Source organism: Croceivirga radicis, assembly GCF_002072105.2.
GTDB classification, from domain to species: domain Bacteria; phylum Bacteroidota; class Bacteroidia; order Flavobacteriales; family Flavobacteriaceae; genus Croceivirga; species Croceivirga radicis.
Genome location: NZ_MTBC01000007.1, coordinates 1 through 210,297 on the forward strand (window position 1 = coordinate 1; position 210,297 = coordinate 210,297).

Below are 210,297 nucleotides of genomic sequence, written 5' to 3' on the forward strand. Positions count from 1 at the left end.
ACCTATTCTACCATGACTCTAGCTTATCCAAGGGGGTTACACACCTTAGGTCCGTGAAAATGGCGCCCATACAACACAATCCCGAAGGAAACATCAAAACCTTAAAACCCTATGGGGACTAAACACTTGACATTAATTTCAATTGTTGGCCGTTGTAGCATTTATTTGCGCAGCGGCTTTTTTATTGAATCTTGATACCTTGTACATAATCATTATTTTTTGCCGCTAATAGATAATCTGCTCCGTTTGCTTTAATAGCAATCATTTGTTTAACATCGCCAGGTATAAAAAGGCCACTCTTATGAGCGGGTATTGGTTTAAATTTTCCTGTACCGTCTCCAGTTAAAAAAAGTCCATATCCCGCATCGTTTCTTGGAGTTTCAACTTCCGAAACAAACAGGTTACCCGCAATTATCAAATCTAAATTACCATCTGTATTAAAATCATCAACAATTATAGAAGTAATATTGCTTAATTGGGCTTCTCTTGGTAATTGGTGTACAATAAATGTTCCGTTTTTATTCTCTAGATAAATACTTGCAAAAGAATGTACTTGGTAATGAAGTGATTTTTCCAAATCTGCTTCGGTATAAACATCAATCAAAGATGCTTGAGAAAAACTTTCATAGTCTTTGAATTTCTGTTTTATAGCCGGAATTTGTTGAGAAGAACACTCCCTACCCCTTACTGGATACTGTTCCCCATCATTATAATAACTAAGAACAATATCGTTTTGTTCATTTTTATCAAAATCGTTAACATAGATATCAAAGGTTTCCTCCTTGTTTGCCTTGTATTTGTAATTAAGCCCATTATTTCCAAGAACGTAATCCATATCACCATCATTATCAAAGTCGCCCTGTGCAATGCTCCACCACCATCCAGCTGTTTCTTTACCTAATCCTAGTTCTTCTGAAACTTCTTTAAAGCTACCCTTGTTATTCTTAAATACCCTAACTGGCATCCATTCTCCAACAACGATTATATCTTGCCAACCATCGTTATCATAATCGGTTACAACTGCACTGGTAGCCATACCCATATTATCAAATTCTTTTGGCTGTTTGCTAAGATCCGTCTCAAATTTAATTTCGTTTTTAGACGATTTGTTCATTAGAATATAGGAAGAAGCCGGCGAAGGATAATTGCCTGGTGTTTGTCTTCCCAAGACCAGAATATCTAACTTATTATCTTTATTAAAGTCCGCTATATAGGCTTGTGAACCACTAATACTAGGGCTGTTTAACAAAGTTGTATCGGCTTTCACAAAAGTTCCTTTCCTATTTATATATAACCTATCTGCCAATAATGGGTCTTCTTTTTTGAATTCATAACCACCACTAACCACATATAAATCATTATCCCCATCTTGGTCTGCATCAAAAATTATGGCAGCAACATCTTCTGATTGGGCATCTTGCTCTAATGCCGGTATGGGCAAACTCTCAAATCCTGATTTATTCTGAATATACACCGCTCCGGTTTTTCCGGCCGCACCGCCTACAAAGTAATCTTCTAATCCGTCTCCATTTAAATCTCCCTTGGCCAAAGCTGGGCCAAAAGCAGACATTTTATGCGGTAATAGTACTTGTTGATTAAAATCGTCATAATAATTCTCTTCGTGCTTATGCTCAGGAAAAGTTTGTTGGTCTGTTGTAAACTGATATTCTTGATATGGCGACTGTACGTTTTCAAAAATTGCATCAGTCTCGTTTAGCTGTAATCGTTGATTGGCTTTAATGTTAGACAAAACCTGAGAGGCGCCGGAAGGCCACATTACCTTAAGGTTTTTAATTGTTAATTGGTTTGCCAGACCAAAATGTATAATTGGAGATACCGAAGATTGAAACCCTCTTGTTAATGTTAGTTCTTGCATTTGGATACCCGCCTCTGTTTCTATCTGAACCCTTGCCCCAATACCCTGATGATTTTTACCCTTACCAATTAATTTTATTTGAAAATAATTATTAGTTTTTGCACTGTTATTTTGAAATAGACTAACCTTATCGTCTATATTATTGGTCAAAATCTCTAAATCACCATCATTATCTAAATCTACATAAACCACTCCATTACTAAACCCTTCATAAGAAATACCCCACTCTTTATTAGCAATTTCATAACTCAAATTTCCTTGATTTTTAAACATAAAATTGTCTATTTTTTCTGAAGGAATAGCCTTACTCAAAGCTAACAAGGTGTCTTTCTTCAACTGCATTTTCTTAATCTTTTTAAAGAAATCATTATTATTTACCTCTCTTCTAGTGCCATTGCTCACGAACAAATCCTTTAAACCATCATTATCAAAATCGGCAAACAACGGACCCCAACTCCAATCTGTAGAAGAAGTACCTGTTAACCTAGAAACATTTGAGAATTTAGGCACCCCATTTTCATAAATTCCAGAATTTAACTGAAAACAATTGTGCATGTACTGGTAATGAAACCCGGCATTAACAACATCCCAAAAGAGCGGAATATTCATACTGGCCATGTTGGCTTTTTTTCTGCGGTTATTGTTCGCATCCATATCCACTTGAAAAATATCTAGATGACCATCATTGTTTGCATCCGCAATATCTACTCCCATACCATAGAATGCAGTATGCCCTGTTGCATCTGCCACGGCTTCTTTAAAAGTACCGTCTCCCTTATTCAAGTATAAAAAATCTGGTGCGTTAAAATCATTTGAGACATAAATATCTGGCCAAGAGTCATTATTTACATCTGCAATGGTAGCACTTAAAGACAAACCAAAATCCAATAAGCCAGCTTCTTTGGTAATCTTTGTAAAGCTATCACCATCATTTCTATACAATTGATTAGATTCCAAATCTTTAGGGTTATTCATTTTATACCTATAAAAATAGGTTGGGGCGTCAAATCTGGTCATAGGATAATTGGCCACGTACAAGTCCAGGTCTCCATCTTTATCATAATCAAAAAAGGTTGCCTGTACACTTTGGCCTAAATCTGCAATACCTAATTGTTGTGCTACCTCCTTAAAAGTGCCATCGCCATTATTTAAAAAGAACTGATTGGCTTTATTGCCGTCTTTTCCAGAAACCGAACAATAAATATCCATAAAACCATCTGCATTTACATCTGCCATGGTAACCCCGGTGTACCACCTATCATCTCCGCCCACACCCGCCTTTGCGGTTATATCTTCAAATTGTAAATTCCCCTTATTCAAATACAATTTGTTCTGGACCATGTTACCCGTAAAATAAATATCTTCCAGCCCATCGTTATTAACATCGCCTACCGCAATACCGCCTCCCATGTATAAATAAGAATATGTAAAATAATTTATGGTATCATTTTCGGTCAAAATATTCGCAAAATCTAATCCAGAAACAGTACTAGGAACAGCTTCAAATATCTTTTCCTGTTCAGTAGACTTTGTAGAATTGTCTACACATCCTATTAGGATAAATACAAAAAGTATGAAAAAGTAAGAAATAAGTAGTCTGTCTTTTTTAGCCTCAATATACATTGGTCGTAGTTTTAAAAGGTGGTTATGCTAGTATTTAAAGATAAAAAAGCAGCATGTAAACACGCTGCTTTTAATCAAAAACTAACTGAAACTATATTAACGAAGATTAATATCCTGGGTTCTGATCTACCTCTGACAAGGCTGCATTTGCATTAATTTCTGCTGCTGGAATTGGTAATAACTCATGTTTACCGGCTTGAAAATTAGATCCGGCCAATTCTGTTGCGGCATTACCCCATCTAATTATATCATTAAATCTAACTTGTTCCCCGGCCAGCTCTACTTTTCTTTCGTGCACAATAGCATTAAACACTTGAGCAGAAGATAATGTTGTAGGTAATGGGGCCAAACCAGTGCTAGGTCTAGTTCTTACCTCGTTTATATACTCTACCGCAAGCGCAGGATTGCTTTCATATACACATTCTGCCATCATTAAAAGTACATCTGCGTAACGTAAATACTTAAAATTAATGCCAGATGCCGCATCTTCTGAAGCTTCTGCATGGTAATTCTGATATTTTTTCCAAGCCGCACGGTAGATCGTACCACTAGCGTCTGCCAAATCTGATTCTTGAATGGTGCCACAACAATAGTCATCACCTGCCATATAAAAATTATCTTTTAACCTACCATCTCCTGCCTCGTATTCGTCTAACAAATCATCAGAAACGTGAACGTTGTACCAATTTAAAACACCATATTCCTGACCCCTAAAAGTAATTTCATTTAAACCGGTTCCGGTCTCACCCCATGCAGAACCACCAATTTCATCATCATATACCACTTCGAAAATGGATTCTGGACCAAATTCACCTTCCTCAGTGAAATTATTAAAGTACTCGTCCTCTAACTGAAACTGGCCGTATATTTTTTGGAACTCTACCAATGCAGCAGTTTTGTTGTTTCTAAATAAATATACTTTACCCAACATGGCTATAGCAGCTTCTCTTGTAGCTCTACCGGTGTCTTCAACGGATTTAGAACGTAAACTAGTAGTTGCATCCGTTAAATCTGAGATAATTAAATTGTATACCTCATCTACTGAAGAACGCGGTTGACCCTCAGAGGATAAACCATCGTTAATAGGTACGCCGCCAAAACGAGTAACCAATAAAAAGTAGTATAACGCTCGCATAAATTTGGCTTCGCCCACAAATTTTGCTTTCATTTCAGGAGAAAGCTCAGAATCGTTCAACGCCAATACTTTATCTTCATTATTAATTAGAAGATTACAGTTATTTATACCTCGGTAACAAGCTTTCCAATATTCGCCTATTGGACCATGATTAGCATTAAATGCAAACTGCAAATACTCTACTTTATCTGCTTCTAATTGTTGATTTCTACCATTTTCCTGACTCATGTTGTCCATCATAAAAAACATGTGCCTGGTATACAAACCCCTATTTTGCAAATGAGCATAAGTGCCTGTTGCAGCAGACTCTACTTGGGCTGCGGTCTTAAAAAATGTATCTGGTGATAACTCATTAGGATTGGTTTTAAACAAAGCGTCTTCTTTACAGGAAACCAGTGTAACCAATGCGGTTGCTATTAAAATTATACTATATTTTTTCATTGCTATTTTTATTTAAAATGTTACTTGTAAACCAACTAACACAGATTTTGGTTGTGGATAATTACCACGATCAACACCAAATTCAGAATTGGTACTTTTTGCATTACCAATTTCAGGATCTAAACCAGAATAATCCGTTACCGTAAGTAGGTTTTGACCACTTGCATATATTCTTAACTTGGAAAAGTAAGAAGACAAGGCACTTGTCTGCGGAAAGGTATACCCAACTGTTAGGTTTTTTAACCTAGCAAAAGAACCATCTTCTATAAAACGGTCTGATGATGCCGTGTTTATACCATTATTACCATCAAATGCACGTGGAATGGTATTGGAAGGGTTGGTAGGGGTCCAACGATCTAATACAGCAACACCAGCATTAAAAGTTCTTGGCATACCTTGTAAATCATAAATGTTGGTATTGTAAATTTCATTACCGGTTACTCCATTTATAAATACGTTGAAATCCCAATTTTTATAATTTGCATCAAGATTTAAACCAAATATTAATTCTGGTGTGGGGTTACCAATGGCAACAATGTCTTCGTTATTTATTTGTCCGTCTCCATTTTGATCTACAAATCGGATATCTCCTGGCTGTATTGCCGTTTGATCTGTTCCTAAAACGGCCTCTACCTCTGCTTGTGTTTGATAAATGCCATCTGTCTGATAACCATAGAAAGAATAAATTGGATCACCAACTCTTAAACCGTTAATAAACTGTGCCTCAAAAGTACTACCGGGTATAATATCCTCTCCCGTTCCTGTTTTTAAAACTTCGTTTTTGGTTGTAGATAAATTTAAATTAGCAGACCAAGTAAAATCTCCTTCAAAATCATTGTAACCCAAACTTACTTCAAAACCTTTGCTCTCTACATCCCCAATGTTGGTTGGTACCGTAGAACTTAAACTTCCAAAAGAGCCGGGTAATTGCAAATCTATTAACAGGCCGTTACTCGTATTTTTAAAATATTCAATTGCAGCCGTAAACTTGTTTTGGAAAAAACCTAAATCCATACCAATGTTCAGCATTTCTCTTTCTTCCCAAGCCACATTTGGATTTGGTGTACTAGATGGTGCCGTACCGCCTAAGGCATTACCATTTACTACGTAGTTAAAGTTATTAGTTAAGGTTGTACTGTATCTATAGTTAGAAATTTCATCAAAACCACTAATACCCCAACTAGCTCTTAACTTTAAGGTATTTATGTTTGATTGTGACATAAAGTCCTCTTCTGCAAGATTCCAACCGGCAGAGGCCGCTGGAAACCACCCCCATTTAGTAGAAGGTCCAAAACGAGAAGAACCGTCTCTTCTAATAGACCCAGAAAGCAAATATTTGTTCTTGTAGTTGTAATTTAACCTACCTAAATAACCAATTTTATCTACCTCATCCGTTAATGAAGATATTTCGGATTGCTCGTTGGTTAATTGCTCTAATTCATCAGATACTGAGTTTTGACTTGTTGTATTTACTTGATTGTAAATTGCTTCGTTCTTTTCTATCAAGGCCAGAACATCAAAGTTATGGTCATCGCCTAAGGTAAAATTGTAGTTTAAACTATTGGTAAACAAAAATCTTCTAAAGGTGTTAGCGTTTTTGGTGATTCTTGCAAAAACCTGTGCGTGCGTAGACTGGCCATTACTATCATCATCATAGGAAGGTACAAATTCATCGTAATTGTTATAGTTATATTCCAAACCAAACTGAGACCTAAATTTCAAACCTTTAAGTAATTCGTATTCCCCAAAAACACTTCCAAATACTTGGGTTCTTTTAGACAACCTGTTACCATGTTCTTGAACCCTTACAGGGTTTTCCGCATCTTGCCCGTCTAGGGCCGATGTAGGACCTTGATAGCCACCATTATTATTTTCATTATATATAGGTAAATATGGAGCCATTTTTATGGCATGTTCCAAAAGTGATCTAGAACCTGCATTATCTGCTCCCAGTTCTGGACTTTGATCACTAAACGTTACGGCCAAAGTTTGCCCTACCTTAAAGTTATCTGTAACATCAAAATTACTATTAACACGAATGTTGTACCTATTGTAACCTGTTTCTATAACAGCCCCTTGTTGTTTTAGCATACCTAGAGACGTTCTAAAATTGCTTTTTTCGTTACCCCCTGCCATACTTAAATCATAATTCTGTAGAAAACCGGTTTGAAATATGGCATCTTGCCAATCTGTATTAAGTCCAGAGCTACTCAATGGGCTTGTAGGCACCGTGCCAAAAGCCTCGTCTATAAACTGTAGATATTGCTCTGTGTTAAGCAGATCAAACCTATTGGTAATAAATTGTACCCCGGTGTAGGTATTAAATGTTACTTCTGAGCGTCCTGCCCTACCTTGTTTGGTGGTTACCACAATAACACCGTTGGCTGCCTGCGAGCCATAAGCTGCTGCCGTAGCAGCATCTTTAAGTACGTTTATACTTTCAATATCATTGGGATTAATAGCCCCTAATCCGGTTGAGATTACACCATCTATAACATACAAAGGGCTACCACCGTTAGGTGATCCCACACCACGTATACGAACTACGGGGGCCGTACCAGGCCCTCCACTATTGGTTACTGTTATACCCGCTGCCCGTCCTTGCAATGCTTGGTCTGCAGTGGCTACTGGTAGTGCCGAAATCTCATCTGCATCTACACTAGCAATGGCACCGGTTACAGCAGCTCTTGATTGGCTACCATACGCCACAACAACAACCTCATCTAAAGCTTCAAGGTTTTCTTCTAACGTTACGTTGACCGTGGTTCTACCATTTAAGGCCGTTTCTTGGGTATTGTAACCAATATAACGAAATACCAATGTGGCATTTGCTGGCACGTTTTCTAGGACATAGTTACCATCAAAGTCTGTTGCAGCACCATTATTGGTACCTTTTACTATTACACTTACTCCTGGTAAAGGACCGGAAGAGTCTGACACGTTACCTGTAACCTGCACCTCTTGGGCATAAATTGCAATGCTAAAAACACCCATACAAATAGTAAGCAACAGGGTTTTTAACCTTGCGAATTTCTCGTAATTGAGTTTGAGAATCATTCTGTTTAGTTTAAAGTTAATTTCTTCTAGTTTGTTAATGATTTATCCTGTTTTACGTAATACGATTACGGATTCATAAAAATTAAACCCATTAAAAAATCATATTATCAATAAATGAACAGGAAGATTGAAACAAATCTATATGCTAGCTTTTTCTATAAATAAAAATCCTGTAGCATCCTATGTAATATTTGATGCATCAAGGGTGTATTGCCTTTAAAATTAACTGCTGGCGAAGGGTACTGGCAGCTATAGACCTTGCATAAATGCTTAAAATGTAAACAAAAAAAGCACCCTGTTTGAGGGTGCTTTTTATTCAATTTTGATGGTTTGGATTAGAAGTCTATTCCAAAGCCTACTTGTATTAGGTTATTTTCTTTAGAATTAAAATAGCCTAAATTAAAACTAAACGCTTTAAGGGTACTAACCCAGATACCACCGCCTTGGCTAATGTGCCAAATAGAAGAGTCTTTATTTTTTGCCCATACCCTACCGTAATCAAAACCACCAAATAAACCTATGGTTACCGGAGTTATGGCCGTATTGTATTGTTTTAAACGGAGTTTTAAATCTGTAGACTGATAGAAATAGGAATTACCACTAAAACGTTCGTCCCTAAAACCACGTAGACCGTTGTTACCACCTAAAGAAGGTGCATGGTAAAAATAATAGTCGTTATCTCCAATATTCGTATTAAACTCTGCTTCACTAGCTAATACTAAATTGCCAGAGGATATTAGTTTATGTGCAAAAGAAGTGGTGAACTTAAAGTAGCCAAACTTATTATCGCTATTATCTATATTGTATTTGTAACCTGCCGTTAACCCAAATAAAATTGCCTTGGTAGGAAAATCATCTGCGTTATCCCTGTCATATTGTGCAGAGACCTCCGCACCTACATAGTTTTGGGCATCAAAAATAGCTTGATCAAAATTGTTAGGATTAAAGAAACGGTTAGGATTATCTGCCACTTCAAATGATTCGAACAAGGCATTAAAACGTAAATCGTAATACGCCAAACCTGCCCTAGCTTTTATTTGTCTTATCCTGGCCCTATAATAGTCCCTATCTAGTGCAGCTTCATTATTTACGGTCTCGTTACCAATTCCAAAAAAGTTCTTAGCATATTTATCACTGGTGTAATACCCTTCTATCTCAAAATTCCATTTGGGAAAAATATTGGCAAAAGTGCCCTTATAATTCAATTCCACCGCGCTGAAACCAAAATAGTAATTACCTAAGAATTGGTGCTTTTGCTTAAAATCGTCCGCGTTTAAGCCTTTTTTGATATATGTATCCCCTAAACCTAGAAAAAAACCATCATCTGTTCTAAATCCAATTTTTGGTGCTACTATATTCAAATTAGGACTAAAATAACGCCAGTGGTACGAATTTGTGGTGTACATATCACTGATTTGGGTAGCTGGCTTTTTACCTTTGAAATCGCTATCCTCATGTTCCCAATCATATACCTTTAACCTAGAACGATTGGTAACATCATAAAGGTCCTCACCATAACCACCTACAATCCTTACCTTAATCTTTTTGGTACCGTCGCCAGTAACACTAAATTTATCATCGTCTCCTAAACCATAAACCCAAATCTCTTTGGTTTCCTTATGATTAAACGTCCTATTGTAGATAACCTCATTCGGTTTGTCTGAAAAAAGACGTTTTACCTTTACACTGGTTTCTCCATTTGTAAGCCTTTCTATCTCAAATAAATCATCTTTCTCTGTTCCTGTTACCGCAACAATTTTATCAAGATATGACGCATATGCAACCGCCTTTTCTTCTAATTGGTCCAATCTAGCTAACAAGTTACTTTTAATCTCTTCAAGCGTATCATCTTGCACCGCATCTGGCAGATTATTAAATGCGTTATCTATATCTGCTTTGGAAATATTTTCTACAATTGCTCTTGCTTCTTCTCTCCAAACCTCTTTTCCATATCCGTTTAATAAGGCCCTATCCAATTTGTTTCCGCCAATATTAAGCCATTTAACGTCTCCTATCTTATCATCAAAAGATTGAAACCTTCTACTGTTGGGCGCAAATAGTTTGATTAAATTGAGTGCAAATCCATCAAATTTAGGAAAAGCATTGTCCCTATCTCTTGGTACGGGCATTAATTCAACGCTACCGTCTTCTTTCTCATATTCTACCCATCGCCATTGGTCTTGGTGCCTATCCCAATCGCCAATTAGCATATCAAATATTCTTGCTCTGATGTAATTTTTTTGATCAATAGTATAATCCTCATCACTCTTAATAAGCTCCAACATATCTGTTGTGCTTTCAAAATCCTTTACTTTTCCTGCAACGTCTATGGTTCTTCTATAACCTTTATAGTTTAGTTGCTCATCAGAAGGTCTTCGCTCTATAAAATATAGGCCATTTCCAAAGGTATCATTGTGTTGTGCCAACGCCTTTTGTTTGGGTACATAATATAGATAAGTATCGGAATGGTTTACCCCTACTTTTCTAGCTAATGGATTAACCGCTAACTGCATATAGGGGTGGGCTGTGGTAAAAAAGTCCGAAATTATTTCTTCTGGAAATGTATCTACAAAATCACTTTCATTGTAAGAAATGCCAGGCAATTGTGATTTTAAATATTTTAACGCACTTTTCTGGAGAGAACGCATATTGTATTGCCTACCTTTTGCATCTTCTAATCTAAGCGTAAAAGATTGGTGCCCGCCACCTTCTTTTATCACCTTTAAACCACCAGATAGCGTGTCTAAATCTACAACAGGTGCTTTTACTTCTTTACCAAAATAGGAACGGTATCTTTCTCCCCATAAAAACGTATGAAATCCAGATTTGTGAATAGCTTTTGGATCTGAAAGTACCTTTGCCATTTTTTGCTTTTCTGCTATTGTAGGATAGGTTTTGGTACTATCATACACAGAAAATGGTGGTAACACCTCAAATGTTGGGGAGTCTGTCTCTTCTTTTATAAACGTTACCGAAGAACTGCCGTCTTCAAAGAACTCTAGTTTAGCAAATCCCCTTTCACCCGCAGTATATAAACCATTGTAGTTTAAGCTTCCACCAATAGCCGTAATTCTATCGTTGTTCAATTTTGTAGCCGCCTTGGCACCTAAAGAACCACTTATAATCTGATTTATTTTGTCGCTCTTAAGGTACTGCAGACTTTCTTCATGACCAGAAATTATAGTAACCCTTTCTGCATTATTGGCTAGGGCAGTTATCAAAATTCGTAAGTAATTATACCGTCTGCTGTTTAAATGTTCTGGATTAAATGCTCCTAAATCCATTACAGCCTCTTTTAAGGTGCCGTAAACCGGTATTGGCGTTAGGTGGTCCGTTAATTTGGTATTGCCTGCGTATTCCCCGTTACTAAAAACAGGGTGATGCATTAGCACCACTATATTCTTTCCCTGAGCATCATTTAAGTATCCCTCGAACTCCTCCATAAAGCGTCTGCGGGTAACAATATTTGGGCATTTTTTGTTAATGTCCAGCTCTCTAGACCAGTTACCAACAAACCATTTGGAATCTACTATTAATAAATCTAGCTTATCATTGACTACTTTATATTCTAGGGGGCATGCGTTATTTGGATAGTAATTGATATCCTCTAAATCTAGGTCTTTTATAATATTTTCGTAATCCTCAACCTTATTCGTATCATGGCTTTTCCATTCGTTATTCCCAGGAATAAACAACGTTTGACCTTTAAAATCTTGAACAATCTCTAAATGCTTTTGCAAAAGGGCTTCATCTTTTTGCCATTGCTCCGATTCTTTGGACACATTGTCTCCCGTAAAAACCATAAAGCTATTTTTTGGAGCTTTTTTTAGTTCGTTTTTTAATTTATCAATAAGGTTATTGCTTGTATCCTCTTGGTTGCCCAAGCCACCTGCTATATAAAAGGTTTGGGCTACTTGCTTAGCATTGTTCTGTCTTGTTACGGCTTGCTCATTTATTTGCTCGTTATAGGTTGCGCACCCAGCTAGAAATAGTAAACTGGATATTGCAAATAAGGTTATAAATTTTATTGTGAAGGATTTTATCATTTAAATGTGTTTGATTAAAAATAAATTGAAGTTTAAAAAACACTAGAAAAGAATACCACTAACGGCAACACCAATAATTAACAAGACAAGTACAGCAAGCGTAAAGTAGAAACCAAGTTTAGTTTTACTGTTTTTCTGAAAGATGTAATGTCTTGTTTTTTCTTCTTCTTCTTTTACAAATTGTGTTTTTTCTTCTCCTTGTTTCATTTTTTTAAAATTTCTAATAATTGCAGCTGCAAGGTATTTTAAAGGTTTTGTTAACAGTGCTTGTAAACAATTTAACATTAACGCAATCCAAAAAATGAATCACGGCAAGGATTAACGGGAATGCATTAAACTACCTTATAAAGTAGAGTTAGTTTTGGGTTGAATCTAAAAATCAAATATTATGAGCGATAGCAGCAACACAATTTTAGGAATATTAGCAGGAACAGCAATAGGGGCTACATTAGGCATCTTATTTGCTCCAGACAAGGGGTCTTCTACCAGAAGAAAATTAGTGGAAGAATCTAATAGTGTGGTAGACAGCGTAACGCAAAACGCTAATCAACTAACACATCAAATCGCAAATAGTTTCACTTCCCACAAAAGAGATTTAAAAAACGAAGTTGATGCGTTGGTAACAGATGCTAGTTATAAGGCAGATGACGTAATTAATACGCTAGAGGCTAAATTAAAAGAGTTGAAGGCAAAAAATAGAAAATTACAAACATCATAAATTGGGGCCTATGGACAAGAAGTTAGGTACCATTACCTCAGAATCAATAGATAACTCCCAAGAATTAATTGAAAATTCTTGGGAGTATTATAAGTTAAAACTGTTCTACCACACCTCCGAAATAAGTATTTCTTTTATTAAGTACTTTTTTGTGGGCATGTTAAGTCTACTAGCCCTTTTATTTTTATCTGTAAGTATGGCCTTGTTTATTGGTCAAGGATTAGACAATAGTGCGCTTGGTTATTTAATAGTAGGAGGCTTTTATGTACTATTAGGATTAGTTGCCTTACCACTAAAAAAATGGTTAGAGAAAACAATTATTAAGAAACTTTCCAAAACCATATTACGAGATGAATAATACTAATTATGAGTCCTTAGAGCAAATAAGGCAAGACCTTAAAGTTCTAAGGTTAAAAAAGGAGATAAATTTAGAAATGCTAAAGTCTAGTAGAAAAGACTTTGAAGACCTGATGCAACCGCTAAATTTGGCAAACCGAATTTTAGGCCCGGTTAAGAAAATTTTCATAGCCTATTTACTTAAGAAAGTAGTTAAATAATTATTTGGCTAAGAATTACACCCAATAAGGTATTCTACCACACTACCACCTTTACTATACCCTCTACTAGGGGGCATAGGATGTAGCGCATAACGCTACAAGCTAAATTACCAAGGGCGATTTAGTTTAACTAACCCCAAAAATTAATTACAAAAATGGAACAAAAATTTAAAGATGCACTTGAAGGAATGTGGGACAAGCTAGATGGATGGCTAAACAGTTTTGTTGCCAGCTTACCCAACATAATCCTAGCCATTCTTGTATTTGTAATTACCATAATCCTATCTAGGTACATTAAAAAGTTGGCGTACCGTTTATCTAACCGAACTAAGTTACAAGAGAGCATGAAACAATTGCTTTCACAGATTGTTTCGGTTATTGTAATTCTTGTAGGTCTGTTTTTTGTTCTGGGAATTTTAAATCTTAGTAAGGCCTTAAATACTATTTTGGCAGGTGCCGGTGTAGCAGGTTTAGCAGTAGGTTTGGCTTTGCAAGGAGCCCTAGCAAATACCTACTCAGGAATTATTCTTTCCTATGTAAAACAAATAAAATTTGGAGATTGGATAGAAACCAACGATTACGAAGGCGAAGTTGTAGATATAGACCTTAGGGTAACTACCATAAAGCAAGTAGACAATAACATGGTGTACATACCCAACAAGTTGGTAGTGGAAAATCCTATTAAAAACTACTCTACCACCGCACAATCTAGAGTAATTTTAGAGTGCGGCGTGGCTTACGATTCTGACTTAGAATTTGTTCGAAAATTAGTAAAAGATACTATTGTATCTAATTTTGAGGCCGTAGAAAATAACAATGAAGTTTTATTCTTATATCGAGAATTTGGAGACAGTTCTATAAACTTTGAAACTCGTTTTTGGATCAATAGTACCTCTGCTCTTGAAGTGGCCAAGGCCAAGACGGAAGCCATGATAAAAATAAAGTCGGCCTTTGACCAAAATAATATAAATATCCCATTTCCAATTCGCACATTGGACATACCCAAAACAATTGTAAAAGAGTTTACGCAAGCATAAAGTTAGCTTTGTTTAATGGTCATAGACCATATAGGAAAAAGTCCCTATAAAAGCTAAACAAAGTGCTTTCATATGCAATACAGTTTATTCTTTTTAAGTCATTGTAAGTTGCAGACATTTAGTTACTTGCATAAAAATAATACAAGATGATATACAAACTTTCTAATGTTGCGGAGCTAGAAGAAATAGAATATGAGTTTGGTATACCGTATAAATATCCTAATCTATATGCGCCGCAACCTATAATCAACGGATTTAGAGAAGAAAACCTTTCTATCATAACACTAGACAAAAAACATGAAATACAATATGCAATTTGGGGGTTAATGCCAAATGGTTTTAAGGACGAATGGATAGTTTTTCAAAACCTATCCAATACCTTAAACGTGCCAAAAGATAACCCTAACAACGACTGGGTTGCAGAGTCTTTAGAAAACGATAGATGCCTTATCATCGTAACGGGATTTTATACTTTCCTTTTTGAAGACGGACACATAAAACCGTTTTTAATCACCTTAAAAGATAATAAGCCGTTTTACCTTGCTGGTGTTTATAGCATTCTAGAAGATGGTTTTTTATCCTGCGCCGTGGTAACCACGGGTACCTATAATGAAATATCTAAATTTCATGATATAAGCGATGTTGCCCCCCTAATTATATCCAAAACAGATGGCGAAAAATGGTTATCACCAGATATTAGTGAAGAAAATGCAGAACAGATAGTAAATTCTCTAAAAGAACTGGAATTTAGTGTTAGACCGGTACCTAAAAAACTATTCGAAAAGAACCTAACTCCCGAGCTGGTAGAAATGGACCTATTTCCTTTTTCACTTAATTAAGAAAAACATAATAATTTAACTAAAGGCTTTCATGATTCATACGCATGAAAGCCTTTTTTGTATAAATCAAATCTGTTTAAAGTTTTTTAGTGCTAATGAGTTAACTTAACATTCATAAGCGGTAATTATTGCAATTAGTTAACCCTACATTTGTAATGTACTGATTAAGAGATAGTCAGACATCAACCTTAAAAATTAAAACTATGTTACGTTGGACAGTCACTTTTGTTATATTGGCAATAATAGCCGCAATATTTGGATTTGGTGGAATCGCAGCAGGAGCTGCAAGTATTGCTAAAATTTTATTCTTCATTTTCATCATCTTGTTTATCATCTCTTTGATTACAGGTAGAAAAAGAATCTAGACCAAGAATAAAATAAAAACAGAACAATAAACACTTAAAACAAATTATTATGATCACTATGTTGAAGAAAAAATCGGTCTCTTTGTTAACTCTTTTATTTGTAATGGCAGTATGCTTTACAAGCTGTAGAGAAACAAACGAGGAAAAAGCAGAAGACGCCATAGAAGAAGTAGAAGATGGCTTTGAAGAAGCAGGAGAAGAAGTAGAGGATGCTGCTAAAGATATTGAAGAAGAGTTGGACGGTGATACGGACGACAACTAGATATTAATAAAAATTGCTATGAAAAAACTCTGGTCTAAGACCAGAGTTTTTTGTTTGTAACTTAAATTGATGAAAAGGCGCTATATAAAGAAATTTACCTGGCTATCTTGTTTAAGTCTAGGTTTACTAATACTCTATTTTAATTTGAAAACTCCCTTAAGAACTATTCCAAAAGAGATACAAGAAGAGACTGGCATTGCACTCTCCTATTTTAAGGATTTAAAGGATATACCCATTGAATTTAAATTCAAGAAAAACATTAAGAAATCTGTAATGATGGCCCAGCCCACATTTTCAAGTTTATTTAGACCACGTAGTAAAAGAGCCTATGTGATTTTAATAAGTGAGAAATTTAAAATCAACAATCAAAAATTTAAAACCACAGACGTTCCCAAAGACGTTTTAATAGGTTGGTTAGGCCATGAGTTGGGTCATGTAATGGACTATCAAGAAAAGAACAATTGGCAAATGATTGTGTTTGGAATACGGTATGTATTGTTTAAAGAACATGTAAAATCGGCAGAACGCAGTGCAGATTCTTTGGCGGTAGCCAATGGAATGGCACCCTACATATTAAAAACCAAAGATTTTATATTAAATAATGCAGCAATTGACCAAGTGTATAAAAACAGAATAAAGCAATATTACCTTAGTCCGGAAGAAATAAGGGAATTGGTAAAGGAGTTGGGCAAAGATTAATTACTTAAAATTGTTTTCGGCCAAAAAGTTTTCCCACTCGGCAAACTTTTCCTCTCCCATAACCCGTTCCATCTTAACCTGTCCACCTTTCTTTTTATTGGCCCCACTCCATTCTGCAAATGCTTTTTGTGGCACAAAATGTGTTTTTACACCCTCTAAGGCCTTAGTACGGGCCACCCGGTAATTTTTATTGGCGTCTTTTAAAAACGCATCTAAGCTCTTGGCCGCTTGTTCCGTATTGGGCTTAGCATCGCTGCCCAAATACCAGGTATGGTAGAAACCATCATCGTACCGCTTTGCACACAAGGTAAATTCTGGAATTTTTATACCCAAATCTTCTTCTAAATGCTGCACGGCATCATTCATTTTATTAACCGATAATTGAGAACCTACTGTATTTAAGAAAAACTTGGTTCTACCGGTAATTTTTATCTCTGCCCTAGCAACATCTGTAAATTCTATGGTATCACCAATAATATATCGCCATGCTCCAGAAACGGTAGAAATTATTAGTACGTAGTCCTCCCCTGTTTCAACTTCATCTAATCCCAAACTAGGAGCATCTTGTACCAAAGAACCATCTGTGTTAATGTATTCTGGTTTAAACGGAACAAATTCAAAATAAATACCATTATTGGTAATCAGTTTCATAGCAGTAGTTTCTGGCCTTACTTGGCAGGCAATAAAGCCTTCAGAAGCCAAATAGGTGTCTATAATTTGAATGGGCTTACCCAACAACGCATTAAAACTTTTTTGATAGGGGTCAAATGCAACGCCTCCAGATGTATAAACTTGTAAATTTGGCCATATTTCATGAATGTTGTTTACGCCATGGTATTCAATTACCTTTTCTAACATCAATTCCATCCAAGAGGGTATACCACTCAAAGCACCAATATCCCAATTCTTGGCTTCCTTGGCAATCTGTAGCACGCGCTGGTCCCATTCATCTATCTGGGCAATTTCTTCCCCAGGTTTATAATACCCCTTAAACCAAAAAGGTATATTACTGGCACTAATACCACTAATCTCACCTTCTAAATGACCTCCCCTTTTATTGAGGTCTGTAGAACTACCTAGCATCATAATTTCCTTTTCAAAAAAATCTGCTGGTAAATCAAAATTATGCAGTGCCATTACCTGTGAAATCCCTGCACTTTTAATAGCTTTCACCATTTGGTCCGTAACTGGTATACGCTTACTTTTTTTACCGGTAGTTCCAGAACTCAAGGCAAAATAATCTGGGCTTCCTGGCCAAGTAATATCTGGTTTACCGGCAACTATATCTTCCCACCATTCACTAGCCATTTTATTATAATCATGAAAAGGGATTCTTTCCCTGTACGTTTGGGTTGGAGAATCTGAGGCTAAAATAGACTCAAATCCATAATGTTGTCCAAATAAGGTGTCTTTTGCTGTATCTAACAGCTCATGTAAAACAGCTTTTTGTTCTTCTACCGGGTTGCTTTCTGGTCTTAATTTACCACCAACCTCTATTACACCTTTGATTATATTACCTAAAATTGCCATGCTGGTTTTAACTTAAAAAAGGCAAGGTAGCTACCTTGCCTTATTATTATGAATATGTTTTAAATACTAGGCATTTACTACCTGTCCTTCGTGCTTTCCTTCTTTTAATTCTTCTATTACCTTACTTATAAATTGAGGTAAATCGTCTGGATTTCTACTTGTGGTCAAACCTTCGTCTACTACTACCGGTTCATCTACCCACTCAGCTCCTGCATTAATTACATCATCCTTTATACTTTTGTAAGAAGTTACTTTTCTATTTTCTATTACGCCAGCACTAATTAACAACCATGGTGCGTGGCATATGGCCGCCACTGGTTTGCTTAATTTAAAAAAGTCTTTTATAAATGTTAAGGCATCTTCGTTTGTACGCATGCTGTCCGGATTGGCCACGCCCCCAGGTAATACCAAAGTATGGTAATCTTCTGCCTTAACGTCTTTGATTAGCTTATCTACTTGGATAGATTCGCCCCAATTGTCGCCGTCCCAACTTTTTATTTCGCCTTCGTGATAGGATATGATATCTACGGTTGCGCCTTCTTCCTTAAGGGCATTATAAGGTTCAAAAAGTTCTGATTTTTCAAATCCGTGTGTAACTAAAATTGCTACTTTTTTATTCTCTAAATTCATATAGCTTGTTTTTATTTTTCTCAAAACTAGCAAAGAACTTAGGGTTTGTTTTGTTCTATCAATTTTTAGGTTGACTTAAAAGAAATAGCAAGCTAAAAGCCGTTGGTCAAAATTTAGATGCCTTTATAGCCGTAAGCCCTTACTTTTAAGCATGGGCTTATCTACTTAATTTTTATCCCACCAAAGGTGGCCTATCCGTTATAAAAGGTTGATGGTAATAGCGTCTACCGGTTGCCTTGTACAAAGCGTTGGCCAAGGCGCCCATAATTGGAGGAAAAGGCGGTTCGCCCATTCCAGTTGGGTCTATATCGTTCTTTACAAAATGCGTTTCTATAGCTTTAGGTGCTTCTGCATGGCGAATTAGGCGGTACCTATCAAAATTAGTTTGTTCCGCAGAACCATCCTTAAAAGTTAATCCACTATACATAGCATGCCCAATACCATCTACGGCCCCTCCTTCAGATAGGTTGGCCGCTGCACCGGGGTTTACCACAATGCCACAATCAATTGCCGCCGTAACTTTTTCTACCACCGGCTTATCGCCTTCCATTACAATATCCAATACCTGGGCTACATAACTTTGATGACAGAAATAAGCGGATACCCCACGGTGAATTCCTTCTTGATTTTGACCCCAATTAGTCTTTTCCCGTATCAACTCCAATACCCCTGCATAACGCGAAGCATCATAATCATTGGATTCTGGGTTACCAACAGGATTCTCCTCTGCACGTTTGAGGAGTTCCAATCTAAAATCAATAGGGTCTTTTCCCATCTCCTCTGCCAGTTCATCAAGAAACGATTGTTCTGCTCCTGCAATGAAATTGGAGCGCGGCGCCCTAAAGGCCCCTGTAGTGATGTTGGTATCTACTGTAAAATCTTCTGCCAGATAATTATCAATGGCACCAGCCGGAAAGCGGTTGGCAAACAAAGGACTTTCTGGGATGCCTCCGGCCCTTACGTGAAAACCAATTAGGTTGTTCTCTGCATCCAAGGCCGCCCGATAAGTGGCATAATACGCTGGACGATAAATTCCTTGGGTCATATCATCTTCACGGGTGTACACCAATTTAACCGGCGCTTTCATCCGTTGAGAAATGGCGGCCACTTCTACCATAAAATGTCCGTAAAGCCTACGCCCAAATCCACCTCCTTGACGCGTCATTTGTATATCCACTTTTTCTAAGGGTAGGCCCAAACGTTCTGCCACGGCAGGTTCCATCCATTCCGGGGTCTGGGTAGGTCCCAACAATTCTGCATGGTCTTCCGTTACATGGGCAAAAAAGTTCATTGGTTCCATGGTATTGTGTGCCAAAAAAGGGCAACTATAGCTGCGTTCCACAATTTTGGCCGCATTTTTAAATGCCTTTTCAGGATTACCATCTTTGCGGGCCACTTTAGCATTACGCGCTATCAATTCCTTCAATTTGGACATGTGCCCCTCAGAATTTTCCATTCCAGCAGGGTGTTTCACTTCCATTTGATTACCGAACAGAGACATTTTTTGGGTAACATCAGGAGCGTCTTCCCAATCCACTTCAATAGCTTTTTTTGCCTGAAATACCTGCCATGTAGATTCGCCCACTACCACCAATACTTCATTAAACGCCGTAAAATGGAACGCCATTTTATCAAAATCGTCTTCATATAATTTTAGGGAAAATACCTCCTTAATACCCGGCATTCCCATAGCAGCATCTGCATTAAAAGACTTGAGCCTTTTTCCAAATGCTGGCGGATGCACCAAACCGGCAATCAACATTCCCTCTCGCTGAACATCTAGACCAAACAAAGGTTTTCCGGTCACTATTTTTTTTCCATCTACATTTTTTCGAGTGGTGCCAATTATGGAGAAATCGGTAATCTCCTTGAGTTCCACTTGCTCCGGCACCTCTAATTGGGCTGCAGTGGAGGCCATATCGCCATAACCCGCCGTTTTACCACTAGCCTCATGGGACAAAACACCTGCAATAGCGGTTATCTCACTTGCAGGTACTTGCCATGCCTTTGCGGCAGCCTCTTTTAACATTTGGCGGGCCGTTGCACCTGCCATACGCAAATTTTGCCAAGAGCTACTAATAGACCTACTACCACCGGCTACCTGCCAGCTGTATAAATTGGTGTTTAAAGGTGCTTGTTCTACCACCACGTTTTTCCAATCTATCTCCAGTTCGTCCGCAACGATCATGGGCATAGACGTTCGTACGTTCTGCCCTATTTCGGGATTTGGAGACATGATGGTGACCACGCCATTATCCCCTATCTTTAGATACCCATTAATTTCGAACCACTCTTTGGGCATTTCCAATTCCATGCCAACAGCCTCGGCAACTTTAGGCTTACAGGAATTGAAAAAACTGAATCCTAAAACCAATCCACCCCCGGCCAAACCGGTATTTCTGATAAAGGCCCTACGGCCCAATGTTGATTTTACTAGTGTCATCTTTTCTCGTTTTAGGGTGAATTATGAATTGTTTTCAGCAGCTAATTTCACGGCCTTTTTAATTCGTGTATACGTACCACAACGGCAAATATTTCCGTGCATGGCATTGGCAATCTCATCGTCCGTAGGGTTAGGATTATGCTTCAATAAGGCAGAAGCGGTCATTATTTGCCCTGCCTGGCAGTACCCACATTGTGGCACATCAACTTCTAGCCAAGCTTTTTGCACTGGATGGTCGCCATGTTCGGACAATCCTTCTATGGTCGTAATTTCTTGTTCCCCTACGGCCGATACAGGCAGTTGGCAAGAGCGAACCGCATTATCGCCTAAATGAACCGTGCAGGCCCCACATTGAGCGATACCACAACCAAATTTGGTCCCTACCATTTGCAAGTGGTCTCGTAACACCCAGAGCATGGGTGTAGCCCCATCTACGTCTACCGTTTGGGTTTTTCCGTTGATTTTTAGATTGAATGTTGCCATTGTTTTGCGTGTTTGTTTGAAGGTACTGAAATATCCTTTTGGATGCATTCTAAATTATTGATTCTCCCATTGTTATTCTGTTAAATCTTCATAATTGAACCTTTACAGTTATTGGCAACTAAAATACCCGTAAACTGCGTAATGGTTCAATCATTAATTAGTTTAACCGTTCTGCCACCTTATCATAATATGCTTGGCTTACTACTTCGGTCCAAACCGTAGGGGTTTCTCCGCCATAAATGGCCAAATAGGTTACATCTTTATGCTTGGATGAGGAATGCCAATGTTCCGTATTCTTTTCGCACCTAATAACATCTCCTTCTTTTACCAGTACCGCTTCTTTTCCTTTTTCTTGGTAATACCCTACCCCATCCACAATAATCAATACTTGAACCGACTCATGTTTGTGCCAATCCAATGTTGAATTGGCTTTAAACGTAGCTTTGGTAATGTTGTAGTCCAAATCATCATCTGCCCGCAGCAACGGGTTTAACCAAGCTTCCCCTATATAATGGGTGTTGGGTGCTTTTACTCCTTCGGTTTGGTAAGAAGATATGGCATAATCTGTTTTTTGGGCAAAGACACCCGTGGTATAACAGATAAGACCTAGTATTTGCATTGTAAATTTTCTAAAATTGTTATTTGTAGTTTCCATTGTATTTTGATTTTATATTTAAAATTACAGATTATCCCTATAGTAAATTGTATTACCTATCTACCAAAGCCGTTTCAAAATCCCTTCTACCTTCATTTGTTTGTTTAGAGTCTTTCATATTTTTCGTTTTTTGTTCGCTTTTCTATTGGTACTTCCAAAACTGTAGTTTAGGGAGATGTTCCATGTAAAATCGTCTTCGGGAACAATTTGGGTGTCTATGGCTTTGTTTAAAATGGACGAAATGGAAAGGGGGAAATTCTTTTTTGCGAGGGTGATAAAACCAACCACATATACCCCATCTATGGTGTCCATACGTAAATAATAGGCTTGTGGTGATATATTTAGGTAATAGTCTTTTGCTATACCTATGTTATTAAAGTAGGAATTGAACACCACAAAATTGGTCTGTTTTACACCATCATCAAACCCACGACCGTGCAAATAATACAAACCAATACCTATATTCTTGCCTAACTTATAGGTGGGTACCACCTCTGCAGCTACATAGCGACGAGATTCTAATATATTTTCTTGAACGCCATTACGCATTATGCTTATGGTTCTAAAATTTAAGGCTGGATGCGCCCCGACCCGCAAGGAGAATTTTTCTTTCTGAATTGCCTTGTAGCGAAACCAAAATAAAAAAGACCACGGTTTACCTTCCAATGCAAAGCGCATATCGGGCTCAAAACTTACCCGTCCTTTGGTAAACTTCAAGTCGAACAACAACGCCGGATCACCCAACGAAAAAGAAGGCACCAACGAAATTCCGTTATGGGTTACGCTGGCCGTTCCCCTAAAATCATCCAGAAATTTTTGTTCTTCTTCTTGGGCATTTGCAGCAGTGACCACAAAAATAAATACAGCTATAAATTGCTTAAAATGAAAAGGTTTCATGTGCTTTTTTCAATTTAAACCAAAACTAACCAACTAAATAAGAGCAAGTACTACCCAGATTACGGATGTTTATACCATTATTACGGATTTGGTTTTACTTGATAGGCAAATGTTTACCTTTAAGCTATTAAGCTTAGAAAAGCATGGAAAACATTTACCACATTAAATCTGTTGCTGATTATTTTGCATGGCGAAATACGAAACCTACACATCCTTTGGTGGGAATTTTAGATTACGAGAAAACCACGGCCTACCCAGATTATTCTTTTGACGGATTACACTTTGATTGTTATGCCATTTTTCTAAAAATGGCCAAAAATTGCAAGCTAAAATACGGGGGTGGAGTATATGATTTTGACGAAGGTTCCATGGTGTTTCTAGCGCCCGGACAACAGGCCGGAATTAGCTATGACCCCAATTACGTACCCAAAGGGTATGCACTAATTTTTCATCCAGATTTATTATTGGGCTCAGACTTGGACCGCAAGATGAAGAGCTACAAATACTTTTCATATGGGGTTAAGGAAGCCTTGCATTTATCTGAACGGGAACAGGGGTTGGTCTTGAGCGTTTTGGACAAGATTCAGTTTGAGTTGGAACAGAACCTGGATAAGCACAGTAAAAAATTGATTGTTAGCAATATTGAATTGCTGTTGGATTATTCCCTTCGTTTTTACGACCGACAGTTCTTGACCCGGGAAATTCCGCATCAAAGTGCCTTACAAAAGTTCGATAGTTTATTGAACGATTATTTAAATTCTGAAAAGCCCCAAAAATATGGTTTACCCTCCGTGGGTTATTTTGCGGACCAGTTAAATTTATCGTCCAACTATTTTGGGGATTTGGTTAAAAAAGAAACGGGTAACTCTGCCCAAGAATACATACAGACCAAACTTATAGATGTAGCTAAAAGCAAAGTGTTTAATCCTAATAAATCCGTTAGTGAAATTGCTTATGAACTGGGCTTTAAATACCCACAACATTTTAGCCGACTTTTTAAAAAGCAAGTGGGGCATTCGCCTAAGGAATTTAGGCAGTTAAATTAATATTCTTATTCTATTAGATTTCATTAATAGCGTTAATCAACATATACTTTAAGTTAAAGATTACCAGTAGAAAAACTTAATTTCAATTTTATGATTATTGCCTATGAATCCCATAAGGCAACAAAAAAACTATTCGTAAATAATGAAGGGTAAAAATTGTAATAAGGTTTTAACCAATATGGTATTTGTGGTGCTAATACTAGGTGCCCTGTTACTATTTCTTTCTATCTTAAATTACTGATTTAATTATGCTATCTAAATTGTTAAGTACAACTTGGGAAACTGCCTTAATAATCGTTATAACGAGTATAGGTATTTATTTGTCCATAATTGTACTTACACGTTTGGTGGGTAAACGAAGTTTTTCCAAAATGTCCAGTTTTGATTTTGCCATGACCATTGCAATTGGTTCGGTAATAGCATCTACCATATTACCTAAAAAAGTGAATTTTACAGAAGGTACTATAGGTTTAACTACTATATATTTATTACAACTACTCGTAGCTCATTTAAGAGAGCATCCATTTATACAAAAATGGACAGATAATAAGCCTTTACTTCTTATGGATGGTAGCAACATTAATTATTCTAACTTGAAAAAAGCAAAAGTTACGGAGAGCGATTTAAAAGCAAAACTAAGAGAAGCCAACGTTACCCACTTAAACCAAGTAAAAGCAGTAATATTTGAATCTACCGGTGATGTTTCCGTCTTGCATAAAAACCAAGAAAATCCAGTACAAGACTGGATTTTAGACGGTGTAAAAAGGTAAACATAAATTAGTCTATCTCTATAATCATGGCCGTTTTTGCAGGTACATTAATTGTATTGGCATTCTTAAATTGTTTACCGGTTAGCACATCTTTACCACTTACACTACCTTTTAATACTTCTTTATATTCAACAACATCCAATAGCTTGGCATTCGCATCTTTATTTAAAATAACCATTACCTTTTGGTGCTCATTGTACCTAAAATAAACATAAATATTATCCTTTGGCGCAAAATGTATAAGCTTTCCGTTGTGGATAACCTCAACATTTTTTCGCCAATTAAATAACTTGCTCAAATAAGCTTTTGCGTCTTTCTGTTCTTTTGTGAGTCCGTCTCCGGTGAAGGCATTTACTTTATCTTTTGCCCATCCGCCAGGATAATCCGTTCTAATAATGCCATGGTCTTCGGTACCCTTATTGCCCATTAGTATTTCCGTACCATAATAAATTTGAGGTATACCGCGAACGGTAGCAACATACGTCAATGCCAATTTTACCAAATCTGCATCTTCATTTAGTTGGGTGTAAATACGGCTCATATCATGATTATCTGGAAAAACCACCAAGTTTTTTGGATCTGGATATAAATAATCTTGGCCCAACTCCTCATAAACCGCATTCCAAGAACCGGCGTCGTTTAAAGAGGTACTCAAGGCGTGTTGTATTGGAAAATCCATCACACTTTTTAATTCAGAAGTATAGCCATTGGTATTCTCCTTGCCTTTTTGCCAATACGATACAATAGTTGGGCGGAGCACCCACTCTTCCCCAACTATATTAAAATTTGGATATTCTTTCATCACAGCAGCCGTCCAATCTCGCATAAAATACATATCTGGATACGGATAGGTATCCATACGGATTCCGGCAATACCAGAATATTCTATCCACCACAAGGTGTTTTGTATTAAATAGTTGGCCATAGACGCATTACGCTGATTTAAATCTGGCATGGTGGGCACAAACCAGCCATCAAAAAATTCTTTGGTGTCCTTTTTAGTAGCATAGGGGTCTAACACTACCGTCTTTTTGTGATTGGTTTGGGTGTAGGTATCCCATTGGTTGATCCAATCTTCCGATGGTAAATCTTTCATCCACCAATGTTCCAAACCACAGTGGTTGGCAATCATATCCATAATTACCTTCATTCCTTTATCAGAAGCTTTTTCTACCATCTTCTTATAAGATTCGTTGCTTCCGTAACGTGGGTCTACTTTATAGAAATCTGTAATGGCATACCCATGGTAGCTATAGCTAGGCATGTTGTTTTCTAGAATAGGATTGGTCCAAATGGCGGTAAATCCCATATCCTTAATCGCATCTAAACTATTAACAATACCTTGCACATCCCCGCCGTGTCTACCTCCTTTATCTTTTCGGTTGGGTTTTTCTAGCATGCCCGCAACAGCGTCGTTGTCTGGGTCTCCATTCACAAAACGGTCTGGCGTTATTAAGTAAATAGCATCAGTACTATTAAAACCGGCTATGTTTTTACGGTTGTTTTCACGTGCTTTTAGCTCATATTCATGAATGAATGTCGAAGTACCATTTTTGTGGAAGTCTAATTGTAAATTACCCGGTTGGGCCTGTTCACCTATTGCAATGGTTACAAATAGGTAATTGGGGTTGGCTGCTTTTTTAACGCTTTGTAATTGTACGTTTTCATAAGTTTTTAGTCTTACATCGTTGGCCGCAATGTCTTTTCCATAAATCAATAATTCTATCGAATTATATTCCATACCCACCCACCAATTGGGCGGTTCAACCCGTTCTATGGTATTTTGGCCCAACAATGGTGTTAGGTTTAACACCATGATCATAACTAGTGTAATTGCAATCCTCATTGTTTTAGTTTTATTCAGTTAAAACTAAAGTAGGACGAAATGAGGGGAGTATCGTCTTAAATTATAAATTGGGAATTAAAAGCTATAAAATGAGACCAATTAAGAGGCTAATACTAGTCTTGATTTAATTGATTAAAATATTCGCGGGGCGACTTGTCCGTTACCTTTTTAAATGAACGGTTAAAAGAGGATTTGGAATTAAAACCTACGGCCAAGGCAATAGCCAAGAAAGTCTGATTTTTATATTTTTCGTCTTGTGCCCTATTTATAAAATCTTGTATTCGATATTGATTTACAAAATCTCTAAAGTTTTTATTAAAACCAGCATTTATTGCCCTTGATAAAGTATGTACGTTGGTGTTCATCTTTTCGGCCAGCTCTGGCAAGCTTAATTGTGGATTTAAATACACCTGCTCTTGGGTCATTATCTGGTGTAAATTGGTCTTTAATTGCGCTAACTCTTCCGTTTCAAGAACTGGTTTTTCTATTTTAGGTTCTTCTATTTCTTCCTCTGGTTCTGGCATCCTAAATATTTGTGGTTGCTTTATTGCAAAATATCCCAAGAAAAAAACTACCACAGAAAACACAATCCAAATACCATCAATTAAAAAATTAATTAGAAAATTGGCTGGTTGCTCTGTAAAAGTAGCATACACATCTACCGTTATAATTACCGTCCACAAGAGAAGGCAAATACCCAAAATTATTAATATGGTATTTAGATATTTTAGGTTTTGGTCCGTAGAATAATTGTGTTCTATATTTTTAAAATACCTGTTTACTATACCGTTAATTTTAAACCAATACCAAATATTGAAAGCCAAAGCTAGAACCACTATAACTTCATACACAGCATATGGAGGCGAATCCATTGACTGAAACAAATTCTGTTCTATAAAGGTGTGGGTAGGTTTAAAAAAGAACGTTACGTAAACGATACATTGCAGTAAAAACGGTAGAAAATGTGGCCAATACTGCCAAATTGATTTTTTTGCGTGATGCAGTAATCTTTTAATATAAATAAGCAATGTTGGAGCATATAGAAAAAACACCAAATCCGTTAACAAGGATAGCTTAGGGTAATTGGTATAAATAACACGGTCATAAATAACCACCCTAGCAATGAGGGTAAAAGAGATAACAAAAATTAGTATACTAAGTGCTTGGTTGGCCCATTTATTATTGTTTTGATTTGAGTTTATAATAAAAATGAGAAAGAAACCCTGTAAGGCCGTTAAAACCAAAACCAATGTGTACGGATTAAAAATACCGTAAGATTGGTCTTCCCAAAAGGCTATACTATCCTTAATTAGGGTTTTAGTACTCAAGATATTCACATCTAAAACCCTGTTAGGCCTTGGTCTTCCATAGCTGTTACCTTCCACGGTTAACCAATTTCCCCTTGTATATTTATACTCTATTCTATTGCCATACACCGGAATAGAAATTTGATGAATGCCATTACCTATGTCCTGTAATTTATAGCGTTCATCACCTGGTACCCATCCATTAAAATTACCACAAACAAAAAGAGAAGTATTTGGTGGCGTATTATTAGGCAAGTCTACCACCTGTAAAACTATTTTATTGGTTTTTTCTTTCTTTAGTTGGTCTGCCCAACCTGCAACTTGAAGTGTTACGGTTTCTGGTTTTGAACTAGTAAAAGAGTGCTTTCTAACGTTTAGTGGTTGGCCATTTTTTTGAACCTCCACCGTTTCCCAATTACCACGTGTTATTTTATACGAAATCCAAGATGAATTATGGAATTGCTTGTTAGCCAATACGTAATTACCATTTTCTTGTAATTGAAAAATATAATTTTTATCTGCCGGATTCCAATTGTTAAAAGAGCCACTTAAATACAACGTATCTTTTACGTTGGTCTCTGGTGGAACGTAGTCTACTATAAAAGTAGTCTGCGCATTTAATTTTAAAAATATAGATTGTAATAAGAGTACTATTAAAACAACATACCTATACACGCTATATCCTTTTCTTTTGGTCGGACAATGCGTTTTTTTACTGGATAACAGTAAGCTAGTAGTAGTCATTGAGATAGTGAAGATTGAGTCTGTTATTATTTGCTACAAAACTACGAATAAGAAACAGTTTACCTAATGGTTTATCTAGTGTAACCATAAAAAAAGGGTTGTTACAAGAACAACCCTTTTACATCACAAACTATAATTAAAAATTAACTAAACCGAAACAACTCTCAATTTCCAGTAATAGTAAAAGTATTTGTGAATAAATCTAATGTTATGGTATAATTTCCAGCAGCGGCAACGGCAATATTAGCTCCATCTTGTTCTACACTACCATCTCCGTTATTATCTCCTAAATTAACGGCCCAATCATCATTAAATCTAAATTTCATTTCACCAGCCACTAAATCCAAGGTAATGGTCCAGACTTGGTTAACCGTATCATACATCATGTTGGTATCAGCATCCCAACCACTAGGCGTAGCACTACCTATAACACCCCAATTACCAAGGGTAAATGAATTGTTTGCCACATCTAAATCTATTTGATAGCTACCCGCAGTTACGGCAATATTATCACCACCATTATCCAACACACCATCTGCGCCAGTGTCCCCTAGGTTTACATCCCATCCATTATTGGCTCGAAATTTTAATTCACCATCTGCAAGTGTTGTACTTACCGTCCAAACGTTTCTATCAAAATCATAAGACATATCCGTATCTGGATCGTCCCAACCGTTAGGCGTGGCACTACCTATAATTGCCCAAGTGTTGGCAGACCAGGTATTATTGGCCAAGTCAACATTTATCTCATAATCTTGAGGTCCTGCCAAAACTATGTTATTACCAGGCGAAGCCAATACACCTGTTGTACCATCTCCCGCATCTGCGTAAATTCCATTATCCCAATTTGGAGCATCTGTAAACTTAAATTCGTTACTTGCTTCTGTAAAACGAACGTGACCGCTAAACGTACCGGCTAAGTTTGGTAATTCTACCGCATTTAAGGCAGGAGCAGATGATGGGTCCCAACCTTGGTAACCTCCTGGAACATATAATACCTCTGGGAAAGCCAACTGTTCGTCTTCTGTAGCTGCCCAAATGGCAAAACCGTTGGCTGGGGCTTTTAACGTAACCAAACCACTAGCATCTGATTGTTCAAAAATCAAATATTCTTCTGTGTAATCCTTAATATTGGCACTAGCCCAATGCGTTTGTACTTCTCTGGATACTTCTTCCCCACTTAAGTTAATATATAATACCAAGCCTGGTTTTTCTGCATCGCCACCACGAGTAGCCACAAACTCTTGATTAGAAACATGATTCACTGTCCAATCCCCAGCAGCTAATTCTGAACGAATCTGAATTAACTGGTTGATTTTAGCTTTTTGCTCTTCACCGCTATCCTCATAGTGCGAATAAAATACACAAGGATATCCCGGAGCACTCATAATATATGCATAAGCATGGGTTTCAAACGCATCTGGAAATTCATTACTACCATCTCTAGCTTCCGTATCATGGTTACCCACAAAAGTTACCGCTTTCTCTGGCATGGTAGATAGTAAGCTAGGTTTAACCAACTCGTTTAAATTACCGTTTAAAAAGGCATTGCGCATATTAAAGAAGTTAGGAAAATCAAAGGCATTAGCACCAGAGGCTTCTACCCATGGACCAACTACACCTTCTACATTACCATCAAAATTTTCACCTACGCTATAACCACCCACGGTAGCTATCCAATCTTTAACAACATCTGGAGAAAAACCTTTTACAAAATCGAATCTCCAACCGTCAATTTTCAACGTATTCATGTAGTAATTGGCAACCGATTCTTCGGACTGCCATAACCAATCGCGCACATAGTCATTCTTTAAATCCAAGTCTGGAAAACCACCAAATCTGCCTTCATCCTTTAAATTTTCAGCATTAGGCAAGTAGTTTAACCAAGTTCTATTGAATAAACCAGATGCTGGCTCAAACAAGGTATAGGTTTCAATTTGTCTAAACTCGTTATACTCTAACTGTCCACCAGAATTGTGGTTTAGTACAATGTCTGCAATAACCGCAATATTATTCTCGTGCGCAGTACCAATCATATTTTCTAATTCTGCACGATTACCAAAACGGGTTTCTACAGTTCCATGCTGTTGAAAGTCACCAAAATCGAAGTAATCCGCCGGGTCGTACCCCATAGAAAAACCACCACTTTGACCTTTAGAGATTGGCGGAATCCAAATGGCATCAATTCCGTTGGCTGCCCAGCTGTCTAGTTTAGATTCTACATTGTTCCACCAAATACCGCCCTCGGTAACGTCCCAATAAAAGGCTTGCATCATAACACCATTACCCGGTACTAATGCATCTGTTCTACCAGCTGCCGAGCCAGAAGGTAAATCTTCTGCATCGTTAGCTTCTTTAACTTTTAAGGGCGAAAAATCATCGTTAGTACAAGCTGCGAACACAAAGGTTAACGCAGCCAGACTTAGATTTATATATTTTTTGATTTTCATAATTTCTTGATTTATTCGATAGTGTAGGTTGGGTTATCGGCATCTGCCAAATACAATGTTATGGTATACGTACCTGCACTTACTGGAATGTTGGCTCCGTCTACCTCTAACGTACCGTCATTACCATCATCTCCATAATTAAAATCCCAAGCATCATTGGTACGGAATTTAATTTCACCGTCTAACAACGTAACATTTTCCAAAATCCAAACGCCTTCGTTGGCATAATCCGGTGTAAAACGTACGTTAGGACCGTCCCACCCATTGGGAGCAGCATCACCAACCAAGCCCCAAATATCAATAGGTTCTAAAGTATATAGGTTATTGGTGAAGTCTACCGAAACTAGATAGTTACCAGCTTCTACCATAATATTATCACCATTAGCTTCAATAGTACCATCTGCACCGGTATCACCAAAGTTTACGGCCCAATCGTTATTTTGTCTAAACTTCATTTCACCATTGGTAAGTGTTACCACTGCCCTCCATTGGTCAGAAGAAGAGTCATACGTTAAAGGCGTATCAGGACCATCCCAACCATTTGGTGTAGCATCACCAACCAATCCCCATGAGAATGGCTCTATGCTGTAGGTAAAGTCGTTTAAGCTAAACATTACTTTGTAAGTACCAGCCGTTACCTGAATGTTATCACCGCCTTCGTCAAGAATACCATCTGCTCCTGTATCGCCATAATTAACGGCCCAATCATTATCTCTTCTTATCTTAAGCTCGCCGTCTACCAGTGTAACATAAGCCACAAATTCGTTAGCGATAGCCGTACTGTAAACCGGCACATCTGGCCCATCCCAACCATTAGGTGTTGCAGAACCCACAAGACCCCAAGGCGAGCTTAGATCAAATGTAGTTGCATACCCTGTAATGGTTAAAAGTTGTGGGCTGGATGCCGCTACAACCTCTTGGCCCAACATGGCCTCTACCCAAATCTTAACCTCATTTTCCAAACCGGCTAAAGCGCCAGCATCTGCTACCGATTCATTCAATTCTTCTGCTAAGAATTCTTTACTTAAAACATTGCCTACGTTTACACGAGATGGTTCTGCTTCTGTTGCGGCGTCTACGCCTACCACCACATTATAAGTGGGCACTGCACCAGTAAAGCCAAAATCTGGAGCGGTCCAATTTAGGCTTAGTACGGTTTCGCCCGTCATGTCTCTAGTTAATTCTAGTGCATCCGTGGAAGATAGTGTAAGCTGTGTACTTGCCTCGCTACTTACTCTAATATTCTCATCATCATCGCTACAACCTGTCACCAAAAGTGCCATTGCCACGATGGATGCATATATAAATGCTAAATTTTTCTTCATCGTTTTAGTTTTTAGTTAGTATAGCCTGGGTTTTGTTCCAATAATGGATTTGCTTGTAATGCTTCTAAAGGAAATGGAAACAAGTTGTAATGGTCTGGAATGGAAGTACCATCTGCCACATTACCTTTCCAAGGCCAATTGTAAGTTCCTCCAGTAAAGCGACCAAAACGAATCAAATCTTGTCTTCTATGACCTTCATAGTACAATTCGCGTGCGCGCTCATCTATCAAGAACTGCTCAGTTAAATCTGCTTCTGTAATATTTCCACTAGCATCACCGTATGCTCTTTCTCTAAGGGCATTTATGTAATCTACAGCCTGAGCTGCAGAACCACCACCACCTCTAAAAAATGCTTCTGCATACATAAGATAGGCATCTGCCAAACGGAATAATGGAATATCGGTATCTGAGAAACGACTCTGACCAGAACTTCCGTCTGAGTATTGGTTTTGGAATTTAGTAGTTGGATAACCACTTTCCCACGTACGGTAATCGTCCATTTCATAACTATGCCCCTCTGTCCAGAAAATAGCTCTGCTATCTGCTGTGGTCTCTAAATCGCCAAACAAACCATAAATAGCAGGCGTACAACGGTGACCAAACCAACTTTCAGAATTTCCGAATTCCGCTATTGGCATAGTAGTATCTCCTAAACTACCATTAGTTAGATATGTAGCCGTACCAAAAGATTGTACAGTATTTCTATCTCCTATAATTGGGAAAATTATTTCTGGAGAGGTAAAATTATCACCTTGAAATATAGATTGGTAATCATCATCCAAAGTAAATGGCGATTCTAAAATTACCTTTTCACTATACGTTAATGCATCTGCATATCTATCGGTACCCGTATACACCGCTGCGTTTAAATACACCTTTGCCAATAACATGTGTACGGCTGCTTTATTTGCCCTACCGTATTCATTATTTGCAGGTATTGTTTCTTCTACCGCCAACAATTCGCTTTCCACAAAATCAAATACCTCCGTACGTGTGCTCTTTGCACGGCTTACACCTGTTACACCGTCTGCTTCGGTCACTAAGACAACGCCACCAAAAGTGTCCATTAAATAATAATAGAACAACGCACGTAAAAAGCGCGCCTCGGCAACATACAATTCCGCATTGGCATCATCTGTCTTTTGCACATCTATAATGAAGTTATTGATTTGTGCAATATTGAAGTAACTTCTATTATATAAATAACCAAAGAATTTGTTTGTTGGCACCCAGTTGGTAGCAGTAGTTAATGGGTCTAAGCCACCATCTCCCCAACGATTTTTAGCAATATCCGTAGTAAGCTCTTGCATGTTCCAAATTGCCCTAAAAAATACCGTTTCTCCTGGGTCATCGCCAGCTATATCTGCTTGCTGATTACCACTACCCGGAATACCAATACCATGCAATGCCAAACCACCGTATAATTTACCAAGGATACCCAAGGTGGCATTTGGGTCTGAATCTAACAAGTTATCCAAACTTTGTTCTATTCTAGGCTCCGTATTTAAATCGTCTGTACAGCCTACCAAGAGGGTAGCCGTAAAAAGTCCGAATATTATTTTTTTAATCATGTTCAGTTTGTTTTTAGAAATCTACATTCAATCCTAAAGTATAGGTACGTGGTCTTGCATAAGGTGCTGATTCTATACCATCAAAATTTTCTGGATCTAAACCATCGTAATCTGTAATAACAAATAGGTTATTGGCAGATCCGTAAATTCTTAAGGCCAATTTTTTATCCTCGAAAGGTTTAAGATTGTAACCAATAGTAATATTGTCTAGCCTTAAAAAAGAAGCATCGGATAAATAAAAATCAGACAATGCTTGGTTATCAGACGGTATATCTGAAAATCCATTGTATTGCCCATTATTATAAAGGTCTAGGGTGTTGGTTATAAATCCTGAATCTGTTTGCGGTATTGCCGCCAAAGAATAACCTCTATTCAATAGGTTGGCGTTATACACCTTGCCCCCTAATTGTCCTCTTAAGTTTGCCGTAAAATCCAGGTTTTTATACTGAACAAACGTACCAAAACCGTATGTCCACTTAGGTTCAAACGGGATAAATCTTCTATCTGCATCAGAGATAACACCATCTCCATTTTGATCTACAAAAGCGTCTTCTATAGCGCTACCATTAGCATCATAAACCTGCTCATATAACCAAAAAGTACGGTTGCGCTCACCAACTGCTGTTTGCCCAATATTAACACCTGTTCCACGACCTATACCTCCGCCGCTAGAAAATTGGGTAATGTTATCCAAATCGGTAATATAAGTTTCGTTGAACGCTGCATTGGCATTCAATTCTAAATTAAAGTCCTCTGTCTGTATAGGTCTATACTGCAAGGCAGCCTCAAAACCTTTACTTTCTGTTTCGCCAACATTGCTTACAAATCTGTTTCTCAAGGCTCCTTCTGATTGGGGCACCTCTGCCAATAAATCCGTGGTGTTTCTAATATAACCATCAACACTACCACTTAACCTATTAGAAAAGAAGTTAAAATCTACACCAATGTTATAAGTTGATGTTTTTTCCCAAGTTAAATCTGGATTAAAGGCATTGGCCCTGTAAGTTGTTACCACTTGATTTCCAAAAATATAGCCTACGGTAGGGTCGCCATCATCATACAAAGCGGTGTAAGGGAAATAACCCACTGGTCCCGTGATGTCTTGTTGGCCCGTAAGACCCCAACCTAATCTTAATTTTAATTGGTCTATCCAATTGGTATTTTCCAAAAATTGCTCTTCATCTAATTTCCATGCCAATGCTGCCGCAGGAAAATACCCCCACCTATCATCTTCTGAGAATAAAGAAGAGGCATCTGCCCTTACCGAAGCCGTAAACAAAAAGCTATCATATAATGTTAGGTTTGCCCTGGCAAAGAAAGATTGTAGATTAAGTTCTGTATAATACTTAAACGGTTGCTGGGATTCCCTAAAACCATTCTCTGTTGTAGTTGGAAAAGTGGTTCCTTGGGTCGTAAAATTTTGATAGGCATAACCGGCTTGTACATCCAATCTATTAATAGCGCCTTCAAAATCTTTAGCATAATTTAAATAGGCATCTAATAAGTGATCTCTCTTTATCTGATTTTCCCCGTAATTAGGGCTAAAATTGTTAAATATGGGTAAACCATCAAAAACCGTGTAGGCGGCCACTGCGCTAGGTAAAAAATATTCGTTTATAGTTGATTCAGAATAATCTATACCCGTATTTACTACTGCTGTTAACTCCTCAAAACCATGGATTTTATATCTAAGTTCAGCACTACCAATAAAACGGTCTGCATCTTCATTACGCTCACGCTGTTTTAGTAACGCCAATGGATTTGCCGGCCCTACGATACCTTGATCGTCCGTAATTTGATAAAAGCCACCAAAAATACCACCTTGTGGGTCATAAATTGGCAATGTTGGGTTTGCTGCTAGGGCACTACCAATAGCACCACCATCTGGCTGGTCTTTTTCCGTAGCAATCTCTTTGGCATTAATAGTAACCTTTAAATGCTGGTCAAAAAATTCTGGTGCAATATTTAGAGATGCCGTATACCTATCTAACTGCGATTCTTTTAAAATACCTGCAATTTCTGAATGACCAAAAGAAGCTCTAATTGGTATTTTGTTAAAAAGATTTGCTCTAGCCGTAAGGTTGTTATTAACCGTGTAAGAAGTTCTGTATATTTCTTCTTGCCAATTAGTGTCGTATATGGTTCCATTTAAACCTAGTAAACCAGCACTGTCTGGATAGGTATTCTGGATAAAATCTACATACTCGGCAGAGTCAAAAATATCAATTTGATTACTAAGAGTACCTACTTGTACGTTAGAAGAGAAATTAAATTGCGGTGCTCCTTTGGTTCCAGACTTAGTAGTGATTATAATTACCCCGTTGGAAGCCCTAGAACCATAAATAGCTGTAGAAGAAGCGTCTTTAAGTACCGAAAACGACTCAATATCGTTTGGATTTATTAAAGTTAATGGGTTTGCCTGACCAGCAGGATTTTGGTTAGACAACGGAATACCATCAATAACGATCAATGGGCTATTGTTCGCGTTAAGTGAAGATCCACCACGTATACGGATGTTGATTCCTGCATCCGGGTCACCACCATTGTTTACCACACGAACACCGGCCGATTTACCGGTTATCATTTGGTCAGCGGTTGTAATAGCACCTTTGTTTAAGTCTTCTGCCGTTAATAATTGCACAGCACCTGTAGCATCCTTTTTGGTAGTAGTACCATAACCTATTACCACCACCTCTTCCAATTGAGACACATCGCTCTCCAAAGCAACATTTATGGTATTTGCGGTAACGGTAACTTCTTTTGATTTTAATCCTATGTAGGAAAAAATTAAAATACTTCCCGTTTCTGCCTCAATAGAATAGTTACCATCAAAATCTGTTGTAACTCCAGTAGTTGTACCTTTAATTACAATTGATGCGCCTGGTAAAGGTGTACCAAAATCTGCATCAGTGACCGTTCCTGTAACCGTAGTTTGTGCCAATACAAAAATTGGAGCACAAAGAAGCCACAGAAAAATCATCGAAATTTTCTTTCGCATTTGTGAGTTAATTTTTAGTTAGAAGTTCTAGGTCTTTACACCTATTTCAATTTGCTAACTAAAACTACTGGATGCGCTCTTCTGGTTCGCTTCAAATTATAAAATGACCTAAAATCAGTATATGACCCCTTCTATTCTAAATAGTGCGCTTATTTTTAAATTGTTGTTTTTCAGGTATTTATTTTCTATTGTAGCTTCTGCGTAACCAATTAACCAACAATTGTCAGGTTGTGTTAAAATTTGATTTATATACGTTATTTGGAACAGTTGTTTTTCATAAATCGTAATATATCCCTGTTTAATTCCGAATATAAAAATCACATCCCTAGCAAAAAGAGAAAACCTCAATATAACCTTTGTTCTTTTTCTTAATTGGGTTAACAACTAACCGATATAAGCAAACCAAATACGGCGCATTTGGTGATTTTTGTTTTGAAAAATTGTTTGACATCAAAAAGAAAATATATGACATCTATAAGCGATTCTCATAAAGTTTTAGAACGTACCAAATATTATTTGGTAACCTCTGGTATCTTTTTTTGCCTGTCTTTTGTTATATCTGTACTCTTTATATTGAACAACTTATAAGCAAAAGATATGAACCGTTACACCATTTGTATACAATTATGCCAACAATGTATGGTAGATTGCCAAAATTGTTTGGCCAATATGGCAGGCAAACAAAGTATGAACGACTGCCCTGTGTGCTGTATGGAGTGTATTGATGCTTGCTTGGCTTGTATAAAAAGTATGAGTGCCAATTCTAAGTTTAGTAAAGCCTATGCTGCCATATGTGCCGAAATCTGTGATTGGTGTGCAGAACAATGCGGTGCGCACAGTCATGAACACTGTCAAATTTGTGCCGCCAGTTGTAAAGCTTGTGCGGATGAATGTAGAAAGATAGCAGCATAACACTATAAAAAACAAAGGCTTCCAAATTTGGAAGCCTTTGTTTTTTATTAGTTCGTCGGGATGACTGGATTCGAACCAGCGACCACACGCACCCCATGCGTGTACGCTACCAGACTGCGCCACATCCCGGATTTTGGGATGCAAAAATAAGAATATATTTTAGATAGCACTACTCTTTTTAAGACCTTATCTATACAATGTAAAATGACCAACAAATTGTTGCTTGTCTGCATCATTGGCATTAACAACATACCAATAATCTCCTGTTGGTAAAGGAGAGCCTTCGTATGTACCGTCCCAGCCCTTTACTTCGTTTAAAATTGCAACCACCCTGCCGTATCTATCAAAGATTTTAACCTCCATGTTCGGAAATAAGTCTGCATTCTTTACAAACCAATTTTCGTTCATCACATCTCCGTTGGGTGTAAAGAAATCTGGAAATTCTGGCATACCTTCAAAATCAAAAGGCATAAATATTATAGACTCGCAACCCTGGGCATCTATTACCCTAATTTCTATGTTAGAGTCGTAATTAATGGTAAATACGTTTTCCGCCCCGTAAGACTCACCATTAAAGAAGAACTCGTAATCACCAAAGCCGCCTATTGCCGTAGCCGTAATCTCACCTGGACCCGTTTGTTCCGCAGACAACGTTAATGGTTCAAAGGTATCTACACTAAACTCCACAAAGGTTACACAACCATTTTCATGATAGGCATACACCGTATGTTCGCCTGCTGGTAGATTTCCAAAAACACGTTCCTCAGAAGCCATAGATACATCATCTACATCCAATGAAAATAAAGTTCTAGACAGTTCACTCCTATCCATTAAATCTATGGTAACAGTGCTAAATGGAAATATACCTTCGCAACCGTAAACCACTTCTGCAGTTGGCACCAAGTCCACACCACTATTAATAGGTACTATGACAGTGGTTTCACAGCCCATGGCATCTCTCACGAAAAACACATAAGACTCACCTCCCAATAGATTCTCATATAAGAGGGTATCATTTCTTTGGTAATCTTCTTCTAATGAAGAATTAAATGCTACCTCATAATACGATTGTCCTGATATTGCGTCCACAAAAGGTGTTCCTCCTTGTATATTAAGTTGTGCGCTACCATCTGCAACCCCTAGACAAGTTTCTGGTGTTGCCGTAAACGTAGCCGTTAACTCTTCTGGTGAAAATACACGCACGGTCTCTGTTTCTGAACAACCTTGGGAATCCTGTATTAGAATAATATACTCCGTACCAGATGGGCTACCTTGCAAGTCCTCAAAAGTGTAAACACCCGGGGTATCAACATCATTAAAGAACTCATTAAAATTAGGAGCAATGGCGAATTGTATTAATCCTTCACCTCCACTAGTAACTTCTATGGTTATACTACCATCTTCTTCTCCACTACAACTTACGTTAGTAGTAGAAATTTGAAATTCTATAGGATCTGGCCTTTCTATTACAAATGGCCCCTCTACATCTGAACAGGTTACACCACTGGTTACCGCAACGTAATAATCCGTACCTTCTGGCAGCGCCTCAAAGGTACCGTCTGGCTGTGGACCTCTAACCAAAGTAGCACCGGCGTTTGGATTAAAAGGATCCCCCGGATTACCGGAAAATAAATAATAATTATTAGAGCCCACACCTCCAGAAGAGAAAGATTCTATACGCCCATCTGTTTCTGAAGCACAGGAAATATCATCAGGTAAATTTACTACCAGATCCAAGTCTTGTGCATCTACCAAGGTTAGACCATTAGATGCAACTGGATCACAAGTATTGTTAAGGTTCACTTTTCTTACATCAAACTGGTAAAAGCCCGGACCACCATCTATGATAACCGATGTAACACCTGATCCCATAGAAATGTAGGGGTCGTTAATTGGGTCTGGTGTATTAACAGATCTATACTCATAGTCAAATCCGGCCTCTGGATTGGTCACCGTTAAACGCATTTGTCCTAAACCACCACATCCTGGTGCTCTAACCTGTACCAAATTAGGTATTATTGCTGGTGGCGGATTTACATAATACGGTTCTGTTACCCCAACACAAGAATAACTAGAAGAAATTTCTATGGCATACCACCCTTCACTTATATACCCTTCTCCACTCACACCAATAAAAGTTGGCGAATCTTGTAGACCACTTCTTGATAATTCGTCCGTGATATTATTACTACCTAGATAAATTAATTGGTATTTATAGCCTGCTCCCGCAACGCCTCCAGATGCCCCAGCCGTTGCCGTATCTGCATCTCCTGTTGTTGGATCAAATGCTTCTAATACCGCATTATTACCACCAGGACACACCAATCCCGCAGGTTCTCTAATTCCTGCAACAATGGGGTCTATTGGATTTAAAGTAATATCATCAAAAGTTATACACCCTTCAATGTCCCTAACTTCTACTCGGTAATCACCACTAGAAAGGTCTTCAAATTCATTTATTGCAGAAAACGGACTTACCTCTGTTGGATAGGTACCCGTACCATCATCCAGCAATAAACGATATTCATAAGGCGAAACATCCCAACCCCCCGTTGCAATAGCTTCAATGTTTCCTGTATTATCCAGACAACTCACATTACCAATTTCCATGGTACTCACCGCCAAAGGACCACTTGGCGTTCTAATGGTTGCCAAGTTACTTTCTGCAGAACAGAACGGTGTATCCAAAGATGTAATACGTACCACAAAGTTACCTCCTGGCAGGCCTGCTATTCTTGCGGCATCTCCATTAATATCCGGGAAATTAGCCGTATTAAACGAGCCAGTATTGCCGGTAGAAACTTGTGTTCCCGCACCGTCTACGGCAAAAACCTCGTAGCTATAATTCCCGGAATAATTGGATACATCTATAAAAAGTGCACCATTGGCATCCCCATCACAAAGTATAGGGGCAGCCTCAGATATTAATGCAGTTGGTACAATAGGTTCATTAACAGTATATTTCGGCAATGGATAAGAACATCCATTTGGAGATAAATCATTTACAACAAACAAATATTCACCGGCATTTGGTAGGTTAATAGTTGTTGTTGCAGCGCCCCCACTGTTAAAAGGACTTCCCGGCACGGCAGGTGTCACTTCTATTTCATAATTAGTTGTTCCGGTTACCGTTACCTCCACCAACTCATCAGTAGCACACGTTAAGGCCGTGGTATTGGTAATTGTAGGTACTACATCTGTAGGTGGCGAAATGATAACGTCAAATTGGTCTTGACAACCATTACCATCTATGGCATAAACCGTTATGGTTTGTGTGGTGCCATCATCTATAATTTCAAAAGTGTTTGTAGATTGATAATTACTAAAACCGGTTATACTATATTGATAGCCAGCCGTACCTACATTACCGGTTGCATTGGGATCAACACTTACCGTTATAATGGTACTACTAAATCTATTTGCTCCTACTTCACATGCAAAATCTGGAGCTGTTGCACCTATTTCAAATACTGGTGGTTCTTCTATTTCAATATTGTCTCGGCGATCTTCACATCCTCTATCAGATACAACCACAACATCATAAAAACCTTGAACAAGACCATTAAATACGCCCGAAGCATTTGTCTGTACAATTGTAGCTGTACCTGCTTGGTATAAGTTATAGGTAAAAGGACTATCTACAGCACTAACGGGATCAATTAATACGTCTATAGAACCATCATTTGCACCATTACAAGAAATATCTTGATCCACAACCGAATCAATAACAGGCGGTACGGGGTCGTCCAGATTTATGGTAACCGTGTCATTACATCCCGTTTCATTATCTGAAACAAAAACCCTATAATTTCCTGTGGTTAAATTGGTAAAAACACCCGCCGTTCTATCCCCAGTAAGCGTTGGTCCTATATACACTCCAAATTCATCTTGTAGTTCAAAGGTGAAATCATCGCTACCGCCCACAACATCAATAGCTATGGTACCATCGTTATCAAAACAATTGGGCATGGTACTAAACGAACCACTGACCGTTAAAAATTCATAAACATCAGCAATTCCCTGACTGGTACAACCATCCGCATCTTGCACATCTATAGTGTAATTTCCAGGAGAATTAACGTAAAATGTAGCCACGTAGTCCGTACCATTATCCACTCCAATTTGGGTGTCTCCACCCATGGTAAATCTTGGTGTATCTGCCAAAGTATTTGCAATACGTACTTGAATTTCAAAACTGGTAGCCGTAACATCACATTGATTAACCACATCTATTGTAGGCGCTGGTAAATCTGGACGCAAAGCGATTATAGTTGCGATATCAAAAGAGGTACAACCCGAAGCATCCCTTACATATACATCATAATCTCCAGCAGGACCTACAAACGTTGTTTCATTGCTATAATCTCCCACTGCTGGAATAGCGCCATCTGGCATAAAAGCAAATTCGTAAGGACCGCCATCGCCACCATAACCTTGTACGGTTATCTGGCCAAACGCATTACAATTAGCTGGCTCTTCTGAAAGTATAATATAGCTAGGCAGATTTTCTTCTATTGTAACCGAACCTGCAGCATTACAATTGTCTGTTTGGTTGGTTACAATAACCTGATAGTTACCTGCCAGCTCCGCTATAGTATCTGAATAGGGAACCATACCTGGGGTAACCGTTCCTATTGGGGTTATAGAGCCGTCATCAGAATTCATTAATTCTACCACCAATGTATCCCCAAGGTTAAAACCATCTATTGTATATTGTATTTCTCCATTTCTATTTACATCACAAGCACCAGGGGTAGAAGTTGCTGCAACAGAAAGTAAATTTGGTCCACTTACCGGTGGTATTTCATCTTCATAAATACATCCTGTACCTAAATCCGTAACTTCAACCGTATAGGTTACGCCAAACAATAGATTAGTAAAAGTATGTCTTCTTGGCGGGCTATTTGGTGTAACCGCAGGGTTTGGGTCTCCTACCAAACGGATTAAAAACGGTCCTACCCCACCAACAATCTCAACCGTGTTGGAAAAACCTGAAGGTCCACATGTGGGCGCAATCACAGGGTCTGGTACTACATCTAAAGTGGTCTGTGTAATCGTCACATTATCCGTGTCCGTACATCCATTGGCATCCACCGTAATTACGCGGTAATTACCTGGCTCTAAGCCAGTAAATGATTCAGAAGTACTTGCAGTTGGGCCAATGGTGGCAATTTCTGCACCAAACTCATCTTGCAAAATATAGGTAAAATCAGGAACACCATCTGTAACATTAGTGATACTAATACCACCTAATATGGTTCCTGAGGAACAGGTGGCTATATCTTGTACTACAGTTGCATCTGGCGGAGGAGTACCATCCGTAGGAACGGTAAAGCTTTGTGCTACCGTTACACAACCTCTAGCATCTCTAACCTGATAGGTATATGTTTGCCCAGCTTGAAGATTGGAGAAGGCGGTCTGTGAGGACCACCCACCTCCATCAAAATCAACTTCATAAGGGGGTAATCCACTTGTCGCGTCTGGCGTAATGATTACCCGGCCATTATTCGTTTGTCCACAGCTAGCTGGACTCACATTATGAGTCGCCGGATTTATATTTGCCGGCGGATTCATTATTATTGGAGAGGATGTAGCAACACAACCCTCATTATCGGTTACCCTAAACACATAGGTACCGTCTACATTGGTAAAATGGCTAAATGTATTTGTGGTTAAAGGTTGTGGCGCAGACCAAGTAACCCCATTATCTGAGCTAATTTCATAATTCTTTGGGCCAGAACCCGAAAGATAACCTCTACTTGCCCTTACCTCAATTTCGCCATCTAAACCACCACAGGGTATCTCTGCGATGATATTAGCGGTTACACGTAATTGTGGTCTTATGGTAACATTAACCGTATCCGTACAACCATTAGCATCTTCTACTTCTATTGTATGCGTTCCCGTACCCACATTTGTAAAGGTGCCGGTTGGTTGCGTAGCACCACCGTCCATTCTAAAAGTATAAGGAGGCCCCGCAGAACCACCACTGGCCGTTACTACTACCGTAGCACCGGTGCTTGGCTCAAAACAATAATCCGTACTTGCGTCTAGCGCAATTACTGGTGCTTCTATCCTATTTAAAGAAAAGGTAAACGTATCCGTACAACCTTCTATATCTTCAACCGTTAAGGTATACATACCTTCTTGACCTAGATTGCCGAAAACCGTTCCCGATTTTGGCCCAGCCTGCGTTGAACCATCAGGATATAATAATGTATAACTGTAATTTCCCCAACCTCCGGTTGCATTGGCCACTACCCTACCCAAGTTGTTGTTATCGCAACTCATAGCGGTTACGGTACCACTTAATCCAATAGCTGTTGCCGGTTCTTCTATAGTTAGGGTGGCGGTATCCGTACAACCAGAATCCACATCGGTTACGGTAATGGTATAATTACCCGCCGCCAAACTGTTAACGGTAACTTCTGCATCGGATTGAGCAGCACTTTCTGTACCACCATTAATGTTGTATGTATAATTGTTGGTAAAACCGTCTATTATAAAGGTTCCTGATCCATCAGAAGCACCACTACATATACGAGTATCTCCTCCAGATTTTACCCTAGCCCTAACCGAACTTATAACAGAAGGATTATAACTTTCTTCGTATTGACAACCATTTACATCTGTTACCCTAAAAGTATAGTTGGTATTATTGGTAAGCCCTAAAAACGTATCGTTACCACCATTGTTAATTACCACAGGGCTAATAACCTCATAAGTAGCAATAGCAGCAGTAGCTGTAACTGTTAGTTGAACGTCTGATGTATTTGCCGCACAATTGGTATTATTTTGCGAGAAATCGATATTGCTAGGAGGGTCAACATCCAAAATAGTTATTGGCGTTAACTCTAATCTACACCCACCACCATCTCTTATTATTGGAGTATATGTGCCGGGCGCTAAATTTGTATAAGTAGTTTGCGTACTAAAATTAGCGGCGGCATCTCCTGAAATACTAAATACATACCCACTACCGGAACCACCACTAAAAGGACCTTGAAACTCAATAATACCACCATCTACACCTCCGGCCCCATTACAAGACCTATCGGAAAGTTTAACGGCATTACCTACAATGGTACCCACACTGGTTACCGTAACCGAGCTAGGCACGTTTAAAATACAATCTACCGTTCCTTGCTGATACCTAACCTGAATATTATTGTAAGTTCCTGCCGCAACGGAGAGGATAGGGTTTGTAGACCAAGGGTCTGCGGATGTTGCCCTAAAAGACAAATTGTAACCTTTAGAATCGTTGATGGTAAAATTTAATTTTGCACCACCATTACTACATGTTCCATCCGTACCTGTAACCGTAATATCAGGGGGCGTAAGCTCTTCAACAGAGGCAGATGCCGTTATGGTACAGCCGTTGGCGTCCGTAATATAAAAATCATAATCCCCTGCAGCAGTAACATTGTAAGTTGTACTAGTAGTATAGGAACCACCAGAATTACCACCATCACTCGTTGTAAATGTGTAGGGGGCCGCACCACCAGAGGTACGTACTATAATATTTACATCGTTAACCCCACAAGTAGCATTTAAACTCTCGTTTACCTCTGTAGATGCTGCCAATGGAACCAATCCATCACCAATGGTGATTGGATTGCCATTGACATCTGTTGTTTGTCTGGGAGCGGGGATACCATTTCCAGGGTCTCCGGCACATTGTTGCGTTTCTACTTGCACGCTATAGGTACCAAAACCAACCGCTGAAAAGGTATAAGGGTTCGTTGCAATAAAAGTTGTAAATTCTTGAGGTACACCCATTTGGTCCAATAAGGTGTATTTGTACGGACCAGGTACGTCATTTACCGTTACAGTAATACTTCCTGTTTCTCCAAAACAATTAGCATCTGTATAGGTAACATCAATATCAATTTCTCTTTCTTCAATTTCTATTGGCTCATACGGGTACTCACAAGTGTTTGGTGTATTTCTTAGTCTTGCTTTAACCACATAAGTCCCCGGTGTTAAACCTTCAAAAATTGCAGAATTTTGCCAAGCACCAAAACCAGTACCAGGATTAATGGCGTATTCATAAGAACTAGAAAGATTTGTAATTTGTATTCTACCCGGAACATCACAGATGTAATTTCTTTTTACATAGGTTTGGGTAATCGTACTCTTTTTAACCTTAAAATAATAGTAGGCACCATTGTCTACCCTAACACGAAATTCCCCACCGTTGGTAGGGTTAATTGAACTTGCGTCTATTGTAAAATTAGAATCGGTATCTACTGTAGACCAGCAGGTGTTGGTAGTATTTGGACAGGTATCATTGATATCTGCCGTACAGGTACCACTTGGACTAAATTGCTGCCATTGATAGCTACCATAACTGCCATTAAGGGTAACCGTTCTGTCGTCAAAATCACCACATAGATTATACCGCACTACTGTAAAACCATTATCCGTACATCCCACGCTCTCATCTCCATTGGTAATAATGGTGGTGAACATTGCGGCTGTTGCTTCAAATGTATTTTCGCTAAAATTGTGTTTACTAGAAGAACTGGTCACTTCTTCCAATTGCTTGGTAACTTTGGGCGTTGCTTCCGTTTTCCATTCAAGAAAACGAAGCACCCTTGCTTCTGAGAGAGAGGCATAGCCTACTATTGATACAAAAATCAACAATAGCGCATATAAAACACGTAGGGCTTTATTGCTTTGCATAGGTTAAGTCTGTTGTAGAAATACCGGGATTTGGGAGCCTAATATTTCTAGGTGTAATTATTTATCTATATAATCTAGTTATCTTTATTCACCGTAAAACAATTGCATTTTAACGGGTATTACCATTATTCTAACGATCAATTTATGAAAAAGTATATATTGACTTTACATTTTTTCGTTGTACTGCTAGGAACGTCTTGTGGACAAAACACGGATAATACCATCTCAACCACTGAAAAACCTATACTTTCCAAAGAATTAGTAGTACCGGATTTAAGGAACCCTTGGGGCTTTGTTTTTTTACCAGATAACAGTTTACTTATTACCGAGAAAGAAGGAAAACTAATTTTATATAAAGATGGCTCAAAAAGAATTATAAAGGGCTTACCCGATATTAAAGTAGCTGGTCAAGGCGGTCTATTGGATGTAGCACTGGACCCACAATATTCTTCTAACGGTTACATTTATTTAACCTATGTTTCTGCAGACGGAAAAGAAAAAGGTAGCAATACCGCTCTTTTAAGATGCAAACTGTTTAACGAGGAACTTATAGATAAAAAAGTTCTGTACAAAGCAAGTCCAAATAGCACCACATCGCATCACTTCGGTTCCAGAATTGTTTTTGATAAAGAAGGATATCTATATTTTTCTATTGGAGATAGAGGCAATAGAGATGAAAATCCGCAAGATATTACCAGAGATGGCGGTAAAATATATCGTCTAAACAAAGACGGGAGTATACCTACGGATAATCCATTTTATACCGAAACCAATGCAAAAAAAGCTGTTTTTAGTTATGGGCATCGTAATCCACAGGGATTAGTACTAAATCCGTTTAACGGCGAAATTTGGGAGCACGAACATGGTCCTAGGGGTGGAGACGAAATTAATACCATTAAAAAAGGTAAAAACTATGGCTGGCCGTCTATTACCTATGGTATTAACTACAGTGGCACAAAAATTACAGATAAAACCAAAATGCAAGGTATGGAACAGCCTATACATTATTGGGTACCTTCTATAGCACCTAGTGGAATGGCTTTTATAACAACTAATAAATACCCCAATTGGAAAGGTAATCTTTTGGTTGGCTCGCTGGCTTTTCAGTATTTAGAGCGCCTGGTATTAAAAGATAATAAAGTTATCTATCGTGAAAAGTTATTGGATGGTATTGGCCGTGTACGTAGCGTTAAGGAAGGGCCAGATGGCTATGTTTATATAGGGGTAGAGGGTAAAGGTATATATAAGTTAACCCCAAAGTCCTAACTCCTATCCGTTATCCTTTAGATTCACTATTGCGGCCCGTACGGAGCCAAATTTTTTAAGTGCAGCTTCCGCAACCTCATATTCCAGACCTAAAGCTTCAATAAGATAACGGGTTCCACGATCCACCAGTTTTTTATTGCTTAATTGCATATCTACCATTTTGTTGCCTTTTATCCTACCTATTCGAATCATCAAAGCGGTAGAAATCATATTTAAGACCATTTTTTGACTGGTGCCCGATTTCATTCTAGTGCTACCGGTCACAAATTCCGGACCTACCTCAACAGCAATAGCAATATCCGCTTGGGTAGCCAAAGGAGACCCGGGATTATTCGTAATTCCAGCTGTTAGCAGTCCGTTCTTTTTTGCATCTTCTATGCCACCCAAAACATAAGGGGTGGTACCAGATGCGGCTATCCCAACAACAACGTCGTTTTTATTAATACCATATACATTTAAATCTTTCCAGGCCTGTAGGGTATTATCCTCTGCAAACTCCACTGCTTTTCTAATAGCAACATCACCACCTGCAATTAATCCAATGACCCTGTCATAGGGCATACCAAAAGTAGGTGGTATCTCTGATGCATCTAAAACACCCAATCTACCACTGGTACCGGCACCAATATAAAATAACCTTCCTCCTTTTTCAAATCTGGCAACCAATTGCTCTACCAATTTTTCAATTTGTGGTATTACCTTTTGTACCGCTAAGGCAACCTTTTGGTCTTCTTCATTAATTTTATGCAATAATTCTTTTGTAGACAGACTTTCCAAATTATCGTGTAAGGAAGATGTTTCCGTAATTTTATTAAATGCGGTCATATTAAAGTAAGCTAATTTCTTGGTTTTTAAAGGGATTAAGGTCTCTATGGTCTGGTTCCAATTCTGTTACCATTGTATTAATTTGTGCTAAATCGCATGTTTTATAACGGTGTTGCGAATTTAATTTTTCAGAAATGCATAATAAGACGGATTTCTTGGAAGCCTTTATTACAGCCTTCTTAGTTTGCACAATATCCCAATCAAATTCCGTAAGACCATAAGTAGCATCTACGTAACCCGTACCAATAAATGCCCAGTCTACTTTTAGTTGGGACAAGTTATTAATGGTATTGGCTCCGTAAGATATTTGGGAATCCTTGGATAAATTACCTCCTATAAAAATGGTTTCTACATTAGGTTTATTTAATAATTCCATGGCTACGGGCAAGCTTAAGGTAAAACAGGTTATATTTAGGTTAACCGGTAACAACCTTGCTAATTCTAAACAAGTAGTACCCCCATCAATTAAGATTACACTATTGTTTTTTATAAGCTTTAAGGCTTTTTCTGCAATTGCCGTCTTCTTCTCTAACGCATAAACGTTATTCCTAGAGGGACTAAAATTGGCAAAACCTAAAGATACCGCACCACCATGCACCTTTCTAAGTTTACTCTCTGCATCCAACTCCTTCACATCTCGCCTAACCGTGTCTATAGAAACGTCTAATTTTTCCGCTATATCCATAAGAAGTACTTTATTATGTAATTCTACCTCATTAAGGATTATTCGTTGCCGTTCTTCTTTGAGCATTTCTTGAATTTATGTTGCAAATATATGGAATTCTCAAAATTGCTGTTTTATGCTAGCATAATATTGATTTAAAGTTATTATTTGCAGTAAAGTGAAAATAAAACAGCATAAAACAGCAAATAATAGATTTTTTTATAACTTTGTGCTGTTTTTAAATCAGAAATTACAGACTTATGTCCGAAACGCTCACCAAACAGCAAACCATTTTGGATAATGATAATCCAGAAATTAGAAAATTTGAAAAGGTAAACACTATGATCCATGAGGATTCTAATAGTGCTTCTTTTTATGTAGCAAATGAAATTGCAGAACTTATCCGCAGAAGACAGAAAGAAGGAAAAATGGCAGTGTTAGGATTGGCTACAGGGTCCACTCCTACCAAGGTTTACGACTATTTGGTTAAATTTCATCAAGAAGATGGATTGAGTTTTAAAAACGTTGCAACCTTTAATTTGGATGAATATTATCCTATGCAACCGGACTCTATCCATAGTTACGTTCGCTTTATGAACGAGCATCTTTTTGACCATTTAGATATCGATAAAAAAAATATCCACATACCGGATGGCACCTTAAAAAAAGAGGATATTAGGGCATTTTGCGATGCATACGAGCAAAAAATTGCAGATTTAGGCGGTATTGACATACAAGTATTGGGGATTGGTAGAACAGGACACATTGGTTTTAATGAACCTGGTTCCAGTATAAGTAGTAAAACCAGATTGGTACGCCTAGATCGTGTAACCAAATTAGACGCCGCAAGTGATTTCTTTGGAGAAGAAAACGTACCACAACGCGCCATAACCATGGGTGTTGGTACTATTATGAGCGCTACAAGAATTATCTTAATGGCTTGGGGCGAAGGTAAATCTCGCATAATAAAAGAGGCCGTAGAAGGTGAAATCAGGGAAAGTGTACCTGCCACTTTTTTACAGGAACATCCCAACTGTGATTACATAATAGATGAAGCTGCCGGATCTTTACTAACCCGTATAGAAACACCTTGGTTGGTAGGAGAAGTCAACTGGAACGATAGACTTATAAAAAAAGCAACCATATGGTTATCCGAAAAATTGGAAAAAGCTATACTTAAGCTTACCAACGAGGATTACAACGAATATGGAATGGGTAATTTAATTGCAGAAATAGGATCTGCGGAACAAATTAACCTTAAGGTTTTTAACCAATTGCAAGCCACCATTACTGGCTGGCCAGGTGGCAAACCAAATGCAGATGATAGCAATAGACCAGAACGTGCTAATCCTTATCCTAAAACATCTTTAATCTTTAGTCCACACCCAGATGACGATGTAATTTCTATGGGTGGCACCCTCTTACGATTGGTAGATCAAGGGCACGATGTACACGTGGCCTACCAAACATCTGGAAATATTGCCGTTTTTGATGATGAAGTAATTCGATTTTTAGATTTTGCTACGGAAGTAGATAAAGATGATAAATTGAATTCTAAAATGAAAGCGGTACGTGAGTTCATAAACAACAAAAAACCGGGAGAAGTAGACAGTCCAGAAATCCAAGAATACAAAGGGTTAATTAGAAAAGGTGAAGCGCTAGCAGCCTGTAGATACTGTGGTGTTCCAGAAAAAAACGCACATTTTCAAAATTTACCATTTTATGAAACGGGGGCAGTTAAGAAAAAACCACATTCAGAAGAAGATATTCAGTTAACGGTAGACTTATTAAATAAAGTGCAACCCCATCAAATATTCGCGGCAGGAGACTTGTCTGACCCTCATGGTACACATAGGGTTTGTTTACAAATAATATTCTTGGCATTGGAAAGGCTACAAGAGCAAGGTGCAAAATGGTTAAAAGACTGTTATGTATGGTTATACCGTGGTGCATGGCAAGAATGGGATATTGCAGATATGGAAATGGCCGTTCCTATTGGCCCCAAGGATATGAAGCGTAAAATTAACGCCATATTTAAGCACCAATCTCAAAAAGATAGTGCCATGTTCCCAGGAAACGATAAACGAGAATTTTGGCAAAGAGCACAACAACGTAACACGGAAACGGCCTTTAAATACAATGCCCTAGGCCTAGCCGAATATGAAGCAATGGAAGGTTTTGTTCAATACCATTTTAAAAAATAGAACATTTTTAACTTTCAATTTATTGCAGCGATTAAATCTATTTTGTTAGTTTAACCCCCACTAGGCCTACCTATATTTGGTAGGCCTTTTTAGCTTTATATTTTATGAGAAAACTACTGCCCATTTCTGTTTTGCTGTTTTTTGCCGTTTCTTGCTCAACCTTTAAAGCGGTACCTAGCGGCACTACCGAGTTTAGAGGTATTTGGATTGCTTCTGTAGCCAACATAGACTGGCCTAAAAACGGAAACGATGGCTTAGCTAAAAAAAAGAAAGATTACCTAGAACTGTTATCCTTTTACAAAGCGCTAAATTTTAATGCGGCTATAGTTCAGATAAGAACCGCCGGTGATGCTTTGTATCCTACCAAATTGGCGCCATGGTCTAGATATCTTACCGGCACGGAAGGTAATCCCCCAAAAGACACTACAGACATACTACCATGGTTAATTGAACAAACCCATGCCCATGGTATGGAATTTCATGCTTGGTTAAACCCCTACAGGGCTACAATGAGCTTAGACACATCTACTCTTGCCCCTACTCATGATTTTTACAGGCACCGTAATTGGATGGTTCCGTATGGTACTAAATTTTATTATAATCCAGGGTTACCAGAAGTTCAGGAACATTTGGTCTCCATAATGGAAGAAGTAGTCAGTAGATATCAAGTTGATGCTATTCATTTTGATGATTATTTTTACCCGTACACCATTAAAGATGAAATTTTTAATGATTCTCTCGCCTATAAAGCACATGCGTTACCCAACCAGTCCTTGGCAGAATGGAGGCGCAGTAACGTAGATAGTTTGCTAAAAAAGGTGAATGTGCGCATAAAAAATAGTAAGCCATGGGTACATTTTGGCATAAGTCCGTTTGGGGTATGGAAAAACAAAACAACGGATACCAAAGGGTCCTTAACAGAAGCCGGGCAAACTACTTATGAAAATTTATTTGCCGATCCTTTGCTATGGGATAAAGAGGGTTATATAGATTATTTAATTCCGCAACTTTATTGGAGTTTGGATAACAAACCTGCATCTTACAACATTCTTACAGATTGGTGGGCATCTAACATAGAAAACATAAATTTATACATTGGAAACGGCCCTTATAAAATTTACAACAACGCGGACAAGGCTTGGGACAATCCTTTAGAACTTCCCAAACAACTTAATAAAACCAGAGCAACCAAGCGTATAGACGGTAATGCCTTTTTTAGCGCCAAATCCCTCACCGCCAACAAAGAAACAATAGTTAAGACCCTAAAAAAGAAAGTTTACAAGCACAAGGCATTAACTCCAGCACTTTCTAAACTCTACGAAGTTACTCTTCCGTTAAAAATTGCTATTAAAGAGGTAAAGAAAAAGGATGATGGCTATATAGTTGAATATGTATCGGATACGGATTTAAAACAGGTTATTTACCTAAAAAAGCCCGAATTGACCTCAAAAAATATCATAGGAAAACAGTATCTTAACCCAAGTGATTCATTCTATGTTCCAAGAAATATCGTTAAAGGAAAAAAGAAATGCTACGTGGTCTTTCGCACAAAATATGGCCAACCCAGTCAACTTATACCCATCAACCTAACTTCAACCCATGAAAAGTAAAAAAGATAAGAATGCCTGGCTTTGGGTGCCTATACTTTACTTTACACAAGGATTACCATACGTTATAGTAGTTACCCTTTCTGTTATTATGTACAAACAATTAGGCTTGGGCAATGCAGAAATTGGATTGTATACAAGTTGGTTGTATTTACCCTGGGTTTTAAAACCGCTTTGGAGCCCTTTGGTAGATTTAAAATGGACCAAAAGAAAATGGTTCTTAAGCATGCAGTTTGTAATTGCGCTTGCTTTTTTGGGTATTGGCCTTAGCCTTAAAACAGATATTTTTTTAACAGCCAGTTTGGCTTGTTTTTGGATGGTGGCCTTTGCCTCTGCAACCAACGACATAGCTTCTGATGGCTATTATATGCTTGCCCTTACAGAGCAAAAGCAATCGTTTTTTATTGGCATGCGAAGTACCTTTTATAGGTTGGCAATGATAACCGGGCAAGGTTTAATCGTAATTCTAGCGGGTTATTTGGAAAATACTTTTGGAGACAATCAGAAGGCATGGTCTATAACTATGGTTTGCACGGCCGTTTTAATGCTTCTCATAACTTTGGGTAATTTGTTTACCACACCAAAGGTAGAACCTAACCAACTAGGACAGAAACAAACTAAAACCAGCTTTGTTACCATTTTTACCAGTTTTTTTCAGAAAAAAGGTATCTGGCTTTCTTTGGCTTTTATCCTTACTTATCGTTTAGGCGAATCACAACTGGTTAAAATGGCCTCCCCATTTTTGTTAGATTCCCAACCAGCTGGTGGCTTAAACTATTCTACCGAAGCGGTTGGCACCATTTACGGAACCGTTGGGATTATAATGCTTTCCATTGGCGGTATCTTGGGCGGTATTCTTATTTCTAGAGACGGATTAAAAAAATGGATGTTTCCAATGATTTTGGCCTTAAACGTACCCAATGTATTGTACGCTTTATTGGCACTCACTAACACTACCCACATTGCGGCCGTGGTGGGCACTGTTGTTATAGAACAATTTGGTTATGGTTTTGGTTTCGCTGCATTCTTGGTTTATTTAATCTATGTGGCAGAAGGTTTGTCCAAGACCAGCCATTATGCTTTGGCCACAGGTTTTATGGCTTTGGGTATGATGCTTCCGGGTATGCTAAGTGGTTATATTCAAGAATGGTTGGGCTATGACGGCTTTTTTATCTGGGTGGTTTTGGCCGCCCTACCGGTTCTTGTCATAGTACGTTATTTGGATTACCCTGCTGATTTTGGAAAAAAAGCAACAACCTAATTACCCATGAAAAACAAGCTAAGTTTAAAGCAAAAGGTTGGGCAGTTATTTATGCCGGCCGCATTTATAAATGATTCAGAGGAAGAGATTCAACGCCTTGAACAACTCATTGCTAACTATCATATTGGTTCTATTTGCTTTTTTCACAGTAGAGCTAGTGCCGCCACCAATTTTGAGGGGAAAAAAGAGGTGCTTTACAACAAGGATAGTTTGGATCAACTAAAAATCTTGATAAATCGTTACCAAAAGGCGGCAAAAACCCCCTTGATAATTGCGATTGATGCGGAATGGGGACTGGCCATGCGGGTAGAAAACACCCCCCAGTATCCTTACGCTATTACTTTAGGTGCTTTACCGGAAGAAGCGTTGAACTTGATAAGAGAAACGGGAAAAAATATTGGAAGGGACTGTTTAGAAGCAGGAATACATTGGAATTTAGCTCCTGTGTTGGATGTTAATAGCAATCCTAAAAATCCGGTAATTGGCTACCGCTCTTTTGGTTCCAATAAACATAAAGTGTTGCAAAAAACACAGGCGTTTATAGATGGAATGAACGAAACAGGAATTCTGAACTCCGTGAAACACTTTCCTGGCCACGGAGACACTGCGGTTGATTCGCATTTGGGGTTACCACAAATTGAGAAGACCGAAGATGAATTACTTAATCAAGAACTTTTTCCATTTTATCATATAGAAAAAGAAAAATTAGATGCTGTTATGGTTGGGCATTTGGCACTACCCAAAATTACCGGTGATTCCTTATTACCAGCTACCCTAAGTAAACTTCTAATTGACCGGTATATCCGAGAAAAAATGAATTTTGATGGCATTATAATATCAGATGCATTGAATATGCATAGTATTTCTAAAAAATTTCAAGAAAAAGGAGCTGTTGAATACCAAGCATTTATGGCCGGCATGGATGTACTTTGTTTCGCGGAACACGTTAAAGAAGGAATTGAAAGAATAGTGGAACAAGCACCGGAAGCTTTAATAAACGAAAAATATAATCGCTTTGAAATTTTAAAATCCAAAGCATTTGCGGCCAAACCTCAATTAAATTATATATCCTACCAAGACCTAATTGCTAAAACAGCTACCAAGAGCTTAACACAGTTATTGCCAGATATTGATACAAGTAGCTATTTGGATGCCCAAACCCATTTGATTACAATGGGCAAGGAACTAAGCCATTTTGAAAATCTTTTGGTAACGGAATCTTCTATTATTAAAAGTGCTGTGGAGAAGCCTTTAAGTACTAAAATTGTATTGGCACTGGCCCCACCGTCTATTAAACCCCTAAATCATTTTGGATTCACTACCTTAGAACTAGAACGCATAAACAAATTACTCCAAGAGAAAAATGTTGTGCTCTTTAATTTTGGCAATCCTTTGTTTTTAAACGAAATAGACTACAAAAAGGCCAAGCAAGTTTATCTGGTGTACCAAGATTTTCCTCAATTTCAAGAACATGCCGCTAAACAGCTTTTACAACAATTGCCATTGTATGGTAGCTTGCCCGTAAATTTAGATTAATATGGAGCAAAGCTATTCAGTTTTAGGATTAATGTCTGGAACATCTTTAGATGGTTTGGATATTGCCCATTGTGACTTTTGGAGGCACAAAACCAAATGGAATTTTAAAATAAACAAGGGTGTTACCATTGCTTATGATGCTGTTTTACAGGAACAATTAAAAAATGCAATTCACCTAAGCGAAGAAGAACATCAACATCTGCACCTTACGTATGGAAAATGGCTTGGTGCGCAAGCCAAGCAATTCTTGGTTAATGAAAAACTCACGGTAGATTTTATAGCAAGTCACGGCCATACCAGTCATCATAGGCCATCAGAAGGATTAACCTTTCAATTAGGCGATGGTGCAGAACTTACCAAAACCGCCCAAATTAGTTGTGTAAATGATTTTAGGACTTTAGATGTCTCAAAAAATGGACAAGGAGCACCATTGGTACCAATTGGTGATGCCTTATTATTTGCAGATTACGATTTCTGTTTGAACTTAGGCGGCATCAGTAATATTAGTTTAGAACATAACAACAAGCGTATAGCCTTTGATATAGGTTTGGCCAATATGCCGTTAAATTACTTGGTAGCCCCCTTAGGATTGAGTTATGATAAAGATGGAAAATTAGCGGAATCTGGCAAATTGATTGAACCACTTTTTAATAGCCTAAACAAACTACCCTATTATCAAAAAAAACACCCAAAAAGCACTGGAATAGAGTGGTTCAAGTCCGATGTAATTCCTCTATTGGAAAACTATAAAACCAATAAAGTAGAAAATGTATTGCACACCATAGTTCAGCATAATAATTACCAAATTGCCAATGCCATAAAGCAATTTGATACTAGCAGACCTACTAGATTATTAATTACCGGTGGAGGTGCTTTAAACGCATTCGCGATGAAAAATTTAAAAACACATTTACCCAATACTGTTGAAATAGTACTGCCAGATAAAACCCTAATTGATTTTAAAGAAGCTATGGTTTTTGCTTTTATGGGCGTTCTAAGGCAACAGGGAGCTATAAATATTCTAGCCTCTGTAACGGGTGCAGATAGCGATTCTTGCGCAGGCAAAATACATACATTTAAGTAGTTGCCGCAGCCAATTTATTAGCTCTTTTTACAAACAAGAAAATTACTAAAGAAATAAGCCCACAAATAGCCAAGCCCAAAAAAAGAGGTAAAACCCTATCATCTACGTAGCTTCCTATAGCGGTGGCTATAGGGATAGAAACTACGGTAGAGAAAAAACCATTAATAGCCGCCCCAATACCTGCAATATGCCCTATAGGCTCCATGGCTATACTTCTAAAATTACCCCACATAAAACCTAGACAGAAAAATTGTAAGGATAGAAAAATCACCAATACCCAAATGCTTGGGTTAGGCGCGTTCCAAAATAAAACCACATAAAGTAATGCAATCAAACAAAAGGCTACCAATGCGGTCAAGGAGAGTTTTCTCATCCCAAAACGCATTACCATAGTACCATTAGATAAGGTAGACAAGCCAATTGATATCGCTAGACCTGCAAAGATGTATGGAAACACTTCCTTTAAGCCGTATATTTCTTCAAAAATGTGCTGAGAAGCGCTTAAATAAACCAAAAAAGCACCCGTTACCAAACCTGAAACAAGGGTAAAAGCTACCGATTCCCTATGCTTCATAAACTCTTTAAAACCATTCCAAAATAGACTGGCAGAGAATTTCTTTTTATGCTTTTCAGGTAACGTCTCTGGTTGTCTTTTCCAAAACCAAATTGCCACCAAGACGGCGAAGAAAACCTGTGAGTAAAAAATAAACTGCCAACCTCCTAAATCTAACATTAACTTGCCAAAGGCAGGCGCAACAACAGGGATTAATATAAAAAAGGCCGTTACAAAAGACATTACTTTGGCCATGGTATCACCTTCGTACAAATCTCGTATCATAGAGATAGATATAGACCTTGAAGTAGAGAGGCCTATACCTTGTAGCAACCTACCAAATAACATAATTTCCAAACTGGGTGCAAATACACAAACCCCACTAGAAATTATAAAAATGGCAAAACCCAGATACACCACTTTTTTTCTACCCAAGGAATCGGAAAGTGGGCCAAAAAATAATTGACCCACACCCAAACCTAAAAATATCATGGTAACCAACTTCTGATTTTCCGTTGGATCTAAGCTATTTATAGAATACCCAATCTCTGGAATAGCCGGTAAAATAGCATCTATAGACAATGCTACAATACTCATTAAAGAGGCCATTAGGGCAATAAATTCAAACTTTGGCTTTTGTGCTGTATTTTGCATCTGGCAAAATTACTCCACCTTTTTTGATCAGCCCGTCTTTATATGTTTAACTTTTGTTAAGTTAAAATTGATGTATCAACTAATTTAAAATCTAATTAATTGATTATAAGGGTATATTACCGTGCTTTCTTTTTGGGGCATCTACCTGTTTGTTTTCTAACATGGCAAACGCTTTTAGCAACTTACGCCTAGAATTTTCAGGTAAGATAACCTCATCTATAAAGCCCCGATTTGCAGCTCTGTATGGGTTTGCAAACTTATCTGCATATTCTTTTTCTTTCTCCAATAGTTTTGCTTCAGAATCTGCTGCATCTGCAATTTCTTTTCTAAATATAATTTCGCTAGCGCCTTTTGCTCCCATAACCGCTATTTCCGCAGAAGGCCACGCATAATTAAAGTCGGCCCCAATGTGCTTGGAATTCATTACATCGTATGCACCACCATAGGCTTTTCTTGTTATTAGCGTTACCCTAGGTACGGTTGCTTCGCTTAAAGCATACAATAATTTAGCCCCATTGGTTATAATAGCGTTCCACTCTTGATCCGTACCCGGTAAAAACCCAGGAACATCAACCAACACCAATAGGGGAATGTTAAAGGCATCACAGAAACGTACAAAGCGAGCAGATTTTATAGAACTATCTACATCTAAGACCCCTGCCAAAACCATGGGTTGGTTTGCAACTATGCCTATACTTCTGCCGCCCAATCTTGCAAAACCGGTAATAATATTCTCAGCATAATCCTTGTGGATTTCATAAAAGGATTGTTCATCTATTATTCCATTTATTACCGCATGCATATCATACGGTTTATTGGCATTATCAGGTACTATCTGTTTTAGTTCTGGACGCAGTTCCTCTCCAAGTTCAAAGGGTAGCTTTTTTGTTTTTTCCGTATTGTTTTGTGGTAAATAAGTAAGTAATTGTTTAATATCTTCTAAACATGCCGCATCATTGATAGATGTTTTATGGGCAACTCCAGACTTGGAAGCATGTGTGCTTGCACCCCCTAATTCTTCGGAAGTTACATTTTCGTTAGTCACGGTTTTAACCACATTAGGCCCAGTTACAAACATATAACTTGTTTGTTCTACCATCATAATAAAATCTGTCATGGCAGGAGAGTAAACCGCACCACCCGCGCACGGGCCCATAATTGCGGATATTTGTGGTACTACACCAGACGCTTGTACGTTTCTAAAAAAGATATCTGCATAGCCGCCCAAAGAACGTACCCCTTCTTGTATACGAGCTCCACCAGAATCATTTAACCCAATAATTGGTGCGCCTACTTTTACAGCTAGGTCCATTACCTTACAAATTTTTTCTGCATGTGTTTCTGATAATGCCCCACCAAATACGGTAAAATCCTGAGCGTAGACATAGACTAGACGTCCATCTACGGTACCATATCCCGTAACCACACCATCCCCATAAAATTTTTGGTCTTCCATACCAAAATCGGTTGTTCTATGGGTAACCAAGATGCCCATTTCTTCAAAAGAACCTTCGTCCAGGAGATAATTTATACGTTCCCTAGCCGTAAGCTTCTTTTTAGCATGTTGTTTCTCTATTCGTTTTTTACCACCGCCCAAATGGGCTTCGGCAATCTTATCCTTTAGTATTTTAATCTTATCGTCCATAGTGTTATTGAATGGGCAATCTTACTATTTTTTTATCCTCTAAATATTGTTTCAAAGCCATTAAACCAGCAATTCTAGCTATATGTTTTTCATTCTCTTTTATGGCTTCTGGCGTGTAATGTTGTTTTACAAAATGTGTATCAAAATCACCGGAAGTAAACGCTTCATGCTTCATTACAAAATCACCAAAAGGCAAGGTAGTCTGTACCCCTTCAACTTTGTAATTAGCAATTGCGGTTATCATCTTAGAAATAGCGGCTTCACGGGTTTCGCCATAGGTAATTAGTTTGGCCAGCATAGGGTCATAATAAATAGGTATATCCATACCTTCCTCAAAACCGTTATCTACACGTATACCTTCACCTTTAGGAATCGTATAGGTTTCCAAGTTACCTACACTAGGCAAAAAATCGTTTAATGGATCCTCTGCATAGACCCTGAGCTCCATGGCGTGACCATTTATTTTTAAATCTTCTTGTTTAAAGGGCAATGCTTCCCCTCTTGCTACACTTATTTGCAAGGCAACCAAATCCACTCCTGTTATTAACTCCGTGACCGGGTGCTCTACCTGCAAGCGGGTGTTCATTTCTAAAAAGTAAAAATTATGATCTGCATCTAACAAAAATTCTACCGTACCGGCCCCAATATAATCACAAGCTTGGGCCACACGTTTGGCAGCTTCGCCCATTTGGTTTCGCAAAGCTGGGGTTAACACTGCAGATGGCGCCTCTTCTACCACTTTTTGGTGCCTTCTTTGCACGCTACATTCGCGTTCAAAAAAATGCAATACGTTACCGTGGGTATCCGCCAGAACCTGAATTTCTATATGCCTGGGAGAACTTACATATTTTTCAATAAAAACAGACCCATCTCCAAAGGCCGATTTTGCCTCACTAATAGCCCGTTCCATTTGTTGGGATAAATCTTCTTCTTTTTCTACCACGCGCATTCCTTTACCCCCACCACCGGCAGAAGCTTTTATGAGAATGGGAAAACCAATTTCTTTAGCTATAGCCTTAGCTTTTTCCACATCGGAAATAGCTTCTTCTATACCTGGCACCATTGGAATATCATAGGCCTTTACCGCTTCTTTTGCTGCAAGTTTGCTTCCCATGATTTTTATAGCATGAGATTTTGGCCCAATAAAAGTTAAACCAGCATGTTCTACTGCTTCTGCAAAGCCTGCATTTTCGCTCAAAAAACCATACCCTGGGTGTATGGCATCTACGTTTAAGGCTTTGGCTTTGGCAATAATTTTATCTCCCAACAAATAAGATTGGTTACTTGGCGCAGGACCTAAATAAACCGCTTCATCTGCAAATCTTACATGGGGTGCGTTCCTATCTGCTTCTGAATAAACCGCAACGGTCTGTATGCCCATTTTCTTAGCCGTTTTCATAACCCTAAGGGCAATTTCTCCCCTATTGGCAACTAATATCTTTTTCATATCTAGTCTTCAAAGGTTAATAAAACTTGTTTTTTGTCTACAGCGTCTCCTTGCGCAACATTAATAGCCGCTATTACACCATCTCTAGGTGCGGCAAGAGCGTTCTCCATTTTCATAGCTTCTAAAATTAACAAGGTTTCACCTTCTTTAACTGTTTGCCCTACAGCCACGGAAAGTTCTAAAATAAGGCCAGGCATGGGTGCAATTAAACTACTAACTTGCGCGGCATTGCCCACACTTAGGCCCATCTCCTTAATCAATGTTGCCAGAGGGTTTTGAATGTGCACATTATTTTTAATGCCATTTACCACTACTTGGTACTGTTTCTTTTGAAAGTTAGACTCAGAAAAAGAAACCGCATAGTTTTGGTTTTCGTGAATAAGGTGAAAATTTCTTTGGTCTGTTTTGATAAGGTCTAATTGATCTAAGTCTTCTTGAGAAAACACAAAGGTATGGTCTTCGCCAACCTTAACAATATATCTATTTTCCATTCAATCCATTAAATTAATCGCATTTAAAGATAGTTTATTTGCTAAATAATTAGCAAATTTTCAATAAAAAGAGGTCTTGATTTTACAAATTCACTTAACTTTCTACCAAAGTGCGGCAACTTATTTAATTTTAGAATGGATAAGTGCAAATCGCTTTAATAAAAGCACCAATTGTGTATTTTTGGCGTAAATTTTTGTTCATGTTGATTATAGGGATTGCTGGAGGTACCGGATGTGGTAAAACCACGGTTGTTAAACAAATTGTGGATGAGCTTCCAGAGAATGAAGTGGTCGTGATTTCTCAAGATTCTTACTACAATGATTTATCGCATTTAACCAAAGAAGAACGTAGCAAGGTAAATTTTGACCACCCTAATTCTATAGATTTTGACCTACTAATGCACCACCTTAACGAATTAAGGGCAGGTAGAAGCATTAACATACCCGTTTATTCTTTTGTAGAAGAAACCCGTTTACCAGAAAGTATACCAACGGCTCCAAAAAAGGTGGTTATTGTAGAGGGTATACTAGTATTGAGCAATCCTGCTTTGCGTAAGTTATTTGATATTAAAATATACGTGCACGCAGATTCTGATGAGCGTCTTATAAGAAGGTTACAAAGAGATATTAGAGAAAGGGGGCATGATTTGGAAAAGGCACTTTATAGGTACCAAACAGCCGTAAAACCTATGCACAACCAATTTATTGAACCTTCTAAAGAATTTGCTGATATAATTATACCTAACAACCATTATAACACAGTAGCTGTAGACATGGTTAGGACCATAATAAATGACAAACTTATCTAGTTATGGGATTAAAAGCACTTAGACAAAAAAAGTGGTTTAAACTAATGACCAACACCTATGTGCTTGTGCTTACCTTGTTTGTTATTTGGATGGCTTTCTTTGACACCAACTCCTTGTTGATTCATCATGAACTACAACAAGAAATAGACAAATTAGAACAAAAAAAAGAGTTTTTACAAAAGGAAATCAAGCATGATCAAGAAATGCTTAAAAAACTTTCTAGCAAAGACGAACTAGAAAAATTTGCCCGAGAAAACTATTATATGAAAAAGGACAATGAAGAAATTTTTCTAATAGAATTTGAGGATAGCTTACAACAAAAAGAATAGAACAAATAGTATAACTATCTGTTTGCAATAACCCAATTATGACTAAAACTGCACTTTTTTCAGAATTTACACCGGTTACCGCAAAACAGTGGAAACAGAAAATTCAATATGACCTTAAGGGTGCTGATTATAATGACACCTTAGTATGGGAAAGCATTGAAGGCATAAAGGTAAAACCTTTTTACAATGCGGAAGACGTAAGCGATATACCCAAATACAGGTTACCTAAAAAACAAATTTGGAACATTGGCGAATACATAAGTGTTACAGATGCGGAAATTGCCAATAAAAAAGCAAAGCAGGCATTAAATAAGGGCGCTGAGGCTATTTATTTTGTTCTTGAAACTACACCCACCCATTTTCCAGCTTTGTTTCACGAACTGTTGGATACGGAACATCCAATTCACCTAGACCTTACTACTTTGGAGGTCGAAGGTTTTGAGCAAGCAATACAAGAACTTAATCCCTATCTCAGCAAAATTCATTTACATATAGATACCATAGGCCATTTGGCCAAGTCTGGCAATTGGTATCTAAGCATGGAGAAAGACAAAGAACTTCTTAAATCTTTGCTGGATAAAACGGCTAAAAACCATGTTGGATTATCCATAGATGCATCCATTTATGGTAATGCCGGGGCAAATTGCGTACAGCAATTGGCCTATGCCTTGGCACATACTACAGAATATCTAAACCAGATTGAAAATCCTATAAGCCTAAATACCACCTTTGCCGTAGGAGGCAATTATTTTTTTGAAATCGCCAAATTAAGGGCATACCGCTGGTTATGGGAAAGCTTACGAACGGAACATAACTTAGCACATCAATTAAGAATAATTGCTAAACCCGCCACACGAAATAAAACCATTTACGATTATAATGTAAATCTACTGCGTACTAGCACAGAATGTATGGCCGCAGTTTTGGGTGGTGCAGATATGGTAGTGAACCATCCCTATGACCTGCTTTATAAATACCCACATGAGTTTAGCGAACGCATAGCTAGAAATCAATTACTATTGTTAAAAGAAGAGGCTTATTTTAACGATGCCCCAGCTACCACGGAAGGAAGTTATTTTTTAGATAGTCTTACGTATCAATTAGCCCAAAAGGCACTGGAATTGTACCAGCAAATTGAGGCCTCAGGTGGCTTTTTAGTTAATTTAAAGAAGGGGATAATTCAAAAGAAAGTAAAGGAGGTTGCAGAAAAAGAACAACAATTGTTTGATGACGGTATTTTAAAATTAATAGGTACCAATTTGTTTCAAAATAAAGCAGATAAAATGGGGGGCGCTCTTGACAAAAATCCATTTTTACAGAAAAAGTCTAGAAAAACATTGATTCCGCCAATAGTAGCCACAAGATTAGCAGAAAAGTTGGAAAAAAAGCGATTAGAAAATGAGTAGGATAGTCACAAAAGGCCTTAAGCTTGTAGATAAAAAAACTGAATTATCTTATCACTACGGCCACGAAGATTTTGCCGCGGGCATTACTCCATTTTTAAGAGGCCCCTACGCTACCATGTACGTACGTAGACCATGGACTATTAGACAATATGCTGGTTTTTCTACCGCAGAAGAAAGCAATGCTTTCTACAGAAGAAATTTAGAGGCAGGCCAAAAAGGATTGTCGGTTGCTTTTGATTTACCCACCCATAGAGGTTATGATAGTGACAATGACCGTGTTTTAGGAGACGTTGGCAAAGCGGGGGTGGCCATTGATTCTGTTGAAGACATGAAAATTCTCTTTTCGGGAATACCCTTAGATAAGATGAGTGTTTCCATGACCATGAATGGTGCCGTATTGCCCATAATGGCATTTTACATTGTTGCCGCATTGGAACAAGGTGTCTCTTTGGAACAACTTTCTGGCACTATCCAAAATGATATTTTAAAAGAATTCATGGTAAGGAACACCTATATTTACCCGCCTACACCTTCCATGAAAATCATTGCCGATATTTTTGAATACACTAGTAAGAACATGCCTAGGTTTAACAGCATAAGCATATCTGGGTATCACATGCACGAAGCTGGAGCTCCGGCTCCATTAGAAGTAGCCTACACGTTGGCAGATGGCATAGAATATATTAGAACGGGATTGGCGGCAGGATTAAAAATTGATGGGTTTGCACCTAGGTTATCTTTTTTCTGGGGTATTGGCATGAATCATTTTACCGAAATAGCTAAAATGCGGGCCGCACGTATGCTGTGGGCAAAAATGGTTGCACAATTTAAGCCAGAAAACCAAAAGTCCTTGATGCTAAGAACGCATAGCCAGACCAGCGGGTGGAGCTTAACAGAACAAGACCCATTTAACAACGTAGCAAGAACTACTATTGAGGCCATGGCTGCAGCTTTTGGCGGCACCCAGAGCTTACATACCAACGCATTAGACGAGGCCATTGCTTTACCAACAGATTTTTCTGCAAGAATTGCACGTAACACCCAACTATATTTACAAAACGAAACCAACATTACAAAAACCGTAGACCCATGGGCCGGTAGTGCTCTAGTAGAAAAACTTACCCATGAAATTGCTGAAAAAGCGTGGGAACACATACAAGAAGTAGAAGAATTAGGAGGCATGACCAAAGCTATTGAATCTGGCATACCCAAACTACGGATAGAAGCGGCAGCTGCCGAAAAACAAGCTAGATTGGATAGTGGCCAAGAAATCTTGGTTGGGGTAAATAAATACGAGTTGGAAGAAGATGAAGACTTGCAAATTTTAGAAGTAGACAACAATAAGGTTCGCCAACAGCAAATAAACCGTTTAGAGCAAATTAAATCATCACGAGATAGCTCTAAAGTAACATCTTGTTTAGAACAATTAACACAGGCCGCACGTGCCCATGCAAAGGAAGAAAAAGGCGATAATTTATTAGCTTTAGCAGTAGAGGCCGCCAAAGCAAGAGCAACATTAGGTGAAATAAGCAATGCCTTAGAGCAAGTTTTTGGTAGGCATCAAGCAAAAATCCAATCAGTTACAGGGGTGTATTCTAAAGCAATTAAGAACGACGATAGCTTTAATAAAGCTAGGGAAATGGCAGACCAATTTGCCTTATTGGAGGGTCGTAGACCAAGAATTATGATTGCCAAAATGGGACAAGATGGTCACGACCGTGGTGCAAAAGTGGTTGCTACAGGGTATGCAGATTTAGGTTTTGATGTAGATATAGGACCGTTGTTTCAAACACCAGAGGAAGTGGCCAAACAAGCTACGGAAAACGATGTGCACATACTTGGTGTTTCTTCGCTAGCGGGGGGGCATAAAACATTAGTACCCGCGGTAATTGAACAATTAAAACTACTTAATAGAGAAGATATAATGGTAATCGTAGGTGGGGTTATACCCAAACAAGATTATGATTACCTCTTCAAATCAGGTGCAGCAGCCGTTTTTGGCCCGGGCACAAAAATAAGCGAAGCCGCCATTGCCCTATTGAAATTACTTATGGGCCAATAATTTGCCATTGGGTTCTAATGCTGTTTAACTTTCTTTAACGTTGGTAAAAGCAGTTATTCACCCAGTGTTAACAAATTCCATTTTATGGCGTTGTAAATAATTGTATTTTTACCTCCTAACTCAACCAGTTACAATGGGCAAAATCATTGCTATTGCAAATCAAAAAGGTGGTGTGGGTAAAACCACCACTACTGTTAATCTTGCTGCCTCTCTTGGCGTGCTAGAAAAAAAAGTGTTGTTGATTGATGCCGACCCCCAGGCAAATGCAACCTCCGGTCTTGGAGTAGATGTAGAGAGTGTAGAACTGGGTACCTATCAACTATTGGAGCATACCTACGGCGCCAAAGAAACTATAATAGGAACAGAATCTCCTAATGTGGATTTAATCCCAGCGCACATAGACCTTGTGGCTATTGAAATAGAATTGGTAGACAAGGACAACAGGGAGTACATGATGAAAGAGGCCATTAAAAGCCTTAAAGACGATTACGATTACATACTAATAGATTGCGCACCTTCTTTAGGTTTATTGACCTTAAACGCATTAACAGCTGCAGATTCAGTTATAATTCCAATACAATGTGAGTATTTTGCTCTGGAAGGATTAGGAAAATTATTGAACACGGTAAAAAGTGTACAAAAAATCCACAATACAGATTTGGACATAGAAGGCATGCTATTAACAATGTATGATTCTAGGTTGCGCCTTTCTAACCAAGTGGTAGAAGAAGTTAAAAAGCATTTTGCAGATATGGTTTTTGAAACCATAATACAACGTAATGTAAAGTTAAGTGAAGCCCCTAGTTACGGAGAAAGCATTATTAAATATGATGCTAGTAGTAAAGGTGCCTCTAACTATCTTAACTTGGCCAACGAAATTTTGAATAAAAACAAGGAGAAAGTTTAAATGGCGAAGGCAACTAAAAAACAAGCCCTTGGAAGAGGGCTTTCCGCATTATTAAAAGATCCAGAAAACGACATACAATCCGTGTCTGACAAAAATGCGGACCAAGTAATTGGTAATGTGGTAGAATTGGATATTAATGCTATAGAAGTAAATCCTTTTCAACCAAGAACTAATTTTAGCGAGGAAGCTTTACAAGAATTAGCTAGTTCCATCCGTGAATTAGGTATTATTCAACCCATAACGGTTAGAAAGCTAGAATTCAATAAATTTCAATTGGTTTCTGGTGAGCGTAGATTTCGTGCTTCTAAGATAGTTGGCTTAAAAACCATTCCTGCTTATATAAGAATAGCCAATGACCAAGAATCTTTGGAAATGGCTTTGGTAGAAAACATCCAACGTCAAGATTTAGATCCTATAGAAGTTGCCCTTTCTTATCAAAGATTAATAGAGGAGGTAGAGATTACCCAAGAAAAGTTGAGCGACAGGGTGGGCAAAAAACGCTCTACCATTACAAACTACCTACGCTTATTGAAATTGCATCCTATTATCCAAACCGGGATGCGAGATGGCTTTATTAGCATGGGGCATGGTCGTGCGTTAATAAACATTGAAAAAAACAAGGACCAAATAGACATTTACGAGAAAATTGTTGCCGAAGGCTTATCTGTTAGAGATACGGAACAACTTGTAAAAGCCTATAAGGAAGGTTCTGAAAAAGAAAAAAGTACTATAGCCAAAAAGAGCAAGAAAAGTGTTCCAGGGTTTATTTCAGAAAACTTAGAGGCTATTAAGGAAAATCTAGCCGTAAAGGTAGATATTAGAGCTTCTTCCAACGGAAAAGGAAAAATTGTTATTCCGTTTCACTCCGAAGAAGAATTCCACAGGTTAAGAAAAATCTTATCGGGTGAATAAATCCCTCTTATATATTGTCCTATTTATTGCACTAACTTTTTCGGCGAACGCCCAAACAGAAAAAGATAGCGTAGTGGTTTCTACACCTACTGATTCTATTACTAACGCTGTAGCAGAAAAAGGTATTGTTGTAGAAGAAGTATTTGTAGCACAAAAAGAGATTAACCCCCTTGCCCCTGCAAAAGCAGCTTTTTATTCTGCTGTGGTTCCTGGTCTTGGACAGATTTACAATAAAAAATATTGGAAAGCTCCAATAGCATGGGGTCTAATAGGCTGGGGTGTTTATAACTATTCTACCAATAACACCAATTACAAAAGATTTAGAACCGCTTTTAAACGCAGAAAAGCAGGTTTTAGTGATGATGAGTTCATTGCAAATGTTTCTGATTCTGGATTGGAAGACGCGCAAGAAAGAGCCCAAGAAAACAGAGATATTTGGTTATTGGCCACTATAGGCTTTTACGCTTTAAATATTATTGACGCCAATGTAGACGCGCACCTAAAACAGTTTAATGTTAGCGACCAATTGTCTTATGATATAAGTCCTTATTTAGAGGCCAACCCCCTTACAGGAGAACCCAATTACGGCGTAGCCTTACTTATAAAATTTTAAACGTATGAATATTGCACTTTTTGGTTACGGTAAAATGGGCCGTATGTTAGAACAAATAGGAACCCAAAGAGGCCATAATATAGTAGCTAAAATAGATGTTGACACCAATCTTGAAGAATTAGATTATTCCGCAATAGATATAGCTATTGATTTTAGTACACCAGATGCGGCATTTGGTAATATAACCCACTGCTTTAATAAAGGTATACCTGTAATTTCTGGCACTACAGGTTGGTTGGCCAAATATGAAGAAGCCGTTGCGCTTTGTAATGAAAAGAAAGGTGCATTTATATATGGTTCCAACTTTAGTTTGGGGGTTAATCTGTTTTTTGAATTAAACAAGAAATTAGCCAAGTTAATGGCCAATGTGCAAGATTATAAAGTGCATATGGAAGAAATTCATCATATTCATAAAATTGATGCGCCTTCTGGTACTGCTATTACCTTGGCGGAGGGAATTATTGAAAATTCTTCTTACGTAAATTGGAAATTGGTTGCTCCAACCGAAAATGAAATTGGAATTACAGCGATTAGAGAAGGTGAAGTACCAGGTACACACAGCATTGCCTACCAGAGTGATGTGGATTCCATAGAAATAAAACATACCGCACATAACCGAAATGGATTTGCTCTCGGTGCTATAATTGCCGCTGAATGGCTTGTTGGTAAAACAGGAGTCTACAGCATGAAAGATGTGTTAAACTTAAGCTAAACCGGTAACGAAAAAAGTAAGCATTAGTCTTACAAAAAACTATAACGATTAGACCATGAACGGCACACAGTGGATTTTATTTATCTTATTGGTACAAGTAATTCATTTTTTAGGTACTTGGAAATTATACGTAAAGGCCGGAAGAAAAGCTTGGGAAGCCGCAATTCCTGTTTACAACGCTATTGTGTTAATGCAAATTATTAACAGACCAAAATGGTGGACCCTACTATTGTTTATACCCATTATAAACCTTTTAATGTTCCCAGTAGTTTGGGTAGAAACCATTAGAAGTTTTGGCCAAAACAAACTTTGGCAAACCTGGGCAGTAATCTTAACACTTGGCTTTTACATTTATGTGGTGAATTACACCATGGACGTAAACTATATAAACGATAGAAGCTTAAAACCAACCACTGGTTTAGGAGAATGGGTTAGTTCTATAGTTTTTGCCATAGTTGCCGCTACATTGGTGCACACTTATTTTATTCAACCTTACGTAATTCCTACAGGTTCATTAGAACGAACGCTTAGAATTGGAGATTTTCTTTTTGTAAGCAAATTTCATTTTGGGGCACGCACACCAATGACTGCTGTTGCCGCGCCTATGGTTCATGACACTTTACCTATTGTTAGAACAAAGTCTTACCTAAGCAAACCACAGATACCATATTTTAGGTTACCTGGTTTTCAAACACCTCAAAAAAATGATATTGTAGTGTTTAGCTGGCCAGCAGATACGGTAAGGCAGTTTTTTGTAAAAGAGGCTGGCGTAAAAAAACCTATTGATAAGAAATCCAATTACGTAAAAAGATGTGTTGGCACACCAGGCGATACTTTATCTGTAGTAAACGGTGATGTTTATATTGATGGTAAAAAATTAAAATTATCGGACCGTGCCAAGCCTATGTTCAACAACATTGTTTATGCGCAAAGTGGTGTTAGCAGCAGACTTTTAAACGAAATAGATGCTGATAGTTTTGAAAGAAAATACATTTCTGGCCCATTAACCCAAGAACAATTAAACGGCCTTACCCCTTATCTTTTGGGAGCCCAACAAACAGCAGAAGGTAAAATAGCCCTTTACACCAATCAAAACGGTATACCTACAGAGGTAATTAGAGGACTCAGATTAGCAGATTTAAAGGAAGAAACGCCTAGACAACGCATTGTTAATCTTACCGAAGAGATGGTTTCCGAATTAAGAAAAAACGCTAAGATTGATTCTGTAGTTAGGGCTGTTGAACCAAAAGGAGAAGCTGGAAATAATATTTTTCCCAAAAGTCCATTATACCCTTGGAATAATGACAACATGGGACCAATCTATATTCCAGAAGAAGGCAAGACCATAAAGCTAACCGTTCAAAATCTACCCCTTTACAAAAAAATAATAAAAGATTATGAAGGCAACACGCTTGCTGTAAATGGAAATACCATTACCATTAACGGTAAACAAACAGATTCCTACACCTTTAAAATGGATTATTATTGGATGATGGGAGACAACAGAGATCATTCTGAAGATAGTAGAACTTGGGGTTTTGTTCCAGAAAATCACATAGTTGGTAAACCCATATTTATTTGGTTAAGTATGGATAACTTTCAAGATGGAATTCGATTTAACGAGCGCTTAAGATGGGACCGTATGTTTACTACCGTGGGTGGATCGGGAGAACCTGTATCTTATTTTAAGTATTTTTTGATAGCGCTAGCTGGTTATTTTGTTTTTGACTTTTTTAGAAAAAAAAGAAAGAAAAATACGGAAGCCTAAATTAAACTATACGTGTCTACAGTGCTATTACATCCCGTTTGCTTTCCAAATGTTGCGAACCTAGCTGCCATGATCCAAAACAACGTATTGTGGGAAGTCTGTGATAATTTTCAAAAACAAACCTATCGCAACCGTTATTATATAGCTACGGATCAAGGCAAACATCTTTTATCCATACCAATTAAACACACCGGTAAAGGAGATGGTAGACAAAAGTATGCTAACGTATATATAGATAATAGTTACCCTTGGCAAAGCCAGCATTGGAAAACTTTGCAAACTGCTTATCGTACTTCGCCCTTTTTTGAATTTTATGAAGACGAACTATCCCATTTATTCCAAAATAAGTATGAAAAACTTATTGATTTTAATTGGGCTACCATTCGTTTTTTTGAAAATCAACTTGGAATTAAAATAGATACTACCCACCGAACAATTAATTACGAAAAGCATATTGATTTGGGCTTGGACCAGCGCAACTTAGTCATTGCCAAAAACGAAAAATTGACGGGTTTTGAACCTTACATGCAGGTTTTTCAGGACAGGCATAAATTTATTCCGAACCTGTCTTGTCTAGATTTACTTTTTAATGAAGGACCGAATAGCTTAGCCTATTTAAAAAGTCAAAAGCCTATGTTAAATGCTTAGGCATTTTTTACATTACGGGATTCATTTTGGCCTACCCTTTCTAATTGCATTCCTTTTTTATAGAAAACAATATTGGCGCGCATCCATTATCTTGCTTTTAGGTATTGTAATTGATCTAGACCATTTTTTAAGCAACCCTATTTTTGACCCTAACAGATGTAGTATTGGTTATCATCCACTACATACCTATTGGGCCATAGCCATTTACACTATACTTTTTATTATTCCCAAAACAAGATTAATAGGCATAGCATTACTAATACACATCTTTGCAGATACGGTAGATTGTAGCTTTATTAACTAATCTTTTAAAAGCAAGGTTGCTTTAACCGGGTAGTGATCGGAATAGTCAACATCATAATTGGTATGGGACAATACCTCAAATTGTGGACTTGCCAATATGTAATCAATACGCATAGGCAAACCTTTTAAGCTATATGTTCTTCCAAATCCCGTACCAGCTTCAATATAAGTGTCTTTAAAACCTTCAGATAGAGACCTATAAATATTAGAGTATTGGGTATTATTGAAATCTCCCGTAATTACAATATTTTTTATTTTCGATTCTTTAATATGGGCTTTAATAAATGTGGCTTGTTCTAATTGTTTGTAAGTCGCATATGCGACTTTTTTCAGTGTAGATTTTATTCTATTCTTATCAATAATCTTCTTACTTGGAACAATTACATAAGATTGCAGATGTATATTATATATACGAATAGTATCATTACCCTTTAAAATATCCACAAAAATTGCATTATTGCTTGTATTTGGAAAATCTAAACTGCCTTCATTTAATATTGGATATTTTGAAAATATTGCTTGTGTAGACCAATTAGAAATATAAGGTGTTTCCGATTTAAATTTATAATTCTTTAGCTGTTTATACTTTATTCTACTATGTTCTTGGATACTCAAAACATCTGGAAACTCCTCATTCAAAAATAAGGATATTTCATCTCCTTCGGAGCCATCTCCTTTCCAATTGTATCGATTAAACCCTCTAACATTAAAACTTAAAACAGATAAACTATTCAAATTTTTATTGGATTGCTTTATTTTATAATTAAATTGAAAAAGTACTGGAAACGGATAATTATAAAGTAGTAATGCGATTCCTAAACCAGCAAAAAAAACGCTAACCATTTTTTTAAAATATAACCAATAAAACGCGAGAAATAATAATGCAACACCCAAGTATGGAATTAGTAGTCCAAAAAAAGTAAAAAAGGAGGCCCAGTTTTTAAATTGGTTAACTGAAAACGATTGTGCTAATATAAATAACAGCAGTAGAATGGTTCCAATGTTTAAAATCTTGTGTAATCCTGTTTTCAAAAGAACATAAATCAATTATTCCTTACCAGCTTTAAACAAAAAGTCTTTTTCTGCCTTAGATAAGCTCTCATAGCCAGATTTGCTAATCTTGTCCAAAATAGCATCTATTTGGCGTTGTTTTGCCTCTTTTTGGTAGTTTGCCGTAGGGTTACCAGCCTTGGATTTAGCTTTATAAACTGTTTTCATAGGTGCTTTTTTATTGGGTTTAAACCAACTAACCATATTCTCGCCCAAATTGGTAAATACCGCACCAATATCATTACCATTTAAAAGTTGTCTAGCATAAACGTAACCTAGTAAGGCGCCTCCCAAATGAGCCAATCTGCCTCCAATGTTTCCACCATAAGGAATTTGAATTAAGTCTACCAAAACAAAAAAGGCACCAACATGCCATAACTTAACATTGAAAAAAATAACCCTAACATCTTGATTTGGAATATAAGAGCAAACAAATAGCAACACTGCCGTTACCCCTGCAGAGGCACCAACCAAAGCCGTATTGGAGTTTAATAAAGCCGGAAACACATTATAGCTTAACAAGAAAAATAAGCCCCCGGTAATTACACCAAGAAAATAAACCGTTAAATACCGCTTATCCCCGAACAAATTCAAGAAAATTCTACTGGCAAACCAAAGCATTATCATATTCCAAAAAATATGTCCAAACCCAGCGTGAAAGAAAGAATATGTTATTATGGACCAAGGCTGGATTATAAAATCTCCAAATTCCTTGGGCAATTGAAACCAACCCATTACAGCTGCCTCACTAGCACCAAACAAGGCCATAGCTAACCCAGAAACAATAAAAATAGCCACGTTAATGGCTATAAGCTTTTCTGCTATGCTTAATCTTGCAAATTGATATTTTAACCCACCATTAACCATTAGCGATCCCAGCGATTATTGTTAAATTGATTTTTTTTCCAGTACCACATCATTATAAAACCTATTAAAGCTCCTCCTATATGTGCAAAGTGCGCTATTCCTGTATTTGCATTACTTAGGCCAAAAACTAAGTCCCCCGCAATTAAAAGGGGCACAAAGTATTTTGCTTTTATGGGAATAGGTAAGAAAAGCATCATGAGTTCCGCATTGGGGAACGAAAAGGCAAACGCCACCAAAATTCCATAAACGGCTCCAGAGGCACCAACAGCCGGGGAATTAAATGCCCCCATGAACTTATCTATGGTAGCTTGTGATGCCAATTTATACCAATCTGGGCTATCTCTACCACTAGCCAAAACATCAATGACCTCTTGTTTTGTTATTCCGCTGGTTAATACAGCCTCCAAACCTTGATCAAAAAAGTAATAATTAGTAGCTATATGCAATAACCCTGCTCCTATTCCTGCGGAAAAATAAAAAAATAAAAATTTATTTCTACCCCACATTCGTTCTAAAGGAGAACCAAACATCCACAATCCCAACATATTGAACAGAATGTGCATAACATCTGTAAAGCTATGAAGAAACATATGGGTAAATAGCTGCCACACACCAAAATTAGGATGCAACGGAAACCAAAGGGCTAGATATTCATAAAGGGTATCTGCCAAACCAGAAATACCAGCTACAAAGAATATTACATTAATAATTATTAAGTGTTTTATGCCTTCTGTTATGCTACCCATACTAAAATTTATTCTCTATTTCGTTTAATCCAAGAATAGTGTACACTTTTTTATTGTGCGGACTTAATTTTGGTTCTTTGCAGGCAAATAAGTCGTTAACTAAATTCTGTTGTGCTTCAATAGTCAATTCTTGACCTGTACGTATTGCTAAAGAGGTACTCAATAATCTCGCCATTATTTCAGCTTGTGAAAAACTGTCAGTTGCCTGTTCATTGTCATAGGTGGCCAATACCGTATCCAAAACGGTACTCACGTTGTTTTCTGCCAATAAAGTTGGCACGCCATTTACTTGGATGGCCCCATTATTGTCAAAGTGAATATCAAACCCTAAGTTTTCTAAAACCTCGTTTAAACTTTTTAAGATAGAAAGATCTTTTTGCCCGTATTCTAAATGAACTGGAAATAATAATTGCTGAGAAACCGCTTTATTAACCGTGATATCTTTTAAAAATCGTTCAAAAAGTATGCGTTGGTGTGCCCTATTCTGATTAATAAGTAATAAACCACTTTTAACCGTACTAACCACGTACTTGCGCTGCAATTGAAAAAGATTTTGTCCTGTTTCATTGTCTGATTGTTCCGTGAATAGACTTGTTGTCTCAAAGGAAGATTCTACTTGTATACTGCTAAAATTGGTAGGCTCACCGCCCTCAAACTCATACAGGTTTTCCCATCCTTTTGTACTTTCTTTTTTTGGTAGACCAACCTTTATACCTGCATTTGAACCGCTTTTTTTCTCCTGAAAAGGGTTAAACGCCGCATCAACACTAACCGTTGGCATCTGAGTAGATTTGTCTTTATAAGCATATGGCATATCCAAATCATGATTACTTTCAAAATCTAAAACGGGTGCAACATTAAACTGACCTAAACTATGTTTAATAGCCGAACGTAAAATAGCATATAAAGTATGCTCATCGTCAAACTTAACTTCGGTCTTGGTTGGGTGAATATTTATATCTATAGTTGCGGGATTTACTTCTAGAAACAAAAAATATCCCGGATGTGTATCTGATTTTAACAGCCCTTCAAAAGCTGCCGTGACCGCATGGTTTAAATAAGGGCTTTTAATGTATCTATTATTGGCAAAAAAGAATTGCTCACCCCTACTTTTCCTTGCAAATTCTGGCTTACAGATAAAACCATGAATCTTAACCACGTCCGTATCTTCTGAAACCGGCACCAGACGCTCATTCATCTTATTACCAAATACGTGTACAATACGCTGTCTATGGCTTTCTATAGGTAAATTAAAATATTCTGCCCCATTATTGTAGAACTGGAAGCTTATATTAGGATGCACCAAAGCCACCCTATGAAATTCATCTGTGATATGACGAAGCTCAACTTGGTCCGATTTTAAAAAATTACGTCTAGCTGGGATATTAAAGAAAAGATTTTTAACCGCCAAAGATGTTCCCTTTGGGGTTACCACTACTTCTTGTGCTTTAATGCTACTACCCGCTATCTTTATGGCTGTACCAACCTCTGCATCGTCTTTTTTGGTTTGCAAATCAACATGGGCAATAGCGGCTATAGAAGCTAGTGCCTCTCCTCTAAACCCTTTGGTATTGAGGTTAAATAAATCTTCAGCTTTATTGATTTTTGAAGTTGCATGCCTTTCAAATGCCAGTCTGGCATCGGTTTCGCTCATTCCGTCCCCGTTATCCACCACTTGGATTAGGGTTTTGCCGCCATCTTTTACTATCAATTTAATAGCATCAGCACCGGCATCGATGGCATTTTCCAGTAATTCCTTAACTACGGAAGCTGGGCGTTGCACCACCTCCCCTGCAGCAATTTGATTGGCAACATGGTCTGGTAATAATTTTATAACGTCTGCCATTAGGAACCTAGAAATATGGATAAATCAAAATCGATTATAAAAAGGAAAATGAGGACCAAAACAACCACGATGACCCAAAAACGAATACGCATTTCTTTATCGCCCTCTGTTTTAAGATCATCTACCGCATTAAGCACCTTGTTTTTTAAACCACGGGTAGTATGGGCGGTAGTCCTATACTGGTCCAATTTATGCTCAATTTTATAAGGATTACCCTCCCCTTTGTAGAAACGGGGTTTGTACTCGAACGTTCTATTTCGTTTTAACTTTAAAAAGTTGCGCATCCTCCTTTGCTAATAGCTCCAAAGTTACTTAAAATAGCAGGAAGCCCTTGGCACAAGCTCATAATTTTTGTTAACAAGTGGTCTTCACCATTTGCAACTTTAATTCTTTATTTACCCAATAATGCCATTTTTAGGGCAGCAACCGCGGCTTCTGTACCTTTATTGCCATGCTTACCGCCGCTGCGGTCTATGGATTGTTGCAAATTGTCATCAGTTAAAACGCAAAAAATAACTGGAACATTAAATTGTACGTTTAAATCTTTTATACCCTGTGCCGTAGCACTGCACACATAGTCAAAATGGCTGGTTTCCCCTCTAATTACACTTCCAATGGCAACAACCGCATCTACGGCTTGCGTCTCTAGCATTTTTTTTGCTCCAAAAGTAAGTTCAAAACTACCGGGAACATTCCATCTAATAATGTCTGATGTGGCTATACCGCAATCTATTAAAGCGTCAAAAGCCCCTTGAAAAAGGGGCTCAGTTATATTATTGTTCCATTCAGAAACTACCAATCCAATTTTTAGACCTTTAACGTTTCCAATAGATGCTTTATCATAAACAGATAAGTTCTTATTCTCTGTTGCCATTAATTCTTATTCAGAAAAACCGATTAATGCATCAATATTATTTGCTTCTTTACTGGTAGGGAAGTCTTCTTTAATAGTATTGAAAAAATCCAATGCAGCATCCTTCTTTTCTAATTGTAAAGCTGCAACACCTGCTTTGTATAAAAATTTAGGTGCGGTAAATTCGTTATCACCAGCTGCAGAAATTGCTTTCTTATAATAATCAAGTGCATCTGCTTGCTGCTCTAATTGAGAAAAAGCATCACCTATACCACCATAAGCTAAAGCCTGATAAATATTGTCATCAGAAGAGAAATCCTCTAAATAAGCTATTGCATCTTCATATTTCTGTAAGTTCAGGTATGCCATACCAGCGGCATATTTTGCCATGTTAGCTGTTGGCGTACCACTGTATTCTTCAATAATATCTATAAAACCAAACTTACCTTCTGATCCGTTTAACGCTAGATTAAATAAAGAATCCTTTTGTGCGGTATTGGTTAGAGCCGCATTGAAATTCTGCATTGGATAAGAGAATTCGTTAGCCGCATTGGTATCTTTAGGTTCTATTACAAACTTTTGATAAGCCAAATACCCCAAAACCACCACGGCAATAGCAACTATTGCGCCTAAAATATAGTTCTGATTTTTAGAAACCCAAGCTTCGGTCTTAGAAGCACCTTCATCTAAAGTATTGAATACTTCTGCCGTTGTGCTTTCTTGTTCCTCTATTATAACTTCTTCTTCCTTATTCTTAGGTTTGTATCCGCGCTTCTTATATGTAGCCATCTTGCTTTTTTTAATCGGGCAAAAATAAAGTTTTTATCGAAAAACGAAAGGCAAATTAATCGTTATTTTTGAAGTCGCTAAAAATAATCCAAACTAGGCCAAAACCCCAATTGCTGTTCATTTTATGCATTTAAAACACTTATCACTAGTAAATTACAAAAGTTTTGAAAGTGGAGATTTTGAATTTGACCCTACCATTAACTGTTTTGTTGGAAAAAACGGTGTAGGCAAAACCAATGTTTTGGATGCAATTTATCATCTATCTTTTGGTAAAAGTTATTTTAATCCGGTTACAACCCAGAACATAAAGCACGGCAGCGACTTTTTTATGGTAGAGGGTCTGTTTGAAAAGGACGATCGCGAAGAAAAGGTTATTTGTAGTTACAAAAAAGGCAGTAAGAAGCTTATTAAAAGAAACGGTAAAGTTTACGATCGGTTTTCTGATCATATTGGATTTTTACCTTTGGTAATAATATCACCTGCAGACCGAGACTTAATAATTGAAGGGAGTGATACCCGTAGAAAATTTATTGACGGGGTTATTTCGCAATCCAATAAGGCCTATCTTCAAAATCTTATACAGTATAATAAAGTACTTAGCCAAAGAAACTCATTACTTAAATATTTTGCCGCCAACCATACGTTTGACAACACCACCTTAGAAATTTATAACGACCAACTTACTACCTACGGCACAACTATTTATGAAGAACGCAAGGCTTTCTTAGAGAAATTCATTCCCGTATTTGAAACTCAATACCAAAACGTGGCCCAAAAAAAAGAAGGCATAGCCCTTACCTATAGTAGTAAATTAAACGAAGTAGGTTTAAAAACATTATTAGAACAATCCCTAGAAAAAGACCGAGCTTTACAATATACCGCTGTTGGCATACATAAAGACGACCTTGATTTTAACATAGATGGGCACCCCATTAAAAAATTTGGTAGCCAAGGACAACAAAAATCTTTCTTAATTGCACTTAAGCTTGCCCAGTTTAAGCTGTTAAAAGAACAAAGTGGCACCACACCTATTTTACTTTTAGATGACATTTTTGATAAACTAGATGAAAGTAGGGTATCTCAAATTGTGTCCTTGGTAAATCAGGATCAGTTTGGACAACTATTTATTAGCGACACCCATGCAGATAGAACGGAAAACGTAGTTAAAAACATACACCAGAGCTACAAAATATTTAACTTGTAATATGTTCAAAAAAATCTTTTTTCTTTCGCTTATTTTATTGGCTTATGGTTGCTCACAAAGCATAGATGCCGAGAAACTACAGAATTTAAATGGTTATTGGGAAATTAGCGAGGTGGTTTTTGCAAATGGCGAGAGCAAAACCTACTCTGTAAACACTTTGGTAGATTTTATTGTGATAAAAGACATGAAAGGAACGCGCACAAAAGTTGCACCAGACCTTAGCGGCAATTTTAGAACGAATGGAGACACGGAAGTTTTTGAAATAATACCAAAAGACGATACATTTCTATTAAGCTATAAAAAAGAGCAAAACCAATGGGAAGAAGAATTAAAAACATTGGAAACCGATAGTTTTTCTGTTAAAAATGAAGATGGCAAAATATATGTTTACCAACGGTTTGAACCCATTAACGTAAATCCATAATGGCAAAAAGATACAACGAAGAACAAAAGATAAGCGATGTTCTAAAAGCATTTATTCAAGAAAATAAGCTAGAAAAAGGTATTAATAAGGTAGATGCTAAAGAAGCTTGGGTTAAGTTAATGGGCAATGGCGTAAACAATTACACCCAAAACGTAGAACTGCGCAACCAAGTACTCTATGTTTCCCTATCTTCTTCTGTTTTACGAGAAGAACTAAGCATGGGTAAGTCAAAAATTGTAAAAATGCTTAACGAAGAACTAGGCCAAGAGCTCATCAAAAAAATTGTTTTAAAATAAAAAGGCTGCCAATAGGCAGCCTTCTATATTTTAAGCGTAACGCTAACTAGAATATCTCTCTACCAGAAAAGTGAAATGCGCTTTCAATTACTGCGTTTTCATCACTATCCGAACCGTGAACGGCATTCTCGCCAAGGCTAGTTGCATACAACTTTCTTATAGTACCTTCTGCGGCATCCGCAGGGTTGGTTGCACCAATTAATGCCCTAAAATCCTCTACAGCATTGTCTTTCTCCAAAACAGCAGCAACAATAGGTCCTCTTGTCATAAAAGATACTAGCTCACCAAAAAATGGTCTTTCGTTATGTACTGCGTAAAAAGCTTCGGCATCTCTCTTGCTCAAATGTGTAAACTTCATTGCCACAATCTTAAAGCCTGCAGCACTAATTTTGTCTAAAATAGCACCAATATGACCGTTTTCTACAGCATCTGGCTTAATCATGGTAAATGTTCTATTTCCTGTCATCTTAATTAGAAATTTTGCGCAAAAGTACGTCTTTTCCTTAAAGTCGCAATTTTTCCTATTTTAATAAATTCTTATGTTGCTACCTTGCACAGTATTAAACCAATAAGCTCCTTGTAATATTATGTATATTTGACCGCATGAAACAACCGGATGTAGACCGATTAAAAGAACTGCTAAATACTGCAGATAAAATTGTAATAATTCCGCATAAAAACCCAGATGGGGACGCTATTGGCTCAACCTTGGGTTTATACTATTTTTTAAGCCTAATAGGAAAGGAATCCAAGGTTATGGTACCTAACGACTTTCCAAAGTTTTTAAAATGGATACCTGGTGCAAAGGATATTCTCATCTACGAATACCAAACGGATTATTGCAAAAATTTAATAGCAGCCGCAGATGTGATTTTTACATTGGATTTTAACGATTTCTCCAGAACTGGAGAGGTATGTAAAGACCTGGAAAATACCAAGGCCAAATTTGTGATGATAGACCATCACCAACAACCTTCTGATTATGCAGAGATTACCTATTCTGATACGAGCATGAGCAGCACCTGCGAAATGGTATACACATTGGTAGATGCCTTTGGGTTAGCAGAAAAAATAACCCCAGAAATGGCAACCTGTCTTTATACGGGCATTTTAACAGATACTGGGTCTTTTAAGTACCGTTCTACAACGAGCAAAACCCATAGGGCTATCGCCCAATTAATAGACCAAGGTGCTCAAGGCACGTTAATTAGCCAGCAAATATATGATAACAACTCTCCTAGTCGCCTAAAGTTATTAGGTATTGCCCTAAATAACCTCGTAATAATGCCAGAATACCGTACGGCCTTTATTACCATGAGCCAGGCAGAATTAGACACTCATAATTATGCCAAAGGAGATACCGAGGGTTTCGTAAATTACGGGCTTACCCTAGAAGGTATTATTTTTGCGGTTATTTTTATTGAAAATAAGGAAGAGGGCATCATTAAGATATCGTTTAGGTCCGTTGGAGATTTTTCGGTAAACAAATTTGCCAGAAACCATTTTAATGGTGGCGGGCACGATAATGCCGCTGGAGGCAGAAGTGAGCTTTCCTTAGAACAAACTGTAGAAAAATTCAAAGCTTTGTTACCAGAGTACAAAACCGATTTGCTAGCATGAAGCGTAACGTATTAATAATTTGCCTAGGTTTTTTAATTTTTGCCTGTAAACAGCCAGAACCTAGAAAACCGGTGCAGCAAAAAACAAGTAGCTTTATTGATGAAAGTGTGGAACGTAGCAAAAAATTGCTAGATGCAGAGATTGCGGCAATACAAGCCGTAATTCAGAAAGATACACTTAACAATTACCAAAGTAGTGACACCGGCTTTTGGTACTTTTATGAAGAACAAAAAGACACTACCGCTTATAGCCCAAAAACTAACGATGTAGTAATGTTAACATACAACGTTATGAATTTGAAGGGAGACACCATCTACAAGAGAAAAGATATTGGACTAGTGCAACATGCTGTAGATAAATCACAACTTTTTCCTGGTTTAAGAAATGCGGTAAAACTTTTAAAAGAAGGCGAGCAGGCAACCTTTATTTTTCCTTCTAGCCTGGCCTACGGCTATAAGGGGGATAACGATAAAATTTTACCTAGAACCCCTATTAAAACAAGTTTAACCCTAGTAGAAATAAAAAAAGACACCACTAATTTAAATAGACTTAAATGAAAAAATTAATAATTGGAGCGGCTGCTCTCTTATTTGCCTTTACTGGTTGTAAATCTGGAAAATACGCAGACCTTGGGGATGGCATTTACGCAGATATTCAAACTACCAAAGGAGATATTGTAGTTAAGTTACACAAAGACGCTACACCGGTAACCGTGGCAAATTTTGTTTCTTTAGCTGAAGGCAACAACCCTTTTGTATCTGAAGAGTTTAAGGATAAAAAATATTACGATGGCTTGGGCTTTCATAGAATTATCAAGGATTTTATGATTCAGGGAGGTGATCCTACTGGCACTGGATCGGGCAACCCTGGGTATAAATTCAAGGATGAAATTGTAGATACGTTACAACATGACAAAAAAGGATTACTGTCCATGGCCAATTCTGGCCCTAAGACCAATGGAAGTCAGTTTTTTATTACCCACAAGGCTACCCCTTGGTTAAATGGCAAACACACGGTTTTTGGCGAAGTAGTTGTTGGTTTAGAAGTTGTAGATTCTATTGCAACGGTAAAAACAGGACCTGGGGACAAACCAGAAGTACCGGTTGTTATGAATAAGGTAGAAATTATACGCAATGGCAAAGAGGCTAAAAAATTTGATGCCAATCAAATAATGGCAGATTACTTTAAAGAAGAAGAGGAAGCTATTGCCGCCATGCAAAAAATGAAGGAAGATTTTGCTTTTGAAATTGCAGAACAACTAGAAAAAGCGGAAGAAACCAGTAGCGGACTAAAATACCTAGTGCTTAACAAAGGAAATGGTGAAAAACCTGTAACCAGTACCAAGGTATTGGTAAACTATGCCGGTTATTTATCAGATGGTACTTTATTTGACAGCAATATTTTAGACGTAGCTGCAAAATATAACATGGTAAATGCAGGCCGCAGAGACCAAGGTGGCTACGCTCCTATTCCTATGACCTACGGACCAGAGGCGCAGTTGATAGCTGGCTTTAAAGAAGGGTTACAAATGATGAATGTAGGTGATAAATATCGTTTCTTTATTCCTCCACATCTTGGGTATGGAGAAAATAATTACGGACCAATACCAGGTGGATCTACCTTGGTGTTTGATTTAGAAATTACGGGATTACCACAATAAAATATCAAAACAATACCTTAAACTCCGATGATCGCTCATCGGAGTTTTTTATTTTAGGGTCGTGAATAAAACGGTACGTTTAACATTAGCTGTTTCCATTATACCTCAATTTTTTCTGGTAAGGTTAATGGCGTTAAACCCAAATTGGGTAGAAAAATACTATTCAGAAGGTATATATCCATACATAGGTAGTTTTCAACGTTTCCTTTTTGGTTGGTTACCCTTTTCCGCGGGCGATGTTTTTTATACCCTCATCGGGTTTGCAATCCTAAGATATCTGTATTTAAAAGGAAAAAATATATGGCGTAAACCCATGGTTTTCTTTACAGAATTGGGCATCTCACTTTCCATGGTCTATTTTCTTTTTCACTTCTTATGGGGCCTTAATTATTACCGCTTACCCATACATGAAAAATTAGGCATTGAAAAAGAGTACAATTTAGAAGACCTTGTTAACATCAACACCTTGTTAATAGAGCGCTCCAACTCCTTGCAGTTAAGCTTGGTAAAAGATAGCCTACAACCAGTACACATTCCGTACAGTACAAAAGAAATGTTTGCTAAAACCATAGAAGGATATAAGAAGATAACCAAGACCAATCCATTTTTCAAGTACAATAACCCATCCCTAAAAACTTCGTTATATAGCTTAGGACTAACCTATATGGGGTACGGTGGTTATTTAAACCCGTTTACTAATGAAGCCCAAGTAAATGCTAAATTACCAGCAATACGCCAACCCACGGTAAGTGCACATGAAATAGGTCATCAACTAGGTTATTCATCAGAATCTGCCACCAATTTTATAGGCTTTTTGGTAAGCCTACAACATAACGACCCCTATTTTAGATATGCCGCCAACACACATGCACTTGCCTATTGTTTGTCTGATCTAAAACAAAAAGACCAACAGGCCTTTGAAAAGGTGTGGGATCAATTAAATCCAGGCATAAAGGCCAATTACCAAGAGCTTTCAGATTTTTGGACCTCCTATGAAAATGTTACAGAACCTGTTTTTAAAGCGTTATTCAATAGTTATTTAAAAGCAAATAAACAGGCAGATGGCATCTATAGTTATAATAAAGTGGTAGGCTTATTGATAAATTATCAGAAAGTTCATGGAATTTAACCCAGTTGTTGCAGAATATATTCCAGTCAATTACCTTTAAAGGGACTAATTCAAAAATAATTTCCACTAATGAAAATGAGACTCGTAGCATTAGCTTTATGCTGGTGCAGTGCTTCTTTATTTGCCCAAGATTACTTTCCAAGTAATGACGGGGTAAAATCAAAGAACAACAACTACAGAGCGTTTACCAACGCAAAAATTTATGTTACACCAGACCAAATTATTACTAACGGAACGTTACTTATTCAAAATGGAAAAGTAGTTTCTGTTGGTAAAAATGTAAGCTTACCACAAAACACCATTGTAGAAGATTTAAATGGCAAAAGCATTTATCCGTCTTTTATCGATGTTTTTTCAGACTTTGGTATCGAAAAACCCAAAAGAGCATCTGGCAGTGGTAGAGCTTCACAATATGGACCTTCTAGAGAAGGTTTTTATTGGAACGACCATATTATGCCAGAAACCGATGCTATTGCTAAGTTCAAATTTGATGATAAAAAAGCTAAAGAATTAAGAGAGGTTGGTTTTGGGGTTGTAAATGCCCATGTTAATGATGGCATAGCTAGGGGAACAGGTGTTTTGGTAGCCCTAAATTCTGATGGTAACGATGCGGACCGTATCTTGGAAGACGAATCGGCGCAATTTTTCTCTTTTGAAAAAAGTGTAACTTCAAGACAGTCCTACCCTACCAGTCTAATGGGCGCAACAGCTTTAATGAGACAGTTGTACCATGATGCAGATTGGTATGCCAAAGGCAATGTAGCAACTAAAGACCGTTCTATAGAAGCTTTATTGGCCAATAAAAATATGCCACAAATATTTGCTGCCGGGGATAATGGCAACATTATGCGAGCGGATAAAGTTGGTGATCAATTTGGTATTCAATACAGTATTTTAGGTGGTGGAGATGAATATCAATTCATTGATCAAGTAAAACAAACCAACGCCAAACTTATTATACCTGTGAACTTTCCAGATGCCTATGATGTCTCTAATCCGTTTGCGGCTAAGTACGTAAACCTGTCAGATATGCGCCATTGGAACCTTGCTCCTAGTAACCCAAGTGTACTGGCTAAAAACGGTGTTGATTTTACCTTTACCTTGCACGATTTAAAATCGTCCAAAAAATTTATGGAAAACATTATAAAAGCCATAAACTACGGATTGGACAAAACAGTTGCATTAAAAGCGTTAACCACAGTTCCAGCCATGGTTCTTGGGCAATCCAACTCAATTGGAACTTTAGAAAAAGGTAAGCAAGCTAACTTTTTGATAACATCTGGAGATATTTTTGAAAGCAATACTACGTTGTTCGAAAATTGGGTACAGGGTAAGAAAAATGTTATTAATACCATGGACCAAAAAGATATACGTGGCGACTATGACTTAGTAGTAGATGGCAAAACCTATAAAATGTCAATTACGGGAGCGCTAAGTAAACCTAAATTGAAAGTTAAAAAAGACTCTACCACATTAAAATCCAAACTAGACTATAACGCAGATTGGATTAGTTTCTCGTTTACAGAAGATGATAATGTTCTTCGTTTTACGGGCTTAGTTTCACCAAACACTACTGTTTTAACCGGTAATTCAATTTTACCAAAAGGCAAAGAAGTAGTGTACACGGCTAACCAAACTAAAACTTTTCAAGAAAAAGAAGAAGAGAACAAAACTGCGGACAAACCAGAATTAGTAGCTGTAACCTACCCAAATATTGGATTAGGAAACACAAGTTTACCCAAACAAGAAACCCTCCTCTTTAAAAACGCCACGGTTTGGACCGGGATGGAGAAATTGGAAAATACGGATGTATTGGTTAAAAATGGTAAGATTGCCAAAATTGGAACCAATTTAAATGCTTCTGGTGCCAAAACTATTGATGCAACCGGTAAACACCTAACCGCAGGTGTTGTAGATGAGCATTCGCATATTGCCGGACTTTCTATTAACGAAGCAGGCCATAATTCTAGTGCAGAAGTTAAAATGGCAGACGTGGTAGACCCAAAAGACGTGAATATTTACAGAAATTTAGCTGGCGGTGTAACCACTATACAGTTATTGCATGGTTCTGCCAACCCAATTGGGGGTAGATCGGCAATCTTACGTTTAAAGTGGGGAGAAAGCGCAGATAACCTTTTGTTTCCAGACATGCCAAAATTCATCAAATTTGCCTTGGGAGAGAATGTAAAACAAAGTAATTGGCAAAGTTTCTCCAGATTTCCACAAACCAGAATGGGTGTGGAACAAGTGTTCATGAATTACTTTCAGCGTGCCAAAGAATACGACGAACTTAAAAAAAGTGGTGCCCCTTACCGTGTAGACGAAGAAATGGAAGTATTAGCAGAAATCCTCAATGGAGAACGTTTCATTAGCTGCCATTCCTACGTACAGAGCGAAATAAACATGCTTATGAAGGTTGCCGAAAAATTTGGTTTTAGGGTTAACACCTTTACCCACATTTTAGAGGGTTATAAAGTAGCCGATAAAATGGCAGAGCATGGTGTAGGAGGCTCTACATTTAGCGATTGGTGGGCGTATAAGTACGAAGTAAAAGACGCAATACCCTACAATGCCGCTATCATGGCTAGCCAAGGAGTTACTGTTGCCATAAATAGTGATGATGCGGAAATGTCTAGAAGATTAAACCAAGAAGCGGGCAAAACCATGAAGTACGGTGGTATGTCAGAAATTGAAGCTTGGAAAACCGTTACCTTAAATCCAGCTAAATTATTGCACATAGACCATAAGGTGGGAAGTATAGAAGTAGGTAAGGATGCGGATTTGGTTTTATGGAGTGATTATCCAATGTCTGTTTATGCAAAAGCAGAAAAGACAATTATAGAAGGTGCCGTTTATTTTGATTTAGAAGAAGACCTTAAAAAGCGAGATGCCATAACTGCAGAAAGAGCAAAGCTTATTAATATGATGTTGCAGGATAAAGCAACTGGCGGTAAAACGCAAGCTCCTGTTCAGCGCAAAAAACCATTGTTTGAATGTGAAACCTTATAATCGCTACACCATGAAAAATATAATAGTTACATTAAGTTTATTGGTTGGGATTACAAGTTGGGCCCAACAGACACCCGCAGCTGCACAAACTTCACCCATTAGTATTGAGGGTGCAACGGCACATTTGGGTAATGGAGAAGTAATAGAAAATGCCCTAATCATGTTCCAAGATGGCAAACTTACTTACGTAGGTAGCGCCAATGCCAAAATTGCACGAGCAGGTACTGTTATCAAAGCAGATGGCAAACATGTTTACCCAGGTATCATAGCACCCGCCAAGTCTTTAGGTTTGGTAGAGATAGATGCCGTAAGACCTACTAGAGATATGGACGAGATTGGCGAGATGATTCCACACGTAAGAAGCATTATTGCTTACAATGCTGAATCTCAGGTAGTAGAATCCATGAGGCCCAATGGTGTATTGGTGGGGCAAATAGCACCGCAAGGTGGCACCATTTCAGGAACCTCATCTATTGTTCAATTTGATGCTTGGAATTGGGAAGATGCCGCTATTAAAACAGATGATGGTATTCACCTGCATTGGCCAAGCACTTACCGAAGGGGTCGCTGGTGGTTGGGAGAGCCAAGAGGATATGCTCCAGATAAAGAGTACGAAAATAATGTTACAACCATTAAAGAATTTTTAGCCAATTCCAAAGCATACGGAAAGACTTCAAATGCGGAAGAAAACCCGGCCTTTGCTGCCATGAAAGGCGTTTTTGATGGCAACAAAAAGGTTTATGTCTATGCCCATGGCGAAAAAGAAATTGCAGATGCTGTAAATAACCTTAAAAATAGTGGTGTTGCAGAAGTAATTTTAGTTGGTGGTTATTACGCTCCAAAGGTAGCCAGTCTATTGAAAAAACATAGCATCCCCGTGCTGGTTAGACACACCCATAATTTACCGCTTACCGAAGATGATGATTATGATTATCCGTACAAATTGCCAAAATTACTGGTAGATGCAGGGTTAACCGTAGGTATGCAAAATGAAGATGCTAGCAACTTTCAAACCAGAAACCTTCCCTTTTATGCCGGGCAATTAGTTGGTCAAGGAATGGACAAAGAAGTAGCATTACAACTTATTACCGGTAATAATGCCAAAATATTGGGTATAGATAAGAATTACGGTACCCTGGAAGTTGGCAAAAGTGCCACCCTATTTATTTCGGAAGGTGATGCCTTAGATATGCAAGGTAATAGCCTAACCAAAGCTTTTATAGATGGTAGGGATATCTCTTTAGAAACCCATCAAACCAAATTATGGAAACGTTACATGGGCAAATACGAAGCGCAAGGTAAGTAACTAATAATAATTTAATTTTAACATGCCGATATATTTTCAAATGAAAGTATATCGGTTTTTTTGTAATAAGATCTTTTAAGATGATAGAAACCTATACTGTACCAGAGAAAACGAAAGTTGGCCATATTCATTTAAAAGTTTCCAACCTTGAAAAGGCCATAGCTTTCTACGGAAACGTTCTTGGCTTTAAAACAACCATGCGCTATGGAGAACAAGCTGCTTTTTTAGCAGCAGGCAACTACCACCATCATATTGGTTTAAACACATGGCATAGCCAAGGTAACCACCCTGCCCCAATTAAGGCTCCGGGGCTGTACCACACTGCTTTTCTATACCCTACCAGAAAAGACCTTGCCACGATTTTAAAAAGACTCATTGATGTAAAATACCCGCTCACTGGTGCTGCAGACCATGGGGTTTCTGAAGCAATTTATTTAGATGACCCAGACAAAAACGGAGTAGAATTGTATTGGGACAAACCCATAAAAGAATGGCCAATGACTGAAAGTGGAGCATTAGATATGTATACCAAACCATTAGACTTAGATAATTTATTAGCAGAACTCAACAACTAAAAGATGAATAAATCAATACTTATTCTATTTGTACTTATTACCGCAATGAACCTAAGAGCACAAACCTCTGCCATGACGTATAACATACGTTACAACAATCCAGATGACAAAGAAAACTGGTGGGAAAATCGTAAAGCAGAGGTTATAGATTTGATAGATTTCTATAGCCCAGATATTTTAGGGTTGCAAGAGGCCCTATTAGACCAAACCCTTTACCTAGACAAAGAATTAGAAAATTATGATTTTATTGGCGTGGGGAGAGAAGATGGTTCCCGTAAAGGAGAATTGGCACCTATATTTTATAATACGGAAAAAATAACCTTGGTTATGCAACATACTTTTTGGTTATCAGACACCCCAGACAAGGTTAGTTTGGGTTGGGATGCCGCCTTAAATAGAATTGTGACCATGGCTAAATTCAAAGACAACACAACTAAAGAAACATTTTTTGTTTTTAACACCCATTTTGATCATAAAGGAAAGTTAGCCCAAGAAAACTCTTCTAAGCTTATTTTAAAACTTATAGACCTCTATTGCGCTACTAATGAGAAAGTAATAGTAATGGGAGATTTAAACGCCACACCAGATGAAGACCCCATTGTAGTTTTAGGAACTGTTTTACAAGATAGTTTTACGGCCCCCAACATAACCCCATACGGACCTATTGGCACCTATAATGCTTTTGATACCAACCATCCGTTAGATAAAAGAATAGATTACATTTTTAATCGCAACCTCAACGTAAAAAGCTATAGATGTATAGATGACCGAAGGAAAAATTTACGCTTCCCTTCGGACCATTTGCCTATTTTAGTACGGTACTAATTATTCTGGTTTTACCCAAAAAATGCCCTCATTTGGCTTTTTATAAAAACTATTTGGCTTTTTAGCGTCACTTATAGTTATAGATTCAAACACTACTGTATTGCGTTCTTCTTGAATGTTGCCACCCTCGGTTTTGTGCCAAGAAATTGCCTTTGGCAATAAAAAATCGTTTACGTTGGCCCATTCTTTGTAATGTATCCAACTTACTTTATCAGATACTTCACCAGTTCTGTAAGTAACGGTATAACCCAACCACTCCATTTTATACGTTTTGGGGTCGTAATGCAGGTAATATTGATCTTTAGATGAAGCTCCAACGCCATCTTTGAATTGTATGGCTATTCCTGGATAAATTTTTTCATTTACTATTAAATCATTGGTATGTGAGTAGATAATACCTTTATCTGCCAATACAAATGGCATATTAAAAAAATAAAACATCAGGTTGTGGTAAAATTCTGGATTCCCACTAAACGCTTCTTCTTTAGCTATGGTCCAAACGTTTTCCCCATCAAAACCCAAATCATATTTTGGTGTTTCAATTCTATCTTTTCTATGTTTTAAATCTATAAAATGAAGTTCAGGATTATCTGGTTTTGGTAGTGTAAAGGAAATTGTGTTTTGCGTTTTGTACCGTTCTAGCCCACCGTGAGCCTCCAAAACCTTTTCTAAACTTTTGGGCAGGTTATTTTTTTGTGTACCAACTTCCTCTGTTTGTTGTTCCGATTTTTTTACCTGGTTTTCAGGTTTGGTATTGCAAGAGATTAAAAATACACCAAATACAATGGTAAATAAGGTAGTTTTCATGGTTGGGTTCAATTATGTTTTCCATCTAAGTCGCTTTTAAATCTATTTGTTTACAGGAATAACTAATTTTGCACTTATGTCTGCCATAAAAGAAATAACCAGTGTGCAAAATGCATTAGTGAAGAAAATGATTTTGCTCAAAGAAAAATCACGCGAACGAAAGAAAACCGGGTTGTTTGTCATAGAAGGTCAAAGGGAGTTAGATTTAGCGCTAAAAGGTGGATATGTTATAGAAACGCTTTGTGTTTGTCCTGAAATCACAGAAATAGATTTTGCACAAGCAGATTTGAAAATAAAGACAATTCATATCTCTAAAGAAGTCTTTAAAAAAGTAGCACATAGAGACACCACCGAAGGTGTTTTAGCCCTTGTAGAAAGTAAAGAACATTCTTTACAATCATCATTTAAACTAAAAGAAAACCCTTTTATATTGGTAGCGGAAGCGCCAGAAAAACCGGGCAATTTGGGGGCTTTGTTGCGTACCGCAGATGCGGCCAATCTAGATGCTGTTCTAATAGCAAATCCTAAAACTGACCTTTACAACCCAAACATTATACGTTCTAGCGTTGGCTGTATTTTTACCAATAAGATTGTTACCGGTAGCTCTAAAGAACTCATCACTTTTTTAAATAATCAAAAGATTAAAATTTTTTGTGCCGCATTAACCGCATCCAAAAATTACGTGGAAGCAGATTTTACAGGTGGTTCTGCCATTGTGGTAGGTACAGAAGCTACTGGTCTTACAGATGAGTGGCTCAACAATTCTTTCCAAAACGTAATCATACCAATGCAGGGTGAAATTGATAGTATGAACGTATCTGTATCCGCAGCAATACTTATCTTTGAAGCCAAACGCCAGCGCGGATTTTAATTCTTTATGCAGAGTAGCCTTCTTTTCTATTGCATTATTGCAATTGTAGTTATTCAATATTTGATAGAACGTTATTTAGAGTTCTTAAACAACAAATCGTTCTTAAAACAACTACCAGAAGAATTAGCAGATGTTTATGACCAAGAAGCTTATATAAAGGCCAAAGCGTACCAACAAGCAAACTACAGATTTGGTAACTTTCAAAGTTTATTCTCTTTAGTACTTACACTTACTTTTTTATTTTTTGGAGGGTTTAATGCAATAGATACTTGGGTGAGAGGGTACACAGAAAGCCCAACCGTAATGGCCGTTCTTTATTTTGGACTCTTATTTTTTGGAAGCAGTTTATTGGCCATACCCTTTAATTATTACCAAACCTTTGTAATAGAGACAGAATTTGGTTTTAACAAAACCAACAAAAAAACATTTTTATTGGATATTCTAAAAGGATGGCTTTTGGCATTCTTATTTGGAGGTGGGTTGTTGGCCTTGGTTATTTGGTTTTTGCAATGGGCAGGCCCTAATTTTTGGTTATATGTTTGGGCAACGTTTGTTCTTGTCATGGTTTTTGCCAATCTATTTTACAGCAAGCTAATTGTTCCCCTTTTTAACAAGCAGAAACCCTTAGAGCATGGCCCATTAAAAACTGCAATTGAAAAGTATGCAAAAAATGTTGGGTTTAATCTCCAAAATATTTTTGTTATAGATGGCTCAAAACGTTCTACTAAAGCCAATGCTTATTTTTCTGGTTTTGGAAAACAAAAAAGAGTAACACTTTTTGACACCCTTCTGAACGATTTGAACCAAGAAGAAATAATTGCTGTGCTAGCACATGAAGTTGGCCATTACAAGAGAAAGCATATTTTATTTAACCTGTTTACTTCGCTTTTAACAACTGGTTTTACTTTATACGTGCTTTCCCTGTTTGTTAACAGTCCGGAACTTTCCTTGGCTATTGGTGTAAAAACACCAAGTTATCATGCGGCTCTGCTAGGTTTTGTTTTACTGTATAGCCCAATATCCACGTTTACCGGCTTAATCATGAATTTTATTTCTAGAAAATTTGAATTTCAAGCAGATGATTTTGCAAAGGAAACCTATGCGGCACAACCATTGATCAGTTCTTTAAAAAAATTGTCCAAAAATAATTTGACCAATTTAACCCCTCACCCCGCCTATGTTTTCATGCATTACTCGCACCCACCATTACTAGAGCGAATAAGAAACCTTAAGGCATAATTTTTGTTGCTTCCAAATAAAGATTGGCGTAAATTTATTTTACTATGACGGAAGCTGCGATAGAACAAGAGAACAAAGAAATTGCACAACAGTATAAAGAGTTGTTGCGGATTAGTTACCAAACCTTAACAGATGAGGATAAAAAACTAATACGCTCTGCTTTTGATGTAGCTGTGGACGCGCACAAAAACCAAAGAAGAAAATCTGGTGAAGCCTATATTTTTCACCCCATTGCAGTTGCCAAAATAGTAGCTTCGGAAATTGGTCTAGATGCCGTTTCTATAGCTTCTGCCCTCTTACATGATGTGGTAGAAGATACGGAATATACATTGGCAGACATAGAACGCTTATTTGGCGAAACCGTGGCACGGATAGTAGATGGCCTTACCAAAATTGCCCATCTTAAAAAAGACATGAACATTAGCCAGCAGGCAGAGAACTTTAGAAAAATGTTACTCACCCTGCATGATGATGTACGTGTAATCATCATTAAAATTGCAGACCGTTACCACAATATGCTCACCATGGATAGTATGCCAGAGCATAAACAAGTTAAAATAGCTTCAGAAACGCTTTATATCTATGCCCCTTTAGCACATAGAATTGGGTTGTACAATATAAAAACGCATCTAGAAGACCTTAGTTTAAAATATACAGAACCAGACGTATACAACGATATTTTCAACAAAATTGAAGATACCGAGGAAGAACAGCAACAATACATTAATGCGTTTACCAAGGTTATAGAAGATGCCCTAGATGAAGAAGGGCTTAATTATCACATCAAAGGTAGAATGAAGAGTATCTTCTCCATACGCCGTAAAATGATGGCACAAAACATTGGCTTTGATGAAGTCTATGACAAATTTGCCATTAGAATAATTTATAGGTCTGACCGTAAAAATGAAAAATTCCTGGCATGGAAAATATATTCCATTGTTACAGACCATTTTACGCCCAACCCAGTACGTTTAAGAGATTGGATTACTTCCCCAAAATCTAATGGCTACGAGGCGCTACATATAACCGTAATGGGACCCCAAGGAAAATGGGTAGAGGTGCAAATACGCAGTGAGCGAATGCATGAAATAGCAGAGAAAGGATATGCTGCCCACTTTAAATACAAACATGGAGACCAAAACGAGCAAGGTATTGAAGAATGGTTAAACCGTTTACAAGAAGCACTAGAAGGGGCTAATGGTAATGCCGTAGATTTTGTAGAAGAGTTTAAGCTAAACCTTTACAGTAAAGAAATATTTGTCTTTACCCCAAAAGGAGAACTAAAATCATTACCAAAAGGAGCCTCTCCCTTAGATTTTGCATTCCATATACATACAGAGGTGGGCATGCGAACCCGCGGTGCAAAAGTAAATGGTAAATTGGTGCCCCTTAATACAAGACTTAAAAGTGGGGACCAAGTAGAAATAATTACCTCGGCCATTGCTAAACCCAATCAAAACTGGCTAGATTACGCCCATACCGCAAGAGCTAGGGCCAAAATAAAATCGTCCCTTAGAGAAGAGAAGAAGGAAATTGCAGAAGAAGGCAAGGAAACCCTAAGAAGAAAACTACGTTCACAAAAAATAAACCTCAACGAAGATGTAGTGAACAAGATGGTCAATTTCTTTAAACTAAAAACTAGTTTAGACCTCTTTTTCAGGGTAGGCAACGGTGCCATAGATAATCAAAAAATCAAAGATTTTGCTTCATCGTACAATAATGCCTTTATTAACTTCTTCAAAAATAAAATCAGGAAAACCCCAGTTTCAGAAGATTTAGATAAAGAAGAAATTACCCAGAAATACGATATGCTCGTATTTGGTAGCGAAGAAGAAAAATTAAACTATAAGCTATCAAAATGTTGTAATCCTATACCTGGCGATCCTGTTTTTGGTTTTGTAAGTGTAAACGATGGTATTAAAGTACACAAGAAAACATGCCCAAATGCCATTCAATTACAGAGTAATTATGCTTACCGTATCATCACTGCTAAATGGATAGATTCTACCCAAGAAGAATTTAGTGCGGATATTAAGCTTACCGGCATAGACAATCTAGGTTTAATGAATGAAATTACCAACATAATTTCGGACAATATGCACGTAAATATGCGTAACCTAAACTTTAGTGCCGAGGGCGGAACTTTCACGGGAAAGATTACCGTTGTGGTAAAAAACAAGAACATTTTGAAAAAACTTATTGACAATCTGAAAGAAATCAACGGTATTGACAAGGTAGTGCGAATTTAAATAAAGATGTTACCTTTGCTAAGTTGATTGTAGCACTATTATGGGGAACAATAAGAACCAAGAAATCGTAAAAAGTGTTTTTACCAAGTTTTTAGAAGAAAACGGCCATAGAAAAACACCCGAACGTTACGCTATTTTACAGGAAATTTATGAGAGTGATGACCATTTTGACGTAGAGTCGCTTTACATAAAAATGAAAACCAAAAACTACCGCGTTAGTAGAGCTACCCTTTACAATACCATAGAACTACTTTTGGATTGTAAATTGGTACGCAAGCACCAGTTTGGAGGTAGCCAAGCACAATACGAAAAATCTTATTTTGACCGTCAGCACGATCATGTAATCTTAACAGATACCGGAGAAGTTGTAGAATTTTGCGATCCTCGTATACAGTCTATTAAAAAGACAATAGAAGAGGTTTTCGATATCAAAATCAATAACCATTCCCTATACTTTTACGGAACAAGAAATAAACAAGAAAACGTAACCGACTAAGCAAACACTTAATGGTAGATTTATTATTAGGACTCCAATGGGGAGACGAAGGTAAGGGCAAAATTGTAGATGTTCTTACCAAGGATTATGATATAATTGCCCGTTTTCAGGGGGGTCCAAATGCAGGACACACACTTGAATTTGATGGTATAAAACATGTTTTACACACCATACCTTCTGGAATTTTTCATAAAAATGCCATTAACGTTGTGGGCAACGGGGTGGTTATAGACCCTGTTATCTTTAAAAAAGAATTAGATAACTTAAACCAGTTTAGCATAGATTACATTGCTAAACTTTTGATTTCTAGAAAAGCACACTTAATACTACCTACCCACCGTTTACTAGATGCCGCTTCTGAAACGGCAAAAGGCAAAGCCAAGATTGGCTCTACCCTAAAAGGAATTGGCCCTACATACATGGACAAGACCGGCAGAAACGGTATGCGAGTAGGTGATTTGGAATTTACAGACTGGAAAGAAAAATATAGAGCTTTAGCGGATAAGCACGAAGCAATGATTGCTTACTACAATGTAGACATACAATACAACTTACCTGAGCTAGAAACCGAATTTTTTGAAGGTGTGGAAACCCTTAAAAAATTGACCTTTATAGATAGTGAGCAATATATTTTTGATGCTATGGCCGCTGGTAAAAAGATTTTGGCAGAAGGCGCTCAAGGTTCGCTTTTAGATATTGATTTTGGTACCTATCCATTTGTAACCTCATCTAACACTACAGCAGCAGGGGCTTGTACCGGTTTAGGTGTAGCTCCTGGCAAAATAGGAGATGTTTTGGGTATTTTTAAAGCATATACCACTAGAGTAGGTAGCGGACCCTTTCCAACGGAATTATTTGACCAGGATGGAGAAACCATGGGCCGTGTTGGTAACGAGTTTGGCGCAACAACGGGCAGACCAAGACGTTGCGGATGGTTAGATTTAGTTGCTTTAAAATATGCTGTACAAATTAATGGGGTAACCGAGCTAATGATGATGAAAGCGGACGTTTTAAGTGGTTTTGATACCATTAAAGTTTGTACCGCCTATCATTACAAGGGTGAAGAAATTGCACATCTACCCTACAATATAGAAGCAGAAAACGTGACACCAATCTACAAGGAACTTAAAGGCTGGTCTGCAGATTTAACTAAAATGACCAAGGCAGAAGAATTACCAGCTGCTTTAAATGAGTACATAGCTTATTTAGAACAGGAGTTAAACGTTCCTATCAAGATTGTTTCCGTGGGTCCAGATAGACTACAGACTATCTTACGATAGCTAACTTACTAGAAAAGTACTTTTATGGATAGGCTTTCTTTTGAAGAAAAGACAACGGTTTTTTTGGAAAAAGGAAAGCCTTTCTTTTTTCTAATCAATTTTGACCAAACCCAATTAATAGCCCTTGATTTTGAAGAAGCAAATAGACAAGGCATTTACTTTGATATTAAAGGCTGTAGTAACATAACCAAGCAAAAGGTTCTGGCTCCTATTCCAGAATTCAGAACCGAACCATTGCCATTCTCCAAATATGAAAATGGGTTCAATTTGGTTAGACAAGAAATATTAAAGGGCAATAGCTTTTTGCTGAACCTTACCTACCCTACTCCAATCTTAAATAATTTAGATTTAGAAAATATATTTTATACCGCTAAAGCGCCCTATAAACTATATTACAAAGACAATTTTGTTTGCTTTTCTCCAGAGTGTTTTGTAACCATAAAAGACAATTTTATATACTCCTATCCTATGAAGGGCACTGCAGCAGCAAATATGGCGAATGCTGAAAAAATGCTTATAGAAAATGCAAAAGAAATTCAGGAACACAATACAATCGTAGATTTAATAAGAAACGATTTATCCTTAATTGCCAAAGAGGTAACCGTTACCAAGTATAGATATTTAGAAAAAATTAATTCAAAAGACGGCGGGCTTTACCAAACTAGTTCAGAAATAAGAGGAAAACTCTCGGTTGACTGGAAACAAAATTTTGCAACACTATTATTTAAAATGTTACCTGCTGGATCCATAAGTGGTGCTCCCAAAGAACAAACCGTTAAAATAATTAAAGAGGCAGAACAATATGATAGAGGTTTCTATACCGGGATTTTTGGAATCTTTGATGGAAAAAAAATAGATACCGGTGTAGCTATTCGTTTTATCGAGAAGACAGAAAATGGCTATAGCTTTAAAAGTGGTGGTGGTATTACCCATCAAAGCCTAGCGGAAGAAGAATATGAAGAACTATTAAAAAAAGTATATGTACCCACTTTTTGAAACCCTTTGCGTACAAGACGGAGTTATCAAAAATAGTTCTTTTCATGAAGCTCGCTTTAAGCAAGCGTTTTACAAGTTTTATGGTTACGTCCCTAACTTTAATTTACTGGATGCAATAGAAGTACCAAAACCGTTTAATACCGGAATAGTTAAGTTAAGAATTGATTATAATCAAGAACAAACGGCACCAAAATTTACTTTCTACACACCCAAAATCATTAACACCCTAAAGCTAGTCTACGACAACCATATAGATTACGACTTAAAATTTACCCATAGAGCACCTTTAACCCAGCTTTGGCAAAAAAGAGGTAACTGTGATGATGTTCTTATTTGTAAAAATGGGTTAATAACGGACACCTATTTTGCCAATATCCTTTTTACAAAAAATGCCAAATGGTATACCCCAAAAACATTTTTATTAAATGGTACGTGCAGGCAACGACTCTTACAGAATAAGCTGGTAGAAAGCATGGATATTTCCGTACATAACTTAAAAAAATTTGAAGGATTTCAACTTATAAACGCAATGTTAGATTTTGACCCCTTAAAAATCATCCCCATAGGGCAGATAAAAACCAATTAGGTTTTCGTGAAAGTTTAGTAAACTTTTTCTCTATTTAAGCTGAAATGCAAGGCACTTAAGTAATTTTCTTCTACTAATTACTAAGCATGCAAATCAAACTTAAAACCCAAAAAACACTTATACTCTATTTTACCCTATTCTGGTCTTGTTTATTGTTAGGACAATCTTTACCAAGATTAAGCAAAATTGGAAACAAAGACGTACTCCTGGTAAACAATGCGCCCTACTTAATACTTGGTGGTGAATTGGGCAATTCTACGGCAACCTCCAAAGCGTCTATGTCTACAGTATGGCCAAGACTAAAAGAGCTCAATTTAAACACTGTTCTAGTCCCCATTTATTGGGAGCTTTTAGAACCCGAACCTAATCAATTTAATTTTGATTTGGTAGACGAACTTATCCATGACGCAAGAACCAACAATCTAAAACTAGTTTTTCTGTGGTTTGGTTCTTGGAAAAATAGTATGTCTAGCCATGTACCGGCATGGGTAAAAACCAATTATAAAAAGTATCCAAGAGCCAAGGACGATAAAGGTAATTCGCAAGAAATCTTAAGTCCATTTTACAGAACTAATCTAGAGGCGGATCTTAATGCCTACACGGCTTTAATGCGGCATATTAAAGAAGTAGACGGTAAGGAGAATACCGTAATTATGATGCAACCAGAAAATGAAATAGGTATGTTACCCGTAGCCAGAGACCACAGCCCACTGGCCAATAAAAAGTATGCCGAACCCGTTCCAGACCATTTAATGGAGTATTTACTGGCCAATAGGGAAAAATTAAATCCGGAATTCAATTCAATTTGGGCCAAAAATGGATACAAAAAATCTGGAAATTGGGCAGAAGTATTTGGGGAAGGTATAGCCACGGAAGAATTATTTATGGCATACTATTTTGCTAAATATACCAACAGCATTACCCAAGCGGGTAAAGAAATATATCCAATACCTGCGTTTGTAAATGCCGCATTAAATGCTCCTGGCAAAGCACCAGGCGTATACCCTAGTGCAGGTCCGTTGCCACATTTGTTAGATATATGGAAAGCAGCCTCACCAGCCATTGATTTCTATTCACCAGATTTTTACAATCCTGATTTTGAAAAATGGAATAATTTATACACCAGACAGAATAACCCGCTTTTTATTCCAGAACATCGTTTTGATAACACCGTAGCTGCCAAAGCCATTTTTACTATTGGCAAGTACCAAGCTTTGGGGTTCTCCCCTTTTGCCATAGAACAAAATCCAAATGTAGAACTAAAACCAAAAGAAATTCTTTTAGCGGAAACCTATAAAACACTGGGAGAACTGGCTCCTGTCCTTTTATCACAATGGGGACAAAATAAGATAAAAGGCGTTCTTTTAGACAAAGAAAACAATACCAGTACGTTTATCTTGGGAGATTACGAGTTTACCGCTAGCCATACCCATAACCTAGGATGGGACCCAAAAGCAAAAGATGACCAATGGGAGCAAGCCGCGGCTTTAATCGTTCAAACCGCTAAAAACGAATTCTATTTTTTAGGATTTGGTACATCGCTCACCTTCAAAAACCTTAAAAACAACAAAACTGTCGGTATTTTAAAAGCGGAATCAGGACACTTTGAAAACAATACTTGGAAAGTTTTTCGTCATCTAAATGGAGACCAAACGCATCAAGGCAGGCATATTAGGGCATTCTTGGGTACGGTTTCTTTACAACGATTTACCCTGTATGAATATGAATAAAAGGTAATCATGGTAAGATTATCCATTTACCCTTTACCAAACATGGGATAACAAGAAGCAATCAACGATTGGATATTAAATCTATCTAAACTTAAATCTTTCCTTTTGGTAAAAACCTTACTTTTGGGCAAAATTTCAAGCAATTGAAAAGATGTATACTTTTTTGTGCTTTTATATGTATTGCTAGTGCAAAAACAGCCGCACAGCAGACAGAAAGCAAGAAAATAAATATTGTTTACGGGGCCAATCTTATAAAAGACGAGGAACAGTTTCCTGGGGCAACCATATTTAGTAAAGACGATACCAGACAATTACAGTTTGAGCACCAAGGAGCCGACCTATGGTGCGATGTAGCTATTTTCTATTCTGAAGCAAATACCCTTAAAGCTGTGGGGAACGTAAGATTGCAGCAAGGAGACAGTATTGAAATGAATAGTGGTAAATTAGACTACGACGGTAACAGTAAAATAGCACGGGCCTATGAAGCGGTAGATTTAACGGACGGTCAAATGACCCTAACTACGGACACACTATTTTTTGATAGGGAAAAACAAGAGTCTTTCTACAAAACCGGTGGCAAAGTAATAGACTCCGCCAATGTGCTAACCAGTATAATCGGCACCTATTTTATGGAGTTGAAAAAAGTTCAGTTTCAAAAAAATGTCCATATAGACAATCCAGAATATACCATAGATTCTGAACAATTAAACTATTACCGTACTACTAAAAACGCGTATATGTACGGACCTTCTACTATTATAGGCGAAGAGTACACCATCTACTGTGAACGTGGTTTTTACGACACTAAAATTGAACAGGGCTATGGTGTAAAGAACACTAAAATAAATTACAACAACCGTATTATAGAGGGCGATAGTGTTTTCTTTGATAAAGCCACATCCTTTGCATCTGCCACCAATAACATTAAGGTTACGGACACAGTAAACAATGGGGTTATTAAAGCACACTACGCAGAGGTTTTTAAAGAAAAAGATTCCGTGTTCGCTACCAAAAGAGCAGTTGCCATAAGTTTGGTTCAACAAGATTCGCTCTACATACACGGAGATACCTTAATGGTTACCGGCAAACCTGAGGCCAGGGTATTAAGAGCGTTTAGAAATGCTAAGTTTTATAAAACCGATATGAGCGGTAAATGTGATTCTATACATTCTGCGGAGGCTACCGGTATAACCCAATTAATTACCAATCCGGTATTGTGGAATTTAGACAATCAAATGACAGGGGACAGTATTCATCTAATTTCGGATTTAGAAACCGAAAAGATGGATTCTTTACGTGTTATAAACAATGCATTTATCACGGCCTTTGATACCATTGGCAAAAAGGGTTACAATCAAGCAAAAGGAAAAGACCTCTTTGGAAAATTCATAGAAAATGAATTAAAAATTGTAGATCTGGTTAAGAATACGGAGGTTATCTATTACATGTACAATGATGAAAACGAGCTAGTAGGTATAGACAAGACCATTTGCAGTAAGATTAGATTGGAATTGGCCAATAGTGATATAGAAGACATAACCTTTTTTGTAAATCCTGAAGGCAAAATATATCCTGAGGCCGACTTACCAGAGGAAAACAGAAAATTAAAAGGTTTTATTTGGCGTGGAGATGAACGCATTACCTCTAAATCCGAGATTTTTGATGCCGATGACAACAATATCATATTGGTAAAAATTAGAGGCATAGACGAACCCGTAGATATAGATACCGAAGAACAAGAACGTGGAGGCTTACCTTTAGCGCCTAACAATGCGCCCAAGAATAATAAAGCCACCAACACCAAACGCCCCAAACTTAAAAAAGTTGGGGGTGTATAATGCAAACAAGGAGATGCTGAATTATGGAGAAGGATTATTACAAATACCAAGCACAAACGTCGCCCTACCCTTTGGGTATGCAAGTATCCCGTGCTTCTGGCAGCTATATTTATGATACCAATGGCCAAGCCCATTTAGATTTTGTGGCCGGAGTTTCTGCTTGTAGCCTAGGCCATTGCCACCCAAAAGTGGTAAAGGCCATAACCCAACAAGCCCAACAATACATGCATGTTATGGTCTACGGTGAATACATACAGGCACCAGCCGTGGCTTATGCCAAGTATCTTGCATCTTTATTGCCTAAAACGTTAGAAGTTACGTATTTGGTAAATTCTGGAACAGAAGCCATAGAAGGCGCTTTAAAATTGGCAAGACGCTTCACAGGTAGGTCAGAAATACTAGCTGCAAAAAATGCCTATCATGGAAATACCATGGGTAGTTTAAGTCTTATGGGGCTAGAAGAGCGCAAAGCATCTTTTAGACCATTGATTCCAGATGTGGGGTATATCCAATTTAATTCTGAAGAAGACTTAAAATACATCACAACAAAAACCGCTGCGGTAATTTTAGAAACCATACAAGGTGGTGCTGGGTTTATTGAACCCAATAACAATTATTTAGAAAAAGTTAGAAAAAAGTGTACCGCTGTAGGTGCACTATTAATTTTAGATGAAATACAGCCTGGGTTTGGACGTACCGGCAAATTGTTTGCATTTGAACATTACAATTGCGTACCAGATATTTTGGTAATGGGCAAAGGTATGGCTTCTGGCCTTCCTGTTGGCGCTTTTACCGCTTCGCAAGAAATTATGGCTACCCTAATGAACCCAAAAATGGGACACATTACCACTTTTGGCGGTAACCCTGTCATTGCGGCAGCAGCTTTGGCAACACTTAAAGAAATAACGGAAAGCCAACTAATGGCTCAGAGCCTAGAAAAAGAAATACTCTTTAAATCACTTTTGGTACACCCTTTGATTAAAGAAATTAGAGGCAAAGGATTAATGTTGGCATTACTCATGAAAAATGACCAAATAGCCAATGAATTGGTCCTAAAGGCCAAAGCAGAAGGCCTTATACTTTTTTGGTTATTGTTTGAAAATAGAGCGGTTAGGATTACACCTCCCCTAACTATCTCTGAACGTGAAATCAAGGAAGGCTGCACTAAAATTTTAAAAATATTGGATGCCCTAAATGGGCAAACTGTTAACTAATTTGTTAATAAGAACACAAATTAAGACTTAAAATTGGAGCAATATCCTGCTAATTTTAAGTCCATAGTTAATCCAAACTAGACCTATGGCGTTACATACTAACGAAAATCATAATCCTACGGTACACAAATTCGAGTCTATGTTAAAGACAGATGATGTCTATTTCTTTGACGCGGAAGACTTTGAAGAGATAATTCATCATTACTTGAATCTTGGAAAAGTGTCTCTAGGAAAAAAGGCAATTCAATTGGGTTTGGAGCAACATCCAAATTGTATTGAAATAAAATTGCTTCAAGTAGAAGTTTTGGTTTTTGAAGATCAATTTACCAAAGCAGAATCACTCCTTGATCAATTACAGTCTATAGATGCCCACAACGAAGAAATTTTTATTCAGCGCGCAAACATTCTTTCCAAAAAAGATAATCACGCCGGGGCTATTGATATGTTAAAGCAAGCTTTAACAATTGTACAAGATGAGGATAGCTTTGATGTGTACTCGCTTATGGGTATGGAGCATCTTTTTATGGATAACTATGTAGAAGCTAAAAAGTGCTTTATACAGTGCCTTACTTATGATGATTCTGATTATTCTTCTTTATACAATGTAATTTATTGTTTTGAGTTTTTAGAAGATTTTGAAGGCGCTATTAGTTTTTTGAACAAGTTTTTAGAAAAAAATCCTTACTGCGAGGTAGCATGGCACCAGTTGGGTAAAATGTATATTGAAAAAAACATGTGGGAATCTGCACTTGGTGCATTTGACTTCGCCATAATTAGTGACGACACTTTTTTAGGAGCCTATTTTGAAAAAGGAAAGGTTTTGGAAAAACTAGGTAAACTCAATGAAGCAATAGCTTGTTATGAAACCACTATTGAAATAGAAGACCCCACATCTCATGCCTATTTAAGAATCGCTAAATGCCATGAAAAACTTGGCAATGATGATTTGGCCAAATACTATTATTACAATACGGTACATGAGGATCCCCTGTTGGATAAAGGATGGTTGGCCATTACAGAATTTTATCTTAGAAAAAAAGATTACGAAAAAGCTTTACACTATATAAACAAGGCTATAAATATAGATGGCGACAATGCCTTGTACTGGAAAAGAAATGCAGAAACCTTTTTTGCATTAAACAATATAGACGAGGCCGATTTTGCCTTTAAGCAAGCTGTAGAATTAGGGAATTACGAGCTAGACACATGGACCAATTGGGCCAAGGTTTTAAAACAACTCAATGACTCCGAAGCAGCAATTCAAGTATTATTGCAAGGTCTGGAGTTCTACCCCAACAATGCGGAAATATTGTACCAATTAACTGGGCTATATCTACGTTGTAACAATTTTGATGAAGCAAAAGAACATTTTGGTGTAGCATTGCAGATAAGTCCAAAAAAATCTTCAATCTTCTTAGAGTTATATCCAGAATACGGTCAACTTAAATGGGTCCAAGATTCCCTCAAAAGAAATCAAAGGGCTTCTACCTAAATAGGTATCTTTGCAGCAATTTAGATATTAGGTTATGCCAAGAAAACTAATAGATTATCTGTGGGTTACCCTAAAGGGTATGGCCATGGGAGCTGCAGATGTTGTACCAGGAGTATCTGGAGGTACCATTGCCTTTATTTCTGGAATATATGAAGAGTTAATAAATGCGATTAATTCCATAGATTTTTCTCTTTTTAGGGAAATCAAAGAAAATGGAATTAAGGCAGCTTGGAATAAGATTAACGGTAATTTTCTCTTAGCACTTTTTATTGGCATTTTTATTAGTGTACTATCCTTAGCCAAGTTATTAACCTGGTTACTAGAGAACCAACCTATTTTGTTATGGTCCTTCTTTTTTGGTTTAGTGGTCGCCAGTATCTTTTTGGTTGGTAAGGAAATAAAAAAGTGGAGTGCTTTAACCGTAATCATTTTAATTGTAGGTGCGGCTTTGGCATTTTACATTACCAAACTACCCCCCAATGAAAATGTAGATTCCTATCCGTTTTTATTTTTATCGGGTGCACTCGCCATTTGCGCAATGATTTTACCTGGTATATCTGGTGCTTTTATTCTAGTGCTTCTTGGCTCCTATAAAACCATTCTAGAAGCGGTACATCAGCGAGACTTTGCCATTATTGCAACCGTTGGTGCAGGGGCTATTTTTGGCTTACTAAGTTTTGCCCGTTTACTAAAGTGGATGTTTAAAAACTATAGAAATACCACATTGGCGCTGTTAACCGGTTTTATTCTAGGGTCTCTGAACAAAATATGGCCATGGAAAGTGGTGCTAGAAACAAAGGTTTTTGATGATAAGGTAATTCCGGTCAATGAAGTAAGCATTTCACCTTTTAATTATGAAGGGGACCCCAAACTAATTCTAGCTTTGGTTCTAGCAATACTAGGTTTTTCGGTTATTTTTATTCTTGAAAAATTAGCTGCAAAAAAATAGGACTGCCAAATGCAACAACAAAAAACCCGAACAATAGGCGATAAGTTGTTCTTGGTCATCAAGGGACTTTTCATGGGTGCCGCCAATAAAGTACCTGGTGTTTCTGGTGGTATTGTTGCTTTTGTGGGCGGATTTTATGAAGAGTTTATCTACTCCCTTCAAAAAGTTAACCTAAAGGCTTTTAAGTTACTATTCAATGGAAGGTTCAGAAGTTTTGTTAGGTATATCAACGGAACTTTTTTAGGCCTTCTAATAACGGGAATGCTAATTAGCTATTTTAGTGTTTCTAGGCTGTTAGATTATTTTCTAGAGCGTAAAGAATTATATGTTTGGGCCGCATTTTTTGGTATGATAATCGGTTCTATTTACTATATATCCAAAGATTTTAAAGACTGGAACAAAAAAACCATCCCCGCAGGAATTATTGGATTACTTATTGGAATCTCCATAAGTTTTTTAAATCCCGCAAAAGAGAATGACAACTTATTTTTTATTTTTTTCTGTGGGGTAATAAGTGTTTCTGGCATGACGTTGCCAGGCCTTTCCGGTTCCTTTATTCTAATCCTTATTGGTAACTATGTTTTATTATTGGTAGACTCCGTAAACAGCCTTTACTTTACCATCTCAGAACTAATACAGGGCGATTTTAGTTTTGTGAACAACCCTTCCCGATTAAAAACACTAAAAATATTGGCTATTTTCACCCTAGGTTCAGCCACTGGTTTAGTAACACTTTCCCATTTTTTAGGTTATCTACTAAAGCATCACAAAAAAATTACCACAGCCGTAATAATTGGTTTTATAACAGGTTCCCTTGGGGTATTGTGGCCTTGGAAAAAAACCATCTATAAAACAGATATAGACGGCAATTTTCTATTAGACAGTAACGGAGACACTATAATTTTAAATTACCAACGTTATTTACCTAATTTGGGAAATATGGAAACATGGGGTGCCATATTTTTTATCATTTTTGGCATTTTTGTTTTATTAAGTTTAGATTGGTATGGAAAAAACAGAAATGAAATCCAAAAGACTAGGGCTAATAGGTAAGAATATTTCTTATTCCTTTAGTAGGGGGTATTTTAAAGATAAGTTTGCCACACTTAATTTAAACGAATATTCCTATGAAAATTTTGACCTAGAAAGCATTTCAGATTTTAAAAAATTAAAAGACTGTACAGATATTGTTGGCTTTAACGTTACCATACCCTACAAACAGGAAATAATACCTTTTTTAGACAATTTAGACCCGCAAGCAGCACAAATAGGGGCCGTTAACACCATTAAAATAAAAGATGGTAGCTACATAGGCTATAACACGGATGCTTATGGGTTTAAAATTTCAATTACTCCCTTTCTTAAACCACATCATAAAAAGGCATTAATTTTAGGTACAGGCGGTGCCAGTAAGGCTATTGCGTTTGTATTGGAAGAACTAGGTATAGCTTATACATATGTATCTAGAAACCCAAAGCAAAACCAGCTGAGTTATGATAAAATTGATGAAAACGTCCTTAAAGAATACTTGGTAATTATTAATTGTAGTCCCGTAGGTACATTCCCAGATGTGGACAAAAAACCAGACCTACCCTACCACTACATTACGGATGAACATATTTTATTTGATTTAATCTACAACCCATCAGAGACCGCTTTTCTATCCGAAGGTAAAAAAAGAGGAGCCGCCATACAAAACGGCCTAGCCATGTTAAAAGGTCAAGCCGAAGAATCTTGGGAAATCTGGAATCGCTAATTTCTGATTATAATTATTCCATCGCTTTTACAATAAAGAAATAAAAGGCTTATTAAGAATCATTACTTTTGTCTATGGTGGGTATTATTTATAACTTACCGCAATAGAATGAGCCATCAATCTAACTTAAAACCGAACAACTGTGATGGAGAACGAAGCAAATAAACCACAGGAAACTGCTGGGGGGAATGAGAATTTAGAAAAAAACACCGAAAATTTTTCTGAACAAGAAAATGAGGTAACCTTGGAGTCTACTGAATTAGAGGCATCTGAAAATACGGATGCGCCTATCCAAGAAGACGAGGTACAAGATGAAATAGATAAGGAAAACGCCGAAGATGCAGAGGATACGGAAAACGAGAAAAGGCATGAAATTCCTTTCTTGGACTACCATTCTATGAGCATGGAAAATCTTGTTGGAGAGTTGCAAAAATTGGTTAAAAACGAAAAAGTACAAGCTATTAACAAACACGTTAATGCGATTAAACAAGAATTTGACCAAAAGTTCCGTGACTTTTTAGAAGAAAAAAAGGAAGAATTCATAGATGGCGGTGGTAACGAAATTGATTTTAGATACAACTCGGTAACCAAAAGACAGTTTAACGAAGTTTACAAAGAGTACCGTGAAAAACGTGATACGTACTATCGTAATCTAGAAAAATCCTTACAGAGCAATTTAGAAAATAGATTGGCCATAATAGAAGAATTAAAAAGTTTGGTCAATGTAGAAGAAGATATAAATACCACTTATAAGAATTTTAAAGAACTACAGGAAAAATGGCGCAATGCCGGTCCTGTACCCAGAAATTCTTATAATGATGTTTGGCGTACCTATCACCACCACATGGAAATCTTTTATGATTTTCTACACTTGAATAGAGAGTTGCGCGATTTAGATTTTAGACACAATCTAGAAGAAAAACAAAAACTTATTGCCAGGGCCGAAGCTTTGGTTTCAGAACCTGATCTAAATAAAGCTTTTAGGGAACTACAAACCTTACATAAGGTTTGGAAAGAAGAGATAGGACCAGTTGCCAAAGAAATTAGGGAAGAAGTATGGGAAAAGTTTAGTACGGCCACAAAGGCCATGCATGCTAGAAGACAAGAGTACTTTGCTTCTCTAGAAGAAGTGTATGAAGAGAATTTGGTAACCAAAAATGAAATTATTGCCAAAATAAAATCCGTTTCTGAAAACGTGGCCAACAGCCACAAGGGTATCCAAAATCAAATTAAAGAAATTGAAGCCCTAAGAGAAGAATTCTTTAAGGCAGGCAAGGTACCACAACGCGTTAATGAAGAAACCTGGGCGCGATTTAAAGAAGCTGTTAGAAAATTCAACAAAAAGAAAAACGGTTTTTATAAAGAACTTAAAAAAGAACAGCAAGACAATCTAGATAAAAAAAGAGCCTTACTAGAAATTGCGGAGTCTTTAAAGGATAGTGAGGATATGGAGAAGGCAACTCCAGAAATGAAACGCATTCAAAACGAATGGAAAAAGATTGGCCATGTGCCAAGAAAATATTCAGATAAAATTTGGAATGAGTTCAAAGCAGCTTGTAACCATTACTTTGATAGGTTACATGCTCAAAAGAAGGAAGACAACAAAGAGGAGTTTGCAAATTTTGAAGCCAAGTCTGAATTGATGGAAAAGTTAAAAGCTTTTCAACTTAGCGGGGATAGAGAAAAAGATTTGCCAAAAATAAAAACCTTTATTGCAGATTGGAAAAAAATTGGCCATGTTCCATATAATAAAAGGCATATCAATAGCAAATTCAATAAGATTATAGATGCCCTATTTAAAAAGTTAGATATTTCTAAACAAGAATCAGAATTGCTTAAATATGGCGATAAGATTAAGCAATTGGCCAATGCAGATGATAATGAACGTGCCATTGGTAATGAACGTGTTTTTATTAAGCGTAAAATTGATGAAAGCAAGAGCGAAATAAGACAGCTAGAAAACAATTTACAGTTCTTCTCGAATGCTTCTGAAGACAATCCGTTGGTAAAAGATGTTATTAATAACATTAATAGGCACAAAGAAGCTTTGGATACTTGGAAAACCAAGTTAAAGAACCTTAATATCATGGAAAACAAACTGGCTAGAGAAGAGGAAGAGCAAGCTGCTGAAGACAACAATAGTTCAGAAGAAGAATAAGATTTTTTATACAACCCATCAGCCTGTTTATTTAGTGGAAGTTTAACAACCCACTTGATAAACAGGCTTTATTTTTACGCCAAAATAAAGCAGGTATGGAGCTTACCATAGAAAACATTTTATTAGTTGGGTCTCTTCTGCTTTTTATAAGCATAATAGCAGGCAAAACATCTTATAAATTTGGAGTCCCCACTTTACTGCTTTTCTTAGCTATTGGAATGTTAGCTGGATCTGATGGTATTGGCGGTATTGCTTTTAACAACCCAGAGCTAGCACAATTTATAGGTATTGTATCCTTAAACTTTATTTTGTTTTCTGGTGGCCTGGACACCAATTGGAACGCGGTTAAACCAATTTGGAAAGAAGGGGCCGCACTCTCCACGGTTGGTGTATTGTTAACCGCTACCAGCCTGGGTACTTTTGTTTTCTTTATTAGTGATTTCACCTTAATGGAAAGCATGCTTGTAGGGGCCATAGTTTCCTCTACAGATGCAGCAGCAGTTTTTTCAATACTTCGTTCTAAAAATATCGCCTTAAAAACCAACTTACGTCCAACATTAGAATTAGAGAGCGGTAGTAACGACCCTATGGCCTACGTTCTAACCATCACCTTTTTATCTTTGGTTGTAAACCAAAATCAATCTATTTTAGGCGTGCTACCATCATTTTTTCTTCAAATGATATTGGGTGCGGCATTGGGTTACGGTTTTGGGCGCTTAAGCAAATGGATCATAAACAAGATTGAATTAGGTTTTGAGGGGCTATATCCTGTTCTTGTTATTACCCTAATGTTCATAACCTTTTCAGCTACTGATGCCGTAGGTGGTAATGGTTTCTTGGCTATTTACATTTGTGCGGTTTATTTAGGAAACCAAGATATTATACATAAAAAGACCATCTTAAAAATGTACGATGGTTTAGCTTGGCTCATGCAAATTGTACTTTTCCTTACCCTTGGTCTGTTGGTGTTTCCCAGCCAAGTAGTTCCCTATTTTGGTATAGGCCTCTTGATTGCTCTATTTTTAATATTCGTTGCAAGACCTATTGGGGTTTTTATAAGTCTGGCCCCTTTTAAAATGCAAATGGCAAGAAGGTTTTATATCTCTTGGGTAGGCCTAAGAGGTGCCGTACCTATTGTATTTGCCACATATCCCCTATTAGCTGGCATAGAAAAGGCAAATATTATTTTCAATATTGTTTTCTTTATCTCCGTAACTTCTGTTCTGGTGCAAGGCACTACCCTATCTGTAGTTGCAAATTGGCTTAAAGTTATACAACCAGATGGAGAAAAAACCATTAACGAAACAGAACAATTTATTGCTGAACTTCCTAAAAATACTCTTACAGAAATTACAATTCCCGAAAATAGCGAAGCAGTGAATAAAAGAATAGTTGAGCTTCACTTTCCCGTTAACGCTATAATAGCCATGATAAAAAGAGATGATTCTTTTATAACTCCTAAAGGCGCAACGGTATTAAATGCAAAGGATACGTTAGTTATTCTAGCAGAAAGCCAAGAAGATTTACTCAATGTTAAGAACTGTTTAAAATAGTAGGCATTATACCTGGTTGCAGTACCTTTGAACTATGATTTCTAGAAGAAAAATATTCAAAAGTCTTATACTACTACTGTTGTATGTAGCTGGGATTGCAGTGCCACAAATTTTAGGTACTTCTTCTGGTTTGTTAATTAATCAAAATTTTTCTCAACAAAAGAAATCAGAGTTTAAAAAAGGGGGGCAAAATGAAATTGTCTATGCAAGTGAATCCTCTTCCTATTCTAATGGACCATCGGCTTTAAAACTTGTAAATATACTGCTGTTTGCAACATCAACCACAATACTACAAAGGTTAGTGTGGCATGGTAAGCTTATACATTTAAAAATAACAAGCGGACAAAAAGTAACACCTAACCTAACTACACGTGTAATCATATTTCCTTTCCACACGTTTTCTTGACCATAAACTATTTATTTAATCTTAAGGCAGCCGTAATTAAAATTATAGGTTGTAGAACAACTTATTAGTAATAAATAGAAAGATGGATATATATAACACTCTAATAGGGTTACTACTTCTTGTAGTATCCTTTGCCCCGTTTGTAATATTGACTGCAAGTGGTGCTAAAAAATCAAAGAAAATTAAACAAGAAATTGAAGCAGTAGCCAAAAAATGTTATGGCACTATTGTAGAATTTGGACGCGTAAACAATCTGGCGTTTGCCATAGATGCCCATAATAATTACTTCTACATAAAGAAAGAGAACAACATAAAAACCTATAGATTGTCTAATTATACCAGTTGCAACTATTATGAAGATAGACAGCGCAAAGGAAATGGAAAGAACCGCACGGAAATATTAGTAAACTGTGGTTTGGAATTAATTGCCAAAAGTGGCCTTAATTTAAAGGTAGAGTGCTATTCTATAACAAAGAAAATACAGCCTAGTGGGGAGTATGAGTTTGCCCAGAAGTGGAGTAAGCTTATACAAGATAGGTTGTAAAGAAAAAGCCCCGATGATCATCGGGGCTTTTTTATTATTTGGCTACGTTTACAGAGCGTGTTTCTCGTATAACCGTAATTTTAACCTGACCGGGATAAGTCATATCCGTTTGGATTTTTTGCGAAATATTAAACGATAATTCAGCAGCCTGATCATCATTTACCTTTTCACTCTCTACAATTACACGTAGTTCCCTACCTGCTTGTATCGCATACGCCTTCTGTACACCGGTAAATCCAAAAGCAATATCTTCTAAATCTTTAAGACGTTGAATATAAGAATCCAGTACTTGTCTTCTAGCGCCAGGTCTAGCGCCACTAATGGCATCACAAACCTGAACAATTGGCGAAATCAAGCTTGTCATTTCTATTTCATCATGGTGGGCTCCAATTGCGTTACACACTTCTTTTTTCTCTCCATATTTTTCTGCCCACTGCATTCCTAAAATAGCATGTGGTGTTTCAATCTCTACCTCTGTATTAGGTACTTTACCTATATCATGTAATAACCCTGCACGTTTGGCCAATTTAGGATTAACACCCAACTCTGCCGCCATGACACCGCATAATTTAGCTACTTCCCTAGAATGCTGCAGTAAGTTTTGTCCGTAAGAAGACCTATATTTCATTCGTCCTACAGCTTTTATCAATTCTGGATGTAAGCCATGAATACCCAAATCGATAACCGTACGCTTACCAATTTCTGCTATCTCTTCGTTAATTTGCTTTTCGGTCTTTTTTACAACCTCTTCAATTCTTGCAGGGTGTATACGACCATCTGTAACCAGTTTATGTAATGATAATCTGGCTATTTCTCTCCGTACCGAATCAAAACAGGATAAAATTATGGCTTCTGGAGTATCATCTACTATAATTTCTACCCCTGTAGCTGCCTCAATCGCGCGAATGTTTCTACCTTCCCTACCTATGATCCTTCCTTTGACGTCATCGGATTCTAGATTAAATACTGAAACACAGTTTTCTACGGCTTCTTCGGTACCTATGCGTTGAATGGTATTGATAACTATTTTCCTTGCTTCTTGCTGTGCTGTAAGTTTAGCTTCTTCTAACGTGCTTTGAACAAATGCCATAGCATCTGTTTTAGCTGTTTCTTTCAAAGACTCTAACAACTGCCCTTTTGCCTCGTCTGCAGATAGCCCAGAAATAACTTCTAGTTGCTGCACTTGACTACGGTGTAGTTTTTCTACTTCGGCACGCTTTTTCTCTAAGATGTCGCTTTTATATTCTACCTCTTTAAGCTCTGCTTCTAATTGTTCTTTTAGACGTTTATTCTTGGCTAGCTCACTTCCAACCTGAGATTCTTTGTCCCTAGTGCGTTTTTCCGCTTCGGCAATTTTTTTGTCTTTATTAATGATAACCTTTTCATGCTCTGCCTTTAGCTCTAAAAACTTCTCTTTGGCCTGAAAAATCTTATCCTTCTTAATGTTTTCGCCTTCTTTCTTGGCATCTTCTATAATTTTGCCCGCTTCTTTTTTAGCATTACCTAAAATTTGGGTTGCCTTGCCTTTTTCTAACATTTTGGCAATACCAAAACCTATGGCTAAGCCAACCACCGCAGCTATTATTCCAATTAGTGTTATATCCATTTCAATTTAGTTTGATTTAAAAAAAAACCCACATTGGACGGAAGTTTTGTACAAACTCCTTTAAACAGGTTTAGGGTTAACAGATTGATCAAGGATCCTTTCTAGAAGGCCTGCTTTTACAACCTAAACTCACCCTTTTTAATTGTATTAGTGTTGAGTTTGTCAAAAAATAAGTACCAATGTGGGTAGTAACTGTAATTTTATTTTAAAGAACTTATTCTACAGTTAGTTTAGAGCGAACCAGCTGGTCCAAGGCACGTAACCTTTCCCTAGCTTCCTTTACACTCTCTGACTCCTGTATATCTCCTTGCTCAATTTTAGAAGCAAACTGTAAAGCACACATAGCAAGCACGTCTTGCTTATCTCTAACAGCATAGTTCTGCTCAAATTTTTTGGCCAACATATCAATGTTTTTAGCCGCTCTGCGCAGACCTTCTTCTTGTTTTGGATCTATGGTTAAGGGGTAAACCCTATCCGCAATCGAAAGCTTAATTTTTAGCTTCTCTCCCATATAATTAATAGTGCACTTATTCTGCCAATTGCGCTATACAGCTATCAATTTCCCTAATTAGTGCGTTTATCTTGAGCTTTGCCTCTGTTTTGTTTGTATTACCACCCACCATTGTACTTGCCAGCTTTAGGGACTTATATTTTTCTTCCCATTCTAGCAAAACCTCCTTATCTACTTGTCGTTGACTTTTTAGAACCTCTAAATTGCGCTCCAATTCTTCATTGGTTTGCTTAAGCAGTTCTAACTTATGTAAAAGCTTGCTTATTTTGTTTTCCAAAGAATCAACTAAATCAACAAGTTCGGCCATAAGCAGAGTACAATGCGTATTTAAACAAAAATAACATACCTGTACAAATCAAGCAATAGTTTTAGCATTATTCTTTTTAACGTTATCCGTTACAACTTCAATTTTTTGTTTAACCCCTATTGGTTACTTTAGTGCTCAAAATTGTACATACTGTATGCAAGCACGCATTTTTCTTTTGTTTTTAACTGTTACACAACTTATTAACGCCCAAAAAGAATATCCACAAGATTTTTTTAGATCCCCAATGGATATTCCAATTGTACTTGCGGGTACTTTTGGCGAATTACGGTCTAACCATTTTCATGCTGGTTTAGATATTAAAACACAGTTAAGACAAGGCTTACCAATTTATGGCATTGCAGATGGTACGGTTACAAGAATTAAGATATCGCACTGGGGGTATGGAAAAGCGCTTTATGTAGCGCATCCAAACGGATATACCTCGGTGTATGCACATTTGAAAAAGTTTGGACCAGAAATAGAAGCGTATATCAAGAAATTACAATACCAGAAAAAGTCTTATGAAATAGAAGTTTTCCCCGAGTATGGAGAACTCAAAATAAAAAAAGGAGATATCATTGCCTATAGTGGCAATACTGGTGGGTCTTCTGGACCTCATTTGCATTTTGAAATAAGAAGTAGCGTAACGGAGAAGCCTACCAACCCGCTACTGTATGGTTACGAGGTTAGAGACGCAACCAACCCTACCCTTTTGGGGCTCTTTGGATATCCGTTATCTAATGATGCCCAAATAAATGGTAGCGAAAATAAATTGCAGCTCAACTTTTCAAAACAAGCGGACGGAACTTTTCTGGCCGATGAAATAAAAGCATCTGGAACCATAGGTTTTGGGGTTAATGGTTTTGATCGGCAAGATATGGCCGCAAATAAAAACGGTATTTATAGCGTGGTACAAAAAGTAAATGGTAAAACCTATTCTGCGTATGACTTTGAAACCTTTTCTTTTGCTGAAAGTCGCTACATAAATACACTTATAGATTATGAGCATTTTGGAAAGTACAAACAGCGCGTTCAAAAACTATATAAAGAACCTGCCAATAAATTAGGGATTTACAGCAAGCTGTACCAAGACGGTAAAATTAACATACAAGATGGCTTGGATTATACCGTGGAAATTCTTTTAGAAGATTTTGAACATAACCAAACCAAACTTGTAATACCCATTAAAGGAAGTAAAGTGCCAATAAAATCTAAAAAAAATATTAGCAAAACAGACCATTTAATACTTGCCAGCAAGCCAAATAGTTTTGATTTAGGAGGTGCAAAGGTTTATTTTCCTGAAAACGTCTTCTATGATAATTTTTATATTGACCTAGATAAAGGGGCGGATACAGTAAAAATTCATGACAACACTGTAGCTGCCCATAGAAATTTCACCATAACTTTTGATGTAGCTAAATACAATTTAGAAGACCGTAAAAAAATGTTCATTGCTCGGATACGAGAAAATGATAATATGCCCAGCTATAGCAAAACCTACAAGCGAGGCAATACATTTACAACTAGAACAAAAACCTTTGGAACTTATACCTTGGCCAAAGACACCACACCGCCCGTAATTACGCCCAAAAACTTTAAGGCAGAAAAATGGCTTAATAATTACAATTATTTAAGCCTAACCATTGCGGACGATTTAAGTGGGATCAATACTTATTGCGCAACCCTTAACGGAGAATGGATTTTAATGGAATATGAGCCAAAAACCAGAACTATAACCTACAACTTTGATGATAAAATTTTAACTTCAACAAAATGTGATTTAAAAGTAACCGTTATTGATAATGTAGGCAATACAACTATTCTTGAGCAAACATTCTACAGAAAGTAAAAGCAAGTCTTACGGGCTTCAATTTTTATTGAAGCTGGTATTCCTTTTCTCCTTTATAAATATAGGTGCCCAAGATGCCATAATTACCGGTATTGTTTTAGATGAAAACCAAAATCCCATACCCGATGTTGCTATAAGTTATAGAAATACAGGTACCACCACCGCCGAGGACGGTAGTTATTTATTCGGTGTAGTTGCAGATAAAGCGGTTACCATTTCTTTTAGCCACATAGGTTTTGAAAAAATAGTTCTTAAAGACCTCATTTTAAGTACCAACGAAACTTTTGAATTTAATCCTGTAATGAGCAAGGAAACGGTTCAAGTTGCGGGGGTTACAATTACGCCAAACGGTACAAAAAAACTGAAAGGCGTAACCACGGTTTCTCCAGAAATTATCAGAAATATTCCAGGAGCCAATGCTGGAGTAGAAAATATTTTAAAACTTTTACCTGGAGTATCCTTTAATAACGAGTTAAGCACACAATACAATGTAAGAGGTGGTAATTTTGATGAAAATCTTGTGTACGTAAATGGTATACAAGTATACAAACCCTTTTTAATAAGGTCTGCACAACAAGAGGGTTTCAGTTTTGTAAATCCAGATATGGTACAAAGCGTAGAATTTTCCGCAGGGGGGTTTCAAGCCAAATATGGTGACAAACTGTCTTCTGTCTTGGATATTAGATACAAGCAACCCACCAAGTTTAGTCTAAAAACCGCCGCAAGTTTAATTGATGCATCCACCACTATAGAAACAATTACCAAAAACAGAAAGTGGAGCTCTATTAGCGGTGTTCGTTATAGGGACAATTCCCTTTTTATCAATAGCCAACAAACAGAAACCAATGTAAAACCTGTATTTTTTGATGCGCAGAGCTACCTCTCCTTTAAACCAACTACAAGGCTTCGCTTTAGTCTTCTAGGAAATTTCTCTGTTAATGATTATCAAAATGAACCATTGGCAAGGCAAACCAATTTTGGCACCATACAAGAACCCAGAGCGCTAGCCGTCTACTACCAAGGGCAAGAACAAACTAAATTTCAAACCGAATTCTTAGCCTTTAATTCGTCCATTTTAGTCAGCAACAACCTAAAACTAGACTTTAGCTCATCTATTTACCATACGTTAGAACAAGAATTTTCAGATGTTATTGCGGCTTATGAACTTGGCCCAGTAGAAACAAATGCCGATAGTTCCAATTTTGGATCAATAGTAAATGCAACCAATATTGGCGGACAAATCAACAGAGCCAGAAACGAATTAGATGCTTTAATTTACAGTGTAGCCCAAAAAGGTAAATTAAAAATAAACGAACAACAATTAGATTGGGGTATAACGTATACGGTAGAAGATTTTAGAGACCAATTAAATGAAACCGAGTTTTTAGACTCTGCGGGAGTAATCATTAGACCACCGAATAGCGGGTTTACCAACAATGAACCGTTTGAGCCTTATGATGCCCCTATTTTACCTTTTGAGCGGATTGCTGCTTACAACCAGGTAAAAACCGAACGTATTACTTCCTTTACACAATGGTCTACCCAAACAGAATGGAAAGAACATACCATTTATTTAAATGGCGGTGTTCGCGCCCATTGGTGGAATGTGAACCCCAGCAACACTACCTCAAAATCACAGATAATATGGAGCCCTAGGGCGCAAATAGCCGTTAAACCCAATTGGAATGCCGATATGCTCTTTAGGTTAGCCGTCGGAAGCTATCAACAACCGCCATTTTACAGAGAACTAAGGGGATTTGATGGCCAGGTTAACCCAAATGTAAAAGCGCAAATGTCTACTCATTTTGTTGTGGGCAATGAATATAGTTTTCGTTTTTTGGACAGACCATTTTTCTTAACAAGTGAAGCCTATTATAAAAAAATGAGTGACGTAAACCCATACACATTAGAAGATGTACGTATTAGATATTTGGCAGAAAATATTGCCAAAGCCTATGCCTACGGTCTAGATTTTAGACTAAGTGGAACCTTTGTGCCCGGTATAGAGTCTTGGGTAAGTCTAGGATACCTTAAAACCGAAGAGAACTGGGACGATGAAGGGTACATAGCTAGGCCAACAGATCAACGATTAAAAATGGCAATGCTATTTCAAGATTACATGCCCAACTTACCACAACTAAGGTTGTATATTAATTTGGTCTATAACACGGGGGTTCCTGGTGGTTCTCCTAATTATGAAAATCCATATAACTTTCAGAATAGATTAAGAGATTATAAACGGGCAGATTTGGGAATTTCCTATATTTTTGCGGACGTTAATACCAACTGGAAGAAAAAAAATTGGCAATCCGCATTTAAGGAGCTAGCCGTTGGTTTTGAAATCTTTAACCTATTCAACAATCAGAATTCTATCACTAATACTTGGGTTAGAGATGCAACCAACCAAAACCAATATGCTGTTCCCAATTATTTAACTTCTAGGATTTTCAATATTAAACTAAATGCAAGGTTTTAAAATATCTAAAGGCATAAACTGCTTGTTACTTCTAATGCTAACAAGTTTAATGGGCTTTGGTCAAAAAAATATATACGAAAGCAATAAGTTTGATGAGTTGAGTAACAACCACCAAGAGCTAGCTATTTTACCTTTTATTACCAAACTAGAACTAGAGCAAACCAACGGAGAAGAAGATCTAAAATCGCTTACACAAAGAGAAGCTTATGCCGTGCAAAATGCTTTAGAGACCTATTTTTCTATTCGGAAAAAGAAAAAGAAATTCAACGTAGATTTCCAGAACACCAAAGAGACCAATAGCATCTTGGCAAAAAAAGGAATTGATTATAGCAACTTGGACGTTTACAGCACAAAGGAATTGTCAGAAATTTTAGGGGTTGATGGGGTTATTAGCGGAAGTTTAGACCTTAACGTCTTATTATCCAAAGGTGTCTCAACGGATTTTAGTTTCTTTGATTACTTTCGAAGCGATGCCAATTACGGTAGAATCGGTTTAAAAATAAGCGATGGTGAAACTGGTAAACTACTATGGAAATATGAAAAAACCATAGACAAAAAAACAGGCAAGAACACCACGGAACTTATTGATAAAATGATGAAAGCCGCTTCTAGAAAATTTCCTTACGATCGGGAAAAAAAACGTAAAAAAGGGAACTAATTAATTAGCCGCAAATTCTTTTAATACGTTGATTGCATAATCCAATTCTTCCTTAGTATTGTATTTAGAAAAGGAAAATCGTACGGATGGCTTTTTTAGTTCCTCATCAGGTAAGATTTCGGTAAGTACATGTGAGCCCAAATCAGACCCACTTTGGCAAGCACTACCCTTTGAGCAAGCTATACCTTTTAAATCTAAATGAAACAACAACATCAAGGATTTTTGCGCATCAAAAGGTAATCTTGCATTTACAAGAGTGTAAGTACTTTTTCCCATATCGCCAGAATGACCATTAAAAACCACACCAGGCAAAGCCTTTTCCATCTCTGTAATAAAATGCTGCTTTAACCCTTTTACATAGTTCATTTCTTCCTCTAGCTTATCATAAGAAGTAACAAAAGCAGTTTCTAAACCTACAATATTATGAAAAGACTCCGTACCGGCCCTAAACCCCCGTTCTTGTGAACCGCCTACTATTAAAGGTTTTAAACCCGAATTTCTTTTGATCACGGCAAAACCAATTCCCTTAGGACCATGAAATTTGTGGGCGGCAGCTGTTAAAAAATGTACTTTACTAGATGCAAAATCCCAACTATAGTGCCCTAATGACTGTACCGTATCTGAATGAAAATAAGCTCCGTTAGCTTCACATAAATCACCAACTCTATCCAAGTCCAAGATATTTCCAATCTCATTGTTTACGTGCATAAGACTTACCAACTTTTTGGAATCGTCTGCTTTTAATAATTCCTCCAAATGTTGGTAATCTGGATTACCATGGGCATCTAATTCTACAAAAACAAGATTTATAGCATATTCTTTGGTAAGCTCTTCTACCGTATGCAGAACGGCATGGTGTTCTATTTTAGAAGTAATAATGGTCTTAACCCCTAAATCCCTTACCGCACATCTTAAAATCATATTATCTGCCTCTGTACCACCAGAAGTGAAAATGATTTCTGAAGGATGCGCATTAATATATTTAGCAATGGTCTTGCGCGCTTTTTCTACCACCGTTTTGGCAGAGCGGCCAAAACTGTGGGTAGAGCTGGGGTTACCGTAGGTGTTGGCCAATGCCTCTTGCATTTTTTCCACCACTTCTTTTCTAACCTTTGTAGTAGCTGCATTATCTAAATAAACCTGCTGCATCTTCTTAAATTTTAGCTATCCAAAGCTGCAAAAGTAGCCATATTTACGTTAATTTCTTTTAAAAATGAATCTACCTTTTTCAATTGTACCACGGTTTTCCTTTACTTTTGACACCATGAAAAAATTCTTGTCTTTAATAGGTATAGCGGTATTCTTGTATAATTGTAGCGATGGTGATTTACAGATAGAAACCATAGATTTTGATAGCGTTACCGCACAGAATTGTGGTACCCTTACCACTAGTTCGCGTGTTTTTTTTAAAATAAATGACGATGAGGCCTTAATACTGAACCTTGCTAGTGGATTGTTAAAAAATGAGGCCAGCACAGAAACCATATCCAGCAACATTGGCACCTCAACTTTAACGTATAGAATTTTTTCGGACGCCGTTTCAAGTGGTTATTTCTGCGACGAAATTCCACCTATTGAACCAGTAGTTACGGAAGAAATTGAAGCAACCGGCGGTAGTGTATTAATTAATACAGTGGCCATAGATTCTGTAACTTTTGAGCATACCATACAATTACAAGACATCACTTTGATAAATGAACAAGGAGAACGTATTACGGACTTAACTATTACAGATTTTGGTACCGTACAAACCAGTAGTAACTAAGCTTGTTTAATATACACTTCTGTTGCTCCCAAACCATACTTTTTGTAGTCCGCATCGTATGAGGTTACATTATCATACCTTCCAAATAGGTATTTAAGTTCTTCTTTTAAAACCCCAGCGCCTACCCCGTGTATAAATACAACCTTTTGGATTTTTTTGTTCATTGCAAATTCTAGCTGGCGCTTAGCCGTATCTAATTGTATGTTGAGAATGTCAAAATTAGAAAGGCCTCTTGTTTGGTTGGTTAGTTGATGAATGTGCAGGTCCACCTCCATCTTTGGTGCATTACGTTCTTTAGGCTTGGGCACGCTCTTCCGCTTTTTGAGCGGTTTATCCTTCTCTTTTTGTACCCTAAACGCTTCCAAATTACTAACCTTGATTTCCGCTCCCAATTTTACTAATTGATTTGCTTCAAAATTCAAGGGAAAACCATCCGTAGTTTCTATCGTAATTGTATTCCCAACCATACCCACTACAACACCTTTAATGGGTTCGTCCAAAACTTCTACGGTATCTCCTATTGCAAATTGAAACGTCATAAAAAACAAGATTTCATTTTCCGAGTTCAAAAATAGTAGTAATTTGAACCGCAGTAAAACGGAATTTTAATTTCTATGTTAGCCCTACATGCATCTTTAGAGAAATACATGCTTCCTTGTATGACCAAAAAAGTTTTGGGTTTTGATTGCCCAGGCTGTGGGTTACAGCGTTCTATTGCCTTTTTGCTTAAAGGTGAATTTTTAGAGGCGTTTTACATGTACCCTGCTATTTACACCCTTATTCCACTTTTGATTTTGGTTGTGGCAGAAAAATTGTTTAAAGCAAATATAAGCAGCACCTTAATCTTAGGATTAGGCATTACGAGTGTGGCTTTAATTCTAATCAACTATACTATTAAATTAATCAATTAAACCTCAAAATTTATGGAACAACAAAAATTACCTAATGGCACGGCCATAATCGTCCTAAGTATTTTTGGCTATTTATGCTGTTGTTTTTCAGGTCTTGGTATTATACCTTCTGCAATAGCATTTTATATGGCCAACAAGACTGAAGGTCTATACAAAGCCAACCCAGAACTTTATGCGAACGGTAGCCAAGCAAAAACCTATAAAATTCTTGCTTTAATTGCGCTAATACTGAACGTTTTAATGGTAGCAAGACTAATTTATGTTATTGCAACTGGCGACTTTGAGCAAAGTATGGAGCAGTCTAGAGAGCTTTTAGAACAATGGGGACTTGAACAACCTTAATCCTATTAAATGCAAAATGAACCGTTACCTGGTGCAAGTACCGCACTTACCATGGGTATAATTTCTATAGTTTCTTTCTTTTTATGTTGTGGCCCATTTGCCGCAGTATTCAGTATTATTGGTTTGGTAAAGGCCAAAAGTGCAGAAAGATTATATCTAGAAAATCCCAATAGCTATACGGATTATAGTAATGTTAAAACAGGAAAGGTGCTATCTTGGATAGGCTTAATATTGTCTATAATAGGCATATTGATAACTATAATCTATTTTGGAGCCATAATCGCTTTTATTGTAAATCAAGATGATTTTGGCACCTATTAATTTGGTTAGTAAAAACCTTATAATAGAAAAAGCCCTGAAAATACTTTCAGGGCTTTTTAAATTTTAGGAATCTAAGTGTGCGTTAATTGGCCACTTCGCTCATAAACTTAAGGCGGTACAAACGTAATTCTTCGTCTTCATAGTCTCCATCAAACTCCTCCATGGCCGCAGAAATAGTATCGGTTTCGGCCTCTAGAAAATACTCGTGTATTTCTTCTTGCTGGTCCTCATCCAGTATTTCATCTATCCAGTAGTTCAAATTCAATTTGGTGCCACTAAATACAATTTGCTCCATCTCTTTTATCAACTCTGGTAATTCCAAACCTTTTGCAGAGGCAATATCATCCAACGGTAGTTTTCTATCAACATTTTGAATGATATATAATTTTAGCCCAGAATTGGCACCGGTACTTTTTACTACCAAATCATCTGGTCTAACAATGTCGTTCTCTTCTACGTAATTATTTATTAAAGAAATGAAAGGTTTTCCATATTTTTTAGCTTTCCCCTCTCCAACACCATGAATATTCAAAAGTTCTTCCATAGAAATAGGATACTTTAAAGCCATATCTTCTAGAGAAGGGTCTTGAAATACTACAAAAGGTGGTACATCGTTTTTCTTTGCCTCCTTCTTACGCAAGTCTTTTAATAACTTAAGCAAGGCTTCATCTGCTACATTAGCGCTACCTTTTCCAGCGGTTACTATAGTATCATCACTGGCTTCAGAATACTCATGATCTAATGTCATCAAAAAAGAAGTTGGTTGCGCTAAAAAAGCTTCCCCTTCTTTTGTTAGACTTAAGACACCGTATCTCTCAATTTCTTTTTTCATTAATCCGGCAACGATTGTTTGCCTGGACAATGCCTTCCAATAGAACGCGTCTTTATCCTTACCTATACCAAAAACTTCACGCTCGTCTGTTTTATGACTGGTTATAAGCGCGTTGGTTTTACCAATAAGCGTATTTACAATTTCTTTGGTTTTAAATTTTTCGTTGGTCTCTTTTACTGTTCTTAGCAACTTAACCACATTGTCTTTTGCCTCCTCTTTTGGCTTCGGATTTCTAGCGTTGTCATCCATATCCGCGCCTTCCCCATTCACTGCATCAAACTCCTCCCCAAAATAATGAAGAATAAATTTACGCCTAGACATAGAAGTCTCTGCATAAGCTACGATTTCTTGCAGTAAAGCTTGCCCAATCTCTTGTTCTGCCACTGGCTTGCCAGACATGAATTTCTCTAATTTTTCTACGTCTTTATAGGCATAATAGGCCAAACAATGGCCTTCGCCGCCGTCTCTACCTGCCCTACCGGTTTCCTGGTAATAGCTCTCTATACTTTTTGGTATATCATGATGTATTACAAAGCGTACATCTGGTTTATCTATTCCCATACCAAAGGCAATGGTAGCCACCACCACATCTACATCTTCCATCAAAAACATATCTTGGTACTTAGCCCTTGTTTTGGCATCAAAGCCCGCATGATATGGAACTGCACTTATACCGTTTACTTGAAGTACTTGTGCCAGCTCTTCTACTTTCTTTCTACTAAGACAATATACGATACCAGATTTACCACTATTCTGCTTTACAAAGCGGATGATATCTGCATCTACATTTTTTGTTTTAGGACGTACCTCATAAAACAAATTTGGCCTGTTAAAAGAAGCTTTAAAAACCTTGGCATCTACCATACCAAGATTCTTAATAATGTCTTCTTGCACTTTTGGTGTTGCTGTTGCAGTTAATCCAATAATTGGAATATTATCGCCTAAACGGCTTATAATTTTTCTTAGGTTTCGGTATTCTGGTCTAAAATCATGACCCCATTCAGATATACAGTGCGCCTCATCTACCGCAACAAATGAAATGGCAACCCCATTAAAAAACTCGATGTTTTCTTCCTTGGTCAGCGATTCCGGAGCCACGTAAAGTAGTTTGGTAACCCCATTGGTAATATCACTCTTTACCTTTTTAATCTCGGTCTTGTTCAAAGAAGAGTTCAGAACATGGGCAATACCTTCTTCTGATGAAACTCCCCTTATGGCATCCACTTGATTTTTCATCAGCGCTATTAATGGAGAAACCACTATAGCGGTTCCTTCTTTCATTAAAGCAGGTAATTGGTAACATAAAGATTTACCTCCACCCGTGGGCATGATAACAAAAGTGTCGTTATCACCTAAAATGTTGCTTATAACTTGTTCTTGAAGTCCTTTAAATTGTGAGAAACCAAAGTATTTCTTTAATGCCTCTTGTAATTCCATTGCACTAGCACTCATTCTCTATAATTACTTTAAAAAGGTACGGCAAATTTAGATTAAAATGGAAAGATTGGTCAGTGTTTGTTTCCAGCGCCCTTTTATATCCTATATACAGATTTGTTTGTTTAATTTTGTAAACTTAAAGATAACACATTCTTTTAGATTAACACCGATATTACAGATAACATTGAGCGCTAAACAAGCTATTTTAGAAATTGCAAGAACGGTAATCAAAAACGAAGGAGAGGCAATTCTGGACTTATTACCCTATTTAGATTCAAATTTTGAGGCCACGGTAAAGGCTATTTTACAATCCGAAGGGCGAGTTGTGGTTACTGGAGTTGGAAAAAGTGCTCTTATAGCAAACAAAATAGTAGCTACCCTTAACTCTACCGGAACACCAGCAATATTTATGCATGCGGCAGATGCTATTCATGGTGATTTGGGCACTATCCAAAAAAACGACATAGTTATTTGCTTATCCAAAAGTGGAAACACGGAAGAAATTAAAATGTTGATTCCCCTTATCAAAAGAGGAGAAAATTTGTTGATTGGATTAACTGGCAATTTACAATCTACTTTGGCCAAACAAGCAGACTATGTACTCAATACTTTTGTAGAAAAAGAGGCCTGCCCAAACAATCTGGCCCCTACCACCAGTACCACCGCCCAATTGGTAATGGGAGACGCCTTGGCCATATCATTACTACAATTAAGAGGTTTTGGGAAAGAAGACTTTGCAAAATACCACCCGGGTGGCTCTTTAGGCAAGAAATTATACCTACGAGTTTCAGATTTGTTGAACAACAACCAAAAACCAGCCGTAGCTATAAATGCTAGCGTTAAAGAGGTGATTGTAGAAATATCTAAAAAAATGCTTGGCGTAACCGCTGTTCTAGATAAAGACCAACTGGTTGGTGTGGTAACAGATGGCGACATTAGAAGAATGTTGAGCAAACATGACGATATTAGTGGTTTACAGGCAAAAGATATTATGACAAAAAGGCCAAAAACCATAGAACCAAATGTACTTGCCGTAAAAGCTATGGAAACCTTGCGTGCCAACGGAATTTCCCAATTATTGGTCCAAGACAAAAAGCAATACCTGGGTGTGGTACACATTCATAATCTTATAAACGAAGGAATTGCGTAATGGCAAAAGTTGCAAACGACCCAAACGAAATGTCTTTCCTAGACCATTTAGAAGAACTTAGATGGCATTTGATACGCTCTACCTTGGCTGTGGTCATTGTGGGTTGCGTGGCATTTATAATGAAAGACTTTATATTTGACACCATCATATTTGGTCCCAAAAAAATGGATTTTCCTACTTACAGGTTCTTCTGTAAAATAGCCACTTTTTTTGGTATTGATTCTGAATTTTGCGGAGAATCACTTCCGTTTACCATTCAAAACCGTACCATGGCAGGTCAGTTTTCCGCTCATATTTGGACCTCAATCTGGGCCGGTTTTATTGTGGGTTTCCCCTATCTATTGTGGGAATTATGGCGTTTTATAAGTCCAGGACTCTACGAAAACGAACGCAAATATTCCAAAGGCTTCATATTTGCTGCATCCATGTTGTTTTTTATGGGTGTACTTTTTGGTTACTATGTAGTAGCTCCTTTATCTATAAATTTCTTGGGTACCTATCAAGTGAGTCAAGAGGTTACCAATGAAATAGATATAAGTTCGTTCATTGCCACGGTAAGGGCTTCTGTGATAGCTTGTGGTATTATGTTCGAATTACCTATAATTATATTTTTCCTTACAAAGATTGGCTTGGTAACACCAGAAATATTAAAGAAATACAGAAAAATTGCTTTGGTAGTGGTATTAATACTTTCCGCTGTTATTACCCCACCAGACGTTGCTAGCCAAATTGTAGTGGCCATACCGGTTCTTATATTATATCAGGTTAGTATTTATATTAGCAAATTGGTTATAAAAAGACAGATTAAAAAAGAAAAAACTGCTAAAAATGGCAAATAAAGTTGAAGAATTTAATGCGTACAGAGCCAAAATGAACGAGAAAATTTTGGCAGATAATAACAAGATTATAAAACGTATTTTTAATCTAGACACCAATGCATTTATGGCCGGTGCTTTAGATGTAAAAACTAAAGAGCTTCTTGGTTTGGTGGCATCTGCGGTTTTGCGTTGCGATGATTGCGTAAAATACCATTTGGAAAGCTCTAAGGAACATGGTGCATCCAAAGAAGAAGTAATGGAAACTTTAGGTATTGCAACTTTAATTGGGGGCACAATTGTGATACCACACCTTAGAAGAGCTTATGAATATTGGGAAGAATTAGAAACCGAAGCTTAATTTTTTCCAAAACAGATGTCTAGAATAATTGGCTTTAGTTAGTTTTGAAAACTATGATTCTACGTGCAGAAAATATCATGAAGTCCTACAGGGGCAGAAAAGTTGTAAAAGGCATTTCACTAGAAGTAAAACAAGGTGAGATTATTGGCCTTTTAGGCCCCAATGGTGCAGGTAAAACCACCTCTTTTTATATGATTGTAGGCCTTATAAAACCCAATGGTGGCAAGATTTTTTTGAACGACATGGAAATAACTGAGTTTCCAATGTATAAACGTGCACAAAATGGAATTGGCTATTTAGCCCAAGAAGCCTCGGTATTTAGAAAACTTAGTATAGAAGACAACATCTTAAGTGTGCTACAAACCACCAATTTGTCCAAAAAAGAGCAGCACATGAAAATGGAATCGTTAATAGATGAATTCAGCTTAGGCCACATACGTAAAAACCGTGGCGACCTGTTATCTGGTGGGGAACGCAGACGTACGGAAATTGCAAGAGCCTTGGCCACAGACCCAAAATTTATCCTCCTGGATGAACCCTTTGCTGGTGTAGACCCGGTTGCTGTAGAAGATATACAACGTATTGTAGCACAATTAAAAAACAAGAATATTGGTATTCTTATTACAGACCACAACGTGCAAGAAACCCTTGCAATTACAGAACGTTCTTACCTAATGTTCGAGGGTGGAATCTTGAAAGCAGGCATCCCAGAAGATTTGGCACAAGATGAAATGGTACGTAAAGTGTATTTAGGTCAAAACTTTGAACTACGTAAAAAGAAATTGGAGTTCTAACAATCGCTCTACAAAGCAATTAATACGCCATCCTTTCTTTTACCATTGAAGTTATTACATATAACAAAATAATTATTGGTATGGCCAAGAACTTTAAAGTTACCAGTAAAACCAAACTACCTATTAAAAAAAGATATTTAAATCCGTTTTCTTTAAAGCCCCAACTTTTAAATTTTAGTGCGAACAATGCAATTGGTGCATTTAACAAATAAGCACTTAACACGGTTAGGCCCAACAAAAACCACTGATTCAATATTAAATCATTTAAAGTTTCATTATTCTGATACATTAAAATCAATGGTAAAGACAATATCATTAATGTATTGGCAGGTGTGGGCAATCCTACAAAAGAACTTACTTGATTTTCGTCTACATTAAAATTAGCCAACCGGTAAGCAGAAGCTAAGGTTATTAAAAAACCAAAGAGTGGTAGTAACGTAACTTCGGTATGCATTCCAAAAAAATCTAGATTCCATCCTCCTTTTTGAGCCATATTCAATAGTTGAAACATAACTATACCTGGAACTACCCCACTGGTAACCATATCTGCCAAAGAATCCAATTGAACGCCCATTTCGCTTTGTACCTTTAAAAGACGTGCTGCCAACCCATCAAAAAAATCAAATAGTATACCTAGAAAAACAAAAATAGCAGCCAACTCTAATCGGTTCATTACCGCAAAAACTACGGCTATGCATCCACAAAAAAGGTTTAAGAGTGTAATAAAATTAGGTATGTGTTTTTTCATTATGTAAGGCTATTTTGGTAAAAATAAGCTAAAAATTATGCATTACTAGCAATCTATTTTTTAACGTTTATTAATTATATGCATCTTTGCTTTTTCCATATGAAAAGAATCATTCCTATCTTACTATTTGGTTTAGTCTTGTCTTTTAAGACAATACTGGCACAGCCCGTTCAATTATCAGATAAGGCCGCAATTAGTGTACTAACCTGTGCCGCGGGGACCCAATTGTATTATGCATTTGGGCATACGGCTTTCCGTGTAAAAGACCCGGTACAAAGAATAGATGTAGTTTACAATTATGGTACGTTTGATTTCAATAAACCCAACTTCTACCTAAATTTTGTAAAAGGAAAGTTGGTCTATTCGCTTTCCAGAAGAAGTTTTGACGCTTTTCTTTATGAGTATGATTTAGAGAAAAGATGGGTAAAAGAGCAAATACTAAATTTAAATCCACAAGAGGTAAATCAGCTATTTAGGTTTTTTGAAGATAATTACAAACCAGAAAATCGGGATTATTTATACGATCCTCTTTTTAATAATTGTTCTAGCATAACTGGAGATATCTTAAAAAAACAATTTGGATCTAGAATTGTTTTTGGAAACGCCCATATTGAACAAAAAGAAACTTTTAGACAGCTTGTTAGGGAATTTATACCTATAAATTCTTGGGGTGCTTTTGGTATAGACTTAGCCTTTGGTGGCATAACCGATCAATATGCTAATGCAAGGGAACAAATGTTCTTGCCCTATTACGCCATGGAGCAACTAAAACACACTACCAAAGATGGTAAACCACTTGTTTTAAGGGAGCGCACCATACTAAACTACCCAGAACAAGATTGGCACGGTACGTTTATAACCACACCATTTTTTTGGTTTTCAATTCTTTTAATTTTGGTAAGCTGTATTACCTATTTAGATTTTAAACATAAGACCAGAAGTAAGCTTACAGATGCTTTTCTGTTTTTTTTAAGCGGACTTTGCGGTTTATTTTTAATCTTACTTTGGTTGGCAACGGACCATGAGGTTACCAAGTATAATTTAAATTTCTTATGGCTTTTGCCCTTTAACCTATACGTAGTATTCTATCTTTTAAAAGCCAAGAAATTACCCAAGTGGATTAGCATTTATTGCTATGTAGCCTTGACACTACTAGGCTTAGCTTTGATATTATGGCTGTTTGGAATTCAAGTGCTTTCACCAATAAGCACACTACCAATCTTAACATTGGCCATTAGATATACCTACCTATCTCAATTTAGAAAAATTACTGCCGCATGAATTTAATGACCGTTGAAAACATTTCTAAAAGCTACGGAGAAACTGTTTTATTCTCTGATATTTCCTTTGGAATCAACAAAGACCAAAAAATAGCTTTAATAGCCAAAAATGGTAGTGGAAAAACCTCTATTTTAAAAATTTTATCTGGGCAAGATGTTTCAGAAACAGGACAAATAACCCAAAGAAAAGGCATCAAAGTTTCGTTCTTGGAACAAGAACCAAGCTTAGACCAAAATTTAACCATTGAGCAAACTATTTTTGCTTCTGGTAATGAAATACTTAATGTTATTGCCAAATACGAAGAAGCACTTACCAATCCAGAGGACCAAGATGCCTACCAAAAAGCCTTTGAGGCTATGGAAAGATACCATGCCTGGGATTTTGAAACGCAATACAAACAAATACTCTTTAAGCTAAACCTCACGCAGCTAGATTTAAAAGTAAATGTACTTAGCGGCGGACAAAAAAAACGTTTGGCTTTAGCAAATGCTTTAATAAACAAGCCAGACCTACTTATTCTAGATGAGCCAACCAACCATTTGGATTTAGAAATGATAGAATGGTTAGAAGAGTTTTTTAGAAAAGAGAACATTACCCTATTCATGGTTACACATGATCGTTATTTTTTAGAACGTGTGTGTAACGAGATTCTAGAATTAGACAATAACCAGCTCTATGGTTACAAAGGCAACTACAGTTATTATTTGGAAAAACGAGAGGCCCGTATAGAACGTGAAGCTGTTGAACAACATAAAAACCAAACCCTTTATAAAAAAGAACTAGATTGGATGCGTAGACAACCAAAGGCAAGAACTACTAAATCCAAGTCTAGAATAGATGATTTTCATCAAATAAAATCACTGGCCCACCAAAGAAGAAAAGAACACCAGGTACAGTTAGAATTAAACATGGAGCGGCTGGGCAGTAAAATTGTAGAGCTACACAACTTAACTAAAAAATTTGGAGAACAAACCATGCTCCATAAATTTGACTATAGCTTTACCAAAGGCGAACGTGTAGGGATTATTGGCAAGAACGGAACTGGAAAATCTACTTTTTTAAATATTCTTACAGGCCAAGAATCTTTAGATAGTGGCAAAATAGTAGTTGGCGAGACGGTAAAATTTGGATATTACACCCAAAAAGGCATTTCTATTAAAGAAGGGCAAAAAGTAATAGATGTAATTCGTGAATTTGGCGACTATATACCCTTAAAGAAAGGCAGGCAAATTTCTGCGCAACAATTACTAGAACGATTTCTATTTGACCGTAAAAAACAATATGACTTTGTTGAAAAATTAAGTGGTGGCGAACGCAAAAGACTGTATTTGTGTACGGTTTTAATACAAAACCCTAATTTTTTAATCCTAGATGAACCTACAAACGATTTGGACATTGTTACGCTAAACGTTTTGGAAAGTTTCTTATTAGATTTTCCTGGCTGCTTAATTGTAGTATCCCACGATCGTTATTTTATGGATAAAATAGTTGATCATTTATTTGTTTTTAAAGGAGAGGGTGTTATCGAGGATTTTCCAGGTAATTATTCTGATTATCGTGCTTATGAAAACAGCAGAGTACTAGAAGAAAGGGCAGAAAAACAAAACAGCGGTAACAAAGCGGAAAAACAAACTTGGAAAGAAAAAGACGACAGTAGAACCCTTACTTATCTAGAACAAAAAGAATATAAGAACCTAGAAAAAGAAATTCAGAAATTAGAGCGTAAAAAAATTGAACTACAGCAAAAATTTACGGACGAAGGACTTTCTGGAGAAGATATTAACCAACTTTCTATTGAATTAGGAGAATTAGAGAACCAGATTGATTTAAAAACAGAGCGATGGTTTGAACTTTCTGCTATTTTAGAAGATTAAATAGATGTTTAAATTTGTTGCATACCTAAAATTCCTATGGTATTCTACCAACCAACATGGTGTACACTCACCCTTTGTTTACCAATTCCTAACCAAATGCTTATACAGCAAACCTAAACTCCATGCTACTAAAAGCTATTCCATCTTTCTAAAAAGTATTTCTTACTTTAAACCTAAAACAATAGCTATAGTAGGTGATGATAGGGCTTTGGAGCTAGCAATAAAAGAGCGGTATCCCAAACTTAAACCAAATAATTCTAAGACAGCAGATTTAATCTATTTCAAGTTTTGGGATTATACAGATATAGGCGATCTTCTAAGCCGTGAAAAAATTGAAAACGATACCATATTTTTTCTGGAGGACATACATGGATCAAAATACATGGAAAACCAATGGAAAAAAGTTATCCTAGATACTAGAATTTCGGTTAGCATAGATACCTTTTATTGTGGTATAGTAAGTATTCGAAAAGAACAGGTAAAAGAGCATTTTACATTAAGGGTGTAAAAATGTATTTTTAAAAAAATTTAAGATGGATTATACGGTTTATATTATTCTTGGGGTATTGGCATTGGTTTATTTTGTGGTCTTGTTTAGCAATAGAAAAAGCCAACGCAAAAGAAAGTCCAGACGCTTCATGGAAGGTAAACAGAAACATGAAGAATAAAATTCAATAAATATTTACAAGCACATTAGACCATATTTTTGGTAAAATGATCAAAATAAATTTCCAATTAACCTTTTAACCGCCAAAACAGTCCTGCTCTATTCACTTTTTTCTAGGCTGTAGTAGTATTGCAATAGTAAAATAAGAAGGCGCCAATCTTGCCTTTTCACTACAACCATCTTTTACCGTATAGATGCCAAGAACGGCTGCTATAATTAAAATTGATTTTTGATAGCTTTGTTACAAAGAAATAATTGCTACTGCTATGAAAATATATACAAGAACCGGAGATAAAGGTAAAACAGCACTTTTTACAGGCACCCGGGTTCCAAAGCACCACTCTCGTATAGAAAGTTATGGAACTTTAGATGAATTAAATACGTATCTAGGCTTAATTAGAGATCAAGCCATAGCAGAGGTGCACAAACAAAACCTAATTAAAATACAGCATTTACTATTTACTGTTGGTGCTATTTTGGCAACTGAGCCTAAAAAGGATGCTAAACTAAAGATTCCGAGAATAAGTCTAGAAGAAATCACTTTTTTAGAAAAGGAGATGGACCGCTTGAATGCCGAATTACCAGAAATGACACATTTTATCTTACCGGGCGGACATACAACCGTGTCATACTGTCATATTGCAAGAACGGTTTGCAGAAGGGCAGAACGCCAAATTTCCTATTTGCACCAAACAGAACCTGTAGCCGATACCGTTTTGGCCTATGTTAACCGCCTTAGCGATTATCTTTTTGTACTGGCACGAAAATTGTCATCAGAATTACAGGCTCAAGAAGTAAAATGGATTCCTGAGAAATTAGACTAAGAATTCTAGTTTTTTACCCCTATAATTTTGGAATGTTAAAAATAATTTTTAAATAATAGGGAAAATCCTTGGAAGATTGGGTTTAAAAATTATTTTTGCAAAAATTTTAAAATCAGACCATTGCTATGTATTGGACTTTAGAATTGGCTTCTTATTTAAGTGATGCGCCTTGGCCAGCATCTAAGGACGAGCTTATAGATTATGCCATTAGGACAGGAGCGCCATTAGAGGTTGTAGAAAATTTACAATCTATGGAAGAAGAAGGCGGAGAAATCTACGAATCTATAGAAGAGATTTGGCCAGACTATCCTACCGAAGAAGATTATTTATGGAACGAGGACGAATATTAGATCGTTCTTGTACACAACAATTATAAAAAGTCTCTATTGCTAGAGGCTTTTTTTATGTAATTTTGGCAGCCTAGCCGTCCAAAAAAGTTCTACTTGGACATTGGAACAGCTTTTGCTAAACAATAACAAATTCATATTCATGAGCATATTAAACTCAGTATTAAAAATATTTGTTGGAGATAAATCTGAGAAAGACGTTAAGGCCATACAACCGCTTGTAAAAAAAATAAAATCTTTTGAGGAAGAAATTAGTCGTCTAAGCCATGACCAACTAAGACAAAAAACACAAGAATTTAAAGCCCTAATTGCAGAAAAATGTGCATCTGTAAACGCACAAATTTCCCAATTGCAAGAGGAAGTAGAAAATTCTACAGATATAGACCGTAACGAAGAAATCTACGCTGAAATAGATAAGCTTAACGAAGAAGTCTATAAAATTTCTGAAGAAGTACTCAACGACATATTACCAGAAGCCTTTGCCGTAGTTAAAGAAACCGCAAAGCGTTTTGCAAACAATACCACTCTCACCGTAAAAGCAACAGAGTTTGATCGTAGTATTTCTGGGCGGGCAGACTACGTTACCTTACAAGGTGAAGAAGCGGTTTGGAAAAATTCTTGGGATGCAGCCGGTAAAGAAGTTACGTGGGATATGGTACATTATGATGTACAGCTAATTGGCGGTATTGCACTACACCAAGGTAAAATTGCAGAAATGCAAACAGGAGAAGGTAAAACATTGGTAGCTACGCTACCATTGTATCTAAATGCCCTTTCCGGAAAAGGTGCACATTTGGTTACCGTTAACGATTACCTTGCTCGTAGGGATAGTGCCTGGATGGCTCCTCTATTTGAGTTCCATGGGCTTTCGGTAGATTGTATAGACAATCATCAACCTAACTCAGACAGTAGAAGAGCAGCCTATAATGCGGACATTACCTACGGTACAAATAACGAATTTGGTTTTGACTACTTAAGGGACAACATGGCCCACACGCCAAAAGACCTAGTACAAAGACCTCACCATTACGCCATTGTAGATGAGGTAGATTCTGTATTGATAGATGATGCCCGTACACCTCTTATTATTTCGGGTCCCGTGCCAGAAGGAGACCGTCATGAATTTACCGAGCTTAAACCAAAAGTGGCAGATATTGTTCAAAAACAACGCCAATATTTAACTGGTGTCTTGGCAGAGGCTAAAAATCTTATAAAATCTGGAGACACCAAAGAAGGAGGCTTTTTGCTACTTAGAGTGCACCGTGGTCTACCTAAAAATAAAGCATTGATAAAATTCTTGAGTGAAGAAGGGGTAAAACAACTACTTCAAAAAACCGAGAATTTTTACATGCAAGACAACAATCGTGAAATGGTAAAAGTAGACGAGGAACTTCTATTCACGATTGATGAAAAAAACAATCAAATTGAACTTACGGATAAGGGTGTTGAATACCTTTCTGGTGGGCAGGACAAAGATTTCTTTGTAATGCCAGATATTGGGGCAGAAATAGCCCAGATAGAAAATCAAAACCTAGAAATAGAAAAGGAAGCAGAGCTTAAAGACGAACTATTTAAAGAGTTTGCAGTTAAAAGTGAGCGTATCCATACCATGAGCCAATTACTTAAGGCCTACACGCTTTTTGAAAAAGATGTGGAATACGTGGTTATGGACAACAAAGTACTTATTGTAGACGAGCAAACGGGTCGTATAATGGATGGCCGTAGGTATTCAGATGGTCTGCACCAAGCTATAGAAGCAAAAGAAAACGTAAAAATAGAAGCGTTAACCCAGACGTTTGCCACTATTACCTTACAGAATTACTTTAGAATGTACAATAAGCTTTCTGGGATGACGGGTACTGCTGTTACAGAAGCTGGTGAGTTCTGGGAAATTTATAAGTTAGACGTGGTTGAAATTCCAACCAATAGACCTATTGCAAGAGACGATAGGCATGATCTAATTTATAAGACGAAAAGAGAAAAGTACAACGCCATTATAGACGAGGTTACCAAATTGGCGCAATCTGGTAGACCGGTACTTATTGGTACAACATCCGTTGAAATTTCTGAGTTGCTTTCTAAACTTTTAAGTGTACGTAAAGTACAGCACAACGTACTTAACGCAAAATTACACAAGAAAGAAGCAGATATTGTTGCAGAAGCTGGTAAGCCAGGCGTGGTAACTATTGCTACCAACATGGCAGGGCGTGGTACAGATATTAAATTAACTACAGATGTTAAAGATGCTGGTGGTTTAGCGATTATAGGTACGGAACGTCATGATTCTAGACGTGTAGACAGGCAGTTAAGAGGTAGATCTGGCCGTCAAGGTGATCCTGGTAGCTCACAATTTTATGTTTCATTAGAAGATAACCTAATGCGTTTGTTTGGTTCTGAGCGTGTTGCCAAAATGATGGACCGCATGGGATTGGAAGATGGTGAAGTTATACAACACAGTATGATGACCAAATCTATAGAGCGTGCGCAGAAAAAGGTAGAAGAAAATAACTTTGGTATTCGTAAACGTTTATTAGAATATGATGATGTAATGAATGCACAACGAGAGGTAATCTACAAAAGACGTAAACACGCCTTGCAAGGAGACCGTCTTAAAGTAGACATTGCCAATATGATCTATGATACCAGTGAGGTAATTTCGGAAACCAATAAAATGGCGGACGACTTTAAGAATTTCGAGTTTGAACTAATAAAGTATTTCTCCATTACCGCTCCTATGACCGAAGCGGAATTTGGTAAAATGAGCGTACAAGATGTTGCGCTTAAGGTTTATGACCAAGCGTACAAACATTATCAAGATAAAGTTGCACGCAGCGCCGAACAAGCTTTCCCGGTCATAAAAAATGTTTACGAAAACCAAGCGGATCGTTTTGAACGCATTGTTGTTCCCTTTACAGATGGTATAAAAACATTAAATGTGGTAACCAATCTTAAAGAGGCTTATGAAAGCAACGGAAAGCAATTGATATTGGATTTTGAAAAGAACATCACTTTGGCCATTATAGATGATTCTTGGAAAACCCATCTAAGAAAAATGGATGAGTTAAAACAATCTGTACAATTGGCCGTGCATGAACAGAAAGATCCATTGTTAATTTACAAGTTTGAAGCTTTTGAGTTGTTTAAAACAATGATGGATAAAGTTAATAAAGAAGTAATCTCATTCTTATTCAAAGGCGAGTTACCAAGTGAGAATACCAATCAAATTAAAGAGGCCAAGACAGTTTCTAGACCAAAAGAAAAGCTGCAGACTACCAAGGAAGAAATTCCCAATAGTGATGAATTAGCTGCGCAGAATAGGGCGGCTGGGCAAACACAAGCGCAAAGACCTCAAAAAACAGAAACAATTACAAGGGAAGCGCCAAAAATTGGTAGAAATGACCGTGTAACCATTAAAAATATTATGTCTGGTGAAAATAAGACCCTGAAATACAAGCAGGCAGAACCCCTTATCAACAAAGGAGAATGGGTTTTGGTAAACAATTAATCTAAATATCAGAAAATATTGTTAAACAAAGGCAACCAAATTATGGTTGCCTTTTTTGATTATGTTGCAAAACATAATTAGATTTACATTGAAATAACCACTATTTTTAGGCTATTCATAAAAAACTAGCCAAACTATTACCTATGCAACAAAGCGTTGATGAAAACCCTCCCTTGACTACCAAGCTTTTACCCTTAAAAGCAGTGAATAGTGTGGGCTTTTTGGTGTCCATTGGTTTGGGTGTCTACTATTTGGTAGGTGGCGCACTCTTGGTTCCGCTAGCTTTATTTGTGCTTGCCCTGTTTTTTATCTTAAATTTTTGGGTGGCCATACAAAAAGAAAAAGAAGGGCCCCAAGTAAACGAACTGCATAAAAAATTACACGAAAAAGAATTCTTGCTCAAAGAAGTACATCATAGGGTAAAGAACAACCTCCAAACTGTTTCTAGTTTACTTAGTCTACAATCTAGATCTATTGCAGATAAAAAAATTAAAGGAATTATCAGAAGCAGTCAGCACAGGGTGGTATCCATGTCCATGGTACACGAGATGCTCTACAAAAGGGATGATTACACCTCCAAGATTGAATTTAAACCTTATGTAGAAGAACTTTGCGAATATTTGATCAGGTCTGTTAAGGGCAATAATCATAACATTGCCACAAAACTAAATATTGGGGACTATAAGTTAAGTATTGACACGGTAATTCCGCTTGGTTTAATAATAAATGAAACCATTACCAACGCATTAAAGTATGGTATTCCCGGAGAAACAGAAGGTGAAATTGAAATAAACCTTTCCAAAAAAGGCGTTAATACCTATGAAATGTATCTAGGGGATAACGGTATAGGATACCCAGAAGAAGTGAGTCCTAAAACATCAAAATCACTTGGGTTAAAACTAATCCATAATTTATCTAGACAATTAAGAGGTACCATTTTTAGGGATATGGAAAAAAAAGGCACCTATTATCAAATTACTTTCGAAGAAATCATAGACGGCATCAATACATTGGATTAATTGGTTTGCTTCCTTTATCTTTAGAGGGTAACCAATTAGACTAATAGAATGCTTAAAAAACTACTTGTAGTTGTATTACTTTGTACATCTACCCTATCCGCCCAAGATTACTTCTATAAAAAAATTCACCCTTTTAATTCTGAAATTCCTTCACCTGAAGCTTTTTTAGGTTATGGTATAGGCGAACACCACACCAGACATGATTTAATCGTTGCCTATTTACAAAAACTTGCGGAAGTCTCAGATCGTGCTACGCTTACGGAATATGGAAAAACACATGAAGGCAGAAAATTGGTAATGCTAACCGTTTCCACTCCAGAAAATCTTCAAAATATAGATGTCTTAAAAGAAAAACATCTGGAGTTTACCAAGCCAGAATCCAATAGCAAGGCCACCCCAGATCTGCCTATTTTTATTAACCTAGCTTATAATGTACATGGCAATGAACCCTCTAGTTCAGAAGCAGCCTTATTAACCGCCTATACTTTTGTTGCTTCCAATAATCCAGAAATAATCAACTACCTTAAAAATGCGGTGCTGTTTATAGACCCTACCATTAATCCAGATGGTAGAGATCGCCACACCCAATATGCAAATGCTTACCAAGGAAATCCACTTGTAGCGGACCCACAAGATGCAGAGCACAATGAATATTGGCCAAGGGGTAGAACCAATCATTATTGGTTCGATTTAAATAGAGATTGGCTTTTAGCCATAAATCCAGAAAGTAGAGGTAAATTAAATTGGTACCATGAATGGTACCCAAACGTAGTAACAGACTTTCATGAGATGGGTAGCCAAAGTAGCTACTTTTTTGAGCCAATGAAAGACAACGGCTCTTTAGATCCAATAATGCCCAAAAAAAATTACGAGGATTTAAACAACCTTTTTGCTGGTTATTATGCAAAATCCTTGGATAGCATTGGTTCGCTTTATTTTACCAAAGAAGTTTTTGACGGTACCTATCCTGGTTACGGATCTTCTTATCCTGACTTACAAGGTGGTTTAGGTCTTTTGTTTGAACAAGCTAGTTCTAGAGGACATAAACAGACTACTGCTTTTGGTGAAATTACTTTCCCATTTACCATTCGTAATCAATACACGAGTAGTATTACCACGGTAAAAGCAGCGGTAGAGAATAAAGAGTTGATGTATGATTATCAATTGGAGTTTTTTAAATCAGGCATAGCTAAAGCCGAAAAAAGTAAAATCAAAGCTTATTCTTTTAAAACTGGTACGGATAAAAACAGAATCAAAGCATTTTTAGATAAACTACTTATACATAGAATAAAGGTAGAACAAACGGAAGATGGTTTTGTGGTGCCCACAAAACAAGCGCAGTACAGAATGGTGCAAACCATGTTCGAAACTTATGACAAATATAGAGACAGCGTTTACTATGATGCCTCTGCCTGGTCTGTTGCCAACTTCTTTAATATTGACTACAAAGCTATTGGTACCTACAAACCTGGGAAGCCTGTATCAGATTTGAAGAATATATTTCCCGTAGCACCTATAAGCCAATCAAATTACGCATATGTAATAGATTATGATGATTATAATGCCGTAGCGGTATTAAATTTTTTACAACAGAAAGAAATTACCGTTTCTTCCGCATTTAAGCCTTTTACAATTGCAACGGCCAATGGCAACAAAACGTTCAATTACGGTAGTCTGGTAATTCCTGTAGCGGCACAGAAAAAAGATTCCAATTATCTATATAAAGCCTTACAGCAAGCCCAAGAAGAGTATAATGTACCTATGTATGCTGTAAATTCTGGATTTAGCCTTAAGGGAGTAGATTTGGGTAGTGGGTATATTTCTCCTATAAAAAAACCTAAAGCTGCGTTGCTAATTGGAGATGGCGTTAGTTCTTATGAAGCTGGCGAGGTTTGGCATTTATTGGACACCCGCGTTCACATGCCAATTTCTAAATTACCCATACGCAACTTAGCCAGAATAGATTTTTCTAAGTACAACGTCCTTGTCATGGTTTCTGGACGTTACCAATTGGATCAGAAAACTACCGAAAAAATTAAAAGTTGGGTAGCACAAGGTAATACGTTAATAACTATAGCAAATGCGTCTAAATGGATTATAGACCAAAAATGGGTTAAGGAAGAGCTAACCAAAATAGAAAAAGACACTGCAGATATAACCATAAGAAAACCCTATGTAGATGCTAGGGAAAATCTTGGGAAAAACAGTGTTGGCGGGGCAATTTTTAAGGTAGATTTAGACACAACCCATCCTATAGCCTTTGGATACACCAATGAACAAATACCTGTGTATAAAAACAATTCGGTTTGGTTAAAACCTAGTAAAAATGCCTACGCTACGGTTGCCAAGTACACTAAAGACCCACATATAGATGGTTTTATAACAGAAGAAAACCTAAACAATTTTCTTAAACCCTCAGCCTCAATAATTATAAGTAAAATTGGTGGTGGTAAAGTTATCATGTTTGCAGACAATCCAAACTTTAGAGGCTCATGGTATGGCACTAACAGACTATTTTTAAATGCTTTATTTTTAGGAAACCAAGTTAATATACCAGAATAATGAACAGGTTTTTTATTTACATACTAAGTTTAAGCCTTTTTACATCACAATTTATTTGCGGTCAAGAAAATTTGCAAGAAGGTCCTTTTAACCAATTAATTATTAGAGGAGTTACCCTAATAAATGGTAATGGAGCACCGCCTAGAGGACCCATTGACATTGTTGTAGAAAATAATATAATCACCAAAGTACAAGTTGTTGGTTATCCTGGAGTAAAAATTGATGCAGACAAAAGACCTAAACTGAAACCAGATGGGAAAGAATTAGATTGTAACGGCATGTATTTGCTGCCGGGATTTATAGATATGCATGGCCATATAGGTGGCGAAGCACAGGGTGCAGACTATGATTATGTCTTTAAGTTATGGATGGCTCATGGAGTTACCACTGTTAGAGAACCTAGTGGAAGAGGGCTTCATTGGACTTTAGACTTAAAAACCAAAAGTGAAAAAAATGCCATAATTGCGCCGAGAGTATTTGCCTATACAGGATTTGGACAAGGAGGTGCCAATCCTATTAGCACCCCAGAACAAGCTAGAGAATGGGTGCGTTCTAATGCTAAAAAGGGGGCAGACGGAATTAAATTTTTTGGTGCCCCACCTGAAATAATGGCTGCCGCCTTGGACGAAAATAAAAAATTGGGTTTAAAATCTGCCTGTCATCATGCCCAAATGGACGTTGCCAGATGGAACGTTCTACACTCTGCCCGTGCAGGACTAACCAGTATGGAGCATTGGTATGGACTACCAGAAGCGCTATTTGAAGATAGAACCGTACAAGACTACCCCTTAGATTATAATTACCAGAACGAACAACACCGATTTGAAAATGCTGGTAAATTATGGGAGCAAGCTGCAAAACCATATAGTAAACATTGGAATGCGGTTATGGACGAATTGATTGCTCTAGATTTTACGTTAGACCCAACATTTAATATTTATGAAGCAAGTAGGGACCTACAAAGAGCAAGAAGAGCAGAATGGCACGAAGCGTATACACTTCCTTCTTTATGGGAGTTTTACAAACCAAGTAAAGTAAGCCATGGTTCTTACTGGCATAATTGGGGTACGGAACAAGAGGTTGCTTGGAAGAAGAATTATAATTTATGGATGACCTTTATTAATGAGTATAAAAACAGAGGTGGTAGGGTAACAACTGGATCAGATAGCGGGTTTATATACCAACTGTATGGATTTGCATATGTAAGAGAATTAGAGTTGTTGCGAGAAGCAGGTTTTCATCCTTTGGAAGTAATACGCAGTGCAACACTTAACGGAGCAGAGGCATTGGGTATGGAAGATAAGATTGGTACCGTAGCGGTAGGTAAACTTGCCGATTTAGTTGTTGTTGATGAAAATCCCCTAGAAAACCTAAAAGTGCTTTACGGTACAGGAGCCATAAAATTGACCGATGATAATGAAATTATTAGAGCGGGTGGAATTAAGTACACCATTAAAGATGGAATTATCTATGATGCCAAAGCACTATTAAAGTCAGTAAAAGATATGGTAGATAAGGAGAAACAGAAACTTAATTACACCATTAAACAACCAGGAATGGATTAAACCATTTTAGTTTCAATCTTTTTAAGTTCAAATTTCAACGCTTTCTTAACCAAGTAATTTTTGTCTTTATAGATAATTGTTACTTGGTTTTTTGTTTTTATAGTTTTATTTATGGTAATCGCTGTACTATTTATAGGTGCTACGGTGGTTTTTACTTTCTTTTCTTCTTGACCAAAGGCTACGGCTGTAAAAAGAACTAAAATTAAGGTGATAACTGTTTTCATGGTGTTTTGTTTCTGTTTCTTGATGTAAAATTACCACCACATAAGAAGTTAATTTACCGTTCATCGATAAATCAGAATAAAGTGTAGACGAATGGTAGTTATAACTAGGTGTATAAATTAAGCCTAAAAAGAAGAAAAATAGACCTTTGTAGTTTACCGATAAACCTTGTAATTCATCGGCCTTTAGCGTCTATTAGCAGTAAAATATACTTGGGGAGTTTTTTCTGCTTGGGAATACCGCTACTAGCGGTTTTTAATTTTTACAAGTCTTAATTTTTTTCTTAATCTGCATTCTTTGCAAACCAAAGAACACGCACCCATTAAGAAAACTAAACTAAATACCACCAAAATCACAGTCCATATAAAATTCATATTAAGCTAATTTGGCGTTACTTTTCTTAGTCTTAAAAGACAATTCTTTTTTAATTCTAGAATTTTTAAACATGTACAATCTTGCAACCTCTGTTGCCTTAACCTCTGTCTTGTTAACCTTAATGTTCAATTGAACACCTTGAGGCTTAACTTCTACCTTTTTATCAGATTGTGCCATGGCTACATTTCCAATTAAGATGATGAAGATAAAGGTTACTATTGCTTTCATGTCTTTGATTATTTTACACTGTAAAACTAGCATCAGATTAAAAGACACTTAAGTTAAATCGGCATTGGCACTGGATTAATCGTTTAAATGCACCCAAACGGATTAACGGTAAAAAAGTATCGATAACGGTAAATTAATCCTTGTTCCTGTTACCGAATCAGCATGCACTTAATCGATAAGAAATTATAACTTCAATAGTAAATTAGGGTTTGGGCAATTGTCTTTATAAAAATCAAGATTTGTATTTGAACACACACCAGGATAATCTCCAGTATACGTTTGTATGTCTAAAATTACTTGAAAATGCAAATGAGGTGCGTAGCCTACATTTATTTCCGTTGCACCTAGTCTAGCCAAGAAGCTGCCCTGATTAAATTCTTGCCCTACAAATAGCGTATCTATACTATCTAAGCTTAAATGCCCATAGAGTGTATAAAAGGTAAAACCATTTATATTGTGTTCTAAAATAATGGTAGGTCCATAATTACCAAAATCAGCGTTATTCGCAAAGCTGTGCACCTTACCCTTTAAAGGTGCCAAAACCACAGTTTGTTCCGGTAGCCAAAAATCGATACCCAAATGAATATTTCTAATTTCGGTATTGTTAAATCTATCCGAACTACCGTATAAATTTCGTTTTTCTAGATAACCTCCATATGGAATATTGCAATTGTTATTGGCAATTAGGTCCACGTACCGCTGGCAATCATTCGCGTTAGAAATATTTAATTGCTTTAAATCTGGATTGTGGACAGATAAGTCTAATGGCACATAATTACGTTGGTGTATAGGATCTTGAAATAATTGAATTGGAGGCAACCCCTTAACTAAGTTTGTAAAAGAATTCATAAATAATAGCTAATGTAAAGTCAACTTTCGGCAAAATTATTAGTTTTTGCTACCTTTCCTATAAACACTACAAACAAACAGACATGAGAATAACATTTTTAGGACACGCCTCCTTTCAAATAGAAATAGATAACACCGTTTTACTAATAGACCCTTTTATATCTGCCAATGAACTTGCATCACATATAGATGTGAACAAATTAAAAGCGGATTACATTTTGATTACCCATGGCCATCAAGACCATGTATTAGATGTGGAAACCATTGCCAAAAACAATCCGGAGGCAAAACTAATTTCTAATTACGAGATAATACAGTGGTATGGAGAAAAAGGCTTAAATGGGCATCCTATGAACCATGGTGGTAAATTCACCTTTGACTTTGGAACCCTTAAATACGTAAGTGCCATACATTCTAGTATCTTACCAGATGGTTCTTATGGTGGTAACCCTGGAGGCTTTGTGCTTACTGCCTTAGACAAAACAGTATATTTTGCAGGAGATACTGCTTTAACCATGGATATGAAACTTATACCAGAGACCTGCCCTCCTCTTGACCTTGCCATTTTACCTATTGGGGATAATTTTACCATGGGGTTTGAAGATGCATCTATTGCCGCAGATTTTGTTCAGTGTAATACGGTTCTAGGTTGTCATTACAACACCTTCCCTCCTATTAAAATTGATTTGGATAAAGCACAACAACATTTTGATAATTCTGGAAAAAAACTACTGTTACCTGAAATAGGAGAAAGTATTTTAATCTAAAGTTGTAAGCTTTAATGGACCTTTTCAACTAAAAAAAGAAAACTATGAAAAACTACATTTTATTGGTAGCCTTCATTGCTATGGTTTCTTGCAAAGGAAATACAAAAAGCCAACAGCTAGATACAGGTAAGGTTATACAAAATACAAAAGAAACCAAAAACGAAACCACACAAGATTTAAGTGCATATGAGACGGCCTATTTTGCAAGTGGTTGCTTTTGGTGTGTTGAGGCCATTTTTGAAAGTGTTAAGGGTGTTAAAGAAGTTGTTTCTGGTTATAGCGGCGGTAGCGAGAAGAACCCTAGCTATGAGGATGTGTCTTACGGAAGAACAAGACATGCAGAAGCAGTAGAAGTCTATTACGACCCAGAAGTCATATCATATTTTGCATTGGTACAAGTTTTCTTTGGTTCTCATGACCCAACTACTGTAAATCGCCAAGGGCCAGACAAAGGAGCCCAATACCGTTCTATTGCTTTTTACAAGAACGAAAAAGAAAAGAAGACCATACAGGATTATATAACTCTTTTAGTTTCTGAAGATGTGTATGGGGACGATGAAATTGTAACACAAGTAGAACCTTTTGAAAAATTTTGGCCGGCAGAAGATTACCACCAGGATTTTGAAAAGAGAAATCCAAACCATTCTTACATAAAAGCAGTTTCTGTTCCTAGACTAAATAGGTTCAAAGCTAACTTTAAAGACTATTTAAAAGAAGATTTGGAACATTAATAGTATTAGTCTAAAACAATAGTGCTGTATTTTGCATTAATGTTGATAGATTTTCCACTAGAATCAGAGTTCTTATAACCTTTGCAAACGGTAGTATTGAAATTTTTGGTACGCTCCATCGTCAATACTTTAGGATATTCAATGTCTGATTGGGTACCATTTATGTATACAGATACCGCATCTTTAGGCAGCTTGCAAAGCAGTTCACCATTTTGTACGGTAACATCTAATGTTTTAAACCCAATGCCTAGTTGGGCAATATTTAAATCACCCAAATTATTGGTTACATGTGCCTTACTATCTAAACTACCTATGGTTACTTTAGAAGAATTTAAACTCAAGCCCAATTCTTTAACCGTAGCCAATTGCACTTTGTCCGAATAGTTTGTTTGCAATTTGCCTACGTTCCAATTAACAACAGAAACAGGAGTGTAAGAAGCATCTATAAATGTGTTACTACCTTCTATTGTATTAGCAAGCAAACTTGCGTAGCGCAAGTTTGCTTGTAAATTTTTAGTTAGGTCTGCCAATTTTACCTCACCATGTTTAACATTCATTTTTAGCTTTACGGATTTTGGTAGTTTTATTTTAAGTGTCTTTTTAACCTTATATTTTTTGGTATTACCATCGTTAGAATAGAAAAAGATATTGGTATCATCACCGTTACCAAAACGTTGGTTTCTAATTACCATTCTTTTTTCCATGGCTTCCTGTCTGCGCTCTTGTTGTTCTTCTATCATTTTAGCACGTTGCTCCACCTTTTTTTCTATCTCTTCTTGGCGTTCCTCAATGGCTTCTGCACGTTTTTCCATAGCTTCTGCTCGCTTCTCTATGGCTTTGGCATGCTTCTCTTCCCACTTTTTTGCTTGCTCCTCTACTTTTTTGCCCCAGTCCTCCATCTTTTTTTCATACTCTTTATCAAAGCTTTTTTGAAATTCTTTAGACCATTCTTTCAAATACTTCTCTCCCTCAGCTTTAAACTTACCGTAATCAAAAGACTTTTCTGGCATAGGGGGCATCGGGGGTGCTGGAGGTATTGGCATTTCTGGAACAGTGGCCACAATAGCTGCTACCTCAGGTAAATCTGGTATTTCCAAATCTAAGAACAAAGGTTCTACATCTATATGAAAATCGTCATCAGTGTGCCTAGTTACAAAATTCCAAGAATTACCAGACTTACTGTTAATTTCAATTCGTTTGCTATTTCCCATTATGGTAAATGGTTCACTGTTAAAATAATCTTCTGCTTCTTCTGCCGTTGCTCCTTCTAAGGTAACAATAGCGGTAATTTCCACTTTATCTTTATTCCAAGATTCAAACTCAATATCGGTATAAGATGTATTAAGTTCCAATTCCGTTTGCTCCCCTACCGAAAAAGTTTCAGTGTAGGTTTTGGATTCTTGTGCCTGCAGACTCCAACAAAATAGTAGGGCCGTGCACGTTTTAAATAATAGTTGACTGTTCATTTTCTGATGATTTTAATTGATTTAATTTTGATTTAAGCTTTTGCAATAGTTGCAAACGCAATTGTAGGTTTTGTATTAAAGCGGAAATGGTGTCTTCATTTGGTCCGTAATTGTTCAATTCCACATTTAATTCTTTGTATTCATGGTCCAATTGGGCCAACTGCTCCATATAGCCATCTACCACCTCTTTATTTTCATTTGAAACCTCAAGTTTAGAAAGTTCATAATTTATATTCCCCACATAGTAAGTTTCAATCTTTTGTAAGTCTGGAGATAAATCGCCTAGAGAAATCCCATTGTCATTTTCCGTATGGGTTTTGGCATTTATTACGGTTTTAGTAGCGGTAATAGGTTTTTCCTTGTTAAACAAAAACAAGCCTGCCGTTAACGCTATCACTAAAGTAGCGGCTATACCAAGCCAGTAAATTATTGTTGTTTTCTTTTTATTGTTAGTTGGCAAAGCGCTATCTAGTTTATCTAGAAAACGTTCTTGATGCCCTTCTTTAAGCTTAAATTTTTGAATTTCTCGTTCTTTTTGGAACATCTCCCTAAGATCCTGTGCCATAATATTTCGCTTTAAGCAATTCTTTTAATTTATTTTTTCCTCTTAACAACCTAGTTCTAGAAGCGGTTTCTGAGATATCCAATATCTCTGCTATTTCTGAATGGTCATAACCTTCCAACAAAAACAACTTAACTACATATTGGTAATTCTCTGGCAACTCTTCCATTGTTTCTTTTACCTGATGGGTGGTGACATTAGAAGCCACGTTCCAATCATCTGTATCCGCAACATGCATATAGCTTTCATCTAACGCTATGGTATTGTTTCGTTTTGCCTTTAAAAAATCAATACTCCTGTTAACCACTATCTTTTTAAGCCAAGCGCCAAACGTAACATCACCTTTGTACTGTTCTATACGTTGAAAAGCTTTAATAAATGCCTCTTGTAATACATCTTCTGCATCGTCCGCATTTTTAAGAAAACGCATGGCCACACAGAACATACCGTCACAATATTTCTTGTACAGCTGCAATTGTGCGCTTCTATTATTGTTTTTACATTTTTCTATTAATTCTAATTGCAAAACGGTTGGTCTGTTGTTTGTTTGTTTTAAAGACGATTGAAAAACAGGAATGTGGCAAGAAGTGGGTATTTATCAAAAAAAAATCCTGCCAATATACACTAGCAGGATTATAATATAATGATTTAAAGCCTATTACTCGTCCATCAATAAATTTAGATGCACAGTAATATTGTCTCTAGTAGCTTTACTATACGGGCACATTTCATGCGCTAGGTTAACTACTTCTTCTCCTTGTTCCTTACTTAGAGTAGGCAAATACGTATCTAGGATAACCTCTATAAAAAAACCATCTTCGTCTTTGTTAAGGCTAACCGTGCTCTTTACAATAAAATCGCCTAAATCTTTATGCCCCTGCTGACCAGCAACGGCTTGTACGGCACCAGCATAGCAAGAAGCATATGCTGCTGCAAATAATTGTTCTGGATTTGTAGTGCCTGCTTCTTGTTCGCCTTTTGCGTTTGGCATTCTTATATCCAAATCTATGGCACCATTATCACTAACTACATGACCGGCTCTACCACCTTCGTTCGTAGCAAAGGTTTCAAATATTGTTTTCATATGTATTTTTTATTTAAAGTTTTAAGGTAAGGCTTGCTAATAGCATCTCATAATTAGCAATATTAAATATTTGTGAAAACTGTAACCAATACACTAGCAACTGAATTGCCCAGCTATGTGTAACTTTACCCAAGTATACCCATTAATACAAACCTAGGTGTCTAAAAAGAAAGATTATATAAACCCCAATTTAAAACGAGGTAAAAATTTTACCGGTACCCGATCCTATACGGCACAAGAGCTGTTTGATGGTTTAAAAGCTGGCGACACAATAGATTTGGCTAGGGCAATAACACTCATAGAAAGTAATAACCACAACCAACAAGAACAGGCACAAGCATTAATACAAAAATGTATTACCACAGAACACAATAGCATCCGTATTGGTATAACCGGCGTACCCGGTGTAGGTAAAAGTACGTTTATAGAAACTTTTGGTATGCATCTTATACAGAAAGGACATAAAGTTGCTGTTTTAGCGGTAGACCCTACTAGTTCTGTAACCAAAGGTAGTATTCTAGGAGACAAAACACGTATGGAACAACTTGCCAAAGCCAAAAACGCCTTTATACGCCCCTCTCCTGCAAACGACTCTTTGGGTGGTGTTACCAAAAAAACAAAAGAAAGTATTTTATTATGTGAAACTGCTGGTTACGATATTATTTTGGTGGAAACTGTTGGTGTAGGCCAATCTGAAACGGCTGTGCATGGTATGGTAGACTTTTTTCTACTTCTTAAGTTGGCCGGTGCCGGGGATGAGTTACAGGGTATAAAACGTGGCATCATGGAAATGGCAGATGGCTTAGTAATAACCAAAGCAGATGGTGATAATCTTAATATGGTTTCCACGGCCATGAATTCTTTTAAACGTGCTTTACACCTATACCCTCCAAAAGCAAACGGTTGGTCTCCAAAAGTGCTTAGCTGTTCTGCTCTTGAAAAAACCGGAATACAGGAAATAGCCAAATTAATATTTGACTATGTTCTTTTCACCAAAGAGAACAATTCATTCTTTGCTAAAAGAATAGACCAGAATAAGGAGTGGTTTTTAAGTACGGTTAAAAACAATATCCTAGATAGTATTCTACTAAAACCGGATAACCAAAAAAGAATAGCTAAGTATTTAAATCAAATTGACAATAATAAAATTGCTCCTTATAGTGCGGCCATAGAATTGGTAAAGCAGATTAGCTACACACCTTAATTAAAAAGCCTAAATTTGCGGCGATTTAAATTATACCCATGCAACCGGTAACCAATTCTTTTCTTTCTATAGTTGTTCCACTTTATAACGAAGAAGATAATGTAACGCTACTAACACATAAAATTCATGAAGCCTTAGTGGGTTATAACTATGAAATTGTATATGTAGATGACTTTTCTACAGATCAAACCAAAAAGGTTGTAAAAGACTTGAACGACCAAAAAGTTGCCCTAATTGAATTAAAAAAGAATTACGGCCAAAGTTTGGCATTGGCTGCAGGTATAGATTATGCCAACGGGGATTATATAATAACCATGGATGGCGATTTGCAAAACGACCCCAGCGATATACCTAACATGTTATCTAGTGCTATTACAGAAGAATACGATTTAGTAACAGGAATAAGACAAAAGAGGAAAGATTCCCTAGTAAAAAAAATACCTTCTAAAATAGCTAATTTTCTGGTGAGGCGTGTTACCAAGTTAGATATTAAAGACAATGGCTGTGCACTAAAAGTATTTACCAAAGAAATTGCGAAGGGTCTTAATCTATATGGCGAAATGCACCGTTTTATAACCCTGTTAGCACATTTAGAAGGGGCGCAAATTAAACAGGTACCCGTAAAACACCACGCCAGGCATGCTGGAGTTTCAAAATACGGTCTAGAACGTGTTTTTAAGGTTGTGGCAGATATGATGTTGCTACTTTTTATCCGTAAGTACTTTCAGCGTCCAATACACCTCTTTGGAATTTTTGGTGTTCTACTTATCATCTTGGGTGTTTTTATAGAATCCTATCTGTTAATTGTTAAGTTTGGATTTGGCCAAGACATTGGCACCAGGCCCTTACTTATGTTTGGTATGATGTTTATTCTAGGCGGAATTCAATTATTTACCATTGGTATAGTAATGGAATTGCTAATAAGAACCTATTATGAGTCACAATCCAAAAGACCTTATCGCATCAAGAAAATTTCCATAGGTGACCAAAAAGTATCGTAAAATAGCTACTACGGCGCTAAAAATTGTCGTTAGTATAGCCCTACTCTATTTTATTTTCACCAAAATAGATTACAATACGGTTATCACTACTATTAAAAAGGCCCACCTGGGCTATCTCTCTTTGGCGCTAGGTTTATTTATCCTATCCAAGTATTTTAATGCCCTGCGTCTTAATCTATATTTACATGCTATTGAAGTACCATTAAGCCATAGGAGTAATTTTAAGTTGTACTTACTAGGCATGTTTTACAATCTGTTTTTACCGGGCGGTATTGGTGGAGATGCCTATAAGGGTTACGTTTTAAAAAAGCGTTTTAAAGTTAGCACCAAACGCCTAGTTGCCGTTCTCTTACTGGATAGGTTAAGTGGTATGTTGCTTATACTTATTTATGCACTTCTATTGGCCTTTTTTATAGACAATAAGCTTTTCTCAACTTTCAAATATCTTTTTTTATTGGCTATACCTATAGGCGTGGTATTATTTTATTTAGTTGCAAAACAATTTTTTAGTTATACCCTTGCTGCATTTTGGGCATCATTTGGCTATTCTGCTTTGTTGCAAGCTATACAGTTGCTATGCGTATTCCTATTACTACTGGCATTGGGTATTACCAGTTCTGTAACCGAATACCTTTTTGTTTTCATGGTATCTTCCATTGTTTCGGTAATCCCCTTAACAATAGGCGGTGTGGGTAGCAGAGAAGTAACCTTTTTATACGGTGCTAAATGGTTAAATTTAGAACCAAACATTTCTATAGGAATTAGTTTTTTGTTCTTCTTGATTTCCGCTTTGGTTTCCCTTTCTGGTATCTATTATCATTTTAAAAAACCAAAACTAGAGCGCACTTCTACCCTAGTATAAATGTACCAAATGCCTTTTATTGACAACCTTATCCCTTGTATTGGGGTTTAGGAATTTACCTTGCAACCTAGTAATTCTAAATTGGTCTACTGTTAATTGTTGGTCCCATTTAAACCCTGCTTGTTCTAAAATTTCTAAGTCCTTGTCCGTGGCATAGACCCAAGGATTGTTCAAAGCTGCCAAACCTGATAAGGTGGTAATTTTTACTGGTTTTTTATTGTAGAAATCCAAGCCCCAAGTATAATCTTCATTAAACTTATAAATATTATTTACATCTATATTTCCCTTCTCAATTTTTTGGGCCATGGTAGAACCTGCTTGATACTTTAATAACTCTGGATAGAAATGAAGGTTAAGTACACCATTTATTAATAAGGAAGCGTAAACAGATATAGTAACCAGTCTAACATAATACGGTTCTTGTTTTAAACAGAAATACACGATTAATCCAAGCCCAGACAATAACACAACATAATTATACCAATAATTGAATTTGAACACGTGAAAACATATTAGACATACCGCAATAAAAACAATACTCAAAATAAAATACTGTATGCCAAGAAGTGTTTTTATAACTTTAATCTTTGTGTATTTGTGTAAGCTGTAAACATAAGATGCTGTTAAAACTGCATACAACGGCATCATAATGTTCATGTAATGCGGTAGTTTAAATTGGGCAAAACTTATTAGAAGAAAAATAAACGAAATTCCGCCAAACGTTAAGAACTCAAAACCCTTATGATATACAAACCGCATTTTAATAAACGACTGAGCTCGCCAGAAATAGCCTACCAAAGCTAGAACGGACCAAGGTAAAAACACCCATAAAAAAGTATGGAAAAAGAAGAAAAAATCACTGCTATTTTTTCCTATCCCTTCGCCACTCATCCTTTCAAAACTCTGTTCCCAAAAAATAAAAAAGATTCCGCTCCTATTGTTTCTTCCTCTAATTACCTTTTCCGGATGCAGATCAAATTGATGATAATAAGCATACAACATTGGAGTAATGGTAACAGCAAAAACCAAAATCGCAAGGATTACCTTGTAGTTGGCCAAAAGATTCCACTTTCTAGTGTATGCTAAATGGCATAAAACACAAAGCCCTATTACCACTAATGCTATTTGACCTTTGGTAGAAAATGCCAAACCAGCTCCAAAAGCACCCAATAATAGATTATATAATTGTTCTTTCTCTATATAAGTTGCCAATTGCCAAATGGAAAAAATTGTAAACCCTGTTAACACCGCATCGGTTCTAACATCTATTGCACTTAAAACTATAGTTTGGCAGGTCATGAAAATTAATGCAGCAAACTTACCCACGTTTTTGTGGTATAATAAGGTTCCAAGACCATAAGCACTATACGCTGCTAATAAAGTTGCTAATAATCCCGGTAAACGATAAGCCCACTGATTTATACCAAAAACCTTAAAAGAGAAGGCCGCCAACCAATAATGCATATGTGGCTTATCTAAATATTCATTGGGTCCTTTGAACAAACTTAAAAAATCGTTTTCTTGAACCATGCGCATTGCCATTACCGCAAATTGGGCAGAATCGTTCTCAAATAAGGTTACAAAAGTACCTGCTAAATAGACTAAACAGATAAGCGCTATTAAAAACCAATATCTCCTGTTAGAAATCATACTTTTAATTTTTGGAGTACCACCTTAAATAAAGCATAGAAAATGCTACCCAGGGCCGCTCCCATAAGAAAACCAGTTAATACATCTCCTGGAAAATGAACTCCTATATATATTCTACTGTAACCTACCATTAGGGCCCAAATAAGCAATAGTAAAGGCAAAAATGGTATTCTTCTATTAAATAGCAGTGCAAAAAATACAGCCACTGCCATAGCATTAGCGGCATGCGCGGAGAAATAGCCAAATTTACCACCACAATAAGACTTTACCAATCTCATACTATTGTTTACCGATAAATCATGGCAAGGACGCAAGCGTTCAAAACCATATTTAAATGCATTTGCCAATTGATCGGTAGCAGTTATTAGCAAAGCTATGCATACCAACAATACGCCTGTTTTTTTTAAACCTAATTGGCGAAAAGAAAAGATTAATAATAATATGTACAATGGAATTGAACCCCATTTGTTGGTGATAAACATCCAGAAGCCATCCCATGTTTCTGAACCTAAATTGTTCAAGAACAGGAAAACTTCTTTATCTAAGGTAATTATTTCGTTCACCTAACTAATCTTCGTACCTACCTACTTCCCTATCGTAAAATGCCGTAGCCTCTTCTATCAATCTTTCTGCTTCAGTGGCCAGCTCCTCTTCGTCTTCTCTTGAAAACTCCTCTAACCATTCTACTTCATCGTTCTCAAGATTTATGATGAATCTTGGATACTCTGTATGAACAATGTAAATCGCATCCGGAAAATCCGTATTATCGCCCAAAAGAAATTTAGGTAGTTCCATAATCTTTAGTGTTATTTAATTTGCAATTAAGCACTAAACAAGTGCTGTATTTGCTATAAGTTTATTGGTCAAATATTTAAATCGAATATACAACAATACCGCAGAAACGGTAAGCCCGGAGAGCAATCCTATCCAGATTCCAGTACTTTCATATTCCGTATACAAACCTAAAAAATAGGAAACGGGGAACCCAACCAGCCAATAGGCCACAAACGTAATTGCCGTAGGTATTTTCACGTCTTGCAACCCTCTTAGGGCACCAAGGACCACTACTTGTATACCGTCTGAAATCTGAAAAAATGCAGCCACTATCAATAGTTTTGCAGCCAAGGTAATTACCACTAGGTTATCTGTTTTATTTACAACATCGTCTACATCCAAATAAATGGTTGGCAACCAATTATTAAATACTAAGAAAAATACGGCAAAAACAATCTCTATAATTAGAGTAAGAAGAAATACGGAGGTAGCAATTCTTTGTAGTTCTTTAAAGTTATTTAGTCCTTTTTGATTTCCTACCCTTACCATTGCTGCCACGCTAAGGCCTATACCCACCATATATGTCATACTACTCAGGTTTAATGCAATTTGGTTTGCGGCTTGTGCATTTTTACCCAATACGCCACTTAACCAAACTGCAGATGTAAATATTCCTACTTCAAAGAAAACTTGTAAGGCAGAAGGAAAACCCAAGTCGATAATTTTTTTTATAATCTTAGACTCTATTATACTAAACTTTAAGTTTTGCATATAAGGCTTAAACTTTGGTTTGGAATACAACATATACCACAAAAAGAAAACCATAAAGAACCTAGAAACTAAAGTACCTATTGCCGCACCCAGTATTCCCATTTTTGGAAAACCAAAAGTTCCAAAAATGAACAAATAGTTTAACACCACGTTTACCACATTACTTAAAATAGTAGCAACCATAGGGTACTTTGTTTGCGAAAAGCCATCTGCAAACTGTTTAAATGCCTGAAAAATAATCATGGGAACCATAGAAGCAGCTACCAAATTAATGTAGGGCATGGCCAACGCTACCACCTCTGGTGGCTGTTGCATATGGTACAATACGCCTTTGGTAAGCATAATTAATGTAAACATGACCAAGCCAATTGCTACACAAATTATTAGCCCATGTTTAAATAGCTGTTTGGCCCTATTATCGTCCTTGGCGCCATCTGCCTCTGCTACTAAGGGGGTAATTGCAGTAGAAAAACCAATACCTACGTACATAAAAATAAGAACCAGACTATTGCCCAAAGACACGGCCGCAAGCTCTGCCGTTCCTAATTGGCCAACCATTACATTATCTGCAAAAGCCACAAACGTGTGGCCCAACATACCTAATACAACCGGTGCTGCTAATTTTAAATTATATACAAACTCCTTTGTAAATTGCTCCATGAATTATCCTAGGTTAGTTAGAAGACCCTATTTTTTTAGCTTCCTCCCAAAATATATCCATTTCTTTTAGAGTCATGTCTTGTAAGGCCTTACCATTTTCTTTTGCTTTCTTCTCTAAATATTGAAATCTTCCAATAAATTTTTTATTGGTACGTTCCAAGGCATTTTCAGGATTAATTTTTAAAAAACGGGCGTAATTAACCATGGAAAACAAAACATCTCCAAACTCGGCCTCTATTTTATCTTGGTTATTGTTGGTTAGCTCTTCTTGTAATTCCGCTAGTTCTTCTTCAACTTTTTGAAATACTTGTTCTGGTTGTTCCCAGTCAAAACCTACACCCGCAACCTTATCTTGAATTCTATTGGCCTTTACCAACGCTGGCAAACTGTTGGGAACCCCTTGTAAAACACTTTTTTTTCCTTCTTTTAGTTTTAGGTTTTCCCAATTACGCTTTACATCTTCCTCATTTTCTACATTAATATCTCCGTAAATATGCGGATGCCTATTTATGAGTTTCTCACAAATACCATTAGCTACATCGGCAATATCAAAGTCATTTGTTTCTGATCCTATCTTGGCATAAAAAACAATATGCAACAACAAGTCCCCAAGCTCTTTTTTTACTTCTTCCAAATCATTGTCCAAAATAGCATCGCCCAACTCATAGGTCTCCTCAATGGTTAAATGCCTAAGGGTCTGTAGGGTTTGCTTTTTATCCCATGGGCATTGCTCTCGCAACTCGTCCATAATGGTCAAAAGCCGGTCTATTGCCTGTAGTTGTTGTTCTCTTGTATTCATCCTTAAAAAATTCAGCTTTCAAAGCTACGATTTGTAGAACGGATTATCCTCTAAATCTCGGTTTAAATCCAATAAGCGGGTAGTCATTATATTTTATATATTTAAAAAACTGAATCCTTATGAAAACTAAACTATTTATCTTCTTCACATTGGCTTTATTTCATTTACAAGCCCAAGAAATTATAGAATTGCCAATAACCAAACAACCACCCGTTACGTATCAAGGAGATTCAAAAGCTTATTATTCCTCTATATGGCAAACAGAGGTAATCACCAACGTTTCTAAACCTATTATGGAGGTTTTTAAACCAACAGACAGCACTTTAAATACAGGTACAGCTGTTATTGTTGCACCTGGAGGCGGGTTATACGGTTTAAGTATAGAAAGTGAAGGAAACATGGTTGCAAAGTGGTTGGCAGAAAAAGGCATCCCTGCTTTTGTTTTGCAATATAGATTGGTACCCACGGGCGAAGATGGAATACAAGAAATTACAACACTATCCCAAACCAATCCTCAAAAAATTGGGGAAGAAGTAGCCAAAGTAATTCCGTTTTCCATAGAAGATGGTTTAAATGCTATTGCTCATGTACGCGCGCATGCCGATACGTATGATGTAAATCCGGATAAAATAGGTTTCATGGGGTTTTCTGCCGGAGGCGCAGTTACTGTTGGTATTAGCCAAAACTATACAGAAGCAAACAAACCAAACTTTCTAGTACCAGTTTATTATTGGTCTACCGTTATGCCTGCTAAACCGCCTAAGCAAGATGCCCCACCTATGTTGTTAATTTGTGCCACGGACGATCCCTTACAATTGGCTCCCGGTACTATTGAACTTTACAATACTTATCTTGAGGCTAAAAAAAATGTAGCCTTGCATATGTATGCTAAAGGCGGACACGGCTTTGGGATGCGAAAACAAGGTTTACCCTCTGATAATTGGATTTTGCGCTTCTATGAATGGGCGTTGAGCGAAAAATTAGTAACCAATTAAACTTATTGCCTTAGCTTGCTATAGGTGTCTCTGTTAAAGTTTATTTAAGATGCCACACCTAACAACCAAGAGCCTAAATTCTTCGTAATTTCATAGGTTTTAATTTTGTAATATGCTGTATAGGATATCCATACTTCTTTTTTTATTTGGCCAAATGGTAGCGGCACAAGCTGGATTTGAAAATGAGGTAAAAACAATAACTGCCCATAACGATTCTATCTGGAACCAAAAGGAATCTACCATTGTGTTTACCGGAAGCTCTAGCATACGCATGTGGAAAGATTTACAAGAAAGATTTCCAGACCAACAAGTACTAAATACAGGCTTTGGTGGTTCTCAAGCATCTGACCTGCTCTACTTTTTGGATGACCTCGTATTAAAATATAAGCCTAAAACCGTATTTATTTACGAAGGCGACAATGATATTTCCGCAAAAAAAAGACCCAAAGAAATCTTGGGTACGCTACAAGAAATAATCCAAAAGATTAAAAAGGATAATCCAGAAACCAATATTGTATTAATCTCTGCCAAACCAAGCATAAGCCGTTGGAAACTAAGGAGTAAATACAAGAGGTTAAACAGGAAATTAGAAAAGCTGGCGCAAAAAGAACAATACATAGATTATGCAGATGTCTGGTATGCCATGCTAGATGGAAAAAAATTACGTACCAATTTGTTTATAGCAGACGGCCTACATATGAATAAAATGGGATACGATATCTGGTATTATCAACTTAAGCCATTGATTAAATAACAACCAACAATGAAAAACAATTTTTTAAAAACTGTAGCACTATTTTTAGTGATTATTGCTTTTTCCGCATGCGAAGAAAAAAAAGAGATAATAAACTATCCACAGACAGATTTAGCAATTAATACCATAATACCCAAACCACTAAAAGTAATACCAACCAACTCTGGCTTTGGTTTGGATAGTAGTACGGTTATCTATACCAACCAAACCGTAAAAGGATTTGAAAATGTAGGCAAATACCTAGCTGAAAAGATTAAGCATCAGATAAATTTAGATGTACCGGTGAACACTTCTAGGGAAGAAAGCGCAACTAGAATGATATTTATAAACCAAACAGATAGTCTACCGCTAACATCTCCAGAAGCATATGAATTGTATATCAAAAACGACTCTATTATTTTAAACGCCAAAAATGCGGCTGGTGCTTTTAGGGGTATTCAAACATTGAGACAATTAATTCCAGAAAAAAGTAATGATACCCTTTCTAGTAAACCTATGTGGGTTATACCTTCTGGTAAAATTTTAGATGAGCCAAACTTTAGTTATCGTGGTGCCATGTTAGATGTGGCCAGACACTTTTTTACGGTAGACGAAGTAAAAAAATATATTGACCTTTTGGCGTACTACAAGTTTAACAAGTTTCATATGCACCTAACAGATGATCAAGGTTGGCGTATAGAAATTAAAAGTTGGCCTAAACTTACAGAAATTGGCGGAGCGTCTGAAGTTGGTGGTGGAGAAGGTGGCTTTTATACACAAGAAGACTTTAAAGCGCTTGTTGCTTATGCCGCAGATAGGCATATTGAAATTATACCAGAAGTAGACTTGCCGGGACACACCAACGCCGCTTCTTTAAGTTATCCATTTTTACATGACGCCAATGGTAGGGCAAAAACACCTAGGGTACGCACAGATATGCTAGTAGGTTATAGCTCTTTTGACGTTAGAAAAGATACTGTTTATAGTTTCTTGGACGACGTGATTGGTGAGATTGCCGCAATTTCTCCGAGTAAATATTTTCATATTGGTGGTGACGAAACTTTTGCTACGACCAAAAAGGATTATCTATACTTTGTAGAACGGGTAGAAGCAATAGTTGAAAAGCACGGGAAAAATGTTATAGGTTGGAATGAAATTTCACAAGCAAATATTTCACCAAATTCAGTACATCAATTGTGGAAAGAAGTACACCACTCATTAGAAGCCGTTAAAAATGGCTCTAAAATAATTTTAAGTCCAGGTAAAAAAATGTACCTAGACATGAAATACGATAACGATACTAAGCTTGGATTGACGTGGGCCGGACTTATTCCCGTTGATAGTGCATATCAATGGAATCCAGAAACCTATATAGAAGAATTGGACAAAGATGATATTTTAGGAATTGAAGCTCCTTTGTGGTCAGAGACCATAAGCAACTTAGAAGAACTTGAATATTTAGCGTTTCCTAGAGTTATTGGTTATTCAGAATTAGGCTGGAGTGTTCAAAAAAACAGAAATTGGGAAGATTATACTAAAAGATTGGTAGGCCATCAAAGTTTTCTAGAAAAAGAAAAGGTAAACTACTACCCTTCTGCTAAAATTCCATGGAATTAAATAAGACTAAGTTCAGAAACTACAAGTAAAACACTGTAAATAGGACGCTTATTTGTAGTATAAATCCCAAAAAAGTAAGCTAAAACTTACTTTTTTGGGATTATTTATTTAATTTTCAACGAATTAAGTCGACATTTTATCCGACTATCTCCCAAAAAACCCATTTTTTTTGTACTTTTCCCCTAGTTTTTGTGGGGGATTTACACAGTGATACACAAAATACTAATACACGATAGCTAATGATTAGGAATTATTGGAATGAGGAATGGAAGGATGTCCAGTTCGATGAAAAAATTTCCAAAGATGCTAAATTCAAGATTTCAAATTACGGAAGAGTAATCAACTGTAAGGGAGAAAAAGAATTTTTAGTAACGGAATCTTTTATTAACGGATACCAAAACCTACCTCTAAAACAAGAGAAAAACGGAAAATCTACCAGTAGGTATGTACACAAATTGGTAGCAGAACATTTCTTAGAGAAAAAAGAAGGTGATCAGTATGTAATTCATTTGAATTATGACAAGAAAGATAACCGGGTAGAAAATTTAAAATGGGCTACCAAAGAAGAAAAGGAGAAACACCAGTTTACCAATCCGGAGTACCTTAACAAACCACGTAAAAGAACATACGCCAAGTTAACAGAGGCCAAGGTAAAGTTGATTAAAAGAAAAATCAACGACCCTAACCGCAGAACCAGAATGAAAATGATTGCCAAGCAATTTGGGATTTCTGAGATGCAACTGTACCGTATTAAAAGTGGAGAAAACTGGGGATCCGTAACGGAGTACTAAAAAATTTATTTTTTATTGCAGAACGTTATGGCTGTGCGGCTAGGCGCTCCAGAGCTTCAGAAATTCTTTGTTGCCATTTTTGTTGTGCCTTGGCATTTCTAGAGAAACTGGTTTCCCAGTCATAACGCTCTTGCATTTCCTTAAGTTCTTTTAAGGTTTTTCGATAAATTTTATTTATTTCTTCTTTGACGTTTTCCGTAAAAGTAGTTCTAGATACTTCAAATTTCATTTTACGGGCATGTAGTTCCGTAATATCAAAATGTAGTTGTTCATGCTGCAAAACATGGTTATTGGCTAATTCTGGTCTATACCAAGATTCTGTTGGGTAAAAATAGGCGGTAATGGTTATGTTTACCTTTACTTCGTGGTACCACATATTGGCCGTGTATTCATAACTAATGCCACTAGCCGTTGTAGCGGCAGGGTCGGCATCTTTTGGAACGGCTCCTTTAAAATCTTCCCAAGTTAACCTTTTTTCTTTCTGCCAAACCAAAGCATTTTTATACTCTTGTCCTCTAAGCCAGAAAGAACTAAGAAAAAATAGAAATACTACTATTTTGATTCCAAAACCCATTTAAAAGTAATGGCTTTAGTAATATCTGGATGCAAACTATACAATACAGGGCAGGTATTTGCGGTATGCTCTAAAATACTACGCTCCTTTTTTGTTGTCTGTTCTGGCAAGTAAAGTACTACGTCTATTTGGCTTATCCTTCTTGGATTTGCAGCCATGTGCTTGGTAACCTCTGCATAGGCACCTTCTAAAGTAGCATCTAGTGTCTTGGATTTTATACCCATCATGGTTAACATACAACTTGCCAAACCGGTAGCAACCGTATCGGTTGGAGAAAAAGCTTCGCCCAATCCATTGTTATCTACTGGCGCATCTGTTACAAATGTGGCACCACTTCTAATATGCTCGCAAGTAGTCCTAAGTTGTCCTGTGTATGTTACTTTAGAGGTTATCATATTATTTTACTTCTTTTATATACAAGTCATCATTATATTCTAAAAGGTAAGTAGCTTTATTAAAGTAACCTGCGGTAAACTTGTTATAATAATCAAACTTATTACCAGAATACTCTGTTTGACCAATAAATTTAGCCGTTTCAAATAAGTTTTTCTTGTAGGCTAATTTTAACAGCAGATCCATTGTAATATCATACCCCCTAACCGCATAGCGGTCTGGTTCAATACCATACATTTTTTCATATGCTCTTGAAAATGTCCTATCACCATTAATCTTATAAGGAGACGGAAACGTAAATTCTAAATTTCCTAGATGAGGCCTTGAAATGTCCTCCCCTTCGAATGCATTATTGTAATTAGTAGTAAACATTTTCACCTTTATTTTAGGACCAATAGCATCGTTAAGGTTAGAAGAGTTTACTATGGATACTAAACTTGCGGCTAGATTATCGTCTTCTGTTTCTACAAAAACCCAATTAGGCACGTATTTAGAAAGCATAGCTTTAAAGTCTACTAGGTGCAGGGAACCATCTTTACTCATTTTAGCCACCCTAGCTTTTGGAAACTTTTTGATGATGGCTTCTTTTGCCGTATTGTGCTTGGCATCTGCAATCACAATTATTTGTTCGTCTTTGCGCATTTCTGCTACCTTTTCCAATATACGATTCCGCAAAATAGAATCGTGTGGTACAGTGTAAAAGACATTATTAAAATTCAAATCGTTATCTGAAGCAAAAGGAACAATTACAGGCACATTGGACTGAGATGCCGTTGCAGCCACCGTACTAATTAATTTTGGGGCGATTGGTCCTACAATAGCATCTATACCATAAAGCGATTGTGTTTCCATAATAGACCTTACCTTCTCCTCGCTCATTTCGGTATCAAAAACCTTTACATTTACAGATATACCTCTTCGTTTCATGGAATCTATGGCCACCATGGCACCAGTATACATACCCATGGCAATAGACATGTCTTTACGCTTGGTTAACTGGTTCTCTGTTTGCGAAGTATTATTAAAATCGATACGGTCAATTCTAAATGGCAACAAGAACATTAGATTGGGCTTGTTCTCCACTTTTATACTATCTAACAAGTTAATCTGATCTATTACCAAGGCATTTTTAACCTGTAACTGATTTTCTTTTAGTCTTGGTAATTTTAACACCATACCTGCTTTTAGACCGTTTTCTAATTCTGGGTTTAAAGCGAATAAGGAATCTCTACTTATCTTAAGATTTTGGGTTAGGTTAAAAACCGTCTGCTTTGGTTTTACCTGATAAAATATATAATTATCCGTATTGACCACGCCCTTAGTAGGCTGCTTTTTAGGTAATCTAAGTACCATACCTTCTTTTAAGCCTCCTAATTCTTTTATTTCCGGATTTAAGGTAATAACAGAATCCACAGAGATACCATAATTTTGGCTAATTCTAAAAATACCAATAGATTTAGGTACGGTATACGACTCAAACAAACCAACTTGTTGTTCTTTTAAACTATCCCCTTTAGGTCTTGGTAACTTCAAGGTTTGGCCTACAGAAAGATAAGCCGTATTCTTAGGTAATTCTGGATTTAAACTCAGAAGGCTATCAATAGTTATCCCGTATTTATTGGCAATACTCCATCTAGTTTCTTTAGGTTGTACGGTATAGGTTAAAAACGCTATATCAGTTTCTTCATCTTCTACAACCTCTGCATACTTTGGAATTTGCAATACCATACCCTTTTGCAAGGGTTCTGCATACAATCTTTTATTGTAGCGTTTAAGCTGATCTTCTGTAATTTTATATTCTTGGGTAATTCCAAAAAGGGTTTCCTTTTTACGTACTTTATGCCTTGTGTAACCAATTGGCTTTACTTCTTGCTCTACCTTGTTATCAGTTAAATTTTTACTATCCGTAACCTGGGTTGCACCGCTCAAAGAAATTACCAAAATGGTATTGGGCTTTATTTCTTCTTTGTTTTTTATCTCTGGATTTTGCTTAAGTATAGAAGCAGGTGTTACCTTATATTTTTTGGCAATACTATATAAAGTCTCTCCTTTTTCTACCGCATGCGTGGTATATTTTTGTTGCGCCTGCAACGTAAGCAAGCCCAAAAAGAAAAAACCAAAAGATAAAATTGAAAAAATTACTTTTTTAACCATTATTCCCATTCTATTGTTGCTGGTGGTTTAGAGCTTATATCATAAACTACTCTATTTACACCTTTTACTTTATTTATAATCTCATTAGAAATTTTCTGTAAAAACTCATACGGTAGATTTACCCAATCCGCTGTCATGCCATCCGTACTTTCTACCGCTCTTAAAGCTACACATTTCTCATACGTACGTTCGTCTCCCATTACCCCTACACTATTTACGGGTAAAAGCATGGCTCCGGCCTGCCACACCTTATCATACAGGCCATGTTTTTTAAGACCTTCTATAAAAATAGCGTCTACCTCTTGCAGCATTCGTACCTTTTCTGGGGTTATATCTCCCAAAATACGAATTCCAAGACCTGGACCCGGAAAAGGATGCCTACCCAAAATATTATCTGGCATGCCAAGACTTTTTCCTACCCGCCTAACCTCATCTTTAAAAAGAAGGTGCAATGGCTCTACTATTTTTAACTTCATATAGTCTGGTAAGCCGCCTACATTATGATGGCTTTTTATGGTAACCGAAGGCCCTCCACTTGCCGAAACAGACTCTATCCTATCTGGATAAATGGTTCCCTGTGCCAACCAAGTAGCATTTTCTACCTGTTGGGATTCGTCATCAAAAACGTCTATAAAAACCTTACCTATTATCTTTCTCTTTCCTTCTGGGTCCGATTCTCCCTTAAGGGCATCCAAAAAACGTGCCGAAGCATCAACACCCTTAACGTTAAGTCCCATTCCCTTATATTGCTCCAACACTTGTTCGTATTCATTTTTACGCAACAATCCGTTATTTACAAAAATGCAATACAACTGGTTACCAATAGCTTTGTGCAACAACATAGCCGCAACACTAGAATCTACTCCTCCTGAAAGCCCTAGAATAACCCGGTCTTTACCTATCTTTTCTTTTAATTCGTCTACGGTTTCCTCTACAAAGGCAGCAGGGGTCCAGTCTTGCTTTAAACCTGCAATATTTACCAAAAAGTTTTTCAACAATTTACTACCCTCTGTTGTGTGGTATACTTCTGGGTGAAATTGAATAGCATATGTTTTTTCGTCTTTCAGTTTAAAAGCGGCATTCTCCACGTCTTCCGTACTGGCCAATAACTCCGCACCTTCTGGTAATACCTTAATCGTATCGCTATGGCTCATCCATACTTGGGTACCCTCTTTTATGCCTTCTAAAAATGGTTCGTTTGCCTTAAAGTTACTCAAATGTGCCCTGCCATATTCTCGTGTAGCGGAAGGAGCTACGTTACCACCATTAAAATGTGCCAGATACTGTGCCCCATAACAAATACCTAAAAGCGGTTTTTTACCTTTTATAGCAGATAGGTCTGGATGCGGCGCTTGTTCTGACCTTACGGAATGCGGCGAACCAGATAAAATAACTGCCTGGTAAGCAGATAAATCTTCCGGAGGATTGTTGTACGGTTTAATTTCTGAGTAAATATTAAGTTCCCTAACGCGTCTTGCGATTAACTGAGTATACTGGGAACCAAAATCTAGGATTAAAACTTGATTATGCATGGGCAAAAATAGCAAATTGATAGAGTACCAAAAGTACCTTTTAAGGATATTTAATACATCTTTTAAAAAACACTTATTTACAATAAGTTATCTTATGCAAACTAAAGCAATTTTATACTGATGCCATTAAACGCGGTTCTATTTTTACGTACTAATTAACCTTATGTAGTTTTTTTCTTAACAATTTTAGAGTTTTCTTTGCGTCTCAAACCAAATATCAAAATGATTAAAGGATTTATTTTTGATTTGGATGGTGTTATTACCGACACCGCCGAATTACACTTCCTTGCGTGGAAAGCATTGGCAGACGACATGGGTTGGCAGTTTGACCGTGATGTAAACGAAAAACTTAGAGGTGTCTCTAGAATGGATTCCATAGGAATTATAATGGAACACAATACGGTAAGTTTACCTGAGGACGAAGTGGCGGCACTTGCAACCAAAAAGAATGATATTTATGTTGCGAGCTTGGACCAAATAACCACTGAGGATTATTTACCGGGTGCAAGAGAACTTTTAACCCACTTAAGACAAGAAGGCTTTAAAGTTGCACTTGGCAGTGCCAGTAAAAACTCTACAAAAGTGCTACAGCAATTAAATGCCACCAAATACTTTGATGTAATTGGAGACGGCAATAGTGTAAGCAAGAGCAAACCTGCACCAGATATTTTTCTATTTGGAGCAGAAAAACTAGACCTAAAACCAGCAGAATGTATTGTTTACGAAGATGCAGAAAGCGGTGTAGATGCAGCCAAAGCAGGAGGTTTCTTTAGTGTTGGTATTGGACCAAAAGATAGGGTTGGCCATGCAGATGTTTGTTTTAGCTCCATGAAAGAAGCCACTCTTTTTGAAGTAAAATCACATTTTAAAGAATTATTCTAAAATAAATGTCTTTTTAGATAGCAAAAGCCCCGGGAACCACTCCGGGGCTTTTTAATTTAAAATCAAAACCAACCTAAATACATGAATTATAAATTCATCTAAATATGTTTTAAAACTTTTTCCTAGCAATTTTTATAGTATAACAACTAAAACAGATTATACCCTACCTAGAAACTTAAAAAAATTATTAAGCCTAGTAACTTTAGTCATGTCTACCTATTTTAGGAAGATTTAGATAGACAAGACAATACTAGGGAACTCAATGGCATAAACGTTTATTTGCATTTAACTTCGCTGTTGGGAAATAATAGATATTGATGGTTTAATTTTAAATTTAGGTAATTTAATTAGCACATTACCCACTACTAAATCGTGTATAAATTTTATTTAAAAAATGAGCAATATTTATTTAGCTGAAATAAAAAGGGAATTTAAAAGTGCCTTGGACAATCATGGTCATCCGTTTAATTATTTTGTGTGTAGTAGTATTGAAGGTTCAACACCAAAGCAAAGAACAGTGGTATTAAGAGGTTTTAAGAGTGAATACAAACCAATTTTCTACACGGACAAACGCTCTGCTAAGGTGGAGCAATTAAGAAACAACTCCGCAATATCCGCACTATTTTATCATCCTGATAAAAAATTACAATTAGTATTTACAGGTAATGCAAAAATCATTACGGACACAAAGGCGTTACATAATGTTTGGACCTCTTTATCTGATAATGCAAAAAAGGATTACACCACCCAAAAAGCTCCTGGCAGCAGTAAAGAGCCTAACGAAATTGTAGATTATTTATCTAATCGTAATTTTTTCTGTCAAATTGAAATTGAAACAGAACGTATAGAATATCTAAAACTGGAAAAGCCACAACATCAAAGAATTTTATTTACTAAACAAGACTGGTGGGAAGAACAGTTTCTAATCCCGTAACACCAAAAATTCCGAACAAAGTGGATTCAATTTTTCCTTTAAAATTGGAATTAACTCCGTACCATATTCTAAATACATTTCAGAAAAATTGAGTTGTCTTTCTTGCAAAGAATAATTAGGGAATAATTGGTTTTGTAGTTCGGTCAAGCGAATTATTTGATCCTTTAGTTTTCGTTTTTGAGCCTTTAATAAACGTTTTTCTAAATTATCCAGTCCTTTTTTTTGTTTCACTTCTTGTGCCTTCACCGCTCCTAGAAAAGAAGCATCGGTTTGTTTCGCCAACTCATAAAGGGCTTTAAACTGTGCTTCCAAGGTGTTTTTTTGTGGCGTAAAATCTATATCGATATTAGATATCTTTCTTACTTTCTTATTGATTAATCTGCTTTGTTTTAAGAACAAATCTTCAATAGTAAGGTCCATTTGTTTTAATTTCTTTTCTTCTTTGCTAGTAATCATTAAAACTGAATTACGCAGCAACAAAACAGGAAATGGAACCTGCAAGGCTTTAAAATATTGTTTTAACTGAAGCCAGTAAGCCAACTCCCCTCCCCCACCAATATAACAGAGATTAGGCAAAATTACTTCTTGGTATAGTGGCCTAGCTATTACGTTGGGTGAAAAACGTTCTGGATGTACCTCCATTTCTTGCAATAGTGCTGCTTTGGTAAATTTTATATCCGAATCGTTCACGTAATAATCATCTCCTCTCTGTACAATCCTTTCCCGTAGATTGTCCTTGAGGTAGAAATAATTTATCTCTCTAGGGTTTACTTGAATTTTATAGTCTTCACAAGCTTCGTTTAAGTTATTTATGGTCTCAGATACTATAGCGTGTGGTTTTTGATCAATAATATCGGCCTTCATAAAAGGCACCAAAAGTTTTTTCAAATCAGCATCGTCCCCATCCACTATTACCAATCCATACTGCTTAAAAAGAGTGTTTACCAAATATCGGGTGGCATTTGTTAGATTATCCTGCTCCAAATAGGCCGTTTTAAACAGCTCTTTTAATTGTTGTGCACGCTCCAAAGAACCCATTTGGGCGTCTATCACCTCATATACATCAGATAATCCATCAGTTTGCAATCTACCTACAGCTCCCGAGGCTTGTCTGTTCCATTGTATTTTTTTGCCTTTAAAGTTGAAAAAGTTTATTTCGTCAAAATCATGATCTTCTGTCGCCATCCAATAAATTGGCACAAAATTATATTCTGGATTTTCCTTCTTTAAAGTTTCCGCCAGATTAATGGTTGCTATTATTTTATAGAGAAAATACAGAGGCCCTGTAAATAGATTAAGTTGATGCCCGGTTACTATGGTAAACGTATTTGTATCTTTTAAACTTGCTACATGCTGTTTGGTAAGTTCCGAAGTAGAAAAACCCTGATATTGATTTTCTAGCGCCTTAACCAATATAGCCCTGTTCTCTAGTGGAAATGATTTTGCTTTTTCTTGTATCTGTTCCTTTAGATTTTCTAATCCCGGAAAACGACCGTAAAATGGTTTTAACTTTTGATTCTGTTCTAAATAATCTAGAATTAACCTAGAAAAATATCCGGTTTCTTTATAAGGAATACAATCTACATCCATGAAAAAGCGCAAAAAATTGGGTTAAAGATAAGTTTCTTAAAAATTAGGCATCCTAAAAATTTCGTTAATTGCCGAAACTAAAAATTTGTTCTAGATTTGAGACATACCAAAAAACCATACAACCCAATGAGGCTATCTTTACTACTTTGTTTCTCTTTATTTCTAAGCATTTTAAAAGCTCAAAATATTAAAACTCCCTCAGAATTTCTTGGGTACGACTTGGGCTCCCAATTTAGCAGGCATCATGAAGTAGTAGCTTATTACGAATATTTAGCAGAAACTGCTCCTAACAGGGTTAAATTGGTACGCTATGGCAAAACCAACGAAAGAAGACCGTTAATTTTGGCCTACGTTTCGTCTAAAGAAAACATCAGCAATTTAGACGATATACAAACCGAACACTTAAAAAGTATAAATAATAAGGGTACAAATGATAAGGCTATTGTTTGGTTAAGTTATAATGTGCATGGTAATGAAAGTGTAAGTACTGAAGCATCCATGAAAACTATCTATTCCTTATTAACCGAAAAACAAGCTTATCTGGAAAATACCGTAGTTATAATTGACCCTTGTATTAACCCAGATGGAAGAGATCGCTATGTAAATTGGTACAACCAAAATAAAAACACACCTAACCAAGTAGATCCCAATAGTGTAGAGCACCATGAAGGCTGGCTATCTGGCAGAAGCAATCATTATATGTTCGATTTAAATAGGGATTGGGCTTGGTTAACACAGATTGAAAGCCAACAACGCTTAAAACAATTCAATAAATGGATGCCACACGTGCATGTAGATTTTCATGAACAAGGAGTTAACAACCCATATTATTTTGCACCTGCCGCAGAACCGTACCATGAGGTGATAACTGACTTTCAACGTCAGTTCCAAGAAACTATTGGAAAAAACCATGCTAAATATTTTGATGCAAACGGTTGGTTCTATTTTACCAAAGAGGTTTTTGACCTGTTATATCCTAGTTATGGTGATACCTACCCTATGTATAATGGTGCTATTGGCATGACCTACGAGCAAGGTGGCAGTGGTAGGGCAGGATTAGGTATTATTACCAATAATGGAGATACCTTAACCTTAAAGGATAGAATAGACCATCATTTTACTACGGGTTTATCTACCGTTGAAGTGGCTTCTAACAACTCCGTTAAACTAAACCAAGAATTCAAAAAATTCTACCAAAACAAAAATTACAAGTATAAGAGCTATGTGCTTAAAGGAGACACGGATAAATTAGATGCACTCACCAAATTATTAGACCAACACGAAATTACCTATGGTTTTACCAAAAATAGTACGGTTAAAGGCTATAATTATACCAATGGCACTTTTGGAAGTATGAGTACGGACCAAAATACCTTGGTGGTTTCTACCGATCAACCCAAGGGCACAATGGTTAAAGTTCTATTTGAACCAAATGCTAAATTGAGTGATTCCTTAACTTATGATATCACTGCTTGGTCGCTACCTTATGCTTACGGCTTAGATGCCATTGCAACAACTAGTTTGGTAAATACCCAGAATAGTACCCTTAATACAGAAACAAAACTATTCGAGCCCAATTCATACGCTTACGTTACCGACTGGAACAGCTTAAGAGATGCTAAGTTCTTAGCCAGCTTATTACAAAAGAAAGTAAAGGTTAGAAAAGCTACTACCCCATTTACTATTAACAATCAGTCTTTTGAACGCGGTAGTTTAATTATTACACGTTCCGATAACGAAAATGTTAAAAATTTTGAACAAACACTAATAGCGACAGCCAAAGAAACCGACAAAATTTTACACCCGGTTAGTACCGGATTTGTGGACAAGGGTAAAGACTTTGGTTCTAGTTATGTAGACATGATAAAAGCACCTAGAGTTGCCGTACTAAGTGGTGAGCCTACAAGAACCTTGCAATTTGGCGAAATATGGCACTTTTTTGAACAGCAACTAAATTACCCAATTACCATTTTAGAAAGTTCATACGCCAAAAGAGTAGATTTAGATACTTATGATGTTTTAATATTACCAGATGGTAATTATGGCCGATTTTTAGACGAAGAAACCCTTAAAGATTTAAAAGAATGGGTTAGGTCTGGCGGTAACCTTATAGCCATGAGTGGTGCTATTGATCAATTAGCCAGTAAAGGTGGTTTTGGCATAAAAAAGAAAAAAAATGAATCTGAGGAGAAAGAAAAGCCCCTAGCACATAAAGATTTACAGCGCGAATCCATGAAAAAGGCCATTACTGGCGCCATTTTTAAAACCAAAGTAGATAACAGCCATCCCTTGGCCTTTGGTTATACAGATACCTACTTTACTTTAAAACTGGGGGCCAAAGCTTTTGACTATCTAAAAACAGGCAATGCCGTATACTTAGAAAATAATACCACACCTGTTTCTGGTTTTGCCGGCAGTACGGCTCAAAAGCAATTAGGTAATACATTAGTTTTTGGGGCAGAAAAAATGGGGCGTGGACAAGTTATTTATCTAGTAGACAATCCTTTATTTAGAGGTTTTTGGGAAAATGGAAAATTGTTCTTTGCCAATGCTTTGTTTATGGTAGATTAATGCTAAAGGGTATACATCATATAGCAATAATTTGTTCGGATTATAAAAAATCGAAACACTTCTATACTAACGTGTTGGGGTTTACCATAATCAAAGAAACCTTTAGAGAAGAACGCAACTCCTATAAACTAGACCTAGCCTTAAACGGTAGTTACTGTATAGAATTATTCTCGTTTCCTAATCCACCTTAAAGGCCATCTAGACCAGAAGCACAAGGGTTAAGACACTTGGCTTTTAGCGTTTCTAATTTGGAAGCGTGTATTTTAAGATTAAAAGAATTAAACGTAAGCACAGAACCTATACGAGTAGATGAAGTAACACAAAAGCGTTTTACATTTTTTGAAGACCCAGATCATTTACCCTTAGAACTTTATGAACTATAATTATGGATAAGACAGAATTAAACATATAACCGTCTAAGCAAATTTATTCGTAATTTTAAAGTAAAAGTCGATGGTATGAAAAGGTTTAAATTTGTATTTATCTTAGCTAACTTGGTGCTTATTAGCACTTCAATATTTGCACAAAAAGAGTCGTTCAGGGAATATGGGGGTGTTGTTTTAGAAGAAGGCTCTAACAAACCGCTAGCTCTTGCTACTTTGAGTGTAGAAAACACCAATACCAGTACAATTACCAATACAGATGGTGAGTTTAGTCTTAAAGTACCACTTACTACTAAAAATGCGCAAGTTGTAGTTTCTTTTTTGGGGTACGAGACCAAAACAGTGCCTTTAACCAGCTTAAAAAATAAGGAGAACAAGATATATTTAACCGTTGCCGTAACCCAATTGGCTCCAGTAGATATAAACGCACCAAAAAATGTAGAAAGATTGGTATGGGAGGTTTTTAGTAAAAAAGGTGAAAAGTATTTTGATAAGCCAACCATAATGACGGCATTTTACCGTGAAACCATAAAAAAAAGACGTAAGAATGTATCGCTTTCAGAAGCTGTGGTCACCATCTATAAAAGTCCTTATGAGGCGGATCGCAAAGACGCCATGAAAATTTACAAAGCTCGAAAAAGCACAGATTATAGCAAATTAGATACTGTAGCCTTAAAATTACAGGGCGGACCATTTAATACACTGTACGTAGATTTAATACGTTACCCACAATACGTATTTTCAGAAAATGCCATGAACGAGTACGATTTTAAATTCAATGGCACCACCTATATTGATAATAAGCTTATTTATATTGTAGATTTTAACCAATTAGCTACAATTACTTCTCCCTTATATAAAGGTAAATTGTTTATAGATGCTACCAATAAAACCTTGACCAGCGCTATTTATCAGCTAAATATTACCGATAGAAATTTAGCCGCTAAATTATTTGTACGCAGAAAACCTGCCAATGTAGATGTTTGGCCAACAGAAGTTGCTTATCGTGTAGATTACAGGGAACAAAATGGCAAATGGTATTTTGGTTATAGTAACATTCTTATGGAATTTAAGGTAGATTGGAAAGGAAAACTATTTAACTCTGTTTACAGTATGGCCGCAGAAATGGCAATAACCGATTGGGAAAACAATACCGATGGGGCTAATCTAAAAAACAGAGAAAAATTAAAAAGCTCTATTATACTTGCAGATGAGGCAGATGGTTTTTCAGACCCAGATTTTTGGGGTGCATATAACATAATTGAGCCAGAGAAATCTATTGAGAACGCCATTAAAAAAATCCAAAGACAATTAAAACGTGAAGAACGCAAAGGCGCTTAAACTAAATGAAAAATAGAAGGGTCTTTTTAAAACAAACCGCAATAGCAGCGGCAGCTACAATTCTACCAAATACGGGATTTTCACAGAATACGGAAATTAAAACCCTGAAAGCAAAACGACTAAAAAAAGGAGACACAATAGGTATAATTGCTCCGGGGTATGGGTTGTCAAAAGATACACTAGAAAGCGTTTTTAAGACAGTAAGGAGTATGGGTTTTGTTCCTTATTACACCAATCGGCTTTACAAAAATCACGGATATTTTAGTAATACTGATAAAGAACGAGCCGCAGACCTCAACGAAATGTTTGCCAACCCAAAAGTTGACGGTATACTATGTGCAAGAGGCGGTTATGGATGCACCCGAATATTGCAATTCATGGATTTTGACGCTATAAAGAACAACCCAAAAGTTTTTATTGGCTTTAGTGATGTTACCGCTTTATTAAATCCTATCTATCAACAAACTGGCTTAGTAGGCTTTCATGGTCCTGTGGGCACCACCTTAAATAACACCTTTAGCCAAAAATGGCTAAAGAAATTGGTTATGAAAAACAAGACCCCCTTTAAACTGAGAAATACCACATCCAAATTAGCGAAAGAAAACATAAATCCTGAATTTGAACAATATTGCATCTATCCTGGAAAAGCAGGTGGGGTTTTAGTTGGCGGTAGTCTTACATTAATTACTGCGCTCTTAGGTACACCGTATGAAATTGATTTTACCAACAAACTAATCTTTATAGAAGAGATAGAAGAAGCACCATACCGCATAGATCGTATGCTAACACAACTGTTGGGCAGTACTACTTTTTCTAATGCAGCCGGAATTATTTTAGGAATTTTTAAAGGTTGTGACAGGCCAAAGGACAAGACCAATTTTACGCTAAAAGAAGTGTTGATAGACAGATTAAGCCCATTAAAAATCCCTGTAGCTTATGGTTTTAGTTTTGGACACATTTCTCAAAATCTAACCATTCCTACAGGGATTAAGGCTTCTTTTAATGCCGAAAAAATTTCTCTTGCATTACAAGAGAATACGGTTATATAAATTTATTTTTTAAAAGCTTTAAGTGTACTTTCTATAATAGAAACGCAATCCATAAGCTGTTCTTTGGTCATAACCAATGGCGGTGCAAAACGTATAATGTTGCCGTGTGTTGGCTTTGCTAGAAGTCCATTTTCTTTTAATGCCATACATATATCCCAGGCTGTGCTACTTTCTTCGGTATCGTTAATAACAATTGCATTGAGCAACCCTTTACCCCGTACCTTAAGTACTAAATCTGTTTCTGCTATAATTCTTTCCATTTCAGAGCGGAACAGTTCCCCAAGCTCAGCCGCATTTTCCGCAAGCCGCTCATCCCTTACCACTTCTAACGCAGCGGTTGCTACGGCGCAGGCCAGAGGATTGCCTCCAAATGTTGAACCATGGTTGCCTGGGCGTATTACTTCCATTATCTCATCATTAGCCAAAACAGCAGATACAGGAAAAACACCACCAGAAATGGCCTTACCCAAAATCAATACATCTGGTTTAACTTCTGGTTCCCCAGAACAATTGCGGTCGGCGCAGTTACAATTACCACAAGTAGCTAGTAATTTTCCAGTTCTAGCTATACCCGTTTGTACTTCATCTGCAATAAAAAGTACATTCTTTTCCTTGCACAATGCCCTAGCTGCTTTAATATAGCCTTCATCCGGAACAAAAACTCCCGCTTCTCCCTGTATTGGTTCAGCAATAAATGCAGCTACATGTTCATCTTGCAATGCTTCGGATAATGCAGCTATGTCATTATAAGGTATAGATACAATTCCTGGAGTAAATGGTCCAAAATTTTCGGTGGCCACTGGGTCGTTAGAGGCTGAAATTATGGTAATGGTACGCCCATGAAAATTGTTTTCACAAACAATTATTTTTGCTTGGTTAGCAGGTATTCCTTTTTTCTCATAACCCCACTTGCGTGCTATTTTCAAAGCCGTCTCCACTGCTTCGGCACCCGTATTCATAGGTAATAATTTATCATACCCAAAATACGCCGTGGCAAATTTTTCAAATTTACCCAGTTGGTCATTATAAAATGCCCTTGATGTTAAAGTAAGGTTTTGGGCCTGATCCGTAAGTGCTTTAATTATTTTAGGATGGCAATGCCCTTGGTTTACGGCAGAATAGGCAGAAAGAAAATCATAATATTTCTTACCTTCTACATCCCACACAAAAACACCTTCTCCTTTGGTTAAAACCACCGGTAGCGGATGGTAGTTGTGTGCACCATACTTGTTTTCTAAATCAATTGCTTGCTGTGAAGTTAAATCTTGTAAAACAGCCATTTTAATACGTTTTTATTATTGTTAAAACAACCATTCCTTCTGTACCTTTATTTTTCTGGAATATACCAGAAAAGCAGCGTGGGAGAGAAATCACCCCTGTTTTGCCAAAGTTAATAAAACTTAAATGGCCTATCCTAATAAGCCCGTTAAAGATGTATTTTTGCGGCATGAGAAGAAAAAGTCGTAATAAGCTGTTTGAAAAGGTCAACGTAGTAGACGCTGGGGCAAAAGGCAAATCTGTAGCCAAATCGCCAGATGGCCGTGTTATCTTTTTATCCAATGCCGTACCTGGAGATATTGTGGATGTACAAACTTTTAAAAAACGTAAAAATTTCTTTGAAGGAACTGCGGTTCATTTTCATGAACTATCAGATAAACGTACCACTCCAGAATGCGAACATTTTGGTACCTGTGGCGGCTGTAAATGGCAACATATGGGTTACGAGCATCAACTGTATTACAAGCAAAAAGAGGTTGAGCAGAATTTAATGCGTATTGGTCAATTAGAGTTACCAGAAATCTCACCTATTCTAGGTTCTAAAAAGCACTATTTCTATCGAAATAAAATGGAATTTTCTTTTTCTGATTCTAGATGGCTTTCTTTAGATGAAATTAAATCTGATAAAGAGATAGAAAATAGAAACGCACTTGGCTTTCACATACCCGGTATGTGGGATAAAATATTGGACATCAATAAATGTTACTTACAACCAGACCCAAGTAATGCCATACGTTTAGAAGCCAAAAAATTTGCACAAGAACATGATTTGGAATTCTTTAATCCTAGAAACCAAACCGGATTATTACGCACTTTAATGATTAGAACCAGTACACTTGGTGAAGTCATGGTAGTAATTCAGTTTTTCAAGGATGAGAAAGAGAAAATTACAATGGTATTAGACCATTTAGAGGCAACTTTCCCAGAGATAACCAGCTTGCAGTATGTAGTAAATAGCAAACAAAACGACACCATTTACGACCAAGAAATTATTTGTTACAAAGGAAGAGATTACATTTTTGAAGAAATGGAAGGTTTGCGTTTTAAAATAAACGCTAAATCGTTTTATCAAACAAACCCAGAACAAGCCTACGAACTGTATAAAGTAACCCGTGATTTTGCCAACCTAACCGGAAACGAGTTGGTTTATGATTTGTACACGGGAACGGGAACCATTGCACAGTTTGTTGCTAAAAAGGCCAAAAAAGTTATTGGTATAGAATCAGTACCCGAAGCAATTATAGATGCAAAAGCCAATGCAGAGGCAAACAACATAAACAACGCGGAATTTTTTGTTGGTGATATGAAAAATGTCTTTGATGGCGATTTTATTAACGAACATGGTGTGCCAGATGTAATTATCACCGATCCACCTAGAGATGGTATGCACAAAAAAGTTGTTGAACAATTGTTAAACGTTGCCCCAGAAAAAATTGTTTACGTAAGTTGCAACAGTGCCACACAGGCAAGGGATCTGGCGTTAATGGATCATCAATACAAGGTAGTTAAAGTACAGCCTGTAGACATGTTTCCACAGACCCACCATGTAGAAAATGTGGTACTTTTACAAAAAAGATAATACATACATGAAGCGATTGCTATATGTTTTGATCGTAGCGTTTTTAGTTCAATTTTCGTCTTGTGAAAAGGATGATATCTGTGTGGCAGGAGATACACCTCTATTGATGTTAGGCTTTTACGACTATGAAGAGCCAGAAACAGAAAAATCTGTACCTAACCTAAGGTCTACGGAAACTTTATCTAATTTGGTGGTTAACACCCTTGGCAACAAAACCACGGATAGCTTACCGCTCCGTACAGATGCCTCTAGTACTACTTTTGTCTTACACAATAATTATAGTGTTGCAGAAGACGGTACAGTTAATGGAAATCCAGACACGGTTACGTTTACCTATTCGGTAGAAGAAGAATTCTTATCTACTGCATGTGGGTATATAGCAAATTATAATGAGCTTACCGCAGCCCTTACATCGGATACGGGTAATTGGATAGATAGTATAGCCGTAGAAGTAACTTTAGTTAAAAGAGACACGTTAACCCATGTTAAGATATTTCATTAAGCTGCTAATCTTTTTGGTTTTGTTTAGCCATAATAGCTTTGCCCAAACCAAGACCATAGACCTTCAAGAAAAGGATACAATAACCAGAAAATACGCCTATGGCCTACGCATTGGGGTAGACCTAAGTAGACAAGTACAAGGATTTTTAGACGATGATTATAGCGGACTAGAATTAGTTGCTGATTACAGGTTAAACGATAAATGGTATTTGGCGGCAGAAGTAGGTAAAGAAGAAAAAACAAAGGACGAAAATATAGGCAATTCTGTCTTATACGATTACACCGTTTCTGGTAATTACATTAAGTTGGGGGCAGATTACAATACCTATGGCAATTGGTACGGCATGAGTAATTTAATTACCGTTGGTGGCCGTGTAGCGCATAGTTCTTTTTCCAATACGGTAAACAATTTTAGTTTTTATAACGAAAACCGAACATATGCGCCAGAAGGGGATTTTGTTTTAGGCAGCAACACGCCTACGGAATATGATGGATTGAGTGCCACTTGGTTAGAATTTGTTCTTGGCTTAAAACATGAGGTTTTCAACAATGTGTATTTGGGAATGAGTGTTAGAATGGCCCACTTACTATCTAACAAAGAAGCAGATAATTTTAATAACCTATGGATTCCTGGCTTTAATAAAGTTACGGAAGATGCTAAATGGGGCGTTGGCTACAACTATTCTATTTCCTATTTTATTCCCCTATATAAAAAGACAAAAAAACCAAAAAAGGATTCGGAAAAAGAGGAATAAATTACGCAGTTATTCCAGCGGTATAGTTAAACTTGTACTATGCAATTGGCATTGTTACAAATAAGGTCAGAGGTTGGCGCTATCCAATACAATCTAAAAAAACACAAGGAATGGGTAACCAGAGCTTGTGTGCAAACTACTGACTTAATTATTTTTCCTGAATTATCCTTAACGGGATATACAACCAAACAGGCCAACAATATAGCACTTACTAGACAGGACCCAGTTTGGGGTGTATTTTCAAAACTAAGTAATCAACACAATACAACTATAGTAGTAGGTAGCCCGCTTGGTACCATTAAAAAGCCAAAAATAGCTGCTTTTATTACCAAGCCACAACAAAAAACAGAATGCTATGCCAAGCATCTTTTACATGTAGATGAACAACCCTTTTTTGATAACGGTATATCCTTTAAGGTCTTTTACATAGCGGGTAAAAAGATTGTATTTTTTATTTGTTATGAAAGCTTCACAATAGACGCCCATGAATTTATTAACAAACAAAAACCAGACTTAGTGTTGGCATCTGCAGCTAAAACAAAAAAAGCTATGATAAGTAGTTATGACTATTTACAGCAACTAGCCAAAAATACGGTTACACCTATTGGTATTGTAAATTGTGTGGGGCCCTGCGAGGGGTTTATTGGTGGTGGGCGTAGTGCTTTTTGGGATGAAAATGGAAAACTAATTCGTGCTTTAGCGGAAGATGAGGGTATTTTAAGAATATCCCTAAAACAAAATAGTCCCAACTAATGTTGGGACCATATTAATTGTATACTTAAAAACGTACTACTCTTCTTCCGAACTTTCTTCCTCTATAGCCGGTGCAAATTCGGTAATACCATTGTCATGCAGTAGGTTATACCACTGTATAATTTTCTTGATATCACTGGCGTACACCCTATCTTCATCGTAGTTAGGTAGAATTTCAAAAAAATATTCTTCTAACTTTATTTTTTCGTCTTTGTGATGTACGGCTGTTTTACCCCCATTTTCTTTATCCTTGATTTTCTGAAAAACCTCTCTTAATGGAACTTCTTCCTCCAAGGTATAAATGGCAATTTCAGACAGTACGCTTACGTTGTTTCTAAAACCAACGGTAATTCTTTTCCCGTCTATTAAAGATTCTCCAACAAAACCGGAACGGGTCTGTGTTATTAATTTATACAATCCTGGTTTTCCACCGATAGATAATATTTTCTCCAACGCCATGTTTATCTAAATTTATGCGCGCAAATTTATGCTTTTATAAAAACTGCCCAAGTATTAACGCCCTTTTTTCAACAAAGGAAAACGCATTTTGTACTCAACCCTAATCTTTCCTTTGGCTATTTTGTCTAATCTACTCTTTAACAAACGCTTTTTTAAAGATGATAATTTATCCGTGAATAGCACACCTTCTATGTGGTCATATTCATGCTGTATTACCCGCGCTAACAAACCATCATATTCTTCAGTATGTGTATTGAACGCTTCGTCTTGGTAGGTTATCTTAATCTTTGGTTTTCTATAGACATCTTCCCTAACATCGGGTATACTCAAACAACCCTCGTTAAATCCCCATTCCTCACCAGTCTCCTCTTCAATTTTTGCATTGATGAAAACCTTTTTAAAACCATTTAATTGCTTACTTTCTTCTTCAGATAAATCTTCGTCATTGGAAAAAGGGGTAGTATCCACCAAAAAAATACGAATGGGAAGTCCAACCTGTGGTGCGGCCAAACCCACACCACTTGCATTATACATGGTCTCCCACATATTTTGCAAAAGTGAATCCAAATTGGGATATTCTTTTGTTATCTCAGATGCTTTTTTTCTTAAAACTGGGTCTCCGTAAGCCGTAATTGGTAAAATCATATGCTATTTTCTCTCTAAATAAGATTGTAAAATTAAGGTAGCGCTTATCTGGTCTACCAAAGCTTTATCTTGTCTTTTTTTCTTTTTTAATCCACCATCTATCATAGTACGCACTGCCAATTTAGAGGTAAACCTTTCATCTTGCCGCTCTACGGATAAATTGGGGAAATTTTGTTGAAATTTAGCAAGAAATGCTTTGATAAGCTTTTCAGATTCAGAGGCGGAACCATCCATCTGTTTAGGCTCTCCTACAATAACCTTCTCCACATTTTCTTGCGCAAAATAATTTTTAAGAAATGGAATTAGATCTTTGGTTGCTACCGTTGTTAAACCAGATGCAATTAATTGTATTTCGTCTGTTACGGCAATACCTGTTCTTACCTTACCATAATCCAATGCCATTAACCTTGCCACAAAATCTAAATTTTGGCAAAAATAGCCTTAAAAATGTTATGCATTTAAAATTAGGCGGAATTATTGTCTTTCTAAAACTATCTTTACAACAAAATTGAAGTAATGACAGAACTTAAAGCCCTTATAGAGAAAGCTTGGGATAATCGCGATTTATTAAAAGAAGAAGCAACCCAAAACGCTATAAGAAAAGTTATAGACTTAATAGATGAAGGTACTTTACGTTGTGCCGAACCAACAGCAGATGGTTGGCAGATAAACGAATGGGTTAAAAAAGGTGTAGTGCTATATTTTCCAATTCAACAAATGGAAGTTTTAGAGGCAGGTATTTTTGAATACCACGACAAAATTCCGTTAAAAAAAGGTTACAAAGAAAAGGGTATACGTGTAGTACCACATGCGGTTGCTAGACACGGGGCCTACATCTCTAAAGGCACCATTTTAATGCCTAGTTATGTAAACATAGGTGCCTACGTTGATGAAGGTACTATGGTAGATACATGGGCCACCGTAGGTAGCTGTGCCCAAATAGGTAAAAACGTTCACTTAAGTGGAGGTGTTGGTATTGGTGGTGTATTAGAGCCATTGCAAGCTGCTCCCGTAATTATAGAAGACAATGCTTTTATTGGCTCTAGATGTATTGTTGTAGAAGGTGTACGCGTAGAGAAAGAAGCTGTTTTGGGCGCTAACGTTGTTTTGACCGCATCTACAAAGATTATTGATGTTACGGGCAATGAACCTGTAGAAATGAAGGGGAGAGTTCCGGCACGCTCCGTGGTAATTCCTGGTAGCTACACTAAAAAATTTGCCGCAGGAGAATACCAAGTACCTTGTGCTTTAATAATTGGTAAGCGAAAGGAAAGTACCGATAAGAAAACTAGTTTAAACGATGCCCTTCGTGAACACGATGTAGCGGTTTAAACCTTAGACTAACTGTAATGCTTTGCCCATGGCCGTTTCCAAAAAATGTCCTTGGGCAATTTTTTCTCTAGTCACCGCTACTTTTGTAAGCATTTTTTGGTAATCACTTTCTGAAATTGCAGCTATTTTTTTGGACAATTCTTCTAAGGATTCTATAGTAAAACCTATGCCCTCTTCTTCTACCAATGTGGCTACCGCAGCCTTTTTCCAAATAATTAATGGTAGCCCGGCCAATAAGTATAATGAGGTTTTATGCGGATTATTAAATTGAACATAGTTGCCAAAAGCACCATCGCAGCGGTTTACCGCATTACCGTTCCATACCAAACCAAAATTTCCTTTTACATGGTTTAAAACCTCATCTGGAGCAAAACTCCCATGGTAGTTTAAAATTGATTTTTTTTGCACCTTCTCCTTTTGAAAACCACCGCCATAAAGTTCCAATCTAAAACCCGGTTCTTTTAATGCATTCAATTTGTACAAAAATGCACTCTTTTCCATCCCAAGACCACCGGCAAATACAATCTTGGTTCCTTTTGCTGTAGGTAAGACCGGTAAGCGCTGATCTGGTTTTAATAAATAATCAAAAAGATAGTTAGAAACCAATTCACCTTTAAAACCGTTGGCTTTAAACCAAGATAACATGGCTTTATTATGTACAACCAAAACGTCTGCCCTATTGAATAATTTCATTTCTTTGGCAACCTCCTTGTTCTTTCCCATAAGGGTTTTAACATCGTGTACAATTAAAATTATTTTGCACCCCTTAGCTTTGGCCCATTTGGTTTTGTATCCATAAAATTTGCTTAGTGGATACTGCATTACCAATGTAGACCTTTTAGGTAATGTTAATAGCCCTTTGGTGATACCCAAAAAACTAATTACGGCACCCAAAGCGGAACTTCTATAATTGGATTGCTTAAACCCTAAATTATAAATACCCATTTGGTCCAAAATCATTTCGCAATCCATTTTTGGTTTGGATGCTGCATTTTTGGCAAACTTGTAGTTCCTTGAGATATAATAAACGTTCTTGGTCACAACTGAATTTTAAAAAGATTTTTCAAAGATATTACTATACATATCAATTTAAGGTAGCTAATACCCATCTAAAAGTAAACTTGAGGTTATCTTTGAGGAGAATTTTTTACATAACTGTATTTAATGTACGATTATCTTATTGTTGGCGCTGGTTTGTATGGGGCTGTGTTTGCGCATGAAGCCAAAAAAAATGGAAAAACCTGTTTGGTAATAGACAAAAGAAAACACTTAGGTGGTAATATTTATTGTGAAAACATAGAGGGTATCAACGTGCATAAATATGGTGCACATATTTTTCATACCAACGATAAAAACATCTGGGACTATGTAAATTCGTTTGTTCCATTTAATAGATATACCAATTCTCCGTTGGCAAATTACAAGGGGCAACTTTATAATTTGCCATTCAACATGAATACATTTTATCAGCTATGGCAAGTAAAGACGCCACAGGAGGCACTTACCATTATTGAAAAACAAACTTCTAAATACAAAGAAAAAGAACCTACTAATTTAGAAGAGCAAGCTTTAGGGTTGGTTGGAGAAGATATCTATACTAAACTCATAAAAGGTTATACGGAAAAACAATGGGGACGCAAAGCTACCGATCTGCCCGCGTTTATTATAAAACGTTTGCCTTTAAGATTTACATTTGATAACAACTATTTTAATGACACCTATCAGGGCATACCCATTGGAGGATATAATAGGCTAATTAATGGCCTATTAGCTGATATTACGTGTAGAACAAATGTTGACTTTTTTGAACAAAAAGAAGAATTACAAAAGCTAGCGCATAAAACGGTTTTTACAGGTAAAATTGATTCTTATTTTGATTATAAATTTGGGCAATTGGAATATAGAAGCCTACGTTTTGAACATGAAATATTAGACATTCCAAATTACCAGGGCAACGCGGTGGTTAATTATACCGAAGCTTCTATACCCTATACCCGGATATTAGAACACAAGCATTTTGAATTTGGCAAACAACCAAAAACGGTCATTACCAAGGAATATCCTCTAGAGGCTGGCATTAAAAACGAACCTTACTATCCTGTTAACGATGCCCCAAACACCCAACGCTACAATAAGTACAAGGAATTAGCCAAAAATGAAAAAAATGTAATATTTGGTGGCAGATTGGCGGAATATAAATATTATGATATGCATCAAGTAATTGGCAGTGCATTGGCCAAAACCAGAAAGATTTTTAGTCCGTAAGCAAAAGTCTATTTTATAAATTTCACAAGATTGCACGCAACCTTTTAATAAAATAAGACTCTATTAGCAGACTCATTAGTTTGTAAGAAAAAGTAACACTTATACAATTTAATTGTTGTTTTTAAGTTATAATTTTGCGAGCACAAAACGAACATAACCATAAATTTCGTTAGCAATTGAACAACTCTGACCAAAAAATTACCGCACTAATAATAACCTACAATGAAATTGAACACATTAAAATGTGTTTAGATTCCATACGGTTTGCAGATGAGATTATTGTGGTGGATTCTTTTAGTACGGACGGGACTTACGAATACCTTTTAGAACAAGAGAACGTTAACGTAATTCAGCATCCATTTAGCAACTTTACAGCCCAGAAATCTTTTGCTTTAGAAAAAGCAACTAACAATTGGGTGCTCTTTATAGATGCAGACGAAGTGGTTACAGACAAGCTGGCTAGTGAAATTAAAGACACGGTAAACAAACCTGATGCCCTCGCTGCCTATTGGTTTTATAGAACGTTTATGTTCAAAACAGAACGGTTGCGTTTTAGCGGCTGGCAAACCGATAAAAATATAAGATTATTCCAAAAGAACAAATGCCGTTTTACAGATGCAAAATTAGTTCATGAAACCCTTGAGGTAGATGGCACAACTGGCATATTAAAAGAAAAACTTACCCATTACTGTTATAAAAATTATGCAGATTACAAAGGTAAAATGCTCAGTTATGGTAGGCTTAAAGCAAAAGAAGCGTTCTATAAAGAAAAACAGTTTAACTATTGTTTATTCATTTTTAAGCCTTTTTGGAAATTTGTACACCATTACCTCATACGTTTGGGCTTTTTAGATGGTAAAAAAGGAATTATTATCAGCTATTTAAATGCATTGAGTGTTTGGGAGCGTTACCGCGAACTTAAAAGGCTTAGAAAAAAGAACGAGATAGCCTACCTATTGGTAATGCCTTAATCCTTCTGTATTCCATAAGGTGTCCAAACCTTTTTTTTGGTACGTGTTGCTTTTCTTATTGCGGCGTTTTTAGCTAAAGACTCTGGTGTTTTATAACCGCGTTTATGATCCAAGTGCACACAAACGGCACTATATCTTAATTGTTTGGACTTTATTCCAAAATTAAACAAACGTTCTCCCAATTCCCTATCCTGTCCACCGTATTGCATGCGCTCATCAAAGCCGTTTACGTTCAAGATGTCTTTTTTCCAACCAGAACTGTTGTGCCCGTTCCAACTGGCATTGGTAGGGGTAAATGCATTTAGAAATCTCGAAACCAACCCTTTTGCCGTAAGTTTGTTATTTTTAAATGTCTTGGGTATTCCTTTTTCTTTGAGCCAATTAATATTAAAACAGTTTTGTTGTTTTATGTCCTCCTCAGAAATCATCTTAGAAATGTTCATAGGTAACATATAATACCCCCCAGATATAAAATAACCTGGCTTTTTGTTAAGATAGTGCACATGCACAAAATCCTCTCTAGGAATGCAATCACCATCTGTCATTATAATATAATCGGTAGTACAGGCCACTACCGCTTTGTTTAATATTCTCGATTTTTGAAAACCTTCGTCCTCTTGCCACACATGAACAATTGGATAGAAAACAGTTTTTTTCATTTCATCCAAAAGAGCTTTAGTCTTGGGTCCAGAACCATCATCTGCAACAACAACTTCAAAATCTTTATAAATTTGGCAATTAAAACCCCAAAGCACTTTTTGCAACCAAGCTTCAGAATTATAAGTGCTAATTACTATAGAAATTTTTGGATTTACCGGAATACTCTTCTCCATGGGTTCAAAAATAATAAACCGCAAAGGTATATCTTTGGTTTTCTTAAAACATAAGAATATTAAATAGTCTTAAAACTTAATCCTAGAGTTCATAAAAAACTTGTAATGACCTTCATGATTTACATCAACTTAGTTTAAATGAAATTAGTAAAAGAGCTACCTATATCTATTGCCAAAACCGGTTACTTATCATTTAAGTCATTTTCTAGTAAAGACTTAAAGAAAAAAGAGCAGGTGCCGGTAATTGTTTCATTAACATCTATTCCTTCTAGATTGGGAAGTCTACATTTAGTAATAAAAAGTATTCTTGACCAGACCAAAATGCCTTCTAAGATTATAGTATGGCTCAACAGCGACTTAAAACAAAGTATTCCCAAATCCCTTAAAAACCTTGAAAACGAGTATTTTGAAATTGCATTTTCAAATTTAAACTGCTCCCATAGAAAATTAATACATACGTTAGAAAAACACCCAAACGAGATTATTGTAACTGTAGATGATGATTTTATGTACAGGTCTAATTTTATAGAATTAATCTACCAATGCCATTTAAAAAATCCTGAAGTAATCCTGGGGAACCATTGTGTTAATTTAAATTATGATGATAAGGGAAATGTTCTTCCCTATAAAACATGGAGACAAAATAGTGCAATTAATAGCAAAGCTAAAGTACCTGTAGGAGCTTGGGGCGTACTTTACCCGCCTAATAGTTTACATGCAGATGTGCTAAACGTAGATAAATTTTTAGAATTGACCCCTAAAGCAGACGACTTGTGGTTTAAAGCTATGGCCTTAAAAAATGGCACCTTATCCTTAGAAACTACTGTAAAACCCAAAGAACCAATCCCAATTGCCAATACCCAAAGAGTGTCTTTAAAGAAGGTAAATTTGGGCCAAGACCTAAATACCAAACAATGGAATGCATTGGAAAAAGAATATAGTTTAAAGCGTTTGATTCTTGATTAGAAAATAGAACAAACCAAGGTAATCTTTAATTATTACCTATTTTTACCACATTACATGCATTTGCCCGCTTATTTTGAACAATAAGAAAAGAACATACGTAGCTACTACAATTTATCACCTTTACCTGTCTATATTACATCTTATAAAAGACGCTAATTATACGGAAACTTACGGGGAGAATTTGCTCTTTTTAATTGAAACCACACCTGGTATAGAAGTTTTGATACCTGCTTTAAAACAGCATTTTTTTAAAGAAGTACACATTCTGTCTAAAAAAAAGACGCATAAAAAAGAACTAGGAAAGTTCAATTATGGTCTAAGAAGAAAAAGTACATTAATTCCTTACTTAGAAAAGAAACATCCATGCCTTGCAAATGAAAAAGCATTTATTTTAGCTTCTGATGTTTATCTATGTGAAACAGACTCCTCTAAAAGCTACTTTTATTATTTATGTGCCAATAAAGGCATGAGCATGATAGAAGACGGCGCAAGAACATACATAAAAAACCATTCTAAAATAGAATACCTGTATAAAACCTTTTTAACCAATACACCACTGGCAGGAGGGTACAACAAAGAAATTAGCGCTGTCTTAGCCCAGTACCCAGATAAGCTACCCGCAGAGTTAAAGCAAAAAGCCGTAGAACTAAACATTAATAAAGAATTACCCTTATTAAAAGAGGAGCATAAAAATTTAATATTCAATCTTTTCCTGTTTAATACGCCATTAAATATTTCCCACGATAAAAAAAAGGTGTTGGTACTAACCCAACCAATTTCTGAAGATAATATTGTAGCTAGCGAAGCTGTAAAAATTAAAATATATAAAGATTTAATTGATAGGATACCCAAAGAATATCAAATAATTATAAAGACACATCCAAGGGAAAAAACAGATTATAGTCTTCATTTTAATACTGCTTTGGTCTTACCTAAGTTGTTCCCTATTGAGTTGTTAGATCTAAAAGATAATTTTGAATTTGAAAAAGGATACACTTTATTTTCAACAGCTTTGGAGAACTTGAAAAGAATAAAAGAAAGACACTATATGGGAATTGATTATTTAGACTATTTTGCGTCCAAAGCAATAAAAAAGTTAATTCTGCATACGAATAAATCGTAAAATAACATGGCAATTAAACGTATTGGCTTTATTCCATTAAGAAAAAATTCTAAAGGGATTCCTCATAAAAACAAAAAGAAACTACTTGGCAGACCCTTATTTACATGGGTTTTAACCGAGGCTATTTTCTCAAATTTAGATACCATTTATGTTTTTACGGATGATGATGAAATAATTTCTTACCTAGAGCTTAATTTTAAGTGGTCCGACAAGGTCAAAGCTATAAAAAGATCAGATGAAAACGCATCGGACACCGCATCTACCGAAGCGGCCATGTTAGAATTTGCTTCAAAAATAGACTGGGACTTTGATTATTTCTGCTTGTTGCAAGCAACATCGCCCTTAACTAAAAGAGAACACATAAACGAAGCTTTACATTGCGTTACGCAACAAGATTATGACAGCGCTTTATCTGTAGTTAAAACACATCGATTTATTTGGGACAGCAATGGAAAAAGTCTTAATTATGACATTTACAAAAGACCTAGAAGACAAGATTTTGAAGGGCTAAACATAGAAAATGGCGCCGTTTACACCACTACCAAAGAAGCCTTTAAAAATAGTAGCAATAGAATAAGTGGCAACATTGCCACCATAGAAATGCCCGAGGAAACCTTAACGGAAATAGACTCCCTTTCTGATTGGAAAATCATAGAACAATTAATCATCAACACAAGTAAAACCAGTAAAAATACTGGGAGATTAAATTATTTGGTTTTGGATGTAGACGGTGTATTTACAGATGGAAGGGTAACATTTGGCGTAGAAGGTGAACTTTCCAAAACCTTTGACATGCGAGATGGTATGGGACTAGAAATTCTAAGACAACACAATGTTCAAGTTATTGTAATGACTTCAGAGAACTCCAAAGTGGTTCAAAAACGAATGGAAAAACTTAAAATCAAAGATGTTTACTTAGGGGTAAAAGATAAATATTCATTGATAGAACAACTGCAGGCAGAAAGCAAAATACATGTGAATGCCACGGCTTACGTTGGAGATGATGTTAATGACCTAAGCAATATGTTACGAGTAGCATGGTCTTTTTGCCCTAAAAATGCTACCAAAGAAATAAAATACCACGCAGACGTTGTGCTAAATCACGATTCTGCAAATGGTGCCATAAGAGAAGTATCAGAATTTATAATTAATTATAATCAACGGTTTGAATAAATTTAAAGAACCCTATGTAATTGCCGAGATTGGCTGTAACCATAAAGGGGAAATGCAGATTGCCAAAGAATTAATTAACATGGCAAAAATCTTTGGAAATGCCAATGCGGTAAAGTTTCAAAAAAGAAACAACAAAGAGTTACTTACAGAAGAACAATATAATGCGCCACACCCTAACCCTGTTAACTCCTATGGAGAAACCTATGGTGCCCACAGAGAGTTTTTAGAATTTACGGTAGAGCAGCACCAAGAATTAAAAAGTTATTGTGAGGAGTTGGGTATTACCTATGCTACCTCAGTTTGGGATACCACCTCGGCCAAGGAAATATGTAGCCTAGAACCTGAGTTTATAAAAATTCCATCTGCGTGTAATAACCATTATAAGATGCTTACTTACCTGTGCGAGAATTACCAGGGAGAGATACATATTTCAACAGGGATGACCACAAAAGATGAAATTGAAGAACTAATTCAATTCTTTACCCAAAAGGGAAGAAACCAAGACCTAGTGCTGTACAATTGTACCTCTGGATACCCAGTTCCATTTAAAGATATTTGTTTATTGGATATTTTAACCCTTAAAGAGAAGTATGGCGATAAGGTCAAAAGTATTGGTTTTTCTGGGCATCATTTAGGTATTGCGGTAGATGTTGCCGCCTACACCCTTGGGGCACATGTTATAGAAAGGCATTATACCCTAGACCGCACCTGGAAGGGAACAGACCATGCCGCTTCTTTAGAACCCATGGGTTTACGTAAATTAACAAGAGATTTACGAGCAACTTATGAGGCCCTTACCTACAAGGAACAAGATATCCTTGCCATTGAACAAGTACAAAGAGATAAATTAAAATATAAGAAATAAAGCTATTAACCATGAAAGAAGACATTGCAAAATGTTTGGAAACCTTGCAAAATGGTGGACTTATCTTATATCCTACAGATACGGTTTGGGGCATAGGCTGTGATGCCACCAATGCAGATGCGGTTAAAAAAGTTTACGCACTTAAGAATAGAGAAGATTCCAAAGCATTGATTTGCCTTGTAGCCAATGATGCTATGTTAGAACGCACCGTAGAACAAGTTCCAGAAGTAGCTTGGGATATCATCGATTTGGCAACAAAACCAACCACCATAATTTATGACAATCCCAAAGGAGTGGCAAAAAACCTAATTGCAGCAGATAATTCTTTGGCCATACGAATAGCTTCGGACGATTTTTGCAAAAATCTAATTCAGCGGTTTAAAAAACCTATTGTATCTACTTCAGCAAATATTTCTGGAGGGCCAACACCATCGCAATTCTCAGAAATAGACCACCGTATTTTAGAAGGCGTAGATTATGTGGTAAATTTGCATCGCGAAAAAACAAATCCATCTCCTTCTTCCATTATAAAACTAGGAAATGATGGTACGGTAAAGGTAATTAGGGAATAGCATACATGAAGTCGGAAAAATATCTAGAAGCATTAACCCATCCTGTTTTTAAATCTATTGGTAACGCGGCCGATGAACTTGGTCTAGAGGCCTATGTTATTGGCGGTTATGTGCGCGATTATTTTTTAAAACGAGGTACTGCAAAAGATATAGATGTGGTTGCCGTAGGCAGTGGCATTGTTTTAGCAAAAGAAGTTGCTAAGGTCCTTGAGGGAAGTTCTGACGTAAAAGTCTTTAAGAATTTTGGTACCGCTATGCTTACATATAAGGGTATGGAAATAGAATTTGTTGGCGCACGTAAAGAAAGTTATAATAGAGATAGTAGAAAACCCATAGTAGAAGATGGTACTTTGCAAGAAGACCAAGACCGTAGGGACTTTACCATTAATGCTTTGGCATTGGGGCTCAATGCACATAATTTTGGAATAGTATTAGACCCTTTTAAAGGATTAGCAGATCTGCAAAAAGGTATTCTAAGAACACCTTTAGAACCCGGCATTACCTATTCTGATGACCCGTTACGAATGATGCGCGCTATACGCTTTGCTACACAATTGAATTTTGAAATTGAATTAAGTTCTTTGAAAGCCATTAACGATCATAAAGAACGTATTGAAATTATTTCCAATGAGCGTATTGTAGATGAGTTGCACAAAATTCTGAATAGCAAGCAACCTTCTATTGGTTTTGCTTTAATGAACAAAACAGGGCTCCTACCCTATATTTTACCAGAACTTAAGGCTCTACAAGGCATAGAAGAGATTGAGGGACAACGGCATAAAGATAATTTTTGGCATACCTTAGAAGTAGTAGACAACATTGCTAAAACAACAGATAACCTTTGGTTACGTTGGGCGGCATTATTGCACGATATTGGTAAGGCACCTACTAAAAAGTTCCATAAAAAAATTGGGTGGACTTTTCATGCGCATGAATTTGTGGGTAGTAAAATGGTCTACAAATTATTTAAACGGTTACACATGCCATTGAACGATAAGATGAAATTTGTCCAGAAAATGGTGTTGATGAGCTCTAGGCCCATTATTCTATCCGAAGACCATGTTACAGATTCTGCGGTAAGAAGATTGGTTTTTGATGCTGGTGAACATGTAGAAGATTTGCTCACCTTATGCGAAGCAGACATTACCACTAAAAATCCTAAAAAGCAACGCCGTTACCTTAACAACTTCAAGTTGGTACGGCAAAAAATTAAGGAGGTAGAAGAACGGGACCGTATCAGAAATTTTCAACCACCAGTTAGTGGGGAAGAAATAATGAAGACCTTTAACCTTAAACCATCAAAAGAAATTGGTATCATAAAAGAAGCTATTAAAGAAGCTATTTTAGAGGGCGAAATACCCAACGAAAAAGAAGCTGCCTTTACCTATATGCTAAAAAAAGGAAAGGAATTGGGGCTACAAAAAGATGCTTAAATAAGGTATTTTAAAGTGTAATCCCCACATATTATGGGTTTTTCATGTTCCCTACCTTACAGTTTACAACATAATATTTTACACCTTTTAGTTCAAATCTATTTTTGGCGCTTAGAATAAACAGGCTTATCCCCCACCTAAAATCTGTTTATCTATAGTATCTATTTATGGATAAGAAACAGCCCCAAAAAACCACCTTTCCTATAAAGGTAATTGCAATCCTCTTACTTATTTGTTTAGGAGGTAACCAAACTATATCCGCACAACAAACCACAACTTGGACCCAAAATAGTCTTACGGAATGGGAAAGTATTTCTAGTGATGGTAAAGTTCGTGTGGTATGTAAGGTTAACAATGGTACCTCTATCATTGGCAACGAAAATATAGATTGTGCCAAAGCTAATACTTATACAGACCCAGCCATTGTAGGTAGTTCTTCTATTGAAATTGAAGTAAGTTCTATAGCTGCAGGTAATCTTTCTTTTGAATTTTATGAAAATACCCCGGGTGACATTCCAGTATATATAGTAAACCCTATCATTAATGTAGATAAAGTAGGTACATTTTCAATAACACTAGGTGACTCAGCCACAGCAAATTTTAATTTTACAAATGGCACATGGAACGAGTTGAGTTCTGTTGGACCTATATTTCAATCCACTGCAACATCCTTCAACATAGATGATTCTGCTCTTCTATTTAGTAATGGTGGAGAGTGTGGAAATGGAATAGATAGCGGAACGGGCGCTGGAAGCCTATCGGTAGATGAGCCCTCTCACGCTATTCAAATGAATACAAATGTAACTGGTGGCTTACTAGGAATCCCTCTTTTTACGGCTTCTGATAAAGTAGAATTTGTTTTATCCAATCTTGAAATAGCAGAACCAGAAATTGAAGTAACTAAAACCGTTACCGAAGCTTACAGCATACCTATTGCAAGCGGAGATATGGTTCAATACACCATAGAGGTAGCTAATACGGGTAATGTAGAATTAACAAATGTAATATTGAGCGATAATTTTACAGATGCCAATTCTAATACATTAACACTTGTAGGACCAACATTTAGCAATAACTCCATGGGGTCTGCCATGGGAACCCTACAAGCTGGTGAAACGGCTACCTATGTTGCTAGCTATACTTTAAATGCTAGCGATTTAGACCATGGGGGCTTTATAAATCAAGTAACGGTTACAGCAGATAGTCCTTATGGACCTGCAGACACGACCGATACTTCTGATGATGGTGACGATTTAGATGGAAATACGGAAAACGACCCTACAGAAAGTTATTTTCCCATTGCTCGCGATGATTCCGATAGTTTAGATGAAGATACTTCTAAAGCTATCCCAGTTATGTCTAATGACGATTTTAGTGGAAATGGACCGGGTATAAGTGATATTTTCTTGGTAACACAAGGCACTAATGGAGACGCTGTATTAAATATAAATGGCACGCCTAATAACCCTGTAGACGACTTTTTCACTTACAGTCCAGATGAAAATTATAGTGGTACGGACACCTTTGTATATGGTATACAAGATGCACTTGGGCACATTTCATACGCCACGGTATCTATTACCATAAATAGTTGCCCAGAAGCTGGTAATAATGGTGTTCTTAGTTTATGCGAAAACAGCGTTCCAACAAACGCTGACCTATTTAATGCGCTAGGAGGAACCCCAGATACGGGGGGCACTTGGGTAAATAATGGGGATTCTACTTTCACATACACCGTTTCAGCAAGCTTACCTTGTACACAAGATGCTTCTGCAACTGTTTTTGTTTCCTACACTATGGAACCTGAAGCAGGTACTAACGGTAGCCTCATAATTTGTGAGGGCGATACCGTGAATGCTTTACAGCTTTTTGCACAACTTGGTGGTACACCAGACACCGGAGGTACATGGTCTCCTGCTTTGGCAGGCGCTGGCACCTATACCTACACCGTTGCGGCTACATCACCTTGTGGCACCGATGCTACGGCACAAGTTGTGGTAACGGAACAAACGGCACCGGATGCAGGTACTAACGGTAGCCTCATCATTTGTGAGGGAGATACCGTAAACGCCTCACAACTTTTTGCACAAATTGGTGGCACCCCGGATACCGGAGGTACATGGTCTCCCGCTTTGGCAGGCGCTGGCACCTATACCTATACCGTTGCGGCTACAGCACCCTGTAGCGCAGATGCTACCGCAGAAATTGTGGTAACCCAGCAAGCGGCACCGGATGCAGGTACTAACGGTAGCCTCATCATTTGTGAGGGAGATACTGTAAACGCTTCACAACTCTTTTCACAACTTGGTGGCACCCCGGATACCGGAGGTACATGGTCTCCTGCTTTGGCAGGCGCTGGCACCTATACCTACACCGTTGCGGCTACAGCACCCTGTAGCGCAGATGCCACCGCACAAATTGTGGTAACAGAACAAGCGGCACCGGATGCAGGTACTAATGGAACTTTAGTTATTTGTGAAGGCGACACCGTATCCGCCTCACAACTCTTTGCACAACTTGGTGGCACCCCAGATACAGGCGGTACATGGTCTCCCGCTTTGGCAGGCGCTGGCACCTATACCTACACCGTCGCGGCAACAGCACCCTGTGGCACCGATGCTACCGCACAAATAGTGGTAACCGAACAAGCGGCACCGGATGCAGGTTCTAATGGAACTTTAACAATCTGTGAGGGCGACACCGTAAACGCCTCACAACTTTTTGCACAAATTGGTGGTACCCCAGATACAGGCGGTACATGGTCTCCCGCTTTGGCAGGCGCTGGCACCTATACCTACACCGTTGCGGCTACTGCGCCCTGTAGCGCAGATGCTACCGCAGAAATTGTGGTAACCGAACAAGCGGCACCGGATGCAGGTACTAATGGAACCCTGATTATCTGTGAGGGCGATACCGTAACCACCTCACAACTCTTTGCACAACTTAGTGGTACACCGGATACCGGAGGTACATGGTCTCCTGCTTTGGCAGGCGCTGGCACCTATACCTATACCGTTGCGGCTACAGCACCCTGTAGCGCAGATGCTACGGCACAAATTGTGGTAACAGAACAAGCGGCACCGGATGCAGGTACTAATGGAACTTTAGTTATTTGTGAGGGAGATACTGTAAACGCTTCACAACTTTTTGCACAACTTGGTGGCACCCCGGATACCGGAGGTACATGGTCTCCTGCTTTGGCAGGCGCTGGCACCTATACCTACACCGTTGCGGCTACAGCACCCTGTAGCGCAGATGCTACGGCACAAATAGTGGTAACCGAACAAGCGGCACCGGATGCGGGTAGTAACGGAACTTTGACTATCTGTGAGGGCGACACCGTAACCACCTCACAACTCTTTTCACAACTTGGTGGCACCCCGGATACCGGAGGTACATGGTCTCCTGCTTTGGCAGGCGCCGGCACCTATACCTACACCATTGCGACTACAGCACCCTGTGGCACCGATGCTACGGCACAAATTGTGGTTACCGAACAAGCGGCACCTGATGCGGGTAGTAACGGAACTTTAACTATCTGTGAGGGCGACACCGTAACCGCTTCACAACTTTTTGCACAAATTGGTGGCACCCCGGATACCGGAGGTACATGGTCTCCTGCTTTGGCAGGCGCCGGCACCTATACCTACACCATTGCGACTACAGCACCCTGTAGCACCGATGCTACCGCACAAATAGTGGTAACCGAACAAGCGGCACCTGATGCGGGTAGTAACGGAACTTTAACTATCTGTGAGGGCGACACCGTAACCACCTCACAACTCTTTGCACAACTTGGTGGTACACCGGATACCGGAGGTACATGGTCTCCCGCTTTGGCAGGCGCTGGCACCTATACCTATACCGTTGCAGCTACAGCACCTTGTAGCGCAGATGCTTCGGCAGAAGTAGAAGTGATAGAAGATGCAACAGATTTAAATGGAAATTCGGTTCCAGATTGTGCAGAAGCTCCGCCTGTACTATTAATTCCAACCATAAGAATAGACAATATTACCAGCGATAATATTATCAATATTCAAGAATCCGAAACAATGCTTAACATTTCTGGTGATGTAGGCGGCGACTTTAATGAAAGGGATTTAGTAACCCTTCAACTTAATAACAATACATATACGGTTGCTGTGAATGCAGTTGGTGCATTTGTTGTAACAATTAGTGGTCAAGAATTAGTTCTTGACGAAGATTGGACCATATTGGCACAAATTGTTACGCAAGACGTGTCTGGAAATACCGGTTCAGCTACAGTATATCATACCTATAACGTAGATATTAATGCACCTATAGTTGATAGTTTTACAGCTCCAGTTTTAACACCAATTCTAACAGGACAAGGTGATGTAAATGAACAATTACTTATAGAAATTGATACAGACAATGATGGATTGATAGATGTGGTTTATGAAACCACTACGGATATTAATGGAAATTGGTCGTTGGATGTAAGTAGCACTCCAATTTCAGGTTTGTATGGAAATATAACCTATGAAAGCAGCTTAGAAATTACGGCTATCGATGCGGTGGGCAACCGAGGGCAGGGAACCGTAAACTTTGTTATGGAAACCAATCCAGATACAGATGGTGACGGATTAACCGATGAGGAAGAATCAGATTTGGGAACGGACCCAAATAACCCGGATACGGACAACGATGGTGTAAACGACGGACAAGAAACAACTGACGGTACAGACCCACTAAACCCTTGTGATTCCATAGGTGGTACGCCTCCCGCGGACGCAACTTGCGATATTTATATTAAGAACGATGTAGTTACACCAAGTCAAGCCAATGGAGGATTCAGAATTTTTAATATTGAATACTATCCGGACAATACAGTAGAATTATTGAACAGATATGGGTCCCTAGTTTGGAACACACGGAAGTATCATAACGAGAATAATTATTTCCATGGAATAGGCAATGACAGTAAACAGCTGCCAAGTGGAATTTACTATTACACCATCAGATATCGTGTTAACGATAATTATAAAATAAAAAAAGGATACCTGTTTATTAATAAATAAGCTATGGCAAAATACGTATTATACTTATTGTTTATTCTTGGTACCCTTACGGTTACGGCGCAACAAGATGCCCAGTTCACCCAATACATGTACAACACACAAGTTGTAAATTCAGCCTATACTGGTTCTAGGGAAAATCTTGGAATTACAGGGCTGCATCGCTCACAATGGGTTGGTTTGGATGGTGCGCCAACGAGCCAAACACTTAGTTTAAGTTCTCCGGTAAGCGAGCGCGTTGGCTTAGGTTTCTCTTTTGTTAATGACGAAATTGGTAATGGAACCATACAAGATTCCTTTTTTCAAGGCGTATTTGCCTATCACCTACCTGCAGGACCTGCAACTTTATCCTTTGGTCTATCGGCCGGAGCTAGTTTTTTAAACGTTAATTTTGCCAATCTTACCAATTATGACGCCTCTACGGCACCGGTAGGAAGTGGAGATGTATACAAAAAATTCTCCCCAACCGTGGGTGCAGGCATCTATTATCATAACGAAAAATTCTATGTGGGTTTGTCTACCCCTAGTTTTCTAAAAACAGAACATTTTGATACGGACGACACGAACGATAGTAGCATCTATTTAGAAAATATTACTTGGTACGGAATAACCGGGTATGTATTTGATTTGGGCGATAAGACTAAATTTAAACCCGCTACTTTGGTTAAATTAACCAATGGCGCGCCTCTTGCAGTAGATGTATCTGCAAATTTTATGTTCAACCAAAAATTTATTTTAGGTGGTGCCTATAGAATAAACAATGCACTAAGTGGTTTATTGGGTTTTCAATTAAACGAAAAGCTGCTTATGGGGTTGGCCTATGATAAAGAAACAGCCAGTTTAGGAGGTGAAACATTCAACAATGGTTCATTTGAAGTTTTCTTAAGATATGAGTTTATCAAGAAAGAGAAAATAGATTTAACTCCTCGATTTTTTTAGTTATAAGTCATGAAGTATTTAGCTACCCTCATATTATGTATCTGCTTTTTGTCCCTAATGGGTCAAAAAAAAGAAAATACCGCCAAAAACTATGACCACTATGGCTATATGGTAGATACTGCACCTTACAAAAATTTATTGGATAAGGGCATGCCTGCTTTAGAAATTTACAAAACCTTGGGCAATGCCAATTATTTACAAGGAAAGTATGATGTAGCTTCTTATTGGTATCATAAACTGATGGAATTTACGGCAGAAAAAAATTATGACCCCCAATATCTCTTTAGACTGGCCTTATGTTTAAAAAGTATAGGTGAATATGAAGCATCTGACCGTTGGATGGAAAAATTTGTATTGTTGAACCCGACTGACCTTAGAGCTAAAAATTTTGTGGCAAATAGAGATTATCTAAAACAAATAAACCAAGCTTCAGACGGTACGGAACTCCTTAACCTAAAGAATATTAACACCGCACAATCAGATTTTACCCCGGTACTTTATGAGGACAAATTGATTTATGCAACTGCCAAAACAAGGGATACCGAAAAAAAACTAAAACTTCCATATCTAAATCTCTACAAAACCCAATTAACCAACGGTTTACCACAAGGTACTTCAGAACAATTTTCTATTAACCTAAATACTGAGGCAAACGAAAGTTCAGCGGTATTTACCAAGGATGGAAAAACAATGTACTTTACCCGTAACAACATGAGAAAAGGGAAATTTGTTCGAGACAAAGAAGGTATAAGTAGATTAAAAATTTATCGCTCCCGTTTAAAAGGTGGAAAATGGGGTCCGGCAGAAGACCTATCTTTTAACAATGACGCGTATTCTACTGCGCATCCTGCCCTAGATAGCACAGAAAGCTATTTGTATTTCTCCTCAGACATGCCCGGAACATATGGTGCTTCTGACCTTTTCAAGGTAAAAATTAATAAAAACGGAAGCTTTGGTTCACCTGAAAATTTAGGGCCCAATATAAATACTGAAGCCAAAGAAAGTTTTCCATTCCTAGCTGTGGATGGAGTTTTACATTTTGCCTCTGATGGCCATCCAGGTTTGGGCGGAATGGACATCTTTAAATATGATGAAAAACTTAAAAAAGTAGTAAATCTAGGTGCTCCTGTTAATAGCCAAGCAGATGATTTTTCTTTTGTTACCAATGCCGATGCTACGTATGGTTATTTAGCATCAAACCGGTCTGGTGGTGCAGGACAAGATGATATTTATGCCTTAAAATTAGCCAATGCCAATTGTGAAAAAACCATTACGGGTTGGGTAAAAGAAGAAGGTACTAATAACACCATTTCAGAAGCAAACATCTTGTTTATTGGTGATGGTGGTAAAGAACTACTAACTGTTACAACCATGGCAGATGGTAGTTTTACGGCTACCCTACCCTGTCAAGAAGAGTTAACCATAATTGCTGGTAAGAATGGCTACAGACAAGGAACGTTTGAAGTGGTTAATTTTGATGAACAACATAATGAACCTATTACTATTACCATAGGAAATAACGGCGCAACTGGAACCGACTTAGTAAAACTGTTGCAGCTAGATCCAATTTACTTTGACTTAAATAGTTCTTACCTACGGTATGATGCGTATCCCAATTTAGATAAGGTAGTCAATTACTTAAAAGAACATCCAGAAGTGGTTTTAGAAATTGGCTCCCATACAGACAGCAGAGAAGAAGATGCTTATAATCTTTGGTTATCCAATAGACGTGCAAAACGTACTTTAGAATACATAATAGATAAAGGCATAGCATCCAATAGACTTACGGCAAAGGGCTATGGCGAAACAAGATTGGTAAACAATTGCAGTAACAACAGTTCTTGTTCAGAAGATGCCCATCAACAAAACCGGAGATCGGAATTCATTATAAAATAATAGTTCTAGACCGCCAGAATTAAAAAAGCTTTCATAAAATGAAAGCTTTTTTTTGTTTATAAAGTAGGCATGTACCCATCTTAGTTCATCCCTTCTTTTCTTCCATTCACCTACACTTTATTGTAAACCAATTATTTATAGGACTATGGGGTAATTATTGTTAATATATTCATTCCTACAACACCATTACTACTCTTTATGGCTCTTTTCATCGATTATTTTAGGAAAATTCAACAATATTACTATACAAAATTTACTTGTTCACCTCGATTTTTTGAAAACTTACAACAAATTATCTGTAGTATATAACCTACATTTTATGTTTGTTTAACATTATTTTATGATGTACAAGGTATATTAGGAAACAGTATGAGAAAAAACACTCCCCAAAACTTGAAAGCCATTTGGTTTTTAGTTGCAGTATTTATGTTTTTACTTCCCGTAAAAGCAACAGAAAATAACAAATTGAATACGGATAAGGATCCTTTAGATTTAACATCCGTATTCTATGCGCCACCCGTAATAGATTTAAATGGTTTTACTACTGGTGTAAACCATGAGGTAAACTACCAAGCTTCAACCTCCTCGGTGGCCTTTATATCTTTCTCTCCCACATTAACCTCAGATACGGGGACCATTTTAAGTGCCACCATAGATGTGGCCAATAATACGGATGCTACGGAAATAATGTATCATACTACTGATGGATTTATCTATAGTCTTGGGGCAACAAACGCACCTAGAAATTATACTTATGCTGGTTCTACAATAAGGGTAACGCATAATTTAACTTCATTTACCATTACAGAAGCATTTGGTAATCCTATTCCAAATGCAGACTTTTTAAGTTTTCTTGGAGACTTTGCCTATGGCAACCTAACCAATACCCCAACGGTAGCACCTAGAACAATTACGGTAAACGTAACAGATGCAAGTTTAAATACCAGTTCTGCTGTTACAACCATGCGCGTTTATTCTGAGCTGCCCGCGGCTACAGATGATACCAATTCCACCTTGGCCAACAACCCAGGTACCGTAAGCGGTAATGTTTTAACAGACGGGGCAGATACAGGTACCGGTATTTTTGTTTCTGAGGTAGATGTTTATCCTGCACAAGTAGGTAATGCCTACCAGACCTTATACGGTACCTTTATAATCAATGCCAATGGTACCTACACCTATGATGTAGATAATGCAAACCCCGCTGTTACAGGATTAAAAAATGGGGAAAGTATTCAAGACATTGTTTCATATACCGTAGAAGATGCAGCGGGCATATTTGATTACGGTATTTTAACTATTACAATTAACGGGGTAGATGATGCACCCGTAGCTTTGGATAACACCAATCAAATTAACGTAGTAACCGAAGCAAATGTTTCTGGAAACATTATTACCGATATTGGTGTCGATGGTGCTGATTTTGTAGACAGGGGGCTTTCTCAATTAATTTGGGAAAATGAATTTAGTGCACCTGGAGGAGTATTTAATGGATTCTCTGCTCCAGTGAACGGACAAACTAGGACCATTTCAGGTGTAAACCTGAATTTTACCACTACGGATATCTCAAATATAGGTGTTCCAGACCAAAATCAAACAGTAGTTCAAACAGGAACAAATGGTGGGCATACTGGATATTTATTATTTGCAATAGATGCTGCAACCAATCCTTCTAACGCTACCCAATTAATCATAGATTTTAGTGAGCCAGTTTTTAACTTAGGTTTTCTGGTTACCGATATCGATTTTTCCCAAGGCACGTCTTGGCAGGATCAGATGCAGATTAATGGTAGCCTTGGCGGCAATCCTTCTAATTATACATTTACAACAACTGCAGGTGTGGTTGTCGCTGGCAACGATACTTATTATGGAACAGGAAATGCTATTGCTAGTGATGCAACAGGTAATATCAATGTTTTCTTTGAAGAACCTATAGACCAATTAGTATTAAGTTATAATTATGGTCCAGATGCTACTGACGCGGACCAAGGCTACCAAATTGCGGGTATTTCAGATATTTACTGGCAGGGAGACAATCCCAATATTGTAATCTCGGAAATAGATGCAAGCGCGGCAAACGTAAATACTACTTACACAGGAACTTACGGTACTATTATTGTAAATTCAGACGGTAGCTACACCTACACTCCAGATACAACAAACCCTGCGGTAGCCGGTTTATTGGTTGGTGATACGTTAACCGAAACCTTTCTATATAGACTAAGCGATGGTTCAAATTCGGACACGGCTAATCTAATAATAACTTTAAACGGAACAAATGTAGATACGGATGGTGATGGCACTGTGGATAATCTTGATTTAGATGAGGATAACGATGGTATTTTGGATATTAACGAATTTGATTGCCCAGCTGGATATATAGATTTAGGAACTACTTTTTCTGATAATATTAATACAAATGGATCTATTGTCAACACCTATAATTATAATGGGGTAACCGGTACATTTTCTTATGAATTGCTTAATAACGCTGTTTGGAACAACGGTGTTAACAGCGCTGGTCCTACGGCAGGTATTGATGGCAATTACGTAAATGTACAACCTACTAACACCAGTTTTTTACCTCAATATATTTATCCCAAAGACGCAAATAATATAGACGCCGCCGTATATACCTTCACGTTTGATACTCCTATTCAAATTTCTGAGTTTAAATGGGGCGGATTGGATAATGCAGATAGAGCTGACTTTTCTGCTTCTTTAAATGGTAACAATGTACCACTAGAAATCTCTAATATTAACATAAACCCAGCTAATATTACCATTTCAAATCAATCTGTGGTAAGTCTTTCTGCCGGAGCTAATGCCCCTAACAACTCAATTTCAGTGTCCTCTAAAGGCGCAGTTGACACCATTATTATTGTTACAGGTAAGAATGATGGAAGAGCAGGAAATGTTACTATGCAATTTTATGAATTTACTTATTGCATCGCTGTTGACACCGATTTAGACGGTACACCAGATTACTTAGATTTAGATAGTGATAATGATGGTTGTTTTGATACTGTGGAAGCTGGCCACATAGATAATGATTTGGATGGTGAAGTTGATGGATCTGGGTATGACAGTAACGGACAAGTGACTGGGGCATCTACCGCCTATTCTGGTAACACTACTGGTACTACACTAGCTGTGCAAAAAACTATAGATACAGCCCCAGCTAACCAAGCAACAGTAGATGGTGCTAATGCCACTTTCGAGGTCGTTGCTTCTGCTTTAAGTGCTTCTAGTTTTTCAAATGGCACACCCAATTATGACACAAATGTAAATGGTGGCTTAAACTTTCAGTGGTTTGTTAGTACTGATGGAGGTAGCAATTTCAATATTCTCAGCGGTGAAACGGCAAGTACATTAAACCTGACCAACGTTACTTTAGGAATGAACGGAAATATATATAGAGTTGTCGTTTCTCATTCAGATAACATATGTCCAATAGAGGCTCAAGCAATACTTACCGTTACCCCTGCTCCTACAATTACTATTTTAACTCCTATTGAAGGTGATAATATTGTTAATTCAATAGAAGACGGTGACGTGACCATTTCCGGTACCACTACAGATGTGGAGGACGGACAGATCGTGACCGTTACCTTCTCCGATGGTACCAACACCGTTACCACTACGGCTACCGTTGCTGGTAACACTTGGACGGCAACCGATGCCGATATCTCTGGATTGGACAATGGTACCGTTACCGTGACAGCCGATGTTACGGACGTAGCCGGCAACCCGGCCACCGATAACGACCCGGTTACTTTGGACAATACCCTACCGACCATAGATATCACAACGCCTATCGAAGGCGATAACATCGTGAACGCAAGTGAGGATGGCGACGTGACCATTTCCGGTACCACTACAGACGTGGAGGACGGACAAATCGTGACCGTGACCTTCTCCGATGGTACCAACACCGTTACCACTACGGCTACCGTGACCGGTAACACTTGGACGGCCACGGATGCCGATATCTCCGGATTGGACAATGGTACCATTACCGTGACCGCAGATGTTACGGACATAGTCGGTAACCCGGCCACCGATAACGACCCGATTACTTTGGACAATACTATACCGAACATCGATATCACAACGCCTATCGAAGGCGATAACATCGTGAACGCAAGTGAGGATAACGACGTGACAATTTCCGGTACCACTACGGATGTGGAGGACGGACAAATCGTGACCGTTACCTTCTCCGATGGTACCAACACCGTTACCACCACGGCTATAGTTTCTGGTAATACCTGGACGGCCACGGATGCCGATATCTCTGGATTGGACAACGGTACAGTGACCGTGACGGCCGATGTTACGGACGTAGCCGGCAACCCGGCAACCGATAACGACCCGATTACTTTGGACAATACCCTACCGACTATAGATATCACAACGCCTATCGAAGGCGATAACATCGTGAACGCAAGTGAGGATGGTGACGTGACCGTTTCCGGTACCACTACGGATGTGGAGGACGGACAGATCGTGACCGTTACCTTCTCCGATGGTACCAACACAGTTACCACTACGACTACCGTTTCTGGTAATACCTGGACGGCCACGGATGCCGATATCTCAGGATTGGACAATGGTACCATTACCGTGACCGCGGACGTGACCGACGTAGCCGGCAACCCAACAAGTGATGCAAACATCATTACTTTAGACAATACACCTCCCAATCCAGTTTTAACAATAGATGACGTTACAGCAGATAATCTATTAAGTGCTGACGAAAGAAATGGAAATATCGCTATCACTGGAACCGTAACGGGAGATTTCAACACAGGAGATACGGTAACCATTTCAATCAATGGAACCAATTATACAGGAACGGTAACCCCAGGTGGGTTATTTAGTATAACCGTTCCAGGTACGGAATTGGCCGCAGATCCAGATATGACTATAGATGGTAGCATCACCACAACAGATGTAAACGGAAACTCAAATACCGCTATTGCTAGCAAAACATATGATTTAGACAATGATGGTGATGGCGTGCCAGATAGTACAGATACAGACGATGATAATGACGGTGTACCAGATGGTACGGACAACGCTCCATTAGACCCCTCTAGCTGTCAAGATTTAGACGGTGATGGTTGTGACGATTGTTCTGCAACTGCTAGTAATGATTTTACACCTGGTCCAAATTTTGATACGGCCAACGACGGTGAAGATACAGACGGCGATGGGCTTTGTAACAGCTTTGATGAAGATGATGATAATGATGGTATACCAGATGTTGTAGAAACAACTGCAGATTTTGATAATGACGGAGTGCCCAACAGTTTAGATTTAGACAGTGATAATGATGGTATTCCAGATATTGTTGAAACGGGTAATGCAAGCTTAGATAGCAATGGTAATGGTAAAATAGACGATACTGAGAGTCCGGCCGGTACCAATGGTATACCAGATAGTGCAGAAGATGGGGGCACGGATGGTAATGGCGTTTCTAACGTACCAGTAGATTCAGATGGTTCTGGCAGTCCAAATTATTTAGATATTGATTCTGATAATGATGGTATATTGGATACCGTTGAAGCACAGGCAGATGGTAGTTTAACACAACCTACTGGAACAGATACAGATGCAGATGGTATTGATGATGCCTTTGATACGGACGAAAGTGGAAGTTTTATTACTGCTCCAATAAACTCGGATTCAGATCCGCATCCAGATTACTTGGATTTAGATAGTGATGATGATGGAATCGTAGATAATATTGAGTGGCAATCAACTTCTAGCTATTTACCACCAAGTGCCGATAGCGATGGTAATGGTTTAGCAGATAATTACGAAACAGCCGCAGGTTCTGGCCAGTCCATTAACCAACCGGTTAATTCAGATGGTCAAGATAATCCAGATTTTAGGGATACGGATTCGGACAACGATGGCCTATCAGATTACATAGAAGCGTACGATACAGATGCGGATAATACCGCTGATACTTCGCCATTGAACGTAGATACGGATAATGATGGTCTTGACGATGCATTTGACAACTCTATTTCAGCTCCAAATGGTATAGAAGATACTAATGGTGCTACCAACAATGGGCAGGTTGCAACAGATTTTCCAAACGATCAAGATCCATTTACGGCAGAGGTAGATTTTAGAGACGAAAATGTACACCTTACTCCAATAGATACGGATGGAGATGGGTATAATGATGATGTTGATATTGACGATGATAATGATGGTATCTTAGATTATGTAGAATCCTTAGGTTTTGAACCTACCAACACGCAAGGAGATGATTGTGGTATTCCTCCAGGTTCCTTTACCAATGGAACGTATATTGGTGGAACAGGATTAGGTGCCGGCACCGTTAATGCGCAGTATCGTTTTTCTAATGTGGTAACTTCTTCCTTAGGAGTTTTAGATGCAATTGTTACCATTACAGAAATGGATGCCAACGTAACGTTTAATACTATAGATTCTAACGCTATTGGTAGTGATGACGCTTGGCAGCCAAGTTTTGACATCAATGGTATAGCTGGTGATACGGGAAGTGTTACTTTCTCTATAACACTGGTAGCGGCAGGAACAAATTTCCAAGTGAACCTTTCAAGGTTTGGTGGGGCTATTTATGACATAGATGGTGCAGATGTTAATGAAAGTGTAACCTTGGCTAGACCGGGATTATATGCTTTGGATTCCAATACCTTAATCAATACATCAGAAAATTTAGCCACAGGTACCGTAACTTTTAATGGTCCCAACCAGTCATGGGCCGGGGTAGATTTTGGTCCACGTCTGGCAATGTATTTCAATTACTATGAAACCTATGAATTTAGAATAACCTTTACCGGCGAATTGTTAGCGGGTGCTGTAGACAACAGTTATTTAGGTTCCGTATTATTCCAAACTTGTGATATAAATGGCCTATTTGATCCTTCTAATACAACTTCTAGCAACAACACGGCCGGCACACCTACCGGAGTTACATCTGGTCCGGGAACCGCCCCTGTATTTGTAGTAAATGATGGAATTGATTCAGATAATGATGGAATTTCAGATGATTTGGATATTGATTCTGATAATGATGGTATCCCAGATAACGTTGAAGCCCAACTAACTTCGGCCTACACGGCTCCTGGTACTGCAGATAGTGATTTTGATGGACTTTTAGATGCTTATGAAGGTACCGGAGACCAAGGTTTATCGGCCATAGATACAGATGCAGATGGCATATTGGATTATTTGGATACAGATTCTGACAATGATGGAAAAACAGATACTCAAGAAGCTGGATTCACCACCGCTCCTAACAACTTGGATGCAGATGGGGACGGACTTTTAAATGGCTATGATGATGTGGATACTACTGGTGGAGTTTATGATTCTAATGATGACCAAAATAACGGTGCCATTGATTTACCAAATAATGATGTAATAACAACCACTGAAGTGGATTACAGAGAAGCAGCTATTGATGACAATGACAATGATGGCATTGCAGATTCTATTGATTTGGATGATGATAATGATGGTATTTTAGATACAGTAGAAAGTACTACGGGAACAGACCCTAGTGCAGATGATGATGCAGATGGTATTGAAAATTACAGGGACACCGATTTTGGGCCAGATACCAATTCTGATGGTATTGTGGATCTTTTTGATACCGATTTAGACGGTGTACCAAACCATTTTGATTTAGATGCAGATAATGATGGAATCTATGATGCTGTTGAAGCTGGTCATGATCAAGCACATACCAACGGATTGGTAGATGGTGCCGTGGGTACAGATGGTATTCCAAATACAGTTCAAGCAGCTGGTCAACAAAATAGTGGTGCTGTCAATTACACCTTGTCAGATTCAGAGAGCACAGCAGACGGTACGCCAGATTATTTAGAATTAGATGCAGACAACGACGGTTGTAACGATGTAACAGAAGCTGGCTTTACAGATGGAGACGGAGACGGTATATTAGGAGAGTCGCCTTTGGTTGTAGATGCAAATGGTTTAGTTACAGGAACCAATGTTAGTGATGGGTATACAGAACCTGCCAATGTAGATAGCGCAACAGATCCTAACTATGATTTTCAACAGCCTGGAACAACCCCTAGCATCACAAATACAGCCAACCAACCACAAGACGTGCTAACCAACGGTAGTACTCCAGAAACATTTGCCGTTACCGCAAATGGTTCCAATTTAACCTATCAATGGGAAGTAGACAATCAATTAGGAGGTGGCTTTGTTGCTATTGATGATGCTAACGCAACGGATATATATACGGGTAGCACAACGGCTGTTTTAACATTAAATGGCATAACTGCTAGTGAAAATGGATATGTTTATCGTGTAATAATTACAGATGCATCCTTTGGATGTTCTCCACTTACTTCTGCAACCGCAACGTTAACAGTAGATGTTACGGCACCGGTGATTACCATAGATGTGGTAGCAGGTGATGATGTTATAAACGCAGTTGAAGACGATGCTCCGGTAACCATTTCAGGTACCACGGACGCAGAAGATGGCCAAATTGTCACTGTAGTTGTAAACGGAAATAGTTATACGGCAACGGTAACTGGCGGTACGTGGAGTTTAGACATCCCTGCAGTAGATGCACAGGCATTGGATGCTTTGGAAACAATTACCGCAGATGTTACTGATCTGGCTGGTAATGCAGCTACGCAAGCAACAAGAGATATTGAGCATGACGTATTAGCTGTTATCAATATCACAACGCCTATCGAAGGCGATAACATCGTGAACGCCAGTGAGGATGGTGACGTGACCATTTCCGGTACCACTACGGATGTGGAGGACGGACAGATCGTGACCGTTACCTTCTCCGATGGTACCAACACCGTTACCACTACGGCTACCGTTGCTGGTAATACCTGGACGGCCACGGATGCCGATATCTCTGGATTGGACAACGGTACCGTTACAGTGACCGCGAACGTGACCGATTTAGCCGGTAACCCGGCCACCGATAACGACCCGGTTACCTTGGACAATACCCTACCGACCATCGATATCGATTTGCCTATCGAAGGCGATAACATCGTGAACGCAAGTGAGGATGGTGACGTTACCATTTCCGGTACCACTACGGATGTGGAGGACGGACAGGTCGTGACCGTTACCTTCTCCGATGGTACCAACACCGTTACCACTACGGCTACCGTTGCTGGTAACACTTGGACGGCCACGGATGCCGATATCTCTGGATTGGACAATGGTACCGTTACCGTTACGGCCGATGTTACGGACGTAGCCGGCAACCCGGCCACCGATAACGACCCGATTACTTTGGACAATACACTACCGACTATAGATATCACAACGCCTATCGAAGGTGATAACATCGTGAACGCAAGTGAGGATGGTGACGTGACCATTTCCGGTACCACTACGGATGTGGAGGACGGACAAATCGTGACCGTTACCTTCTCCGATGGTACCAACACCGTGACCACTACGGCTACCGTTGCTGGTAACACTTGGACGGCAACCGATGCCGATATCTCCGGATTGGACAACGGTACCGTTACCGTGACCGCCAATGTTACCGACGTAGCCGGCAACCCGGCCACCGATAACGACCCAATTACTTTGGACAATACCGTACCGACTATAGATATCGATTTGCCTATCGAAGGCGATAACATCGTGAACGCAAGTGAGGATAACGACGTGACCATTTCCGGTACCACTACGGATGTGGAGGACGGACAGATTGTGACCGTTACCTTCTCCGATGGTACCAACACCGTGACCACTACGGCTACCGTTGCTGGTAACACTTGGACGGCAACCGATGCCGATATCTCCGGATTGGA

At 37.4% G+C, this 210,297-nt stretch carries 172 protein-coding genes, 1 tRNA gene, 1 other RNA gene and 1 pseudogene; 110 read left to right on the plus strand and 65 right to left on the minus strand.

Annotation, left to right across the window (positions count from 1 at the left end; genetic code table 11):
* Positions 1–181: 181 nt before the first annotated feature.
* The 5 genes from BUL40_RS10820 to BUL40_RS15760 all read right to left on the minus strand — a co-directional run bounded on the left by BUL40_RS10820 (position 182) and on the right by BUL40_RS15760 (position 12,385).
* A complete protein-coding gene (locus BUL40_RS10820) occupies positions 182–3,499 on the minus strand; it encodes a VCBS repeat-containing protein (protein WP_080319284.1) in 3,318 nt (1,105 codons plus the stop codon).
* A gap of 106 nt (positions 3,500–3,605) precedes the next feature.
* Positions 3,606–5,075, minus strand: a complete 1,470-nt coding sequence (locus tag BUL40_RS10825) for a RagB/SusD family nutrient uptake outer membrane protein (protein WP_080319285.1) — start codon at positions 5,073–5,075, stop codon at positions 3,606–3,608.
* 12 nt (positions 5,076–5,087) lie between these two features.
* Positions 5,088–8,132: a SusC/RagA family TonB-linked outer membrane protein gene (locus BUL40_RS10830; RefSeq protein WP_244901863.1), complete on the minus strand. Its 3,045-nt coding sequence runs from the start codon at positions 8,130–8,132 to the stop codon at positions 5,088–5,090.
* Positions 8,133–8,467: 335 nt separating this feature from the next.
* Entirely contained in the window at positions 8,468–12,178 is a 3,711-nt protein-coding gene (locus BUL40_RS10835; protein ID WP_080319287.1) for a ShlB/FhaC/HecB family hemolysin secretion/activation protein, read from the minus strand.
* A gap of 42 nt (positions 12,179–12,220) precedes the next feature.
* Positions 12,221–12,385: a hypothetical protein gene (locus tag BUL40_RS15760; protein ID WP_157832814.1), complete on the minus strand. Its 165-nt coding sequence runs from the start codon at positions 12,383–12,385 to the stop codon at positions 12,221–12,223.
* 181 nt (positions 12,386–12,566) lie between these two features.
* Here BUL40_RS15760 and BUL40_RS10845 point away from each other — a divergent pair, with 181 nt between their 5' ends.
* The 8 genes from BUL40_RS10845 (at position 12,567) to BUL40_RS10880 (ending at position 16,655) form a co-directional block, all read left to right on the plus strand.
* The gene (locus BUL40_RS10845) at positions 12,567–12,896 is read left to right on the plus strand and encodes a YtxH domain-containing protein (RefSeq protein ID WP_080319288.1); all 330 of its coding nucleotides are present in this window, start codon (positions 12,567–12,569) and stop codon (positions 12,894–12,896) included.
* Positions 12,897–12,906: 10 nt separating this feature from the next.
* Complete coding sequence (locus BUL40_RS10850) at positions 12,907–13,254, plus strand: hypothetical protein (protein WP_141239658.1); 348 nt, start codon at positions 12,907–12,909, stop codon at positions 13,252–13,254.
* The gene (locus tag BUL40_RS10855; protein ID WP_010520194.1) at positions 13,247–13,453 is read left to right on the plus strand and encodes a DUF6327 family protein; all 207 of its coding nucleotides are present in this window, start codon (positions 13,247–13,249) and stop codon (positions 13,451–13,453) included. The genes BUL40_RS10850 and BUL40_RS10855 overlap by 8 nt, the downstream gene beginning before the upstream one ends.
* 155 nt (positions 13,454–13,608) lie before the next feature.
* A complete protein-coding gene (locus tag BUL40_RS10860) occupies positions 13,609–14,490 on the plus strand; it encodes a mechanosensitive ion channel family protein (protein WP_010520193.1) in 882 nt (293 codons plus the stop codon).
* A 146-nt stretch (positions 14,491–14,636) separates the two neighbouring features.
* Entirely contained in the window at positions 14,637–15,329 is a 693-nt protein-coding gene (locus BUL40_RS10865; protein WP_080319290.1) for an SOS response-associated peptidase, read from the plus strand.
* A 203-nt stretch (positions 15,330–15,532) separates the two neighbouring features.
* Entirely contained in the window at positions 15,533–15,694 is a 162-nt protein-coding gene (locus BUL40_RS10870; RefSeq protein WP_080319291.1) for a DUF1328 family protein, read from the plus strand.
* Between the two features lie 49 nt (positions 15,695–15,743).
* Positions 15,744–15,956, plus strand: a complete 213-nt coding sequence (locus tag BUL40_RS10875) for a hypothetical protein (RefSeq protein WP_010520191.1) — start codon at positions 15,744–15,746, stop codon at positions 15,954–15,956.
* 69 nt (positions 15,957–16,025) lie between these two features.
* Positions 16,026–16,655: a hypothetical protein gene (locus BUL40_RS10880; RefSeq protein ID WP_080319292.1), complete on the plus strand. Its 630-nt coding sequence runs from the start codon at positions 16,026–16,028 to the stop codon at positions 16,653–16,655.
* On the opposite strand, the gene BUL40_RS10885 is transcribed toward BUL40_RS10880, so the two are convergent.
* From BUL40_RS10885 to BUL40_RS10910, 6 genes are all read right to left on the minus strand, one after another.
* Positions 16,656–18,185, minus strand: a complete 1,530-nt coding sequence (locus tag BUL40_RS10885; protein WP_080319293.1) for a GH3 family domain-containing protein — start codon at positions 18,183–18,185, stop codon at positions 16,656–16,658.
* 66 nt (positions 18,186–18,251) lie between these two features.
* Complete coding sequence (locus BUL40_RS10890; protein ID WP_080319294.1) at positions 18,252–18,815, minus strand: type 1 glutamine amidotransferase domain-containing protein; 564 nt, start codon at positions 18,813–18,815, stop codon at positions 18,252–18,254.
* A 172-nt stretch (positions 18,816–18,987) separates the two neighbouring features.
* Positions 18,988–21,258 carry a xanthine dehydrogenase family protein molybdopterin-binding subunit gene (locus BUL40_RS10895; protein ID WP_080319295.1) on the minus strand — a complete coding sequence of 757 codons (2,271 nt, stop codon included), beginning with the start codon at positions 21,256–21,258 and terminating at the stop codon, positions 18,988–18,990.
* Positions 21,259–21,279: 21 nt separating this feature from the next.
* On the minus strand, positions 21,280–21,741 hold the full coding sequence (locus BUL40_RS10900; protein ID WP_080319412.1) for a (2Fe-2S)-binding protein: 462 nt from the start codon (positions 21,739–21,741) through the stop codon (positions 21,280–21,282).
* Between the two features lie 157 nt (positions 21,742–21,898).
* Entirely contained in the window at positions 21,899–22,396 is a 498-nt protein-coding gene (locus BUL40_RS10905; protein ID WP_244901864.1) for a cupin domain-containing protein, read from the minus strand.
* A 114-nt stretch (positions 22,397–22,510) separates the two neighbouring features.
* Positions 22,511–23,293 (minus strand): hypothetical protein, encoded by a 783-nt coding sequence (locus BUL40_RS10910; RefSeq protein WP_080319296.1) that lies wholly within the window; start codon positions 23,291–23,293, stop codon positions 22,511–22,513.
* A gap of 143 nt (positions 23,294–23,436) precedes the next feature.
* Between BUL40_RS10910 and BUL40_RS10915 the strand changes: the two genes are divergently transcribed.
* A complete protein-coding gene (locus BUL40_RS10915) occupies positions 23,437–24,339 on the plus strand; it encodes a helix-turn-helix domain-containing protein (RefSeq protein ID WP_080319297.1) in 903 nt (300 codons plus the stop codon).
* Positions 24,340–24,587: 248 nt separating this feature from the next.
* Positions 24,588–25,109: a DUF421 domain-containing protein gene (locus tag BUL40_RS10920; RefSeq protein WP_080319298.1), complete on the plus strand. Its 522-nt coding sequence runs from the start codon at positions 24,588–24,590 to the stop codon at positions 25,107–25,109.
* Between the two features lie 7 nt (positions 25,110–25,116).
* Here BUL40_RS10920 and BUL40_RS10925 read toward each other — a convergent pair whose 3' ends face one another.
* The 6 genes from BUL40_RS10925 to BUL40_RS10950 all read right to left on the minus strand — a co-directional run bounded on the left by BUL40_RS10925 (position 25,117) and on the right by BUL40_RS10950 (position 37,350).
* Positions 25,117–26,955, minus strand: coding sequence for a glycoside hydrolase family 13 protein (locus BUL40_RS10925; RefSeq protein ID WP_080319299.1), 1,839 nt, complete (start codon positions 26,953–26,955; stop codon positions 25,117–25,119).
* Between the two features lie 113 nt (positions 26,956–27,068).
* Complete coding sequence (locus BUL40_RS10930) at positions 27,069–29,006, minus strand: helix-turn-helix domain-containing protein (protein WP_080319300.1); 1,938 nt, start codon at positions 29,004–29,006, stop codon at positions 27,069–27,071.
* 164 nt (positions 29,007–29,170) lie between these two features.
* Positions 29,171–31,456 (minus strand): alpha-amylase domain-containing protein, encoded by a 2,286-nt coding sequence (locus BUL40_RS10935; protein WP_080319301.1) that lies wholly within the window; start codon positions 31,454–31,456, stop codon positions 29,171–29,173.
* An 11-nt stretch (positions 31,457–31,467) separates the two neighbouring features.
* Complete coding sequence (locus BUL40_RS10940; protein ID WP_080319302.1) at positions 31,468–32,781, minus strand: SusF/SusE family outer membrane protein; 1,314 nt, start codon at positions 32,779–32,781, stop codon at positions 31,468–31,470.
* A gap of 11 nt (positions 32,782–32,792) precedes the next feature.
* Positions 32,793–34,352: a RagB/SusD family nutrient uptake outer membrane protein gene (locus BUL40_RS10945; RefSeq protein ID WP_176465474.1), complete on the minus strand. Its 1,560-nt coding sequence runs from the start codon at positions 34,350–34,352 to the stop codon at positions 32,793–32,795.
* 13 nt (positions 34,353–34,365) lie between these two features.
* Positions 34,366–37,350 carry a SusC/RagA family TonB-linked outer membrane protein gene (locus BUL40_RS10950; RefSeq protein WP_080319303.1) on the minus strand — a complete coding sequence of 995 codons (2,985 nt, stop codon included), beginning with the start codon at positions 37,348–37,350 and terminating at the stop codon, positions 34,366–34,368.
* 597 nt (positions 37,351–37,947) lie between these two features.
* Here BUL40_RS10950 and BUL40_RS10960 point away from each other — a divergent pair.
* Complete coding sequence (locus tag BUL40_RS10960; RefSeq protein ID WP_080319305.1) at positions 37,948–38,262, plus strand: four-helix bundle copper-binding protein; 315 nt, start codon at positions 37,948–37,950, stop codon at positions 38,260–38,262.
* 55 nt (positions 38,263–38,317) lie between these two features.
* Here BUL40_RS10960 and BUL40_RS10965 read toward each other — a convergent pair.
* Both BUL40_RS10965 and BUL40_RS10970 read right to left on the minus strand, forming a co-directional pair.
* Positions 38,318–38,391, minus strand: a tRNA-Pro gene (locus BUL40_RS10965).
* A gap of 57 nt (positions 38,392–38,448) precedes the next feature.
* Positions 38,449–46,947: a T9SS type B sorting domain-containing protein gene (locus BUL40_RS10970; protein ID WP_080319306.1), complete on the minus strand. Its 8,499-nt coding sequence runs from the start codon at positions 46,945–46,947 to the stop codon at positions 38,449–38,451.
* Positions 46,948–47,091: 144 nt separating this feature from the next.
* Here BUL40_RS10970 and BUL40_RS10975 point away from each other — a divergent pair, with 144 nt between their 5' ends.
* Positions 47,092–48,213 (plus strand): PQQ-dependent sugar dehydrogenase, encoded by a 1,122-nt coding sequence (locus BUL40_RS10975; RefSeq protein ID WP_080319307.1) that lies wholly within the window; start codon positions 47,092–47,094, stop codon positions 48,211–48,213.
* Positions 48,214–48,216: 3 nt separating this feature from the next.
* On the opposite strand, the gene murQ is transcribed toward BUL40_RS10975, so the two are convergent.
* Positions 48,217–49,038, minus strand: coding sequence for an N-acetylmuramic acid 6-phosphate etherase (gene murQ, locus BUL40_RS10980; RefSeq protein ID WP_080319308.1), 822 nt, complete (start codon positions 49,036–49,038; stop codon positions 48,217–48,219).
* Between the two features lies 1 nt (position 49,039).
* A complete protein-coding gene (locus BUL40_RS10985) occupies positions 49,040–49,789 on the minus strand; it encodes a DeoR/GlpR family DNA-binding transcription regulator (protein WP_080319309.1) in 750 nt (249 codons plus the stop codon).
* A gap of 173 nt (positions 49,790–49,962) precedes the next feature.
* Between BUL40_RS10985 and nagB the strand changes: the two genes are divergently transcribed.
* The 5 genes from nagB (at position 49,963) to BUL40_RS11010 (ending at position 57,394) form a co-directional block, all read left to right on the plus strand.
* The gene (gene nagB, locus BUL40_RS10990) at positions 49,963–51,906 is read left to right on the plus strand and encodes a glucosamine-6-phosphate deaminase (RefSeq protein WP_080319310.1); all 1,944 of its coding nucleotides are present in this window, start codon (positions 49,963–49,965) and stop codon (positions 51,904–51,906) included.
* Between the two features lie 104 nt (positions 51,907–52,010).
* Positions 52,011–53,516: a glycoside hydrolase family 10 protein gene (locus BUL40_RS10995; protein ID WP_080319311.1), complete on the plus strand. Its 1,506-nt coding sequence runs from the start codon at positions 52,011–52,013 to the stop codon at positions 53,514–53,516.
* A complete protein-coding gene (locus tag BUL40_RS11000) occupies positions 53,506–54,774 on the plus strand; it encodes an MFS transporter (RefSeq protein ID WP_080319312.1) in 1,269 nt (422 codons plus the stop codon). Before BUL40_RS10995 ends, BUL40_RS11000 begins: the two co-directional genes overlap by 11 nt.
* A 6-nt stretch (positions 54,775–54,780) precedes the next feature.
* Positions 54,781–56,310: a glycoside hydrolase family 3 protein gene (locus BUL40_RS11005; protein WP_080319313.1), complete on the plus strand. Its 1,530-nt coding sequence runs from the start codon at positions 54,781–54,783 to the stop codon at positions 56,308–56,310.
* A 1-nt stretch (position 56,311) separates the two neighbouring features.
* The gene (locus BUL40_RS11010) at positions 56,312–57,394 is read left to right on the plus strand and encodes an anhydro-N-acetylmuramic acid kinase (RefSeq protein ID WP_080319314.1); all 1,083 of its coding nucleotides are present in this window, start codon (positions 56,312–56,314) and stop codon (positions 57,392–57,394) included.
* On the opposite strand, the gene BUL40_RS11015 is transcribed toward BUL40_RS11010, so the two are convergent.
* From BUL40_RS11015 to BUL40_RS11030, 4 genes are all read right to left on the minus strand, one after another.
* Positions 57,387–58,601: a multidrug effflux MFS transporter gene (locus BUL40_RS11015; RefSeq protein WP_010520165.1), complete on the minus strand. Its 1,215-nt coding sequence runs from the start codon at positions 58,599–58,601 to the stop codon at positions 57,387–57,389. The two genes, BUL40_RS11010 and BUL40_RS11015, sit on opposite strands and share 8 nt — an antisense overlap.
* A 103-nt stretch (positions 58,602–58,704) precedes the next feature.
* Entirely contained in the window at positions 58,705–60,246 is a 1,542-nt protein-coding gene (locus BUL40_RS11020) for an acyl-CoA carboxylase subunit beta (protein ID WP_010520164.1), read from the minus strand.
* 4 nt (positions 60,247–60,250) lie between these two features.
* Positions 60,251–61,693 (minus strand): acetyl-CoA carboxylase biotin carboxylase subunit, encoded by a 1,443-nt coding sequence (accC, locus tag BUL40_RS11025; protein ID WP_080319315.1) that lies wholly within the window; start codon positions 61,691–61,693, stop codon positions 60,251–60,253.
* 2 nt (positions 61,694–61,695) lie between these two features.
* A complete protein-coding gene (locus BUL40_RS11030) occupies positions 61,696–62,184 on the minus strand; it encodes an acetyl-CoA carboxylase biotin carboxyl carrier protein subunit (RefSeq protein ID WP_080319316.1) in 489 nt (162 codons plus the stop codon).
* 200 nt (positions 62,185–62,384) lie between these two features.
* Between BUL40_RS11030 and udk the strand changes: the two genes are divergently transcribed.
* The 11 genes from udk (at position 62,385) to BUL40_RS11085 (ending at position 72,654) form a co-directional block, all read left to right on the plus strand.
* Positions 62,385–62,993 (plus strand): uridine kinase, encoded by a 609-nt coding sequence (gene udk, locus BUL40_RS11035; protein WP_080319317.1) that lies wholly within the window; start codon positions 62,385–62,387, stop codon positions 62,991–62,993.
* Between the two features lie 2 nt (positions 62,994–62,995).
* The gene (locus tag BUL40_RS11040) at positions 62,996–63,322 is read left to right on the plus strand and encodes an FtsB family cell division protein (RefSeq protein ID WP_010520160.1); all 327 of its coding nucleotides are present in this window, start codon (positions 62,996–62,998) and stop codon (positions 63,320–63,322) included.
* A 38-nt stretch (positions 63,323–63,360) separates the two neighbouring features.
* Positions 63,361–64,728, plus strand: coding sequence for a methylmalonyl-CoA mutase subunit beta (locus BUL40_RS11045; protein WP_080319318.1), 1,368 nt, complete (start codon positions 63,361–63,363; stop codon positions 64,726–64,728).
* Positions 64,721–66,790, plus strand: coding sequence for a methylmalonyl-CoA mutase (gene scpA, locus BUL40_RS11050; protein ID WP_080319319.1), 2,070 nt, complete (start codon positions 64,721–64,723; stop codon positions 66,788–66,790). The genes BUL40_RS11045 and scpA overlap by 8 nt, the downstream gene beginning before the upstream one ends.
* Positions 66,791–66,923: 133 nt before the next feature.
* Complete coding sequence (locus tag BUL40_RS11055; RefSeq protein ID WP_010520157.1) at positions 66,924–67,697, plus strand: ParA family protein; 774 nt, start codon at positions 66,924–66,926, stop codon at positions 67,695–67,697.
* Positions 67,698–68,609, plus strand: coding sequence for a ParB/RepB/Spo0J family partition protein (locus BUL40_RS11060; RefSeq protein WP_080319320.1), 912 nt, complete (start codon positions 67,698–67,700; stop codon positions 68,607–68,609).
* Positions 68,602–69,222, plus strand: coding sequence for a DUF5683 domain-containing protein (locus BUL40_RS11065; RefSeq protein WP_080319321.1), 621 nt, complete (start codon positions 68,602–68,604; stop codon positions 69,220–69,222). The genes BUL40_RS11060 and BUL40_RS11065 overlap by 8 nt, the downstream gene beginning before the upstream one ends.
* A 4-nt stretch (positions 69,223–69,226) precedes the next feature.
* Entirely contained in the window at positions 69,227–69,934 is a 708-nt protein-coding gene (gene dapB / locus BUL40_RS11070; RefSeq protein WP_080319322.1) for a 4-hydroxy-tetrahydrodipicolinate reductase, read from the plus strand.
* Positions 69,935–69,989: 55 nt separating this feature from the next.
* Positions 69,990–71,702: a signal peptidase I gene (lepB, locus tag BUL40_RS11075; protein ID WP_080319323.1), complete on the plus strand. Its 1,713-nt coding sequence runs from the start codon at positions 69,990–69,992 to the stop codon at positions 71,700–71,702.
* A gap of 12 nt (positions 71,703–71,714) precedes the next feature.
* Entirely contained in the window at positions 71,715–72,350 is a 636-nt protein-coding gene (locus BUL40_RS11080) for a WbqC family protein (RefSeq protein ID WP_317044018.1), read from the plus strand.
* Positions 72,343–72,654, plus strand: coding sequence for a DUF6122 family protein (locus tag BUL40_RS11085; RefSeq protein WP_010520151.1), 312 nt, complete (start codon positions 72,343–72,345; stop codon positions 72,652–72,654). The genes BUL40_RS11080 and BUL40_RS11085 overlap by 8 nt, the downstream gene beginning before the upstream one ends.
* Here the strand turns inward: BUL40_RS11085 and BUL40_RS11090 are convergent.
* The 7 genes from BUL40_RS11090 to BUL40_RS11120 form a co-directional block, all read right to left on the minus strand.
* A complete protein-coding gene (locus tag BUL40_RS11090) occupies positions 72,651–73,496 on the minus strand; it encodes an endonuclease/exonuclease/phosphatase family protein (protein ID WP_141239659.1) in 846 nt (281 codons plus the stop codon). The genes BUL40_RS11085 and BUL40_RS11090 overlap by 4 nt on opposite strands.
* 204 nt (positions 73,497–73,700) lie before the next feature.
* A complete protein-coding gene (locus BUL40_RS11095) occupies positions 73,701–74,570 on the minus strand; it encodes a rhomboid family protein (RefSeq protein WP_080319326.1) in 870 nt (289 codons plus the stop codon).
* Positions 74,570–75,316: a rhomboid family intramembrane serine protease gene (locus BUL40_RS11100; RefSeq protein WP_010520148.1), complete on the minus strand. Its 747-nt coding sequence runs from the start codon at positions 75,314–75,316 to the stop codon at positions 74,570–74,572. Before BUL40_RS11100 ends, BUL40_RS11095 begins: the two co-directional genes overlap by 1 nt.
* A gap of 1 nt (position 75,317) precedes the next feature.
* Positions 75,318–77,162 carry a DNA mismatch repair endonuclease MutL gene (gene mutL, locus BUL40_RS11105; protein ID WP_080319327.1) on the minus strand — a complete coding sequence of 615 codons (1,845 nt, stop codon included), beginning with the start codon at positions 77,160–77,162 and terminating at the stop codon, positions 75,318–75,320.
* Positions 77,162–77,446 carry a hypothetical protein gene (locus tag BUL40_RS11110; RefSeq protein ID WP_010520146.1) on the minus strand — a complete coding sequence of 95 codons (285 nt, stop codon included), beginning with the start codon at positions 77,444–77,446 and terminating at the stop codon, positions 77,162–77,164. Before BUL40_RS11110 ends, mutL begins: the two co-directional genes overlap by 1 nt.
* Positions 77,447–77,553: 107 nt before the next feature.
* Complete coding sequence (ribH, locus tag BUL40_RS11115) at positions 77,554–78,036, minus strand: 6,7-dimethyl-8-ribityllumazine synthase (RefSeq protein ID WP_080319328.1); 483 nt, start codon at positions 78,034–78,036, stop codon at positions 77,554–77,556.
* A gap of 6 nt (positions 78,037–78,042) precedes the next feature.
* Positions 78,043–78,804, minus strand: coding sequence for a tetratricopeptide repeat protein (locus BUL40_RS11120; protein ID WP_080319329.1), 762 nt, complete (start codon positions 78,802–78,804; stop codon positions 78,043–78,045).
* 124 nt (positions 78,805–78,928) lie between these two features.
* On the opposite strand from BUL40_RS11120, the gene recF reads away from it, so the two are divergent.
* From recF to BUL40_RS11135, 3 genes are read left to right on the plus strand one after another with little or no spacing between them, the layout of a single operon-like run.
* Positions 78,929–80,008: a DNA replication/repair protein RecF gene (gene recF / locus BUL40_RS11125; RefSeq protein ID WP_080319330.1), complete on the plus strand. Its 1,080-nt coding sequence runs from the start codon at positions 78,929–78,931 to the stop codon at positions 80,006–80,008.
* 1 nt (position 80,009) lies between these two features.
* Positions 80,010–80,432: a hypothetical protein gene (locus BUL40_RS11130; protein WP_080319331.1), complete on the plus strand. Its 423-nt coding sequence runs from the start codon at positions 80,010–80,012 to the stop codon at positions 80,430–80,432.
* Positions 80,432–80,728: a DUF721 domain-containing protein gene (locus BUL40_RS11135; protein ID WP_080319332.1), complete on the plus strand. Its 297-nt coding sequence runs from the start codon at positions 80,432–80,434 to the stop codon at positions 80,726–80,728. Before BUL40_RS11130 ends, BUL40_RS11135 begins: the two co-directional genes overlap by 1 nt.
* Before the next feature lie 46 nt (positions 80,729–80,774).
* Here BUL40_RS11135 and BUL40_RS11140 read toward each other — a convergent pair whose 3' ends face one another.
* Positions 80,775–81,194, minus strand: coding sequence for a nucleoside-diphosphate kinase (locus tag BUL40_RS11140; RefSeq protein ID WP_080319333.1), 420 nt, complete (start codon positions 81,192–81,194; stop codon positions 80,775–80,777).
* A 137-nt stretch (positions 81,195–81,331) separates the two neighbouring features.
* On the opposite strand from BUL40_RS11140, the gene BUL40_RS11145 reads away from it, so the two are divergent.
* The 8 genes from BUL40_RS11145 to BUL40_RS11180 all read left to right on the plus strand — a co-directional run bounded on the left by BUL40_RS11145 (position 81,332) and on the right by BUL40_RS11180 (position 90,852).
* The gene (locus tag BUL40_RS11145; RefSeq protein WP_080319334.1) at positions 81,332–82,348 is read left to right on the plus strand and encodes a DHH family phosphoesterase; all 1,017 of its coding nucleotides are present in this window, start codon (positions 81,332–81,334) and stop codon (positions 82,346–82,348) included.
* A complete protein-coding gene (gene gldI / locus BUL40_RS11150) occupies positions 82,345–82,905 on the plus strand; it encodes a gliding motility-associated peptidyl-prolyl isomerase GldI (RefSeq protein ID WP_080319335.1) in 561 nt (186 codons plus the stop codon). The genes BUL40_RS11145 and gldI overlap by 4 nt, the downstream gene beginning before the upstream one ends.
* A complete protein-coding gene (locus BUL40_RS11155) occupies positions 82,902–84,008 on the plus strand; it encodes a peptidylprolyl isomerase (RefSeq protein WP_010520137.1) in 1,107 nt (368 codons plus the stop codon). Before gldI ends, BUL40_RS11155 begins: the two co-directional genes overlap by 4 nt.
* A gap of 61 nt (positions 84,009–84,069) precedes the next feature.
* Positions 84,070–85,137, plus strand: coding sequence for a DUF3810 domain-containing protein (locus BUL40_RS11160; RefSeq protein WP_244901865.1), 1,068 nt, complete (start codon positions 84,070–84,072; stop codon positions 85,135–85,137).
* A 69-nt stretch (positions 85,138–85,206) separates the two neighbouring features.
* Positions 85,207–88,146 (plus strand): amidohydrolase family protein, encoded by a 2,940-nt coding sequence (locus tag BUL40_RS11165; RefSeq protein WP_080319336.1) that lies wholly within the window; start codon positions 85,207–85,209, stop codon positions 88,144–88,146.
* 10 nt (positions 88,147–88,156) lie between these two features.
* Positions 88,157–89,452 (plus strand): amidohydrolase family protein, encoded by a 1,296-nt coding sequence (locus BUL40_RS11170; protein WP_080319337.1) that lies wholly within the window; start codon positions 88,157–88,159, stop codon positions 89,450–89,452.
* Positions 89,453–89,532: 80 nt separating this feature from the next.
* The gene (locus tag BUL40_RS11175) at positions 89,533–90,027 is read left to right on the plus strand and encodes a VOC family protein (protein ID WP_080319338.1); all 495 of its coding nucleotides are present in this window, start codon (positions 89,533–89,535) and stop codon (positions 90,025–90,027) included.
* A gap of 3 nt (positions 90,028–90,030) precedes the next feature.
* Entirely contained in the window at positions 90,031–90,852 is an 822-nt protein-coding gene (locus tag BUL40_RS11180; RefSeq protein ID WP_244901866.1) for an endonuclease/exonuclease/phosphatase family protein, read from the plus strand.
* Here the strand turns inward: BUL40_RS11180 and BUL40_RS11185 are convergent, their stop codons facing one another.
* Positions 90,853–91,659 carry a DUF6503 family protein gene (locus BUL40_RS11185; protein WP_080319339.1) on the minus strand — a complete coding sequence of 269 codons (807 nt, stop codon included), beginning with the start codon at positions 91,657–91,659 and terminating at the stop codon, positions 90,853–90,855. It abuts the gene before it with no gap.
* Positions 91,660–91,735: 76 nt separating this feature from the next.
* Between BUL40_RS11185 and BUL40_RS11190 the strand changes: the two genes are divergently transcribed.
* The 18 genes from BUL40_RS11190 to BUL40_RS11275 all read left to right on the plus strand — a co-directional run bounded on the left by BUL40_RS11190 (position 91,736) and on the right by BUL40_RS11275 (position 113,016).
* Entirely contained in the window at positions 91,736–92,530 is a 795-nt protein-coding gene (locus BUL40_RS11190) for a TrmH family RNA methyltransferase (protein ID WP_176465475.1), read from the plus strand.
* A 6-nt stretch (positions 92,531–92,536) separates the two neighbouring features.
* A complete protein-coding gene (locus tag BUL40_RS11195; protein ID WP_080319340.1) occupies positions 92,537–93,769 on the plus strand; it encodes a M48 family metallopeptidase in 1,233 nt (410 codons plus the stop codon).
* A gap of 44 nt (positions 93,770–93,813) precedes the next feature.
* Positions 93,814–96,018, plus strand: a complete 2,205-nt coding sequence (locus BUL40_RS11200) for a RelA/SpoT family protein (RefSeq protein ID WP_010520128.1) — start codon at positions 93,814–93,816, stop codon at positions 96,016–96,018.
* Between the two features lie 40 nt (positions 96,019–96,058).
* Positions 96,059–96,514: a Fur family transcriptional regulator gene (locus tag BUL40_RS11205; protein WP_010520127.1), complete on the plus strand. Its 456-nt coding sequence runs from the start codon at positions 96,059–96,061 to the stop codon at positions 96,512–96,514.
* An 11-nt stretch (positions 96,515–96,525) separates the two neighbouring features.
* Complete coding sequence (locus BUL40_RS11210; RefSeq protein WP_080319341.1) at positions 96,526–97,794, plus strand: adenylosuccinate synthase; 1,269 nt, start codon at positions 96,526–96,528, stop codon at positions 97,792–97,794.
* Positions 97,795–97,818: 24 nt separating this feature from the next.
* On the plus strand, positions 97,819–98,790 hold the full coding sequence (locus BUL40_RS11215) for an aminodeoxychorismate synthase component I (RefSeq protein WP_080319342.1): 972 nt from the start codon (positions 97,819–97,821) through the stop codon (positions 98,788–98,790).
* Complete coding sequence (locus tag BUL40_RS11220; RefSeq protein WP_080319343.1) at positions 98,774–99,376, plus strand: aminotransferase class IV; 603 nt, start codon at positions 98,774–98,776, stop codon at positions 99,374–99,376. The genes BUL40_RS11215 and BUL40_RS11220 overlap by 17 nt, the downstream gene beginning before the upstream one ends.
* Before the next feature lie 86 nt (positions 99,377–99,462).
* Positions 99,463–101,106: a GH35 family beta-galactosidase gene (locus BUL40_RS11225; protein WP_080319344.1), complete on the plus strand. Its 1,644-nt coding sequence runs from the start codon at positions 99,463–99,465 to the stop codon at positions 101,104–101,106.
* Positions 101,107–101,249: 143 nt separating this feature from the next.
* A complete protein-coding gene (locus BUL40_RS11230; RefSeq protein ID WP_010520122.1) occupies positions 101,250–102,944 on the plus strand; it encodes an OstA-like protein in 1,695 nt (564 codons plus the stop codon).
* A gap of 23 nt (positions 102,945–102,967) precedes the next feature.
* Positions 102,968–104,158 carry an aspartate aminotransferase family protein gene (locus BUL40_RS11235; RefSeq protein ID WP_080319345.1) on the plus strand — a complete coding sequence of 397 codons (1,191 nt, stop codon included), beginning with the start codon at positions 102,968–102,970 and terminating at the stop codon, positions 104,156–104,158.
* An 85-nt stretch (positions 104,159–104,243) separates the two neighbouring features.
* Positions 104,244–105,650: a tetratricopeptide repeat protein gene (locus BUL40_RS11240; protein WP_010520120.1), complete on the plus strand. Its 1,407-nt coding sequence runs from the start codon at positions 104,244–104,246 to the stop codon at positions 105,648–105,650.
* Between the two features lie 34 nt (positions 105,651–105,684).
* On the plus strand, positions 105,685–106,599 hold the full coding sequence (locus BUL40_RS11245; protein WP_080319346.1) for a DUF368 domain-containing protein: 915 nt from the start codon (positions 105,685–105,687) through the stop codon (positions 106,597–106,599).
* Positions 106,600–106,608: 9 nt separating this feature from the next.
* Positions 106,609–107,652 carry a DUF368 domain-containing protein gene (locus tag BUL40_RS11250; RefSeq protein WP_080319347.1) on the plus strand — a complete coding sequence of 348 codons (1,044 nt, stop codon included), beginning with the start codon at positions 106,609–106,611 and terminating at the stop codon, positions 107,650–107,652.
* On the plus strand, positions 107,606–108,355 hold the full coding sequence (locus BUL40_RS11255; RefSeq protein ID WP_080319348.1) for a shikimate dehydrogenase family protein: 750 nt from the start codon (positions 107,606–107,608) through the stop codon (positions 108,353–108,355). Before BUL40_RS11250 ends, BUL40_RS11255 begins: the two co-directional genes overlap by 47 nt.
* A gap of 145 nt (positions 108,356–108,500) precedes the next feature.
* The gene (locus BUL40_RS11260; protein WP_080319349.1) at positions 108,501–110,513 is read left to right on the plus strand and encodes a DUF349 domain-containing protein; all 2,013 of its coding nucleotides are present in this window, start codon (positions 108,501–108,503) and stop codon (positions 110,511–110,513) included.
* 95 nt (positions 110,514–110,608) lie between these two features.
* Entirely contained in the window at positions 110,609–112,066 is a 1,458-nt protein-coding gene (locus BUL40_RS11265; protein WP_080319350.1) for a potassium/proton antiporter, read from the plus strand.
* A gap of 34 nt (positions 112,067–112,100) precedes the next feature.
* Complete coding sequence (locus BUL40_RS11270) at positions 112,101–112,472, plus strand: hypothetical protein (RefSeq protein WP_010520114.1); 372 nt, start codon at positions 112,101–112,103, stop codon at positions 112,470–112,472.
* A gap of 82 nt (positions 112,473–112,554) precedes the next feature.
* On the plus strand, positions 112,555–113,016 hold the full coding sequence (locus tag BUL40_RS11275) for a hypothetical protein (protein ID WP_141239660.1): 462 nt from the start codon (positions 112,555–112,557) through the stop codon (positions 113,014–113,016).
* Between the two features lie 34 nt (positions 113,017–113,050).
* Here BUL40_RS11275 and rny read toward each other — a convergent pair whose 3' ends face one another.
* From rny to BUL40_RS11295, 4 genes are all read right to left on the minus strand, one after another.
* On the minus strand, positions 113,051–114,622 hold the full coding sequence (gene rny / locus BUL40_RS11280; RefSeq protein ID WP_010520112.1) for a ribonuclease Y: 1,572 nt from the start codon (positions 114,620–114,622) through the stop codon (positions 113,051–113,053).
* A gap of 52 nt (positions 114,623–114,674) precedes the next feature.
* A non-coding RNA gene (gene ssrS / locus BUL40_RS11285) (6S RNA) lies at positions 114,675–114,781 on the minus strand.
* Between the two features lie 55 nt (positions 114,782–114,836).
* Positions 114,837–115,133, minus strand: a complete 297-nt coding sequence (locus tag BUL40_RS11290; RefSeq protein ID WP_010520111.1) for a cell division protein ZapA — start codon at positions 115,131–115,133, stop codon at positions 114,837–114,839.
* A 16-nt stretch (positions 115,134–115,149) separates the two neighbouring features.
* A complete protein-coding gene (locus tag BUL40_RS11295) occupies positions 115,150–115,440 on the minus strand; it encodes a hypothetical protein (protein ID WP_080319352.1) in 291 nt (96 codons plus the stop codon).
* Between the two features lie 154 nt (positions 115,441–115,594).
* Between BUL40_RS11295 and BUL40_RS11300 the strand changes: the two genes are divergently transcribed.
* From BUL40_RS11300 to BUL40_RS11310, 3 genes are read left to right on the plus strand one after another with little or no spacing between them, the layout of a single operon-like run.
* Positions 115,595–117,289 (plus strand): M23 family metallopeptidase, encoded by a 1,695-nt coding sequence (locus BUL40_RS11300; RefSeq protein WP_080319353.1) that lies wholly within the window; start codon positions 115,595–115,597, stop codon positions 117,287–117,289.
* Positions 117,264–119,765: a TonB-dependent receptor gene (locus BUL40_RS11305; RefSeq protein ID WP_080319354.1), complete on the plus strand. Its 2,502-nt coding sequence runs from the start codon at positions 117,264–117,266 to the stop codon at positions 119,763–119,765. Before BUL40_RS11300 ends, BUL40_RS11305 begins: the two co-directional genes overlap by 26 nt.
* Before the next feature lie 34 nt (positions 119,766–119,799).
* A complete protein-coding gene (locus tag BUL40_RS11310; protein ID WP_176465476.1) occupies positions 119,800–120,423 on the plus strand; it encodes a hypothetical protein in 624 nt (207 codons plus the stop codon).
* On the opposite strand, the gene BUL40_RS11315 is transcribed toward BUL40_RS11310, so the two are convergent.
* The gene (locus BUL40_RS11315; RefSeq protein ID WP_080319356.1) at positions 120,424–121,572 is read right to left on the minus strand and encodes a cysteine desulfurase family protein; all 1,149 of its coding nucleotides are present in this window, start codon (positions 121,570–121,572) and stop codon (positions 120,424–120,426) included.
* A 115-nt stretch (positions 121,573–121,687) separates the two neighbouring features.
* Here BUL40_RS11315 and BUL40_RS11320 point away from each other — a divergent pair, with 115 nt between their 5' ends.
* Complete coding sequence (locus BUL40_RS11320; RefSeq protein WP_244901867.1) at positions 121,688–122,188, plus strand: hypothetical protein; 501 nt, start codon at positions 121,688–121,690, stop codon at positions 122,186–122,188.
* On the opposite strand, the gene BUL40_RS11325 is transcribed toward BUL40_RS11320, so the two are convergent.
* Entirely contained in the window at positions 122,185–122,727 is a 543-nt protein-coding gene (locus BUL40_RS11325; RefSeq protein ID WP_080319358.1) for a Smr/MutS family protein, read from the minus strand. The genes BUL40_RS11320 and BUL40_RS11325 overlap by 4 nt on opposite strands.
* Positions 122,728–122,802: 75 nt before the next feature.
* On the opposite strand from BUL40_RS11325, the gene BUL40_RS11330 reads away from it, so the two are divergent.
* Genes BUL40_RS11330 through BUL40_RS11340 form a run of 3 tightly spaced genes read left to right on the plus strand, consistent with a single transcriptional unit; the run spans position 122,803 to position 123,762 of the window.
* Positions 122,803–123,099, plus strand: a complete 297-nt coding sequence (locus BUL40_RS11330) for a DUF2752 domain-containing protein (protein ID WP_010520103.1) — start codon at positions 122,803–122,805, stop codon at positions 123,097–123,099.
* A 12-nt stretch (positions 123,100–123,111) separates the two neighbouring features.
* Positions 123,112–123,441 carry a CCC motif membrane protein gene (locus BUL40_RS11335; protein WP_010520102.1) on the plus strand — a complete coding sequence of 110 codons (330 nt, stop codon included), beginning with the start codon at positions 123,112–123,114 and terminating at the stop codon, positions 123,439–123,441.
* 9 nt (positions 123,442–123,450) lie between these two features.
* The gene (locus BUL40_RS11340) at positions 123,451–123,762 is read left to right on the plus strand and encodes a CCC motif membrane protein (RefSeq protein WP_010520101.1); all 312 of its coding nucleotides are present in this window, start codon (positions 123,451–123,453) and stop codon (positions 123,760–123,762) included.
* A gap of 82 nt (positions 123,763–123,844) precedes the next feature.
* Here BUL40_RS11340 and BUL40_RS11345 read toward each other — a convergent pair whose 3' ends face one another.
* The gene (locus tag BUL40_RS11345) at positions 123,845–126,046 is read right to left on the minus strand and encodes a RecQ family ATP-dependent DNA helicase (RefSeq protein WP_080319359.1); all 2,202 of its coding nucleotides are present in this window, start codon (positions 126,044–126,046) and stop codon (positions 123,845–123,847) included.
* A 169-nt stretch (positions 126,047–126,215) separates the two neighbouring features.
* Here BUL40_RS11345 and BUL40_RS11350 point away from each other — a divergent pair, with 169 nt between their 5' ends.
* The 4 genes from BUL40_RS11350 to lptB are packed head-to-tail and all read left to right on the plus strand — an operon-like array spanning position 126,216 to position 129,151.
* A complete protein-coding gene (locus BUL40_RS11350; RefSeq protein ID WP_080319360.1) occupies positions 126,216–127,181 on the plus strand; it encodes a KpsF/GutQ family sugar-phosphate isomerase in 966 nt (321 codons plus the stop codon).
* A complete protein-coding gene (gene tatC / locus BUL40_RS11355) occupies positions 127,181–128,020 on the plus strand; it encodes a twin-arginine translocase subunit TatC (RefSeq protein WP_010520098.1) in 840 nt (279 codons plus the stop codon). The genes BUL40_RS11350 and tatC overlap by 1 nt, the downstream gene beginning before the upstream one ends.
* Entirely contained in the window at positions 128,010–128,357 is a 348-nt protein-coding gene (locus BUL40_RS11360) for a carboxymuconolactone decarboxylase family protein (RefSeq protein WP_080319361.1), read from the plus strand. The genes tatC and BUL40_RS11360 overlap by 11 nt, the downstream gene beginning before the upstream one ends.
* 53 nt (positions 128,358–128,410) lie before the next feature.
* On the plus strand, positions 128,411–129,151 hold the full coding sequence (gene lptB / locus BUL40_RS11365; RefSeq protein ID WP_010520096.1) for an LPS export ABC transporter ATP-binding protein: 741 nt from the start codon (positions 128,411–128,413) through the stop codon (positions 129,149–129,151).
* Positions 129,152–129,170: 19 nt separating this feature from the next.
* On the opposite strand, the gene BUL40_RS11370 is transcribed toward lptB, so the two are convergent.
* A complete protein-coding gene (locus BUL40_RS11370) occupies positions 129,171–129,899 on the minus strand; it encodes a CDP-alcohol phosphatidyltransferase family protein (RefSeq protein WP_010520095.1) in 729 nt (242 codons plus the stop codon).
* Positions 129,900–129,998: 99 nt separating this feature from the next.
* Between BUL40_RS11370 and BUL40_RS11375 the strand changes: the two genes are divergently transcribed.
* From BUL40_RS11375 to BUL40_RS11415, 10 genes are all read left to right on the plus strand, one after another.
* Complete coding sequence (locus BUL40_RS11375) at positions 129,999–131,180, plus strand: lipoprotein N-acyltransferase Lnb domain-containing protein (RefSeq protein WP_010520094.1); 1,182 nt, start codon at positions 129,999–130,001, stop codon at positions 131,178–131,180.
* Entirely contained in the window at positions 131,177–133,054 is a 1,878-nt protein-coding gene (locus tag BUL40_RS11380; RefSeq protein WP_080319362.1) for an ABC-F family ATP-binding cassette domain-containing protein, read from the plus strand. Before BUL40_RS11375 ends, BUL40_RS11380 begins: the two co-directional genes overlap by 4 nt.
* 4 nt (positions 133,055–133,058) lie before the next feature.
* Positions 133,059–133,562: a hypothetical protein gene (locus tag BUL40_RS11385; RefSeq protein WP_080319363.1), complete on the plus strand. Its 504-nt coding sequence runs from the start codon at positions 133,059–133,061 to the stop codon at positions 133,560–133,562.
* Between the two features lie 25 nt (positions 133,563–133,587).
* Complete coding sequence (locus BUL40_RS15905) at positions 133,588–133,722, plus strand: hypothetical protein (protein ID WP_010520091.1); 135 nt, start codon at positions 133,588–133,590, stop codon at positions 133,720–133,722.
* 265 nt (positions 133,723–133,987) lie between these two features.
* Positions 133,988–134,545, plus strand: coding sequence for a cob(I)yrinic acid a,c-diamide adenosyltransferase (locus tag BUL40_RS11390; protein WP_080319364.1), 558 nt, complete (start codon positions 133,988–133,990; stop codon positions 134,543–134,545).
* Positions 134,546–134,670: 125 nt separating this feature from the next.
* The gene (locus BUL40_RS11395; protein WP_010520089.1) at positions 134,671–134,895 is read left to right on the plus strand and encodes a DUF2795 domain-containing protein; all 225 of its coding nucleotides are present in this window, start codon (positions 134,671–134,673) and stop codon (positions 134,893–134,895) included.
* Positions 134,896–135,034: 139 nt separating this feature from the next.
* Positions 135,035–138,397, plus strand: a complete 3,363-nt coding sequence (gene secA, locus BUL40_RS11400) for a preprotein translocase subunit SecA (protein ID WP_010520088.1) — start codon at positions 135,035–135,037, stop codon at positions 138,395–138,397.
* A gap of 143 nt (positions 138,398–138,540) precedes the next feature.
* Positions 138,541–139,416 (plus strand): sensor histidine kinase, encoded by an 876-nt coding sequence (locus BUL40_RS11405; protein WP_010520087.1) that lies wholly within the window; start codon positions 138,541–138,543, stop codon positions 139,414–139,416.
* A 48-nt stretch (positions 139,417–139,464) separates the two neighbouring features.
* A complete protein-coding gene (locus tag BUL40_RS11410) occupies positions 139,465–141,978 on the plus strand; it encodes a M14 family zinc carboxypeptidase (protein WP_080319365.1) in 2,514 nt (837 codons plus the stop codon).
* Positions 141,978–143,543, plus strand: a complete 1,566-nt coding sequence (locus BUL40_RS11415; RefSeq protein ID WP_080319366.1) for an amidohydrolase family protein — start codon at positions 141,978–141,980, stop codon at positions 143,541–143,543. Before BUL40_RS11410 ends, BUL40_RS11415 begins: the two co-directional genes overlap by 1 nt.
* Here the strand turns inward: BUL40_RS11415 and BUL40_RS11420 are convergent.
* The 3 genes from BUL40_RS11420 to BUL40_RS11430 form a co-directional block, all read right to left on the minus strand.
* Positions 143,540–143,767 carry a hypothetical protein gene (locus BUL40_RS11420; protein ID WP_010520084.1) on the minus strand — a complete coding sequence of 76 codons (228 nt, stop codon included), beginning with the start codon at positions 143,765–143,767 and terminating at the stop codon, positions 143,540–143,542. The genes BUL40_RS11415 and BUL40_RS11420 overlap by 4 nt on opposite strands.
* Before the next feature lie 373 nt (positions 143,768–144,140).
* Entirely contained in the window at positions 144,141–144,368 is a 228-nt protein-coding gene (locus BUL40_RS11425) for a hypothetical protein (protein WP_010520083.1), read from the minus strand.
* A gap of 183 nt (positions 144,369–144,551) precedes the next feature.
* The gene (locus BUL40_RS11430) at positions 144,552–145,217 is read right to left on the minus strand and encodes a peptidoglycan DD-metalloendopeptidase family protein (protein WP_080319367.1); all 666 of its coding nucleotides are present in this window, start codon (positions 145,215–145,217) and stop codon (positions 144,552–144,554) included.
* A gap of 83 nt (positions 145,218–145,300) precedes the next feature.
* On the opposite strand from BUL40_RS11430, the gene BUL40_RS11435 reads away from it, so the two are divergent.
* The gene (locus BUL40_RS11435) at positions 145,301–145,984 is read left to right on the plus strand and encodes a metal-dependent hydrolase (protein WP_080319368.1); all 684 of its coding nucleotides are present in this window, start codon (positions 145,301–145,303) and stop codon (positions 145,982–145,984) included.
* 44 nt (positions 145,985–146,028) lie between these two features.
* Entirely contained in the window at positions 146,029–146,715 is a 687-nt protein-coding gene (msrA, locus tag BUL40_RS11440) for a peptide-methionine (S)-S-oxide reductase MsrA (protein WP_080319369.1), read from the plus strand.
* A gap of 5 nt (positions 146,716–146,720) precedes the next feature.
* Here the strand turns inward: msrA and BUL40_RS15765 are convergent, their stop codons facing one another.
* The 4 genes from BUL40_RS15765 to BUL40_RS11460 form a co-directional block, all read right to left on the minus strand.
* Positions 146,721–148,181 carry a hypothetical protein gene (locus BUL40_RS15765; protein WP_080319370.1) on the minus strand — a complete coding sequence of 487 codons (1,461 nt, stop codon included), beginning with the start codon at positions 148,179–148,181 and terminating at the stop codon, positions 146,721–146,723.
* Entirely contained in the window at positions 148,159–148,746 is a 588-nt protein-coding gene (locus BUL40_RS11450; protein ID WP_080319371.1) for a hypothetical protein, read from the minus strand. The genes BUL40_RS15765 and BUL40_RS11450 overlap by 23 nt, the downstream gene beginning before the upstream one ends.
* Positions 148,730–149,269 (minus strand): RNA polymerase sigma factor, encoded by a 540-nt coding sequence (locus BUL40_RS11455; RefSeq protein WP_080319372.1) that lies wholly within the window; start codon positions 149,267–149,269, stop codon positions 148,730–148,732. The genes BUL40_RS11450 and BUL40_RS11455 overlap by 17 nt, the downstream gene beginning before the upstream one ends.
* Positions 149,270–149,401: 132 nt before the next feature.
* Positions 149,402–149,827: an Ohr family peroxiredoxin gene (locus BUL40_RS11460; RefSeq protein WP_080319373.1), complete on the minus strand. Its 426-nt coding sequence runs from the start codon at positions 149,825–149,827 to the stop codon at positions 149,402–149,404.
* A 157-nt stretch (positions 149,828–149,984) separates the two neighbouring features.
* On the opposite strand from BUL40_RS11460, the gene meaB reads away from it, so the two are divergent.
* Genes meaB through BUL40_RS11475 form a run of 3 tightly spaced genes read left to right on the plus strand, consistent with a single transcriptional unit; the run spans position 149,985 to position 152,894 of the window.
* Positions 149,985–151,031 (plus strand): methylmalonyl Co-A mutase-associated GTPase MeaB, encoded by a 1,047-nt coding sequence (meaB, locus tag BUL40_RS11465; protein ID WP_080319374.1) that lies wholly within the window; start codon positions 149,985–149,987, stop codon positions 151,029–151,031.
* 38 nt (positions 151,032–151,069) lie between these two features.
* Positions 151,070–152,032, plus strand: coding sequence for a glycosyltransferase family 2 protein (locus tag BUL40_RS11470; protein ID WP_080319375.1), 963 nt, complete (start codon positions 151,070–151,072; stop codon positions 152,030–152,032).
* Positions 152,013–152,894: a lysylphosphatidylglycerol synthase transmembrane domain-containing protein gene (locus BUL40_RS11475; RefSeq protein ID WP_080319376.1), complete on the plus strand. Its 882-nt coding sequence runs from the start codon at positions 152,013–152,015 to the stop codon at positions 152,892–152,894. Before BUL40_RS11470 ends, BUL40_RS11475 begins: the two co-directional genes overlap by 20 nt.
* On the opposite strand, the gene BUL40_RS11480 is transcribed toward BUL40_RS11475, so the two are convergent.
* From BUL40_RS11480 to mazG, 5 genes are read right to left on the minus strand one after another with little or no spacing between them, the layout of a single operon-like run.
* Positions 152,886–154,544, minus strand: coding sequence for an ArnT family glycosyltransferase (locus tag BUL40_RS11480; RefSeq protein WP_080319377.1), 1,659 nt, complete (start codon positions 154,542–154,544; stop codon positions 152,886–152,888). The two genes, BUL40_RS11475 and BUL40_RS11480, sit on opposite strands and share 9 nt — an antisense overlap.
* Positions 154,541–155,107: a phosphatase PAP2 family protein gene (locus BUL40_RS11485; RefSeq protein ID WP_080319378.1), complete on the minus strand. Its 567-nt coding sequence runs from the start codon at positions 155,105–155,107 to the stop codon at positions 154,541–154,543. Before BUL40_RS11485 ends, BUL40_RS11480 begins: the two co-directional genes overlap by 4 nt.
* A 4-nt stretch (positions 155,108–155,111) precedes the next feature.
* The gene (locus BUL40_RS11490) at positions 155,112–155,339 is read right to left on the minus strand and encodes a hypothetical protein (protein WP_010520070.1); all 228 of its coding nucleotides are present in this window, start codon (positions 155,337–155,339) and stop codon (positions 155,112–155,114) included.
* A gap of 33 nt (positions 155,340–155,372) precedes the next feature.
* Positions 155,373–156,749, minus strand: a complete 1,377-nt coding sequence (locus BUL40_RS11495; protein WP_080319379.1) for an MATE family efflux transporter — start codon at positions 156,747–156,749, stop codon at positions 155,373–155,375.
* Between the two features lie 13 nt (positions 156,750–156,762).
* Positions 156,763–157,548, minus strand: a complete 786-nt coding sequence (mazG, locus tag BUL40_RS11500) for a nucleoside triphosphate pyrophosphohydrolase (protein WP_080319380.1) — start codon at positions 157,546–157,548, stop codon at positions 156,763–156,765.
* Positions 157,549–157,667: 119 nt separating this feature from the next.
* Here mazG and BUL40_RS11505 point away from each other — a divergent pair, with 119 nt between their 5' ends.
* The 4 genes from BUL40_RS11505 (at position 157,668) to BUL40_RS11520 (ending at position 161,684) form a co-directional block, all read left to right on the plus strand.
* Positions 157,668–158,543 (plus strand): alpha/beta hydrolase, encoded by an 876-nt coding sequence (locus BUL40_RS11505; RefSeq protein WP_080319381.1) that lies wholly within the window; start codon positions 157,668–157,670, stop codon positions 158,541–158,543.
* A 112-nt stretch (positions 158,544–158,655) separates the two neighbouring features.
* The gene (locus BUL40_RS11510) at positions 158,656–159,297 is read left to right on the plus strand and encodes an SGNH/GDSL hydrolase family protein (protein WP_080319382.1); all 642 of its coding nucleotides are present in this window, start codon (positions 158,656–158,658) and stop codon (positions 159,295–159,297) included.
* Between the two features lie 9 nt (positions 159,298–159,306).
* Entirely contained in the window at positions 159,307–160,893 is a 1,587-nt protein-coding gene (locus BUL40_RS11515) for a family 20 glycosylhydrolase (RefSeq protein ID WP_080319383.1), read from the plus strand.
* Between the two features lie 239 nt (positions 160,894–161,132).
* Complete coding sequence (locus BUL40_RS11520; protein WP_010520064.1) at positions 161,133–161,684, plus strand: HNH endonuclease; 552 nt, start codon at positions 161,133–161,135, stop codon at positions 161,682–161,684.
* A gap of 25 nt (positions 161,685–161,709) precedes the next feature.
* Here the strand turns inward: BUL40_RS11520 and BUL40_RS11525 are convergent, their stop codons facing one another.
* From BUL40_RS11525 to guaA, 4 genes are read right to left on the minus strand one after another with little or no spacing between them, the layout of a single operon-like run.
* Entirely contained in the window at positions 161,710–162,258 is a 549-nt protein-coding gene (locus tag BUL40_RS11525; RefSeq protein WP_080319384.1) for a DUF922 domain-containing protein, read from the minus strand.
* The gene (locus BUL40_RS11530) at positions 162,237–162,653 is read right to left on the minus strand and encodes an OsmC family protein (RefSeq protein WP_010520062.1); all 417 of its coding nucleotides are present in this window, start codon (positions 162,651–162,653) and stop codon (positions 162,237–162,239) included. Before BUL40_RS11530 ends, BUL40_RS11525 begins: the two co-directional genes overlap by 22 nt.
* A gap of 1 nt (position 162,654) precedes the next feature.
* Positions 162,655–164,805 (minus strand): amino acid ABC transporter substrate-binding protein, encoded by a 2,151-nt coding sequence (locus BUL40_RS11535; protein ID WP_244901868.1) that lies wholly within the window; start codon positions 164,803–164,805, stop codon positions 162,655–162,657.
* Positions 164,805–166,337 (minus strand): glutamine-hydrolyzing GMP synthase, encoded by a 1,533-nt coding sequence (gene guaA, locus BUL40_RS11540; RefSeq protein ID WP_080319386.1) that lies wholly within the window; start codon positions 166,335–166,337, stop codon positions 164,805–164,807. The genes BUL40_RS11535 and guaA overlap by 1 nt, the downstream gene beginning before the upstream one ends.
* 222 nt (positions 166,338–166,559) lie before the next feature.
* Between guaA and pgmB the strand changes: the two genes are divergently transcribed.
* Both pgmB and BUL40_RS11550 read left to right on the plus strand, forming a co-directional pair.
* Positions 166,560–167,219: a beta-phosphoglucomutase gene (gene pgmB, locus BUL40_RS11545; protein WP_080319387.1), complete on the plus strand. Its 660-nt coding sequence runs from the start codon at positions 166,560–166,562 to the stop codon at positions 167,217–167,219.
* Positions 167,220–167,613: 394 nt separating this feature from the next.
* Positions 167,614–168,153 (plus strand): pyridoxamine 5'-phosphate oxidase family protein, encoded by a 540-nt coding sequence (locus BUL40_RS11550; RefSeq protein WP_080319388.1) that lies wholly within the window; start codon positions 167,614–167,616, stop codon positions 168,151–168,153.
* Here BUL40_RS11550 and bshC read toward each other — a convergent pair.
* The gene (gene bshC, locus BUL40_RS11555; RefSeq protein WP_080319389.1) at positions 168,142–169,743 is read right to left on the minus strand and encodes a bacillithiol biosynthesis cysteine-adding enzyme BshC; all 1,602 of its coding nucleotides are present in this window, start codon (positions 169,741–169,743) and stop codon (positions 168,142–168,144) included. The genes BUL40_RS11550 and bshC overlap by 12 nt on opposite strands.
* Positions 169,744–169,869: 126 nt before the next feature.
* Here bshC and BUL40_RS11560 point away from each other — a divergent pair, with 126 nt between their 5' ends.
* The 4 genes and pseudogenes from BUL40_RS11560 (at position 169,870) to BUL40_RS11575 (ending at position 175,087) form a co-directional block, all read left to right on the plus strand.
* Positions 169,870–172,314, plus strand: a complete 2,445-nt coding sequence (locus BUL40_RS11560) for a M14 family metallopeptidase (protein ID WP_080319390.1) — start codon at positions 169,870–169,872, stop codon at positions 172,312–172,314.
* Positions 172,314–172,697 (plus strand): annotated as a pseudogene (gene gloA2, locus BUL40_RS11565) (SMU1112c/YaeR family gloxylase I-like metalloprotein). Before BUL40_RS11560 ends, gloA2 begins: the two are co-directional and overlap by 1 nt.
* Before the next feature lie 75 nt (positions 172,698–172,772).
* A complete protein-coding gene (locus tag BUL40_RS11570; RefSeq protein ID WP_080319391.1) occupies positions 172,773–174,038 on the plus strand; it encodes a carboxypeptidase-like regulatory domain-containing protein in 1,266 nt (421 codons plus the stop codon).
* A gap of 5 nt (positions 174,039–174,043) precedes the next feature.
* Positions 174,044–175,087 (plus strand): S66 peptidase family protein, encoded by a 1,044-nt coding sequence (locus BUL40_RS11575; RefSeq protein ID WP_080319392.1) that lies wholly within the window; start codon positions 174,044–174,046, stop codon positions 175,085–175,087.
* A gap of 2 nt (positions 175,088–175,089) precedes the next feature.
* On the opposite strand, the gene rocD is transcribed toward BUL40_RS11575, so the two are convergent.
* Positions 175,090–176,367, minus strand: a complete 1,278-nt coding sequence (rocD, locus tag BUL40_RS11580; protein ID WP_080319393.1) for an ornithine--oxo-acid transaminase — start codon at positions 176,365–176,367, stop codon at positions 175,090–175,092.
* 167 nt (positions 176,368–176,534) lie between these two features.
* Here rocD and rlmD point away from each other — a divergent pair, with 167 nt between their 5' ends.
* From rlmD to BUL40_RS11600, 4 genes are read left to right on the plus strand one after another with little or no spacing between them, the layout of a single operon-like run.
* Positions 176,535–177,944 carry a 23S rRNA (uracil(1939)-C(5))-methyltransferase RlmD gene (gene rlmD / locus BUL40_RS11585; RefSeq protein WP_080319394.1) on the plus strand — a complete coding sequence of 470 codons (1,410 nt, stop codon included), beginning with the start codon at positions 176,535–176,537 and terminating at the stop codon, positions 177,942–177,944.
* Between the two features lie 7 nt (positions 177,945–177,951).
* Positions 177,952–178,446, plus strand: a complete 495-nt coding sequence (locus BUL40_RS11590; RefSeq protein WP_029511618.1) for a DUF6452 family protein — start codon at positions 177,952–177,954, stop codon at positions 178,444–178,446.
* On the plus strand, positions 178,427–179,200 hold the full coding sequence (locus BUL40_RS11595) for a DUF6048 family protein (RefSeq protein ID WP_080319395.1): 774 nt from the start codon (positions 178,427–178,429) through the stop codon (positions 179,198–179,200). The genes BUL40_RS11590 and BUL40_RS11595 overlap by 20 nt, the downstream gene beginning before the upstream one ends.
* 39 nt (positions 179,201–179,239) lie before the next feature.
* Positions 179,240–179,953 (plus strand): carbon-nitrogen hydrolase family protein, encoded by a 714-nt coding sequence (locus BUL40_RS11600; RefSeq protein WP_080319396.1) that lies wholly within the window; start codon positions 179,240–179,242, stop codon positions 179,951–179,953.
* 36 nt (positions 179,954–179,989) lie between these two features.
* On the opposite strand, the gene BUL40_RS11605 is transcribed toward BUL40_RS11600, so the two are convergent.
* The 3 genes from BUL40_RS11605 to ruvX are packed head-to-tail and all read right to left on the minus strand — an operon-like array spanning position 179,990 to position 181,471.
* Entirely contained in the window at positions 179,990–180,412 is a 423-nt protein-coding gene (locus tag BUL40_RS11605) for a DUF5606 family protein (RefSeq protein WP_080319397.1), read from the minus strand.
* Between the two features lie 54 nt (positions 180,413–180,466).
* Positions 180,467–181,057, minus strand: a complete 591-nt coding sequence (gene def / locus BUL40_RS11610; RefSeq protein ID WP_010520045.1) for a peptide deformylase — start codon at positions 181,055–181,057, stop codon at positions 180,467–180,469.
* 3 nt (positions 181,058–181,060) lie between these two features.
* Positions 181,061–181,471, minus strand: a complete 411-nt coding sequence (gene ruvX / locus BUL40_RS11615) for a Holliday junction resolvase RuvX (RefSeq protein ID WP_010520044.1) — start codon at positions 181,469–181,471, stop codon at positions 181,061–181,063.
* 102 nt (positions 181,472–181,573) lie between these two features.
* Here ruvX and BUL40_RS11620 point away from each other — a divergent pair, with 102 nt between their 5' ends.
* On the plus strand, positions 181,574–182,389 hold the full coding sequence (locus BUL40_RS11620) for a 2,3,4,5-tetrahydropyridine-2,6-dicarboxylate N-succinyltransferase (RefSeq protein ID WP_080319398.1): 816 nt from the start codon (positions 181,574–181,576) through the stop codon (positions 182,387–182,389).
* 3 nt (positions 182,390–182,392) lie between these two features.
* Here BUL40_RS11620 and BUL40_RS11625 read toward each other — a convergent pair whose 3' ends face one another.
* Complete coding sequence (locus BUL40_RS11625) at positions 182,393–183,430, minus strand: beta-1,6-galactofuranosyltransferase (RefSeq protein WP_080319399.1); 1,038 nt, start codon at positions 183,428–183,430, stop codon at positions 182,393–182,395.
* Between the two features lie 123 nt (positions 183,431–183,553).
* Between BUL40_RS11625 and glf the strand changes: the two genes are divergently transcribed.
* The gene (glf, locus tag BUL40_RS11630; protein ID WP_080319400.1) at positions 183,554–184,654 is read left to right on the plus strand and encodes a UDP-galactopyranose mutase; all 1,101 of its coding nucleotides are present in this window, start codon (positions 183,554–183,556) and stop codon (positions 184,652–184,654) included.
* A 176-nt stretch (positions 184,655–184,830) separates the two neighbouring features.
* Positions 184,831–185,625, plus strand: coding sequence for a glycosyltransferase family 2 protein (locus tag BUL40_RS11635; protein ID WP_080319401.1), 795 nt, complete (start codon positions 184,831–184,833; stop codon positions 185,623–185,625).
* Here BUL40_RS11635 and BUL40_RS11640 read toward each other — a convergent pair.
* A complete protein-coding gene (locus BUL40_RS11640; protein ID WP_080319402.1) occupies positions 185,622–186,458 on the minus strand; it encodes a glycosyltransferase family 2 protein in 837 nt (278 codons plus the stop codon). The two genes, BUL40_RS11635 and BUL40_RS11640, sit on opposite strands and share 4 nt — an antisense overlap.
* 138 nt (positions 186,459–186,596) lie before the next feature.
* Between BUL40_RS11640 and BUL40_RS11645 the strand changes: the two genes are divergently transcribed.
* From BUL40_RS11645 to BUL40_RS11690, 10 genes are all read left to right on the plus strand, one after another.
* Positions 186,597–187,424 (plus strand): glycosyl transferase, encoded by an 828-nt coding sequence (locus BUL40_RS11645; RefSeq protein ID WP_080319403.1) that lies wholly within the window; start codon positions 186,597–186,599, stop codon positions 187,422–187,424.
* A 73-nt stretch (positions 187,425–187,497) separates the two neighbouring features.
* A complete protein-coding gene (locus tag BUL40_RS11650; protein ID WP_080319404.1) occupies positions 187,498–188,547 on the plus strand; it encodes a polysialyltransferase family glycosyltransferase in 1,050 nt (349 codons plus the stop codon).
* Positions 188,548–188,553: 6 nt separating this feature from the next.
* Positions 188,554–189,720 (plus strand): acylneuraminate cytidylyltransferase, encoded by a 1,167-nt coding sequence (locus BUL40_RS11655; RefSeq protein WP_176465477.1) that lies wholly within the window; start codon positions 188,554–188,556, stop codon positions 189,718–189,720.
* On the plus strand, positions 189,713–190,585 hold the full coding sequence (locus BUL40_RS11660) for an N-acetylneuraminate synthase family protein (protein ID WP_080319405.1): 873 nt from the start codon (positions 189,713–189,715) through the stop codon (positions 190,583–190,585). The genes BUL40_RS11655 and BUL40_RS11660 overlap by 8 nt, the downstream gene beginning before the upstream one ends.
* An 11-nt stretch (positions 190,586–190,596) precedes the next feature.
* On the plus strand, positions 190,597–191,157 hold the full coding sequence (locus tag BUL40_RS11665; protein WP_080319406.1) for an L-threonylcarbamoyladenylate synthase: 561 nt from the start codon (positions 190,597–190,599) through the stop codon (positions 191,155–191,157).
* Between the two features lie 5 nt (positions 191,158–191,162).
* Positions 191,163–192,590, plus strand: coding sequence for a CCA tRNA nucleotidyltransferase (locus BUL40_RS11670; protein WP_080319407.1), 1,428 nt, complete (start codon positions 191,163–191,165; stop codon positions 192,588–192,590).
* A gap of 167 nt (positions 192,591–192,757) precedes the next feature.
* On the plus strand, positions 192,758–197,632 hold the full coding sequence (locus BUL40_RS11675) for a DUF7507 domain-containing protein (RefSeq protein WP_080319408.1): 4,875 nt from the start codon (positions 192,758–192,760) through the stop codon (positions 197,630–197,632).
* Positions 197,633–197,635: 3 nt separating this feature from the next.
* Complete coding sequence (locus BUL40_RS11680) at positions 197,636–198,568, plus strand: PorP/SprF family type IX secretion system membrane protein (protein ID WP_080319409.1); 933 nt, start codon at positions 197,636–197,638, stop codon at positions 198,566–198,568.
* A 9-nt stretch (positions 198,569–198,577) separates the two neighbouring features.
* Positions 198,578–200,464 (plus strand): OmpA family protein, encoded by a 1,887-nt coding sequence (locus BUL40_RS11685; protein WP_080319410.1) that lies wholly within the window; start codon positions 198,578–198,580, stop codon positions 200,462–200,464.
* Between the two features lie 369 nt (positions 200,465–200,833).
* Positions 200,834–210,297, plus strand: a 9,464-nt coding sequence (locus BUL40_RS11690; protein WP_080319411.1) for an Ig-like domain-containing protein, incomplete at its 3' end; no start/stop codon positions are given.

Bases quoted from the DNA above. Each gene is read 5' to 3' on its own strand.
- BUL40_RS10820 (WP_080319284.1), bottom strand. From the start codon at position 3,499: ATGTATATTGAGGCTAAAAAAGACAGACTACTTATTTCTTACTTTTTC.
- BUL40_RS10825 (WP_080319285.1), bottom strand. From the start codon at position 5,075: ATGAAAAAATATAGTATAATTTTAATAGCAACCGCATTGGTTACACTG.
- BUL40_RS10830 (WP_244901863.1), bottom strand. From the start codon at position 8,132: ATGATTCTCAAACTCAATTACGAGAAATTCGCAAGGTTAAAAACCCTG.
- BUL40_RS10835 (WP_080319287.1), bottom strand. From the start codon at position 12,178: ATGATAAAATCCTTCACAATAAAATTTATAACCTTATTTGCAATATCC.
- BUL40_RS15760 (WP_157832814.1), bottom strand. From the start codon at position 12,385: ATGAAACAAGGAGAAGAAAAAACACAATTTGTAAAAGAAGAAGAAGAA.
- BUL40_RS10845 (WP_080319288.1), top strand. From the start codon at position 12,567: ATGAGCGATAGCAGCAACACAATTTTAGGAATATTAGCAGGAACAGCA.
- BUL40_RS10850 (WP_141239658.1), top strand. From the start codon at position 12,907: ATGGACAAGAAGTTAGGTACCATTACCTCAGAATCAATAGATAACTCC.
- BUL40_RS10855 (WP_010520194.1), top strand. From the start codon at position 13,247: ATGAATAATACTAATTATGAGTCCTTAGAGCAAATAAGGCAAGACCTT.
- BUL40_RS10860 (WP_010520193.1), top strand. From the start codon at position 13,609: ATGGAACAAAAATTTAAAGATGCACTTGAAGGAATGTGGGACAAGCTA.
- BUL40_RS10865 (WP_080319290.1), top strand. From the start codon at position 14,637: ATGATATACAAACTTTCTAATGTTGCGGAGCTAGAAGAAATAGAATAT.
- BUL40_RS10870 (WP_080319291.1), top strand. From the start codon at position 15,533: ATGTTACGTTGGACAGTCACTTTTGTTATATTGGCAATAATAGCCGCA.
- BUL40_RS10875 (WP_010520191.1), top strand. From the start codon at position 15,744: ATGATCACTATGTTGAAGAAAAAATCGGTCTCTTTGTTAACTCTTTTA.
- BUL40_RS10880 (WP_080319292.1), top strand. From the start codon at position 16,026: ATGAAAAGGCGCTATATAAAGAAATTTACCTGGCTATCTTGTTTAAGT.
- BUL40_RS10885 (WP_080319293.1), bottom strand. From the start codon at position 18,185: ATGGCAATTTTAGGTAATATAATCAAAGGTGTAATAGAGGTTGGTGGT.
- BUL40_RS10890 (WP_080319294.1), bottom strand. From the start codon at position 18,815: ATGAATTTAGAGAATAAAAAAGTAGCAATTTTAGTTACACACGGATTT.
- BUL40_RS10895 (WP_080319295.1), bottom strand. From the start codon at position 21,258: ATGACACTAGTAAAATCAACATTGGGCCGTAGGGCCTTTATCAGAAAT.
- BUL40_RS10900 (WP_080319412.1), bottom strand. From the start codon at position 21,741: ATGGCAACATTCAATCTAAAAATCAACGGAAAAACCCAAACGGTAGAC.
- BUL40_RS10905 (WP_244901864.1), bottom strand. From the start codon at position 22,396: ATGGAAACTACAAATAACAATTTTAGAAAATTTACAATGCAAATACTA.
- BUL40_RS10910 (WP_080319296.1), bottom strand. From the start codon at position 23,293: ATGAAACCTTTTCATTTTAAGCAATTTATAGCTGTATTTATTTTTGTG.
- BUL40_RS10915 (WP_080319297.1), top strand. From the start codon at position 23,437: ATGGAAAACATTTACCACATTAAATCTGTTGCTGATTATTTTGCATGG.
- BUL40_RS10920 (WP_080319298.1), top strand. From the start codon at position 24,588: ATGCTATCTAAATTGTTAAGTACAACTTGGGAAACTGCCTTAATAATC.
- BUL40_RS10925 (WP_080319299.1), bottom strand. From the start codon at position 26,955: ATGAGGATTGCAATTACACTAGTTATGATCATGGTGTTAAACCTAACA.
- BUL40_RS10930 (WP_080319300.1), bottom strand. From the start codon at position 29,006: ATGACTACTACTAGCTTACTGTTATCCAGTAAAAAAACGCATTGTCCG.
- BUL40_RS10935 (WP_080319301.1), bottom strand. From the start codon at position 31,456: ATGAAAATCAAAAAATATATAAATCTAAGTCTGGCTGCGTTAACCTTT.
- BUL40_RS10940 (WP_080319302.1), bottom strand. From the start codon at position 32,781: ATGAAGAAAAATTTAGCATTTATATATGCATCCATCGTGGCAATGGCA.
- BUL40_RS10945 (WP_176465474.1), bottom strand. From the start codon at position 34,352: ATGATTAAAAAAATAATATTCGGACTTTTTACGGCTACCCTCTTGGTA.
- BUL40_RS10950 (WP_080319303.1), bottom strand. From the start codon at position 37,350: ATGCGAAAGAAAATTTCGATGATTTTTCTGTGGCTTCTTTGTGCTCCA.
- BUL40_RS10960 (WP_080319305.1), top strand. From the start codon at position 37,948: ATGAACCGTTACACCATTTGTATACAATTATGCCAACAATGTATGGTA.
- BUL40_RS10970 (WP_080319306.1), bottom strand. From the start codon at position 46,947: ATGCAAAGCAATAAAGCCCTACGTGTTTTATATGCGCTATTGTTGATT.
- BUL40_RS10975 (WP_080319307.1), top strand. From the start codon at position 47,092: ATGAAAAAGTATATATTGACTTTACATTTTTTCGTTGTACTGCTAGGA.
- murQ (WP_080319308.1), bottom strand. From the start codon at position 49,038: ATGACCGCATTTAATAAAATTACGGAAACATCTTCCTTACACGATAAT.
- BUL40_RS10985 (WP_080319309.1), bottom strand. From the start codon at position 49,789: ATGCTCAAAGAAGAACGGCAACGAATAATCCTTAATGAGGTAGAATTA.
- nagB (WP_080319310.1), top strand. From the start codon at position 49,963: ATGTCCGAAACGCTCACCAAACAGCAAACCATTTTGGATAATGATAAT.
- BUL40_RS10995 (WP_080319311.1), top strand. From the start codon at position 52,011: ATGAGAAAACTACTGCCCATTTCTGTTTTGCTGTTTTTTGCCGTTTCT.
- BUL40_RS11000 (WP_080319312.1), top strand. From the start codon at position 53,506: ATGAAAAGTAAAAAAGATAAGAATGCCTGGCTTTGGGTGCCTATACTT.
- BUL40_RS11005 (WP_080319313.1), top strand. From the start codon at position 54,781: ATGAAAAACAAGCTAAGTTTAAAGCAAAAGGTTGGGCAGTTATTTATG.
- BUL40_RS11010 (WP_080319314.1), top strand. From the start codon at position 56,312: ATGGAGCAAAGCTATTCAGTTTTAGGATTAATGTCTGGAACATCTTTA.
- BUL40_RS11015 (WP_010520165.1), bottom strand. From the start codon at position 58,601: ATGCAAAATACAGCACAAAAGCCAAAGTTTGAATTTATTGCCCTAATG.
- BUL40_RS11020 (WP_010520164.1), bottom strand. From the start codon at position 60,246: ATGGACGATAAGATTAAAATACTAAAGGATAAGATTGCCGAAGCCCAT.
- accC (WP_080319315.1), bottom strand. From the start codon at position 61,693: ATGAAAAAGATATTAGTTGCCAATAGGGGAGAAATTGCCCTTAGGGTT.
- BUL40_RS11030 (WP_080319316.1), bottom strand. From the start codon at position 62,184: ATGGAAAATAGATATATTGTTAAGGTTGGCGAAGACCATACCTTTGTG.
- udk (WP_080319317.1), top strand. From the start codon at position 62,385: ATGTTGATTATAGGGATTGCTGGAGGTACCGGATGTGGTAAAACCACG.
- BUL40_RS11040 (WP_010520160.1), top strand. From the start codon at position 62,996: ATGGGATTAAAAGCACTTAGACAAAAAAAGTGGTTTAAACTAATGACC.
- BUL40_RS11045 (WP_080319318.1), top strand. From the start codon at position 63,361: ATGACTAAAACTGCACTTTTTTCAGAATTTACACCGGTTACCGCAAAA.
- scpA (WP_080319319.1), top strand. From the start codon at position 64,721: ATGAGTAGGATAGTCACAAAAGGCCTTAAGCTTGTAGATAAAAAAACT.
- BUL40_RS11055 (WP_010520157.1), top strand. From the start codon at position 66,924: ATGGGCAAAATCATTGCTATTGCAAATCAAAAAGGTGGTGTGGGTAAA.
- BUL40_RS11060 (WP_080319320.1), top strand. From the start codon at position 67,698: ATGGCGAAGGCAACTAAAAAACAAGCCCTTGGAAGAGGGCTTTCCGCA.
- dapB (WP_080319322.1), top strand. From the start codon at position 69,227: ATGAATATTGCACTTTTTGGTTACGGTAAAATGGGCCGTATGTTAGAA.
- lepB (WP_080319323.1), top strand. From the start codon at position 69,990: ATGAACGGCACACAGTGGATTTTATTTATCTTATTGGTACAAGTAATT.
- BUL40_RS11085 (WP_010520151.1), top strand. From the start codon at position 72,343: ATGCTTAGGCATTTTTTACATTACGGGATTCATTTTGGCCTACCCTTT.
- BUL40_RS11090 (WP_141239659.1), bottom strand. From the start codon at position 73,496: ATGGTTAGCGTTTTTTTTGCTGGTTTAGGAATCGCATTACTACTTTAT.
- BUL40_RS11095 (WP_080319326.1), bottom strand. From the start codon at position 74,570: ATGGTTAATGGTGGGTTAAAATATCAATTTGCAAGATTAAGCATAGCA.
- BUL40_RS11100 (WP_010520148.1), bottom strand. From the start codon at position 75,316: ATGGGTAGCATAACAGAAGGCATAAAACACTTAATAATTATTAATGTA.
- mutL (WP_080319327.1), bottom strand. From the start codon at position 77,162: ATGGCAGACGTTATAAAATTATTACCAGACCATGTTGCCAATCAAATT.
- BUL40_RS11110 (WP_010520146.1), bottom strand. From the start codon at position 77,446: ATGCGCAACTTTTTAAAGTTAAAACGAAATAGAACGTTCGAGTACAAA.
- ribH (WP_080319328.1), bottom strand. From the start codon at position 78,036: ATGGCAACAGAGAATAAGAACTTATCTGTTTATGATAAAGCATCTATT.
- BUL40_RS11120 (WP_080319329.1), bottom strand. From the start codon at position 78,804: ATGGCTACATATAAGAAGCGCGGATACAAACCTAAGAATAAGGAAGAA.
- recF (WP_080319330.1), top strand. From the start codon at position 78,929: ATGCATTTAAAACACTTATCACTAGTAAATTACAAAAGTTTTGAAAGT.
- BUL40_RS11130 (WP_080319331.1), top strand. From the start codon at position 80,010: ATGTTCAAAAAAATCTTTTTTCTTTCGCTTATTTTATTGGCTTATGGT.
- BUL40_RS11135 (WP_080319332.1), top strand. From the start codon at position 80,432: ATGGCAAAAAGATACAACGAAGAACAAAAGATAAGCGATGTTCTAAAA.
- BUL40_RS11140 (WP_080319333.1), bottom strand. From the start codon at position 81,194: ATGACAGGAAATAGAACATTTACCATGATTAAGCCAGATGCTGTAGAA.
- BUL40_RS11145 (WP_080319334.1), top strand. From the start codon at position 81,332: ATGAAACAACCGGATGTAGACCGATTAAAAGAACTGCTAAATACTGCA.
- gldI (WP_080319335.1), top strand. From the start codon at position 82,345: ATGAAGCGTAACGTATTAATAATTTGCCTAGGTTTTTTAATTTTTGCC.
- BUL40_RS11155 (WP_010520137.1), top strand. From the start codon at position 82,902: ATGAAAAAATTAATAATTGGAGCGGCTGCTCTCTTATTTGCCTTTACT.
- BUL40_RS11165 (WP_080319336.1), top strand. From the start codon at position 85,207: ATGAAAATGAGACTCGTAGCATTAGCTTTATGCTGGTGCAGTGCTTCT.
- BUL40_RS11170 (WP_080319337.1), top strand. From the start codon at position 88,157: ATGAAAAATATAATAGTTACATTAAGTTTATTGGTTGGGATTACAAGT.
- BUL40_RS11175 (WP_080319338.1), top strand. From the start codon at position 89,533: ATGATAGAAACCTATACTGTACCAGAGAAAACGAAAGTTGGCCATATT.
- BUL40_RS11180 (WP_244901866.1), top strand. From the start codon at position 90,031: ATGAATAAATCAATACTTATTCTATTTGTACTTATTACCGCAATGAAC.
- BUL40_RS11185 (WP_080319339.1), bottom strand. From the start codon at position 91,659: ATGAAAACTACCTTATTTACCATTGTATTTGGTGTATTTTTAATCTCT.
- BUL40_RS11190 (WP_176465475.1), top strand. From the start codon at position 91,736: ATGTCTGCCATAAAAGAAATAACCAGTGTGCAAAATGCATTAGTGAAG.
- BUL40_RS11195 (WP_080319340.1), top strand. From the start codon at position 92,537: ATGCAGAGTAGCCTTCTTTTCTATTGCATTATTGCAATTGTAGTTATT.
- BUL40_RS11200 (WP_010520128.1), top strand. From the start codon at position 93,814: ATGACGGAAGCTGCGATAGAACAAGAGAACAAAGAAATTGCACAACAG.
- BUL40_RS11205 (WP_010520127.1), top strand. From the start codon at position 96,059: ATGGGGAACAATAAGAACCAAGAAATCGTAAAAAGTGTTTTTACCAAG.
- BUL40_RS11210 (WP_080319341.1), top strand. From the start codon at position 96,526: ATGGTAGATTTATTATTAGGACTCCAATGGGGAGACGAAGGTAAGGGC.
- BUL40_RS11215 (WP_080319342.1), top strand. From the start codon at position 97,819: ATGGATAGGCTTTCTTTTGAAGAAAAGACAACGGTTTTTTTGGAAAAA.
- BUL40_RS11220 (WP_080319343.1), top strand. From the start codon at position 98,774: ATGTACCCACTTTTTGAAACCCTTTGCGTACAAGACGGAGTTATCAAA.
- BUL40_RS11225 (WP_080319344.1), top strand. From the start codon at position 99,463: ATGCAAATCAAACTTAAAACCCAAAAAACACTTATACTCTATTTTACC.
- BUL40_RS11235 (WP_080319345.1), top strand. From the start codon at position 102,968: ATGGAGAAGGATTATTACAAATACCAAGCACAAACGTCGCCCTACCCT.
- BUL40_RS11240 (WP_010520120.1), top strand. From the start codon at position 104,244: ATGGCGTTACATACTAACGAAAATCATAATCCTACGGTACACAAATTC.
- BUL40_RS11245 (WP_080319346.1), top strand. From the start codon at position 105,685: ATGCCAAGAAAACTAATAGATTATCTGTGGGTTACCCTAAAGGGTATG.
- BUL40_RS11250 (WP_080319347.1), top strand. From the start codon at position 106,609: ATGCAACAACAAAAAACCCGAACAATAGGCGATAAGTTGTTCTTGGTC.
- BUL40_RS11255 (WP_080319348.1), top strand. From the start codon at position 107,606: ATGGAAAAAACAGAAATGAAATCCAAAAGACTAGGGCTAATAGGTAAG.
- BUL40_RS11260 (WP_080319349.1), top strand. From the start codon at position 108,501: ATGGAGAACGAAGCAAATAAACCACAGGAAACTGCTGGGGGGAATGAG.
- BUL40_RS11265 (WP_080319350.1), top strand. From the start codon at position 110,609: ATGGAGCTTACCATAGAAAACATTTTATTAGTTGGGTCTCTTCTGCTT.
- BUL40_RS11270 (WP_010520114.1), top strand. From the start codon at position 112,101: ATGATTTCTAGAAGAAAAATATTCAAAAGTCTTATACTACTACTGTTG.
- BUL40_RS11275 (WP_141239660.1), top strand. From the start codon at position 112,555: ATGGATATATATAACACTCTAATAGGGTTACTACTTCTTGTAGTATCC.
- rny (WP_010520112.1), bottom strand. From the start codon at position 114,622: ATGGATATAACACTAATTGGAATAATAGCTGCGGTGGTTGGCTTAGCC.
- BUL40_RS11290 (WP_010520111.1), bottom strand. From the start codon at position 115,133: ATGGGAGAGAAGCTAAAAATTAAGCTTTCGATTGCGGATAGGGTTTAC.
- BUL40_RS11295 (WP_080319352.1), bottom strand. From the start codon at position 115,440: ATGGCCGAACTTGTTGATTTAGTTGATTCTTTGGAAAACAAAATAAGC.
- BUL40_RS11300 (WP_080319353.1), top strand. From the start codon at position 115,595: ATGCAAGCACGCATTTTTCTTTTGTTTTTAACTGTTACACAACTTATT.
- BUL40_RS11310 (WP_176465476.1), top strand. From the start codon at position 119,800: ATGCTAACAAGTTTAATGGGCTTTGGTCAAAAAAATATATACGAAAGC.
- BUL40_RS11315 (WP_080319356.1), bottom strand. From the start codon at position 121,572: ATGCAGCAGGTTTATTTAGATAATGCAGCTACTACAAAGGTTAGAAAA.
- BUL40_RS11320 (WP_244901867.1), top strand. From the start codon at position 121,688: ATGAAAAAATTCTTGTCTTTAATAGGTATAGCGGTATTCTTGTATAAT.
- BUL40_RS11325 (WP_080319358.1), bottom strand. From the start codon at position 122,727: ATGACGTTTCAATTTGCAATAGGAGATACCGTAGAAGTTTTGGACGAA.
- BUL40_RS11330 (WP_010520103.1), top strand. From the start codon at position 122,803: ATGTTAGCCCTACATGCATCTTTAGAGAAATACATGCTTCCTTGTATG.
- BUL40_RS11335 (WP_010520102.1), top strand. From the start codon at position 123,112: ATGGAACAACAAAAATTACCTAATGGCACGGCCATAATCGTCCTAAGT.
- BUL40_RS11340 (WP_010520101.1), top strand. From the start codon at position 123,451: ATGCAAAATGAACCGTTACCTGGTGCAAGTACCGCACTTACCATGGGT.
- BUL40_RS11345 (WP_080319359.1), bottom strand. From the start codon at position 126,046: ATGAGTGCTAGTGCAATGGAATTACAAGAGGCATTAAAGAAATACTTT.
- tatC (WP_010520098.1), top strand. From the start codon at position 127,181: ATGGCAAAAGTTGCAAACGACCCAAACGAAATGTCTTTCCTAGACCAT.
- BUL40_RS11360 (WP_080319361.1), top strand. From the start codon at position 128,010: ATGGCAAATAAAGTTGAAGAATTTAATGCGTACAGAGCCAAAATGAAC.
- lptB (WP_010520096.1), top strand. From the start codon at position 128,411: ATGATTCTACGTGCAGAAAATATCATGAAGTCCTACAGGGGCAGAAAA.
- BUL40_RS11370 (WP_010520095.1), bottom strand. From the start codon at position 129,899: ATGAAAAAACACATACCTAATTTTATTACACTCTTAAACCTTTTTTGT.
- BUL40_RS11375 (WP_010520094.1), top strand. From the start codon at position 129,999: ATGAAAAGAATCATTCCTATCTTACTATTTGGTTTAGTCTTGTCTTTT.
- BUL40_RS11380 (WP_080319362.1), top strand. From the start codon at position 131,177: ATGAATTTAATGACCGTTGAAAACATTTCTAAAAGCTACGGAGAAACT.
- BUL40_RS11385 (WP_080319363.1), top strand. From the start codon at position 133,059: ATGTTTAAATTTGTTGCATACCTAAAATTCCTATGGTATTCTACCAAC.
- BUL40_RS15905 (WP_010520091.1), top strand. From the start codon at position 133,588: ATGGATTATACGGTTTATATTATTCTTGGGGTATTGGCATTGGTTTAT.
- BUL40_RS11390 (WP_080319364.1), top strand. From the start codon at position 133,988: ATGAAAATATATACAAGAACCGGAGATAAAGGTAAAACAGCACTTTTT.
- BUL40_RS11395 (WP_010520089.1), top strand. From the start codon at position 134,671: ATGTATTGGACTTTAGAATTGGCTTCTTATTTAAGTGATGCGCCTTGG.
- secA (WP_010520088.1), top strand. From the start codon at position 135,035: ATGAGCATATTAAACTCAGTATTAAAAATATTTGTTGGAGATAAATCT.
- BUL40_RS11405 (WP_010520087.1), top strand. From the start codon at position 138,541: ATGCAACAAAGCGTTGATGAAAACCCTCCCTTGACTACCAAGCTTTTA.
- BUL40_RS11410 (WP_080319365.1), top strand. From the start codon at position 139,465: ATGCTTAAAAAACTACTTGTAGTTGTATTACTTTGTACATCTACCCTA.
- BUL40_RS11415 (WP_080319366.1), top strand. From the start codon at position 141,978: ATGAACAGGTTTTTTATTTACATACTAAGTTTAAGCCTTTTTACATCA.
- BUL40_RS11420 (WP_010520084.1), bottom strand. From the start codon at position 143,767: ATGAAAACAGTTATCACCTTAATTTTAGTTCTTTTTACAGCCGTAGCC.
- BUL40_RS11425 (WP_010520083.1), bottom strand. From the start codon at position 144,368: ATGAAAGCAATAGTAACCTTTATCTTCATCATCTTAATTGGAAATGTA.
- BUL40_RS11430 (WP_080319367.1), bottom strand. From the start codon at position 145,217: ATGAATTCTTTTACAAACTTAGTTAAGGGGTTGCCTCCAATTCAATTA.
- BUL40_RS11435 (WP_080319368.1), top strand. From the start codon at position 145,301: ATGAGAATAACATTTTTAGGACACGCCTCCTTTCAAATAGAAATAGAT.
- msrA (WP_080319369.1), top strand. From the start codon at position 146,029: ATGAAAAACTACATTTTATTGGTAGCCTTCATTGCTATGGTTTCTTGC.
- BUL40_RS15765 (WP_080319370.1), bottom strand. From the start codon at position 148,181: ATGAACAGTCAACTATTATTTAAAACGTGCACGGCCCTACTATTTTGT.
- BUL40_RS11450 (WP_080319371.1), bottom strand. From the start codon at position 148,746: ATGGCACAGGATCTTAGGGAGATGTTCCAAAAAGAACGAGAAATTCAA.
- BUL40_RS11460 (WP_080319373.1), bottom strand. From the start codon at position 149,827: ATGAAAACAATATTTGAAACCTTTGCTACGAACGAAGGTGGTAGAGCC.
- BUL40_RS11470 (WP_080319375.1), top strand. From the start codon at position 151,070: ATGCAACCGGTAACCAATTCTTTTCTTTCTATAGTTGTTCCACTTTAT.
- BUL40_RS11480 (WP_080319377.1), bottom strand. From the start codon at position 154,544: ATGATTTCTAACAGGAGATATTGGTTTTTAATAGCGCTTATCTGTTTA.
- BUL40_RS11490 (WP_010520070.1), bottom strand. From the start codon at position 155,339: ATGGAACTACCTAAATTTCTTTTGGGCGATAATACGGATTTTCCGGAT.
- BUL40_RS11495 (WP_080319379.1), bottom strand. From the start codon at position 156,749: ATGGAGCAATTTACAAAGGAGTTTGTATATAATTTAAAATTAGCAGCA.
- mazG (WP_080319380.1), bottom strand. From the start codon at position 157,548: ATGAATACAAGAGAACAACAACTACAGGCAATAGACCGGCTTTTGACC.
- BUL40_RS11505 (WP_080319381.1), top strand. From the start codon at position 157,668: ATGAAAACTAAACTATTTATCTTCTTCACATTGGCTTTATTTCATTTA.
- BUL40_RS11510 (WP_080319382.1), top strand. From the start codon at position 158,656: ATGCTGTATAGGATATCCATACTTCTTTTTTTATTTGGCCAAATGGTA.
- BUL40_RS11515 (WP_080319383.1), top strand. From the start codon at position 159,307: ATGAAAAACAATTTTTTAAAAACTGTAGCACTATTTTTAGTGATTATT.
- BUL40_RS11520 (WP_010520064.1), top strand. From the start codon at position 161,133: ATGATTAGGAATTATTGGAATGAGGAATGGAAGGATGTCCAGTTCGAT.
- BUL40_RS11525 (WP_080319384.1), bottom strand. From the start codon at position 162,258: ATGGGTTTTGGAATCAAAATAGTAGTATTTCTATTTTTTCTTAGTTCT.
- BUL40_RS11530 (WP_010520062.1), bottom strand. From the start codon at position 162,653: ATGATAACCTCTAAAGTAACATACACAGGACAACTTAGGACTACTTGC.
- BUL40_RS11535 (WP_244901868.1), bottom strand. From the start codon at position 164,805: ATGGTTAAAAAAGTAATTTTTTCAATTTTATCTTTTGGTTTTTTCTTT.
- guaA (WP_080319386.1), bottom strand. From the start codon at position 166,337: ATGCATAATCAAGTTTTAATCCTAGATTTTGGTTCCCAGTATACTCAG.
- pgmB (WP_080319387.1), top strand. From the start codon at position 166,560: ATGATTAAAGGATTTATTTTTGATTTGGATGGTGTTATTACCGACACC.
- BUL40_RS11550 (WP_080319388.1), top strand. From the start codon at position 167,614: ATGAGCAATATTTATTTAGCTGAAATAAAAAGGGAATTTAAAAGTGCC.
- bshC (WP_080319389.1), bottom strand. From the start codon at position 169,743: ATGGATGTAGATTGTATTCCTTATAAAGAAACCGGATATTTTTCTAGG.
- BUL40_RS11560 (WP_080319390.1), top strand. From the start codon at position 169,870: ATGAGGCTATCTTTACTACTTTGTTTCTCTTTATTTCTAAGCATTTTA.
- BUL40_RS11570 (WP_080319391.1), top strand. From the start codon at position 172,773: ATGAAAAGGTTTAAATTTGTATTTATCTTAGCTAACTTGGTGCTTATT.
- BUL40_RS11575 (WP_080319392.1), top strand. From the start codon at position 174,044: ATGAAAAATAGAAGGGTCTTTTTAAAACAAACCGCAATAGCAGCGGCA.
- rocD (WP_080319393.1), bottom strand. From the start codon at position 176,367: ATGGCTGTTTTACAAGATTTAACTTCACAGCAAGCAATTGATTTAGAA.
- rlmD (WP_080319394.1), top strand. From the start codon at position 176,535: ATGAGAAGAAAAAGTCGTAATAAGCTGTTTGAAAAGGTCAACGTAGTA.
- BUL40_RS11590 (WP_029511618.1), top strand. From the start codon at position 177,952: ATGAAGCGATTGCTATATGTTTTGATCGTAGCGTTTTTAGTTCAATTT.
- BUL40_RS11595 (WP_080319395.1), top strand. From the start codon at position 178,427: ATGTTAAGATATTTCATTAAGCTGCTAATCTTTTTGGTTTTGTTTAGC.
- BUL40_RS11600 (WP_080319396.1), top strand. From the start codon at position 179,240: ATGCAATTGGCATTGTTACAAATAAGGTCAGAGGTTGGCGCTATCCAA.
- BUL40_RS11605 (WP_080319397.1), bottom strand. From the start codon at position 180,412: ATGGCGTTGGAGAAAATATTATCTATCGGTGGAAAACCAGGATTGTAT.
- def (WP_010520045.1), bottom strand. From the start codon at position 181,057: ATGATTTTACCAATTACGGCTTACGGAGACCCAGTTTTAAGAAAAAAA.
- BUL40_RS11620 (WP_080319398.1), top strand. From the start codon at position 181,574: ATGACAGAACTTAAAGCCCTTATAGAGAAAGCTTGGGATAATCGCGAT.
- glf (WP_080319400.1), top strand. From the start codon at position 183,554: ATGTACGATTATCTTATTGTTGGCGCTGGTTTGTATGGGGCTGTGTTT.
- BUL40_RS11640 (WP_080319402.1), bottom strand. From the start codon at position 186,458: ATGGAGAAGAGTATTCCGGTAAATCCAAAAATTTCTATAGTAATTAGC.
- BUL40_RS11645 (WP_080319403.1), top strand. From the start codon at position 186,597: ATGAAATTAGTAAAAGAGCTACCTATATCTATTGCCAAAACCGGTTAC.
- BUL40_RS11655 (WP_176465477.1), top strand. From the start codon at position 188,554: ATGGCAATTAAACGTATTGGCTTTATTCCATTAAGAAAAAATTCTAAA.
- BUL40_RS11665 (WP_080319406.1), top strand. From the start codon at position 190,597: ATGAAAGAAGACATTGCAAAATGTTTGGAAACCTTGCAAAATGGTGGA.
- BUL40_RS11670 (WP_080319407.1), top strand. From the start codon at position 191,163: ATGAAGTCGGAAAAATATCTAGAAGCATTAACCCATCCTGTTTTTAAA.
- BUL40_RS11675 (WP_080319408.1), top strand. From the start codon at position 192,758: ATGGATAAGAAACAGCCCCAAAAAACCACCTTTCCTATAAAGGTAATT.
- BUL40_RS11680 (WP_080319409.1), top strand. From the start codon at position 197,636: ATGGCAAAATACGTATTATACTTATTGTTTATTCTTGGTACCCTTACG.
- BUL40_RS11685 (WP_080319410.1), top strand. From the start codon at position 198,578: ATGAAGTATTTAGCTACCCTCATATTATGTATCTGCTTTTTGTCCCTA.